The 230,686-nt window shown below is 45.8% G+C and carries 216 protein-coding genes, 3 tRNA genes, 2 pseudogenes and 1 other annotated feature (2 of these 222 only partly in view); of the genes and pseudogenes, 101 read left to right on the forward strand and 120 right to left on the reverse strand.

Going from position 1 to position 230,686, the window contains the following annotated elements:
* Both QJR74_RS06505 and QJR74_RS06510 read left to right on the forward strand, forming a co-directional pair.
* Positions 1 to 34, forward strand: the end of a protein-coding gene (locus QJR74_RS06505) for an Lrp/AsnC family transcriptional regulator (protein WP_304373735.1). 428 nt of this gene lie to the left of the window's left edge; only the last 34 of its 462 coding nucleotides appear in the window; the start codon falls outside the window, past its left edge; the stop codon is at positions 32 to 34.
* A gap of 298 nt (positions 35 to 332) precedes the next feature.
* Positions 333 to 1,721, forward strand: coding sequence for a sugar porter family MFS transporter (locus QJR74_RS06510; protein WP_304373737.1), 1,389 nt, complete (start codon positions 333 to 335; stop codon positions 1,719 to 1,721).
* Between the two features lie 40 nt (positions 1,722 to 1,761).
* Here QJR74_RS06510 and QJR74_RS06515 read toward each other — a convergent pair whose 3' ends face one another.
* A complete protein-coding gene (locus QJR74_RS06515; RefSeq protein WP_304373739.1) occupies positions 1,762 to 2,001 on the reverse strand; it encodes a DinI family protein in 240 nt (79 codons plus the stop codon).
* Between the two features lie 171 nt (positions 2,002 to 2,172).
* Here QJR74_RS06515 and QJR74_RS06520 point away from each other — a divergent pair, with 171 nt between their 5' ends.
* Entirely contained in the window at positions 2,173 to 3,174 is a 1,002-nt protein-coding gene (locus QJR74_RS06520) for a zinc-binding alcohol dehydrogenase family protein (protein WP_304373740.1), read from the forward strand.
* Positions 3,175 to 3,218: 44 nt separating this feature from the next.
* Here the strand turns inward: QJR74_RS06520 and QJR74_RS06525 are convergent, their stop codons facing one another.
* Complete coding sequence (locus QJR74_RS06525; RefSeq protein ID WP_304373741.1) at positions 3,219 to 4,301, reverse strand: oxidoreductase; 1,083 nt, start codon at positions 4,299 to 4,301, stop codon at positions 3,219 to 3,221.
* Positions 4,302 to 4,456: 155 nt separating this feature from the next.
* On the opposite strand from QJR74_RS06525, the gene QJR74_RS06530 reads away from it, so the two are divergent.
* Both QJR74_RS06530 and QJR74_RS06535 read left to right on the forward strand, forming a co-directional pair.
* Complete coding sequence (locus QJR74_RS06530; protein ID WP_441007636.1) at positions 4,457 to 5,404, forward strand: extracellular solute-binding protein; 948 nt, start codon at positions 4,457 to 4,459, stop codon at positions 5,402 to 5,404.
* A 17-nt stretch (positions 5,405 to 5,421) separates the two neighbouring features.
* Complete coding sequence (locus QJR74_RS06535) at positions 5,422 to 6,168, forward strand: molybdate ABC transporter permease subunit (protein WP_304373742.1); 747 nt, start codon at positions 5,422 to 5,424, stop codon at positions 6,166 to 6,168.
* A 27-nt stretch (positions 6,169 to 6,195) separates the two neighbouring features.
* On the opposite strand, the gene QJR74_RS06540 is transcribed toward QJR74_RS06535, so the two are convergent.
* A complete protein-coding gene (locus tag QJR74_RS06540) occupies positions 6,196 to 7,116 on the reverse strand; it encodes a Kdo(2)-lipid IV(A) acyltransferase (protein WP_304373743.1) in 921 nt (306 codons plus the stop codon).
* A gap of 197 nt (positions 7,117 to 7,313) precedes the next feature.
* Between QJR74_RS06540 and QJR74_RS06545 the strand changes: the two genes are divergently transcribed.
* A complete protein-coding gene (locus tag QJR74_RS06545) occupies positions 7,314 to 8,150 on the forward strand; it encodes an endonuclease (protein ID WP_304373744.1) in 837 nt (278 codons plus the stop codon).
* Positions 8,151 to 8,194: 44 nt separating this feature from the next.
* On the opposite strand, the gene QJR74_RS06550 is transcribed toward QJR74_RS06545, so the two are convergent.
* The 5 genes from QJR74_RS06550 to ldcA all read right to left on the reverse strand — a co-directional run bounded on the left by QJR74_RS06550 (position 8,195) and on the right by ldcA (position 11,488).
* Complete coding sequence (locus tag QJR74_RS06550) at positions 8,195 to 8,377, reverse strand: hypothetical protein (RefSeq protein ID WP_092674111.1); 183 nt, start codon at positions 8,375 to 8,377, stop codon at positions 8,195 to 8,197.
* Positions 8,378 to 8,628: 251 nt separating this feature from the next.
* A complete protein-coding gene (locus QJR74_RS06555; protein WP_304373745.1) occupies positions 8,629 to 9,543 on the reverse strand; it encodes a DMT family transporter in 915 nt (304 codons plus the stop codon).
* Between the two features lie 282 nt (positions 9,544 to 9,825).
* Positions 9,826 to 10,074 carry a CsbD family protein gene (locus QJR74_RS06560; protein WP_304373746.1) on the reverse strand — a complete coding sequence of 83 codons (249 nt, stop codon included), beginning with the start codon at positions 10,072 to 10,074 and terminating at the stop codon, positions 9,826 to 9,828.
* Between the two features lie 101 nt (positions 10,075 to 10,175).
* Positions 10,176 to 10,526: a hypothetical protein gene (locus QJR74_RS06565; RefSeq protein WP_304373747.1), complete on the reverse strand. Its 351-nt coding sequence runs from the start codon at positions 10,524 to 10,526 to the stop codon at positions 10,176 to 10,178.
* A 38-nt stretch (positions 10,527 to 10,564) separates the two neighbouring features.
* On the reverse strand, positions 10,565 to 11,488 hold the full coding sequence (gene ldcA / locus QJR74_RS06570) for a muramoyltetrapeptide carboxypeptidase (RefSeq protein WP_304373748.1): 924 nt from the start codon (positions 11,486 to 11,488) through the stop codon (positions 10,565 to 10,567).
* 253 nt (positions 11,489 to 11,741) lie between these two features.
* On the opposite strand from ldcA, the gene QJR74_RS06575 reads away from it, so the two are divergent.
* From QJR74_RS06575 to QJR74_RS06590, 4 genes are all read left to right on the forward strand, one after another.
* Complete coding sequence (locus tag QJR74_RS06575; protein WP_304373749.1) at positions 11,742 to 12,395, forward strand: transglycosylase SLT domain-containing protein; 654 nt, start codon at positions 11,742 to 11,744, stop codon at positions 12,393 to 12,395.
* Positions 12,396 to 12,537: 142 nt separating this feature from the next.
* Entirely contained in the window at positions 12,538 to 12,786 is a 249-nt protein-coding gene (locus QJR74_RS06580) for a GlsB/YeaQ/YmgE family stress response membrane protein (RefSeq protein ID WP_099825181.1), read from the forward strand.
* Positions 12,787 to 12,913: 127 nt separating this feature from the next.
* On the forward strand, positions 12,914 to 13,486 hold the full coding sequence (locus QJR74_RS06585) for a TorD/DmsD family molecular chaperone (protein WP_304373750.1): 573 nt from the start codon (positions 12,914 to 12,916) through the stop codon (positions 13,484 to 13,486).
* Between the two features lies 1 nt (position 13,487).
* Positions 13,488 to 14,660 (forward strand): amidohydrolase, encoded by a 1,173-nt coding sequence (locus QJR74_RS06590; protein WP_304373751.1) that lies wholly within the window; start codon positions 13,488 to 13,490, stop codon positions 14,658 to 14,660.
* 10 nt (positions 14,661 to 14,670) lie between these two features.
* On the opposite strand, the gene QJR74_RS06595 is transcribed toward QJR74_RS06590, so the two are convergent.
* Entirely contained in the window at positions 14,671 to 15,240 is a 570-nt protein-coding gene (locus QJR74_RS06595; RefSeq protein WP_304373752.1) for a class I SAM-dependent methyltransferase, read from the reverse strand.
* A 213-nt stretch (positions 15,241 to 15,453) separates the two neighbouring features.
* Here QJR74_RS06595 and exaC point away from each other — a divergent pair, with 213 nt between their 5' ends.
* Positions 15,454 to 16,974, forward strand: a complete 1,521-nt coding sequence (gene exaC / locus QJR74_RS06600) for an acetaldehyde dehydrogenase ExaC (protein ID WP_304373753.1) — start codon at positions 15,454 to 15,456, stop codon at positions 16,972 to 16,974.
* A gap of 33 nt (positions 16,975 to 17,007) precedes the next feature.
* Here the strand turns inward: exaC and QJR74_RS06605 are convergent, their stop codons facing one another.
* On the reverse strand, positions 17,008 to 18,240 hold the full coding sequence (locus QJR74_RS06605) for an amino acid permease (RefSeq protein ID WP_304373754.1): 1,233 nt from the start codon (positions 18,238 to 18,240) through the stop codon (positions 17,008 to 17,010).
* Between the two features lie 89 nt (positions 18,241 to 18,329).
* On the opposite strand from QJR74_RS06605, the gene QJR74_RS06610 reads away from it, so the two are divergent.
* Entirely contained in the window at positions 18,330 to 19,253 is a 924-nt protein-coding gene (locus QJR74_RS06610; protein WP_304373755.1) for an aminoimidazole riboside kinase, read from the forward strand.
* A 98-nt stretch (positions 19,254 to 19,351) separates the two neighbouring features.
* Positions 19,352 to 19,693, forward strand: a complete 342-nt coding sequence (locus QJR74_RS06615) for a zinc ribbon domain-containing protein YjdM (RefSeq protein ID WP_304373756.1) — start codon at positions 19,352 to 19,354, stop codon at positions 19,691 to 19,693.
* Between the two features lie 44 nt (positions 19,694 to 19,737).
* Here the strand turns inward: QJR74_RS06615 and QJR74_RS06620 are convergent, their stop codons facing one another.
* Positions 19,738 to 20,973 (reverse strand): oligosaccharide MFS transporter, encoded by a 1,236-nt coding sequence (locus tag QJR74_RS06620; protein WP_441007651.1) that lies wholly within the window; start codon positions 20,971 to 20,973, stop codon positions 19,738 to 19,740.
* Between the two features lie 204 nt (positions 20,974 to 21,177).
* On the opposite strand from QJR74_RS06620, the gene QJR74_RS06625 reads away from it, so the two are divergent.
* Positions 21,178 to 22,623 (forward strand): glycoside hydrolase family 32 protein, encoded by a 1,446-nt coding sequence (locus QJR74_RS06625; RefSeq protein ID WP_441007652.1) that lies wholly within the window; start codon positions 21,178 to 21,180, stop codon positions 22,621 to 22,623.
* Here QJR74_RS06625 and QJR74_RS06630 read toward each other — a convergent pair.
* On the reverse strand, positions 22,593 to 23,606 hold the full coding sequence (locus QJR74_RS06630; RefSeq protein ID WP_304373760.1) for a LacI family DNA-binding transcriptional regulator: 1,014 nt from the start codon (positions 23,604 to 23,606) through the stop codon (positions 22,593 to 22,595). The genes QJR74_RS06625 and QJR74_RS06630 overlap by 31 nt on opposite strands.
* Before the next feature lie 230 nt (positions 23,607 to 23,836).
* Here QJR74_RS06630 and QJR74_RS06635 point away from each other — a divergent pair, with 230 nt between their 5' ends.
* Positions 23,837 to 25,243 (forward strand): sugar porter family MFS transporter, encoded by a 1,407-nt coding sequence (locus QJR74_RS06635; RefSeq protein ID WP_304373761.1) that lies wholly within the window; start codon positions 23,837 to 23,839, stop codon positions 25,241 to 25,243.
* A 37-nt stretch (positions 25,244 to 25,280) separates the two neighbouring features.
* On the opposite strand, the gene araC is transcribed toward QJR74_RS06635, so the two are convergent.
* Positions 25,281 to 26,165: an arabinose operon transcriptional regulator AraC gene (araC, locus tag QJR74_RS06640; RefSeq protein WP_304373762.1), complete on the reverse strand. Its 885-nt coding sequence runs from the start codon at positions 26,163 to 26,165 to the stop codon at positions 25,281 to 25,283.
* A 234-nt stretch (positions 26,166 to 26,399) separates the two neighbouring features.
* Between araC and QJR74_RS06645 the strand changes: the two genes are divergently transcribed.
* The 3 genes from QJR74_RS06645 to QJR74_RS06655 are packed head-to-tail and all read left to right on the forward strand — an operon-like array spanning position 26,400 to position 30,311.
* Complete coding sequence (locus QJR74_RS06645) at positions 26,400 to 28,079, forward strand: ribulokinase (protein ID WP_304373763.1); 1,680 nt, start codon at positions 26,400 to 26,402, stop codon at positions 28,077 to 28,079.
* Between the two features lie 12 nt (positions 28,080 to 28,091).
* Entirely contained in the window at positions 28,092 to 29,597 is a 1,506-nt protein-coding gene (gene araA, locus QJR74_RS06650) for an L-arabinose isomerase (RefSeq protein WP_304373764.1), read from the forward strand.
* Positions 29,598 to 29,612: 15 nt separating this feature from the next.
* The gene (locus tag QJR74_RS06655) at positions 29,613 to 30,311 is read left to right on the forward strand and encodes an L-ribulose-5-phosphate 4-epimerase (protein ID WP_304373765.1); all 699 of its coding nucleotides are present in this window, start codon (positions 29,613 to 29,615) and stop codon (positions 30,309 to 30,311) included.
* A gap of 29 nt (positions 30,312 to 30,340) precedes the next feature.
* On the opposite strand, the gene QJR74_RS06660 is transcribed toward QJR74_RS06655, so the two are convergent.
* The 4 genes from QJR74_RS06660 to pth all read right to left on the reverse strand — a co-directional run bounded on the left by QJR74_RS06660 (position 30,341) and on the right by pth (position 33,643).
* Positions 30,341 to 30,826, reverse strand: a complete 486-nt coding sequence (locus QJR74_RS06660) for a cold-shock protein (protein WP_304373767.1) — start codon at positions 30,824 to 30,826, stop codon at positions 30,341 to 30,343.
* 257 nt (positions 30,827 to 31,083) lie between these two features.
* Entirely contained in the window at positions 31,084 to 31,416 is a 333-nt protein-coding gene (locus tag QJR74_RS06665) for a YegP family protein (RefSeq protein WP_304373768.1), read from the reverse strand.
* 437 nt (positions 31,417 to 31,853) lie between these two features.
* Positions 31,854 to 32,945 carry a redox-regulated ATPase YchF gene (gene ychF, locus QJR74_RS06670; protein WP_241623747.1) on the reverse strand — a complete coding sequence of 364 codons (1,092 nt, stop codon included), beginning with the start codon at positions 32,943 to 32,945 and terminating at the stop codon, positions 31,854 to 31,856.
* Between the two features lie 101 nt (positions 32,946 to 33,046).
* The gene (pth, locus tag QJR74_RS06675) at positions 33,047 to 33,643 is read right to left on the reverse strand and encodes an aminoacyl-tRNA hydrolase (RefSeq protein WP_304373769.1); all 597 of its coding nucleotides are present in this window, start codon (positions 33,641 to 33,643) and stop codon (positions 33,047 to 33,049) included.
* Between the two features lie 188 nt (positions 33,644 to 33,831).
* On the opposite strand from pth, the gene QJR74_RS06680 reads away from it, so the two are divergent.
* Entirely contained in the window at positions 33,832 to 34,101 is a 270-nt protein-coding gene (locus tag QJR74_RS06680) for a DUF2583 family protein (RefSeq protein ID WP_304373770.1), read from the forward strand.
* A 194-nt stretch (positions 34,102 to 34,295) separates the two neighbouring features.
* Here QJR74_RS06680 and QJR74_RS06685 read toward each other — a convergent pair whose 3' ends face one another.
* The 6 genes from QJR74_RS06685 to rhaB all read right to left on the reverse strand — a co-directional run bounded on the left by QJR74_RS06685 (position 34,296) and on the right by rhaB (position 41,891).
* A complete protein-coding gene (locus QJR74_RS06685; protein WP_304373771.1) occupies positions 34,296 to 36,521 on the reverse strand; it encodes a glycoside hydrolase family 3 C-terminal domain-containing protein in 2,226 nt (741 codons plus the stop codon).
* 258 nt (positions 36,522 to 36,779) lie between these two features.
* Positions 36,780 to 37,919, reverse strand: coding sequence for an FMN-dependent L-lactate dehydrogenase LldD (lldD, locus tag QJR74_RS06690; protein WP_304373772.1), 1,140 nt, complete (start codon positions 37,917 to 37,919; stop codon positions 36,780 to 36,782).
* Between the two features lie 93 nt (positions 37,920 to 38,012).
* Positions 38,013 to 38,327, reverse strand: a complete 315-nt coding sequence (rhaM, locus tag QJR74_RS06695; protein WP_304373773.1) for an L-rhamnose mutarotase — start codon at positions 38,325 to 38,327, stop codon at positions 38,013 to 38,015.
* A complete protein-coding gene (rhaD, locus tag QJR74_RS06700) occupies positions 38,317 to 39,159 on the reverse strand; it encodes a rhamnulose-1-phosphate aldolase (RefSeq protein WP_304373774.1) in 843 nt (280 codons plus the stop codon). The genes rhaM and rhaD overlap by 11 nt, the downstream gene beginning before the upstream one ends.
* Positions 39,160 to 39,169: 10 nt before the next feature.
* Positions 39,170 to 40,426 carry an L-rhamnose isomerase gene (locus QJR74_RS06705; protein ID WP_304373775.1) on the reverse strand — a complete coding sequence of 419 codons (1,257 nt, stop codon included), beginning with the start codon at positions 40,424 to 40,426 and terminating at the stop codon, positions 39,170 to 39,172.
* Positions 40,413 to 41,891 carry a rhamnulokinase gene (gene rhaB, locus QJR74_RS06710; RefSeq protein WP_304373776.1) on the reverse strand — a complete coding sequence of 493 codons (1,479 nt, stop codon included), beginning with the start codon at positions 41,889 to 41,891 and terminating at the stop codon, positions 40,413 to 40,415. Before rhaB ends, QJR74_RS06705 begins: the two co-directional genes overlap by 14 nt.
* 280 nt (positions 41,892 to 42,171) lie before the next feature.
* On the opposite strand from rhaB, the pseudogene rhaS reads away from it, so the two are divergent.
* Positions 42,172 to 42,969 (forward strand): annotated as a pseudogene (gene rhaS / locus QJR74_RS06715) (HTH-type transcriptional activator RhaS).
* Between the two features lie 152 nt (positions 42,970 to 43,121).
* Here rhaS and rhaT read toward each other — a convergent pair.
* Positions 43,122 to 44,156, reverse strand: coding sequence for an L-rhamnose/proton symporter RhaT (gene rhaT, locus QJR74_RS06720; protein WP_304373777.1), 1,035 nt, complete (start codon positions 44,154 to 44,156; stop codon positions 43,122 to 43,124).
* A gap of 313 nt (positions 44,157 to 44,469) precedes the next feature.
* Between rhaT and aldA the strand changes: the two genes are divergently transcribed.
* The 3 genes from aldA to QJR74_RS06735 all read left to right on the forward strand — a co-directional run bounded on the left by aldA (position 44,470) and on the right by QJR74_RS06735 (position 49,480).
* Positions 44,470 to 45,909, forward strand: coding sequence for an aldehyde dehydrogenase (aldA, locus tag QJR74_RS06725; protein WP_304373778.1), 1,440 nt, complete (start codon positions 44,470 to 44,472; stop codon positions 45,907 to 45,909).
* 247 nt (positions 45,910 to 46,156) lie between these two features.
* On the forward strand, positions 46,157 to 47,806 hold the full coding sequence (locus QJR74_RS06730; protein ID WP_304373779.1) for an alpha-L-rhamnosidase-related protein: 1,650 nt from the start codon (positions 46,157 to 46,159) through the stop codon (positions 47,804 to 47,806).
* 24 nt (positions 47,807 to 47,830) lie between these two features.
* A complete protein-coding gene (locus QJR74_RS06735) occupies positions 47,831 to 49,480 on the forward strand; it encodes a carbohydrate porin (RefSeq protein WP_304373780.1) in 1,650 nt (549 codons plus the stop codon).
* 192 nt (positions 49,481 to 49,672) lie between these two features.
* Here QJR74_RS06735 and prs read toward each other — a convergent pair whose 3' ends face one another.
* The 3 genes from prs to lolB form a co-directional block, all read right to left on the reverse strand.
* Positions 49,673 to 50,620, reverse strand: a complete 948-nt coding sequence (gene prs / locus QJR74_RS06740) for a ribose-phosphate diphosphokinase (protein WP_304373781.1) — start codon at positions 50,618 to 50,620, stop codon at positions 49,673 to 49,675.
* A 120-nt stretch (positions 50,621 to 50,740) separates the two neighbouring features.
* Entirely contained in the window at positions 50,741 to 51,595 is an 855-nt protein-coding gene (ispE, locus tag QJR74_RS06745) for a 4-(cytidine 5'-diphospho)-2-C-methyl-D-erythritol kinase (RefSeq protein WP_304373782.1), read from the reverse strand.
* Positions 51,592 to 52,191 (reverse strand): lipoprotein insertase outer membrane protein LolB, encoded by a 600-nt coding sequence (lolB, locus tag QJR74_RS06750; protein WP_304373984.1) that lies wholly within the window; start codon positions 52,189 to 52,191, stop codon positions 51,592 to 51,594. The genes ispE and lolB overlap by 4 nt, the downstream gene beginning before the upstream one ends.
* 224 nt (positions 52,192 to 52,415) lie before the next feature.
* On the opposite strand from lolB, the gene hemA reads away from it, so the two are divergent.
* The 5 genes from hemA (at position 52,416) to kdsA (ending at position 57,428) form a co-directional block, all read left to right on the forward strand.
* On the forward strand, positions 52,416 to 53,672 hold the full coding sequence (gene hemA, locus QJR74_RS06755; RefSeq protein WP_304373783.1) for a glutamyl-tRNA reductase: 1,257 nt from the start codon (positions 52,416 to 52,418) through the stop codon (positions 53,670 to 53,672).
* A gap of 43 nt (positions 53,673 to 53,715) precedes the next feature.
* Complete coding sequence (gene prfA, locus QJR74_RS06760; protein WP_304373784.1) at positions 53,716 to 54,798, forward strand: peptide chain release factor 1; 1,083 nt, start codon at positions 53,716 to 53,718, stop codon at positions 54,796 to 54,798.
* The gene (gene prmC, locus QJR74_RS06765; RefSeq protein ID WP_304373785.1) at positions 54,798 to 55,634 is read left to right on the forward strand and encodes a peptide chain release factor N(5)-glutamine methyltransferase; all 837 of its coding nucleotides are present in this window, start codon (positions 54,798 to 54,800) and stop codon (positions 55,632 to 55,634) included. The genes prfA and prmC overlap by 1 nt, the downstream gene beginning before the upstream one ends.
* A gap of 95 nt (positions 55,635 to 55,729) precedes the next feature.
* Positions 55,730 to 56,539, forward strand: coding sequence for an invasion regulator SirB1 (gene sirB1 / locus QJR74_RS06770; protein ID WP_441007653.1), 810 nt, complete (start codon positions 55,730 to 55,732; stop codon positions 56,537 to 56,539).
* 34 nt (positions 56,540 to 56,573) lie between these two features.
* Positions 56,574 to 57,428: a 3-deoxy-8-phosphooctulonate synthase gene (kdsA, locus tag QJR74_RS06775; RefSeq protein ID WP_304373787.1), complete on the forward strand. Its 855-nt coding sequence runs from the start codon at positions 56,574 to 56,576 to the stop codon at positions 57,426 to 57,428.
* Between the two features lie 39 nt (positions 57,429 to 57,467).
* Here the strand turns inward: kdsA and chaA are convergent, their stop codons facing one another.
* Positions 57,468 to 58,559 carry a sodium-potassium/proton antiporter ChaA gene (chaA, locus tag QJR74_RS06780; RefSeq protein WP_304373788.1) on the reverse strand — a complete coding sequence of 364 codons (1,092 nt, stop codon included), beginning with the start codon at positions 58,557 to 58,559 and terminating at the stop codon, positions 57,468 to 57,470.
* A gap of 419 nt (positions 58,560 to 58,978) precedes the next feature.
* Between chaA and QJR74_RS06785 the strand changes: the two genes are divergently transcribed.
* From QJR74_RS06785 to QJR74_RS06795, 3 genes are all read left to right on the forward strand, one after another.
* Entirely contained in the window at positions 58,979 to 59,659 is a 681-nt protein-coding gene (locus QJR74_RS06785) for a gamma-glutamylcyclotransferase (RefSeq protein WP_304373789.1), read from the forward strand.
* A gap of 80 nt (positions 59,660 to 59,739) precedes the next feature.
* Positions 59,740 to 61,158, forward strand: coding sequence for a YchO/YchP family invasin (locus QJR74_RS06790; protein WP_304373790.1), 1,419 nt, complete (start codon positions 59,740 to 59,742; stop codon positions 61,156 to 61,158).
* Positions 61,159 to 61,346: 188 nt separating this feature from the next.
* Positions 61,347 to 61,826 carry a Spy/CpxP family protein refolding chaperone gene (locus QJR74_RS06795; RefSeq protein ID WP_304373791.1) on the forward strand — a complete coding sequence of 160 codons (480 nt, stop codon included), beginning with the start codon at positions 61,347 to 61,349 and terminating at the stop codon, positions 61,824 to 61,826.
* 37 nt (positions 61,827 to 61,863) lie between these two features.
* Here the strand turns inward: QJR74_RS06795 and nadE are convergent, their stop codons facing one another.
* Positions 61,864 to 62,691 (reverse strand): ammonia-dependent NAD(+) synthetase, encoded by an 828-nt coding sequence (nadE, locus tag QJR74_RS06800; protein WP_304373792.1) that lies wholly within the window; start codon positions 62,689 to 62,691, stop codon positions 61,864 to 61,866.
* A 72-nt stretch (positions 62,692 to 62,763) separates the two neighbouring features.
* The gene (locus tag QJR74_RS06805) at positions 62,764 to 63,966 is read right to left on the reverse strand and encodes a multidrug effflux MFS transporter (RefSeq protein WP_304373793.1); all 1,203 of its coding nucleotides are present in this window, start codon (positions 63,964 to 63,966) and stop codon (positions 62,764 to 62,766) included.
* 187 nt (positions 63,967 to 64,153) lie between these two features.
* Here QJR74_RS06805 and osmE point away from each other — a divergent pair, with 187 nt between their 5' ends.
* On the forward strand, positions 64,154 to 64,495 hold the full coding sequence (gene osmE, locus QJR74_RS06810; protein ID WP_304373794.1) for an osmotically-inducible lipoprotein OsmE: 342 nt from the start codon (positions 64,154 to 64,156) through the stop codon (positions 64,493 to 64,495).
* A 37-nt stretch (positions 64,496 to 64,532) separates the two neighbouring features.
* Here osmE and QJR74_RS06815 read toward each other — a convergent pair whose 3' ends face one another.
* From QJR74_RS06815 to hxpB, 3 genes are all read right to left on the reverse strand, one after another.
* Positions 64,533 to 65,924 (reverse strand): L-cystine transporter, encoded by a 1,392-nt coding sequence (locus QJR74_RS06815; RefSeq protein ID WP_304373795.1) that lies wholly within the window; start codon positions 65,922 to 65,924, stop codon positions 64,533 to 64,535.
* 115 nt (positions 65,925 to 66,039) lie between these two features.
* Positions 66,040 to 66,627, reverse strand: a complete 588-nt coding sequence (locus tag QJR74_RS06820; protein WP_304373796.1) for a metal-dependent hydrolase — start codon at positions 66,625 to 66,627, stop codon at positions 66,040 to 66,042.
* 89 nt (positions 66,628 to 66,716) lie between these two features.
* A complete protein-coding gene (hxpB, locus tag QJR74_RS06825; protein WP_304373797.1) occupies positions 66,717 to 67,388 on the reverse strand; it encodes a hexitol phosphatase HxpB in 672 nt (223 codons plus the stop codon).
* Between the two features lie 110 nt (positions 67,389 to 67,498).
* Between hxpB and QJR74_RS06830 the strand changes: the two genes are divergently transcribed.
* From QJR74_RS06830 to QJR74_RS06840, 3 genes are all read left to right on the forward strand, one after another.
* On the forward strand, positions 67,499 to 68,032 hold the full coding sequence (locus QJR74_RS06830) for a YniB family protein (protein ID WP_304373798.1): 534 nt from the start codon (positions 67,499 to 67,501) through the stop codon (positions 68,030 to 68,032).
* A 242-nt stretch (positions 68,033 to 68,274) separates the two neighbouring features.
* Complete coding sequence (locus tag QJR74_RS06835) at positions 68,275 to 69,036, forward strand: DUF481 domain-containing protein (RefSeq protein WP_304373799.1); 762 nt, start codon at positions 68,275 to 68,277, stop codon at positions 69,034 to 69,036.
* Between the two features lie 113 nt (positions 69,037 to 69,149).
* On the forward strand, positions 69,150 to 69,668 hold the full coding sequence (locus QJR74_RS06840; RefSeq protein ID WP_304373800.1) for a hypothetical protein: 519 nt from the start codon (positions 69,150 to 69,152) through the stop codon (positions 69,666 to 69,668).
* Between the two features lie 31 nt (positions 69,669 to 69,699).
* Here QJR74_RS06840 and hmpA read toward each other — a convergent pair whose 3' ends face one another.
* Positions 69,700 to 70,899 carry an NO-inducible flavohemoprotein gene (gene hmpA / locus QJR74_RS06845; protein WP_304373801.1) on the reverse strand — a complete coding sequence of 400 codons (1,200 nt, stop codon included), beginning with the start codon at positions 70,897 to 70,899 and terminating at the stop codon, positions 69,700 to 69,702.
* Between the two features lie 666 nt (positions 70,900 to 71,565).
* On the opposite strand from hmpA, the gene thrS reads away from it, so the two are divergent.
* The 9 genes from thrS (at position 71,566) to QJR74_RS06890 (ending at position 80,711) form a co-directional block, all read left to right on the forward strand.
* Positions 71,566 to 73,494, forward strand: a complete 1,929-nt coding sequence (gene thrS, locus QJR74_RS06850; protein ID WP_304373802.1) for a threonine--tRNA ligase — start codon at positions 71,566 to 71,568, stop codon at positions 73,492 to 73,494.
* 3 nt (positions 73,495 to 73,497) lie between these two features.
* Positions 73,498 to 74,040, forward strand: a complete 543-nt coding sequence (gene infC / locus QJR74_RS06855; protein WP_304373985.1) for a translation initiation factor IF-3 — start codon at positions 73,498 to 73,500, stop codon at positions 74,038 to 74,040.
* Positions 74,041 to 74,130: 90 nt separating this feature from the next.
* Entirely contained in the window at positions 74,131 to 74,328 is a 198-nt protein-coding gene (gene rpmI / locus QJR74_RS06860; protein ID WP_004157374.1) for a 50S ribosomal protein L35, read from the forward strand.
* Positions 74,329 to 74,371: 43 nt separating this feature from the next.
* Positions 74,372 to 74,728: a 50S ribosomal protein L20 gene (rplT, locus tag QJR74_RS06865; RefSeq protein WP_092673952.1), complete on the forward strand. Its 357-nt coding sequence runs from the start codon at positions 74,372 to 74,374 to the stop codon at positions 74,726 to 74,728.
* Between the two features lie 58 nt (positions 74,729 to 74,786).
* Positions 74,787 to 74,911 (forward strand) — a sequence feature (Phe leader region).
* Positions 74,912 to 74,981: 70 nt separating this feature from the next.
* The gene (gene pheS / locus QJR74_RS06870; protein WP_304373803.1) at positions 74,982 to 75,965 is read left to right on the forward strand and encodes a phenylalanine--tRNA ligase subunit alpha; all 984 of its coding nucleotides are present in this window, start codon (positions 74,982 to 74,984) and stop codon (positions 75,963 to 75,965) included.
* 14 nt (positions 75,966 to 75,979) lie between these two features.
* Positions 75,980 to 78,367 (forward strand): phenylalanine--tRNA ligase subunit beta, encoded by a 2,388-nt coding sequence (gene pheT, locus QJR74_RS06875; RefSeq protein WP_304373804.1) that lies wholly within the window; start codon positions 75,980 to 75,982, stop codon positions 78,365 to 78,367.
* Positions 78,368 to 78,371: 4 nt separating this feature from the next.
* Positions 78,372 to 78,671 (forward strand): integration host factor subunit alpha, encoded by a 300-nt coding sequence (ihfA, locus tag QJR74_RS06880; protein ID WP_048912075.1) that lies wholly within the window; start codon positions 78,372 to 78,374, stop codon positions 78,669 to 78,671.
* A gap of 121 nt (positions 78,672 to 78,792) precedes the next feature.
* On the forward strand, positions 78,793 to 79,251 hold the full coding sequence (locus QJR74_RS06885) for a C40 family peptidase (RefSeq protein WP_304373986.1): 459 nt from the start codon (positions 78,793 to 78,795) through the stop codon (positions 79,249 to 79,251).
* Between the two features lie 23 nt (positions 79,252 to 79,274).
* A complete protein-coding gene (locus QJR74_RS06890) occupies positions 79,275 to 80,711 on the forward strand; it encodes a protein adenylyltransferase SelO (protein WP_304373805.1) in 1,437 nt (478 codons plus the stop codon).
* Here QJR74_RS06890 and QJR74_RS06895 read toward each other — a convergent pair.
* The gene (locus QJR74_RS06895; protein WP_441007637.1) at positions 80,703 to 81,791 is read right to left on the reverse strand and encodes a 3-deoxy-7-phosphoheptulonate synthase; all 1,089 of its coding nucleotides are present in this window, start codon (positions 81,789 to 81,791) and stop codon (positions 80,703 to 80,705) included. The two genes, QJR74_RS06890 and QJR74_RS06895, sit on opposite strands and share 9 nt — an antisense overlap.
* 208 nt (positions 81,792 to 81,999) lie before the next feature.
* Complete coding sequence (gene ydiK / locus QJR74_RS06900) at positions 82,000 to 83,151, reverse strand: AI-2E family transporter YdiK (protein ID WP_304373806.1); 1,152 nt, start codon at positions 83,149 to 83,151, stop codon at positions 82,000 to 82,002.
* A 175-nt stretch (positions 83,152 to 83,326) separates the two neighbouring features.
* On the opposite strand from ydiK, the gene ydiJ reads away from it, so the two are divergent.
* Positions 83,327 to 86,380, forward strand: coding sequence for a D-2-hydroxyglutarate dehydrogenase YdiJ (ydiJ, locus tag QJR74_RS06905; RefSeq protein WP_304373807.1), 3,054 nt, complete (start codon positions 83,327 to 83,329; stop codon positions 86,378 to 86,380).
* A gap of 7 nt (positions 86,381 to 86,387) precedes the next feature.
* On the opposite strand, the gene QJR74_RS06910 is transcribed toward ydiJ, so the two are convergent.
* The 7 genes from QJR74_RS06910 to QJR74_RS06940 form a co-directional block, all read right to left on the reverse strand.
* Entirely contained in the window at positions 86,388 to 86,801 is a 414-nt protein-coding gene (locus tag QJR74_RS06910; RefSeq protein WP_304373808.1) for a hypothetical protein, read from the reverse strand.
* A gap of 130 nt (positions 86,802 to 86,931) precedes the next feature.
* Positions 86,932 to 87,168 (reverse strand): major outer membrane lipoprotein, encoded by a 237-nt coding sequence (locus tag QJR74_RS06915; protein WP_048912082.1) that lies wholly within the window; start codon positions 87,166 to 87,168, stop codon positions 86,932 to 86,934.
* A 501-nt stretch (positions 87,169 to 87,669) separates the two neighbouring features.
* Positions 87,670 to 89,082: a pyruvate kinase PykF gene (gene pykF, locus QJR74_RS06920; protein ID WP_304373809.1), complete on the reverse strand. Its 1,413-nt coding sequence runs from the start codon at positions 89,080 to 89,082 to the stop codon at positions 87,670 to 87,672.
* A gap of 548 nt (positions 89,083 to 89,630) precedes the next feature.
* Positions 89,631 to 89,707 (reverse strand) — tRNA-Val (locus tag QJR74_RS06925).
* Positions 89,708 to 89,724: 17 nt separating this feature from the next.
* Positions 89,725 to 89,801: transfer RNA gene (locus tag QJR74_RS06930), tRNA-Val, on the reverse strand.
* 2 nt (positions 89,802 to 89,803) lie between these two features.
* Positions 89,804 to 89,880, reverse strand: a tRNA-Val gene (locus QJR74_RS06935).
* Between the two features lie 132 nt (positions 89,881 to 90,012).
* Positions 90,013 to 91,386, reverse strand: coding sequence for an MATE family efflux transporter (locus QJR74_RS06940; protein WP_304373810.1), 1,374 nt, complete (start codon positions 91,384 to 91,386; stop codon positions 90,013 to 90,015).
* A 160-nt stretch (positions 91,387 to 91,546) separates the two neighbouring features.
* Between QJR74_RS06940 and QJR74_RS06945 the strand changes: the two genes are divergently transcribed.
* Positions 91,547 to 92,161 carry a riboflavin synthase subunit alpha gene (locus tag QJR74_RS06945; protein WP_304373811.1) on the forward strand — a complete coding sequence of 205 codons (615 nt, stop codon included), beginning with the start codon at positions 91,547 to 91,549 and terminating at the stop codon, positions 92,159 to 92,161.
* A gap of 43 nt (positions 92,162 to 92,204) precedes the next feature.
* Here the strand turns inward: QJR74_RS06945 and cfa are convergent, their stop codons facing one another.
* Together cfa and punC are read right to left on the reverse strand one after the other, a co-directional pair.
* Positions 92,205 to 93,353: a cyclopropane fatty acyl phospholipid synthase gene (cfa, locus tag QJR74_RS06950; RefSeq protein WP_304373812.1), complete on the reverse strand. Its 1,149-nt coding sequence runs from the start codon at positions 93,351 to 93,353 to the stop codon at positions 92,205 to 92,207.
* A gap of 208 nt (positions 93,354 to 93,561) precedes the next feature.
* Complete coding sequence (gene punC, locus QJR74_RS06955; RefSeq protein WP_304373813.1) at positions 93,562 to 94,731, reverse strand: purine nucleoside transporter PunC; 1,170 nt, start codon at positions 94,729 to 94,731, stop codon at positions 93,562 to 93,564.
* A 102-nt stretch (positions 94,732 to 94,833) separates the two neighbouring features.
* Here punC and punR point away from each other — a divergent pair, with 102 nt between their 5' ends.
* Positions 94,834 to 95,736, forward strand: coding sequence for a DNA-binding transcriptional activator PunR (gene punR, locus QJR74_RS06960; protein ID WP_304373814.1), 903 nt, complete (start codon positions 94,834 to 94,836; stop codon positions 95,734 to 95,736).
* Here punR and purR read toward each other — a convergent pair.
* Positions 95,733 to 96,758, reverse strand: coding sequence for an HTH-type transcriptional repressor PurR (gene purR / locus QJR74_RS06965; protein WP_304373815.1), 1,026 nt, complete (start codon positions 96,756 to 96,758; stop codon positions 95,733 to 95,735). The two genes, punR and purR, sit on opposite strands and share 4 nt — an antisense overlap.
* 199 nt (positions 96,759 to 96,957) lie before the next feature.
* The gene (locus tag QJR74_RS06970) at positions 96,958 to 97,743 is read right to left on the reverse strand and encodes a C40 family peptidase (protein WP_304373816.1); all 786 of its coding nucleotides are present in this window, start codon (positions 97,741 to 97,743) and stop codon (positions 96,958 to 96,960) included.
* A gap of 345 nt (positions 97,744 to 98,088) precedes the next feature.
* On the opposite strand from QJR74_RS06970, the gene QJR74_RS06975 reads away from it, so the two are divergent.
* The gene (locus QJR74_RS06975) at positions 98,089 to 98,421 is read left to right on the forward strand and encodes a Grx4 family monothiol glutaredoxin (protein WP_304373817.1); all 333 of its coding nucleotides are present in this window, start codon (positions 98,089 to 98,091) and stop codon (positions 98,419 to 98,421) included.
* Positions 98,422 to 98,435: 14 nt separating this feature from the next.
* Here QJR74_RS06975 and rnt read toward each other — a convergent pair whose 3' ends face one another.
* The 3 genes from rnt to nemA form a co-directional block, all read right to left on the reverse strand.
* Entirely contained in the window at positions 98,436 to 99,107 is a 672-nt protein-coding gene (gene rnt, locus QJR74_RS06980; RefSeq protein WP_304373818.1) for a ribonuclease T, read from the reverse strand.
* 74 nt (positions 99,108 to 99,181) lie between these two features.
* Positions 99,182 to 99,592 carry a lactoylglutathione lyase gene (gene gloA, locus QJR74_RS06985; protein WP_304373819.1) on the reverse strand — a complete coding sequence of 137 codons (411 nt, stop codon included), beginning with the start codon at positions 99,590 to 99,592 and terminating at the stop codon, positions 99,182 to 99,184.
* A 40-nt stretch (positions 99,593 to 99,632) separates the two neighbouring features.
* The gene (gene nemA, locus QJR74_RS06990; protein ID WP_304373820.1) at positions 99,633 to 100,745 is read right to left on the reverse strand and encodes an N-ethylmaleimide reductase; all 1,113 of its coding nucleotides are present in this window, start codon (positions 100,743 to 100,745) and stop codon (positions 99,633 to 99,635) included.
* Between the two features lie 131 nt (positions 100,746 to 100,876).
* Between nemA and QJR74_RS06995 the strand changes: the two genes are divergently transcribed.
* Positions 100,877 to 101,116, forward strand: a complete 240-nt coding sequence (locus QJR74_RS06995) for a DUF1289 domain-containing protein (protein ID WP_304373821.1) — start codon at positions 100,877 to 100,879, stop codon at positions 101,114 to 101,116.
* Here the strand turns inward: QJR74_RS06995 and QJR74_RS07000 are convergent.
* From QJR74_RS07000 to QJR74_RS07010, 3 genes are read right to left on the reverse strand one after another with little or no spacing between them, the layout of a single operon-like run.
* On the reverse strand, positions 101,108 to 103,123 hold the full coding sequence (locus tag QJR74_RS07000) for an FUSC family protein (RefSeq protein WP_304373988.1): 2,016 nt from the start codon (positions 103,121 to 103,123) through the stop codon (positions 101,108 to 101,110). The two genes, QJR74_RS06995 and QJR74_RS07000, sit on opposite strands and share 9 nt — an antisense overlap.
* Positions 103,123 to 103,989 carry an efflux RND transporter periplasmic adaptor subunit gene (locus QJR74_RS07005; RefSeq protein WP_304373822.1) on the reverse strand — a complete coding sequence of 289 codons (867 nt, stop codon included), beginning with the start codon at positions 103,987 to 103,989 and terminating at the stop codon, positions 103,123 to 103,125. The genes QJR74_RS07000 and QJR74_RS07005 overlap by 1 nt, the downstream gene beginning before the upstream one ends.
* A 15-nt stretch (positions 103,990 to 104,004) precedes the next feature.
* The gene (locus QJR74_RS07010; protein WP_304373823.1) at positions 104,005 to 104,235 is read right to left on the reverse strand and encodes a DUF1656 domain-containing protein; all 231 of its coding nucleotides are present in this window, start codon (positions 104,233 to 104,235) and stop codon (positions 104,005 to 104,007) included.
* A gap of 139 nt (positions 104,236 to 104,374) precedes the next feature.
* Here QJR74_RS07010 and slyA point away from each other — a divergent pair, with 139 nt between their 5' ends.
* Positions 104,375 to 104,818, forward strand: a complete 444-nt coding sequence (gene slyA / locus QJR74_RS07015) for a transcriptional regulator SlyA (RefSeq protein WP_304373824.1) — start codon at positions 104,375 to 104,377, stop codon at positions 104,816 to 104,818.
* 94 nt (positions 104,819 to 104,912) lie between these two features.
* On the opposite strand, the gene QJR74_RS07020 is transcribed toward slyA, so the two are convergent.
* Complete coding sequence (locus QJR74_RS07020) at positions 104,913 to 105,392, reverse strand: glycine zipper 2TM domain-containing protein (protein ID WP_441007638.1); 480 nt, start codon at positions 105,390 to 105,392, stop codon at positions 104,913 to 104,915.
* 209 nt (positions 105,393 to 105,601) lie between these two features.
* Here QJR74_RS07020 and anmK point away from each other — a divergent pair, with 209 nt between their 5' ends.
* From anmK to uhpT, 5 genes are all read left to right on the forward strand, one after another.
* Positions 105,602 to 106,723 (forward strand): anhydro-N-acetylmuramic acid kinase, encoded by a 1,122-nt coding sequence (gene anmK / locus QJR74_RS07025; protein WP_304373825.1) that lies wholly within the window; start codon positions 105,602 to 105,604, stop codon positions 106,721 to 106,723.
* A 30-nt stretch (positions 106,724 to 106,753) separates the two neighbouring features.
* Positions 106,754 to 107,413: a pyridoxamine 5'-phosphate oxidase gene (gene pdxH, locus QJR74_RS07030; RefSeq protein WP_304373826.1), complete on the forward strand. Its 660-nt coding sequence runs from the start codon at positions 106,754 to 106,756 to the stop codon at positions 107,411 to 107,413.
* A gap of 129 nt (positions 107,414 to 107,542) precedes the next feature.
* Positions 107,543 to 108,817 carry a tyrosine--tRNA ligase gene (gene tyrS / locus QJR74_RS07035; protein WP_304373827.1) on the forward strand — a complete coding sequence of 425 codons (1,275 nt, stop codon included), beginning with the start codon at positions 107,543 to 107,545 and terminating at the stop codon, positions 108,815 to 108,817.
* A gap of 52 nt (positions 108,818 to 108,869) precedes the next feature.
* On the forward strand, positions 108,870 to 109,739 hold the full coding sequence (gene pdxY, locus QJR74_RS07040; protein ID WP_304373828.1) for a pyridoxal kinase PdxY: 870 nt from the start codon (positions 108,870 to 108,872) through the stop codon (positions 109,737 to 109,739).
* Positions 109,740 to 109,863: 124 nt separating this feature from the next.
* The gene (uhpT, locus tag QJR74_RS07045) at positions 109,864 to 111,249 is read left to right on the forward strand and encodes a hexose-6-phosphate:phosphate antiporter (protein ID WP_304373829.1); all 1,386 of its coding nucleotides are present in this window, start codon (positions 109,864 to 109,866) and stop codon (positions 111,247 to 111,249) included.
* Between the two features lie 34 nt (positions 111,250 to 111,283).
* On the opposite strand, the gene dtpA is transcribed toward uhpT, so the two are convergent.
* From dtpA to add, 9 genes are all read right to left on the reverse strand, one after another.
* Positions 111,284 to 112,765: a dipeptide/tripeptide permease DtpA gene (dtpA, locus tag QJR74_RS07050; RefSeq protein WP_304373830.1), complete on the reverse strand. Its 1,482-nt coding sequence runs from the start codon at positions 112,763 to 112,765 to the stop codon at positions 111,284 to 111,286.
* A 239-nt stretch (positions 112,766 to 113,004) separates the two neighbouring features.
* Complete coding sequence (gene nth, locus QJR74_RS07055; protein ID WP_304373831.1) at positions 113,005 to 113,637, reverse strand: endonuclease III; 633 nt, start codon at positions 113,635 to 113,637, stop codon at positions 113,005 to 113,007.
* Positions 113,634 to 114,338 carry an electron transport complex subunit E gene (locus QJR74_RS07060; RefSeq protein WP_304373832.1) on the reverse strand — a complete coding sequence of 235 codons (705 nt, stop codon included), beginning with the start codon at positions 114,336 to 114,338 and terminating at the stop codon, positions 113,634 to 113,636. The genes nth and QJR74_RS07060 overlap by 4 nt, the downstream gene beginning before the upstream one ends.
* The gene (gene rsxG, locus QJR74_RS07065) at positions 114,335 to 114,967 is read right to left on the reverse strand and encodes an electron transport complex subunit RsxG (RefSeq protein WP_304373833.1); all 633 of its coding nucleotides are present in this window, start codon (positions 114,965 to 114,967) and stop codon (positions 114,335 to 114,337) included. The genes QJR74_RS07060 and rsxG overlap by 4 nt, the downstream gene beginning before the upstream one ends.
* A 3-nt stretch (positions 114,968 to 114,970) precedes the next feature.
* Positions 114,971 to 116,029 (reverse strand): electron transport complex subunit RsxD, encoded by a 1,059-nt coding sequence (gene rsxD / locus QJR74_RS07070; RefSeq protein WP_304373834.1) that lies wholly within the window; start codon positions 116,027 to 116,029, stop codon positions 114,971 to 114,973.
* Positions 116,030 to 118,630 carry an electron transport complex subunit RsxC gene (rsxC, locus tag QJR74_RS07075; RefSeq protein WP_304373835.1) on the reverse strand — a complete coding sequence of 867 codons (2,601 nt, stop codon included), beginning with the start codon at positions 118,628 to 118,630 and terminating at the stop codon, positions 116,030 to 116,032. It abuts the gene before it with no gap.
* Positions 118,623 to 119,201: an electron transport complex subunit RsxB gene (gene rsxB / locus QJR74_RS07080; protein ID WP_304373990.1), complete on the reverse strand. Its 579-nt coding sequence runs from the start codon at positions 119,199 to 119,201 to the stop codon at positions 118,623 to 118,625. The genes rsxC and rsxB overlap by 8 nt, the downstream gene beginning before the upstream one ends.
* On the reverse strand, positions 119,201 to 119,782 hold the full coding sequence (rsxA, locus tag QJR74_RS07085; protein ID WP_048912111.1) for an electron transport complex subunit RsxA: 582 nt from the start codon (positions 119,780 to 119,782) through the stop codon (positions 119,201 to 119,203). The genes rsxB and rsxA overlap by 1 nt, the downstream gene beginning before the upstream one ends.
* Before the next feature lie 131 nt (positions 119,783 to 119,913).
* Positions 119,914 to 120,915, reverse strand: coding sequence for an adenosine deaminase (add, locus tag QJR74_RS07090; protein WP_304373836.1), 1,002 nt, complete (start codon positions 120,913 to 120,915; stop codon positions 119,914 to 119,916).
* A gap of 198 nt (positions 120,916 to 121,113) precedes the next feature.
* Here add and QJR74_RS07095 point away from each other — a divergent pair, with 198 nt between their 5' ends.
* Both QJR74_RS07095 and QJR74_RS07100 read left to right on the forward strand, forming a co-directional pair.
* Complete coding sequence (locus tag QJR74_RS07095; protein WP_304373837.1) at positions 121,114 to 121,359, forward strand: hypothetical protein; 246 nt, start codon at positions 121,114 to 121,116, stop codon at positions 121,357 to 121,359.
* A 64-nt stretch (positions 121,360 to 121,423) separates the two neighbouring features.
* A complete protein-coding gene (locus QJR74_RS07100; protein ID WP_304373838.1) occupies positions 121,424 to 121,690 on the forward strand; it encodes a putative hemolysin in 267 nt (88 codons plus the stop codon).
* 57 nt (positions 121,691 to 121,747) lie between these two features.
* Here the strand turns inward: QJR74_RS07100 and QJR74_RS07105 are convergent, their stop codons facing one another.
* A complete protein-coding gene (locus tag QJR74_RS07105) occupies positions 121,748 to 123,241 on the reverse strand; it encodes a YdgA family protein (RefSeq protein WP_304373839.1) in 1,494 nt (497 codons plus the stop codon).
* A gap of 246 nt (positions 123,242 to 123,487) precedes the next feature.
* Between QJR74_RS07105 and fumC the strand changes: the two genes are divergently transcribed.
* Positions 123,488 to 124,885, forward strand: coding sequence for a class II fumarate hydratase (fumC, locus tag QJR74_RS07110; protein WP_304373840.1), 1,398 nt, complete (start codon positions 123,488 to 123,490; stop codon positions 124,883 to 124,885).
* Here the strand turns inward: fumC and tus are convergent.
* Positions 124,882 to 125,805: a DNA replication terminus site-binding protein gene (tus, locus tag QJR74_RS07115; protein WP_304373841.1), complete on the reverse strand. Its 924-nt coding sequence runs from the start codon at positions 125,803 to 125,805 to the stop codon at positions 124,882 to 124,884. The genes fumC and tus overlap by 4 nt on opposite strands.
* A gap of 199 nt (positions 125,806 to 126,004) precedes the next feature.
* On the opposite strand from tus, the gene QJR74_RS07120 reads away from it, so the two are divergent.
* From QJR74_RS07120 to QJR74_RS07135, 4 genes are all read left to right on the forward strand, one after another.
* A complete protein-coding gene (locus QJR74_RS07120; RefSeq protein ID WP_304373842.1) occupies positions 126,005 to 126,454 on the forward strand; it encodes an RrF2 family transcriptional regulator in 450 nt (149 codons plus the stop codon).
* Positions 126,455 to 126,568: 114 nt separating this feature from the next.
* Positions 126,569 to 126,910: a helix-turn-helix domain-containing protein gene (locus QJR74_RS07125; RefSeq protein WP_304373843.1), complete on the forward strand. Its 342-nt coding sequence runs from the start codon at positions 126,569 to 126,571 to the stop codon at positions 126,908 to 126,910.
* 156 nt (positions 126,911 to 127,066) lie between these two features.
* Complete coding sequence (locus QJR74_RS07130) at positions 127,067 to 127,501, forward strand: ribonuclease domain-containing protein (RefSeq protein WP_441007654.1); 435 nt, start codon at positions 127,067 to 127,069, stop codon at positions 127,499 to 127,501.
* Positions 127,502 to 127,789: a barstar family protein gene (locus QJR74_RS07135; RefSeq protein WP_304373845.1), complete on the forward strand. Its 288-nt coding sequence runs from the start codon at positions 127,502 to 127,504 to the stop codon at positions 127,787 to 127,789.
* Between the two features lie 4 nt (positions 127,790 to 127,793).
* Here the strand turns inward: QJR74_RS07135 and QJR74_RS07140 are convergent, their stop codons facing one another.
* Together QJR74_RS07140 and QJR74_RS07145 are read right to left on the reverse strand one after the other, a co-directional pair.
* Complete coding sequence (locus QJR74_RS07140) at positions 127,794 to 130,565, reverse strand: virulence factor SrfB (RefSeq protein ID WP_304373846.1); 2,772 nt, start codon at positions 130,563 to 130,565, stop codon at positions 127,794 to 127,796.
* A complete protein-coding gene (locus QJR74_RS07145; RefSeq protein WP_304373847.1) occupies positions 130,562 to 131,728 on the reverse strand; it encodes a hypothetical protein in 1,167 nt (388 codons plus the stop codon). The genes QJR74_RS07140 and QJR74_RS07145 overlap by 4 nt, the downstream gene beginning before the upstream one ends.
* Positions 131,729 to 131,883: 155 nt before the next feature.
* Between QJR74_RS07145 and QJR74_RS07150 the strand changes: the two genes are divergently transcribed.
* Complete coding sequence (locus tag QJR74_RS07150; RefSeq protein ID WP_304373848.1) at positions 131,884 to 132,930, forward strand: AbrB family transcriptional regulator; 1,047 nt, start codon at positions 131,884 to 131,886, stop codon at positions 132,928 to 132,930.
* Positions 132,931 to 132,969: 39 nt separating this feature from the next.
* Here the strand turns inward: QJR74_RS07150 and QJR74_RS07155 are convergent, their stop codons facing one another.
* Positions 132,970 to 135,093 carry a TonB-dependent receptor gene (locus QJR74_RS07155; RefSeq protein ID WP_304373849.1) on the reverse strand — a complete coding sequence of 708 codons (2,124 nt, stop codon included), beginning with the start codon at positions 135,091 to 135,093 and terminating at the stop codon, positions 132,970 to 132,972.
* A 155-nt stretch (positions 135,094 to 135,248) separates the two neighbouring features.
* On the opposite strand from QJR74_RS07155, the gene QJR74_RS07160 reads away from it, so the two are divergent.
* Positions 135,249 to 136,118, forward strand: a complete 870-nt coding sequence (locus QJR74_RS07160; RefSeq protein ID WP_304373850.1) for an NAD(P)-dependent oxidoreductase — start codon at positions 135,249 to 135,251, stop codon at positions 136,116 to 136,118.
* 37 nt (positions 136,119 to 136,155) lie between these two features.
* On the opposite strand, the gene dld is transcribed toward QJR74_RS07160, so the two are convergent.
* The 4 genes from dld to QJR74_RS07180 form a co-directional block, all read right to left on the reverse strand.
* On the reverse strand, positions 136,156 to 137,853 hold the full coding sequence (gene dld, locus QJR74_RS07165) for a D-lactate dehydrogenase (protein ID WP_304373851.1): 1,698 nt from the start codon (positions 137,851 to 137,853) through the stop codon (positions 136,156 to 136,158).
* Positions 137,854 to 137,966: 113 nt separating this feature from the next.
* On the reverse strand, positions 137,967 to 138,611 hold the full coding sequence (gene nfsB / locus QJR74_RS07170) for an oxygen-insensitive NAD(P)H nitroreductase (protein WP_304373852.1): 645 nt from the start codon (positions 138,609 to 138,611) through the stop codon (positions 137,967 to 137,969).
* Between the two features lie 89 nt (positions 138,612 to 138,700).
* Positions 138,701 to 139,321, reverse strand: a complete 621-nt coding sequence (locus tag QJR74_RS07175) for a trimeric intracellular cation channel family protein (protein WP_304373853.1) — start codon at positions 139,319 to 139,321, stop codon at positions 138,701 to 138,703.
* A gap of 125 nt (positions 139,322 to 139,446) precedes the next feature.
* Entirely contained in the window at positions 139,447 to 140,256 is an 810-nt protein-coding gene (locus tag QJR74_RS07180; protein WP_304373854.1) for a shikimate 5-dehydrogenase, read from the reverse strand.
* A 204-nt stretch (positions 140,257 to 140,460) separates the two neighbouring features.
* Between QJR74_RS07180 and ada the strand changes: the two genes are divergently transcribed.
* Positions 140,461 to 141,528 (forward strand): bifunctional DNA-binding transcriptional regulator/O6-methylguanine-DNA methyltransferase Ada, encoded by a 1,068-nt coding sequence (ada, locus tag QJR74_RS07185; RefSeq protein WP_304373855.1) that lies wholly within the window; start codon positions 140,461 to 140,463, stop codon positions 141,526 to 141,528.
* Between the two features lie 23 nt (positions 141,529 to 141,551).
* Here the strand turns inward: ada and pmrB are convergent, their stop codons facing one another.
* The 3 genes from pmrB to eptA are packed head-to-tail and all read right to left on the reverse strand — an operon-like array spanning position 141,552 to position 144,909.
* A complete protein-coding gene (gene pmrB, locus QJR74_RS07190; protein WP_369685587.1) occupies positions 141,552 to 142,616 on the reverse strand; it encodes a two-component system sensor histidine kinase PmrB in 1,065 nt (354 codons plus the stop codon).
* A complete protein-coding gene (gene pmrA / locus QJR74_RS07195) occupies positions 142,613 to 143,281 on the reverse strand; it encodes a two-component system response regulator PmrA (protein ID WP_304373856.1) in 669 nt (222 codons plus the stop codon). The genes pmrB and pmrA overlap by 4 nt, the downstream gene beginning before the upstream one ends.
* The gene (gene eptA, locus QJR74_RS07200; RefSeq protein ID WP_304373857.1) at positions 143,278 to 144,909 is read right to left on the reverse strand and encodes a phosphoethanolamine transferase EptA; all 1,632 of its coding nucleotides are present in this window, start codon (positions 144,907 to 144,909) and stop codon (positions 143,278 to 143,280) included. The genes pmrA and eptA overlap by 4 nt, the downstream gene beginning before the upstream one ends.
* Before the next feature lie 113 nt (positions 144,910 to 145,022).
* On the opposite strand from eptA, the gene QJR74_RS07205 reads away from it, so the two are divergent.
* Entirely contained in the window at positions 145,023 to 145,838 is an 816-nt protein-coding gene (locus QJR74_RS07205) for a sugar phosphate isomerase/epimerase family protein (RefSeq protein WP_304373858.1), read from the forward strand.
* Positions 145,839 to 145,902: 64 nt separating this feature from the next.
* Here the strand turns inward: QJR74_RS07205 and QJR74_RS07210 are convergent, their stop codons facing one another.
* Positions 145,903 to 147,360: a catalase gene (locus tag QJR74_RS07210; protein WP_304373859.1), complete on the reverse strand. Its 1,458-nt coding sequence runs from the start codon at positions 147,358 to 147,360 to the stop codon at positions 145,903 to 145,905.
* 174 nt (positions 147,361 to 147,534) lie between these two features.
* Here QJR74_RS07210 and QJR74_RS07215 point away from each other — a divergent pair, with 174 nt between their 5' ends.
* Complete coding sequence (locus QJR74_RS07215) at positions 147,535 to 148,764, forward strand: MFS transporter (protein ID WP_304373860.1); 1,230 nt, start codon at positions 147,535 to 147,537, stop codon at positions 148,762 to 148,764.
* A 40-nt stretch (positions 148,765 to 148,804) separates the two neighbouring features.
* Here QJR74_RS07215 and mqo read toward each other — a convergent pair whose 3' ends face one another.
* Positions 148,805 to 150,445, reverse strand: a complete 1,641-nt coding sequence (gene mqo, locus QJR74_RS07220) for a malate dehydrogenase (quinone) (RefSeq protein ID WP_304373861.1) — start codon at positions 150,443 to 150,445, stop codon at positions 148,805 to 148,807.
* 265 nt (positions 150,446 to 150,710) lie between these two features.
* A complete protein-coding gene (locus QJR74_RS07225) occupies positions 150,711 to 151,916 on the reverse strand; it encodes an MFS transporter (RefSeq protein WP_304373862.1) in 1,206 nt (401 codons plus the stop codon).
* Positions 151,917 to 152,154: 238 nt separating this feature from the next.
* On the opposite strand from QJR74_RS07225, the gene QJR74_RS07230 reads away from it, so the two are divergent.
* Positions 152,155 to 153,504 carry a carbohydrate porin gene (locus QJR74_RS07230; protein ID WP_304373863.1) on the forward strand — a complete coding sequence of 450 codons (1,350 nt, stop codon included), beginning with the start codon at positions 152,155 to 152,157 and terminating at the stop codon, positions 153,502 to 153,504.
* Positions 153,505 to 153,540: 36 nt separating this feature from the next.
* On the opposite strand, the gene fhuB is transcribed toward QJR74_RS07230, so the two are convergent.
* The 4 genes from fhuB to fhuF are packed head-to-tail and all read right to left on the reverse strand — an operon-like array spanning position 153,541 to position 157,836.
* Positions 153,541 to 155,466 carry a Fe(3+)-hydroxamate ABC transporter permease FhuB gene (gene fhuB / locus QJR74_RS07235; protein WP_304373864.1) on the reverse strand — a complete coding sequence of 642 codons (1,926 nt, stop codon included), beginning with the start codon at positions 155,464 to 155,466 and terminating at the stop codon, positions 153,541 to 153,543.
* A complete protein-coding gene (locus tag QJR74_RS07240; RefSeq protein WP_304373865.1) occupies positions 155,459 to 156,412 on the reverse strand; it encodes an ABC transporter substrate-binding protein in 954 nt (317 codons plus the stop codon). The genes fhuB and QJR74_RS07240 overlap by 8 nt, the downstream gene beginning before the upstream one ends.
* A complete protein-coding gene (locus tag QJR74_RS07245) occupies positions 156,351 to 157,151 on the reverse strand; it encodes an ATP-binding cassette domain-containing protein (RefSeq protein WP_304373866.1) in 801 nt (266 codons plus the stop codon). The genes QJR74_RS07240 and QJR74_RS07245 overlap by 62 nt, the downstream gene beginning before the upstream one ends.
* A gap of 10 nt (positions 157,152 to 157,161) precedes the next feature.
* Positions 157,162 to 157,836: a siderophore-iron reductase FhuF gene (gene fhuF, locus QJR74_RS07250; RefSeq protein ID WP_304373867.1), complete on the reverse strand. Its 675-nt coding sequence runs from the start codon at positions 157,834 to 157,836 to the stop codon at positions 157,162 to 157,164.
* Positions 157,837 to 157,964: 128 nt separating this feature from the next.
* On the opposite strand from fhuF, the gene QJR74_RS07255 reads away from it, so the two are divergent.
* Genes QJR74_RS07255 through QJR74_RS07265 form a run of 3 tightly spaced genes read left to right on the forward strand, consistent with a single transcriptional unit; the run spans position 157,965 to position 162,501 of the window.
* Positions 157,965 to 160,187: a TonB-dependent receptor gene (locus tag QJR74_RS07255; protein WP_304373868.1), complete on the forward strand. Its 2,223-nt coding sequence runs from the start codon at positions 157,965 to 157,967 to the stop codon at positions 160,185 to 160,187.
* Positions 160,188 to 160,236: 49 nt separating this feature from the next.
* On the forward strand, positions 160,237 to 161,865 hold the full coding sequence (locus QJR74_RS07260) for a multidrug ABC transporter permease/ATP-binding protein (protein WP_304373869.1): 1,629 nt from the start codon (positions 160,237 to 160,239) through the stop codon (positions 161,863 to 161,865).
* A gap of 12 nt (positions 161,866 to 161,877) precedes the next feature.
* Entirely contained in the window at positions 161,878 to 162,501 is a 624-nt protein-coding gene (locus tag QJR74_RS07265) for an alpha/beta hydrolase (protein WP_304373870.1), read from the forward strand.
* Positions 162,502 to 162,543: 42 nt separating this feature from the next.
* Here the strand turns inward: QJR74_RS07265 and QJR74_RS07270 are convergent, their stop codons facing one another.
* The 8 genes from QJR74_RS07270 to gloA (QJR74_RS07305) form a co-directional block, all read right to left on the reverse strand.
* The gene (locus QJR74_RS07270; protein ID WP_304373871.1) at positions 162,544 to 163,179 is read right to left on the reverse strand and encodes a carbonic anhydrase; all 636 of its coding nucleotides are present in this window, start codon (positions 163,177 to 163,179) and stop codon (positions 162,544 to 162,546) included.
* 80 nt (positions 163,180 to 163,259) lie between these two features.
* Positions 163,260 to 164,183 (reverse strand): glutaminase B, encoded by a 924-nt coding sequence (gene glsB / locus QJR74_RS07275; protein ID WP_441007639.1) that lies wholly within the window; start codon positions 164,181 to 164,183, stop codon positions 163,260 to 163,262.
* A gap of 68 nt (positions 164,184 to 164,251) precedes the next feature.
* Positions 164,252 to 165,556 (reverse strand): PQQ-dependent sugar dehydrogenase, encoded by a 1,305-nt coding sequence (locus tag QJR74_RS07280; RefSeq protein ID WP_304373873.1) that lies wholly within the window; start codon positions 165,554 to 165,556, stop codon positions 164,252 to 164,254.
* On the reverse strand, positions 165,553 to 165,996 hold the full coding sequence (locus QJR74_RS07285; protein WP_304373874.1) for a DUF2231 domain-containing protein: 444 nt from the start codon (positions 165,994 to 165,996) through the stop codon (positions 165,553 to 165,555). Before QJR74_RS07285 ends, QJR74_RS07280 begins: the two co-directional genes overlap by 4 nt.
* A 96-nt stretch (positions 165,997 to 166,092) precedes the next feature.
* Entirely contained in the window at positions 166,093 to 166,956 is an 864-nt protein-coding gene (locus QJR74_RS07290; RefSeq protein WP_304373875.1) for a LysR family transcriptional regulator, read from the reverse strand.
* Positions 166,957 to 166,973: 17 nt separating this feature from the next.
* Positions 166,974 to 167,870 (reverse strand): AEC family transporter, encoded by an 897-nt coding sequence (locus QJR74_RS07295; protein WP_304373876.1) that lies wholly within the window; start codon positions 167,868 to 167,870, stop codon positions 166,974 to 166,976.
* Between the two features lie 54 nt (positions 167,871 to 167,924).
* Positions 167,925 to 169,391: an aldehyde dehydrogenase family protein gene (locus QJR74_RS07300; protein WP_304373877.1), complete on the reverse strand. Its 1,467-nt coding sequence runs from the start codon at positions 169,389 to 169,391 to the stop codon at positions 167,925 to 167,927.
* A gap of 24 nt (positions 169,392 to 169,415) precedes the next feature.
* Positions 169,416 to 169,943 (reverse strand): lactoylglutathione lyase, encoded by a 528-nt coding sequence (gene gloA, locus QJR74_RS07305; RefSeq protein ID WP_304373878.1) that lies wholly within the window; start codon positions 169,941 to 169,943, stop codon positions 169,416 to 169,418.
* A 179-nt stretch (positions 169,944 to 170,122) separates the two neighbouring features.
* Here gloA (QJR74_RS07305) and QJR74_RS07310 point away from each other — a divergent pair, with 179 nt between their 5' ends.
* Entirely contained in the window at positions 170,123 to 170,887 is a 765-nt protein-coding gene (locus QJR74_RS07310) for an SDR family NAD(P)-dependent oxidoreductase (protein WP_304373879.1), read from the forward strand.
* Here QJR74_RS07310 and QJR74_RS07315 read toward each other — a convergent pair whose 3' ends face one another.
* From QJR74_RS07315 to QJR74_RS07380, 14 genes are all read right to left on the reverse strand, one after another.
* The gene (locus QJR74_RS07315; RefSeq protein WP_304373880.1) at positions 170,888 to 171,763 is read right to left on the reverse strand and encodes a metal ABC transporter substrate-binding protein; all 876 of its coding nucleotides are present in this window, start codon (positions 171,761 to 171,763) and stop codon (positions 170,888 to 170,890) included.
* The gene (locus QJR74_RS07320; RefSeq protein WP_304373881.1) at positions 171,760 to 172,626 is read right to left on the reverse strand and encodes a metal ABC transporter permease; all 867 of its coding nucleotides are present in this window, start codon (positions 172,624 to 172,626) and stop codon (positions 171,760 to 171,762) included. Before QJR74_RS07320 ends, QJR74_RS07315 begins: the two co-directional genes overlap by 4 nt.
* Positions 172,626 to 173,291 (reverse strand): metal ABC transporter ATP-binding protein, encoded by a 666-nt coding sequence (locus QJR74_RS07325; protein WP_304373882.1) that lies wholly within the window; start codon positions 173,289 to 173,291, stop codon positions 172,626 to 172,628. The genes QJR74_RS07320 and QJR74_RS07325 overlap by 1 nt, the downstream gene beginning before the upstream one ends.
* 111 nt (positions 173,292 to 173,402) lie before the next feature.
* A complete protein-coding gene (gene benD, locus QJR74_RS07330; protein ID WP_304373883.1) occupies positions 173,403 to 174,188 on the reverse strand; it encodes a benzoate diol dehydrogenase BenD in 786 nt (261 codons plus the stop codon).
* Positions 174,185 to 175,210 (reverse strand): benzoate 1,2-dioxygenase electron transfer component BenC, encoded by a 1,026-nt coding sequence (gene benC, locus QJR74_RS07335; protein WP_304373884.1) that lies wholly within the window; start codon positions 175,208 to 175,210, stop codon positions 174,185 to 174,187. Before benC ends, benD begins: the two co-directional genes overlap by 4 nt.
* 9 nt (positions 175,211 to 175,219) lie before the next feature.
* A complete protein-coding gene (gene benB / locus QJR74_RS07340; RefSeq protein ID WP_304373885.1) occupies positions 175,220 to 175,708 on the reverse strand; it encodes a benzoate 1,2-dioxygenase small subunit in 489 nt (162 codons plus the stop codon).
* Positions 175,705 to 177,066 (reverse strand): Rieske 2Fe-2S domain-containing protein, encoded by a 1,362-nt coding sequence (locus QJR74_RS07345; RefSeq protein ID WP_304373886.1) that lies wholly within the window; start codon positions 177,064 to 177,066, stop codon positions 175,705 to 175,707. Before QJR74_RS07345 ends, benB begins: the two co-directional genes overlap by 4 nt.
* A gap of 48 nt (positions 177,067 to 177,114) precedes the next feature.
* Positions 177,115 to 178,041, reverse strand: a complete 927-nt coding sequence (gene catA / locus QJR74_RS07350) for a catechol 1,2-dioxygenase (protein WP_304373887.1) — start codon at positions 178,039 to 178,041, stop codon at positions 177,115 to 177,117.
* A 37-nt stretch (positions 178,042 to 178,078) separates the two neighbouring features.
* Complete coding sequence (catC, locus tag QJR74_RS07355) at positions 178,079 to 178,369, reverse strand: muconolactone Delta-isomerase (protein WP_304373888.1); 291 nt, start codon at positions 178,367 to 178,369, stop codon at positions 178,079 to 178,081.
* 11 nt (positions 178,370 to 178,380) lie between these two features.
* A complete protein-coding gene (locus tag QJR74_RS07360; protein ID WP_304373889.1) occupies positions 178,381 to 179,496 on the reverse strand; it encodes a muconate/chloromuconate family cycloisomerase in 1,116 nt (371 codons plus the stop codon).
* 7 nt (positions 179,497 to 179,503) lie between these two features.
* On the reverse strand, positions 179,504 to 180,259 hold the full coding sequence (pcaD, locus tag QJR74_RS07365; RefSeq protein WP_304373890.1) for a 3-oxoadipate enol-lactonase: 756 nt from the start codon (positions 180,257 to 180,259) through the stop codon (positions 179,504 to 179,506).
* A 10-nt stretch (positions 180,260 to 180,269) separates the two neighbouring features.
* Positions 180,270 to 181,475 (reverse strand): 3-oxoadipyl-CoA thiolase, encoded by a 1,206-nt coding sequence (gene pcaF / locus QJR74_RS07370; protein WP_304373891.1) that lies wholly within the window; start codon positions 181,473 to 181,475, stop codon positions 180,270 to 180,272.
* Positions 181,468 to 182,133, reverse strand: a complete 666-nt coding sequence (locus QJR74_RS07375; RefSeq protein WP_304373892.1) for a 3-oxoacid CoA-transferase subunit B — start codon at positions 182,131 to 182,133, stop codon at positions 181,468 to 181,470. Before QJR74_RS07375 ends, pcaF begins: the two co-directional genes overlap by 8 nt.
* A gap of 9 nt (positions 182,134 to 182,142) precedes the next feature.
* Positions 182,143 to 182,829, reverse strand: a complete 687-nt coding sequence (locus tag QJR74_RS07380; RefSeq protein ID WP_304373893.1) for a 3-oxoacid CoA-transferase subunit A — start codon at positions 182,827 to 182,829, stop codon at positions 182,143 to 182,145.
* A 165-nt stretch (positions 182,830 to 182,994) separates the two neighbouring features.
* Between QJR74_RS07380 and QJR74_RS07385 the strand changes: the two genes are divergently transcribed.
* A complete protein-coding gene (locus tag QJR74_RS07385; protein ID WP_304373894.1) occupies positions 182,995 to 183,825 on the forward strand; it encodes an IclR family transcriptional regulator domain-containing protein in 831 nt (276 codons plus the stop codon).
* A gap of 107 nt (positions 183,826 to 183,932) precedes the next feature.
* Here the strand turns inward: QJR74_RS07385 and QJR74_RS07390 are convergent, their stop codons facing one another.
* Positions 183,933 to 185,528, reverse strand: a complete 1,596-nt coding sequence (locus QJR74_RS07390) for a GMC family oxidoreductase (RefSeq protein ID WP_304373895.1) — start codon at positions 185,526 to 185,528, stop codon at positions 183,933 to 183,935.
* 316 nt (positions 185,529 to 185,844) lie between these two features.
* Between QJR74_RS07390 and QJR74_RS07395 the strand changes: the two genes are divergently transcribed.
* Together QJR74_RS07395 and mdlD are read left to right on the forward strand one after the other, a co-directional pair.
* Complete coding sequence (locus tag QJR74_RS07395; RefSeq protein ID WP_304373896.1) at positions 185,845 to 186,726, forward strand: transporter; 882 nt, start codon at positions 185,845 to 185,847, stop codon at positions 186,724 to 186,726.
* Between the two features lie 17 nt (positions 186,727 to 186,743).
* Positions 186,744 to 188,048 carry an NAD(P)-dependent benzaldehyde dehydrogenase MdlD gene (gene mdlD, locus QJR74_RS07400; protein ID WP_304373897.1) on the forward strand — a complete coding sequence of 435 codons (1,305 nt, stop codon included), beginning with the start codon at positions 186,744 to 186,746 and terminating at the stop codon, positions 188,046 to 188,048.
* 5 nt (positions 188,049 to 188,053) lie between these two features.
* Here mdlD and QJR74_RS07405 read toward each other — a convergent pair whose 3' ends face one another.
* Positions 188,054 to 188,959: a helix-turn-helix transcriptional regulator gene (locus QJR74_RS07405; RefSeq protein WP_304373898.1), complete on the reverse strand. Its 906-nt coding sequence runs from the start codon at positions 188,957 to 188,959 to the stop codon at positions 188,054 to 188,056.
* Positions 188,960 to 189,059: 100 nt separating this feature from the next.
* On the opposite strand from QJR74_RS07405, the gene QJR74_RS07410 reads away from it, so the two are divergent.
* On the forward strand, positions 189,060 to 189,974 hold the full coding sequence (locus QJR74_RS07410; RefSeq protein WP_304373899.1) for a bestrophin family protein: 915 nt from the start codon (positions 189,060 to 189,062) through the stop codon (positions 189,972 to 189,974).
* A 2-nt stretch (positions 189,975 to 189,976) separates the two neighbouring features.
* Here QJR74_RS07410 and rutD read toward each other — a convergent pair whose 3' ends face one another.
* The 4 genes from rutD to rutA all read right to left on the reverse strand — a co-directional run bounded on the left by rutD (position 189,977) and on the right by rutA (position 193,042).
* Positions 189,977 to 190,762 carry a pyrimidine utilization protein D gene (rutD, locus tag QJR74_RS07415; protein WP_441007655.1) on the reverse strand — a complete coding sequence of 262 codons (786 nt, stop codon included), beginning with the start codon at positions 190,760 to 190,762 and terminating at the stop codon, positions 189,977 to 189,979.
* Between the two features lie 14 nt (positions 190,763 to 190,776).
* Positions 190,777 to 191,184, reverse strand: coding sequence for a pyrimidine utilization protein C (rutC, locus tag QJR74_RS07420; RefSeq protein ID WP_304373901.1), 408 nt, complete (start codon positions 191,182 to 191,184; stop codon positions 190,777 to 190,779).
* A 10-nt stretch (positions 191,185 to 191,194) separates the two neighbouring features.
* Positions 191,195 to 191,857, reverse strand: coding sequence for a pyrimidine utilization protein B (gene rutB, locus QJR74_RS07425; RefSeq protein ID WP_304373992.1), 663 nt, complete (start codon positions 191,855 to 191,857; stop codon positions 191,195 to 191,197).
* Positions 191,858 to 191,947: 90 nt separating this feature from the next.
* Positions 191,948 to 193,042 carry a pyrimidine utilization protein A gene (rutA, locus tag QJR74_RS07430; RefSeq protein WP_304373902.1) on the reverse strand — a complete coding sequence of 365 codons (1,095 nt, stop codon included), beginning with the start codon at positions 193,040 to 193,042 and terminating at the stop codon, positions 191,948 to 191,950.
* A gap of 230 nt (positions 193,043 to 193,272) precedes the next feature.
* On the opposite strand from rutA, the gene rutR reads away from it, so the two are divergent.
* Positions 193,273 to 193,935 carry an HTH-type transcriptional regulator RutR gene (gene rutR, locus QJR74_RS07435; RefSeq protein ID WP_304373993.1) on the forward strand — a complete coding sequence of 221 codons (663 nt, stop codon included), beginning with the start codon at positions 193,273 to 193,275 and terminating at the stop codon, positions 193,933 to 193,935.
* On the opposite strand, the gene QJR74_RS07440 is transcribed toward rutR, so the two are convergent.
* On the reverse strand, positions 193,932 to 194,783 hold the full coding sequence (locus QJR74_RS07440; protein ID WP_304373903.1) for an aldo/keto reductase: 852 nt from the start codon (positions 194,781 to 194,783) through the stop codon (positions 193,932 to 193,934). The two genes, rutR and QJR74_RS07440, sit on opposite strands and share 4 nt — an antisense overlap.
* A gap of 117 nt (positions 194,784 to 194,900) precedes the next feature.
* On the opposite strand from QJR74_RS07440, the gene QJR74_RS07445 reads away from it, so the two are divergent.
* The 4 genes and pseudogenes from QJR74_RS07445 to QJR74_RS07460 all read left to right on the forward strand — a co-directional run bounded on the left by QJR74_RS07445 (position 194,901) and on the right by QJR74_RS07460 (position 198,873).
* Positions 194,901 to 195,860 (forward strand): AraC family transcriptional regulator, encoded by a 960-nt coding sequence (locus QJR74_RS07445; protein ID WP_304373904.1) that lies wholly within the window; start codon positions 194,901 to 194,903, stop codon positions 195,858 to 195,860.
* Positions 195,861 to 195,900: 40 nt separating this feature from the next.
* On the forward strand, positions 195,901 to 196,932 hold the full coding sequence (locus QJR74_RS07450; protein ID WP_304373905.1) for an NADP-dependent oxidoreductase: 1,032 nt from the start codon (positions 195,901 to 195,903) through the stop codon (positions 196,930 to 196,932).
* A gap of 293 nt (positions 196,933 to 197,225) precedes the next feature.
* Positions 197,226 to 198,274, forward strand: a pseudogene (locus QJR74_RS07455) (glycosyltransferase family 9 protein).
* 77 nt (positions 198,275 to 198,351) lie between these two features.
* Positions 198,352 to 198,873, forward strand: a complete 522-nt coding sequence (locus QJR74_RS07460) for a tetratricopeptide repeat protein (protein WP_304373906.1) — start codon at positions 198,352 to 198,354, stop codon at positions 198,871 to 198,873.
* Here the strand turns inward: QJR74_RS07460 and QJR74_RS07465 are convergent.
* Positions 198,851 to 199,855 (reverse strand): LacI family DNA-binding transcriptional regulator, encoded by a 1,005-nt coding sequence (locus QJR74_RS07465; protein WP_369685589.1) that lies wholly within the window; start codon positions 199,853 to 199,855, stop codon positions 198,851 to 198,853. The genes QJR74_RS07460 and QJR74_RS07465 overlap by 23 nt on opposite strands.
* Positions 199,856 to 200,205: 350 nt before the next feature.
* Here QJR74_RS07465 and QJR74_RS07470 point away from each other — a divergent pair, with 350 nt between their 5' ends.
* From QJR74_RS07470 to yjjJ, 4 genes are all read left to right on the forward strand, one after another.
* A complete protein-coding gene (locus tag QJR74_RS07470) occupies positions 200,206 to 200,916 on the forward strand; it encodes a gluconate 2-dehydrogenase subunit 3 family protein (protein ID WP_304373908.1) in 711 nt (236 codons plus the stop codon).
* A gap of 34 nt (positions 200,917 to 200,950) precedes the next feature.
* A complete protein-coding gene (locus tag QJR74_RS07475) occupies positions 200,951 to 202,723 on the forward strand; it encodes a GMC family oxidoreductase (protein ID WP_304373909.1) in 1,773 nt (590 codons plus the stop codon).
* Between the two features lies 1 nt (position 202,724).
* Positions 202,725 to 204,032: a c-type cytochrome gene (locus QJR74_RS07480; protein WP_304373910.1), complete on the forward strand. Its 1,308-nt coding sequence runs from the start codon at positions 202,725 to 202,727 to the stop codon at positions 204,030 to 204,032.
* Positions 204,033 to 204,273: 241 nt separating this feature from the next.
* The gene (gene yjjJ, locus QJR74_RS07485; RefSeq protein ID WP_304373911.1) at positions 204,274 to 205,578 is read left to right on the forward strand and encodes a type II toxin-antitoxin system HipA family toxin YjjJ; all 1,305 of its coding nucleotides are present in this window, start codon (positions 204,274 to 204,276) and stop codon (positions 205,576 to 205,578) included.
* A 352-nt stretch (positions 205,579 to 205,930) separates the two neighbouring features.
* On the opposite strand, the gene QJR74_RS07490 is transcribed toward yjjJ, so the two are convergent.
* Positions 205,931 to 206,704, reverse strand: coding sequence for an SDR family oxidoreductase (locus QJR74_RS07490; protein ID WP_304373912.1), 774 nt, complete (start codon positions 206,702 to 206,704; stop codon positions 205,931 to 205,933).
* 147 nt (positions 206,705 to 206,851) lie between these two features.
* Here QJR74_RS07490 and QJR74_RS07495 point away from each other — a divergent pair, with 147 nt between their 5' ends.
* A complete protein-coding gene (locus tag QJR74_RS07495) occupies positions 206,852 to 207,745 on the forward strand; it encodes a LysR family transcriptional regulator (protein WP_304373913.1) in 894 nt (297 codons plus the stop codon).
* A 34-nt stretch (positions 207,746 to 207,779) separates the two neighbouring features.
* Here QJR74_RS07495 and QJR74_RS07500 read toward each other — a convergent pair whose 3' ends face one another.
* Together QJR74_RS07500 and QJR74_RS07505 are read right to left on the reverse strand one after the other, a co-directional pair.
* Positions 207,780 to 208,769 carry an aldo/keto reductase gene (locus tag QJR74_RS07500; RefSeq protein WP_304373914.1) on the reverse strand — a complete coding sequence of 330 codons (990 nt, stop codon included), beginning with the start codon at positions 208,767 to 208,769 and terminating at the stop codon, positions 207,780 to 207,782.
* A 24-nt stretch (positions 208,770 to 208,793) separates the two neighbouring features.
* Positions 208,794 to 209,645 (reverse strand): aldo/keto reductase, encoded by an 852-nt coding sequence (locus tag QJR74_RS07505; RefSeq protein ID WP_304373915.1) that lies wholly within the window; start codon positions 209,643 to 209,645, stop codon positions 208,794 to 208,796.
* Between the two features lie 1,237 nt (positions 209,646 to 210,882).
* Here QJR74_RS07505 and QJR74_RS07510 point away from each other — a divergent pair.
* Complete coding sequence (locus QJR74_RS07510; protein WP_304373916.1) at positions 210,883 to 211,452, forward strand: DUF6037 family protein; 570 nt, start codon at positions 210,883 to 210,885, stop codon at positions 211,450 to 211,452.
* Positions 211,453 to 211,572: 120 nt separating this feature from the next.
* On the opposite strand, the gene QJR74_RS07515 is transcribed toward QJR74_RS07510, so the two are convergent.
* Positions 211,573 to 212,445 (reverse strand): LysR family transcriptional regulator, encoded by an 873-nt coding sequence (locus tag QJR74_RS07515; RefSeq protein WP_304373917.1) that lies wholly within the window; start codon positions 212,443 to 212,445, stop codon positions 211,573 to 211,575.
* Positions 212,446 to 212,579: 134 nt separating this feature from the next.
* On the opposite strand from QJR74_RS07515, the gene QJR74_RS07520 reads away from it, so the two are divergent.
* Together QJR74_RS07520 and QJR74_RS07525 are read left to right on the forward strand one after the other, a co-directional pair.
* Complete coding sequence (locus QJR74_RS07520) at positions 212,580 to 213,317, forward strand: SDR family NAD(P)-dependent oxidoreductase (RefSeq protein ID WP_304373918.1); 738 nt, start codon at positions 212,580 to 212,582, stop codon at positions 213,315 to 213,317.
* Between the two features lie 11 nt (positions 213,318 to 213,328).
* Positions 213,329 to 214,027: an acetolactate decarboxylase gene (locus tag QJR74_RS07525; RefSeq protein WP_304373919.1), complete on the forward strand. Its 699-nt coding sequence runs from the start codon at positions 213,329 to 213,331 to the stop codon at positions 214,025 to 214,027.
* Between the two features lie 40 nt (positions 214,028 to 214,067).
* Here QJR74_RS07525 and QJR74_RS07530 read toward each other — a convergent pair whose 3' ends face one another.
* The gene (locus QJR74_RS07530) at positions 214,068 to 214,799 is read right to left on the reverse strand and encodes an SDR family NAD(P)-dependent oxidoreductase (protein WP_304373920.1); all 732 of its coding nucleotides are present in this window, start codon (positions 214,797 to 214,799) and stop codon (positions 214,068 to 214,070) included.
* Between the two features lie 273 nt (positions 214,800 to 215,072).
* Here QJR74_RS07530 and QJR74_RS07535 point away from each other — a divergent pair, with 273 nt between their 5' ends.
* Complete coding sequence (locus QJR74_RS07535) at positions 215,073 to 216,968, forward strand: NAD(P)-binding protein (protein WP_304373921.1); 1,896 nt, start codon at positions 215,073 to 215,075, stop codon at positions 216,966 to 216,968.
* Complete coding sequence (locus QJR74_RS07540) at positions 216,965 to 218,167, forward strand: c-type cytochrome (protein WP_304373922.1); 1,203 nt, start codon at positions 216,965 to 216,967, stop codon at positions 218,165 to 218,167. Before QJR74_RS07535 ends, QJR74_RS07540 begins: the two co-directional genes overlap by 4 nt.
* Positions 218,168 to 218,199: 32 nt before the next feature.
* Here QJR74_RS07540 and eco read toward each other — a convergent pair whose 3' ends face one another.
* Positions 218,200 to 218,685, reverse strand: a complete 486-nt coding sequence (gene eco, locus QJR74_RS07545) for a serine protease inhibitor ecotin (protein WP_304373923.1) — start codon at positions 218,683 to 218,685, stop codon at positions 218,200 to 218,202.
* 175 nt (positions 218,686 to 218,860) lie between these two features.
* On the opposite strand from eco, the gene hpxO reads away from it, so the two are divergent.
* The gene (gene hpxO, locus QJR74_RS07550) at positions 218,861 to 220,018 is read left to right on the forward strand and encodes an FAD-dependent urate hydroxylase HpxO (protein WP_304373924.1); all 1,158 of its coding nucleotides are present in this window, start codon (positions 218,861 to 218,863) and stop codon (positions 220,016 to 220,018) included.
* Here hpxO and guaD read toward each other — a convergent pair.
* Positions 220,015 to 221,331, reverse strand: a complete 1,317-nt coding sequence (guaD, locus tag QJR74_RS07555) for a guanine deaminase (RefSeq protein ID WP_304373925.1) — start codon at positions 221,329 to 221,331, stop codon at positions 220,015 to 220,017. The genes hpxO and guaD overlap by 4 nt on opposite strands.
* Positions 221,332 to 221,501: 170 nt before the next feature.
* On the opposite strand from guaD, the gene ydfG reads away from it, so the two are divergent.
* From ydfG to QJR74_RS07570, 3 genes are all read left to right on the forward strand, one after another.
* Positions 221,502 to 222,248, forward strand: a complete 747-nt coding sequence (gene ydfG / locus QJR74_RS07560; protein WP_304373926.1) for a bifunctional NADP-dependent 3-hydroxy acid dehydrogenase/3-hydroxypropionate dehydrogenase YdfG — start codon at positions 221,502 to 221,504, stop codon at positions 222,246 to 222,248.
* 79 nt (positions 222,249 to 222,327) lie between these two features.
* The gene (locus QJR74_RS07565; RefSeq protein ID WP_441007640.1) at positions 222,328 to 222,663 is read left to right on the forward strand and encodes a DUF1283 family protein; all 336 of its coding nucleotides are present in this window, start codon (positions 222,328 to 222,330) and stop codon (positions 222,661 to 222,663) included.
* Between the two features lie 15 nt (positions 222,664 to 222,678).
* On the forward strand, positions 222,679 to 222,954 hold the full coding sequence (locus QJR74_RS07570; protein ID WP_304373927.1) for a DUF1161 domain-containing protein: 276 nt from the start codon (positions 222,679 to 222,681) through the stop codon (positions 222,952 to 222,954).
* 38 nt (positions 222,955 to 222,992) lie between these two features.
* Here the strand turns inward: QJR74_RS07570 and bioD are convergent, their stop codons facing one another.
* Positions 222,993 to 223,670, reverse strand: a complete 678-nt coding sequence (bioD, locus tag QJR74_RS07575) for a dethiobiotin synthase (RefSeq protein WP_304371274.1) — start codon at positions 223,668 to 223,670, stop codon at positions 222,993 to 222,995.
* Between the two features lie 343 nt (positions 223,671 to 224,013).
* Between bioD and QJR74_RS07580 the strand changes: the two genes are divergently transcribed.
* From QJR74_RS07580 to QJR74_RS07605, 6 genes are all read left to right on the forward strand, one after another.
* Positions 224,014 to 225,234, forward strand: coding sequence for a sugar transporter (locus tag QJR74_RS07580; protein WP_304371275.1), 1,221 nt, complete (start codon positions 224,014 to 224,016; stop codon positions 225,232 to 225,234).
* A gap of 107 nt (positions 225,235 to 225,341) precedes the next feature.
* Positions 225,342 to 226,283 (forward strand): LysR substrate-binding domain-containing protein, encoded by a 942-nt coding sequence (locus QJR74_RS07585; protein ID WP_304371276.1) that lies wholly within the window; start codon positions 225,342 to 225,344, stop codon positions 226,281 to 226,283.
* A gap of 393 nt (positions 226,284 to 226,676) precedes the next feature.
* Positions 226,677 to 227,429: an FNR family transcription factor gene (locus QJR74_RS07590; RefSeq protein ID WP_304371277.1), complete on the forward strand. Its 753-nt coding sequence runs from the start codon at positions 226,677 to 226,679 to the stop codon at positions 227,427 to 227,429.
* Positions 227,430 to 227,554: 125 nt separating this feature from the next.
* The gene (gene uspE, locus QJR74_RS07595; protein WP_304371278.1) at positions 227,555 to 228,475 is read left to right on the forward strand and encodes a universal stress protein UspE; all 921 of its coding nucleotides are present in this window, start codon (positions 227,555 to 227,557) and stop codon (positions 228,473 to 228,475) included.
* 158 nt (positions 228,476 to 228,633) lie between these two features.
* Entirely contained in the window at positions 228,634 to 229,587 is a 954-nt protein-coding gene (gene ydgH / locus QJR74_RS07600; RefSeq protein ID WP_304371279.1) for a DUF1471 family protein YdgH, read from the forward strand.
* A gap of 212 nt (positions 229,588 to 229,799) precedes the next feature.
* On the forward strand, positions 229,800 to 230,686 hold the 5' portion of the coding sequence (locus tag QJR74_RS07605; protein WP_304371280.1) for a basic amino acid/polyamine antiporter. The gene runs 505 nt beyond the window's last position; 887 of the gene's 1,392 nt are visible here — the first part of the coding sequence; it begins with the start codon at positions 229,800 to 229,802; its stop codon lies off the right edge, out of view.

Below are 230,686 nucleotides of genomic sequence, written 5' to 3' on the forward strand. Positions count from 1 at the left end.
ACAGATCAGTCAACTTCCTACTCGACCGCTGTAAGAGCTCGCGACCGCTCACACTGCGCCTGTAGCTGATGATGCTGGTAAGGGGGGAGCGGGGCTGTCATCATGTGCTGGTAAGCGACACAAGCCGGAGTTAAACCTTGTGGTGTAGGAGAGGGAGACGAACAGCCACTTAATAATGTACTAAGTAAAAGATAAGTATAATGCCGCGTCATTCATATTCCCTTTCAAATGTTTTAAACATCTTAGCAACATTCTGTGACCGGTAACACATCAAGAGACATAACATAACATTACCATCAATTTACATAACTATAACTTTTTGGGGTGTTATTATGATCGAATCTACGCGTCGACAACGCAAAGCGAAACATTTTACCTGGTTTGTCGGGGGTATTGCCGCGTTATCTGGATTGTTATTTGGGTTAGACATTGGGGTGATTGCAGGTGCGTTACCCTTTTTAGCTAAGGATCTGTCAATCACGAGCCATCAACAAGAGTGGGTGGTGAGTGCCATGATGTTTGGTGCGGCGATTGGAGCGCTAACCGCGGGGTGGATGTCTTATCGCCTTGGCCGTAAAAAAAGTATTCTGGCAGGGGCTATTTTATTTATTATTGGATCGTTATGGTCGGCGTTATCGCCCGATGTCACTAGTCTGGTATGTGCTCGCGTGCTACTTGGTCTAGCGGTAGGTTTTGCCTCTTACACCGCGCCACTCTATATCGCAGAGATTGCCCCTGAACGTTATCGTGGCTCAATGATTTCTATGTATCAGATGATGTTAACGACCGGTATTGTGGTGGCCTTTCTCTCCGATGCCGCGCTTAGCTATAGCGGCAATTGGCGCTTAATGCTTGGAGTGATTGCTCTACCTGCATTGGTATTATTTATCGGCGTTATTTTTCTGCCAAATAGCCCACGCTGGTTGGCGGCGACCGGACGCTATCATGATGCACAGCAAGTGTTAGAACGTTTGCGTAGTACGGATGCACAAGCGAAGAAAGAATTAGATGAGATACGTGAAAGCTTAACCATTAAGCAAAGTGGCTGGTCACTATTCCGTACTAATGCTAATTTTCGTCGCTCTGTAGGCTTAGGGGTGTTACTACAAGTCATGCAGCAATTTACTGGGATGAACGTGGTGATGTATTACGCGCCTAAGATCTTTGCAATTGCTGGATTTGCCAGTACTTCCCAACAAATGTGGGGAACAGTTATTGTTGGGTTAACGAATATGTTGGCCACCTTGATCGCGGTCGGATTAGTGGATCGCTGGGGACGAAAACCGATGCTATTGACCAGTTTTCTGGTCATGGCGGTAGGAATGGGCGTATTGGGTCTATTTATCCATAACGGTATTCATTCGGTTGCTGTGCAATATACAGCCATCGTTATGCTACTGCTTTTCATTGTTGGATTCGCTATGGCGGCAGGCCCAGTTATCTGGTTACTGTGTTCAGAAGTTCAGCCGCTGAAAGGCCGTGATTTTGGTATCACTTTATCGACTACCACCAACTGGGTAGCGAATATGATTGTCGGTGCAACCTTCCTGACATTATTAGAGAGCTTCGGTAATGCCAATACTTTTTGGCTGTACGGCGGATTAAATCTGTTATTTATTTTGATTACATTATGGCTAGTACCGGAAACCAAAAATGTTTCGTTAGAACATATCGAACGTAACTTGATGCAGGGTAAAGCCTTGCGTGATATTGGTAAATAATCAAACTAAGAGGGCGATTAAAAGCGCCCTCAGCATCGCATTACTCCGCAACTAACCACATATCAGCTTCTTCAAACATCTCTTCAAGCATACGGTTTAGTTTTTCTCGATCACTTTTACTGGCATCACTATTTAAGCTATTCATCTGCATCGGTTTAACGCGAACTTCCGCATCCGGAAAGAGACGTCTTACTCGCTGGGTTAACTCTTGCAGAATAATGTCTACAGCGTTATCGAGCCCTGCAACATTTCTTTTGTCATACACTAACTCTACGTACATAGCTCACCCATTAACTGTATAGATAAACAGTATATTGCCTAGGCCTTAAGTTATTGTCAAGGGGGGATTTTATGTCATTTAGGCAAGAGTCTCGACAGGCTTAATCCTGCATGTCAGGATAATCCGCTATGCTTGTAGAGGATAAATGAGATCACTATTGTGGAGAGTGTAATGAAAGCGATTGTCTATCAAGACCACCAATTACCTATTACTGACCCTAAAGCGCTGTATGACATTGACACAGAAAAACCGACGCCAGGGGCGCGCGACATATTGGTGCGGATTAAGGCTATTTCGGTTAATCCTATTGATACCAAAATACGACGTTCTAGTCGCCCAGAAAAACCTCGTATTCTTGGTTGGGATGCAGTGGGTGAAGTGGTTGCGATAGGCGAAAAGGTGAGTTTATTCGTGCCCGGCGACAAAGTTTACTACGCTGGCTCCTTGGTCCGTCCGGGGACTAACGCTGAATTCCATACTGTAGACGAACGTATTGTCGCTAAAATGCCCACAACGTGCAGTGATGCGCAAGCGGCAGCCTTGCCTTTGACAGCCTTGACCGCATGGGAACTTTTGTTTGACCGTTTAGCGGTTGAAACTGAGAAACCGAAAACCCTATTGATTATTGGTGCAGCGGGGGGAGTGGGTTCTCTCTTAACCCAGCTTGCTAGTAAACTGACCAAGCTGCGCGTGATCGCGACAGCCTCGCGCCCGGAGACTGTGCAGTGGGTCAAGTCTTTAGGCGCAGATGAGGTGATTGATCACTCAAACTCTCTCGTTGACGAGTGTCGCAAAGTGGGAATTGAACAGGTCGACTATGTGGCGAGCCTGACCCACACTGATAGTCACTATGAAGACATTATCGAACTCCTGGCTCCACAGGGGAAACTGGGGTTAATCGATGATCCCAAAACTTTAGATGCACTGCCGTTAAAGCGTAAAGCGATTTCTCTCCATTGGGAACTGATGTTTACCCGTTCATTGTTCGAAACGGATGACATGATCCGTCAGCATGAGATCTTAACCCAAGTTGCGAGTCTTGTAGACCAAGGGATAATCAAAACGACGCTTTCAGAACATTACGGTTCAATCAATGCGGAGAACCTGCGTAAAGCTCATGCGATGTTGGAAAGCCACAAGGCGAGAGGAAAAATCGTCTTAGAGGGGTTTTAACATAAAAAGAAGGGAGATATAGGCTCCCTTCGATAACGAGTAGGCTAGCGCAGTTGAGCGAACTCCTGTTCGGTGAGCGCTAACTTTTGACGTTGACCGCTTTGCGAGGCGGTCATCGCCGCTTCAAGCACGGCCATGACTGCGAGAGCCTCTACACCGGAAACCGGATTATCTTTGGCCTGGAGCAATGCCTGTGCTATGCCTTGATAATAAAGACTTTGATCTCCAGCTGGGGTGGCTAATTTCTGTTTCTTGCCTTCAGGGCAGTAATAGCTCACTTCATCGTCGTCTCTCCCCCAATTGCAACTACCTGGTAGGACGCCCGACGCTAATTGAGCTTCTTGTTGATCAATACCTGCTTTGACTAAGCTGCCTTCTGTCCCATGGACGATAAATCGTGAACTGCCGCCGGCGGCAAGCATTGAACAATGCAGGATCACTCTATGTGTTGGATAATTTAATATTACATGGGCCCAGTCATCAATCTGTGCGCCTTCACGCAATGAGCAGATATTACCTTCGACAGAGTCAGGTAAGCCAAAGAGCTGGAGAGACTGATCGATCAGATGGGGGCCGATATCAAACCATAAGCCGCTTCCAGGTTGTGCTTGCTCGCGCCAGCGGTCGCGAACTTGTGGGCGAAAACGGTCCATATGAGATTCAAAATGCGCGACGGCACCAATTGTACCTGCTTGTAAATAGGTCTTAATGGCTAAGAAGTCACTGTCCCAACGCCGATTATGGAATACGGAGAGTAAACGTTGTTGTTGGTTAGCAATGTCGATTAATTCCCGGGCTTCAGCCAAGTCGAGCGTGAAGGGCTTATCGACAACAACATGTTTATTGGCCAGTAGCGCCTGTTTGGCAAGGGGAGCATGAGTGGTATTGGGACTGGCGATGACGACTAGATCAATATCTGGGTGAGTGATAGCAGTCGTTATATCAGCGATGACTTCAACAGTCGGGTAGTCTTTGTACACTTTTTCGCTATCGCTCGACGCGACAATGGCTAACTCTAGATCCTCAGTTGCGCTAATCAGGGGGGCATGAAACGTTTTACCCACGAAACCATAACCAATGAGAGCGACCCTTATTCGAGAAGTGGTTTGTTGACTAACCTGACTCATGTGCCGTCCTTATGTAGAATAAATGTTAGTATATTATAGCTAAACTATTAACTTAGAATATCTTTGCGTTGAAAATAACCTTAATAGGCGACTTGCTTTCGTTTTTTAAGCTGATTATTGTGTGAAAATCTTATCTTTCAAAAAGGGTGCCTTCTGTGCAGACCCCATCCCGTAATACCCTAAAAAAGCGTTATTTAGCGCCTCTACTTTTCCTTAGTTTTTACTGTTCCAGCCAATCGTTGTTTGCGCAGACCTTAACCGTTACCTATGCCGGCTCGATGGGTGTGGTGATGGATAACGGATTAGGGCCGGACTTTGCCAAGAAAAATCATGTCGATTATCAAGGGCAAGGGCAAGGGGCTTATGGGATGGCTCGTTTGTTAGCAGCAAAAAAAGTCGTGGCTGACGTGTTTGTTTCCATCACGCCTGGACCTATTGATGTATTGAAGCAAGCTGGGCTCGTCGATCAGGCCCAGCCTGTCGCCAGTACTCGCATGGTGATCGCTTACAATCCACATAGCCGCTATGCACAACAGTTTGCTCAAGCTGGCGATGATAAGAAGGCGCCTTGGTGGAAAATCTTGTCAGAACCGGGCTTGCGATTTGGCCGTACGGATCCGACCAGCGATCCACAAGGCCAAAACATTATCTTCACGCTTAAACTGGCAGAGCGTTATTATCAGCAGCCAGGTTTAGCGAACACCATAATGGGTGAGTTAATAAACCCTCGGCAGATTGCGGCAGAAGGGGGACTTTTAGCGCGGTTAGAGGCAGGGCAAGTTGATGCAGCTTCAGGCTATGAAAGTGCAACTCGTTCAGCAAAACTCCCCTATGTGGTGCTCCCCGATCAAATCAACTTAAGCAACCCGGATTACAGTAAACAATGGTATGACAAAGTGAATTTTACTTTGGCCGATCACACTGGTCAGCCCAAAACCTATCGTCCTCAGCCCCTTGTTTTCTATGCCGCGGTCCTAAAGAATGCACCGCATCCTGAACTCGCCCAGCAGTTCGTCCGCTATTTAACCAGCGCTGCCGCGCAGCAAATCTTCAAAGATAATGGCTATGACCAGCCGAAAGGGAAATCACTTTACGGGCAATAATTTCTAGGTTAGTGCTAATGTTACTGCGTAGTTTACTGTTTCCAGCACTGTGTCTGCTGGCCGTGCCATTTGTGACATTATTGGTGGTCACGCCATGGCAGCATTTTATATTAGCCTATGGCGATGTACGGGCCGTATGGACATCATTGAGTCTGAGTGTAGTTAGTCTCCCACTTATCATAGTGCTCGGTACCCCCGTAGCGCTATGGTTAGCGAATACGCAAGCATCGTGGCGCTTGACTATCGAAATAGGGCTACTGATTCCCTTATTAACCCCGCCTTTAGCGATGGGGATTTTACTGATGGCCGCCTATGGTCCTTATGGCACGATAGGGGAAATGATAGCTCGGCTAGGCGTTGATTTAACGAATACGCCAGCGGCTTTCATCCTCGCCCAGCTCTATGCGGCGTTACCTTTTTACGTACTGATGGCGCGTAATGCTTTCGAGGCGGTACCACCGGCCGTAAACGAGGTGGCGGAAACTCTCGGTGCAAACCGTTGGCAGATTTTCTGGCGGTTAACCTTCCCTTTGGCTAAGCGTGGCTTATTGAATAGCCTCTCTCTAGCCTGGGCGAGGGCGCTAGGTGAATTTGGGATTGTGATGATCTTCTGCTATTTCCCGCAGGGGATGCCTGTCAAACTTTATGTCGATTTGCAAAATGGCGGAGTGGATGCGGTCTATACCTTATTATGGATTTTGCTATTGACCAGTCTACCTTTCCCTTTATGGTGTTGCTATCGTTCTCGCAAGGCGCAAATTTAGCCCGCCAAAATTAGGCGGGCGTCAAAGTTAATACAGGGAAGGTTCGCCAGGTGGGCGCGTTTTAAAGCGGCGATGTAGCCACATGTACTGTTCTGGAGCCATCATCACGCATCGTTCGACTAATTTATTGAGCGCGATAGCCGTGTTGACATCAGAGTCAATGGGAATATCTTCCGCGGCAGGAAGGATCACCATCTCGTAACCTTTATTGCCAGGTAAACGACGTGCTAAGAAGGGAATAATTGCCGGTTGCCCCATGCGGATCAACATGTAGCTCCCCTTAGTTGAAGCAGCGTGTTCCACTGCAAAAAACGGCGCGAACACGCTACTTTTAGGGCCGTAATCATGGTCTGGGGCGTACCATAGGATATCACCTTTTTTCAGGGCCCTTAGCATACCCTTCACATCACGACGGTTAATCATGTCTTTGTTCGAACGCATACGACCGTAGGTCTGAAGCCAATCAATCACAGGATTATTATTGGGTCGATAGACGCCAATCCCTGGGTTATAGATTCCAAAAATTCGCGCGCCGAGTTCTAAAGTTAGAAAGTGGACGCCCAATAATAATACGCCTTTACCCTCTTGCTGAGCCTTAGAAATATGCTCAAGGCCTGAAACAGAAAAATGTTTTTTTATTCGAGCATCTGACCAAAACCACGCCATGCCGGTTTCAAATAGTGCCATGCCGACGGATTCAAAATTTTCTTTAAGCAATTGCTCTCTCTCTTGCTCCGATTTCTCGGGAAAACAGAGGTGTAAGTTTCGTGCAGCAACATAGACGCGATCGGTCATCACTTTCATTGCTAATCGCCCAATTAACGGGCCTAGCGTGTTCAAAAATGTATAGGGTAACTGCACGACTAAATAAAGCGCGCCAATGCCACACCATAAAAGAAAATAGCGTGGATGAAGTAATTGACGAGTAAACTTAGGCAAAATGGTCATTATAAACCCTAATCATCTAAATAAATTTTAACAATATGCTGGGTATTATATCGTAGTTGAAGTGAAAAAGCTGGCCTAGCTTTGTAAAAGCCCTACACATCATACAGATGCCTTTATAGGAGAGAATTTTCTGATAGCAGTGCTCAGGGTTTATCAATTTGCTACACTTACTGAATAGCATGCTGACGAGACCTTTTATGGCCCGTGAACAAGACACTGAACTTTACACTTATCCTCAACAACTTCGCGATACGTTAGCGCATCTTCCTGCTACGCCTGGTGTCTATTTTTTCTGGGCACCAAATAGCCACGTGCCGCTTTATATTGGTAAAAGCGTCAATATTCGCTCACGCGTGCTGTCACACTTACGGACAGTAAGAGAGGCAAAACTTCTCCGGCAAACAGATAGAATCACTTATACTGAAACCGCTGGAGACATTGGAGCGCAACTCCTCGAAGCCACACTGATCAAGCAACTTATCCCGTTGCACAATAAACAGTTGAGAAAACAGCGTTCCCTTTTCACCTTACAATGGCTCGAACCTCGCGTTGCTTTTGTGAGTTCGGCTGAACATAATTTTGCTCGTACCCCAAACCTTTATGGTCTATTTCGTAATAAACGCTCAGCGATGGAGTTTATTAGGAATCTAGCCGATGAGCATCAGCTTTGTCTAACCACCTTAGGTATCGAGTCTGGGCAACGGGGGAGGGGATGTTTCCGTTCAATGTTAGGTAAATGCCGAGGGGTATGCCAAGGTAAGGAGTCTCTCGAGCAGCATAGTGAACGAGTCATCCAAGCGTTGTCTGCTTGGCAGATCAAAATGTGGCCTTACAAAGGGAGAGTGGCTATACACGAGCAACGTGAAGGATTTAACGATTACCATATTATTGATCATTGGCGCTATCTGAATACGGTCGATTCGTTAGGGACTTTACCCAATGCGGAACCAGGGAATAGCTTTGATGCGGACAGTTACCGAATACTTTGCCGAGCACTATTCAGTGGTGTTGAGATAATTCCTTTGGATGAATAAAAAGGTAAAGTTGATGCACTTTACCTTTATCAATGGGGGGTGGCTCAAGTCATGATCGAAAAGTGCATATCTTCGATAAGCAATGCACCTTGACGCAATATGGTGCGTTTACCCACATATTGCTCACGGATTTGCGGCCATTTAGGGAGTTCTGTACATTCTTTTTGCCAAACACCACGGTAGTCGGGATTAATCGATTCAAATTCGTTTCGTGTTAAAGTAAACATTCGCCTTCTCCTCGGATTGTTCTACACCAGACTTAATGATCCCCATAGGGAGTAGGAATTAGGATTTTGAATCTGCATCTTTGCTAATTCCTAGTTCCATATAACAACTATAGTGTGACATTCAGATGACGGCTGCGTTTTTTACAAAAATTGAAATTTCTTTTTCTTAACTGAAAGTGCGCAAGGAGTTGGCAGGGAAATCGAGCAGACCTAAGTGGTCTACTCGTGGCGTTAAGCGGTAAGGTTAAGCATTACAGTGGGCGACGACGTCTAAAAATTCTAATACCGCCGCTTTTTACGGTCACTAAAATTATACCAATAACGACTAAGTTAGCGCCCCATACAAAGGTATTTTGAATCGTTTCATGTAAAGCTAGCGCGCCTAGCATCACGCCAAATAATGGCGTCATAAAGGTGAGCACCCCTAATTGTGAGGCAACATACTTTTTAAGTAATGCGAACCAAGCCAAAAAGCTAATAAAGCAAATCACGACTGATTGAAAGGTTAAGGCAATAATATTTTTAAAGGTCGGTTCAAAAAGCATATTGCCGCTTAACCAGCTCGCAAGTAACAGAATAAGGAACGAGACCATCAGTTGGTAAAGTAAGATAGGACGAGAACCCATCTGATTCACACGTGTACTACGAATCACGACAGTGGTAGCGCCCCACATTAATCCAGATAACAAGGCATAGAAATCGCCTTTCAACATGGTGCTATCACCAAACCCACCGGAGAAGGCGACGCAAATCCCGATAAAAGAGAACACGATCCCTACCCATTGTAATCCGGATAACCTTTCGTCTTTGATAGCAAAATTCAAGCCTACCGCAGCAAATATTGGCGAAGTGTAGAGAAAGACGACAACGTGACCGGCAGTGGTATACTTGACGGCTTGCGAAACAAAGAAATACTCTAACGAGAAGAGAAGACCCACTAACCCGCCCATCAGCCACATACCATTAGCCATAGGAAAACGTTGGCGCTGAACCATCATTAACACCCCTAGCATTAATGCGGCAATACCCGAACGAAAGGCCAAAAGCAGTAATGGGGAAAAATTACCGGCGATTTCTTTCAAGATGACTTGTTGTGAACTCCAAACAAGACAAATCAACAGCATTGCGATAACCGCAGTACCATCAAGTTGTTTTCTGACTTCCATAGTGCTCCTGTTCAGTGTCGAAATAATAAATGGGCGCGGACTATATCATAGAATTTAGAGGTGGTTGGCTTAGAGTAAAGCATTATTGCCTGATAAAAAAAAGCCCGCAGATGGCGGGCAAGATAACTAGAGCAATGTGAATAACTTAGCTGAGTACTTGATTGATTTACTCAAGTATTAGATCACCTAAAATTAGCTTTATATCGCACGTTTTGCAACATTATTTCAGGCCATAAACATAAAAAAAGCACCCGAAGGTGCTTTTTTTTATATTCTCTACGATTATTTTCTTCCTAGCAAATAACCGAATGCGACGCCGATAGCCGCTGCCACCGCTAAACCTGCGTAAGGTTTGTCAGAAACTTGCTGCTTGATAGTATCAGCCGCATCTTTCACTGCGTAGCTAGCTTGCGAAGCATATTTGCGGGCTGCACCACGAGCTGAATGATCACCTTGATCGGTGACATCGCCATAAGCTTCTTCCGCTGCACCTGCATACTCTTCAACTTTATCTTGAATTTTACTAACCATTGAAATGCTCCTTGGTAGACTGATGAGATGTTTATAACTTAACTATAGCAAAGAAAAAAAAAGATGTGACCCTTCAAGAGTTTTCCTAAGTAAATAGCATCTTAAAGCGTTGTGGCCGATACTGGGCAAGTCCAAGTCACCATTGCATCCCGTGCTGGGTCGATAATTCGAAAACGGTCAGTTGAAAGCCGCTGCGCCATAAATCCTTGAGCCGTCGTTGCACTTGGAATATAGAGAGAACGATTAGTACTATGCAGATAACCGCTTTGCACCGTTGCTCCCTTATCGGTAACGGTAAAACGCTGAATTTCGTCAAATACCCAGGCTTGAGATTGTCCAGTCACTTCCCCGCTTAAGGTCGATACCTCACCAGAACAAAGTCTGCCGTAAGGTTTGTGGCTACAGGCAGACAGTAAAACGATCAAAGGCCCTAGATAAAATATTCTTCGCATTTTAACTCCCTGAATAGCGTTGCGGTGATGACAATCAATCAAGGTTGTAAATAAGGATAGTCGGTCAGCTGTAATTGTCGTTGCTTTTGTTGCGCTATTAAGGTGGCTTGCGCACCGATGGGTAAGGTGACGGTATCGGCATCATGGCCAAAAGCCAACTGGTTGATAAAAGGTACACCCGTTTGCTGTTGAAGATATTCCCAGACTGTACTTAATTGGTAACCGGCATCGTAAGCTGTGGGTTCTCCATGAGTAAAGCTGCCAGTGATAACTGCTTTTTGCTGAGAGAGAATTCCGGCGTAATGTAATTGCAGTAACATCCGTTCGATGCGAAAAGGACTCTCATTAATGTCTTCAATGACGAGAATTCCTTGAGTAATTTTTGGTAACCACGGCGTACCGATTAGAGAACAGATCATAGCGAGATTTCCTCCCCAGAGCTGCCCTTGCCAATGGCCAGAGAGATCATGATCATCTTCCCAACTTAGGCTGTACTCTGGCTGAGAAATGAGTGACCAAAAGTGGGTCGAGGTAAAGGATGAGAGTGTCTCGGCGCCAAAATTACCGGCTAACATCGGTCCGCTAAAAGTGACTAAGCCAGCTTTGGCAAGAAGCGCAAGCTGCAGGGCGGTGAAATCACTGTGGCCACAAATAACAGGGGGTTGATGGCTTAATCGCGCATGGAGTCCGGTATAATCGACATCTGGCAATAAACGACTCATACCATAGCCGCCGCGTACCGCTAAGACGATATCGGGTAACTCAGTTAAGGTAGCAAGTTCATTGATATCATTAAGTCGTTGTGCATCATCCCCAGCAAAGCGTTGAGATCTACGCTGGAGCAGGTCAGTATTTTCTACGCGATGAGCGTGAGTTAACCGTTCTAAAGCTCGCTCAGCAGCAGGTTGATTCTGACAATATCCGGAAGGCGCTATTAATCGTATAGTGCGAGAGATCGACATAATGGGACTCAACGTTGGCTAAATATTCATGATGAGTGAGCCACGCTGCGAAGGCAAGATTTCTCGTTAAATATTTGATGAAGGGGAATCATAATTAGGATCTTTCCGCTTTTTATGCTAAAAACCTCTAAAATCATGAAAAACTCTGATTAACGGGGCGATGGCTGTCACTTTTTTTAAGACAATAAGCCATTTTATTATTTTTTCTGCTGAGTAACATTGCTCGCAATTCAATACGTAGGAACTCCATGACGTGAAAAGCAAAATTTTGCTGTTGACGGTCCTAGTGCTGTCAGCCTGTTCACAGCATCCAACACAGACCACTGAAACACCTTCTGTACAAAACTCGAAATTCTTACTCGATCCGCAAACGATCGCCAAGCCGGGTAAAGTGATCACCGACGATCATTGGTCCCATTATACCCAAGATGCCGCCAGTCATTATGGCGTTGACCCTAAACTTGTCAGCGCCATTATTAGTGTCGAATCCGGTGGAAACCCGAAAGTGGTAAGTCACTCAAATGCGATTGGTTTGATGCAGATTAAAGCCTCAACCGCGGGTCGCGCGGTTTATCAAGCGACAGGACGTCGTGGACAACCGAGTGGCCACGAATTAAAAGACCCCGCAAAAAATATTCAAATCGGTACAGCCTATTTGAAGTTATTGCAGGAAAACGAGTTATCAGGGATTAAAAACCCAGTAACATTGCGTTATGCCACTATTGTTTCCTATGCAAACGGTGCTGGCGCATTAATGCGCATTTTTTCTTCTAGCCGTGAGCGGGCGATTGCCAAAATCAACCGTATGACGCCTGAACAATTCATTAGTTATGTTCAACGAGAACATCCTGCAGCCCAAGCACCACGCTATCTGCGCAAAGTTACTGAGGCCTATCAAGACAGTTAACATCATAAATAATAAAGTTTTTATTAACTTTTATTCGCCACTGTCAAAATTCTTGCCTATAATAATTTTGACAGTGTTTAAACCTATTCACTAATCACTTTGTGAATAACTAAATTGATGTTTGTCAGATAAGGAGCAGTAAATGGGTATTCTTTCGTGGATTATCTTTGGTCTGATCGCAGGGATCCTTGCGAAATGGATTATGCCAGGTAAAGATGGCGGTGGTTTTATTGTAACCGTTATTCTGGGAATTGTGGGTGCGGTCGTAGGTGGCTGGATCAGTACGTTCTTCGGTCATGGTCGCGTTGATGGCTTCAACTTCGGAAGCTTTGTGGTCGCAGTGATTGGTGCAATCGTCGTACTGTGGATTTACCGCAAAATCAGAAGCTAAATTCTGACGAATTAAAAAGGTCATCTTCGGATGGCCTTTTTTTTTGGTAAGTGAGGATGAATCACTGCAGGTGACTAGCATCATGTTACAATTGTTCAACGCAATTGCTAATCTAAGGCTAATCATTATGAATGAATTTTCCCTACTTTGTCGCATTCTAGGATCACTTTTTTATCGTCATCCCAATGACCCCGCGCTACAGCCGCTGTGGGACCTCTTGGCACAAGGTAAACTCAATCAACACTGGCCGCTTGAACAAGATGAACTCTTGACTCAATTACAACGTTCCTACGATCGCGATAGCTTAGGTGCCGATTACGAAGCATTATTCAGTGGCGAATCTGCAGCAGTCACCCCCTTTGGTCATCTTTGGCCACAAGGCCCGGCTGAAGCTGAGGTTAAAAATTTTTTAACCACGCGCGGTATGCCCCTTGCCGATACTCCAGCTGACCATTTTGGATTGCTTTTACTGGCCGCATCTTGGTTAGAAGACCACGCTGCCGACGACGAAAATCAAGCGATTATAATTTTATTCGAAACCATGCTTCTCCCTTGGTGTGGGGCTTTCTTAGGAAAAGTGGAAGCGTACGCAGAAACCGGATTTTACCGTGCACTGGCTATGACGACCCGTGGGGCGGTACAAGCGATGGCGGAAGAGTTGCTTGAAGTCGATGAGAATGATGCGGAAGAGGAGGAGTAAGATGCAGTATGAAGCCGGATTTATCGATGAATTAGTGGCTTTACGCCGCGCTTTACATCAGCATCCTGAAGCAGCATTCGAAGAAGTGGCGACGGCGGCGGCAGTCGAAGCCTACTTAAAACAGTGCAATATGGATGAGATCCATACGAGTATTGGTAAAACGGGTATCGTTGCCCTGATTAAAGGTAACCGTCCGGGCAAAATGATTGCACTCCGTGCGGACATGGATGCGTTACCGATGCAAGAAGGACATGATGCGACTCAGATTGCTCACTGTTCTACAATCGCGGGCCGTTTTCATGGCTGTGGTCATGATGGCCACACCGTAATGTTGCTTGGCGCAGCGAAAATACTTGGACAACACCGTGATTTCGCAGGAACGCTAGTTTTCATCTTTCAGTGTGCCGAAGAAAATTTATTGGGCGCACCGGCTATGCTCGCAGACGGGCTTCACGAACGTTTTCCTTTTGAAGAAATCTATGGCCTCCACAATATGCCTGGCCGTCCCCGAGGCGTTATCGAAGTGAATCAAGCGGCAACGCTTACCGCCAGCGATATTTTTAGTTTGACGCTTCAGGGGAAAGGCGGACACGGGGCAGTGCCCGAACGTTGTATTGATCCTATAGTGATGTCAGCTCGGTTAGTGGCGGATTATCAAACGATCGTTAGCCGATCTATTAGCCCCCTACAGACTGCAACCATCAGTTTCGGTTCCATTCAAGGCGGTAGTTCACATAACATCATCCCTGACCAGGTTACCTTAACGGGGACGGTTAGGACTTATGATCCACAAGTCCGAATTGAAGTAAAACAGCGTATGCAGCAGATACTGGATAGCGTTACACAGGGATTCGGTGGTAAAGGCGATATTACTTATCTTGCAGGCTGTCCTGCAGTCATAAACGATGCAGAATTAGCAGATAAATTAGTTTCTGCGTTGCAGTCATGGCGTGGTACCGAGTCCTGCTACCTTGCGAACAGTCCAGTAGGCCCTTCTGAAGATTTCGCCTTTTATCTCGATTACGCGCCGGGTGTGTATGGCTTCTTGGGAATAGGTGATAAACCAATGTGCCATCACCCTGAATATGATTTTGATGATGGAGTCATTGGTCAGGGGATCGATTGGTGGCTCAATGTAGCCTATGCAAGGGCAGAGTATCGTCGCGGGTGCTAGTTTCAATTAACTAGGGTTTATCCGACCAATTGTGTTGGCACCGGTACACCCATGCGGGCGGGACATTCTTCAAAACACGTTGTCTTTCCCAAATAAAATAACGCGAGAGCTCTGGTTGCGTCAGGGAGGTATATTGAAATTGAACAAATATACCGCCTGGTGCAAGGGTTTCGTGTACTTTTTCTAAGATAGTATGACGGGTTTTCGCCGGTAAGGATAAGAGCGGAAGCCCTGAGAAAATGACATCGTAACCACCGGTTAGATGTTCAGCCGAATGAGAATGAATAGCCATGCGATCATCTTGAATCTGGCGTAATTTCTTAACAAGAGTTGGGCTAATTTCAAACACATCCAGTGAGGCATGAGGTGCCAAATGTTGCAGCAAAACGCGCGTTAAAACGCCGTCGCCTGCGCCTAATTCTGCTGCGCGAGTGACTTTCTGCCAATCAGCGCATTGTGCCATTGTTTCGCAAAGTATAAGAGATGAGGGGGTTATGCTGCCAATTGCGCGAGGATTTCGAATAAATTGCTGAACAAATCCTGCCTTTGAACGGAACATATTTATTGCTGAAGCCAGCATATCAACCTCCTGTTAGTACTGAATGAACTACTTAGTCTTCAGTGTAGAGGGAAAGTGCCAGAATAGAACTCTTTTTTTATACTTTATAAGATTAGTCTGTAAGCAAATTAGTTAAAAATTTCTTATCAAACTCACAAATAAACGCATTAGGTTGTGACAAAACTCATCACACTGGCTAATTTAACACTAAATTAACATGTGTATGGGGGTTATATGCGCTACGCAACACCGAATGAGAAGGCATCCTTAATTGAGTTAAATGAGCGTTACTCGAACTTTATCGATGGCCAATTCATCCCACCCAAATCAGGAGATTATTTTACCAATACTTCGCCTATCGATGGGTCAGTGATTGGTGAATTCCCTCGTTCTCAAAGAGAGGACATTGATTTAGCGGTGGCAGCGGCCACTAAAGCATTTAGTCGGTGGAGTAAAGTCTCAGTTCAGCAACGTGCTGAGATTTTATTAAAAATAGCGGATAGGCTAGATCAGGCTAGTGAACGTTTTGCTGTCAATGAGACATGGGATAACGGTAAACCCGTACGTGAAACCTTGGCCGCGGACATCCCTCTCGCCGTTGACCACTTTCGCTACTTCGCCGGCTGTTTAAGAGCTCAAGAGGGAAGCTGTGCAGAGATTGATGAAACCACCGTGAGTTATCACTTCCACGAGCCATTAGGTGTCGTTGGCCAAATTATTCCTTGGAACTTTCCATTACTGATGGCAGCCTGGAAGTTAGCGCCTGCGCTGGCTGCGGGTAATTGTGTAGTGCTCAAACCCGCAGAACAAACACCTTTATCCATTACCCTATTTGCGGAATTAGTCGCCGACCTGCTGCCTCAAGGGGTATTAAATATCGTGCATGGGTTTGGCCGCGAAGCCGGTGAGGCGCTCGCCAGCCATAAAGGTATTGCGAAAATCGCCTTTACTGGTTCGACCGCCACTGGCCGGCATATATTAGAGCTCGCAGCTAAAAATATTATCCCTTCGACCGTTGAACTTGGCGGTAAATCACCGAATATCTTCTTTGAGGATATTATGGATGCAGAGGAAAGCTTTATCGAAAAAGCCGCAGAGGGCTTAGTACTGGGCTTCTTAAATCAAGGTGAAATTTGTACCTGTCCTTCACGTGCACTCGTTCAAGCCTCTATTTTTGACCGGTTTATGGCGGTAGTGATGAAGCGCATGAAAACGATTAAACGTGGCCATCCCCTTGATACTGAGACGATGGTGGGTGCCCAAGCGTCCCAACAACAATTCGATAAAATTCTCTCCTGGTTAGACATCGCAAAGCAAGAGGGGGCTGAAGTGCTAACGGGTGGACATGCAGAATCTTTATCCGGAGAGTTAGGATCAGGATTTTATATCCAGCCGACGTTACTGAAGGGGGATAACAGCATGCAGGTATTCCAGGAAGAAATTTTTGGGCCGGTGATTGGTATTACCACATTTAAGGATGAAGAAGAAGCTATTGCTATCGCGAACGATACTATCTATGGCCTAGGGGCTGGAGTGTGGACGCGTGACACTAACCGGGCTTATCGCGTAGGACGCGCGGTACAAGCGGGTCGCGTTTGGACGAACTGTTATCACCTTTATCCGGCACATGCAGCATTCGGCGGTTATAAGCAGTCAGGCATAGGCCGTGAAACACATAAAATGATGCTAGATCATTACCAGCAGACTAAAAATTTACTCGTTAGCTATGGCGTCAAACCTTTAGGGCTATTTTAATATAATAGGGCGGCCATTAGCCGCCCTTATCGATTAATGAATAAACATGACCGATACGCAAAGAATCCCGACAATCAGCGTAATAAAATTCCCTACACTGCGATACGGCTTCAGTTCTTTAATTAACCAAGTTGAAAGCGTAGGCATGATGAATAGAATCATTGCAATCAATGGTCCACTGATCGCATAAATCATCGACAATGCGTTAGGATTTACGCTACACACCCCAAAGGTGATCAACGAGACAATCAACACTGAAACTGCACGATTAAAGCGATGACTGCGAGTGATACCAACTTGTTTAAGCGTGGTACGTGTTAGCTCAGTTGCTCCTTCAATGACTCCGAAGTAAGTCCCTAGAAACGATTTAGACATCGCCACGATAGCCACGACAATCCCTGATAGGGCTAACCAGGCGGGTGAATCTGGCTTCATCGATAGCGCAGATAAAATCGTTAAGCCCTTGTCCTTCGCTTCATGAATATAGGCATTAGGGATGGAGAGATAGCAGCTGAAAACAAAAAATAAAACGCTCAGGCTGATGACCAAATAAGCCCATCGCATGATACGTTTGCAGCTAGAGATCGCCTCGTCACCATGGGCTTCACGTTGTGCGACCGAAAAGGTTGAAATAATCGGTGTATGACTAAAAGCAAAGACCATTACCGGTAGAGACAACCATATTTGATGTAAGCTGGCAGTGGAGAATTGACCTTGTAGTGACAGTAATTCTGGGTGCCAATCTTTGACCATATAGCATGACAAAAAGAAGAAGTAGGCCAGTATTGGAAAAACTAAAAAGCCCATTACGCGTATGGTAGCTTGCCGTCCCATCAAGAAGATCAAATTCAACAGCACTACCACTAAGAGACTCAAGCCTACTCTGGCAAGATGTGACAAGGGGTAATGGGCTGAAATCTGTTCTATCAGTGAATTGGTAATGGCCACTGCGTAAATCAAGATAATTACAAAGAAAGCGATAAAATAGAGGAAGGTAATAAGATTACCCACACGCTTTCCATAGTAATATTTTACTGCATTAGTGATACCATCACCGGGTTCACGCGCAGGCGCCGCGAGGATAAACTGACTTAAGGCTTTATGCGGCCAATAAGTCAGTGGCCACGCAATAAGGGCTGTGAGGAAGAGGACCAGCGTCCCAGCGGAACCGAGTTGGATAGGAAGAAAGAGTGTGCCTGCACCTACCGCTGTACCGTAAAGGGCAAAACCCCATAGAGTAGCTTCTTTTGACCAAAATCTTGCCATCGATGAATTGATTATCCTGGTTAAATTGAAAAAGGCGGCTAATCTATCACATTAATTTGATTACTGTTAGAACGATTGATGGAGTCACTATGAGTAAGAAAGTATGGGTACTAGGCGATGCGGTCATCGATCTACTGCCAGAAAGTGAAGGTCGTTTATTACAATGCCCCGGTGGCGCGCCTGCCAACGTTGCGGTAGGTATCGCACGTTTAGGGGGGAATAGTGCCTTTATCGGACGCGTGGGAGAGGATCCTTTTGGTAAATTTTTACAAAAAACACTGAAAAAAGAGCAAGTCTCTACCGACTATATGCATTTCGACGCTGAACAACGCACGTCCACCGTCGTTGTCGGGCTGGATGAAGATGGCGAGCGTTCGTTTACTTTTATGGTGAAGCCAAGTGCCGACCTATTTCTGGTCAATCAAGATTTACCGGGTTTCCAGTCAGAGGAATGGTTACATTGCTGTTCCATAGCCTTAAGTCGTGAGCCAAGTCGTTCAACAACCCTCGAAGCGATGGCGCGGATCCGTCGTGCAGGCGGGAAAGTCTGTTTTGACCCAAATATCCGAGAAGATTTTTGGCCAAACGAGCAAGTTCTGCGTGATACCCTAGCGCAAGCGCTTACCTTAGCGGATGTTATCAAGCTTTCCGAAGATGAATTACAGTTTATTAGTGGTAGCCATCAACTTGAGCAGGGCATTGCGCGGATCGTTGAGGAATATGATCCAGAATTGTTGGTCATTACTCGAGGTAAAGAGGGTGTGAGTGCTTTTTATCAAGGGAATCTGAGCTACCATGAAGCTAAACCAGTGGTAAGTGTCGATACCACTGGAGCGGGAGATGCTTTTGTTGCCGGGCTGCTATACGGACTCTCAACACGAGGTTTCCCACAATCGACCTCGCAACTTGAAAGTGTATTGGCTCTGGCCCAAGTTTGTGGAGCGTTAGCGACCACCGCCAAAGGCGCGATGACTGCACTACCTTATTATTCTGAAATCACTAAACAATTTTAAGCGACGACCCGTCGTTAATTATAATGAGTTTGTGATGAAAAACAGTTACCCTATACCCACAAAGTATAGGGTTTTTATTTTTCAGAATGAGGTTTTTCATGCAAGCACTTCCTCCTTGCCCCCAATGCCATTCGACGTTTACCTGGGAAAACGACGGTATCTTGAACTGTCCTGAATGCGGCCATGAATGGTCTACGACTGCCACGCCTGGTGAAGATGAGGCACTGATTGTTCGGGATGCTAACGGTAACTTACTGAGCGATGGCGATGCAGTCACTGTGATCAAAGATTTGAAAGTGAAAGGCAGTTCAACACCGCTTAAGATCGGGACCAAAGTGAAAAGTATCCGATTGGTTGAAGGTGACCACAATATCGATTGTAAAATTGATGGCTTCGGACCGATGAAGTTGAAATCTGAATTTGTGAAAAAAAATAGTTAATGGGATTTCCCCCCGCATCCTATGATGGCGAGGGGAATCAAAAGTTACAACGTCACTTTATCATCCACTAGGGGGTGTAATTTTCGCCGACCCAGTACTATCCCGCCAAATAACAGCATGCCGCTGACTATCGCTGAGATGATCCAAAAGAGGTGTTGGAACCCATAATGGTCTTGTAAAGCGCCAAGAGGGAAAGAGATGATCACCACGCCAATCGAACTGGCCACTTGAAAGCCGATGAGAAAAATCGTCGAGGAGAGGCGTTTATCAAAATAGATCGTACTGTATTTAAACACTGCAATCACACATAGTGGAACTTCCAGCGCATGCAGTAACTTTACTGCCGAAATTAGGTACGGATTGATACTAATAGCACAAGAGAAAATCCTTATCGCCATAATCATCACCCCCAACAATAACGCGTTTTTGGCGCCAATACGATTGACGATCAGTGGAGTCAATGCCATAAAGAGCGCTTCGAGAATGACTTGGGATCCATTCAAATAACTGTAAACCTTCGCACCCAAGGTCGGCGAGCTAAAGAGTTGGGTGTAAAAAATAGGAAAGAGCTGCTGATCGAAAATATTGTAAAAAGACCAAGTACCAATGACGAAAATAACAAATAACCAAAAATGTTTATCGCTAAACACGTCAGTAAAATCCTGACGGGTGATGGTCTTTTGTTGTTGGAACACTTGTTTCGGAGGGGTAAAACGATGATTCAGATAAGCGAAACCTAACCCGAAAAGCGAGACTAACCAGAAGTTAAGGTTAGGGTCAATGCTAAACAGAATCCCCGCAGCAAAGGCACCTAACGCATACCCCAGTGATCCCCAAGACCTTGCGAGTCCATATTCGAAATGGAAGTGACGGCTAATCTTTTCAGAAAACGCTTCGACTAAGCCAAAGCCCGCCAGGTAACCAATACCCAGAAAAAGGGCTCCAATAATCGCGCCAATGTAGAATGAATTGAGCAATAGCGGCTGGTAAATGAAAGTCATAAATGGGCCAGTCAGTACTAACCCTGCGCTAATTATCCACATCAAGGTTTTTTGTAATCCTAGCTTATCTTGAATAATGCCGTAGCCGAGCATGAAGATGATACTCGTGGTTTGGTTCAATGCATACAGCATCCCTAACTCGGCGCCAGTCAAGCCAATCTGTTGCTTGAGCCAAATGGCATATAACGACCACCATAGGGACCAACAGATAAAGAAGAGAGCTGAATAGCCCGAGGCAATGCGATAATTAGGATTTTTAAAAGGGATTGAAAACGCCATCATCGTCTCCCGAATGCGTTGATTAGGGATAGTGATACGCTGATTTATTTTTTTGAGAATCAGCCAACTGTCAATTCGTAATCTGCGTCACATTTAACCAGAGTTAACGTTAACATTTGTGACTTATCGCACATATAAGAATGATAGTCTCTTTGCAAAGGCAATGGTTAACGTTAACAATAACGTCAATTTGGTTAAGGAGTGATAACTATGAATAGTTTAGAAAAGGGGCAGCAAGCGTTAGATGCGCTATATCCCCAACGCGGTACGGTGTATTACCCGCATTTTCATCTCGCTCCCCGTGCTGGATGGATGAACGATCCAAATGGTTTAGTCTATTTCAACGGTCACTACCATGCATTTTATCAACATCACCCTTTCAGTGCGGACTGGGGACCCATGCACTGGGGCCACGCAATCAGTAATGATATGGTGCACTGGCGTCATCAGCCTATCGCTTTGGCACCGGATAGCGAAGTAGACCGTGACGGCTGTTTCTCGGGCAGCGCGGTGGTCGACAATGGACAATTAGCGTTGATTTATACAGGGCATCGTTGGTTAGCTGAGGTCGGCGACGATAGCCAAATCTGCGAAGTGCAATGTTTAGCCACCAGTGAAGATGGGATAACTTTCACTAAACACGGCGTCATTTTACAGCCTCCTGAGGGAATCATGCATTTTCGCGATCCTAAGGTGTGGTTTGAGGCAGGGAGCTGGTGGATGGTAATTGGTGCTCGCGACTCACAGCAGCGCGGGCAAGTATTACTTTATCGAGGCGAATCGTTAACGGACTGGACCTTCGAGCGTGTGTTAGCTCATGCAGAGCAAGGGGAAGGGTATATGTGGGAGTGCCCAGACTTCTTCGCATTAGGTCAGCACCATTATTTACTCTGTTCTCCGCAGGGAATTGCGGCACAGGGTGATAGGTTTATGAATCTGTTCCAAAGTGGGGTGATAGCGGGTCATTGGTCTGCGGGAGAGGCGTTCACCGAGCAGCAAGCCTTTAGCGAGTTGGATTATGGCCACGATTTTTATGCACCGCAAAGTTTTGTTGCTGCAGATGGCCGTCGTATCCTGTTAGCGTGGATGGATATGTGGGAGTCACCCATGCCAAGTAAGCAGGAAGGATGGTGCGGCTGTTTTACGCTCCCGCGTGAGTTAACGGAGGAAGAGGGCCAATTGCGGCAGCGTCCAGTGCGAGAGTTACAGACTCTACGTGGTGAGGGCAGCGAGTGGTCAGCGCAGATCATTACAGGAGAATGGTTATTACAAAAAACTGCTGCGCCCGCTGAATTAAGTATTGATTGGGATCTCAGTCAAGTGAGTGCTACGTCTTTCGGTTTAAAAATCGGTAACGGGCTGACATTATGCTATCAGGTTGCCGATCGTCGGTTATCACTCTTACGGGATTATCCTTCAGAGCAGCTCACTGACTCGCGTCACGTTAAGCTAGGGGACGCGACCACGATGCAATGGCAAATATTTATTGACCGATCATCGATTGAAGTATTTATCAATGATGGTGAAGCCGTATTGAGCAGCCGTATTTATCCAGCACAAAATGACTGTCGGCTCAAACTGTTCAGTCAGACAGGGGATGTAGTAATCAATACCCTCCACTATTGGTCATTACGCACCGCGATAGAGTGACGCTCTAACAAAGGGCAAGGTAGCGTATGAACGCCAGGTTTATTCCACTGCTCAATCAGATGGCGAGCCGCTTGCTCGCCAATTTGTTGGTGTGGCAACTGTAAGGTGGTGAGACCGGGAAGAAAGAGATGACCGACCCCTACCAAATTATCAAATCCAATGACTGCGATATCTTGAGGAATACGTATCCCCATGGTGAGCAGTTGCTGGTAGGCAACAAAGGCGGCTCGGTCATTACCACAGATCAGTACGTCATATTCAGGAGAGGAAGGCGTAATATAGCTCGCCAGAACTTCCGCCAATTGTAGATAGCCTATCTCTCCTTTAGCCATATGCAGTTGGGTCACCTGATCGAGGTCCTTACCCGCGTTACACCAGGCTTGTTCGAAACCTAGGCGTCTGGCGGTGGGAGCAAGCTCATGTTCTGGTAACCAATAACAGAGAGGGCGCTGATAACCCCGTTTGAGAAGATATTGGGTCGCTAGATATTGTGCGTGGTAATCATCAGGAATGTAACTGGCAAGATGTGAGTCGTCAGATACACAATTGGCTAATACTACCGGTAGCCCACCTAACGCTTCAGGCAGCGCTATGTTTCGTAGCCCCATCGTCGTGTAAATAACGCCGTCAGGCCGATGCGCCAATACTTCGCGGGCCGCGCGATCCCTATCTTCCACTGATGCAACATTAACAATAAAGCTATTCCAGCCGAGCTGTTGTGCGGTTTGCTCGATGGCTAATAACAGGTCGACAGAGAAGGGCGTGGTGGCAGTATCTTCTGCCAGGACAGCAATCGTTCTAGGTTTGTTGGCTTGCCCCCGAATTTTCTGTGCTGAAAGATCGGGGACATAATGAAGTTGCTCAATGGCTTCCTCTACTCGCTGACGGGTGGCCGCGGTAACACGTGGAGCATTATTGATAACTCTTGAAACCGTCATCATCGAAACGCCCGCTAATTGAGCAACATCTTTAAGTGAAGCCATATCATCCCCTTTTAATTACTCGCTAAAGTCTACCAAAAAGCCTTATTCGGTACAGTAAATAGCGTTTCCAGCAAGCTCAATATCTTTCAACGCTTCATCGATATCCAAGGAAGATCACAAAACCTCTGGTGACAGCTGTTTTGTCCATATCTTCGCGGTTCCTTACTCTGACTCAACATTACAGATTGAATTATTGTGAAGACGTTTCCATAACCGCTATAGGTAGAACTATGAATAACGCTGAGACGACAAAAATAGAGGGACAGGACACGCGTCGAATGACCCTGTTTGTTTCTGTGGCAGCTGCAGTGGCTGGCCTACTGTTCGGACTGGATATTGGGGTCATTGCGGGAGCATTACCTTTCATCGCTGATCACTTCACGTTGAGTAATCGATTACAAGAGTGGGTGGTGAGTAGCATGATGTTAGGGGCGGCAATTGGCGCCTTAGGAAACGGCTGGTTATCTTTCCATTTAGGTCGCAAATATAGTTTATTGATGGGAGGGATACTGTTTGCCATTGGCTCGATTGGCTCTGCATTTGCGCCGAATATCGAACTATTGTTGATCGCGCGCGTGTTGCTGGGTATTGCGGTAGGGATAGCGTCCTACACGGCACCGCTCTATCTTTCTGAAATGGCCAGCGAACACGTGCGAGGGAAAATGATCAGCATGTATCAATTAATGGTGACGCTAGGCATTGTTCTCGCCTTTCTTTCCGATACCGCATTGAGCTACTCGGGGAACTGGCGGATGATGTTGGGAGTATTAGCCTTTCCCGCCGTGGCACTTATCATTATGGTCGTATTCTTACCCAACAGTCCCCGTTGGTTAGCAGAAAAAGGGCGAGAAATTGAAGCTGAAAAAGTATTGCGGTTGCTAAGAGATAGTTCTGAACAGGCACGCCATGAGCTTGATGAAATTCGGGAAAGCTTACGGATTAAACAAGGCGGTTGGCGCTTATTTCTTGCAAACCGAAACGTACGTCGTGTCGTCTTTCTCGGTATGTTGTTACAGGCAATGCAGCAGTTTACGGGAATGAATATCATTATGTATTACGCTCCGCGTATTTTTAAAATGGCGGGCTTTACGACCACCGAACAACAAATGATAGCCACTTTAGTTGTCGGATTAACCTTTATGTTTGCTACCTTCATCGCGATTTTCATGGTGGATAAAGCGGGGCGGAAACCAGCCTTAATCATTGGCTTCTGTGTCATGTCGCTGGGGACCTTTGTGTTAGGTTATTGCCTTAAACTCTTTGAGCAAGGTCATGCTTCTCCCATATTACCTTGGCTTTCGGTTGCTATGACCATGCTATGTATTGCCGGCTATGCCATGAGCGCTGCACCAGTAGTGTGGATTCTCTGCTCTGAAATCCAACCGTTGAAATGTCGCGACTTTGGTGTCACCTGTTCTACCACCACCAATTGGGTGGCGAATATGATTATCGGCGCGACATTCTTAACGTTGCTTGACGCGATTGGTGCCGCAGGAACGTTCTGGCTCTACACGGCGATGAACATTGCTTTTATCCTTATCACCCTCTGGCTTATCCCTGAAACGAAAAATGTCACTTTAGAATTTATCGAACGTCGATTGATGCGCGGTGAAAAGCTTCGAAATATTGGCGTATAAGTCTCGCAGGCCAGTGATACTTTCGCTGGCCTCTCTCTTAGCTATTTTTGTGGCTACAATTCATCCGAAACTCTGTGGGGCTGCTACCTGTACATTTACGAAAGACCCGCGAGAAATAGAGTTGATCATCGAACCCTACACTACTGCCAATCGCGGCAATAGATAGCTGACTTGACGTAAGCAAAAGCTTTGCTTGATTGATCCGCTGGTCTTCTCGCCATTTCAATACACTCACCCCTAAATGTTGACGAAAAAGATGCGATAAGCGTGATGCGGATAAACACACTTTTTCGGCAACATCACTAATTTCTAGTGAGTTGTCACTAATGTGTTCGTTCATGTAGTGGCAAGCCGCATGGATACGGTGATCTAATTGCTGTTGCAAAGGATCGGTGACCGACTGCTGACGTCGTAGCAGTAATTGCTCCAACAAATTCATCGCAAGCATTTCAGAATACAAGCCACCTAGGTTAACCGTGTCGATAATTTGTGCAAAAAGGGTGCTATAAATGGCTTCATCTTCGATAAGAGGTCGGTAGGACCCGGTGTGAGCCATCAGTGTTGGCCATTTTAGCCATTCCCGCCAATAAGCCCTAGGCCGAAAGTAGACCCATTGATGGTGCCAACAGTCTGCCTCAGGATGCCGTCCATAATGGTGTATTGCCTCAGGAGAAAAAAGCCACATGTCACCAGGATGGCAAGGGTGAGGGGTATCACCATCAAGAATGATGCCTTGCCCCTTCAAGGTGTAATTAATGATGTAGCCTTTCATTCCATTAGGCCGATGAATAAAAAAGTCTAGGTAACTCTCTTTCTCAATGGGAGTCAGCCCAGCGACTAAGTGAGTATTGAATGAAAAACCCGGTAACAGAGGATCGAGCTGAGCTTCCGGCGTTTGACTGTGGGAAAGTGTCCGTAACATCGTTAATCCTTAGTCGTGGCATTATGCCACTATCAATAATTGATCTGCCGTAGTGTTCTCGCAGTGTAAAAAGGTTCGTTACGAAGGTGTTAAATCACTTGTCAGAAGTTAGGACTGCGTCACACTTCCTCATCAGATAGCCTTTTTCTCCATATCCACAGCATCTGTGCCATGACGTCTACCGCTTTAGGTGCCTTAAGGTAAATGCAGAATTTACGATAAGGGGAGCCGGTCATGCCGATAAGCTTAGGTCTTGATTTTGGGAGTGATTCAGTACGAGCATTAGCGGTTGATTGTGAGAGTGGTGCAGAGATCGCGAGTGGCGTTGCCTATTATTCACGTTGGCAGCAGGGGCTTTATTGTCAAGCTACGCTGGGGCAATTTCGTCATCATCCCAAGGATTATATAGAGTCGTTACAGCAAGCAATCTTAGAAACGCTGCAACAGTTGACCGAGCCGCAGCGCCAGAGTGTCATCAGTATTGGCGTCGATAGTACAGGCTCTACGCCAGCGCCAATAGATAGTTATGGTCAGGTATTGGCCTTGAGGCCGGAATTCGCAGATAACCCTAATGCGATGTTCTTACTTTGGAAAGACCATACTTCGGTTCAAGAGGCCGAAGAAATTACAGCGCAGTGTCAGGGTGAGGGGGCGGTCAATTATACCGCTTATACTGGAGGGGTGTACTCCAGCGAGTGGTTCTGGGCCAAGATTATCCATGTCACCCGTCAGGATCCGTTGGTTGCCAAGCATGCAGCCTCGTGGGTTGAACTCTGCGATTGGATTCCAGGATTGTTAACCGATCAGCTTGCCCCTCAACAACTGGTGAGGGGGCGTTGCAGCGCAGGTCATAAAGCGTTATGGCATGAAGATTGGCAAGGCTTACCACCTCAGCACTTTTTTGAGGCAATCGAACCCTCACTATTCCAACATCTGCACTCTCCACTTTATAACGTTACCTCCACCGCTGAACAACCAGTGGGTAAACTGAGTGCCGAATGGGCAAAGAAGCTCGGTCTTTCCACTAATGTGGTAATCAGTGGCGGGGCATTCGACTGTCATATGGGGGCTGTGGGAGCGGGTGCTAAACCACACACCTTAGTCAAAGTGATCGGCACTTCGACTTGTGACATTGTCACTATTGACCCCTCGCAACTGGGTAAGAAAAATATCCAAGGGATCTGTGGTCAGGTGCCAGGGAGCGTGGTGCCAGAATTAGTGGGATTGGAAGCAGGCCAATCGGCCTTTGGCGATATCTACGCATGGTTTGAGCGCGTGTTGCGCTGGCCCTTAGAGCAATTAGCCGCCAGGCATCCCACCATTGCCCCTGAGGTTGAACACTATGGTCAACGCTTACTCAGTGACCTGACTGAAGCGTGGCAGAACGATCCTAAACTTGACCATTTACCTCTCATCATTGACTGGTTTAACGGGCGTCGGTCACCCGTAGCCAATCAGCGCCTAAAAGGGGTGATCACCGGCTTAACCTTGGCGACTGATGCACCCGCATTGTTTGGGGGATTGATCGCTGCTACGGCGTTCGGTGCTCGCGCCATTATGGAGTGTTTTATCGAGCAAGGGGTGGCCATCGACCACGTTATGGCGTTGGGCGGTATTGCCCGGAAAAATCCAGCCATTATGCAAGTGTGCTGCGATGTATTGAATCGCCCATTACAGATCGTAGCTTCAGACCAGTGCTGTGCCTTGGGTGCCGCGATTTTTGGCGCAGTAGCGGCGGGTCATTATCCCGATATTGCCAGTGCACAACGGGTGATGGCGAGCGGTATCGAAAAAACATTATCGCCACAACCCGATAACGTTACGGCTTATCAACACCTCTTCGAGCGCTACCGCCAGTGGGCCGTTAGCGTAGAGTCTCACTATTGTCGTCCGCGCAAGCATGATGCAGCGTAGCAGGAGAATATAATGAAAGATATCTTTGAGCAGTACCAAATTTGGTTCGTTATAGGTAGCCAACACCTTTATGGCGAAGAGACCCTAAAGCAGGTATTTACCCAGGGTGAAAAAGTGGTTCATGCGCTTAATCAATCCGGGAAATTACCTTGCCAGTTAGTGTTAAAGCCGCTGGTCACCACGCCACAAGAGGTGACCGCGCTCACCCGCGAAGCCAACTATCATACGCATTGTGCAGGGATAGTGGTTTGGCTGCATACGTTCTCACCGGCGAAAATGTGGATTAATGGCTTAGTGGATTTACATAAACCGCTGCTGCAGTTGCATACTCAATATAATGCCGCATTACCTTGGGGTGAGATTGATATGGACTTTATGAATCTCAACCAAACGGCTCATGGTGGGCGGGAATTTGGATTTATCGGCGCGAGAATGCAGCTAGAACATCAGGTTGTCACTGGCCATTGGCAGCAACCCGCCACCCAACAGCGCCTTGCACAGTGGATGCGAACCGCGATTGTTAAGCAAGATACCCAATCTCTGAAAGTGGTACGCTTTGGCGATAATATGCGTGAGGTGGCGGTCACTGAAGGGGATAAGGTCGCGGCGCAAATCCGCTTTGGCTACTCGGTGAATACCTGGGCGGTGGGGGATCTGGTGGCAGTGGTTAATCAGGTCGGCCAGAGCGCAATCAATGCGCTGGTCGAGGAGTATGAAGCCTCCTATCAATTGAGTCCCGCGGCGCAACTTAACGGCAACAAGCGACAAAACGTCATCGATGCTGCCCGTATAGAATTGGGGATTAAACAGTTTCTAGAAGAGCGCGACGCTCACGCCTTTACTACCACCTTTGAAGATCTCCATGGACTGGCACAACTGCCCGGCCTCGCAGTGCAACGCTTGATGCAACAAGGTTATGGCTTTGCTGGAGAGGGGGATTGGAAAACTGCCGCGTTAGTAAGAATGTTAAAAGTCCTCGCGATAGGGTTACCGGGCGGTACCTCTTTTATGGAAGATTACACTTATCATTTTGAAGAGGGGAATGATTTAGTACTGGGCTCCCATATGCTTGAGGTCTGTCCAACGATTGCCACCGCACAAAAACCTATTCTCGATGTGCAACCATTAGGCATTGGCGGTAAGGCCGACCCGGCGCGTTTAATTTTCTCAACCGCAACCGGTCCAGCAGTTAACGTTAGTTTGATTGATCTCGGTGATAGATTCCGACTGTTGGTCAACCAAGTTGAAGCGATCGCGACCCCTCATGCACTCCCCAAATTGCCAGTCGCCAATGCATTATGGCGTGCTCAGCCCGATTTACCTACGGCCTCTGAGGCATGGATGATTGCTGGCGGTGCCCATCATACGGTATTTAGTCAGGCCTTAACCATTGAGGATACGCGTCGCTTAGCCGACCTATACGGTATTGAAATGGCGGTCATCGATCAGCACACCAGCTTAGCCAGTTTCCGTGACCAGTTACGTTGGAACGATGCGTATTTCCGCTTTCAACGGTGAGTGAGAGGAGGCCTTATGCTTGACACGCTAAAACAGCAAGTGTTCGCGGCAAACCAAGCGTTACCCGCTCATAACCTAGTCACTCTTACTTGGGGGAATGTCAGTGGAATAGATGAGACGCGACAATGGGTGGTAATAAAACCTTCTGGGGTCGATTATCATAGCATGACCGCAGAGGATATGGTGGTGGTCAGTTTACAAAGTGGCAAAGTCGTGGAAGGGCGTTATCGGCCTTCCTCCGATTTACCGACCCATCGTTATCTTTATCTAACTTATCCTCAACTGGGCGGTATTGTGCATACCCATTCACGCCATGCTACGATTTGGGCGCAAGCGGGGCGGAGTTTACCGGCATTCGGCACCACTCATGCCGATTATTTCTATGGTGAGATCCCCTGCACGCGAGCCATGCATGATGTGGAAATTCGTGAGGAGTACGAATGGCAAACCGGGGCAGTGATCGCGGAAACATTAGTTGCCCACCAGTATCGACCTGAGGAGATGCCAGGTATTTTGGTCCATTCCCATGGACCCTTTACTTGGGGCAAAGATTCAGCCCATGCGGTTGAAACGGCAATTGTGCTGGAAGAGATTGCTTACCTGGCTCTTTTTAGTCAGCAATTACAACCGCGGTTAACCGCGATGCAAGCTACACTACTCGATAAACACTATCTGCGTAAACATGGCAAGCACGCTTATTACGGTCAAAAATAGCGTGCGAGCGGTCAGCCAAGGAGGGCTGATTATTTGAATTTGAGCAGTTTAACGGTCTCGTCGATATCGACTTCATCTTCACTGAAAACCAAAGTTTCGCCTTGGAAAGTCGTGATAGCGATTTTACGTAACGTCCGGGTCGCATTCGGATCCGTATTAGTTTTAGGGCGGATGGTATTCATCAACATTCCAACACTTAAAATAGTATTCGCTTTATCAATGCCTTGGTTCGCTGGAACCTCTTCGCTATACAACCGATAATTTTTGATTGCCGTGATTTTTACACGCTCACCGGCAATAAATAAGTATTTGCTTGGCGGTATCACTTTCACCGCGTAGGCCGATAGGCCTTTGTTGTTGGTGGTCGGTTCGAAAGTCACCGCCGCATCTTTTTTGATTAACTCGGGATTAGCGACTTTAACCTCGTGGAAATAACGGTTATCACCCATTTCATCTTTAATAAAACCAAAGCCTTTCTCTTTAAACCAGGTGGTGATGGTGCCGTTTAATGCCATGTTGTCCTACCTTATTGCTAACTTTCTTCACTGCGCGCAGTGTAATGCATATTGCGGTAAGACTCTATCGCTTAGCGTGGTAAGGTGGGATTTTAAGTGGGAATAAGCATCGATAGGAGCTGAAGAGGGCATTTAGTCTCGTATTATGCAAATTTTATTATTCCTGATGAACCATCAAAACGATTATCCTTTAAGCAGTCAGATTAAAAATAAAGGCAGAACGGCTGCGACCATTCTGCCAATGTGGGTATGAAATATTAGGTATTGTTTTTCACTACAGTCGTACTACCGTTATTTTTTACGGAAGTAATACCAGCATCGCGGCCCTGTGCGGAGGTATAAAGTTGACTCGTTCCAATAATCTGATGATTAGCGGCTTTCAGATTGAAATGAAATTTACCGTTAGCGGCGACTTTCTTTTCATACCTTTCATCCAACGAACTGTTTGTTTGAACAGAGCGAATACCATTCTCCGCAGCGCTTTTTGTAGTGTAAAGCTCACTGGTAAGAATGATCTCCCCGTTGCCGGCCTTAAGCACAAATCTAAATTGACTATCGCTGCTTTTACTCAATTCGAACCAACCAGACATGTTAACTCCTTGATGTAAATTGCGGATGTAAACGGCTTGATTAATTGCCATCGGGCTATTCAGTATGCACAAAAAGCAATACATTTCCACTTTGGACAGGTTTATCTTATATGTTCATTTATAACGGGATATTCGAACGGATATATTTTTATTATTTTATGATAATAAGGCCCAGTAGCCAGGCACGCATTGGAGGATATATTTCACGCGGGGATTTATGTGGAGCTTACTTTTGACTATATCGCCTTGTTTTGCCAGATCAATCAGGTATTAGTGTACCGGTGATAGGTTGAAGACACTAAGGCAATCAATGGTAGTCTTAATTAACTAAGTGTCGCGGTTTATTCTATGAAATAAAAACCCACGCAATTACGTGGGTTTTGCCTTTTGCGATTCTTATGAGATTCAGCGAAACCTCATGAGACAACAAATTTAATTTAGACGTTGAACAAGAAGTTCATAATATCGCCATCTTTTACGATATATTCTTTTCCTTCCGCACGCATTTTTCCAGCTTCTTTCGCGCCTTGCTCACCTTTATTGGCAACAAAATCGTCAAAACCGATGGTCTGCGCACGGATAAAGCCTTTTTCGAAATCAGTATGGATTTTACCTGCAGCTTGTGGCGCCGTCGCACCGACAGGGATGGTCCAAGCCCGCACTTCTTTTACACCGGCAGTGAAGTAGGTTTGTAGGTTAAGCAGGCGATATCCCGCGCGGATCACACGGTTTAAGCCTGGCTCTTCAATACCCAGTTCGGCCATAAACTCGTCACGTTCGTCATCTTCAAGTTCAGAGATATCGGATTCGACGGCTGCACAGACGGGGACGACGACAGAGCCTTCTTGCTCAGCTATAGCGTAAACCTGATCGAGATACGGATTATTTTCAAAACCATCTTCATTGACGTTAGCAATATACATCGTTGGCTTGAGTGTTAGGAAACTCAGGTATCGAATCGCGGCTTTCTCATCAGCATCGAGATTTAAGCTACGTAACATACCGGCATTTTCTAAATGCGGCAGACATTTTTCAAGGACGGCAAGTTCTGCTTTCGCGTCTTTATCACCACCTTTCGCTTTCTTCTGAAGGCGTTGAATCGCACGCTCACAGGTATCGAGATCAGATAATGCCAGCTCAGTGTTAATCACATCAATATCGTCAGCGGGATTCACCGTGCCAGAAACGTGGATGATGTTATCGTTCTCGAAGCAACGCACAACATGACCAATGGCTTCAGTTTCACGGATATTGGTCAGGAATTGGTTACCAAGACCTTCTCCTTTGGAAGCCCCTTTAACTAACCCTGCAATATCAACAAATTCCATGGTGGTGGCGATGGTACGTTGAGGTTTAACGATCTCAGCAAGTTGATCGAGACGAGTATCAGGCATGGGGACCACGCCGGTATTCGGTTCAATGGTACAAAACGGAAAGTTAGCCGCTTCGATACCTGCTTTCGTCAGTGCATTAAAAAGAGTGGATTTACCGACATTTGGCAGGCCCACGATACCGCATTTGAATCCCATGCTTGACTACCTTATTACGTTAATTATGCTGCGCGAAAGCGCGCTGTATAGCAGAAAATTTGTCGCATTATACACAGTTTTTAGCAAAGAGGGCAGCACACTCAACTTGCTTTAAAGCTGTGTAGACGGTTCATTGCCCGTAACCGATCTTCTTTCAACCAGACCTCAGTGCAGCGTGCGGCTTCGTCAATTGCATCATCAATTAACTTCTGCTCGCTTAACGGGGGTTTTCCTAATACGAAACCTGTCACTTTATTTCGGTCACCAGGATGGCCGATACCGATACGTAGGCGATGAAAGTCGGCAACGTTACCCAGTTTACTGATGATATCTTTTAAACCATTGTGCCCACCATGACCGCCGCCTTGCTTGAATTTAGCGATTCCAGGGGGAAGATCCATCTCATCATGCGCGACTAAAATTTCTTGCGGTTGAATACGATAAAAATTAGCCATCGCCGCGACAGCTTTACCACTTAAATTCATAAAGGTTGTCGGAACGAGCAGACGGATATCTTCTCCTGCAATGGACAGTCGTGCTGTTGCGCCAAAATATTTAGCTTCTTCCTTTAAGGGTTGGCGAAAACGGTCAGCGAGTAAGTCGGTGTACCACGCACCGGCATTATGGCGTGTCGCCGCATATTCAGCACCGGGGTTTGCTAAGCCAACAATTAATTTAATGGTACTCACAAGGGTCATCCTTTGCAGGGTAAAACGCTAGTGTACTGTATGGGAGAAGGGAAGTTCAAAAACATTCCCGTCGAACGTTTTTTTCATCGCGCACAAAGTGTTAAAAAATCACAGAGTGTGATCTCTGTTAAAGATAATCCTGCCGTGAGCGCCTACACTTTTGTCAAGTTCTGTAAGACATAGCTAAGGAGAAGCGAATGAAACGCGTACATACTTCATTACTAGGCAATGGGTTAATGGTAGTAGGTTTAGTCTTAGCCGTGACAAGTCTACTTATTGCCCTATTGAGTCAGGCTGAAGGCTCGATTTTTACTGACAGTTGGGCCACCGGAGCAGTACTTGGAATCTTTATGGGAGCGTTTTTCTGGCTGATGGGCGCACAACTGAGTGGACGGGAAAAAGTGTGCGAAAAATATTATTTACTGCGCTTTCATCAACGGCACCCGCACCGCCGTCGGCATTCGTAATTTTCGTTAAGGTGTAATACAACCGTGGATTATAACGCATGCAGCAGGTTATGTTCACTCCATCACCCTTGAATTGCGGTATATAAATACATTGGTATCTTCTTTAACCTCATAGAATTGATATTATTGTTGTAAAATAACACCCTAATACTCGGGACAGCGATATTAGGGTGTACCATTTATTCCTCGCTAAATTAAATCCCCTTCGGATCGCTAAAGGTTGAAGGTTTCAAAGATACTTTCTTCTCTAATTTTTTATCTTCGGCATTTTCACCCAACCTAAGATTCCATTCGCCTGGAATGGTCGACCATTGTTGATTTGTAGTATTCCATCTTGCAAACAAACGGGGATCGATGCTAAGCGAAACATATTTTTGTTCACCGGAAGCCAGATCAACTTTACGCCATCCTGCTAGTTTCGCTGTGACCTGTGGTTGACTTGTCGGGTCAATATAAATTTGGGGGACTGCTTTACCCGCTTTGCTTCCTTGATTTGACACGGTAAAGTGGATCGTTACCGTATTTTTTTTAGACACAACGGTCAAACCACTGTAGGAAAAGTGAGTGTACGATAAACCATAACCAAATGGGTAAAGAGGGCGTTGATGAGTTTTCTCAAACCACCGATATCCTACATCCACACCCTGCGTATTATAATCCACACCAAATAACCCGCTTTTAGCTTTAGTTGTAGGATGAGCTGAAGTTTCACTCGCTGCTGGATGCGTAAACTGAGGTAATTGTTTTTCTGATTGAGGAAATGTAACAGGTAAATGACCGGAGGGATTGACCTGACCAACCAAAATATTAGCTATAGCCTCAGCACCTTGCCCCCCAGGATACCAGCTTTCAATTATCCCTTTGACAGAACTTATCCATGGCATTAGGACTGGGCCCCCAGTTTCAAGGACAACAATAGTATTTTTATTTTGTTCGGCTACGAAATTAATTAAGTCATTTTGATGATGAGGCAGAGATAAGTTCTCTGCATCCACTGCTTCTGAATTCCATGCGGTAGCGAATACAATCACTTTGTCTGCTTTTGCAGCTTGCTCTTTAAGTTGGTTGGTTAACTGGCCGTCGTTGTAACTCACTTCTAGTTCCGTTTGGGTGTGTTGTAAGGCATGCAAAGGTGAAGAGGGGTGATAATAGGCTTTGGGGGCTTTAGGATCGTAAGATACAGGCTCTTTCACTTCGAAACTCCCTTCGGGTAACACCTGACTCGACCCCCCGCCAGACATGACTCCACGGTTCGCATAACCACCCACGACCAATATTTTCTCATGGGGAAGCAAGGGTAAAACGTTTTCTCTATTTTGGAGTAGCACAATTCCTTCCTCTGCTTCGTTCTGCGCCACGAGTTTGTGAGCAGTGATAGTAAAATTATTGTTGTGAAGGCGCGCACCAAATCCCGAGATACGGCTGACAGAAGTGAGAATACGTTTAACCATGTCATCTATTCTAGCCATCGTGACCTGACCTTTACTCACTGCTTTTTTTAATGGCTCACCAAAATAATGTGCTTGGTCTAAATCATAGGCAGCTTGTTGATCTAAACCTGCGTTGACGGCTTTCAATGTAGAATGAGTAGCCCCCCAGTCAGAAATTACCCAACCGTTAAATCCCCACTCATGCTTCAGCACCTCATTGAGTAAAAATGAATTTTCGGAAGCCCATTCCCCGTTTACGCGGTTGTAGCCAGGCATTACAGCCCCTGGGTGGCCAATCTCCCCAGCAATTTTAAAAGCGAATAAATCGACTTCGCGCATCGCTTCCTGGTTAAGATCGGCGCTCATCACTACCCGGCCTGTTTCCATAGTATTTAAGATAAAATGTTTCATTGTTGAGACCGTACCTTCACTTTGTATCCCACGAATGGCATGGCCCGCCATTTTTCCTGTGAGAAGAGGGTCTTCACTGAAATATTCGAAGTTACGGCCATTTAAAGGATCACGAATAACATCGGCTCCTCCCGCCAAAAGAATATTGAATCCTTTCTCTCTTGCCTCAATACCTAATATTTTGCCGCCTTTTTCGGCTAATGAAGGGGAGAAGGTGGCTGCTAACAGCATAGTGGAAGGGAATGCAGTGACCTGGTCATTTTTACGATTAAATTTGGGATTGGCGATGCCCAGACTTGCGTCGGTCATTTGAAGGGCAGGAATGCTTAAGCGAGGAATACCCGGAACAAATCCAGCTGAACCTAGTGCCCCGTTTTCTAAACTTAGTGCAGATTTAAGAGAAAAACTAAGTAAGGAAATTTTTTCATCCAAAGTCATTTGCTGAATTTTTTGACTAATACTTGTTTCATCTACAACGAAAGGACTGGCTATAACATTTGCTGAACTCAGAGATAATATGAGTGCAATCTTTATTTTAGAAAGCGTAAAGTACCGTGGAAATCGGTTTGGAAAAATCATTTTTTACTCCTAAATGCCATTTTTATTAAAAAATGGACGTTAGCGAAAATTAATGCGTACACCTGATAATGAATTGTTTTCCATGCAGGAATGAATCTGCTATTTTTTAACGTTATCGTTTAAATAATAAAAATAATTTTTTTGGGAGTGGAAAACTATAAGCAGTAGGATAATCTTCTACTTATATAATAAAATTAATTAACCCTTTAGCATCGAAATAAAGACAGTGCCCTATGTTGATATTGTTAAGCAGCCTTATTAAAAACTATTAGCGATTAATTCTGATCCAATATCGTCTATCGTTTTGGCACCCGTCAATGTCATAGCAACACGCATTTCCCTTTCAATTAGTGTTAAGACATTTTCAACACCTTGTTGTCCAGCAGTTGCTAATCCATATAAATAGGCTCTGCCGAGTAATGTCGCGTCTGCGCCCAGAGCAAGCATCCGTACAATATCCAAACCATTACGAATACCACTATCGGCGAATATAGTGATATCGCCTTTCACCGCCTCCGCAATATTGGGGAGGGCATGAGCAGTGGACATTACCCCATCAAGTTGTCGTCCTCCATGATTAGACACTACAATTCCATCAGCACCAAAACGTACAGCGTCTTTAGCATCTTCAGGATCTAAAATACCTTTGATCACCATAGGCCCCTTCCAGAATTCGCGAATCCACTCTAGATCTCTCCAGGAGATTGAAGGGTCGAAGTTTTTAGCTAACCACCCAATATAATCCTGAAGACCTGTCGCTTGACCGCGATAAGCTGTAATATTACCCAAATCATGCGGCCGACCCCATAGTCCAACATTCCAAGCCCATTGTGGGTGGGTGATTGCTTGTATGTAACGGCGCAGAGTGGCGTAGGGGCCGCTCATCCCTGAGTGTGCATCTCGATAGCGGGCACCAGGTGTTGGCATGTCCACAGTGAAAATTAAGGTAGTACAACCGGCTGCTTTCGCTCGCTCCAACGCATTTCGCATAAATCCACGATCTTTCAAGACATAAAGCTGGAACCACATCGGCCGTTCAATATTGGCAGTCACTTCTTCAATAGCGCAAACCGAAACAGTTGAAAGGGTAAAAGGTATACCTCTGTTTTCAGCCGCTTTGGCGGCTTGAACCTCGCCACGTCGGGCATACATTCCACAGAGGCCTACCGGAGCCAATGCGACAGGCATGGAGACTTTTTCACCAAGAATTTCAGTCGAGAGATCTAAGTCTTCCATATTACGCAGTACGCGTTGGCGCAACGCGATGTTAGCTAAATCGTCGACGTTACGTTTCAATGTATTTTCTGTGTACGAACCGCCTTCTATGTAATGAAATAAAAAAGGGGGCAGAATGCGCTGTGCGGTGTCGCGGTAGTCACTTGCAGAGGAGATAATCATTACTATTCCTTTTCTATCTCGGAAAGCTGAATCTTATTTGAATAACACTCTCCTCGATATTGCCAGAATCGAGGAGGCAAGTACTTTCGAGAACTAATCCAAATAAAATACTGAGGTTAAGTTCGTACTTAGTGGGCTATTATCTGGGTGAGTAAACATCAATGGAGCCATAGTTAGCCACCAACGCTTACAAATATCTGTTTCAGCAATAGCTTGCCATTGATTTTCTGACTCGACATCAAGATGAGCGAATAATAGATTTCTGGTTGCATCCAACCAGATGCTGTAATGATGTACACCCTGTTGTTTGAGTATAGCGGCTAATTCCGGCCATATAGGTGAATGACGCCGTTGGTATTCTTCATGGCAGTTTGGCTTGATTTGCATGACAAAAGCTTTACGTAACATTTGAACGCTCCGCCGCCAATGCTTCTTTCCAGGGCGACACTGAGAATCTTTCCCCTAAAGCGATGAGTTCATCAGTGGTAATACTTTGACGAATCCCCCCCATAGACAGAACTTTGACTAACACCTCAGAAGATTTTTCTGCCGTATCAATCAAACCAAAGGTTTCATCCAAATCTGGGCCTGTGGCAAAAATACCGTGGAAAGGCCACATGACTAATGAATGATTTGTCATTGTGGACGCAGTGGCATGCCCAATATCATCAGTTCCTGGAACCATCCAAGGTAAGACACCAATACCTTCAGGAAAGACGACTAAGCACTCAGTACTACCTTCCCACAATAAACGCGTAAAACGGGCAGAGTCCAGATTCACTACGTAGCTTAGCGCAATAAAATTGGTAGGATGGCAATGCATAATGACTCTATCTTTTCCCTTACTCAATCTTTTACGGACTGCGTGAGATTGGAGATGTGAGGCAAGTTCGGATGTTGGTAAGTCACCCATGCACAATCCCCAATAAATCGTAAAAGCTGTCCCTTGCTCATTAATTTGAAGTAGCGCTAAACACTCTTCTGGTGCTAGTTGGACATTACGGAAAAACTTTCCAGAACCTGTTACTAAGAACCAATCATTCGCTAAATCTGGAGCAGCTTGACTTAGGGAGATACTCCGAGGGGCAGTATAAAATTCAGAACGATAGGGGATTACCTCTTCCGATGATAGGCGGACACTAATATTACCACCGTTACGCTCATCCCAACCTTTTAACCACATATCACTGGTAGCTTTGATCATCGCTTGAATGAATGTTGCTTCTAACATAGTAGACATAGGACAGCCCTTATCGTTGACTGAGTACTTGTTGTTCGTATTGTTCAATATCATTTAACCAGCTTGCATCGACTGGAACATTTTGGCGATGACACCACTCTTCCCATATTGCTTGCCAAGGGAGAGATTTTATTTCCTCTAACCAGGCAAGACGGTGGGTATAATTCCGTTCGACTTCAGCCTGACGTAGCTGCTCGGTAGGTTCCAACAATGCACGTAACAACGCTTTTTTTGTGTTTCGTGTGCCAATCACCCATGCAGCAATTCGATTTATTGAGGCATCAAAAAAGTCGAGGCCGATATTAATTTTTTCAAACCACTGATGACGGACAATTTCATTAGCAATTGCTTGGGTTTCATCATCTAATAACACGACATGATCGCTGTCCCAACGGACAGGCCGGCTTACATGAAGTAATAGACGAGGGACATAAAGTAGGGCGGTCGATATTTTATCGGAGATCACTTCGGTTGGATGGAAATGACCTGCATCAAGCGTAAGTGCCGTCTGCCGACTGGTTGCATAACCTAAGTAAAATTCATTAGAACCGACGGTGTAGCTTTCTGCACCGATACCAAAAAGTTTACTTTCAACTGCATCAATATGATGCTTAGGATTTAATTTCTCACTTAAGATTTCATCCAACGCATCCATCAAACGTTGACGTGGCGCAAACTTATCGACCGTCAAATCCTTCATTCCGTCCGGTACCCAAATATTCATAACGGAAGGGGTGCCTAACTGCTCACCGAAATAAGCAGAAATGCGACGGCATGCTTTGCAATGGTCAATCCAAAACTGACGAATATGGGGATCACTGTGCGCCAACGTAAATCCGTCGGCGCTAAGCGGGTGTGAAAAACAAGTTGGATTGAAGTCTAAGCCTACATCGTTGCGCTTAGCCCAGGTTACCCATGAAGAGAAATGTTTGGGTTCAAGCTTATCTCTCTCAACAGGGGACTCACTGTCTAAATAATTAGCGTGTAGATTAAGACGTTTAGGACCAGGGATTAGTGAGAAGGCTTTTTCTAAGTCTTGACGGAGTTCAGTAACGGTGCGGGCTTTTCCCGGATAATTACCCGTTGCTTGAATTCCTCCTGTTAATGCGCTCTCGGCGTGTTCGAATCCTTTTACATCATCACCTTGCCAGCAATGAACAGAGATAGGGAGTTGGTCTAGTTGAAGAATAGCGTTTTCAACATCAATACCGATTTGTGCGTAGCGTTGTTTAGCTAAGGTAAAAGCGGTAGGGCTATAGCTTGACATAAGTTTGCTCCTGGTGAGAGTGAGTCAGCGCAGAAAAACGGCTTCGGTTATCCTGCAATGACATATTCGTAGTAGGGGTATAAACCTGTATAGGAAAGTGTTGCTTAAGGTGACTTCGGTAATCGCCGACATCCTTAAATTCACCTAGAGCAATGAGTTGACAGCCGATGTTGCCAAGTGTCGAAGCTTCACTCAGCCCAGCATGGACAGGTATCTGACAAGCATCGGCACAGAGTTGGTTAAGAAGAGGGTTTTGACATCCCCCCCCAACAATATGTAACCGTTTTATTTTTTTAGCGTAAAGTTTCTCCAGTAAACCAAGGGTTTGTTGATAGAGTAACGCTAAGCTATCGAAGATTGTGCGTGCGATGGATGCTGAGGTCTGAGGTATGGGCATACCCTGTTCTCGACACGCTTTCTGTATTTCGTCACACATAGAAACGGGGTTGATAAAACGGTGATCATTGGGATTGATTAAAGATACACAGGAAGGCTCATTCTTTGCCGATTCTATTAACGCCGTAAGATCGTCAATGTGGTGCTCCTGACATAGTTTTTGTAATAACCACAGCCCCATTATATTTTTGAGGACACGAAAACCTTCGGCACCCCCCTCATTAGTAATGTTTGCTTCCATGGCTGCAGTATTAAGGAACGGATGATGGTACTCGACCCCCATCAATGACCATGTTCCAGAACTTAAATATGCATCCTCCTCACTGTCCAATGGCGTAGCGAGCACGGCACTAGCTGTATCATGGGTGGCGACAGCTATTACGGGAATGGCCAATCCTTCTGAATTATTCCAATGACCAATAGTGTTACCTGGTGAGGTAGGTTTACCTAACCATTGGGGATCAATACCTGCCCATTGACACAAACCCTTATCCCACTCTCCTGTGCTGATATTCCAAAGTTGGGTAGTAGTGGCATTGGTATATTCACAATTCATTTTTCCCGTTAGACGATAATGTAAATAGTCAGGGATCATTAATATGTGTTGCGTATCTTTAAGCCACTCAGACTGTTGCTCGTGAAGTGCACGACACTGATATAGAGTATTAAAAGGGAGAAATTGAATACCAGTGCGTTGAAAGATATCCTCTTGTCCAAATTGGGCGATAGCACGTTCCATGACACCCTCTGTCCGTTTGTCACGATAACTTACTGTCTCACCCACTCGCTTGCCGAATTTATCAAGCAGAACAAAATCTACTCCCCAAGTGTCGATCCCTATACTATCTGGGGTGATCCCCTCTGATGTTAATTGATGCAGTCCTTGAAGAATGTGCTGATAAAGGTCTTCTAAGTCCCAACAGTCATAACCACCGTGGTTATGGCGTTTATTTGAAAAACGTCTTATTTCTCGTAATGCCAGATGCTGGTTGGATGATTGCCACTGTCCAAGCATGACTCGGCCACTGGATGCCCCTAAATCGACTGCAACGATATTCTGCACATTCATATCATGTCATTCCCAAACTATTATGGGTTCAGACTAACGTCACATTAAAAACCTCACCTTATTTTTACTGCCAGCCGCTTAGGGCGCATGGCATCGTTACAAAGGTTTATGGGGAATAACTCACAAATTCGTCGCACAGAGATCAACTGTGATGAGCAACACATTTCTGCGCATTATTTGGTAGATGAGGGATCTTGCAGTAGAGCTTGTAACAAAATTTATACATTATATAAATTAATGTCATTTGGCTGTTTAACTGAATATCGATACAGGATGAAGCATGACACTATTGCAGAGTGTAGATTATTTTCCACATGAGGAATATTCGATTGCTTTAGAGCCTCGAGCACCTCAATTAGCGTTTCCTGAGCATCATCACGACTTTGATGAAATTGTGATAGTGGAACAAGGATCTGGCATTCATATTTATAATGGGCAGCCTAAGACGCTTTATTCAGGTTGCGTTTGTTTTATTCGAAGCCATGATAGACATCTGTATGAACAAACAAATAATTTGTGTTTAACTAATGTTTTATACAGAGATGCTAATTCCTTCCGTTTTCTTAATAACGTTACCGAGCTGCTACCTTGTGCAGGTTCACATTGGTTTATTAATCAAAAAGTGATGAGCGAGGTGCTCAATATGACGAATGCCCTGCGGACTGATAATGGGTGGAGTATTGATAAACAAGCTTATCAGGAACAAATTTTTATGCGCCTGTTGTTATTACTGCGCAACTCTTTGCAACATTGCGAACAAGATGATCGCTTGGCTTTATTATTGGATTGGCTCCATAATCATTACAGTGATGATATTAATTGGGAAGTCTTAGCGGATCAATTTGCAATTTAGTTGAGGACATTACATCGTAAACTGAAACATTTAACAGGTGATACGCCTCAACGGTATCTCAATAAGCTCAGGCTGCTGGAAGCTCGCTATTTACTTCGTCATAGTGAAGATAAAATCACTGATATTGCCTACCAATGTGGATTTGGTGACAGTAACCATTTTTCTACGCTTTACAGCCGAGAGTTCGGTCACGCGCCTCGTAAAGAGCGTCAAATTTCTAATTAAACACGCTTTTGAGAATTTGAACGATCAGGTAGGAAGTTTTTATTTGAAGACCGCTGAGAGTGGGCTCTCAGCGTTAAACTATGCTCTTAAAATTCCAACGTTAGATTTTACGTTGTTGATACTATCGTTTATGAATAACTCGCTACAAGAGGCTAGAGAGCTACACCTAACCCCACAATATTTGCTGCAATGACAATAATAAAACAGCCGATAGATAATACTCTAACAGGGCGTTTCCCCGCAGATTTCCACTCATTAAGAAGTAAACCTACTAACCCTCCACAGAGTACATACATACTCATGTGTAACATCCAACTGACATAATCATAGGCAACAGGTATACGGGCATGACCCCATGCGTAGAAAAAGAATTGGAGATACCACATAGCTCCCCCTAACACTGCCAGCACTATATTAGTTATTAATTGTGGGCGAGGGAGAGAAAAATCAGTTTTAATAGAAAGCGTTGGTTGTGTAGCTAAACGGATGAGACAGAATCCTAGGTTAACGACGGCACCGCCGCCCATTATCACCACATAACTCGGTAATGCAGCATAGAGTGGGTCCACGCCTGCTACGATAGCCGCGTGATGTAAAGGCTGTGCAGCATTCATAGCAAAAGACATGCCTGCAGAGAAAATCCCACAAAATATAGCCAGCAGGAGTCCTTTTTTGAGATTGAAATCGTAGTTATCAACCCCTAACACCCGTTCTTTTAAGACGCCTGCACGAGTCACAATCGCAATTCCTAAAAGGGCGAGTGCCACGCCTAATAGCGTTAGCTGTCCTCCAGGTTGGCTGAATAAAGTTATAAAACGGCCCTGAATAAGTGGAGTCATGAGCGTCCCCACGACTAATGTCACGCCAATAGCTATGCCAATTCCCATTGACATACCGAGGTAGCGCATGGTTAGGCCATAATTAATATTTCCTATGCCCCACATTAAACCAAAAAGGAATACTGGTAATAACTGGGAAAAAGAAAATTGCGCAAAATACCCCCAAACATTTGGTAATAAATAGGCACTGATACTCCACGGGAGAATAATCCAAGAAACGCTACCGCCTATTGACCACATTGTTTCCCATGACCAATGTTGAATACGTTTAAATGGAGCATAAAAACACGCAGCGCTAACCGCGCCGACAAAATGCCAGGCTATCCCGGCAATAATGGCACTGTTCATAATAGTCATCTCATGTTGAGTCTCACGGCAGTTCGCCCTAAGAGGAATTGTAGTGTATGAGGGGGGCGGGACAATCCACCTTGAAGATATTGCCGCGCAAATTCGTTATGTGGCAAAAAAGCCGAGAGTTATCATCTTAAGGATCACACATCTTACTTTCTGCGTAGAAATGTCCTTAGTGTCGGGTCTATCTCAGTGATCTTTTAATTTTTGCCAGATTGTTAAAAGCCCTGTCAGCAATATCAAGGTGCATAAATAAGGCCTGTTAGATGCTACCCAGCGTAATCCATTTCGGGATCCAGGGAAATTTACTATGACCAAGCAACTTCATCACTACATTAACGGGCAATTCAAACCATCAACTTCGCCTAAATGGATTGACGTCATCAATCCTGCCACAGAGGCGCTTATATCACAGATTCCTCAAGGTAATGATCACGATACGTCTCAAGCGATTAGCGCTGCGAAAGCCGCGCAAAATAGTTGGGAAGCGTTACCAGCAGTTGAACGCGGACGTTGGCTACACAAGATTGCTACGGCAATTCGTGAAAAGCATTTACTCATTGCACAAACTATCGTTGCAGAAGGCGGTAAAACGCTGCCCTTAGCGATGACCGAAGTAGAGGTTACTGCCGATTATTTTGATTATATGGCGGAGTGGGCCAGGCGTTATGAAGGTGAAATCATAAATAGTGACCGCCCAAATGAAAATATTTTCTTGTTCAAAAAAGCAATTGGGGTAACAAGCGGTATTTTACCTTGGAATTTTCCTTTCTTTCTGATTGCACGGAAAGTCGCTCCCGCATTGATCACGGGAAATACCATTATCATAAAACCGAGTGAATTAACGCCTAATAATGCATCAATTTTTTGCGACATTTTACACTCCCTCGATTTCCCGAAAGGAGTCATCAATGTGGTATATGGAATAGGACAAGAAGTCGGTCAAATATTAGCGTCACATCCGGATATCAGCATGGTCAGCTTAACCGGTAGTGTTCAAGCCGGGATTGCGACTATGCAAGCTGCGGCAAAAAATGTGACTAAAGTTTCTCTAGAATTGGGAGGGAAAGCTCCGGCAATCGTGATGCAAGATGCAGATATAGATCTTGCGGTAAAAGCCATAGTGAGCTCTCGTATCATTAACAGTGGTCAAGTGTGTAATTGTGTTGAACGCGTCTATGTGCATCACTCCCACTATGACACATTGGTAGAGAAATTAATTGAAGCCTTTAAAGCATTGAAAGTCGGTGACCCGGCTAAGGATGAGGAGGTTGATATGGGGCCGCTCATTAGTGCTACAGCTTGTAACCGTGTTGCAGAGATGGTTGATGAGGCTATTGAACAAGGGGCGAAGTTAGAAATCGGTGGCCATAAGCTTTCTGGCAAAGGATATTTTTATGCCCCGACTATTCTGAGTCAAGTCACTCAGGATATGAAGATTATGCGCGAAGAAATATTTGGGCCTGTACTGCCAATAATGACGTTTAATACTTTAGATGAAGCAATATTCTTAGCAAATGATTGTGATTACGGTCTGACGTCATCGCTTTACACTCGAAATATCAATTATGTAATGAAAGCACTTAGGCAGTTAAAATTTGGAGAAACTTACATTAATCGTGAAAATTTTGAAGCTATACAAGGTTTCCATGCAGGTTGTAGGAAGTCTGGCATAGGGGGGGCAGACGGACGGCATGGTTTAGAGGAGTATTTGCAAACGCATGTAGCCTACGTAGAGTTTGAGCTGTAATAGACAGATTTAATAATTAATTACACAGAAGATAATTAATTTTTCTTGGATTAGTGCACTCCATCTTAGTAGTGAGGTGGAGTGATTGAATTTCATTACATTAGAAATCATCCCCTTCGGAAGTTAACTGTTAAGTGAAAGGGTATTCTTAACGGGGGTGTGTTAATAATAAATATATTTATGCTTCAATAAGCCGTTATCCGTTTATTTGATAAAAATTATCCTTTATTAGGGTTGAAGGAATACCATGAATCGTAGAAAACTAATAATTAATACTCTGTCTTTGGTCGCGTCTACAAAAATTATTCCTTCCCTGGCAAAGGGAAATAAAGAATTGTACACGGGAACTTCTGAAAAAAACGAAGGTGTGGGATTTTTAACCATTGCTGAACATCTCAAACCTAATTTACACCATACAAAGGTTCAATTATTACGTGCAGTGGAGTTTGAACAAATCTCTGACGGTATTTTTAAAATCAATCCTGATAAATCATTATCACCCGAAAATGTTTCACTGCACAAACTGAAACAAGGTGATCAGATTATCTTAGATTTTGGCGACCACTGCACAGGTTATCTATCGTTTATGGTTAATTGGGCCGGTAAAAGCGCGGATGCGCCGGCACGTTTACGTTTGACGTTCGGAGAAGTCGCCTCTGATGTATGTCAACCCTTGTATCCTTATGACGGGATGATTAGTGCTTCGTGGTTACCCGATGAGATTGTGAATATTGATTATCTCCCGGCAAAATATGAAGAGAAGCGTCGTCATGCCTTTCGCTATGTAAAAGTAGAGGTCATTGGGCTTTCAGCGAATTTTACTATTAGCCTTTCTGACGTTAACGTCGATGCCGTTTCCTCTGCAGGAAAAGATGTTGGTAAACCGCTATCTTACGCTACACCAATGCTGGAAAAGATAGATAACGTTGCAGTCAAAACTTTAAGTGAGTGTATGCAGACAACATTCGAAGATGGTCCCCGCAGAGATCAACGTTTATGGATCGGTGATTTACGCTTACAAGCGCTCGCTAATAATTATAGTTTCAAACATAATCAATTGATTAAGCGTTGCCTCTATTTATTCGCTGCCTATCAAGATCAACGTGGTTATATGCCCGCCTGCGTGTATGAGAAACCAACTCCACGAATAGGGGAGGCTTTTTTACTAGACTATTGTTTACTTTATTGCGTCACGTTATCGGATTTCTATCATACCACTCATGATAAGGTTACAGTAGAACAACTCTTTCCTGTCGCAGAGGCTCAATTACTTTCGGCATTAAAATTTGTTAATGCCGAAGGCTTATTCCAGCTACCGCTCGAAATAAAATGCTTTATTGATTGGCATAAAGAACTCGACAAACAAGCTGCCATGCAAGGCGTAATTATTTACACATTAATGAATATGATAGTCTTAGCAGAAAAAACCAATCACCCTTTCAGAGCTAAAGAGTGGCATAAAGTAAAAGAAAAAATGAGCATTGCTGCACGTCACCACTTTTGGGACCAAGATCTTAATTTATTCGTCAGCGGACCTCATCGTCAAATATCTTGTGCTTCACAAGCTTGGCTAGGCTTGGCGGATATCGTTAGCCATGGCCTTGCCAGTAAAGCAATTGAGACAACATTAGAATCATCCACCGCTCTCCAACCCAATACGCCTTATCTTTACCATTATATTATTGAATCATTGATTAAAAATAATAATAGCAAAGCCGCAGTAAACTTAATGACCTCCTACTGGGGAGGAATGATTAATCAAGGCGCCGATACTTTTTGGGAATGTTATAAACCCAATGACCTTAATTTTTCTCCATATGGAGGTAAACAAATTAATAGTTATTGCCATGCGTGGAGCTGTACACCGACTTTTTTTATTAGACGTTATTTCTCATAGTTTAAAAAGTAGTGGAAATAAACCATGATAAAAACTGTGCAGCCTTATGTATTTACACTTGTTGCCATTGGTGCACTTGTACCCACTTACGCTATTGCGGCGCTCACTATAGAACAAAGAGTTGCCAATTTAGAAAACGCACTGAAGAAAACTCAAGATGAATTGATTCAAACTCGGCATGAACTCAAACGCTACAAGAACATAGCAAAACATCGCACGGAATTGGCACAAGAAAATGTCGCGACCTCAGCGCCTTTAACTAACTCTAAAACGGGAATACAAGATTTACGCGTCGCCAGCGCAGCAGATGAGAAGGGGTATTACGCTTATAATCTCCGACCTAAAGAAGCGGCATCGTCTTTGAAGGGTGACACTGTTATAGAAACCGAAAATCATGATCGTATCTCATTACATGAGCTAAGTCGCTTCATCAAGGACGATATCGGCTTTACCTATTCGGGGTACTTTAGAGCGGGGTGGAGTACCGGTAATCGAGGGAGTCCTGGAGGTTGGGCAGTGGGCTCGTTAGGTCGGTTTGGGAATGAGCAAAGCAATTGGTTTGATCTCAGCTTCAAGCAAAGATTATATCAAAATGATGGAAAAACATTACAAGCGGTGGCCAAATTTGACGGGAATGTTGGTACTTCATACAGTAATGCTTGGGTTTATGATTCAGCAAATAATGATAATTACCTGCAATTCTCTGATCTATATCTGAATACGCAAGGATTTATTCCTGGACATCCTGAGGCAACATTTTGGATAGGAAAACACTATTTAACGAATTATGAGATCCAAATGGTCGATTGGAAAGCACATAAAGCGGACACTTCTGGGGGAATGGGTATTGAGGACTTCTCTTTGGGGGTAGGTAAACTCTCTGTAGCTTTATCGAGACAAGATCTCAATGTTTATAATCATGATAAAAGTGCTTATAAAAAAACTAACACCAATTCTATCGATTTACGGTATAGCGGAATCCCTATTTATGACGATATGACACTAGATAGTTTCTTTCGCTACAATTTTTCTAATAGGACAGGGGGCAAAACAACTAGTGAGTATTACCAGGTAAAAAATGCTTGGCTAAGTACATTTATTCTTCATAAGCCATTGCCACATAATGGTTTTAATGATTTTGTTTTTCAGGCTGCCACTAATTCCAATGCAAGTGGATTCATGCAGATATCAGATTCTAACCCTGATTTCGGGTTTGGACGCTATTATTATGGCGATCACGGCGGGAAAGCCTACCGCTTTATTTCACAGGGTGAAAGCTATCTGTCTCCTCATATTATTATCGCTAATTCCTTAATTTATGGTTGGGGGAAAGGATTATATAGTCAATATACCGGTAAAAATAGTTCATTTTCTACTCTTAGAGCTATCCTGCGGCCAGCATGGATCTGGAATAGTTACAACCAAACAGGAATGGAGTTGTCTTGGTTTACTCAACGGCAAAAAGCAGGAGGTGAAATCTATAATGAGTCAGGTTATAAGACAACATTATTCCACAGTATTAAAGTAGGGACGAGTTTACTAAAATCGCGACCTGAAATACGTTTTTATACGACTTACTTAAAAGCTCTTAATACAGGTATTGATAATTATACTTTTGATGGCCATTCAAAGGACCAAATAACTATTGGTGCACAGGCCGAACTATGGTGGTAATAAAATATAACGTTATCGTTAAGCATTTTATTTCCAAGGTGCCGATGATAATGAGTGCTTAAATGAGAGGGTTAATGGATTAACGGCTTGAAACCATTAATAGGAAACCTTTTAAGAAAGAAGTCCACAATTTTTTAGATTGTGGACTTCTCAATACTGGACTATTATTTTTATAAAATAATAGTTATCAAATTAGTGCTCAAACATCGCAGAGATGGACTCTTCATTACTGATACGACGAATCGCTTCTGCCAACATTCCCGATAGGGTTAAGGTTCTAACGTTCGGTAGTGCTTGGATTTCTGGTGATAAGGGAATGGTGTCGCAGACGACCACTTCATCAATCACTGAATTACGTAAGTTTTCAAGTGCGTTGCCGGAGAAAATAGGGTGAGTTGCATAAGCGAATACCCGTTTTGCCCCACGCTCTTTCAATGCTTCTGCGGCTTTGCATAAAGTACCACCAGTATCGATCATATCATCCACTAAGATACAATCACGGCCCGCGACATCACCAATGATATGCATCACTTGAGAAACGTTGGCACGAGGACGACGCTTATCAATGATAGCCATATCAGTATCGTTTAATAATTTCGCGATGGCACGCGCACGCACAACACCACCGATATCCGGAGAAACGACAATCGGATTGTCCATTTTTAGCTGCTGCATATCTTCTAACAGAATTGGGCTACCGAACACGTTATCGACGGGGACATCGAAGAAACCTTGGATTTGTTCGGCGTGCAGATCAACGGTTAACACACGGTCGACACCAACGCTTGAGAGAAAATCAGCAACAACTTTTGCCGTGATGGGAACACGTGCTGAGCGCACGCGACGGTCTTGACGCGCATACCCAAAGTAAGGGATTACAGCAGTGATACGGCCGGCCGAGGCGCGACGCAGTGCATCAATCATGACGACCAGTTCCATCAGGTTGTCATTGGTCGGCGCACAAGTGGATTGGATGATAAAGACATCTCCGCCCCGTACATTTTCGTTAATTTGGACACTGACTTCTCCGTCGCTAAAACGGCTTACCGCGGCGTTTCCTAAAGTCGTGTATAAACGATTGGCAATGCGTTGCGCTAGTTCCGGCGTGGCGTTACCAGCAAAGAGCTTCATATCAGGCACGAGTTAAACCTCAGGCTTTGGGTCCAAAGAATGCCCACCGTGATTGGGCAATCTCATAGGTATAAGTTAGTAACAGCAGGTACAGACTCTGGAACGGGTGAGTGTGTTACTTGCCGCCAATCACTCCGATAACTGTCGATGCAATAGGGAAGTATTAGCGCCCTTAGCAATAAAACAGGTCATCCAAGATGGAGTGAGAGTAAGGACTTGACGAGCAGCGGCTTCACTGTCGAATTCAGCAAACACGCAAGCACCAGTGCCCGTCAGTCTTGACGGAGCGTATTCTAGCAGCCAGTTGAGTAGTTCATCAACCTTACGAAAACGTTTTCTTGCGATGGCTTCGCAATCGTTCGACCACGATGAATGCATTAAGTGTTCTACAGTACGCACTGGACTATTACGAGGCAGCTCAGGGTCATTAAAAATGAGCGGCGTTGGGATACTGACTCCAGGATGGGCGACAAGATACCATTTTTCCATCGGCTCAACCGCTGTCAGTTGTTCACCTATCCCTTCGGCTAAAGCAGCAAAGCCATGTACAAATATTGGAACATCAGCACCCAGTGCCAAGCCAATGTCAGCTAATTGCGCGAGAGAGTAGTTAAGATGCCACAGCCTGTTCAATGCGACCAAGGTTGTGGCAGCGTTAGAGGAACCACCTCCTAGACCGCCTCCCATCGGTAATTTTTTATCAATCCCAATACTTACGCCAACCGTCTCGTCACAACGTTTATCAATAATGGCCTGAGCTTTAAGACGTTGAGCGGCGCGATAAATTAAGTTCTCTTCGCAGGGAACCTTGTCAATATCGTTTAGTAGGCAGATGCGTGCTTGTTGATTCACCGCAAAAGTCATCTCATCGCCATAATCTAGAAACTGAAAGAGCGTCTGCAAATTATGGTAGCCGTCTTCACGTCGACCGGTGATTGAGAGAAATAAATTTAATTTACCAGGGGAAGGCCAACGTTCAATCATTGTGTGTTCCAGCTATCCATGCGTAGTTTAATGCGTTGTCCATCGGCAGTTAGCTCGACGTTTGCCGGCAGTGCAGGGGAGACTGTGTTGTTATAGCTGTTGATAGTGACATGCCAAGTCACACCATTTTGGCTATAATCCGCACTCTGTAACTGGTAACTATCATTCAGGGTGAAGTGATCGGCATTGCCTGGAAGGCCCATCATCCATTGGCGCAGATTATCCAATGGAATTTGCATTCCAGTGAGTTTGGTGATCATCGTTTGTGCATCGTGGCTCATGTACCGCTGACCTTTATTGTCTACCAGTTGAACGGTATTTCCTTGCTGATCGAGCTGCAACTCAGTGCTACCAATAGGACTGGTTAATAATAGGCGGTAGCGATCAGCGGCTTGTTGTTGCCAGTTAAAGCGCGCATAGACCTTTTGCTTGTCCGAAAGATACGCAAAGGCGCCTCGTGTTTCAAAATGCGTTACAGCACTAACTTGGGATTGATGCTGTTTCCATTGCACAGAATCAGGACTTTTTCCTGGTCCTTGAGGAACTTGATGCGATACACAGGCACTGAGTAATAAAGTAAATGCCGGAACCACCATACCTAAACGCTTTGCAGGAATAACTCGCACGCTTTTCTCCTTGACGAGGGCCGTCTATGACGGCGGACTTTAACGATCAATGCTATATTCAGCATAACACATGCAATAAAAGAATCTTATTACACACTTATCTTTTGTATGGCTTTTCATGACAGGAAGCATCTTGTAGAATGGCCGCACAAAAATGCCTGTAAGGTTTGTAGGGTAAAAGTAATTACATCATTATGACGCTGCTAGCACTTGGAATAAATCACAAAACAGCTCCTGTCGCGCTTCGCGAACGGGTGGCGTTTGGTCCTGATATCTTAGATAACGCTCTAGACAGTTTACTTTCTCAGCCGTCAGTGCACAGTGGCGTCGTCTTATCCACCTGCAACCGCACCGAACTTTACTTAAGTGTTGATGAACAGCACGATATTCAACAACAACTTATCAAGTGGTTATGTAATTACCATCATCTCGATGAAACCGAAGTTCTGAATAGTCTTTATTGGCATCAAAATAATGCTGCCGTCAGTCATCTGATGCGTGTCGCGAGTGGTCTCGATTCATTAGTATTAGGCGAGCCACAGATTCTGGGACAGGTAAAAAAAGCCTACGCAGAGTCTCAACGTGGGCATGTGATCAACGGTGAATTGGAGCGTATGTTCCAAAAAACGTTCTCAGTCGCCAAACGTGTGAGAACGGAAACTGAGATCGGTAGCAGCGCGGTTTCCGTGGCTTTTGCTGCTTGCACCTTAGCACGACAAATTTTTGAATCACTAAAAAAAGTGACTGTTTTATTAGTCGGTGCGGGGGAGACGATTGAGTTAGTGGCACGCCATTTGCGTGAGCATCAAGTTAAACGTTTAATGATCTCTAACCGGACTCGTGAAAGGGCCCAACGCTTAGCAGAAGAGGTCAACGCTGAAGTCATAGATTTTGGTGCTCTACCTGAACATATTGCCTCCGCTGATATCATTATCTCTTCCACCGCGAGCCCACTCCCAGTGATAGGGAAAGGGATGGTCGAAAGTGCCTTGAAACAGCGTCGTCAGCAACCCATGCTTATCGTGGATATTGCCGTTCCACGTGATGTTGAGCCCGAAGTTGGAAAATTAGAGTCCGCTTATCTTTATACCGTAGACGATCTGCAAGCCATCATTCAGCATAACATGGCGCAACGCGAAGCGGCCGCTGTGGAAGCCGAAACTATCGTAGTACAAGAGAGCGGAGAGTTCATGGCGTGGTTGCAAGCGCAAAACGCCGTCGATGTTATACGAGATTATCGGCATCAGGCAGAAGATATCCGTGAAGAGTTAATGCAACGGGCATTATCTGCACTCTCTCAAGGACAAGATCCGCAGAAAGTGATGCAGGAGATGGCTCACAAACTCACTAATCGCTTGATTCACTCACCGACAAAATCTCTTCAGCAAGCCGCACGTGAAGGCGATGCTGAACGTTTACAAATCCTGCGTGATAGCCTCGGCCTTAGTTAGCTAAGGCTATTCCCCCTTTTGTTATTGGACAAATAATTCATACATGAAATCTTCTATTGTTGCCAAACTTGAAGCCTTACAGGAACGTCATGAGGAAGTCGAAGCGATGCTCGGTGATGCAGGTGTTATCGCTGATCAAGAACGTTTTCGAGCGCTCTCCCGAGAGTATGCTCAGCTCACTGACGTGACGAATTGTTTCCGCCAGTGGACTCAGGTACAAGAAGACATTGAAACGGCTAATGAAATGTTAGCCGATCCAGAAATGCGCGAAATGGCCTCAGAAGAACTTAAAGAGGCGAAAACGCAAAGCGAAGCGCTAGAGCAATCGCTACAAGTTTTATTATTACCGAAAGATCCTGATGACGAACGCTCGTGCTTCGTCGAAGTTCGCGCGGGAACCGGCGGTGATGAGGCGGCTCTTTTTGCGGGTGATTTGTTTAGAATGTATAGCCGTTATGCAGAAGCGAATCGCTGGCGGGTGGAAGTCGTCAGTGCTAACGAGGGTGAGCACGGCGGTTATAAAGAAATTATTGCGCGCATTGAAGGTGTTGGTGTGTATGGTCGGATGAAGTTTGAATCCGGTGGCCACCGCGTACAGCGCGTGCCAGAAACCGAATCTCAAGGTCGTATTCATACTTCTGCTTGTACTGTTGCGGTGATGCCAGAGATCCCCGAGGCAGAGCTTCCTGATATTAATCCGTCGGATTTAAAAATTGATACCTTCCGCTCATCTGGAGCAGGTGGGCAACACGTTAACACCACCGACTCTGCGATTCGTATCACGCACTTACCCACTGGAATCGTGGTCGAATGTCAAGACGAGCGTTCGCAGCATAAAAACAAAGCTAAAGCTCTTTCTGTACTGGGGGCAAGGATCCATGCTGCGGAAATGGCTAAAAGGCATGAAGAAGAAGCCTCGACTCGCCGTAACCTTCTGGGTAGCGGCGACCGTTCTGATCGAATTAGAACCTATAATTTCCCGCAAGGACGGATAACCGATCATCGTATTAACTTAACTATTTATCGCTTAGATGAAACGATGCAAGGGAAACTTGATAGCTTGATTGAGCCGGTCGTACAAGAACACCAAGCTGATCAACTGGCGGCGCTTGCAGGTCAAGAATAATGCAAATCAGTCACTGGCTTCGTGAAGCCGTTCCTCTACTGCAGCACAGTGACAGTGCAAAGCGAGATGCTGAAGTTATTCTTAGTTACGTCCTCGACAAGCCCAGAAGTTGGCTAATTGCTTTTGATGATTACTCATTGACGGCTGAGCAACAAACACTGTTAGCGGCGCTTATTGCGCGCCGTGCTCAGGGAGAGCCAATCGCTTATCTTTGTGGACAGCGTGAGTTTTGGTCGCTGCCACTTACAGTGTCTCCTGCCACGTTAATTCCTCGGCCTGACACTGAAGTGTTAGTCGAACAGGCATTACAGCTGCTTCCTGTCACGTCGGCTAGGGTATTAGACCTAGGAACTGGTACGGGAGCCATCGCCTTAGCCTTGGCCAGTGAGCGACAAGACTCTCAGTTTATTGGGGTGGATCGTATTCCTGAGGCAGCCGAATTAGCGCGCAGTAATGCACAGCGACTCTCTATTCAGAATTGTCAATTTCAATTGAGTGATTGGTTTGCAGACTTATCACCCAGCGTATTTGATGTGATTGTGACAAATCCTCCTTATATTGATGCGAACGACCCCCATCTGACCCAAGGTGACGTGAATTTCGAACCCCGTAGTGCGCTTGTTGCGTCCCAGAACGGCCTTGCTGATTTAGCGCGAATCATTCAGCAAGCTCCACAATGGTTGGTACCAGGTGGATGGCTATTGGCAGAGCATGGCTGGCAACAACATGAGCAAGTTCAACAACTTTTTATTGCAGCAGGCTTTAAAGCGGTCGCAACACGGGTCGATTATGGTGGTAATCCACGGGTCACTTATGGCAAATTCGCTCAAGTGTAGAAAAAATTGTTGTGAATCATGAAATATTTGAAAACTCTATCTCGAACGCATAACGTGTTGCGAAGTTCGGCTTATTTACCAAAAGGGATAATATGATCACTCCCGTCGAAACCCCGACCGGTGCACAGCGTTCATTGTCTGAGGCAATGATTGCCTTAACCGCACAAGTGCGTGATGACTTCCCAGAAACTTGGGTGCGGGAGCAATTGGCACTATTGCTCTCCGAAGCACAGACTCATTTAGATAGTGAACCCAATCCTGATATGAAGTTAGACCGTTTACTCGATCTTTTCTTCAAACAATGGGGTTTTACTAGCATTAGTGGCGTTTATCGTCTCTCAGAAGCGCTTTGGCTTGATAATGTGTTGAAGTACCGCAAAGGTAGCGCGGTATCGCTGGGTGCTATCTTACTTTATCTCAGTGAACAACTGGATATACCGCTATTCCCTGTCATTTTCCCTACACAGCTCATACTTAGGGCTGATTGGGTTGATGGTGAAATGTGGTTAATCAACCCCTTTAATGGCGATACTTTGGATGAGCACACCCTCGATGTCTGGGTAAAGGGAACCCTTGGTCCCACTTCTGGTATCGATGATGTCGATTTAGAACCAGCCTCTTCAGAAGAGGTCATTCGTAAGTTACTCGAAACACTTAAAGTATCGTTAATGGAAGAGAACCAGATGGAGTTGGCCCTTCAAATTAGTAAGGTATTAGTCGCGCTCGATCCGGATGACCCTTACGAAATTCGTGATCGCGGCTTAATTTATGCGCAGCTCGAATGTGAGCATATTGCTTTAAACGATCTCGCTTATTTTGTAGAACACTGCCCTGAAGATCCCGTAAGTGAAATGATCAAAGTTCAAATGCACACTATTGAATATAAGTCGGTTACTTTGCATTAGTGACCTCGAAAATAGCCAAATGAAGGATAAAAGTATGGTCCAAAAAGTTGTGTCTATCGGTGATATCCGTGTAGCAAATGATCTACCGTTCGTACTGTTCGGGGGAATGAATGTGCTGGAATCTCGTGACCTCGCCATGCAAATTTGCGAACACTATGTGAAGATTACTGAGAAGCTCGGTATTCCTTATGTCTTCAAAGCCTCATTCGATAAAGCTAACCGCTCATCTATCCATTCTTATCGTGGGCCTGGTTTAGAAGAGGGCATGAAGATTTTTCAAGAACTGAAATCGACGTTTGGCGTCAAGATCATTACTGATGTTCATGAAGCGTGCCAAGCACAGCCTGTATCTGAAGTTGTCGATGTTATTCAGCTTCCGGCGTTCTTAGCTCGTCAAACGGATCTGGTTGAAGCGATGGCGAAAACTGGTGCAGTGATTAATGTAAAAAAACCTCAGTTCGTCAGCCCAGGACAGATGGGAAATATCGTCGATAAGTTTGCTGAAGGCGGTAATGATAAAGTGATTCTCTGCGACCGCGGCAGCAACTTCGGCTATGATAATCTGGTTGTGGACATGCTCGGTTTTAATGTCATGAAGAAAGTGTCCAATAACTCACCAGTAATTTTCGACGTGACCCATGCCTTACAAACGCGTGACCCATTTGGTTCGGCATCTGGCGGACGTCGTGCACAAGTTGCTGAGCTAGCTCGGGCAGGAATGGCTGTAGGTATCGCAGGGTTATTTATCGAAGCGCACCCAAATCCAGCAGAAGCACGCTGCGATGGTCCTTCAGCATTACCTTTAGATAAGTTAGAACCTTTCTTACAGCAGATGAAAGCGATTGACGATTTGGTCAAGTCTTTCCCAGAATTAGATACAAGTAAGTAATAGAAAAGGGCCTTAAAGGCCCTTTTTTTGTTAGAGAAATTACAACATTATCGTCATAAGATAGGCGACAAAAAGCACAAGGTGCGCCACGCCATTCAGGACATTAGTTCTACCGGTTGAGAAAGAGATTTGACTTAAAATCAATACACTTGCCAAAACTACCATCTGTGGGGCATCTAATCCAAAATGTAATTCATTTCCCGTAATTGTCGCAATGATAGTAATCACAGGAACTGTTAATGAAATGGTGGCAATAACCGATCCGAAGAAAAGGTTCATCGCACGTTGCACTTGATTAGCCAATACGGCTTTAATCGCCCCCAAACCTTCAGGTGATAAAATTAACAATGCGATTAAGAAACCGGTGAATTGCTGCGGCGCATGTAAAGTGTGAAGTAAACTCTCCAAGACCGGCGCATTGAGTTTGGTCACACTGATTACAGCGATAAGGTGAACAACCAACCAAATACTATGCCAAGTACTGCTGTGAGCAGAAGGCTTACCATGATGGGGGTCACCATCGTCGCTATCATCTTCATGCTCATACACAAATAAATTTTGGTGAGTCTTAGTCTGAATCAGTAAGAAAACGCCATACATCACTGCAGAGAGTGCTGCAACGAGAAGTGACTGTCCTATTGTGAAGTTTCCGCCCGGTAAGGCATTAGGGAAAATTAGCACAAGTATCGCGAGTGGGAAAATCGCAATGAGATACTGCTTGACCCCCGCCAGGTTGACATACTGTGTTGAAAACTTGCCCCCGCCTAACAGCAGTGCAAAGCCCACGAGTCCGCCAATGACTATCATTATGATGGAGTAGAGAGTATCGCGCATCAATGTGGGTTCAGCACTCCCTGTCGCCATTAATGCTGAGATTAAGCTAACTTCTAGAATGACAACTGAAAGAGTCAGTACTAGAGAGCCATAAGGTTCACCTAGGCGGTGGGCGAGTACGTCTGCGTGACGAACGACGCTGAAAGCACTAGAGAGAATTGCTATTAAGGCAATTATATTCATGCCAATCGTTAACGCTAAACCTTCAGGCTGACCAAAACCGAGTAATAAGCCAACGGCTATAATGGGAAGCAGCAAACTGAACTCTTTGTGACGTGTTCTTTCTTTTCCAGGCATCCAATCTCCTTATATTTAACGTGGCGAGGGCTGGCTCGCAAAAGAATGTTCTTAGCGGGTAGTTAATCACTATAGCAAATAATTGAATGAGATCACCTCGTTTTACTCTGCTTTACTTATGTTAAAGCCCATAAAAGAGGTTTTTTTATTTTTATCAGTTTGATAATAAATGAGTTTTATGTGGCCTAATAAAAATTATTCCGGTTTTAATTATCTATTTAACCCTAGATAATGGTTTTTTTTAACCGTTCACATGTAAAAAAAGAGTGTAGACTACAAAAAAATGATTTTAAGTTGTGGTGTAGTAAAGCGTTAATCAACAGGAAATAATTAATTGCTCATTAAAAGGTTAAAGAGTCTTCACTCTATCCTAAGACTTTGTCATGATGAGAGAGTATCTGAAGTAGAGAGGGGGAATTGTGTTAACCCGTGAGTTTTTAAAAAGTGCAGATTGCCAAACCTCATTTGGCCCCATCGAAGAGAGTTTATTACTTTCACCTGAGCAACGTACTGCTTCACTGCAAACATTCTTACTTAATAAACCTACCGATGGTCCGCTGTGGGTATTTGGTTACGGCTCCTTAATGTGGAATCCGCTACTGGATTATGACCGTGTAGAGACTGCCCGCTTGGAAGGATGGTCGCGAGATTTTTGTCTCAGTTTAGTTGCAGGCAGAGGGACGGCTGAGAAACCGGGGCGTATGTTGGCGCTGGTAAGAGGGGGGAGTACTACCGGGCGTGTCTTTAAATTGTGTTGCGAGAGTTGGGAAGCAGAGCTGGCCTTATTATGGAAGAGGGAGATGTTAACCGGTTGCTATCACCCCTTATGGCAGTCTCTTACCCTTGAGAGTGGTGAAACCATTGAAGCACTCGTCTTTGTTGCCAATCCGCAGCATGTTCACTTCAAATCAGGGGAGAGCGTCGAGTCCAAAGCTCAAACTATATCGTGCGCTGAAGGCCCATTAGGTAAAAACATCACTTATTTGCAGGATATGATGTCGGCCTTCCAACGCTATGCTATCCATGAACCGGCTATGACGGCCTTATCAGAATGTGTAGCCCACCTATCGATGGAAATGAGTGATACAACTTCGGATTGAGATGATATCGTGATCATTCTCTCTACTTATATACTTAGCGAACCTATCTCTCAGTTTTGTTGAAAGAGGAGTTGCTTACGTTGTTAACCATTAAGCGTGACCCTGCATCCTTGACCAAAATAGTAATGATGCTTTCTCCATTACTTATGTTAAGTCGTGCACAAGGCAGCATGCTTCATCCGTCGACACCCAGTACGACGATGGAAAGCTCATCCTACGCTGCAGCGTTACCCGATTTGGGTTCATCTCAATCATCCGTCTCTCCAGTCGATCAACGACTCACCGATATTGCAACCAGCTTAGGTAAGTCCTTACAAAATTCGGATGATGACACCAGTGCCGAACAAAGCGCCAGAGAATGGGCGTTCAACCACGTTAGGAATAAACTTACACAGAAGATCGACAGTACGGGAGAAAATCTATTATCCCCTTTAGGCCAAGCCAACGTGAGCCTTAATGTTGATATGGAAGGTAAGTTTACAGGCTCGACCGGTTCGTTGTTCACTCCACTCATTGACAATGGTCAACGATTAACCTTCAGCCAACTCTCCGTCAACCAGAGTACCTTAGGAACGGTAGGCAGTGCAGGGTTGGGGCAACGCTTCTCCAACGACCAGTGGCTTTTCGGTTATAACGCGTTCTTGGATCAGCTTTTTACCAACAACCAGCAACGAGGCTCAATTGGTACAGAGTTATGGAGCCATTATCTGCGTTTTTCCGCTAATTACTATACGCCGCTATCAGGATGGAGAAATACCTCTGCGAGTCAGTCCCAACGTATGGCACGCGGTTATGATATTACCAGTCAAGGTTATTTACCGTTCTACCAACAACTGGGGGTTACCGTTTCGTGGCAACAGTATCTGGGTGAAGGTATCGATATTTTCAATGACGGGAACTACTATAATAACCCGCGTAGTATGTCTGTAGGATTAACCTATACTCCTATCCCGTTAGTCACCGTCTCAGCCACGCACAAAGAGGGCTCTGGTGGGACCAGCCAAGATGTCTTTGGTCTCAATCTCAACTATCGCTTCGGCCAATCGCTGTCGCAACAACTTTCTCCTTATGCGGTGGCCGAGGCACGTTCATTGTTTGGCAGTCGATATGATGTCGTGACTCGAAATAATCTCCCTGTAATGAGCTACCGTAAACGTCAAACTTTTTCAGTATATCTGGCAACGCCACCTTGGCAGCTTAACGCGGGGGATTCAATTACCTTGGTGGTACAGGCTTCACCGAATAAATCAATTAAAAGCGTTGAATGGCAAGGTGATACGCGAGAACTTAGTTTAACGCCACCCGCTGATGCCAAGCAATTAACGGGATGGACGATTATTCTCCCTGCTTGGGATAATTCGCCAGGTGCAAAAAATGAATATCATTTAGCGGTGACAGTTGATAATGGCAAAAAGAGCGTAACCTCAAACACTATTACACTGAAATCAGAACCCCCGGCACAACAGCCCGATTATTTTAATCAGGGCGATACAGGATAATGACTACTGCTAACGCATTCTTAACAGAATAATGTGCTGGACCTTGCAAAGATTGCAATATAGACGAATATGAGGTGCGGATGTTTGCAGGTTTTTACTGAACTGCGCGTTGCTTGACAATGAATCTCTTATTATTTCTTCCGTGTTCACGACATTTTCGTGGTTGTAGATAAGTTAAGGAAACTAAGATGCGTAAAGTAACATCATTATTATTAGTCAGTTCTTTATTGATGGGTTCAGCATCAATGGTCTATGCAGAGACAGCACCATTAAGCGCAACCCCAACTGAACATGCACATATGAAAAAGCGCCCACATGGCGCACCTGAGATGATGCTGATGAAAGGAATTGTTTTATCGGATGCTCAGAAGCAACAAATCCATAGTATTCTTGATCAAAATCGCAAGAATATGACGCCTCCTTCAAAAGCAGATCGCCAGGCGGCATTTGATTTAATCACTGCAGAAAAATTTGATGCAGCTAAAGCACAAACGTTGGTAGACAGCCATGCGGCACAAGACAAACAACGTATGCTGAATCGCTTAGAAACGGACAATAAAATTTATAACCTATTGACCGCGGATCAAAAGAAACAGTACCAAGCGAATTACGAAAAGATGAAAAGCTTTAAACATCCGGCGCCCAATGCGGCACCTCAACAAGATTAATCATTAATCACTGCGGAGTTTATCTCCGCAGTTTTTTTTATTTGTACCAAAAATCGTCGAAAACAGTTATTGGTGTACGACGTTTGTGTTCTGTTTTCGTATACCAGTTCTCTATAATGCTAGCACGGTCTGTTGCAATAGATTTTCCCTCCAAATACGCATCAATATCTGCATAAGTGACTCCTAAGGCAACTTCATCTTGCAGACCAGGACGATCATCCTCAAGGTCAGCGGTAGGATGTTTGAGATAAAGGTGTTCTGGACAACCTAGATATTTAAGGCATTGCTTACCTTGTTGTTTATTGAGCCGAAATAGAGGATTGATATCAGTACCGCCATCACCGTATTTAGTAAAAAAACCTGTTACTGCTTCGGCAGCATGATCGGTCCCGACGACAACGCCTTTACTCATTCCTGCAATACTATATTGCGTCTTCATCCGCTCACGGGCTTTCTCATTGCCTCGGACAAAATCTGAAACGGTAATCCCAGCGTCTTTTAAGGCACGTTCACTAGCAAGCACTGACTCTTTGATATTCACAACCAAGGTTTTATCCGCTTGAATGAAGGCTAGGGCATCTTGGCAATCTTGCTCGTCGGCTTGTGTACCATAAGGTAAACGTACTGCAATAAATTGATAACTTTGATCATTAACTTCATCACGCAATTCATTGATAGCTATTTGGCACAGCTTTCCAGCCAGTGTTGAGTCCTGTCCACCGCTGATCCCGAGCACTAAAGAGCGTAATCCAGTGTGATGCTTAAGATAATTTTTTAAGAAATCGACGCTTCGTCTAATTTCTTCTTCAGGGTTAATGGTGGGTTTGACGCCTAAGGCTTGAATAATTTCTTGCTGTAGAGACATAGCTAACCTCTGATAAGCGGGTTGGGATTGATAACGCTAAGTTATCCCCTCCGGTAGTGAGGGGATGAGAAATTAATGTTCTTTTTGCACGATTTCTGGTTTTTTCGCAACAAAGATAAACATAAGGATTGCCATCATAAAACAGCCAAAAATGGTTGCGCCCATGGCTAGCGCTGATGAACCCCCAATACCGGTAATGGGTATAGAGATAGAACCTAAGGTAAACATTGTGACCCCAATGACGGCGGAAGCACTGCCTGCACGGTGACCCTGGCTCTGCATCGCGAGTGACGACGCCGTGGTAGAGATAATGGCGTTACTGGCAATACTAAAGAATAAGGCTACCAAGAACACGGGTAAACTTGCGTGTAACACCCCACTGATCAATAAGCAACTCGATGCAATAAATGCAATGAGTAAGCCACAACGTAGAATCGTATACTCACCAAATTTAGGGCATAGACGAGCACTGATTTGCGAAGCGAGAATCAGTCCGAAACCATTCAACGCAAAACATAAACTAAAGTTTTGAGGTGATAAACCGTAAGTCTCCTGCAACACGAAGGGGGAAGCACCGATATACGCAAACATTCCGGACATCATAAAACCTTGTGTCAGACAAAATCCCATAAACGGGCGGTAACGGATCACTTCGATTAATAATTTCCACGCAGTAAACAACGAACCTTGGCTGCGTTTTTCAACGACTAAACTCTCTTCAATTCTGGTTTTTGCTAGGAAAAGTAAAATGACAGTGATACCGGCCAACACGACAAAAATCCCTCGCCAGCTCATATAGGTAGTTAAAAATCCGCCTATAATGGGCGCTAAGATAGGGGCCAAGCCATTGACTAACATTAGCATGGCAAAAAAACGCGTCAATTCATGGCCACTAAACCTGTCTCGCGCGACTGCGCGGGATAATACCGCCCCCCCAGCTCCGCCTAGTCCTTGGAATAGTCTGGCAGTCAAAAGCTGAGGCAGAGTTTGAGCAAAGGAGCAGGCAATAGAGGCAAGTAGTAATATACAGAGCGAAATAAGGAGTGGCTTGCTTCGTCCATATTTATCACTCAAGGGCCCAAACAGTAACTGACCGAAACCTAGGCCCAGCAGTCCAGCAGTTAGGCTAAGTTGTGCGCTGGCGGTGGGAACCGCTAGATCAGTCGCTAATTGTGGTAGTGCAGGTAAATAGAGATCAATACAGAGTGGCCCTAGACCAGCCATCAATCCTAGCGGAATGGCAAGTGCCATACGTGGGGTGTGAGTCGTCGACATGGATCCTCAATCATATAATTCGATAGTAAAGCGGTATTGCAGCGTAATAGTGAGCCAGAATAGCGATTTACCCTTTAAAGATCTATGTTAACTATTTGTTTTGTTGGAAATCTGTGTCTACACTTTAAATTGTTTAAATTATTACGAACAAATTCAACTTAATGAGTAGATCTTACAGAGGGACTTTATGAAAAAATTAACGGGTGTTGTGGTCGGTGGTTTAGCGTTAGCCGTTTTAAGTGGTTGTACCACTTATCGTCAAGCAGAAAGCTATGTTACTCAACCAGTTGTAAAAAATGTTAAGAAAGGTATGAGTCGTCAGCAAGTGCATCAAATTGCAGGGACGCCTTCGACAGACATTACTATGGTCCATGCACGGGGTACCTGTGAAACCTACATCATTGGTAAAGGGACTGATAATAAGCCGGTTACTTATTTCGTCAGCTATAACGGTAGTGACCGCGTAATGAACTACGGCTTCCAAACCTGCCAAGAATACGATACTGATCCACAAGTGGCTCAGCAATAAACATAAAAAAAGGGCCAATGTTTGGCCCTTTTTTTTATTACTGAATTGAACTCTCTTCGTGGTGGTCTCGATCCATAACCGATTGATCAGTCTGCTTTAACCAGCGACTGGTTAATGTCCCAGCAGTCATTGAACCGTTAACATTCAAAGCAGTTCTTCCCATATCAATAAGTGGTTCGATAGAAATCAATAAAGCAACTAAGGTGACCGGTAATCCCAAGGTCGGCAGCACGATCAGTGCCGCAAAGGTTGCGCCGCCACCCACACCGGCTACACCCACTGAACTTAGTGTAACCAAGCCAACCAACGTCGCAATCCACATAGGTTCGAAAGGGTTGATTCCCATGGTCGGTGCAATCATCACCGCTAGCATTGCTGGATATAAGCCTGCACAGCCATTTTGCCCGATTGTTGCTCCAAACGAAGCAGAGAAGCTGGCAATAGATTCTGGCGTGCCGAGGCGTTTTTGTTGAGCTTCGATACTTAAAGGGATGGAGGCAGCACTTGAACGACTCGTAAAAGCAAAGCTTATGACTGGCCAGACTTTACGGAAATAGCGCAACGGGTTGATACCATTTATTGCCAATAAAAGGGCATGCACGGCGAACATGATCATTAGGCCTAAGTATGAGGCGATAACAAATGTCCCCAATTTAACGATATCGTGATAATTAGACGTTGCAACAACTTTGGTCATCAACGCCATCACCCCATAAGGGGTAAAACGCATGATTAAACGCACTAACTTCATGACCCACGCTTGTAAAATCTCGATTGCGGCTAAAACACGTTGACCTTTCTCTGGGCTATCTTTAACGAGTTGGATTGCCGCTGCACCCAAGAATACGGCAAATATGACTACACTGATGATGGAGGTTGGGCTTGCCCCCGTTAGCTCAGCAAAAGGATTTTTCGGGATAAAAGAGAGAATCAGCTGTGGTACTGTCAAGTCAGCAACTTGCCCAACATAATGGCTCTGAATCGCATTTAGGCGTGCAGTCTCTTTTACACCTTGAACTAAACCTTCGGCATTGAGATTAAATAAACCGGTAACGAAAACGGCTACTAATGCAGCAATGGCGGTGGTGAAGAGTAGTACAGCAATGGTGAGAAAACTTATTTTACCAAGAGAGCTCGCATTGTGTAGGCGTGCTACGGCACTAAGAATGGAAGCAAATACCAAAGGCATCACTACCATTTGCAGAAGTTGTACGTAGCCGTTCCCTACAATATTGAACCAGCTAATAGAGGTGGCTAAAACGGGACTCTCAACGCCATATACCGCTTGTAAGCCAATACCAAACAGTACACCCATGATCAGACCACTGAATACACGTTTAGATAAGCTCCATCTATCACTACCAATAGCGGATAAAATCCATAACAGTACAACGAAAATCCCAATATTAATCACTAATGACCAATCCATGAATACCTCAATATAGCGTGCCCGTTCGGCGGTATAACGTTAAAAAGAGGCGGATTTTATCATGTTGAGAGCCATAACCACTTATAACTAACAGATCTATCTTATAACTTTTATATTATGAATGGGTGAAGCGTAATAATAGCGGCGACCATTGTTGCCAAGTTTGATTCATCTGCTCTGATCCAACAGAAATCCATTGTTTGGTCAGATTTTCTGGAGTGAGTACGGTAAAAGTGAGTAACGCAATACAGAAATAACGCTCTGGTTGCGGATGCTTAGACGATGGCAATATCGGTAATCTAAAACGCCAGCGGCAGGGCCAAAGTAGCGGAACTCCTGCGGGAGTCAACATATCGGCGAGAATATGGCTTAAATATCCCAATACCATGCCTTGAATTACATCATTGGGTATAAAGAGATTTGCAGGAAGTTTATTCATTAAGAGAAAAACGCCGATCAGCACAGCGATTAAGCTATGCGTAAATCCGCGATGGCCAAAGATCCGAGAAATAGGTAACGAGATCCAGCGTAGACGCTGTCCCAATAGTGACTTGGGGTGATCAATATCAGGTAGCAAACTGGTCAGTAAACACGCTGGAATAAGGTGCCACCAATCAGCAGAACTGATAATTGGGGTTAAATCGTAACGTTTGGCGGCGACGGCAGTCGCCAGCGCAAACAATAAATGGCCTTCGGCGGTCATGGAAAAATACACTTAAAGCTGGAAATACGTCCAGTATAGATAAGTATACAGTGTTTGTGAATAGTGACGTTGTAACAAGAGTTAACCTATTACTTTCCTTGTAACATCTCTAACGTCAACGCGTTGAGTGACGCGAGTTTACGATCGGCCAAAGACCATACTGGCCATTCTGCCTGTTCCAGAGCAGGAATGGTGAACACTTTCATTCTTGCGGCTTTCGCGGCGATCATACCGTTAACAGAATCTTCAATCGCTAAGCATTGTAAGGGATCGACGCCGAGGGCTTTAGCTGCGTTCAGATAGACCTGTGGGTGGGGTTTGCTGTAAGGCAAGGTTTCCGCAGAGGAGAGGGTAATAAAGTAGGGGGTTAACTCAAACAGGCTAACGACTGTCGTAATCATTGAAATTGGAGAGGCCGACGCTAATCCAATCTTGACGCCAGCTTGTTGGCATAATTGTAATGCGTGTTTAACGCCGGGTAGCAACGGTCGCTCTTCCTTGATTTTAGTTATGACATAGTCGATTATTTGTTGCGTAATTAAGGTGGCGCTGACGCTTTTGTTCCCAGCCACTTGAAGCCATAATTTTACTACTTGATCGATACGTAACCCAGTAGTGTCAGGAAGTTGCTGTTGTATTGCTGGGTCGATGCCGTGGGCGGCAAAGACAGTCTGTTCGGCGGTTTTCCAATAAGGCTCTGAATTAATTAAAATACCATCCATATCAAAAATGACGGCTTTTGTCGTAGGTATACCAGGCATTATCGCTCCAACTAATCGGTGAGTTATTAACGCTATTGTTCCAACTCCGATCGATTTGTCAAATAAGCTATGCTATTTATTAATGGATTAATGACTCAATAGGCAAGACTATGACCCTAGTACAAGCGCGTAATGGTGCAATACTCAAGAAGTGTATTGGATGGATAATTTTTATAATCGGTACACTCTCTACGGCAATCTCACTACTTAATTACCTCAGTAGTCAACGCGAGAAATTAGCCAGCATCAACGCAGTGTTATCCGATTTCACCCGTGTTATTGTCGATATGGTGAGATTTAACACCCACTTCTTGGATCTTTTTTGGCAGCATTCACCAGTGCCAGATTTTGGTCACAGCGCGAATGTGCTTTTTTGGATATTTTTTATATTACTATTTTTCGGGATGGCATTGAATGCAGCGGGTTCACGTCAGTGGCGTCAATATCGCTACGTTACCGAGCAACTCGAGGACTATAGAGTGATCGAGAATGCATTAGGAGAACAAGAAAAAAGCCCACTCGATAATCAAAAGATTCAATTAACGAATCAAAGTCCTTTCCGGCAATACTATCTACTTTATATTCTGCCGATTATCGTCGTGGTGATTGGTTACATTCTGTTACATTGGTTATCGCTTATTTGATTAATCTCTACGCGTTAGGCCCTAAGCAGGGCCTAACGTGCCTAATCGCTTTTGGAAACAGTTAATCATCTGATTTACACTTTTCCCTCTTTTATTTTCAAAATTCATCGTTATGATACGCACCCAGCCAACCGTCTCCCAACCATTAGAAGCGGGAGCTTAGAGGCTATTGCTATGCATTTATATTCAGGTATGCAGCCATGCTGCATTTTTGGACCCTTTTAGTCAGTACAGGTCATTTAATGAAAGTTTTTAATAAAGTTGCATTCACTGTTTTATTAGGTTTAGGCGGATTGAGCCAACAAGCTCTGGCTGATAATGTCGTATTTACTTCTATGGACAACCCGGCTACAGCTAAGAAACCTTTTGATGGGTCAGCTTCTGCGGGTTACCTTGCACAAAGCGGCAATACCAAAAGCTCTAACTTTACCGCGCAAACTAATATGACGTGGTTCCAAGATACAATGGCATACAGTTTATTTGGTAACGCCTCTAATACCTCTTCCAATGATGAGCGCTCTTCTGAAACTTATAGCATTGGTGGCCGTACCCGTCATAACTTAAATGCGGATGATTATCTGTTTGGTCAAGCTACTTGGTTAAGTGATCGCTTAAATGGCTATGATAGTCGTGATACCGCGGTTGCAGGTTACGGACGCCAAATCCTAAACGGACCTGTCCACTCATTACGCGCAGAATTAGGTCCAGGTGTACGTTACGATGACTATCATGATGGTGGACATAAAACGACGGCGTTAGCCTACGGTGCGTTGAGCTACCAATGGCAGTTAACTGATACCACTAAATTCATTCAAGGGGTTTCAGTACTAAGTTCGTTCGGAGAAGATACCACTGTGAACTCAGAGACTGGGTTACAAGTTGCAATTAACGCTAATTTCTCCCTGAAATTAGCCTATAACGTGACGTGGAATAATAACCCGCCTTCATCTGCTCCAGACCGTACTGATACCAAAACCTCTATCTTACTCTCCTACACCATGTAGTAGTTAGCCGCCCGTCTAATCGATGGGCGGCTAAGAGTAATCCTAACCATCCTCCGAGCGTTGTTATTCGAGACTATGCTTAAGTTTCATTTAACTTTTTGCAGGAAAACGTTATGGATTCTTCCATCGGTAATAACCCTCCCGAGTTTAACGATAAATCTTTAGCGCTGTTTTCAACAGCACGAGAGCGATTGACCTTCTATCGTCAAGAAATCCATCAAGAAATCTCTTCGTTGGCGCAGAGAACCAATGCATTTTTTACCGCTCAGTCTTTTATGGTTATTGCCTACTGCTCTGCAATGAACAATACTAATCCGCATTGGGGAAATCTCTACACGCTGTATATTCCTGTACTATTGACTATTTTCGGCGTCTTTAATTGTGTGAACTCCTATATCGAAATTAGTGCGGTATACCGAGCACTCGACCATTGGCAAGAGAAGCAAGACTGCCTGTTGAATTCCGATATAGTGATAGGTCAGGCTTTTGATGAACGGCCGCTCTTTACCCAGCAGTATTACGCTAATAAAGCCCATCGTTATTCTATCTTTTTCTCAAGACGTTCTACCATTTTGCTCGCATTACTCTGGTTAGTACTTGGCGGAATTACACTCTATTTTCATTTTTGGTGATAAGTAACGTGCTAGACGTTATTGGATAACATTAGGCAGACGCTAAGCCACCCGTTGTAAAAACTTCATAATGAATACGACTTGAAGAAATGCCTCGCTGTAATAGACCTTTATAGACCGATTGAATAAACCCGGTCGGACCACAGAGATAGAAGTCAGCATCCTCAGGCAACAATGAGGCAGGAACCGATTCGAGAGTAAATCTTCCACAACGCTGTGTAGCAGGAGCCTGACTATAGTGTATCAACGTCTTGATACAAGAGTGTTGTTCAGTTAGCCGATTTACTTCCGCACTTAAGGCATAATGTGCGGTATCTTGTGTGACATGAATAAAATTGATCGCACTGTGTGAGGAGGATGTTAGCGTCTGAGTTAGTCCTTCTAACATTGCCATCATAGGGGTGATACCAATACCAGCACTAATTAATACGTTATCTTTAGTAGCATCTTGAATGATAAAGTCTCCTATTGGAGCACTGACCTCTATCCGATCACCTATTTGCATCTGCTGGTGGAGAGTCGAGGAGACATAGCCGGGTTCTTGAGAGAGATTTTCTTCTTTAACCGTGATTCTAAAAAACTGTCCATTGGGTGCAGTAGAAAGACTATATTGTCGTGGTTGTTTATAACCTAATGACGGGACCTGAACTCGTACCGAGATGTATTGACCAGGAAGATAATCGGGTAGGACTAGTTTATCGGTGGGTGCTAAATAAATAGAGCTAACTGTAGTGGTTTCTGACACTTTTTTTACAATGGTAAATTCGCGCCATCCCGTCCAGCCTCCTTTCTCTTGCGCGAGTTGCGTATAAATTCCTTTCTCCGTCTCAATCATCAAGTCTGCCAATTGGTGGTAGGCAATAGCCCAAGCGTTAATTAATTCATCCTCCATCGGCACTGATAAGACTTCACTGATTGAGTGGAGCAGATGGTCGCCAACCACAGCATAATCGGGGGCTTGAATATTAAGGCTGACGTGCTTTTGACAGATCATGTTGACAACAGGTAGCAATACACTGGGGTCTTCAATATTTTCAGCATAGGCAAGCACCGCATTAGCTAGAGCCTTAGCCTGTTTACCATCACGTTGATGTCCCATATTAAATGTTTCTTTTAACTCAGGAACTTGGCTAAGCATCCGGTGATAAAAATAGTCGGTGAGTGCTTCGCCATTGGCTTTCAATACAGGAATAGTCTGTTGAATGAGTTGTTTTTGATGAGTTGTTAGCATCGAATCCTCCACGAATTTTAAAGATGTATTCTATATGCATCTTTAAAGTTAGCAAGAATTGAATTGATAAGTTTTGATGGAGGTCAGTAATCCTTCCTGATGAAAATTTAATTTGAAGAATTATTTAAAGGTGGAATTTCCGGATCCTAAATGCCTCACCCAATACTATCTCCGCCTCTGTAAATGACATTATTAACAATGATTTCGCGTTGTAATGTCCGAAAATTATAGAAAGCTTGGGGGGATACTCGATAACGTGCAAAGTCCATTTTTTTTATATCTCGTAGTAAAGGCTAGGTTATTGGTTAGCTTTGATACTGTCACAGGGAATAAAGAATCGTTTTACTTTTATGAATGAATGGGTGGAATTAAGTCTGAAGATCAGTGCGTCGTTAGGAAGTGGTTATTAGGAAGCGAGAACCACAGGCTGCCTATGAGGACTAGTCATAGCTAACTTTAAATGTGGCCTTTAAGTCATCCTCTTAAACCTGTAATATTGCACTATCTGGGAACAACTTAGAGAAAAATATTTAAGCCTGTGTACCAGATGGTGTAGCAAATCCGAAGAATCAGCAAATAAAGTTAATTAACATGTTGATTATCAAGAATAAAACATTTTAGCATGTAGCCTGTCGTGTGGGTTACCACTGCAATTAAGGATATAGAATGCCAGTTATTACTCTTCCTGATGGAAGCCAACGTAGTTTTGATCATGCCGTTAGCGTGATGGATATAGCCCAAGACATTGGTCCTGGTCTTGCTAAAGCCTGTATCGCCGGACGTGTGAATGGCGAACTGGTCGATGCCGTTGATCCGATTACCGACGATGCAAACGTCTCGATTATCACCGCTAAAGATGAAGAGGGGATCGAAATCCTTCGTCACTCTTGTGCGCACTTATTGGGACATGCGATTAAGCAACTGTGGCCAAATACCAAAATGGCGATTGGTCCTGTTATCGATAATGGTTTTTACTACGATGTCGATCTTGATCATACCTTAACTCAGGAAGATCTCGAAAAACTCGAAAAGCGTATGCACGAGTTGGCCGAAAAAAATTACGAAGTCGTTAAGAAGAAAGTCAGTTGGCAAGAAGCGCGTGATACCTTCGAAGCACGCGGCGAAACCTATAAAATAGAAATTCTCGACCAAAATATCAGCCGTGATGACCAACCCGGTTTATATCACCATGAAGAATACGTTGATATGTGTCGTGGACCGCACGTTCCGAATATGCGTTTCTGCCATCACTTCAGGTTACAGAAATTGGCAGGTGCATACTGGCGTGGTAACAGTGATAATAAAATGCTGCAACGTATTTACGGTACTGCATGGGCTGATAAAAAGCAGCTTGCGGCCTATTTGAAACGTTTAGAAGAAGCAGCTAAACGTGATCACCGTAAAATCGGTAAGCAACTCGACCTTTATCATATGCAAGAAGAAGCACCAGGCATGGTCTTCTGGCATAATGATGGCTGGACCATCTTCCGCGAGTTAGAGACCTTTGTTCGCAGCAAACTTAAAGAGTATCAATATCAAGAGGTAAAAGGTCCGTTTATGATGGACCGCGTGCTATGGGAAAAAACCGGGCACTGGGAAAACTATAAAGAAGCGATGTTCACCACCTCTTCAGAGAACCGTGAGTACTGCATTAAGCCGATGAACTGCCCAGGCCATGTGCAGATCTTCAATCAAGGCTTAAAATCATATCGTGACCTGCCGTTGCGTATGGCTGAATTTGGAAGCTGTCACCGTAATGAACCCTCAGGCGCATTACACGGTTTGATGCGAGTTCGTGGCTTTACCCAAGACGATGCCCATATTTTCTGTACCGAAGATCAAATTCTGGACGAAGTGAATAGCTGTATCCGTATGGTCTACGATATGTACAGCACTTTTGGCTTTGAAAAGATTGTAGTAAAACTCTCTACCCGTCCTGAAAAGCGTATCGGTAGCGATGAGTTATGGGATAAAGCGGAGCAGGATCTGGCTCAAGCGCTAAAAAATAATGATATAGAATTTGAATATCAACCAGGTGAAGGGGCGTTCTACGGTCCTAAAATTGAATTTACTTTATATGATTGTCTGGATCGCGCATGGCAATGTGGTACAGTACAGCTCGATTTTTCTCTGCCTGAGCGTTTAGAAGCAACTTATGTCGGTGAAAATAATGACCGTCAAACGCCAGTAATGATTCACCGTGCTATACTAGGTTCGGTTGAGCGCTTTATTGGGATTCTGACAGAAGAGTTTGCTGGCTTTTTCCCAACTTGGTTAGCGCCAATGCAAGCCGTCGTAATGAATATTACCGACAGCCAAGCAGAATATGTCAATGAATTGACCAAAAAGTTACAAAATGCGGGTATTAGAGCTAAAGCAGACTTGAGAAACGAGAAGATTGGCTTTAAAATCCGTGAGCACACATTACGTCGTGTACCCTACATGTTAGTCTGTGGTGATAAAGAGGTCGAGGCAGGCAAAGTTGCCGTGCGTACCCGCCGCGGAAAAGACTTAGGTGTTTTCGATGTCGACGTATTGATTGAGAAGCTGCAAAATGAAATTCGCAGCAGAAGTATTCATCAGTTGGAGGAATAAGGTATTAAAGGCGGAAAAAGAGTACAACCTACGCGTCCGAACCGCATTAACAGCGAGATTCGCGCAAATGAAGTACGTCTGACGGGGATCGAAGGCGAGCAGCTCGGTATCGTTAGTCTGCGTGAAGCTTTAGAGAAAGCCGAAGAGTCGGGTGTCGATTTAGTTGAAATTAGCCCGAACGCCGAGCCGCCAGTTTGTCGAATCATGGATTACGGCAAATTCCTCTATGAAAAAAGCAAGTCTTCTAAGGAACAGAAGAAAAAGCAGAAAGTTGTTCAGGTTAAGGAAATTAAATTCCGTCCTGGCACTGATGAAGGCGACTATCAGGTAAAACTACGCAACCTGATTCGTTTTCTCGAAGATGGCGATAAAGCCAAAATCACACTACGTTTTCGTGGTCGTGAAATGGCTCACCAGCAGATTGGTATTGAAGTGCTTAACCGCGTTAAAGAAGATCTGTCTGAACTGGCAGCGGTCGAATCCTTCCCATCGAAGATCGAAGGCCGCCAGATGATAATGGTGCTTGCGCCGAAGAAGAAACAGTAGGCCATCAAGTAATTCTGCGTCAGCCTTGGTTGGCGCAGCATTCGCCTGTTGTTTTATATTATTAACAATGCGAAGTGGATATTTGTAAAAATGCCAAAGATTAAAACTGTACGTGGCGCGGCTAAGCGCTTCAAAAAGACTGCCTCTGGCGGCTTTAAGCGTAAGCACGCGAACCTGCGTCATATTCTGACTAAGAAATCAACTAAGCGTAAACGTCACCTACGTCCAAAAGGCATGGTGTCAAAAGGCGATTTAGGTCTAGTTATTGCCTGCCTGCCGTACGCATAAGTCAATTTTTTTTAATTTTAGAATATAAAACAGGAGAGCTACTATGGCTCGCGTAAAACGTGGTGTTGTTGCCCGTGCTCGTCACAAAAAAATCTTAAAACAAGCTAAAGGTTATTACGGAGCACGTTCACGTGTTTACCGTGTTGCCTTCCAGGCAGTCATCAAAGCAGGTCAATATGCTTACCGTGACCGCCGTCAGCGTAAACGTCAATTCCGTCAGCTGTGGATCGCGCGTATCAACGCAGCAGCTCGTACGAATGGCATCTCTTACAGCCGTTTCATCAATGGACTGAAAAAAGCGTCTATTGAAATCGACCGTAAGATTCTGGCTGATATCGCTGTATTCGACAAATCAACCTTCACTGCGTTGGTCGAAAAAGCAAAAGCAGCACTGGCATAAGTCAGTAAAAAAGGGAGCTTGCTCCCTTTTTTATTTTGCATCCCCAAACTTGGATTCTACTGATGAACACGGTTTTTTTTCGTTTCTTTTTTTTCTTTAGCCTCTAAATTACCGAGGCTTTTGCGCATGAGATAAGAAACGAAAAAACGCGCGAAAAGCCTCCATTAAGGAGGCTTTGTCGTTTTTAAGACTTGTCGTTATTCATTGTTACATAGCATAACTTCCCAGATAGACTGGATAAAAGAGGAAAGACATGTCCCAACTCGCAGAATTGGTGTCCCAAGCAAAGGGCGCGATTGACGAGGCGACGGATATCGCCACATTAGACACGGTGCGTGTCGAATATTTAGGTAAAAAAGGTCACCTTACTCTACAGATGACCCAATTGCGTGAGTTACCAGCTGAAGAACGCCCTGCGGCGGGTGCAGTGATTAACGAAGCGAAAAGCCAGGTACAAGAACATCTCAATGCACGTAAAGAGGCGCTTGAGAATGCGGCACTCAATGCTCGCTTAGCGGAAGAGACTATCGATATCAGTTTACCTGGGCGTCGTATAGAGAATGGGGGGCTTCACCCAGTAACCCGTACGATCGACCGTATTCAGGGGTTTTTCAGTGAACTAGGTTTTAGTGTTAAAACTGGCCCAGAAATTGATGATGCCTATCATAATTTTGATGCATTAAACATTCCTGCTCACCATCCCGCTCGTGCTGATCACGATACTTTTTGGTTTGATGCTGACCGCCTTCTTAGAACACAAACGTCAGGTGTTCAGATCCGTACCATGAAAGCAGAACAACCGCCGATTCGTATCATTGCCCCAGGTCGTGTCTATCGTAATGATTATGATCAGACTCACACCCCTATGTTCCATCAAATGGAAGGGCTGATCGTCGATAAAGATATTAGCTTCACCAACCTCAAAGGCACGTTACACGATTTCCTGCGTAACTTCTTCGAAGAAGATCTCCAGGTTCGTTTCCGTCCATCCTACTTCCCATTCACAGAACCTTCTGCAGAAGTGGATGTGATGGGTAAAAACGGTAAGTGGTTAGAGGTGCTAGGTTGTGGCATGGTGCACCCTAACGTCCTACGTAGCGTTGGCATCGATCCAGACGTTTACTCAGGATTTGCATTTGGTATGGGGATGGAGCGTTTGACCATGTTACGTTACGGCGTTAACGATCTTCGCGCATTCTTTGAAAATGATTTACGTTTCCTCAAACAGTTTAAATAAGGGCAGGTTATCCAATGAAATTCAGTGAACTCTGGTTACGTGAATGGGTAAATCCGGCCCTGACGAGTGATGAACTCTCCAACCAAATCACCATGGCAGGCTTAGAAGTTGATGGGATTGAGGCGGTAGCGGGTGTCTTTAACGGAGTAGTCGTTGGGGAAGTGGTGGAGTGCCATCAACACCCAAATGCCGATAAATTACGGGTGACTAAAATTAACATCGGCGGCGAGCGTTTGCTCGATATCGTCTGTGGCGCACCAAACTGCCGTCAAGGTTTAAAAGTTGCAGTGGCTACGGTCGGCGCGATTTTACCTGGCGACTTTAAAATCAAGCCAGCTAAGTTGCGTGGCGAACCCTCTGAAGGGATGCTTTGCTCCTTTACCGAGCTGGGAATTGATGTGGAATCAGAAGGGATTATTGAACTTCCTGCTGATGCGCCGCTCGGCCAAGATATCCGTGCTTACCTCCAACTTGATGACAATACAATTGAAATCAGCGTCACGCCAAACCGTGCTGATTGCTTAGGAATTATGGGGATTGCTCGCGACGTAGCGGTAGCGAATGGTATGCCTTTTAACGTCCCTGAAGTCGCTGCAGTGAATGCGACCAGCGACCGCCAATTCCCTATTGAATTAACGGCAGGGGAAGCGTGCCCACGTTACTTAGGTCGTGTGATCGAGAATATTGATATCAATGCGCCAACACCCCTCTGGATGCAAGAAAAACTGCGTCGCTGTGGGATTCGTTCGATTGATGCCATTGTCGATATCACTAACTACGTTTTACTTGAACGTGGCCAGCCGATGCACGCCTTCGACTTAGAAAAGTTAACTGGCAAAATCGAAGTGCGCCAGGCAAAGCAGGGTGAGACCTTGACATTATTGGATGGAAATAATGTCACCTTAAGCGATGATGTACTGGTTATTGCTGATAATGATAAAGCGTTGGCGATGGCAGGTATTTTTGGTGGTGAAGAGTCAGGTATCTCTAGCTCGACTCAGCATGTGCTGCTGGAATGCGCATTCTTTTCTCCATTAGCCATCACCGGTCGTGCTCGTCGTTTCGGTCTACATACCGATGCGTCACACCGTTATGAGCGTGGCGTCGATCCAGCAGGACAGTACGCTGCGATGGAGCGGGCTACCGAACTCTTATTGGCCATCTGCGGAGGACAAGCAGGACCCGTTATTGAGAAAATCGCAGAGCAATATTTACCAAAGCCTGCTGCAATAACCTTACGTCGCAGTAAATTAGATCGTCTGATCGGCCATGAAATTGCTGACCAACACGTCACAGATATTCTGACGCAACTCGGTTGTAACGTCACTGCAGCGGATCAGCAATGGCAGGTAGTTGCGCCGACTTGGCGATTCGATATGGAGATCGAAGAAGATTTGATCGAAGAAGTCGCCCGCGTCTATGGTTATAACAATATTCCTGATGTGCCAGTCAAAGCAAGCTTGATTATGCCTGCGCACCGTGAAGCGAATCTCGCACTGCAACGCGTTAAGACGTTACTGGTCGATAAGGGTTACCAAGAAGCTATTACCTACAGCTTTGTAGACCCTAAAACACAATCTTTGCTGCATCCACAACAGGAAGCACTTATTTTACCAAGTCCGATTTCTGCAGATATGTCAGCGATGCGCTTGTCGCTGTGGGCTGGCCTGTTGGATGCTGTGGTTTATAATCAAAATCGCCAGCAAAGCCGAGTACGTTTGTTCGAAAGCGGATTACGTTTTATTCCTGATAGCCAAGCACCTTTAGGCATTCGTCAAGAAATGATGCTATCAGGGGTTATTGCAGGTGCGCGTTGCGATGAGCACTGGTTAATCGAACGTCAAAACGTTGATTTCTTTGATCTTAAAGGTGACTTGGAAGCACTTTTCGAGTTAACGGGTAAAACCGAACAAATCACCTTCCGCCGAACTGAGCATAACGCCTTGCATCCAGGCCAAAGTGCAGAGATCGTACTGGCTGATGAAGTGATTGGTTGGATGGGTGTTGTACACCCAGAACTGGAACGTAAACTCGATTTGAACGGTCGTACTGTTATCTTTGAACTCCTGTGGGATAAGCTTGCTGAGCGCGTAATCCCTCAAGCGAAACCTGTTTCTAAGTTCCCAGCTAACCGTCGCGATATCGCCGTTGTGGTTTCCGAATCGGTCAATGCAGCAGATATTATCGCTGAGTGTAAGAAAGTTGGCGTAAATCAGTTGGTTGGCGTAAACTTATTCGATGTATACCGTGGAAAGGGTGTTGAGCCAGGTTTTAAGAGCCTTGCAATAAGCCTTCACCTGCAAGATTCTACGCGTACACTTGAAGAAGAGGATATTGCTGCCACGGTAGCTGACTGTGTTGCAGCGTTAAAAGAGCGATTCCAGGCAACCTTGAGGGATTGAACCGATGGCGCTTACAAAAGCTGAAATGTCAGAATATTTGTTTGAAAAATTGGGTCTAAGCAAACGTGACTCTAAAGAGTTAGTGGAACTTTTCTTCGAAGAGATTCGTAGTGCACTGGAAAAGGGAGAACAGGTCAAGCTATCGGGATTTGGTAACTTTGATCTTCGGGAGAAAAACCAACGTCCAGGGCGAAATCCCAAGACCGGTGAAGATATTCCGATCACTGCTCGTAGAGTTGTTACTTTCCGACCTGGTCAGAAACTTAAAAGCCGAGTCGAAACTGCAGTACCTAAAAAAGGTTAATGCAGATACCCTAATAATAAAAAAAGCTGCCTAGGCAGCTTTTTTTATCTCTAGTGCTTGCGTAATCGTTTAGGACAAGGAGTGGTGTGGGCTTATGTTTAGGTTGTTTTATTCTCATAGTATGTCTGTTTTGGCTGTGCTACTCACATTCTTACTTATAGGTTGTAGTAGTCATGCGCCTTCGCCCGATGCTCGGTTATCAAATCCTCGCATGGTGCATCAAGTGCTAAGCGACCAGCTAGTTAAATGGCGTGGCACACCATACCGCTATGGCGGTTTAAGCCGTAGCGGTATCGACTGTTCCGGTTTTGTTTATCGTACTTTTCGCGAGCGTTTTGATATACAGCTTCCAAGAACGACCCGTCAACAAAGTGATATTGGTACCCGTATCCGCAAAAAAGATTTACTTCCGGGAGATCTGGTCTTTTTTAAAACAGGCTGGGGCGAAGGGGGATTACATGTCGGCATCTACGATACCCAAAATCAATTTATCCATGCGTCGACCAGTCGCGGCGTAATGCGTTCATCGTTAAATAATGTCTACTGGCGAAAAGTCTTTTGGCAAGCACGACGTCTATAAAGGCTTTCACCCGAGGTTTAAAAATGAAATTCGAACATCAATGGTGTACTCAGCTTCCTGAACTTTGTAGCGAAGTGATGCCTAGCCCCTTACATGAAGGTCGACTACTGTACCTTAACCGCGCCCTCGCTGATGAGTTAACGCTCCCCGCTACTGAAACACTGCAAAAATCGTCAGTATGGTGGGGCGGAGAATTGCTGACAGGTATGCGTCCGGTTGCTCAGGTTTATAGTGGGCACCAATTTGGGGTATGGGCTGGGCAGTTGGGCGATGGTCGAGGTTTGCTTTTGGGTGAACAACTACTTGCTACGGGAACGAAAACTGATTGGCATTTAAAAGGGGCAGGTAAGACGCCTTATTCGAGGATGGGAGATGGGAGAGCGGTATTACGTTCAACGATTCGCGAATTTCTGGCTTCAGAAGCCATGCATGGACTCCGGATACCCACTACACGAGCACTCAGTATTGCAACAGGTCGTGACCTTGTACAGCGCGAAGTGGCAGAACCAGGAGCGATGCTGATACGTACAGCGGAAAGTCACTTAAGGTTCGGGCACTTTGAACATCTATTTTATCGACAACAGACAGAAGAATTGACGAAACTGGCAGACTACAGCATCGATAACTTTTGGCCTGAGTTACGTGACGAGTCAGACCGTTATTATCTATGGTTTGCCGATATTGTGCGGCGTACCGGAACGCTGATTGGGCAATGGCAGAGTGTTGGCTTTGCACATGGTGTAATGAATACTGACAACATGTCGCTACTCGGCCTAACGTTGGATTACGGCCCGTACGCATTTATGGATGACTACAATCCCGAATTAATTTGTAACCACAGCGATTATCAGGGCCGTTATGCCTTTGAGAATCAACCTACAGTTGGGTTATGGAACCTCAATCGTCTCGCGCATGCGCTATCTGGCTTGCTACCGATGGACAAACTCAAGTTAGCACTTAAAGAATACGAGCCTGCGCTGATGAGCGCATGGGGAGAGCGTATGCGTGCTAAACTCGGTCTCTACGACAGCCACAGCCAAGATAACGATTTATTGATTGAACTTTTTACTCTGATGGGAAGAGAGAAAGCGGATTATACTCGAACATTCCGACTGCTGAGTTACGCAGCGGGAAGGGATAAAGGCGGGTTATTACGCGACGATTTTATCGATAGAGCTACTTTCGACAGTTGGTTTTTACGTTATCAACAGCGGTTACAACAAGAACCCCTGGATTCGTCCGAGCGACAAGCGCGAATGCTCAGAGAAAATCCTGCTATAGTGCTGCGAAACTATCTGGCCCAGCAAGCGATCACTGCTGCAGAAAAAGGAGATGTCACCGAGCTCGAAGCCCTTCACTTGGCGCTTCAGAATCCTTACGCCGAACAACTTGATGGCAGTGCTTTGGCTAAGCCCCCACCGGAGTGGGGGAAACAGTTAACCATTAGTTGCTCAAGCTGATGACTCATTAGTTTGGTTAGGGGAAGAGGCCGCAGCGAGTAATGCTAGGAGTCGCTCGGTGTCTTCCCAACCCAAACAGGCATCAGTGATGGATTGACCAAAGCAATTGTTGCCCTCATTCTGCCAATCCTGTCGGCCCTCCACCAGAAAGCTCTCCACCATCACCCCAGCGATACCGTGATTTGGGTGACTAAGCTGTTCAGCAATATCTTTAGCGACTTCAAGCTGGCGCTTATGCTGCTTTAAACAGTTGCCATGGCTACAATCGATGATGACACGGTCAGAGAGCGTTAACGTCGCTAAAGCTTCTTGGCAAGCTTTGACATGCTTTGCTTGATAGTTCGGTTCTTTACCACCGCGAAGAATGATATGACCATCTGGATTTCCCAATGTTTGGTAAATCGACATCTGTCCGTTTTTATCTGGCGAGAGAAAAAGATGTGGGACTTTGGCGGCACGCACCGCATCCATTGCAATTTTACAGTTGCCATCTGTACCATTTTTAAAGCCGACAGGACAAGAGAGCGCTGAAGCCATCTCACGGTGTATTTGACTTTCCGTTGTTCGCGCCCCGATTGCGCCCCAGCTAATGAAATCAGCGATATATTGGCCGGTGACCATATCAAGAAACTCGGTAGCGGTCGGAACCCCCAATTCGTTGATATCACTGAGTAATTGTCGAGCGATCACTAGGCCATGATTAATATCGTGGCTACCATCAAGGTGTGGATCATTAATAAGTCCTTTCCAGCCGACGATGGTGCGAGGTTTTTCAAAATAAGTACGCATAATAATTTCGAGGCTTCCTCGATATTTATCACGTAAAGGCTTCAATTTTTTAGCGTATTCCACCGCCGCTACTGGGTCATGGATGGAACAAGGTCCTACTATCACGATAAGACGTTGATCTTGTCCATGTAAGATGTGGCTGACCGAGTGGCGGGTAGCGTGAATCAACTGTTGGCAGTATTCGGTAATAGGAACTTGTTGATTCAGTTGGTGCGCGGTCATTAAGGCCCCAACGGGTACTGTTCTAAGTTCATCAGTTAGCATTATGACTTGCTCTATAGTCTTACTCATCGGCAACATGCCGATAATTATTCTCCAACAATAAACGAAAATTCAGGTGAATAACATCGTGAATCCTGGACAAAAAAAAACCCGCCATTGGGCGGGAAAAGACTACACACAGCAATTCAATAATTAAGACAGGTGAAATAACGCGTCTGAAAAAAATATTACCCTGTAAAGACAGGGTAATATGTAAGAATCCTCCCAGAAGAGGGGCTTAACCTTCTTTCGGGACGCGTATTTGGCGTTGTTTCTCGGCAATATGTCGAGTATCTTCAAACAGTTCCTCGAGGACCTCTTCAGGGGGGGCATCAGGACAAGGGGCTTCATGCATCCAAACATGGACGAGCCGATATGAAACGGCAAGCACGACAGGACCAATGAATAACCCCAGCATACCGAAGGCAATTAGTCCGCCGATAACACCCGTCAGAATAATGAGCATTGGTAGATCGGCGCCAAGGCGAATGAGCATCGGACGGATCACGCTATCCATTGAGGCAACTACTACGCTCCAGATAACCAGAACGGTTCCCCACGTCGTGTCACCACTGTAGTAAAGCCAAATAATTGCCGGAATTAAGACTAATAATGGCCCGATCTGAATGAGGCAGCAAAGAATGATCAATACGGTGAGTATGGTGGCATAGGGGATACCCGCTAAGGCAAGGCCGACACCGGCTACAACACCTTGTAATAAAGCGGTTACTACTATTCCTAATGCGACAGCTTTGATAGCTTGATTAGCCAAAATAACGACTGCATCGCCGCGGCTGCCTGCGAGCCAAAAAGCAAAGTGACGGATCCCCATTGCCACGCGCTCCCCCCGCCAATAGAGAAGGGCACTAAATAACAACATTAGGGCTAGGTGGACCAGTAACCGACCAAAATGGCCAGCCTGTGCGACAAAGAAACTGGTTGTTCTCCCTATATAGGGCTGAACGGTTGCAAGTAGTTGTGCACCGCCTCCAGCGACCATTTGATGGTAATATCGCGATGCCTTGTGGCCAATTAATGGCAGACTGTCGAGCCACGTCAATTGTGGCATAACTAAGTGTCCTGCACTGAGCCAATGCAGTACGGGCTGTGCATTATCTAACACACTGCTAATTAGTAGGGCGATAGGAATAATGAACACCAAAAGGATAATAAACGTCATGACAATCACTGCTAAGGTACGTCGGTTCCAAAGCAGTCGTTGAATACGCTGCATCATCCCCCAAGTGGCGATCACGACCATTCCTGCCCAAGCGAAACCTAAAATAAAAGGCTGCACAACCCAGAAACAGCTGACAATCATTAACAAGAAAAATATTAGTGTTAATAACCGTTGTGGAATACTTCGCTCCGGTGGAAGCGGTCTACTCATAGTAAATATCCTTGTATTCATTAAGGCTAGCTTTTTATCTTGCCTATGATGCTTCATTCGCTGTCTGAACGACATCTCTTTTCGATAAATTTGGTAAACCAGTAAGGCAGTGGGCTGAAAATATGTTAAAACAAAGGAGTTGATCGAAGACCACTTTTAAATTGGCAATGGGCAAATGATTCCACAACTAAACCACTCTCCTGGACAAAAAAACTTAACTCGTAAATTCTTACAACAACTCGAACATCAAGGGTTTACGGGAGACATTGGGCAGCGCTATGCTGATCGCCTTAGTATGGCAACCGACAATAGCATCTATCAAAACTTACCTGATGCCATTCTCTTTCCTAAATCCTTGGCAGATATTGTCACGATTACGCGATTAGCAGCTACCGAAGCCTATCGAACCATCACCTTCACACCTCGGGGCGGTGGAACTGGCACCAACGGACAATCCCTTACTAACGGGATAGTGGTTGACCTCTCGCGCCATATGCGAGGGATCCTCGAATTTAATGCGGATGAAGGTTGGGTACGTGTTGAAGCAGGGGTAGTCAAAGATCAGCTGAATAGCTGGCTCAAACCCCATGGCTTCTTTTTTGCGCCAGAACTCTCGACCAGTAACCGAGCCACGATAGGAGGGATGATTAATACTGATGCCTCAGGTCAAGGCTCGTTAGTTTATGGTAAAACGTCAACCCACGTCCTGGGGTTGCGGGCAGTGCTTCTTAATGGGGAGACTATTGATACTGCTCCTGTAACGCGTCAGCAAGCTGAAATCCGAAGCCAAGGTCAATCACAAGAGGCAACAATTTACCGTGAGGTGATGGAGAGTTGCTTAGAAAACAGTGCCTTGATCGAGCAGAAATTCCCCAAGTTAAATCGCTTTCTTACTGGTTATGACCTGCGGCATGTTTTTTCTAATGATGACGAATGCTTCGATTTAACGCGTCTACTCTGTGGTGCAGAGGGGTCACTCGCATTCATCGCTGAGGCGACCCTCAATGTTTTACCCATCCCGAAAGTTCGCCAACTCGTTAATATCAAATATGATTCCTTTGATTCAGCATTGCGTAATGCGCCATTCCTCGTGGAAGCCAATGCGTTATCGGTGGAAACCGTCGACTCTACCGTATTGAATTTGGCTCGAGAGGATATCGTATGGCACTCGGTCAGCGAGTTGATTACCGACGTTGAAGGACAAGTGATGCAAGGCATCAATTTGGTGGAATTCGCAGGTGATGACCTTGAGCAGATTGAACAGCAGGTGGATGAACTCTGTCAGAAATTAGATCAGTTGCGAGACACTCAGCAAGCGGGTGTGATTGGTTATCAATGTTGCCGCGAATTAGACCAAGTTGAACGTATTTACGCAATGCGAAAAAAAGCGGTGGGACTATTGGGAAATGCCAAGGGGCGTGCAAAACCGATTCCATTTGTAGAGGATACTGCCGTTCCTCCGGAACACTTGGCAGATTACATCACCAAGTTCAGAGCAATTCTAGATAGCCATAAACTTGCTTACGGTATGTTTGGGCATGTTGATGCCGGTGTCCTGCACGTACGCCCTGCCTTAGATATGACCCTGCCTGAACACCACCAGTTGATGCTAACCATTTCTGACCAAGTGGCGGAACTTACCCGCTCTTATGGTGGGTTACTATGGGGCGAACATGGAAAGGGCTATCGCTCGGCATACAGTGCCGATTTCTTTGGTCCCGAGCTATACCATCAGTTACGTCGAATCAAGACAGCCTTTGATCCCGATAACCGCTTGAATCCTGGAAAAATTTGTCAGCCTTTAGGTAATGACTCACCATTATTAGCAATAGACAGCCCAACACGCGGGGCGTTAGACCGCCAGATACCCGTGGTCGTTCGTGAGAGCTGGCGAGGCGCTATGGATTGCAACGGTAATGGTCTTTGTTTTAATTTCGATGTAAATAGCCCCATGTGTCCATCAATGAAGGTCACGCGGGACAGAATACATTCACCGAAAGGCCGAGCAACGTTAGTGCGTGAATGGCTCAGGCTATTATCAGAACAGGGGATTAATCCAGATTCGCTGGAGAGCTCATCAACGTTTTCTCTGCGCGCACTCAGTCAGAAGGTAAAAAATAGCTGGGGGGCAAATAAAGCAGAGTATGATTTTTCTCACGAAGTCAAAGAGTCGATGAGTGGATGCCTAGCTTGCAAAGCCTGTGCTACCCAATGTCCTATTAAAATTGATGTACCTGCTTTTCGCGCGCGCTTTTTAGAACTTTATCACACTCGTTACTTACGGCCGGTTGCTGACCACGTTGTGGCCAATATAGAGCCGTTATTGCCGGTTATGGCGAAAGCGCCTCGAGCAATAAATTACATGCTGGCGAAACCTTGGGTAAATCAGTTGAGTCGCCGCTATGTGGGAATGGTTGATTTACCAGCGCTCTCTCACCCAACCTTGCAGAGTCAGCTTAATGGTCACTCTGCAGTAAGTACTACACTTGAAGACTTACAAGCGATGACTACTGCGCAGCGAAGTAAAGTGGTTGTCGTCGTGCAAGATCCCTTTACCAGTTTTTATGAGGCGAATCTGGTCACTGATCTGGTCCAACTCATCGTTTGTTTAGGCTTTAAACCGGTGCTACTGCCTTTTGTCCCGAACGGTAAACCTCAGCAAGTGAAGGGATTTCTAAAACGTTTCACACGTACCGCTAAGAAGAGTGCTGAGGTATTGAACCGTGTTGCCGCATTAGACGTCCCTATGGTGGGAACCGATCCTGCTCTGGTGTTGTGCTACCGCGATGAATATAAAATGTTGGGTCACGAACGGGGAGATTTCACCGTGTTGCTCGCGCATGAATGGCTCAAGTCAGTGACAATACCAAGCGAGTATTTGGCTGCCCAACAGGGAGAGTGGTATCTCTTCTCACACTGTACCGAGATGACCGCGTTACCGTCAGCCTCTCAGCAGTGGAGAGATATTTTTACCCAATTCGGTGCGACATTACATACCATTAATGCAGGTTGCTGTGGGATGGCGGGGACTTACGGCCACGAGTCTCGTAACTTAGAGAATTCTCGTAATATCTTTGGCCTATCTTGGCAGCCACAGCTGGCGGATAAGCCTATGGAACGTTGTCTCGCGACGGGGTTTTCATGTCGCAGCCAAGTAAAACGCTTCGGAGGGGAGAAGATTAAGCACCCTCTGCAAGCACTATTACAAATGGCTCGACAACGAACCTAACCACCCTTTAGCTCATTGAGTCAGCGTATTGCAAAAACTCTCTTTGTAGTTCGCTGGCTTTCTGCCACTCCCCATGAGCGATAAACACCTGACAAAGCCCTGTCATCGAGTGACGGGCAAGCTGGATAGCCTGCGCTTTAAAGAGTACTTCACGCTGAACATTATTGTGAAGCTGCTCAATCAGTTTCTGATGAAGTCCAAATAATACGGCAAAATAATTATCATCATCACCTTGTGTATAGCAATAATCAGCAATTTTTAAGCTTAGATCGTTGAATTGACGCAATTGGCTTAAGGTACAGTGTTTATGATAAAGCGGGCGTTCAGCGAGATAATACTCGACCCGAAGATCTTCAAGCGTTTGCTGATAATCTTCAAGATTACTGGTTATCCAGAGCGAGAATGAGTGGGGGATAGGCATAATAGCTCCTTATTTAATGATAACAATTATCATTATCATAGCGAGTTATTGTCCGTTTGCAAGAGTTGATTGGTTATTACCGTAAAAAAAAATGGCACCCCGAAGGGTGCCATTTTCTAGTCCAAGACTCTTACTTACGGTAAGAGTGAGCTTGGTTGTCCAGACGCTGGTTAGCGCGAGCTGCATCATCTTTAGCAGCTTGAACGTCAGTACGTACTGAGTTCAGGTCGGTGCTTAGTTGATCAACTTTGGTGTTCAGAGTTTGAACGTCGCTTGACAGTTGGTCGATTTTAGCGTTGCTAGAACAACCAGCAAGCAGAGTTGAACCAAGAATTACCGCGCCCAGTACCAGTTTAGTACGATTCATTATGTTACCCTCGTTATTAGGTTAATATCCATGTAGCCAGATAAGTATTACACAAAGTTTTTTAAGTTGAGAAATAATTTTTTATAAGAAGATGCTTAAAAGCGCTTATTCGCTTAAATAGTGTTCATTTGGGTTTTTTTGATAAATTTTCACGAGGGAAAAATACACTTCAATCGGGATAACCTTTGAATTGAAGGCAAAAAATGCTGTTGCTAATCTTATTTATCGATATATAAGTCGCTAATATAGAAATAAAAGTAATAGTTTTGGAGAAGAAAAAGGGGCGTTTCACAAACTAAGCTTCGAAATATTTGTGATAGATGTGAGTTCAGACCGAGGAAGAGAGAAATAGTTCAGGCTAAATAAAAAAAACGTAAGAAAACTGCTTATAGGAGTTAACGAATTTTTTATTAATTAACGAGTCAAATAAAAAATTTAAAATAGGCAGGATGACTTAATAAAAAAAGGCCAGGTAACCTGACCTTTTATAATTTTTATTACTTATACAACATGAACAGAAGCTGTATTGGTTGTACCACTCGGTACTAATGCGCCAGATACCATAACGACAACATCGCCTTGCTGAGCAAAACCTTCCGCTAAAGCAATCTCTTTACCAATTCGGTAAAAGTCATCAGTAGAGGCGATTTCAGGCACAAGATGAGTAGTAACACCTTTAGTTAGCAGAAGCTGACGAGAAGTCGTTTCGTTATCAGTCAATGCTAAAATAGTGGCTGAAGGGAAGTACTTACGAATAGATTTCGCAGACTTACCGCCTTTAGTTGCCACAATAATAAGGGTTGATTCTAATTTTTCGGCTGTTTCGACTGCACCGCGACAGACTGCCTCAGTGATACGTAATTTACGGCCTTCTTTCAGTTCATCAATTCGGCTTTTCATTACAGCATCAGTGCGCTGACAGATAGTTGCCATGATGGTGACCGCTTCAAGAGGATATTTTCCTTTTGCACTTTCACCTGACAACATGACTGCATCAGTACCATCTAAGATTGCGTTCGCCACATCACCGGCTTCAGCACGGGTTGGACGAGGGTTCTTAATCATTGAATCTAGCATCTGTGTCGCAGTGATCACGACTTTTCTTGCTTGATTACATTTCTTAACCATCATTTTCTGAGCAAAGATAACTTCTTCAACGGGAATTTCTACACCAAGGTCCCCACGTGCCACCATGATGCCGTCAGAAGCTTCTAAAATTTCATCGAAATTATTAAGACCTTCTTGGTTCTCAATTTTCGAGATAATTTGAATATGCTCGCCACCATACTGTTTCAGATGCTCGCGAATTTCTAGGACGTCAGAACGCTTACGAATAAAAGATGCGGCGACAAAATCGAGGCCTTGCTCACAGCCAAATACCAGATCACGTTTGTCTTTTTCAGAGAGGGCAGGTAATTGAATGGAAACGCCAGGTAAATTTACCCCTTTGTTTTCACCTAAGTCCCCATTATTGAGCACTTTACACACTACGGTGTTTTCAGTCACTTCAATAACTTCCATCCCTAGCAGACCATCATCGACTAATACTGTATTACCAATGCTAAGATCCGCAGCAAAACCAGAGTAGGTGACGGCGACTTGTTCATTATTACCAATGACTGATTGGTCGGTAGTGAAAGTGAACGTCTGTCCAGCCTGCAAGGAAACATCATTGCCACCTTCAAGCTTCATTGTACGAATTTCAGGCCCCTTAGTATCAAGAAGGATAGCTGCCTGATGCTGGGTCTTAGCCACCACTGCACGGAGGTTTGCTATCCGTTGGCCATGTTCTGCATAGTCACCATGAGAAAAATTTAGACGCATAACATTCATTCCTGCATCAAGCAGTTTAGTTAGCATCTCTTCTGATTCAGTTTTTGGGCCGATGGTACAGACGATTTTTGTCTTTTTCATAATATTTGTCTATTCGTTGAATGGGTGAACTTATGCGGGGTAAAACCTATGACGCCCGCTGGGAAAACTTCTAAAGTGGAGTAGAGCGGATTCTTTAAACTGACAAGGAAATCTTTGAAACGATGGAAATAGCCTGCGCAGAGGGAGTCAATACGCATTAAACTTGAATTAGGGCGAGTGGTGAGCACTCTGTTTAGTAAGGATCTTATCACGCTATTCGTAAAGACCTTTTCAGTGGGTAACTCAATTATTATAGTCATTTAGTTACTGGAAACCAAACAGAATTCATCTCGCGTGTATAGCCCATTAACAAAATTATGATACGACACCATATACTTAACGAACTGGTTGTGTTGCGAGCGGCAGTGTTGCCAAGTCAGAGATGAGATATTTTTGATAAGCTAGAAGGTCGAACAGGACTAAAATCTTATTGGTAAGTGGCAACCCCAGCGCATAGAATTTTTGGTTGGTCTTGATGCAACGCGTGAAAAGATTGCATTGGTGATGATAAGACTTAGGAATAATTAAGAGGGTGTAAATTGAGATGATGGTGCGTCCGAGTGGACTCGAACCACCGACCCCCACCATGTCAAGGTGGTGCTCTAACCAACTGAGCTACGGACGCACAAGATAATGATGTTTTGGTGCGTCCGAGTGGACTCGAACCACCGACCCCCACCATGTCAAGGTGGTGCTCTAACCAACTGAGCTACGGACGCACTGGTGCGTTCTAGTGGACTCGAACCACCGACCCCCACCATGTCAAGGTGGTGCTCTAACCAACTGAGCTAAGAACGCAAACGCTGCAAGTAAGCAGCGGGACGAATAGTAACGGCAACCAATGCGACTGGCAAGTAGAAAACATGAAAAATCTGTCGAATGGTTGACATCTAATCAGAGCGTAGACTTTTTAGTCATTTTGAGCTCATTTTAACGACTGGCTCGGCTGAGAATAACGGTAGCTGGTTTTTTCTGTAGTGCGATAATTCGCATTACCATCAGCACGGCCGCAGAAGTTAAGCCAATAATAAACCCACACCAAAATCCAGCAGGGCCCATACGAGGCACAATGTAATCAGTAAGTCCCAGAATGTAACCACTTGGAAGGCCTAAGATCCAATACGAGACAAAGGTGATATAAAAGATTGCGCGAGTATCTTTATAGCCGCGCAATATACCGCTACCAATAACTTGTACGCTATCTGAACATTGGTAAATCGCTGCCAAAAACATGAGCTGACCTGCTAAAGCGACTACTGCTGGGTCATGATTATAAAGACGCGCAATTTCATGCCGGAAGATAACGGTGGCTATCGCCGTACAGCAAACAAAACACAACCCAACTGCTTGTGAAGTCCAAGCGGCAACTTTTGCGTCTTCAGTCGACCCTCGTCCTAATTGGTAACCCACACGGATAGTACTCGCAATCCCCATCGATAGCGGTATGACAAACATTAATGAGCTAAAATTCAGCGCGATTTGATGTCCTGCCACCTCGACCACACCCAGAGGTGAAACTAATATTGCCACCACCGCAAAAAGGGTAACTTCAAAAAATAGGGCTGAAGCAATGGGTAAGCCCAAACTGATTATGCGGCCGATAACTTGTAGATTTGGCTTCACCCAGCGATTCGTTGGTCGTATATCTTGTAAGCTGGGCGTTCTTTTAGACCAGATCCACAGGGCAAAAAACATCAACCAATAGACTGACGCCGTGGCAACACCGCAACCTACACCGCCTAGTGCCGGCATCCCGAAGTGGCCATAAATAAAGATATAGTTAATGGGGATGTTACATAGCAATCCAAGAAAGCCTACCACCATACTAGGTTTAGTCTTAGAGAGACCATCACATTGATCACGGATGACTTGAAAGAAAAGAAAGCCTGGTGCACCCCACATTAACGCGTGCAGATATCTTTCAGCGATATCGGCCATCTGTGGATCGATCCCCGACATTGCACGGATGAAAATACCGGCATTCCAAATGATGGCAATGACTAGGATGGAGAGAAAGGTGGCGAGCCAAAGCCCTTGTTGGACATGGTTACCGACTTTATCTCTTCGACCTGAGCCAGCTAAATGGGCGACAGTGGGCGTAATAGCCATTAAAATTCCCAAGGCAAAGAGTATCACTGGCAACCAAATCGAGGTTCCAATGGCAACGGCAGCCATATCAGTTGCACTGACTGAACCTGCCATAGTGGTATCAACGAAGCCCATCGCCGTTTGTGAAACTTGCGATAGAATGACGGGAATCGCTAATATGAGTAATTGTCTAGCCTCGTTAAAATATTTTTGCAATGGTTGTCCTTGATTCTAGGGTTAGTCCTTCAGCAGGCTATCATCCCTGAACTGATCAGATTCATAAAGAAGAAAAGCGTTTTTATTTTCTCATACCGCATTGGCGAGTCATGGTAGTCGCTCATTGTGTGATAATCTGGAACAAAATAAGGGGGAAGAGATGTTTACTGGTATTGTGCTGGGCACCGCTGAAATTATTGAGATAAATGAACAACCACTCTTTCGGACGCATAAGGTGTTATTTCCGGTTGAATGGCTTGATGATCTCCAAATTGGAGCATCTGTTGCACATAATGGCTGTTGTCTAACAGTCACGGCAGTAGAAGGGAACATAGTCAGTTTTGATTTAATTAAAGAAACACTTCGTGTCACCAATTTAGGCTTATTGACGGTCGGCGATCGTGTCAATATTGAACGAGCGGCAAAATTTTCAGATGAGATCGGTGGGCATTTGATGTCCGGACATATTATGGCCCAAGCCTCGGTCACGAAAATTATTCAATCAGAGTTTAACCGAGAAGTCTGGTTTGAAATTAATGATCAGAGCCTAATGAAATATGTATTACATAAAGGTTTTATCGGTATTGACGGCTGTAGTTTAACTATTGGTGATGTTACCGAACGACGTTTTTGTGTCCACCTTATTCCAGAGACCTTAGAACGGACTTTACTTTCTGAGCGTAAACTCGGTGATAACGTCAATATTGAGATTGATACACAAACACAGGCGATTGTTGATACTGTCGAAAGAGTGCTTCACAAAAATAAATTATAAAAAAAGCTCCTTAGGGAGCTTTTTTTTTGGGGCAGCAAAATTCTCAGCGAGCAACGCGTAGCCCACCATCAATCCCGCGACTGAATACCACTTGCCAGAGTTGGATATCACGTGAACGAAACGCACCCGCACAGGCATTCAAGTAATAGGAAAACATACGTTTAAAACGGGGATCGTAACGTTGAGATAATTCAGGCCATGCCGTCAGAAAGCGCTCATACCATGCCATTAACGTTTTGTCATAGTCGGGGCCGAAGTTATGCCAATCTTCCATGACAAAGTGCGGTTCACTGTATTGTGCAATATGGTTAACCGAGGGTAGGCAACCATTAGGGAAAATATATTTATCAATCCACGGGTCGACATGAAGATCAGTACGATTTGAACCGATAGTATGTAATACAAAGATACCATCTGGTTTGAGATTTCTCGCCGCCACATCGAAGTAGGTTGCATAATTTTTGGGACCTACATGCTCGAACATCCCTACAGAGACGATACGGTCAAATTGCTCGTTGAGATCACGATAATCCTGCAGCAAAATTTCAACATCTAGTCCAGTACAGCGCTGTTGAGCCATTTTTTGTTGCTCAGCAGAAATCGTCACGCCTTTGACCTTAACTTGATAATGTTTAGCGGCATATTCTGAAAGCCCGCCCCAACCACAACCAATATCTAATAAAGTCATCCCCGGTTGCAGTTGTAATTTACGGCAAATGAGATCCAACTTAGCTTCTTGAGCAGCATCAAGATCAGATGCTGACGACCAATAGCCACAAGAATATTGCATATAGGGGTCGAGCATTAATGAGAAAAGGTCATTTCCTAAATCGTAATGTTCTTTCCCAACGATCCAAGCCCGTTTCCTGGATTGGAGATTAGTGAGTCGCGCGGTAGCAATACGTAAAGTATCTTTAAAATGATGCGGGAGTTGATGATCTAATTTGTGGCGTAAAACCTTCGTGAAAAATATATCTAGGCGGTCGCATTCCCACCAACCATCCATATAACTTTCACCTAAACCTAAAGAACCTTCTTGTAAAACACGTTTAAAAAATTGTTGATTGACGACACGAATATCACCCGGTCGTGAGCCGTTAATTTGAATATCTGCACTGTCGAGTAGCTCCTGTGCAATACGAAACCAATGATCTTCTTTGAAAGTAACTTTTTCAATACATGACGTAGACATATGCGTATATCACCTGTTCAAATAACACACCACGCTTGGAAGCGGTTGCATGACTTTCTGGAGAAAGGTAAACAGCTATTCATCAGTGACTACTAATTATTTTTATGAGGTGATTGAGTAAAGTTTTGTAGGACAACAACCACCAAAATCAGTATAGGACCGACTTCGGTGGAGTTCAATAGCGAATAAATAACTAAGTAGAAATGGGTTAGCGGGGGGAGTTATCAGCGGATGACTGGTAGAAAAAACCACACAGTGCCAAAATTACAGTGGATGCCATGGCAATTACCGTAACCGTAACCACTTCTTCGATCTGTGAAGAAACCCAAAGGCTGTATAAAAAGCATAACCCGAGTTGCGTAAAGTTTTGTACTGAAGCGGCTTTGCCGCTGTGCTCAGGAAAAGCCTTTAACGCTTTCGATACCACTATCGGATAAATGGCGCCGTTGGCCATCGCCATTATGCAGAAGGGTACGAGTAAGCTAAAAAGAGTAGGTGTTAGCCATAAACCGACGATAAGTAATCCTAAAATACTGATCAAGTACGCCAATAGAAGCCAAGGTAAGAGTTGTTCACCTTGATAACGGTTAAGTAATGCACGGCAACCAAACCCACCAATCAAAAAGGTGACAGTTTGTGGAATATAGCTAAGTCCAATTTCACTCGGGCTTAGGCCCAATTGTCCCATAATAAAAGGCGATCCGGTTAACCAGGCGAAAAAGCTTGCCGAACACGCTGCATAGATAACAATGTTCCCTGTAAATTGTGGCTGTAGAAGGAGGGTCTTATAAGATAAGGACTCAACGTCAACTGCCGTGGATCGAGTAGTGGAGGGCAGTAAGTAGAGGGTTAGTCCTAATAGCACACCGCTAATTAAAGTTAATGTTGTGAAGATTGCTTGCCAATCAAAATGGGTAAGTAGCCAAGCACCAATCAGTGGAGCAAGAGCTGGTGAGAGGGCCACCAGCGGCATGATCGACGCGAACATTTTATGCGCCTTCTCTTTAGGGAAATGATCAAGCACCAAAGACTGCCAGCACACCGCTGCTGCACAAACGCCACAAGCTTGGAGAAATCTTAACGCCAATAATAGGCGAGCATCTTTCACCCATACTACCGCTAGGCAACTTAGGGTGAATATCGACAGACCATAGAGCAGTACAGTTCGGCGGCCAATTTTATCTGATAACGGCCCCCAAAATAATTGCGCACAACAGAATCCTGCCAAGAACAAACTTAAGCTGGCGCTGACCATATTCGCACTTGTCACCAGATAGTCTTGCATCGCGGTAAATGCAGGAAGATACATATCGGTTGCCAAAAAGCCGAGCATACTCAGTAAAGCGAGATAAATAAAAAAGAGTTTTGGATGTTGCATGGAGCGTCCTAGTCAAAATAATCCGAGGAGTGTAAAAGGATGCAGACTTGTTTGTAAAACGGTAATATTTGCCAACATCCTTCAAAATAATTGAAAGCAACTATGTGGTCAGAATATACCTTAATGGTAATTGATAGTGTGGCGCGCAATGGAAGTTTTTCGGGTGCGGCTCAGGAACTACATAGAGTTCCTTCTGCGATCAGTTATTCAGTAAAACAAGTAGAAGAGTGGTTAGCTGTCGATGTATTTGAGCGGCGCCATCGTGATGTGGTATTAACTCCCTCTGGTGAGCACTTTCTCGCTGAAGCGCGCAGTGTTATCAAAAAAATGAATGGCACTCGTCAACAATGTCAGCAACTTGCCAATGGTTGGAGGGGCCGTTTCTCTGTAGCCATTGATAGGATTGTGAAACAGACTCGAGTCGAACAGCTCGTCTTGGATTTCTATCGTCATTTTCCAGATGTTGAGCTTCATATTAATGATGAAGTTTTCAATGGCGTGTGGGATGCGTTAGCGGACGGACGGGTTGATATGGCGATCGGCGCAACGCAAGCTGTCCCAGTATCTGGGCGCTTCAGTGTTCGCGATATGGGTAAACTCTCTTGGCGTTGTGTCGTGGCTCACGATCATCCTTTGCGGGGAGAAACATTCATTAGGGAAGAAGACTTACGAGTATGGCCTTCCTTAGTCATTGAAGACACCTCAAGGGTTCTCCCACGTCGTGATACTTGGACATTGGATAATCAACGCCGTCTAGTTGTACCGAATTGGTCGGTAGGAATACGCTGTGTACAAAATGGTCTATGTGTTGCGATGGTGCCGTCGCACATTGCAACGCTTTACCTTAAGCAGGGGACACTTGTCGAATTACCGATTAGCTATCCAGATAGCCCTTGTTACTTGAGTTGGCGAGAGAATAGTTTTTCACCAGTGTTACAATGGATATTGGATTATCTGGGGAATACAGCCACTCTCAATCAAGAGTGGCTAGAGGCGAAGGATTAACGGCGATAATCCCTGTAAGGGCCATCAATAACAGAACGCCGTTCAACCAGTTGAGGATGAATTTCAAGACGTTGCGCCTCATCGCGTTTATTGACAATACGATCGAGTAGCATCTCAAGCGCTTTTTCGCCTAATTCAATTTTAGGTTGATGAATGGTCGTTAGGGCGGGGCTAAAATAACGCGAATTACGGATGTTATCATAACCAATGATCGAAATATCTTGAGGCACATTCAATCCCTGCTCATTGGCGGCGCAAATAGCCCCCATAGCCATTACGTCACCACCACAGAACACGGCAGTGGGGCGTTTTTTCTGTGAAAGGATCTGCTGCATGGCCAGATAACCCGATTCTGATTCGAAGTCCCCTTGTACAATCCACTCCTCGCGAGGGATAATGCCTTCATCATTTAGCGCCTTAATAAAGCCTGCTAAACGCCCCCCACCTGTGTGGCGCTCCATCTGACCAGGGATACAGCCGATATCTCGATGGCCACGATCCAATAGGTAACGGGCGGCTAAATGTCCTCCCGCAAAAGCATTATCTTCAACAGTATCGGTAAAATTGGCGTGAGAACTTCCCCAATCCATCACCACCATCGGTAATTGGCTATGCTCTTCAAGCATTTTCAACAGAGAATCAGGATACTCGGCACACATCACCATTAAACCATCGACACGTTTTTGCGCCATCATCGAGAGATAGGCCCGTTGTTTTTCAAAGTCAGTATGGGCATTAGCCAATAATAGTGTGTAACCATGTTGAAAACATTTTTTTTCAATCGCTTCAATGATCTCTGCCCAATATGGGGCTTCTACTGACGTCGATAATAAACCAATAGTCTTGGTGGTATTGACCTTTAAACTACGTGCAACAGCACTGGGCGAATAGTGAAGGGCATTAATGGCCTCCCAAACTGTTTGCTGTGTTTGTTCGGCAACGAAACGGGTTTTATTAATAACATGAGAAACAGTGGTGGTGGAAACCCCGGCGAGTTTTGCCACATCTTTTATCGTTGCCATGAGGGGAATCTCCTAGGAAAGCGTTTGCGTTTGCGCAACTTAAAATTAAGGGGGTGGATTCTAGCAGGCTAAAAGGGGTAAAACGAGCTTTTTGCGCAACGCAGCTAAATCGTTTACAAATCGTTACCTTGGAAAGTGTTTTTAGTCGGTAATAAAAAATCCCCGACAGAGCGGGGATTCGTTGGTAAGCAATTTATGGCTATCGAACCGAGTTCGGCGTCATGACTCGTCGAGCGCCAATATAATGTTTTTGCCAATACTCACCAGTGAGATCGGTAATTTGGATATCTTTGCCAGTACGAGGTGATTGAATAAACTTACCGTTGCCGACATATACTCCAACATGGTCGGCAGCCCCCCGGCGATGGATACGAAAGAACACCAGGTCACCTTTTTGAAGTGAATTTCTTTTTACTGGAGCAGCGTCACGTAAGTGATACATTTCGTTGGCCGTACGTGGAATCTTAAATTTAACTAAATCCTTATAAGCATAATAGACTAGACCGCTACAGTCGAAACCGGTATGCGGAGAAGTACCGCCCCATTGATAAGGTTTACCGAGCTGATTCATCAACTTATTCATCGCCGTCTGACGTGCTTTTTGATATTTCTGGTGGTGCGTAGCACTCATTACCATCGCCGCAGAGTGGGGTGAGGCGATACGGGTGTTATGACGAGCCAGTACTTTTTGACCTGCGTAATATTTTTTGCGAGTGAGGCGTGACTGAGCAAGTTTTGAAGATTTAGTTTTAGGCGGGGTAGAAAGCTTTTTCTTAGCAATATGCTTAACTTTGTGGGGTTCAGAGTGTTTGGCCCGTTTGCTAGCTGTTTTAACCTGTTTGCGCTTTCGGCGTGTGTCTTCTGCCGCGACTTTCTTGACTGATTTATGCGCAGTGGCATTGAGATGTCGTTGTGGGGCTGCCTCAGCGACATTAAAAAAAAGTTGCATAAATGCAAGTATTGAAAGCGTAATTATTAGCCGCATATTTAGTATTTAGTCAGTGTTGTACTCAAAAAAGAGTCAGTGAGTAAAAATAACCTCTGACAACGTTGTCAGCCCCATAAGCCATTCTAATCCAGAACTTTTCAAAAAGTTAAGCGAGAATTCAATTAAATCTGTTACTAAGCGTGATTGCGATAATTACTTATGTATCAATTTTACCCACTGCGGTTAAATAACCTTTTTTATTGTGATCTGAGTCACATATTTATCGACTAATAAGATAATTCTTATCTGGAGGCAACTAACTAATTAAACTAGCAAGGAATTTCACACCGGCTAAGATAAGCGGTACACTGTAAGAAATTAAGCTGTTGTTGAGGAAGCAAAATGAGCACTTTAGAAAAAATTAAGACACAAATCTCTGAAAATCCAATTCTTCTTTACATGAAAGGGTCCCCTAAATTACCAAGCTGTGGTTTTTCTGCGCAAGCTGTTCAGGCGCTATCAGGGTGTGGTGAACGTTTTGCTTACGTGGATATTCTACAGAATCCAGATATTCGTGCTGAACTCCCTGCCTACGCTAATTGGCCGACTTTCCCACAACTGTGGGTCGACGGTGAATTAGTAGGGGGATGTGACATTATTATGGAAATGTATCAGCGTGGCGAACTGCAATCTCTTATCAAAGAGACTGCAGACAAATATCGCGAAGTAGAATAACTTCAGATTATTGCTTAAGTGGCGGGGCCGTTTTCCGCCACTTGTTGCGCCTCACTTGCCAGCGGCCATCCACCAAGACGTTTCCATCTATTCACTAGTTCACAAAAAAGCGCAGTCGTTTGTTCAGTATCGTAAAGAGCACTGTGCGCTTGTTCACTATCAAAACTCATTCCAGCACTAATACACGCCTTAGCGAGCACAGTTTGACCTAATACTAAGCCACTTAGCGCTGCAGTATCGAAGGTGGCAAAGGGATGAAAGGGATTACGTTTCAAGCTAGCGCGCTGTGCCGCAGCCATCGTAAAGCTATGATCAAAATGGGCATTATGCGCCACAATGATAGCTCTTGAACAATCTGCCTCTTTCATGCCTTTTCTGACCATTTTAAATATCGCGTGCAGGGCATCGTATTCACTGACGGCATTTCGCTCAGGATCGTTGGGGTCTATTCCGGTAAAAGCTAATGCTTCGGGATGAAGGACCGCTCCTTCGAAAGGAGTGATATTAAAATGAATTTTTTGATCTTCAACTAACCAGCCATCTTCATCCATTCGCACAGTAATCGCCGCAATCTCTAATAAGGCATCTGTTTCGGCATTAAAACCAGCGGTTTCGACGTCAATCACAACAGGGTAAAATCCACGAAAACGGTGTTTGAGTAGGTGGGGGTTAGCAGTATCTGACATCTGTTTCTCAATTACAGTGAAAATGGTCGGCAAGTATGACAAAAACAGGGCCGCGGTGCAGCCCTTAACCATGATTAATCGTTATTTAATCCAAGACCTGCGTCTTTTTTCTCGATTAACTCGATTTTATAACCATCGGGATCTTCAACGAAAGCGATAACCGTTTTCCCGCCTTTAACCGGTCCGGCTTCGCGAGTGACGTTGCCGCCAGCTTGACGAATACGTTCACAGGTTTCAGCCGCTGAATCGACTTCTAGCGCGATATGGCCGTATCCTTTACCTAAGTCATAGCTTTCTACGCCCCAGTTATAAGTGAGCTCCAGTACCGCACCTTCAGATTCTTCCGTGTAACCGACGAAAGCGAGTGTATATTGGTACTCAGTATTTTCGCTGGTTCGTAAAAGGCGCATACCTAGTACACGGGTATAAAAATCAACCGCACGGTCTAGATTGCCAACACGGATCATGGTGTGTAAAAAACGCATAAAACCTCGTTATATTGCTCGTAATCAGTGGAATAGGATATCAGTTTTTTGTTTGAGGTAAAAAGGGGTAATCAATGTACCCATGTTCATCGCCGCCATAAAAGGATTCTGGATGTTGCGCATTGAGTGGTGCCTTTTGCGCAAAACGTTCGACCAAATCTGGATTGGCAATAAAATCGCGACCAAAGGCAACGGCATCGATTAAACCTTCTGTCAGAAGTGCTTCACCTTTTTCTAGGGTATAAGCCCCTGCACCGATGATTGTTTGGCTAAAACCAGCACGTACCGACTTCCTAAAGGATGCAGTATAAGAGTTACCTCCTGCCCAATCTGGCTCGGAGAGATGTAAATAGGCAATGCCAAAACGATTCAACTGTTCAATTAGCCAAATCGCATCCTCTTCTTCATGTGGGCCATTCCCTAATGCTTGGAAGGTTCCAACGGGTGAGAGACGTATACCAATGTGTTCAGATCCCCAGACACGTGATACAGCTTCAATAATCTCGAAAACGATCCTTGCACGGTTTTCACGATTTCCGCCGTACTCATCAGTCCGTTGATTTGACTCCGGTGATAAGAAGGTATGTAGCAAGTAACCATGCGCTGCATGAAGTTCAAGCAGATCAAATCCTGCTTGTTGAGCGTTGATTGCGGCTTGCTCGAAATCTTTGACCACTTGCTTGATTTGCGAACGACTCATTTCTTGTGGCAGCGTGGTTTCACTACGATAAACTTCCCCTTTTTCATTCTTTAATGAGGTTCTGGTTTGAGAAGGTAAGGCTGAAGGTGCTTGAGGTGCAGCATGATTAGGTTGTAACGAAGAGTGAGAAATTCGGCCAGTGTGCCAAAGTTGTACGGCAATTTTCCCGTTATGGGCATGGACTGCGTCGGTAATCTGTTTCCATGCTTTGATTTGCTCGTCAGTATGTAATCCGGGAGCACCAGCATAGCCTTTAGCTTCGAATGAGACTTGTGTGGCTTCAGTAATGATTAAACCTGCAGAAGCGCGCTGCTGGTAATAGGTTTTCATCAACTCAGTAGGAATATCACCCGGTTCGATGCTGCGTAAACGGGTTAGAGGTGCCATAAAAATACGGTTTTGCGTAGTGATAGCACCTAGCTTCAATGGGGAAAAGAGGGATAACGTTGACATAATATACTCCTGCTATAATAAATGGGTTAATCACAGAGTAGTTTTCGCGACCTTTCTCGGCAAGGGGGTAAGGCCTCCATCGCACAGAACAACAAGTCGAGTTTAGTAAGAAGGTAAGTATGGGAGGAGCTATGGCAGAGCAACTTGAAATGTTTTTACTGCCGAACCCCTGCAGGGGGCTATGCCAAGCCAATGCAAGAGGATACTGTCTAGGCTGCTTTCGCAGTCGTGAGGAGCGCTTTGGATGGCTAGGTTTCACTGATACCCAGAAACTCAATGTGCTACGACTCTGCACGCTGCGGCGACGCGCGGCGCAGCGAGTTATACCGAATTTTTCTGAAGAAGATAGTGGGCAGGGGGAACTATTTTGAAGGTTGAGGTGGCACCGAATAACTGAGTTGCGCTAATGAGCATTTTAGGCGCCACAAAATACCTGCTAAGCGAATCGCATCAGCTTCCTTGCTTAGCGCTAGTTCATTGCACTGGGTGGTGAGATCCGTCAATACAGTCTCTAACTGAGAACTATGAACGCCGCGTTCACTGATAACATTTTGTAAAACCTGAAAACATCGGTCGCGCTGTGCGAGGAGTAATGGCGAACTGGATTTCCATGCTCTTAATTCCCAAACAATGTGCGCACAATTATGTAATACAACCCCCCAACGCAATAACCAGAGCTTTGCTTGCGCCTGTTTACTGGACTTTAATTGGTTAATATGAAAATAGAGCCGAGACTCATAATGATTTCGAGTAGCATAAGGTTTAGGTCGAAGTTGGTCTAAAAAACCGCGGCGAATGGCTTTAATATGGCGAAGGCTTTTACGATCATCAGAACTTGGCCGAATTAAAACGAATGCCAACCAAGCGAAAATCACCCCACATACTTTTGCGACATCACTGTTCAGTACGGTACCGTAATCCCAAGTTGGGGGGTTACTGACTGAGATAAAAGAGCCCATGAACACTACGATCTGTCCCCAGAGGGCAGCTCGCTTGGGAAATAATAACTTGAATAACTGTAACGTGATAATCAGTGGGAATAACACCCATAGAAAATGCCAAAGCTGCGAGACTTGAATCATTATGCCGAATTTAAAAATAAAACTTAGTACGCAGAGAATGAGTAAGGTCTTCAACAGTAAGGTGACGCTAGCAGAGGGAGAGGGCGCTGAGGAGTAAAGCACGCAGGCGATAGCGGTTAACGTCAGCGCTGCAGGACCTTGATCCCACTGAGTATAAATTTGAAAGGTACAACCTAACACAATAGCAAAAAATGTCCTTGCGGCGCTCAGCAATGCTTCGGCACGGTCGGACTCTAAGGCTAAGGCAGGAACCTTAGGCGGAACTAAAGGTTGGTTAGGATCCGCACTATTGACCAGACGCGTCCAGCGTTGCACATCCAAATAAACCCAGCAGAAATAGCGAAGACGGCTCACGAAAGCGAGCTGCCGATAATCGCCAAGTGTTATATCTGGCGTGATGGAGCGTAAAATTTTTGCCAATTTATACTTATTACAATCTGGCTGCTCTAATTCAGTGAGTAGTAAATCGATGGCTTTATACAATGATGGTGGAGCTTCTGGCCAATTTAATAACATTCGGCGTAAACCTGATAATACGCCGGTTAATCGCAGTTGTTGATGTAGAACGTAATTCAAAACACGGTTCTGGCGGCGATACCGATAGTGACTCCAATAAGCTTGAATACGCAGTAGATTGGTAGTCAGTATTTGGCTAATCATGTTTTCATGTGCAGTTTGCGCATTATCCGTTGTCTCTTTGTTTAATAACAGACGTGCGTGTTCTAATAATCTGGCCTGCATTTGGCTGAGGGTTACCATTAAGGTATCCCCATCAGAAGTGCTTGGAAGTAACATCATCATTAATCCAGCACTCAAAATGCCTGTAATCGCTTCGCATACCCTAGCTTGAGCAATATCCCATAATTGACTAAATTCTGTGATATTGACAGTGCTGAAAGCGATCAAGGCTGCGGTATATCCCGCGAGAGAGAAGGCATAGGCAACATTATTCTGATGTAAATTGGCGATCCAGGTACAAAAGCCTAACCAGGCGGCAAAACTTAATGTGAATAACCAAGGGTCGTTAAGCGTATTGCCAGCGATCAGTACTGCCGCTAGGGCACCCACTAAACTGCCCACGATCCGACCTAAGCTTTTACTGATTGCACCACCGACAGTTGGAAAACTTACAACTGCAGCGGATGTCATGGCCCAATAGGGCTGATCAAGGTTCAAGCTGTATGCAAAACTCAAAGCTAAACACATTGCCAGAGTGTTGCGTAATGCATAACGCCATTGGGCTCGTGTTGCGCGAATCCAAGGTAAACTATGCCATGCTAGCCACTGCCACGACATCAGTGTGCATCCGGATGGATGACGATAGTGCAAGTTGTCCCCGCCACCAGTAACTGTTGTTGTGGCAGATTAGTTAACGCAATCCTCACCGGAACGCGTTGGGCGAGCCTCACCCAAGGAACAGTGGGTTTGACATCTGGAACTAAGGAACTGTCAGAATCGATACTTTGGTCACTGATAGCCCGACCAATGCTTTCTACTCTACCGGTTAATGAAGTATTATCACTATATAAAGTTAATGTTGCGGCTAATCCTGTGCGGATATGTCGTAATTTAGTCTCTTCGAAATAACCCACGACATAAAAGGAGTGGCTATCGACCAAGGCGAATAACGGCGACCCAGTATTAATATAATCCCCTTTACGCAAATGAAAGTTAGTGACCCAACCATCGACGGGGGCAACTATTCTTGTTTGTGAAAGATTCCATTGCGCTTGGTCCACATTCGCTTTGGCGGCAAGCATAGCAGCCTTCATAGCACTGGCAGACTGTAAGTAACTGTCTTGATCTTCTTGCGAAATGACATTGTTCGAGAGCCGAGAGCGTCGCGACGATTCATGGTCAGCTTTGCGTAAGTCGGCTTGACTCTTAGCGAGTTGGGCCTGAGCATTTTCTAACGCTATTTGGTAAGGACGTGGATCAATTAAGAGTAAAAGATCTCCCTTATGTACAAACTGGTTATCCTTTATTGGAAGATCGATTAAACGACCTTCCACCTCTGACGCAACTTTCACCATCTCTGCATGGACTTTACCATCACGCGTCCAAGGTGATTGCATATAATAATTCCACATCCACCATGCGGCTAACACGGCAATCCCGAAGGTAAATAAGGTTGAAAAATAGCGTAATGCATTAAATTTCATATGAATTATCCAAAACTATCCCAGTAATGCTAGCGCGCTAGAAACACAAATGAAAAACAGTGACAAATCCAGTAAGGTTGGATGCCATACTTGTCCGCTATAAATTTTATGACGAATCAAGGGGTGGATAATCAGCCAAAAAAAGAAACCAAGAAGTACAGATTTAAAAATAGGGGGAAAAAATAACATGTCGCCAACTACGAAGTCAGTTAACGCCGAAGTCAGAGGAAATTGAGACGCTAGCATTATTAAATCCCTTATTTAACTATATAAGTCTTAAACAAATGACTATTTTAACCGATACTTATTTGTAATTCCGAAAAGGAAAACGGAAAATAGTCTAAAACTGACTATACTACTTAGCAAACTAATTATAGGTAAAGTTATGGAATCTTCACTGGGGATAGATTTAGCAAGACTCGTGCGCCTATGGCGTGCAATTATTGATAATCGTTTAAAACCACTAGGTTTGACACAGACACTTTGGGTCACATTACATAACATACATGAGTTACCTGATGAACAGTCACAAATTCAACTTGCAAAAGCGATAGGCATCGAGCAACCCTCACTTGTAAGAACCCTTGATCAACTTGAACACAAAGGGCTTATCGTTCGTTCAGCTTGTGCGGAAGATCGCAGAGCAAAACGTATCTCGTTAACTGAGCAAGCTGCCCCTATCATCGAACAACTTGAATCTGTCATCGTTCAAAGCCGAAATGACATTTTGAAGGGACTCTCCGACCAAGAGCGGCAACAACTGAAAAGTTTAATCGCCCGTTTGGAAGTGAATATTGTCGAAATTCAAAAAAATGAGTTGAAAGGTTAAAAAGTAAACGTTGCGATGAATAATTACTAAAGACCTGGTTGACAGACAAAAAACCCCTCCATGGAGGGGCATTTCATTATGAGTCGTTGAATACCTATCGACGTGGTGAAACCGTGACTTGGCTACCGTTAGTAGCGATAGCAACTCGTTGTCCTGGGGAGTATCGAGTCGCGGCTTGTTTTTGAACCACCATGATAGTGTTACCATCGTCTTTACGAATTTCAAGTTCAACACCATTCGAGGTATTCACTGCACCTTGAACGCCTTGACCCGCTACACCACCTAATATCGCACCGCCAGCGGTTGCTAAGCTGCGGCCTGCACCACCACCGATGGTATTACCCAAGAAGCCGCCCAATACCGCACCACCAATAGCACCTAATGCATTACTGTCATCACCGCCCTGGATCTTGACGGGTCGAACCGATACTAAGGTACCGTAAGAAACGTTTTGAACTTGCTTAGCCTCACTGGCAGAGTAGACATCCCCTGATAATGAGTTATCGTTCACACATCCTGTTAGGGTCATTGCAACAGCCATTGCGGCGGCAACAGTCGAAAACCGTTTTAACATTTGAAACTCCTTTCAATTGTGAGTGCATTATCAACGATGCAAGCATTAGAAATCATTTTAAGTATAGTACAATCTATTAATAGGATTCTAGCCTACTGGTTTTGCCTAGAGTGTAGCCAATTAACTTGAACCATAACTCAATATCCAGCAATAGTTTTGCTTATATGAGTCACGGATAATAAAAAACCAACTTTTACGGGAGTGGTTAAATGCAAACAGGGCGTTATATCGGCGTGATGTCAGGGACAAGCTTAGATGGTATCGATGTGGTACTTGCGGCGATTGATCAAAATGTCGTGGCGTTACAAGCGAGCTACTGTCATCCCATGCCATTAGAGATCCGTCAGCAAATTTTAAATATAAACCAAGGGCAGTCGGTGACGTTGTCACAAATAGGGCAGCTCGATACGCGTTTAGGGCGTCTTTTTAGTGACGCAATTTTAGCGTTAATGGCTCGTGAAGGCCTGACCAGACGAGATGTAGTCGCGATTGGTTGTCATGGACAAACGGTTTGGCATGAACCTCAGGGAGAGGCACCTTTTAGTATGCAACTGGGGGATAATAACACGGTGGCAACCCGTACAGGTGTTACCGTAGTAGGCGATTTTCGGCGGCGTGATATGGCGTTGGGGGGGCAAGGTGCGCCTTTAGTGCCTGCTTTTCACCGAGCGTTGTTGACACACCCTAATGAACGCAGAGTTATCTTAAACATTGGTGGAATAGCAAATGTATCATTACTCTCGCCCGGGGAAGTGGTAAGAGGGTTCGATACTGGTCCTGGTAATATCCTCATGGACGCATGGATCTGGCATCATCACCAGAGGCCTTATGATAAAGATGGTCAATGGGCGCATTCGGGCCACGTTGATTCAGCACTACTGGAAGCAATGTTAGCGGATCCATGGTTCCAACGTCCTGTCCCGAAAAGTACTGGACGTGAATACTTCAATTTTGGTTGGATTGAGGAGAAATTGGCAAATTTTCCCCCCATAGCAACCGAAGATGTACAAGCGACGTTACTCGCGTTAACCGCTATCAGTATCACGGATTTGGTCAACCAACAGGGTAAATGGGATCGCTTGTTGGTCTGTGGGGGGGGCGGGCATAATAAAGTATTAATGCAGGAGATCGCCTCCCGAATTCCCACCACACAAGTCGCCCTTACCGATGAAGTGGGTATCAGTAGCGATGACATGGAAGCCCTAGCCTTTTCTTGGCTAGCTTATCGCACGGTATCAGGACTCCCCGGGAATTTACCCGCGGTAACCGGGGCGAAAGATTTCACGGTATTAGGGGCTATCTTCCCCGCAAACCCCCTTGATGGACGTTAAACAACCCTATAAGTGAGAGAGTGAAAAACCATGAGTCATGCTAGCGATCCTTTTGCCAAACTAACCGATATCCGTCGTGAGTATACCTTAGGGGGATTACGTCGTGAGCATCTACCTAATACACCGATGGAACTATTCAACCAATGGTTAGCACAGGCATGTGAAGCACAATTACCCGATCCTACCGCTATGTGCGTCGCTACCGTTGATAATCAAGGACAGCCGTATCAGCGCATTGTATTGCTTAAACATTTTGATGAACAAAGTATGACCTTCTATACCAATTTGGGGAGTCGTAAAGCGCAACACCTACAAGAAAATAACCGTATTTCTTTACATTTCCCTTGGTACTTTTTAGAACGACAAGTAATGGTGATAGGGCGTGCTGAAAAGCTACCTATCTCGCAGGTCATGACTTATTTTCATTCCCGACCTTTTGAGAGCCAAATTGGCGCATGGGTTTCACAACAATCTAGTCGCATCTCTGGGCGCAGCGTACTGGAGACCGCTTTTCAACAAATGAAGCAAAAATTTCAGCAAGGTGACGTCCCGCTACCCAGTTTTTGGGGAGGATATCGCGTGACCATTGAAGCAGTAGAGTTTTGGCAGGGAGGGAAACATCGTCTTCATGACCGATTTATCTATCAAAAACAGGATGATTGCTGGAAAATTGATCGCCTTGCGCCATAACTCGTAAATTAATGCGTTCAGTGCTGGCACCTTTGCTCGGAGCGAATTATTCTATGGCGCTAACTTTAATCGCCGGTGGCGGAAACTGTGTACCAGTTTAGGTGCAGACTGTTCAACGTGGAGTCATTAATGACCAGTAGTAACCTTATCCAACAATTGCAAGAAAGAGGGCTGATCGCCCAGGTAACGGATGAAAAGGCGTTATCAGAGCGACTGGCACAAGGGCCTATTGCACTGTATTGCGGCTTCGATCCTACCGCAGATAGCTTGCATCTGGGGCATTTGGTGCCACTGTTATGTCTCAAGCGTTTTCAAGATGCCGGTCACAAACCTGTCGCGCTCGTCGGGGGGGCCACTGGGTTAATTGGTGATCCAAGCTTTAAAGCGGCTGAGCGTAAATTGAATACTGAAGATACCGTTCAAGAATGGGTCGAAAAAATTCGGCGTCAAGTTTCACCTTTTCTTGATTTCGATTGTGGTGAAAACAGTGCAATCGCTGCCAACAACTACGATTGGTTTGGCGGTATGAATGTATTAACCTTCTTGCGTGATATTGGTAAACATTTCTCAGTAAACCAAATGATCAATAAAGAAGCCGTTAAACAGCGCCTAAACCGTGAAGACCAAGGTATCTCTTATACTGAGTTCTCTTATAACCTGCTTCAAGGTTATGACTTTGCTTGCCTGAATAAGCAATGTGGCGTAGTGCTACAAATCGGCGGATCCGATCAATGGGGTAATATCACCTCAGGTATTGATCTCACTCGCAGAATGCATCAAAACCAAGTCTTTGGTCTGACGGTACCGCTGATCACTAAGTCTGATGGGACGAAGTTTGGTAAAACGGAAGGCGGCGCCGTCTGGCTTGACCCAGTAAAAACCAGCCCTTATAAATTCTATCAATTTTGGATTAATACGGCTGATGCCGACGTATATCGCTTCTTAAAATTCTTTACCTTCATGACGATAGAAGATATCAATGCGCTCGAAGCTGAAGATCAACAAAGTGGTAAAGCGCCGCGTGCGCAGTACGTGTTAGCGGAAGAAGTTACTCGTATGGTACACGGTGAGTCAGGGCTAGAAGCGGCAAAACGTATTACGCAAAGCTTATTTGCTGGGACATTAAGTGAGCTTACTGCGAGCGATTTTGCACAATTAGCACAAGATGGTATGCCAACCATCACACTTAGCCCAGAAGCTGATCTACAACAAGCTTTAGTCTCAGCGGAATTGGTACCTTCTCGTGGTCAAGCTCGGACAATGATTAGCTCTAAAGCCGTTTCGGTCAATGGCGCTAAACAAGAGGATGCGGAGTATCAGTTTACAGACAGTGATAAGTTACATGGAAGATTTACGTTATTGCGTCGTGGAAAAAAACACTACTGCCTGATTGATTGGGCTTAGTAAAAGGGGCCGGAAACGGCCTTTTTTTATTGATAATAATAGACATACAAACATGAAAAATATCTTAGCAATACAATCCCATGTTGTTTTTGGTCATGCAGGTAATGCCGCAGCAGAATTTCCGATGCGTAGAATGGGCGCTAACGTCTGGCCTTTAAATACGGTTCAATTCTCAAACCACACGCAATATGGACAATGGAAAGGTACAGTGATGCCCGCTGAGCATCTCACTGATATTGTGCAGGGCATTGCTGCGATTGATCGCTTAAAAACCTGTGATGCAGTGTTGAGTGGTTACTTAGGGTCAGCAGAGCAGGGCGAAAAGATCGTAGAAATCGTGCAACAGGTTAAGGTGGCTAACCCTAATGCATGGTATTTTTGTGACCCGGTCATGGGACATCCCGAAAAGGGCTGTATCGTGGCACCAGGCGTAGCAGAATTTCATTGTCAAGTGTCATTGCCTGCCAGCGATATCATCGCGCCTAACTTGTTAGAACTTGAAATGCTTTCAGGCCGCACGGTTGATGACTTGAGCGGAGCGATTGAAGCATGCCGTTCACTGATCGCTAAAGGGCCGAAAGTGGTGTTAGTCAAACACCTGTCACGCGCAGGACTACGAAGTGACCAATTCGAGATGTTACTGGTCACAGAAGAAGAAGCCTTGCATATTCAGCGTCCATTAATTGATTTCGGCGTAAGGCAGCCGGTAGGCGTGGGCGATCTCACCAGTGGACTGCTATTGGTCAATCTATTGCAAGGCAAACCCTATGACCAAGCACTTGAACATATCACTGCTGCGGTGTATGGGGTAATGCTTAAAACTCATAGCATGGGAGAATATGAATTGCAGCTGGTGGCTGCACAGGATGAGATTGCGATACCAAGCCATCATTTCAGTGCTATGCGAGTCGATATCATTTAATCAAAATGTGACCTTTATCCGAATTATAGAGGTCACACTCTAATAAAGTTGATAAACAGCATCATTTTCCTCACCAAAATCCCCTAAAATTTTTCCACGTAAACGCTCATGGAAGAATGGGAATATGTTCGAATTTTTGAAGCAAAAACGGCTACCAACATTAGATCTCCCTGCCAGTGTACGTCGTAAGATGTGGTTTAAACCCTTCATACAGTCTTATCTTGTCGTATTCATTTGTTACATGACCATGTATCTGATTCGCAAAAATTTTAATATTGCGCAAAATGATATGGTGTCCACTTATGGGCTAAGTTTGACACAGCTAGGATTAATTGGATTAGGATTCTCAATTACTTATGGTATTGGGAAAACGTTACTTTCCTATTACGCTGATGGCAAAAACACTAAGCAGTTTTTACCCTTAATGCTAATACTTTCCGCTATCTGCATGCTGGGGTTTAGTGCGAGCATGGGCTCGGGATCTGTGGCGCTCTGGCTTATGGTCGCCTGTTATTCACTCAGTGGTTTTTTCCAAAGTACCGGCGGGTCTTGTAGCTATTCAACGATAACTAAATGGACGCCGCGTGGTCAACGTGGCACCTATCTAGGGTTATGGAATATTTCCCACAATCTTGGCGGTGCGGGTGCGGCGGGAGTGGCCTTATTTGGGGCACACGTTTTCTTCAATGGTCACGTCATCGGAATGTTTATTTTCCCGTCTATCATTGCTTTGGTGGTAGGTTTTGTCGCATTACGCTTTGGTGATGACTCTCCAGAGGCTTATGGCCTAGGGGATACTGAAGCGCTTTTTGATGAGCCGAAAAGCGAAGAAGATGAAGATGCTGAGGATGAAAATTTAACAAAATGGCAAATATTCGTCACTTATGTTCTCAAAAATAAAGTCATTTGGTTGCTCTGTTTTGCCAACATCTTTCTTTATGTGGTACGAATTGGAATCGACCAATGGTCAACGGTTTACGCTTACAATGAACTAAAACTTTCTAAGGAAGTCGCGATACAAGGGTTCACTCTTTTTGAAGCGGGCGCTTTAGTGGGGACTTTACTTTGGGGGTATCTCTCCGATTTAGCTCGTGGACGCCGAGCCTTAGTCGCCTGCATCGCACTCGTTTTTATCATTATAACCTTAGGTATCTATCAGCGTGCCACGGAGGAATGGATATACCTTACATCGTTATTTTTCCTAGGATTCATGGTATTTGGCCCACAACTACTGATTGGCGTCGCAGCGGTAGGTTTCGTTCCGAAAAAAGCGATTAGTGCAGCAGATGGTATAAAGGGGACTTTTGCCTACTTAGTCGGAGATAGTTTTGCAAAACTGGGCTTAGGGATGATTGCGGATGGGCATTCGATTTTCGGTATGTCAGGATGGGCTGGAACCTTTGCAGCCTTAGATGCCGCAGCCATTGGCTGTATTACTATTATGGCTGTCGTAGCGATTCTTGAAGAGAAGAAGATACGCAGTATCGCGAGGCGAGCAATATCTCGCTAGAAAAGAAAAACCCGTCCAAGGACGGGTTGATTTATTAATCGTTCGCGTTACGTGTCATGCGTTGTAATAAAGGAGAAACTAACAACATAACGATAGCGATAACTAGCGTGAATTGGCCAATTTGCATGAAGACATTACTGTATACCTGTAATGACTGTAGGGGATCCACGACATTTTCAGGAACGGCCATACGATTAGCCACTTTACCGGCAATCATAGCGGCACCAGCGGTGGTTAAGAACCATGACCCCATGATAAAGCCCATAAGGCGTTGTGGCACCAGTTGTGCGACCATTGCCAGACCTAAGCCAGAAATCATCAATTCACCAATACTCTGTAAGGCATAGCTTAGAATAAGCCAGTTAACAGAGACAATACCTTGCTGTGATGCCATCTTTGCGCCAAGGGGTAAAACTAAGAAGGCCGCAGAACATAAGAACATGCCGATGGAAAATTTATAAGGCATCGGTAGACGATCACCAAGCTTATTATAGATTACGGCTAAGAGTGGGCTCGCAAGCATAATCCAGAATGGATTCAAGGCTTGGAACTGCTCGGGTTGGAAAGTAAAGCCTAAGAGTTGGTGCTCAACGTTATGGATTGCAAAGAAGTTTAACGATGTCGGCATTTGCATATACAGGACAAAAAAGACAATCGCTTCAAGCATCATGATAAAGGCGACAATCATTTTACGACGATCGGCACCCTTTAATTTAAGGGTCTCTTTCAAGAACACCAATACAATACCAACAGCGATTACCCCTAGCGCCATACGGGCGATATCTTGATGATGTAATAACCAGGTAGCTAAAGCCACCAGAATAACCACACCAATAAGGGTCATAAACAGTTTACGCCACTGTAAGGGGGCAAAATCCGGCTTTGAACCGTAGTTTTTCACCATACCTTGGCAGAAAATAAAGTTGAGTAAAGTGATTACTAATCCGACCACAGACAATGAAAACGCTGCGCTCCAGCCATAGTTAGCGGCGAGAACCGGAGTTAACATCATCGATACGAGAGAACCGATATTGATCGACATATAAAACATGGTGAAAGCACCGTCGATACGAGGATCATCCTTTTCATAGCAAGTAGAGAGAAGCGAGGATGGGTTCGCTTTGAACAATCCACTGCCGACGGCGATAGTCGCCATCCCGATGTACACTAGTGCAATCTGGTGTCCAGAGAAGGCAATAAGACTATAACCCAAGGCTAAGACAATGACGCCCAGCGTTAACACACGCTTAGTTCCAAGAACTTTATCACCTAACCAGCCACCAATGGCAACCATGCCATACACCAGTGCACTGAAAGAGGAGAATAGGGTGATGGAGTCAGCTTCAGACATACCCAGCTGTTTTACAAGGTAAACCGCCATGATGGCTTGTAAGCCATAGAAGCCGAAACGTTCCCAGAGTTCAATTGAAAAAATGAGATAGAAAGCTTTAGGTTGCTTGAAAACATTCAAACTCACCTGTTCATTATTATGATGTTGTTTGTTTGCAGTAGACACATAAACCTCGGTGTTGCCAATCCTAAAAAAGCGTCAGGAATTGCTGTGATCCGCGGGGTAAACCACGAAGAATATTGATGTAATAAAATTGATAAGTCGGTAATGTGTCCGATTATTACGATCAGAGCAAGAAATTTTTCTTATATGGCTAAATAGTAATCTGATAGTGATAAGAAATGTGATAGACCTTACACACGATAGTAAATAGTCTTTAAAGATATTAACTAGCAGAAAATATTTTACTCAGTTTTTTCACGGTATTCACAGAGATCTTCGATTAGGCAGGAACCACAGCGAGGTTTGCGCGCGATACAGGTATAACGACCATGCAGAATGAACCAATGATGGCAATCGACTTTGAATTCGGCTGGCACCACTTTTAAAAGATGTTGTTCGACCACATCAACGTTCTTACCTGGCGCAAAATTAGTGCGATTTGCTACACGAAAAATATGCGTATCGACGGCGATGGTGGGCCAGCCGAATGCAGTATTGAGTACGACATTCGCTGTTTTACGGCCAACGCCAGGCAATGCTTCTAGAGCTTCACGATTTTCTGGAACCTTACCTTGGTGCTGATCGACCAAGATTTGGCAGGTTTTAATAACATTTATCGCTTTAGTGTTAAACAATCCTATCGTCTTAATATGGTGTTTAACTCCCTCTACCCCCAATTCCAACATGGCTTGGGGGGTAGGCGCCTGAGCAAAGAGCCCTACGGTCGCTTTGTTAACACTGACATCAGTCGCTTGTGCAGAGAGCAGCACCGCGATGAGTAACTCGAAAGGCGAATTGAATACCAGCTCAGTGGTCGGGTGCGGGTCATTGTCGCGTAGACGAGTGAGAATTTCCCGACGTTTGAGCTTATTCATCCTGCATGTCCTACGGAGTTATTCTCTGCAACTTGCGCATGCTGTGCGGCTTTACGCGCACTGGCCTGTTTGGTGCGTTGATCAATGAGGTATTTTGCCGCTAACAACATGCCTAAGCCAATAAAGGCGCCTGGTGGCAACATTGCCAATAACATTGGCGAATCAAAATGGAAGACCTCCACCCGCAGGACTTTTGCCCAAGGCCCGAGTAACTGGTCTGCACCATTGAATATCGTACCGTTGCCGATGATCTCCCGAATAGATCCTAGGGTAACCATGGCACAGGTTGCCCCCATCCCAATCGCAAATCCATCCAATGCTGAGAGGCCCACATTCGAACGAGAGGCAACGGCTTCTGCACGTCCCACCACAATGCAGTTAGTGACAATTAGAGGGATAAAGATCCCGAGCGACTGATATAACCCATGAGCATAGGCATTAATCAGCTGTTGTACGCAACTTACCACTGAGGCGATGATCATGACATAAATGGGAATACGGATCTCAGAGGGCATCCATCGACGGGATAGCGATATCGCACTATTCGTTAGGGTAAGCACTAGGGTAGTCGCTAAGCCAAGACCTAAGGCATTAGTAGCCGTTGACGTTACAGCCAGTAACGGGCAAAGACCCAGTAATTGTACAAGTGATGAGTTATTCTTCCATAACCCACCAATAAGTAGTTCTTTCGCTTCACTCATGGCGCTTTATCCCCACATTTTGGTAGCGTGTTAATCTTCTGTTTTAACTCAGTAATAAGCAGTGTTGTGCGTTTCGTTTCATTGACCACTGCGCGGGGTGTAATGGTTGCTCCCGTAAATTGGTCAAAATCACCACCATCTTTTTTCACTGCAAAATGGCTATCTTGAGGCCCATGGATCTTAACACCGGCAAAATGGGTGATCCAATCTGAGATACGGAGTTCAATTTTATCGCCCAGGCCCGGTGTTTCATGGTGTTCCGTTACTCGCACACCGAGCACTGTTCCGGAAAAATCAGCCCCGACTAGCATCCTAATCGCTCCAGAGTAGCCATCTGGTGCAACAGTTTCAATAGCGGCAGCGACTGGTTGGCCTGCTTTGCGCGCAATATAGAACGGATGTTGTTGATTATCGCCCAAAACGGGATCAGTTACCCAATAACACTCCTTTTGTAAATCGTTATCATACAAATGAGGAGGGACAACCTGATCGAGTAAAGACTTCTCTTGTATCGCCATCTGTTTAGCAACGGTGGGTTTCGTGACTTCATTGACTAAGGCGGTGACACCAGTGGTGACCGCCGCGAAGATCGCTAAAATTACCCCATTTTTACGGATTGAATCGATCATTAACTATTCCTTATTGTGGCCATATACAGCAGGCTGAGTGTAATAATCGATTAGCGGGACGCAGATATTCGCTAATAGCACAGCAAAAGCAACCCCATCGGGATAACCACCAAAACTCCGTATTAACCAGACTAATAGACCAATTAATGCACCATAGATAAGGCGTCCCCGATCTGTGGTCGAGGCTGAAATAGGGTCGGTGGCGATAAAGAAAGCCCCCAACATGGTTGCCCCCGAGAAGAGATGAATTACGGGTGACACCAAGCTATTAGGTGAGAAAAACCACCCTAGTGATGCACAGATTGCTAAAGATACTAGAAAACTGACAGGAATATGCCAGCGAATGGTTTTAGTGACGAGTAGGTAAAGGCCGCCCAATAAGAAGCCAATATTAATCCATTGCCAGCCTTGTCCTGCAATAATCCCATGATAGATCGGCTGTGCTAAGAGTTCTTGAGCAGAGTGACCCGCACGTAAACCCGTTTTGAAATTATCCAGTGGTGTGGCTTGGCTAATCCCATCGACACCCATTTGAAGCTGCTGAAGCGTTAAGCCTGACGAGTTATGGCCGGTAAAAATCATTTGCCAAGTTTCAGCTAGGGTGAGGGTGGAGTGTTGTAAGGCTTCAGGGGGAAGCCAGCCCGTCATTTGAACGGGAAAGGAGATCAAAAGCACCACGTAACCCACCATCGCTGGGTTAAAGGGGTTTTGTCCTAGCCCTCCATATAACTGTTTAGCAAAAATCATACAGAAAGCGGTACCGATAACGATCACCCACCACGGCGCTAAAGAGGGGATACTCACACCGAGTAACAATGCAGTAAGCAAAGCAGAGTTATCTGCGAGTGTGGGGAGAACAGGTTTCTTTCTCAGGCGTAAAACGGCCGCTTCGCACCCCCAGGCAACAATTGCAGCAATGGCAATTTGGATTAAATTTCCCCAACCAAAATAATACCACTGTGCAAAAAGACCAGGAATGGCTGCAAGCAAGACTAACGTCATTATACGATTCGTACTACGACGGTTATGAGTGTAGGGAGAGCTAGCGATGCGAAAAGCCATTTAATCCTCTGATACCGATGAAGGGTGTGATGTCTGGGTGAATTGTTGACCGCCAGTAACTTCAGATTTGTCATTCGAAGGTTTTACTTGGCCCGCACGCTTAGCTTTGGCACGGGCAATGGCCGCGGCTACGGCGGCTTTACGCGGGTCGGTTTCAGCAGGGGCGTCAGGTTTACTGACGGTTTCTTCTGCCTGGCCCGCACGCTTAGCTTTGGCGCGGGCAATGGCCGCGGCTACGGCGGCCTTACGCGGGTCGGTTTCAGCAGGGGCGACAGGTTCGCTGACGGTTTCTTCTGCCTGGCCCGCACGCTTAGCTTTGGCACGGGCAATGGCCGCGGCTACGGCGGCTTTACGTGGGTCGGTTTCAGCAGAGGCGACAGCTTCACTGACGGTATCTTCTGCCTGGCCCGCACGCTTAGCTTTGGCTCGGGCAATGGCTGCGGCCACAGCGGCTTTACGCGGGTCGGTCTCAGCAGGGGCGACAGCTTCACTGACGGCTTCTTCTGCCTGGCCCGCACGCTTAGCTTTAGCACGGGCGATTGCAGCGGCCACAGCAGCTTTACGCGGGTCGGTTTCAGCAGGGGCGTCAGGTTCGCTGACGGTGTCTTCTGCTTGGCCCGCACGCTTAGCTTTGGCACGGGCAATGGCCGCGGCTACGGCGGCTTTACGTGGGTCGGTTTCAGCAGGGGCGACAGGTTCACTGACGATTTCTTCTGCCTGGCCCGCACGCTTAGCTTTCGCACGAGCAATTGCTGCAGCTACGGCGGCTTTACGCGGATCATCTTGAGTTGAAGCAGGTGAGTCAGTAACTGCCTCGATCCCGACGAGATGAGCATTAAGTTGGCTATCATAATCATCGGCCGTTACCAACGCTTCTTCTTGGTCAGATTGGCTTTGTGCCTTTTTCGCCTTAGCCCGGGCGACGGCAGCGGCCACGGCAGCTTGTCGAGAGTCTTCTTCAGAATGCACGGCTTGCTGTTCAGCTTGATAGGCACGTGCTTTGGCTTTACGGGCCGCCCGTTGAGCGATCACGGCACTGTTATCAGGTGAATCACCGGAAGTGGACCCCGTTGGCTGAACGGCCGCCGTTTGTTTAGCTTTTACCCGTTCTAATGCTGCATTGACCTGATCTTTCTCAGCAGTAGTCACTCGAGCTTTAGCTGCGGCATGACGTGCCTCACGCGCTAATTTCTCTTTTTCTAACCGCGCTTGACGGGCTTCAAAGCGGGCTTTGGCTTCCTGAGTCCGTTGTGCCTCGATATCAATAGCTAAAAGTTCGGCTTTCTCTTGGCGATAGTACTGTACAAGAGGAATATTACTGGGGCAAACATACGCACAGGCGCCACATTCGATACAATCATTAAGATTATAGGCCCGGGCCTTATCATGATCGCCACCTTGGCAATACCAATAAAGTTGTTGAGGTAGCAGACCGGCAGGACAAGCATCGGCACAGGCACTACAACGTATACAGCCCTGTTCCTCTTCGGGTTGGCCCATCTCTTGCTGCGAAGGCGCGATTAAGCAGTTAGAAATCTTTATAATAGGAACCGTTAATGCGGGCAGGGTAAAGCCCATCAATGGCCCACCCATAATCACCATCTGGTCCGGTTGCGGATGAAAACCAGCAAAATTGAGTAAGTGTTCGACAGGGGTGCCCAAGCGTCCCCAGACGTTACGCGGATGGCTGAGATTCTCACCGGTCAAGGTGACAACGCGTTCAGTCAAGGGTTCGCCGTCGATCACGGCGCGTTTAACCGCATAGGCGGTGCCAACGTTTTGCATTAGCACCCCAATATCGGAAGATCGTCCCCCTTTGGGAACTTCACGACCCGTTAAAATTTTAGTTAACTGTTTGGCACCACCAGAAGGGTATTTAGTGGGAATAACCCGAATAGTAATATCCTTCTCATTACCTAATGCTTGGGTTAATGCACGGGTTGCCTCAGGTTTATTATCTTCAATACCAATAATAATTTTTTCAGACTGAAGCAACCACCCTAGAATACGCGATCCATCTAAGATCTCCTGCGCGCAATCTTGCATTAAACGATCATCAGCCGTGATGTAAGGTTCGCATTCCGCGGCATTAATAATCAGTGTTTTGACACCCTGTAGTCCGCCGCGAACTTTGGTCGCGGTGGGGAAGCCTGCTCCCCCTAATCCCGCAACGCCAGCTTGATGAATACGCTCGATAATTGCTTGACGCTCGCAGGCTTGATAATCCGTAATCACTGGCATTTTCTGCCAGTTATCCTTGCCATCAGGCTCAATAAAGATGGCTATTTCAGAAAGTGCTGAAGGGTGAGCAGTAATATGCGGAGCGATCGCCGTGACAGTCCCAGAACTTGGCGCGTGAATGGGCAGCATCTTACCCTTACCGAAAGTTAAGGGTTGGCCGCGTAACACATGCTCACCCACGGCGACTAAGATTTCACCTTCATGGCCAATATGCTGTTTGAGAGGCAAAATAAACTGCTGCGGTAGCGGAACCTCAGTCAATGGGGTACCTGAAGATTGAGACTTCATTTCTGGCGGATGGATACCGCCTTTAAAGTCCCAAATTGGCTCGCGGCGTAAACGTGAAAAAAAATTAAACATGATGGTCAACCGGTATAACACGAACTGGGATAGTATTGAGATCCCATTTCCAATTATCCTGAGTAGTCGGGACAGGGCGCATCTCGATACAGTCTGTTGGGCAAGGAGCGACACAGAGATCGCAACCTGTACATAAATCGGTAATCACAGTATGCATGGCGCGGGTTGCCCCAACGATAGCGTCAACCGGACAAGCCTGAATACATTTAGTGCAACCGATGCAGTTACTTTCGTCAATCCAAGCAATCTGTTTCTCAGGATGCTTCAGCTCTGCGTCGCCTTCAATGGGTTGGGGGTCAACATTCAACAATTGTGCAATCTTAAGCATTGTTTGCTCGCCACCTGGCGCACATTTGTTGATTAGCTCACCTTGATTACCAACCGCCTCAGCATAAGGTTTACAACCTGGGTAGCCACATTGGCCACACTGGCTTTGCGGCAGTAATTCGTCAATTTGCTCAACAATAGGATCTTCTTCGACTTTAAAGCGCCGAGAAGCATAGCCAAGCAGTCCACCAAAGCCTAATCCTAAAATACTTAACGCAACAATAGCGATACAAATTGCGGTAATCAAAACTTCACCAGTCCTGTAAAGCCCATAAAGGCAAGTGCCATTAAGCCAGCAGTGACAAGGGCTATTGATGAACCTTTAAAGGGTGCAGGCACATTCGCCAAGACGAGGCGTTCACGAATACCCGCGAATAGCACCATAACCAGTGAAAAACCGAGAGATGCACTAAAGCCATAGACTGCTGCTTGTAAGAAGCTATGGTGTAAATTAACGCTTAACAAGGGAACACCAAGTACTGCACAGTTAGTGGTGATCAATGGTAGAAAAATTCCCAGCAGTCGATACAAAGAAGGGCTCGTTTTACGTACCACCATCTCGGTAAATTGGACGGTCACTGCGATAACCAATATATAAGCGAGGGTGCGTAAATAGACCAGATCAAGTGGCACCAAAATTAAGTGATTCACTAACCATGCACAAATTGAAGCAAGAGTGATCACAAAGGTGGTCGCCATGCCCATACCGATAGCAGTTTCGAGTTTTTTGGATACGCCCATAAAGGGACATAGTCCTAGAAATTTCACTAACACAAAGTTATTCACTAACACTGTGCCAATAAAGAGAAGAAGATAATCAGTCATGTGATTGCCATTAAATAAAATCTCCCGATATTATCTGAAAATATCGGGAGTATCTCAACGTCGTAACTTAAATATACCAGTAGTTAAGCACTGAGTATTAAATTTCTGGCTAAATTATAACCAAGATGTGCTTAGCGTTGGGCTACTTTCTCTTTCAACGCGCGTTTTTCCTCAGCGGACAAGAAGGCCATATACAAACCATTTTCCTGCGCCTGGCGGATTTCCGCAGGGGTTAACCCAGCGGCAGGTGCTGCAACTTGGTATTCATGGGCGAGTTCGATCCCTTGCACTGCTGGGTCATCTGTATTTAAGGAAGCCATCACACCATGCTGTAAGAATTGTTTTAGAGGATGCTGGCTAAGGTCAGCCACGGTACTCGTCTGAATATTTGATGTCAGACAGGATTCAATTCCGATACCGTGTTCAGCTAAATAGTCCATTAAAGCGGGATCTTGAACGGCTTTAACACCATGGCCGATACGCTCTGCGCCCAATTGTTGAATCGCTTGCCAAATACTTTCTGGTCCGGCCGCTTCACCGGCATGTACGGTAATATGGAGTCCTGCATCGCGAGCACGCTGGAAATGCGTCAGGAATCGATCACCAGGGAAGCCTAATTCATCACCCGCTAAGTCGACAGCAACGATTTGGTCACGATGCGCTAGAATGCCAGCGAGTTCTTGCTCACAGGCTTGTTCACCAAAAGTTCGGCTCATAATACCAATTAATTTTGCGCTAATACCAAAATCTCTACACCCTGCTTGCACACCATCAATCACCGCTTCTACCACACCGGCGATAGGTAACTTATGGGTCATAGCCATATAACCAGGCGAGAAGCGTAATTCTGTATAATCAATGCCTGCTCGCAACGCATCCTCGATATTCTCGTAAGCAATACGGCGACACGCGTCCAAATCGCCAAGTACTTTAACGCCCCAATCAAGTTTCTGTAGAAAGCTGACCAAATCGGGTTCACTAGACATAACTTGTACGTGAGGGCGTAAACTTTCGATATCGTTAGCAGGTAATCCACAATTAAAGGCTCGACCTAAATCAAGAATAGTGCTCGCACGAATATTGCCATCGAGGTGACGGTGGATATCGGTGAGGGGGAATTGGGCTGTAATCATGGTCGACTCTTAATAATGGTTTATGGACTGCATAGTATAAAAACATCCCTTAGTCAGATGCCAATATTTTCACCTTTGCCCACTGTTTTTTCTCAAGAAGGCCGATCGAGAGGTATTTCGGTAAATAAATTAGATTGAATGGATTAAAATTACCTATAAAATAATATCTACGACCCTCGGTAAAAGGTAAATTCACTTATGAATGATTATCTGACGCTTGCAAAAGACGAACAGTTAAGATTACTCCGCGAAACGCATTTAACCACCCAAGGTCAAACGTCGATTAAAGAGTGGCAAATTATTGATGGACAAGGTCGGGTGACTGGGGCGGTGATGCTACAGGATAAAATGAATTTACGGCGTTCCTACAGTGGAGAATATCGTCTGACTCAGCGCAATGGTCAGGGTGATATTATTATGGACCGATTGATCTCTTCATTTTAAGTCGCTTCTCATCTCAGTGTGGGTGACTCTACGTTATACTGCGGGCTTAACCCAGGAGGATCTGATGAGAAAAAATTATTTATTCGCTAGCATAAGTGGGATTGCATTGGTGGCAATACTCACTGGCTGCGCCCAGTCCGAATCAGCATCAGGATCGGCCAGCCAACGTCATATTGGTATGGCTAATCCGGCCTCAGTATACTGCCTATCGCAGAAAGGGCAGTTGGATAATGTCGATACGGCAAAAGGGGTAGTAAGTTATTGTACCTTACCAAGCGGCGAGCGCGTCGACGAATGGGTCCTCTTCCGTCGTGATCATCCACAGAAGTAAAAGAATCGGTGATACAAAAAACCCCACTATAGTGGGGTTTTTTGTGCGCATTAACTTTTATTGATCGTTATTACTTGAAGTCAGATATTGTTCAATAAATTGTTCAAGGCTCATTTTGTCCTGGTTTACAGTGACTTGACCTGAAGCGTAATGGAGCGCTGACTGAATACCGTCTGAGTTCTGAGTCGTGAGATGATACATCTCGCCGAGAGCAGACAAGGATTGGATTTGCTGTGTCGCAAATTGGTCAGCTTGCTCCACAGAAACTCCTTCAGATTGAGCAATCACCGAGAGAAGTTGCGTCGCCATAGGTTTATTGATGGTTAACGACGCATTCAATTGTTTCAAGTAGCTATCAACAATCCCTGATAATCCCTGACCTGTTCCTTTTGCGGTAGATGGGTCATTGAAGTCGGCTTTCATGGAGAACTGACTTTCACCCTTGTCATTTTTAAGGGTCAAATTATCGACGGAAAATTGGGGGGCATTAGCCAATAAGGCAGGGAGGTTTTGTAATACCGCCGCATTGACTTCATTCTGCATCGCTTGTAGTTCATCTTGATTAGTAACGTGGGAAATATTAGCCATATTTTTTTGAACGGCTTGATTGTAATTATCGTAAAACGTCTTCAATCCGCTGGCACTGAAATCATGCAATGACAGTTTCATATTGGCAGAACCAAGTGGTAGCTGCTGCCATTCGATTTTATCGACCTGATAGTTAAGGCTACCATTAACTACATTTTTTTTGCTGTCTAAGTCGGAATTGCCTTTAATCCCCGTTAACAACACCGCAGGCTTATGATTTAGCGCGTAGAGGAAATTTTTTGCGTCGATTTGCTGCGTGCCAACCCGTAGTCCTTCTTGACTCAAATGACTGTCTGAACGAACAGTGAGGCCATTAAGGGTCATTTCTGTATCGACATCCGCCTCATTTTTAAAATTGAGCGAAACTTTGCCAGTATCGACGTTTAAAGCAATCGCCTTGTTATCCGGAGAAGTTTTCAACTTAATAGTCACCGCATCACTGCTTAGACTGCTATCTTCGGCATTATACTGGATTGGCTCTATTTGTATTATCGAGGAGGTCGAATGGCCGTAACCGATACGCGTCTCAGCAGAGAACGGGGACTTTCCTTTAGTGAAATCGAAAAGTGATTTTACGGTCGGAGTATTAGCCAACTCACTATGGATAGATGCCAGCGAAGGGATGAGCGTGAAATGTTTTAGCTGCGCAAGGGGGAATGGACCGTGACTGATCTTCTCATTAAAGGTCAGCTGTTCTCCCGGCGCTAATAAAGCGTTTTCATCATCAGCCGGTAAACGACTTTTCACAATGAATTGAGTCGTACTACTAAATATATGGCGTTCGTAACCCTGGCGTGTCACCACTAATCCCGCCTCAGGATAGTGTTGAGTTAATTGGTCGTTAAGCTGTGCGACAACCTCATCGATATGTTGTTCTGCTTTTTTACCTGTGAACCAAGCCCCGCCGGTCCAGAGAACGCCAATTCCTATAACAACAGCGATAGCAACGTTTGACTTCTTCATAATTCTTTAGGTCCTTATCGATCCTGATAGCTGGCCAACGGTCACTGTGAAGGATATCTCCACCGCCACACAATTGTTTTACATGCTTTTACATTCTAACCCCTTAATCTGTCAAGGAACTGGCGTTCACAGCCTTGATAATTTCATTTACTAGGCGGTTATTTTTCCAATTAATGCCATTGCCCAGCAAATTTACTATTTAGGCTTAGAATTAAGGAATATTTACGCCATCGAGGAATGAACAATATGAGTGACTTTCGTTATGAAAACGATTCAATGGGTAGAATAGCTGTCCCGCAGAATCAGCTATGGGGCGCACAGACGCAACGGTCGTTAGAACATTTTAAAATTTCGACCGAAAAAATGCCGCCATCATTAATTCATGCCTTGGCCATCACCAAACGCGCATCGGCGAATGTTAACCATCAACTGGGTCTCTTAGAGGGTGAAAAAGCGAATGCTATTATCAAAGCGGTAGATGAGGTATTAGCGGATAAGCATTTGACCGAGTTCCCGTTAGCCATTTGGCAAACGGGTTCGGGTACGCAAACGAATATGAATATGAATGAAGTCCTCGCTAATCGTGGAAGTGAAATATTAGGTGGGGAGCGGGGGATAGAGCGAAAAATCCATCCAAATGATGATGTGAACAAAAGCCAAAGTTCAAATGACGTTTTCCCGACGGCTATGCATATTGCAGCCAAACTCGCCGCTGTGCAGCAATTACTTCCCGCTTTAGAAAACTTAACGCAAGTATTAGCGAACAAATCTAACGAATTTAGTGACGTGGTGAAAATTGGTCGAACCCATCTCCAAGACGCAACGCCCCTGACTTTGGGTCAAGAAATTTCTGGATGGGTGAGTATGTTGACCTTCGCCAAGTCGCACATCATGGCAGCAATGGAACACCTATCAGAACTTGCGCTAGGGGGAACGGCGGTAGGGACGGGACTTAATACTCATCCGAAATATGCTCAGGCCGTGGCGCAAGAGATTACAACTTTTACTGGCGAGTCGTTTATTTCCGCCCCTAACAAATTTGAGGCGTTAGCGACCTGTGATGCCTTAGTACATTTTCATGGCGCCTTGAAAGGTTTGGCCGCGTCATTAATGAAAATTGCCAATGATGTACGGTGGCTGGCCAGTGGTCCTCGCAGTGGTATTGGTGAAATTACGATCCCTGAAAACGAACCGGGTAGCTCTATTATGCCGGGCAAGGTTAATCCCACACAATGTGAAGCGTTGACAATGATTTGTGCACAGATCATCGGGAACGATGTAGCCATTTCGGTAGGAGGCGCTTCTGGTAATTTCGAACTGAACGTATTCCGTCCCATGATCATCCATAATGTGCTGCAAAGCTTAAGGTTGTTGGCAGATGGAATGCAGAGCTTTACCGACCATTGTGCCCAAGGTATCGAACCTGACCGCGAGCGTATTCAACAACTGGTCGAAAACTCGCTGATGCTAGTCACCGCGCTCAATCCTCATATAGGCTACGATAAAGCTGCAGAAATCGCTAAAAAGGCTCATCATGAAGGACTTACGCTCAAAGCATCAGCCTTAGCCTTAGGCTACTTAAGTGAAGAACAATTCGAGCAATGGGTGAGACCGGAGCAGATGACAGGTCAGCAAAAAAACTAATCCTCTTTCCACAACCACAGTCGTGGAATTAAGAGGGTTGCAGAACGCGCATCCGGTTTATGACGATGCGTAATATTCTCTGAATCGTAATTCGTTAAGCTACCGAGTTCAGGGATAGTCTGACCTTCCAAGCAAGTGATGATCAGTGGATTCGGACAAGCAACCTGAGTCTGTTTCTGCTGATCACTCCGCCAAAGACGCGCAATGGGCTGTACTTTTACCGGACGTTTAATTTTTAGACGACAGTCATTGGGTAATTGCTTGATTAACTCAAGCTCCTCTTGCACTTTTTCAGCCCACTCTTCTCGCGACCAAGGTGCTCGAGCACGACCTGCGTTCAGGCTTTTCTCCAACATTTCAACGATATCTTGTTGGCTATACCGTTTTATTACGTGTTTGTTAGCCCAGCCGAAATTAACTGAGTCGAGGCTTGGGTATACATTCAGCGTCCGGTAAGCATTAAGGGTCAATAATCCCGGAAAATGTTGATGAACGAAAGGGAAGCGTGCAGCGGAGGGTAGTCCACTTTCCACCGTAATTAGTTGTTGAAAATGCTGCTTAGCTTGATTAATTGAGCTGCTTAAGGTCAATAAGGTGTGTTGAACTTCAGTACTAACCTTCAAGCACATTGCACCAGGTAACCGAGTCGCGCTACGGGTACTTTGTTGTTCTGACTGTTGCTGTAAATAAAGATGAGAAAAATGGTGAATTGCACGTTGTCGTGCCTGACGGCGAACATGCTGTTCGACTTCTATATAGGATGTCGGACTTAGCTCTTCGCCTTTTAATATTGGGGGTAGAGTAAAAACCCGCGCGGATAACAGTTGTGCTGCGTCGATAAGCTGACAGAAGGTCAGCAGTTTATCTTCTATAACATTGAGCGTTTCACGCATCTCTTGGACTAATGTATAGCGCATCATTTACCTTAGTTACAACATACTAGTGAAACATTTATCTTAGTGTGCTTCGGCTACAATAACAATCTAAAGGTCAACAGTAATAATGCGAAATTACGTATAATGTGCGATGCCTTATAGCTCACCTTCTTCTTGCAACCATTTTTTGATAGAATAGGGATGTTTAGGTGAATGTTCTTATTTCTGATATGAAGAGGCTTTGATGTTAGATTATCGTTTTCCAACTGCTCTGCAAATGGTTCTCAGTGTGGCAATGTCTGAAGAACAAGGAAAACGTTCGACCAGCAATACCCTCGGCAACGGCGCAGAAGCCAACCCAAGCTTGATCCGTAAGTTGATGGTTCCTTTGACAAGAGAAGGGATCTTCGTTACTACCTTAGGTCGTACAGGCTCCATTCATCTCGCTAGGCCTGCCGCAGAGATTACGCTTTGCGATATTTACATGGCCGTCAGCCATGAGAAGAAATTACTAAATTCTCGGCCAGATGTGAAAAAACCTTGTTGTGTGGTGAGTGCGAACGTTTGTTGGTACTTCAAACAGATAGCAGAGGAGGCTGAACAGGCCTCTTTGCAAGTTCTTGCCAAGCATACTGTCGCCGATGCACTTATTGCACTGAAACAGGGAAAAGAGCTTAATCCGCTGTCAGACTAACCCAGTGTCACGATAAAAATAAAGTGTAACTTTAAAGGTTGCATTTAAATGGATTAGGGTGCATTATTTAATGCAACTAAAACAGATACACTTTATTTTCGCTAGGAGTCGCAGATGAATGGTTCTTTCTTCGATGATTTAATCCATTGGATTGATACCCATATCGAGAACCGCTTAAATTTAGATATGGTCGCCGACCGGGCGGGTTACTCAAAATGGCATCTTCAACGGATGTTCAAAGAACATACGGGCCATGCATTGGGGGAATACATCAGAACTAAAAAACTAGAGAAATCGGCCTGTCGGTTAACCCATTCCGATGAACCCATTCTGGCGGTCGCCATTTCGATGGGCTTTGATTCTCAGCAGTCCTTTAATCGTAGTTTCAAACGCCAATATGGTATGGCTCCTGGTACTTGGCGACGCAACGCTATGCCTACGCAAACTTTGCACTAATCTTTTCACCCGCCTTGTCTCAGGGCGGTGGATATCCCTTATTATCCATCGCGATGTCGTCGTAAAAAGATGAGGAGTCTGCTAGACTTCCTCTATCCTTCTTTTTAATGCCACGTTGCGATTATGCAGTTTAAAAAATTCCGTCCGTTAATTATTATGGTCATGCTGTTGATTGGCTTTGCGCTGAAAGCGTGGCATGTTCCCTCAAGCTCTCATAACTCCCCATCTTCGCCAACTAAACAGGCCTCAGCGTCTTCAATAACTGCCAATACGGATCCCCACGTCGTTGCGCGCTACCTCCGGTCCCATCAATCTCTCCCAAGCTACTATATTCGTAAGGGTGAAGCACGCCGTCAAGGATGGATAGCGTCTAAGGGGAACTTGTGTGAGGTCTTACCGGGTAGAGTCATTGGTGGGGATCGATTCTCTAATCGCGAGCATCGTTTACCCGAGAAAGTAGGCCGTTCATGGCAAGAAGCTGATGTGAATTTTAGTTGTGGTCGCCGAAATAGTGACCGGTTGCTCTATTCTTCAGATGGACTAATCTATCTTACCACCGATCATTATCGTAGCTTCCAGCAGGTGCCTTAAATGTTCACGCTCCATTTTGATTGCCAACACATCGACTCTGATGCTGACTTTTATCGTCAACTTCGTCAGCAATATGCTGAGCATAGGTATTTTGGTGACTCACTTGATGCGCTGTGGGATTGGCTTACTGGTGAATTCCCTTTACCAATGACGTGCTATTTTCATCATATAAATCCTCAGCAGCTTACCGCCGGTCATCCCTTAGCTGCTATAGTAGCGCTATTCTTCGAGGCAAAAGAACAAGAGCCAGACCTCTATCAGATCATACTCGACCAGGCTGACTCCTAAGATCTTAGGTAATGGGCGGCATCACACGCCCATCATCACGCCAATAATACTCTTGGCTATTCCCTCGAAACGACAAGGTATTGAGCTCAATCTGTAACCATTGCGGATCGACTTTTTGCCTCTGACTATCTTCGATACTAATGACCCGAGGTAGGGCAACTAATTCGCCCTGCCTATCAAAGTGCCATTCCAACTCTATAATAATCCCTAAAGCTAATTGGTTAATTTTGTGCCGATTAGGGATCAACGCGAATAACGGCGACGCTATGATAAAGTCTTCTTCGCGGCACCGGTAACCCATTGCCGTTGGCTGAGTAATGGTTATAAACGTACGTTGCCGCGAATGACAAGGAGGCGATAGTAAAACATGACTCAATCTCCCATCTTCTCGTAATGGGCCATACCATCGCTGAACCGGTATATCACTTATCTTACCTGGTAAGATGGAAGGGTTTACACTTATCTGTTCCATCGCCAAAGAGTAAAGCAACCCTCCCAGGCTGGTAGCGTGTTTACCATTGGACAATCTACCCGTACTACAAAAAGGCAGTGCCACATCGGTGGGTAATTCCGTTAATAGACAACAATAGGGCGAGTTAGCGCGAAACCTCTGTTGGAAGAGGGGGAGCTCCATGACTTGGCCGCTTAACAGTACCACATCACACTGATTAGTAGTGACAGTGTCACATATTATAGTAAGAAGTTGTCCCAATCGACATTGGGGGCTTTGTAAAAAGTCGATAAAATCTTTAAAGAGAAATTGCAACGTGAACGTTTTTATCTCGCAAACTGCCATTTTGGGGGTAATATACGCAATCTTTTCGTTGAGACTCTCCTCTATATAGCCAAGCACTTGATGATCAATTAACTGACTGACACGACAAAAATACGCTGTTTCTTGTAAACGATAAAGCCAAAGCACATCGTCGACTATCGGTAAGAATAAATGCCTCACCACATATTGACGCCACACTGAATCACCGTCGTCGCTCTTCTCCCTACTAAAGAGGCGCTCGAGAATCGTCATCACTGGTGACAAACCTTGCTGATGAAGGTGGTCGCCGAATTGAGGAAGTAAAAAATGGTTAATCACATCCTCGAGCAAACTATCACCCGCTAAGGTAAAGCCTTGTCTAAGTAATAATTGAGGAGAGAGCGCTGGGGCAGCTGACAGCTCTGATGTGATGAGAGGATACTCAGTGACCGCTACATCTGTCGTACCGCCGCCAACATCGATCAAGCCAATACGTAAATGTGATGTCTGCGGGGAGCGATGATAATATTTCTGTAGATCGAAGGCCGATTGAGTACGCAGTTTTTGCCAAAGCCAAAAAATTTGTCCACAACAGGCCTCATCCCAAGGGAACTCTATTGTAATATCCTGGCGATTGACTGGAAAAAATTGTGGTTGTGCGGTTTTTATCAACCTAATCGCCCGTTGTGCCAACCGCAGAAAACGCTGCCGTTCAAGCGTTGTAAAGTTAACCGGCAAGGTAAAAATTAACTTTCTAATAAAGCGAGGGGTATCTCGATTAGCATGGCGTTGCCGGTAGCTTAGGCTATTAATTTGCATCGCTATTTGATTAACGAGCTCCATAATCAAAAATGTAAATAGCGCTGAGCGGGCGAACTGTGGCTTAAAAACGGGAAATTGCCATCCGGAAGACAATTCATCGAGTAAAATGCCCTGATCGTTTAGCATTAAACTAAGGGGATGATCGATCGTAGAGTATTGCGCCTGGTCGGATTGACTGGCATTGAACCAAATAACGTTCGCTGAATGATCATCCCAAATATAGCGACGAGGGCAACTTATTCCCTGAGGTTGTAAATCTCGATGTGACTGGGCATTAAGACGCTGCGCTTCCGGCCCGATGCGTACCAGTGAACACCATTGGAAAGCGTCCATCCTACCACTTGCTGACGAAAAACCGCGGTGGCCGAAAGGTTCAGGCGAAAAATTTAGCTCACTGCTAAAAAGTGTATATGCCTCACGGGTCGGACAACTCAGGTCACGCAGTTGTAATTCACTAGAGAGACTCAGCGGACTCACGCAATGAGCATCAACTTCAAATAATACACCACAACTATTACTGTTCCCCAAATCGATAATCGCATCAACCGCAACGGGCGCAGAGTGCTGAGCTGTGTCTTGTAATAAAAGAGGACGCGGCTTCACTTGATTAACGAGTAGTTTGAGTAAATTAATATAGTGTGCTTGCCATATGAAAGAGGGGGCCTGCCCGACCACCGGATAAAGCGCTGTCATCCATACATTGACCCAGGTTTGCTGAAAAAATTCACGCCATCTTTCGGGTTGCTGTGGCAATGTAAAAATCTGCCCCTGTTGTACATCAAATTGGCTAGGCTGTAATCCGCTCTCATCGTCAGCGATCTGAGTATCAAATGCCAGCGTGAATTTCCAACCTTGCTTAGCTTGCCTGCAACGAGAGACGTAAATGCGCGCCCAATTCAAGGGCCGTGCTCCCTGAGCTGAAAAATAAGGTAAGGGTAGCCACTGATGTTGTAGCAGGGTAAGGGATTCTGAAAAAGAAAACCTATATTCTGGCCGAACCCATTCTACGGGCCCCCCCGCATACTCTCTGTATTGGAAATGGCCTTTTTCGTTAGGAGTGACCTCGCAAAGAGGCCCATTAGTACTCGTGCGAATAAAAGCGGTTTTGGGGTGTGAAGGATCAATGACACAAGATTGGTCAATAAATTGGATCCCTGAATTAGCAAATAAACTCTGCGGCGGTTGAGCAAAGCATTTCATGATTTTTTCTCACTAAACAGATCGATAGGCATTAAGGTTTTAGAACGCTGTTGCCAAAAACATTGAGTATGCGGGGCACTCTTTTCACAGATAACGGTGATGACGGGTAGGGTCTTTCCATCGCTACAGCGGGCCTTGGCAGTATTGATAATCAATTTACCTGTTGCGGTGAAGGCCGCTCGACTGGTGGCTAAACACCGTTGAGAGCCGCTGCTGAGTAGAGTGCTTGCCTGGTCATTATTAAAGTCATAAGTCATCGTGATGCTTTTGTCATTGAATTCGAGATGAGTCATCCAACGATTCGCTAAAAAATCAATGCTACCTTGGTAGCGAGAACGTGCAGGGATCATTAACGGCACTCTGCTGATTTTCTCTGGTGTTGACGTAAGCTCAGGAGGAGGAGCGATAAATTCTGCAGGACTCAGCGGTAGTGCGCGACTTGCTGCCATTATGTCGCCTAGTGTTTGTTTAACCTCATCGATAGAAGCAACGACAGGGAGGAGAACAGTCCTCGGCGGTTTATTAGCCGGCTGTAGAACATTTAGGATAACAAGTGTGCTGACTAGCACTGCCACTAATCCGGCACTGAGTAAATAGACTCGGCTGCGCGAAGGCGCTGGGGGGGAGAAGGTTTCAACGATAGGAGGTTGCGCAGGGGAATACTGCGCCGCTAGTTGCTGTGCCAAATCCTGATGCAGAGAGGAGAGGTTTAGTGCGACACGATTCTGAGGGTAATACCCCCAGTGCACTATCAGAGGATGTCCGTCTGCAAAAAAAATAGATTCAGTGGAAGGAATAACGGTTAAGTTTTGTAAAATAGGGTCGATAATTCTACTGATACTCTCATCGTCACGGCTAAGCTGTTGGCGGAGAATTTCGAGGGAATTTTTCATCTCGATCAACTCGGCAAGACAACGAACTTTCTCTGTCAACGTTATCTCTGCCCAAGGTTTTATGTAGTGAACTAACGGAGGTGGAAACCATTGGAGGGCGATGCCTTGTTCAGAAAAGACGGGTTGAGCGAGTACGCGTCGCACATGTTCAAGTTCATGCTGTGATAACAACTGAAATATCTGGGGAGCATAGCGACCTAGGGGAATACCCTCTACTTTTACTTGAATATAATCTTGCCCCGCTTCAATCTGTAAGCCCGTTTGCGCCATGAGTCATCCCAGTTTATATATTCTGCGTGATTAATGGCTTATGATACGAAGCTCGAACTCACTCTATTCTACGAATAGATAACCTTTAGTCGGTTTAACTAGGCTATTATTAGCGATATAGTTCTTGCACCGCTAACGATTAAGAGGGAGGGCACGTGCTACACTCACCGCTTACAGTACGATGGCTTGTCTTAATTATTCTGAGTCTGGTTGCTGTATCATTATTGGAATTAATCCATCTCCCGGCTGCCTTATTGTTAGGGCCTATGTTTGTCGCCATATTATTTGCTGTGGCGAAAAAAATGGTTTCCTTACACCGTACGCTTTTTCGTGCAGCGCAGGCAGTGGTCGGAGCCATGATTGCACGTGCGATGCCAGTTGACGTTTTTAAAGAGATGCAGCATACCTGGCCACTATTTATTATGACGGTCTTCTCAGTCATAGCGATTAGTACCCTGCTTGGGGCATTACTTGCGAAATTTAAAATCCTACCCGGTACCACTGCCCTATGGGGATCCTCTCCTGGCGGCGCAACGGCCATGACGTTAATGGCGGGTAACTTCGGTGCTGATGTGCGATTAGTCGCTTTTATGCAATATCTCAGAGTACTGTTAGTTACGCTATTAGCGACGGTAGTGAGTCACTATTTAGCCCCGGAGAGTGCAGCAACATCAGCAGTGGCCCAACTCGAGCAACCTATTGCTTGGGGGGCGTTTATAATCACTCTAGGGCTTATTCTCGCAGCATTATTACTTTCCAAGGTTATTTCTCTTCCTGCAGCCCCGTTATTAATCAGTATGATCCTTTGTAATCTTGCGATGAATGTAGGGGGATTAACGATTGAGTTACCGCTTCCTTTACTCGCAATTTCTTATGCAATGATTGGTTGGAGTATAGGGGCACGTTTTACCAAAGATATTTTGCGTTATGCTTTTCACGCGCTTCCTGCAATTTTATTCTCGGTGCTGTTATTAATAGGAATTTGCGGTATTTTTGCATGGATGTTGGTTGAGTATGCAGGGATCGACCCGCTGAGTGCTTATTTAGCCACCAGTCCTGGAGGAGCGGATTCCGTTGCTATCATTGCGTCATCGGTATCAGTGAATCAACCCTTTGTGATGTCAATGCAGACAGGGCGTTTTATTGCTGTACTCTGCCTTGGGCCTGCGTTATCTCGCTTGGTTGCACGTTGGTTAGGGTAACGGGCGGAGGTAAGAAGTTAACGCTGCCGCCCACCAGTATTATTCGAACGCGTAGCTGACATTAAGCCCTACAGAATAGTTTCGACCGGGCGCGGGTTCATAGAAACGACCGTTACCTTCGTTCACTATCACAGAGCCACTATACTGACGGTCGAAGAGATTATCGATTCGGCCACTTATATCGATATTCCATTGCTTGATATCCCACTTATAGCCGGTATAGATACCGGTTACGGTCCAAGCAGGAGCGTATTCACTATTTGTATCATTCACCGCAATCTTGCTTAAATAACGCAAATCGGTCCCCGCATACCAACCGGAGATGGGTTGATACTCGAGGTGGGTATAAAACATATTTTTTGCGACGCCGGGTATCCTGTTACCTTCGCATCCACTGTCACAGACCTGACTCCGGTAACGTGCATCCAGCAGAGTCCATGATGCTCCTACATGCCAGTCTCCCGCAAATTGCTGTTGCCAATCTAGTTCTACGCCTCGGCGGCGAGTCTGTCCCGCATTTTTATAGGTTGATCGGCCATCATTATTACTGCTAGTGACAATTTCATTATCGGTATCAGTTTGAAAGAGGGCAGCGGTCATTAACCCTAACCCAATACGGTTTTTTGTCCCTATCTCCAGCGTATGACTCGTAGACGGTTTTAACGCTAAATTAAGTCCGGCTCCGCCATCAGGTCGGTAAGAGAGTTCATTCAAGGTCGGCGTTTCAAAGCCCCGACCGAAAGAGAGATAACTCTTCCAACTGGCATTATGGGCATAGTTAAGAGAAAACGCAGGTAACCATTGATGGTAGGTTACTTTACCGCTGTCATCGCCATTGGTCGCGGTAATGTAATGGTCATGGCTATCAAAATGTACTCGACTAAACCTTACCCCAGCGTTGAACGATAATTTATCGGTTAACTGCCACGCCGATTGCAGGTAAGGGTCGATATTCCATACTTGATTCTGCTCATCACGTCTTAAACGACCCAATACTCCTAATTGTTGATTCGCGCCACTGCCACGGAAATTTTCATAGCCTTTGCGTTGTTCACGCATCGTTTCATAATCAATGCCTGTGGTCAGTGATACGGGGTGAGAGAATAATTGTCCCGTATGGGTCCATCGAGTATCAATCCCTTGATAATGTCGCGTTAAATCTATTACGCCACCTGCGTGATGGGCTTTACTGCGTTGCGTCGCAGCGGGGATGGATTGATATTGTGTCGTTTGCCGCATACCCGCCCAGGTGGTCACGGCTAAGCTATCGTTTTCGGTTAATTGACGCGTATAGTGTAACCCTGCTTGGGTTTGATCAACGCTTTTTCGAGCATCATATAACGATACATTGCTAGCAACTTGGTGCGGATCACGCTTCCACATAGCACGTGTCAATCCCCCTGGATCGTTCGCATCAAGATGCACTGAATTCAGATTCAGTGTGAGATGACTCACCTCATCGAGCTGAACCCCTAATTTCGCGTTCCCAGTTGTCTTCTGAGCATCGCTATGATGACGAAATCCATGCGTAGTCATTCTCGCCCCCGAGATATGATAATCGACATCGCCTTTTTGCGATCCGTCACCGGTTGACCCTGATGCACTCACACTATTACGCCAAGTTCCAAAACTACTGTAGTTACTACTTATACCTAGGGTCGGTGGCTGAGTGCCGCGCGCTGTCGTGATAGCAATAACGCCACCGGAACTATTCCCGTACAATGCAGAAAAAGGCCCACGTAATACATCAATATGATCGATGGAGCCTATATCAACATTAGAAGTTTGCCCTTGGCCATCAGGCATGGTTGCTGGAATATCGTCAACATAGATTCTCAACCCTCTCACACCGAATGTAGAACGCGCGCCAAAACCCCGAATCGACATCTGTAAATCCTGAGCATAATTTTGTCGGTTGGCCACCTGTAAACCTGGAACGCCGGAAAGCCCCTCAGAAAGATTGATTTGTTGATGGGCTTGTCGTAAGTCTTCGCCATACACCACACTCACTGCAGCAGGGGTATCTAATTCTGATAAAGGTGGTGTATCTGGTGTCGCAGCAACAATCAGAGTTTGAGTCGTGGACGTCGATGGTGCAGAGAAGACGACAGGAGAGAGAAGTGGTAGACAGCCAGTGAATACCTGAATAATCCGGATTTTCATAAATTTTCCCAGCGATGCAAGGGTAAGGTCCGATGAAATATGTCAGTAGTTTACAAAGTTATGGATCTTACAACAAAATATTTCTCAGACTTACTCCACGCATATAAATCGATTTAACTGCACTACACTAAGTGTAATCACATGAGGAATCGATTATGCCAACTAAGATCAATACTGTTTCAGTGCTCGGGCTCGGAGCAATGGGCCATGCGTTTGCCACGAATATTATTAAAAACAATTTTACGCTGAAGGTATGGAATCGTAGCGAAGAAAAGGGAAAGGATTTAGTTGAGAAGGGTGCAACACTTGCCTCAACGCCAGCTCAGGCGGTTGAGGGCAGTCAAGTCGTAATACTCATGCTCGCCGATGCTGACAGCACGGTAGAGGTTATTAAGCAAACTATCGACGCCCTAGCGGAACAAGCTATCGTTGTGCAAATGGGCACAATTGGCGTAGAGGCCACAGAGCAACTTAATAAATATCTTAAAGAAAATCGTCCTGATATCGGTTTTATTGATGCTCCCGTTTCAGGGACAAAAAAACCGGCAGAAATGGCGCAAATCGCTATATTGGCCAGCGGAGACCGTGCGCTGCAATCGCAAATTGAGCCGGTATTTGCTGCTATCAGCAAGGGCTCTCACTGGTTAGGCGACGTCGGGGCAGGGAGTGCAATGAAACTGGTCGTTAACAGTTGGTTGATTGGTTTAGTTCAGAGCTTAGCGGAAAGCCATTGCTTGGCAAAACAGCTAGGTTTTAGTCCCGAAACTTTATGGTCAGTGCTAGAGGGCGGACCTTTAGCCGCGCCCTATGCGAAAACAAAATTAGAGATGATTGAAGAAGGTCGCTATCCACCGCAGATGCAACTTAAGTGGGCGCTGAAAGATGCCACCCTTGCTGCAAAAGCGGGCGGTGAAGCACAGATGCCAAACCTTCATTCCATCACCGCTTTGTGGCAAGCTGCAGTGGACGCTGGGCTAGGGGATAAAGACCTTTCAGTCATTGCACAGTATCTCGAAAAACAGTAATGAGCAGGGCGTTTTCTTCGCAAAACGCCCTGATATTTTATTGCCAAAACTTACGCCGACTCGTTTTACCAATCCCAGGGTTACAACTATTAGTCGGGTCGAGTGCTCGCCAGTGTTGCTGATAGTCTTCTTTAGCTGAATAGAGATGACCCACATTGTGCTCAGCAGGATAGCGAGCACCACGTTGCTCAATATAATCAATTACTTGCTGTTTGAACTGCTTCCCATCAACGCCAGGTTTTACGATATAGTCCTGATGATTCACTAGGCAGAAGAAATGTCCACAACAGGAGTCTGCTTGAATTTGGGCTTTAAGGTGAGCAGGAAGATCGAATAACCATTGATCGTCATTCCGTCGCAATGCCGCATCGAATGCGATAAGACGCTCGTTAGGATCAAGACCAAGGTAATCACAATAAGAAATTGCCGCCCCGCCAACCGCGAAACGAATTAAAAAGGCGTCTTCGGCTTCTTTTTTATCACAGATAAAATAGCCGCCTTGATGCTCAGAAAAAAAGGTATCAAGCAGAGAGGTTAATTCTGTAGCTTGTTCAGAATCGGCTTTAATCAGAAGATGATGTTGATAACGATGCCGATAGTCCATGATACGCTTGGCGACGAGAGGGGGCGTTATCTGATTGAATCCCTGGATTAACCGGTCAGTTAAATTGGTAGGTAAGTATCTGAAATTTTTGATCTTGATATCCCATTTCGCTTTTCTCGCCATTAGCCCCGGGATGGATTGGGGTCCAAACTGGCGTATAGCCAATATCATATGCTTAGCGTAGCGCAAGGTCATATCGAAGGCGTTAGCATGAATATATTCGGCCTGGATGGGTAGTTGATCAAGCTTAGTGAGTAGGAAACGTCGTAGCGCTATCAGCTCTTTTTCATCATTAGTCCCAATATACCAAGTCTCTGTTCCTTTACTGGCAGGAAATGTGGCAAGCCTCGCGGCAAAAACAATAATTTTACCTGCACAACCAGCACTATCATGTAAATAATGCGGATCGCCATTAAAGCGCGCAGGAGATGCCGAATCGGTATCACGCAGTTTCTCGGCATAATCCTCGGCCCAGATCTTTCCTTGCCAGCTGTCAGTGTCACCGGTAGTAAACTGCTTCAACTCGAGATTTTTTAAGATCTCTTCTGGCGTTGTTCCTAATTCTATCCCGAGATGATTAACCAGGCTTATCTCGCCTTGTTCGCTGATCTGGGCGTAAAGTGACTTTTCAGTAAAGGCTGGCCCACGCCGGATAAGTGACCCACCTGAGTTGTTACACAAACCTCCGATAACCGAGGCACCAATACAGGAGGAGCCAATAACGGAATGTGGCTCACGTTGTAGCGGTCGCAAGGTATCTTCTAACTCGGTGAGCGTAGAGCCGGGATAAGCGATGACTTGTTTGCCGTCATCGATGACCTGAATACCTTTCAGACGGCGTGTACTAATAATAATGACTGGCCGGTCATAATTATTACCATCAGGAGTCGAACCGCCGGTGATACCGGTATTTGAGGCTTGCATTAAAATAATAACGTCTGCGGCAACGCAATGTTGCAACACTTGCCAAAGTGCAGTTAAGGATTCGGGTATAACAACGGCGAGCGCCTCGCCTTGGCCGACACGAAAACCGGTCGTGTAAAAGGATTTATCATCTGGTGAGGTTAAGACGTTCTTGTTACCGACGATACCCGATAACAAGGGTAGCAATCCTGAAGCTTGTTGTTCCATATCTGCATGATCCTTGCCGCTAAGAGATAGGAAAACAATATACCTAAATACCTTGAGGGGAAAGGGGGCTGAAAATCAAGAATTCGGTAATCGTTATCGATTACCGAAAAAACTTATAGCTTAGTGATAATTTTATCGAGAGGAAAACGAGACTTAGGTAGCTGAGCATTGAAATCAGCATCACTGTTGTACCCGACAGTTGCCATGACGACACTATGCAAACCTTGCGCTTCTAACCCAAGTATACTGTCCATTTTTTGAGTATCGAAGCCTTCAATTGGCGTGGCGTGCAGCCCTAATGCAGGGGCACCTAATAGTAGAAAGCCTAGAGCAATGTAAAGCTGACGTTCCATCCACTTATGCTGAAACTCAGGTGAATGCGCGACATTATTAATATAACCCCGACGACCAGCGTCATTTTTCTGGCGAGCTTCCGTATCGCGGAAACGGCCATCTTGCGCTTCTTGTGCCACTAACGCGTCTAAGTGTTGCTCACTGATCCCATTAATACTGGAAAATACGATGGCGAGAGGCGCTTGCGCCACTTTGGCTTTATTCAGATCAAAGATAGCAGGGGCGATTTTCTCGCGGCCAGCTTCAGTGGTGATGACATGAAAGTGCCAACCTTGTAGATTGAGCGTAGAAGGACTGTTTTGTAATAACGACAGGACATCCGCTAACTGTTGGTCACTCAGTGACCGTGAGGCATCGTAGGCTTTTGTGGTAAAACGGTTAGCAGCCAGTTCAGTAATATTCATGGTGTAGGAAACCCTTAAGCGAGAATTTCTCAATACGTTAATGATTTATCTTGTGTAGAGCAATACACCAAGCACATAGGGTTAACTGATTAATCGAGATATTTATTGGCGATGGTTTTCAGCGTGATGTTATAGCGAAGGGAAACCATTCGAATCGCCGTACAACTACCTATCGCAAGCCAAATACTATATTGAGGTGGAATGATACCAGAAGAACCTAATATCTGGATGCTGGCACCAATCAGCGCCGCGCTGGCATAAATCTCTTTCGTTAGGATCACAGGGGACCTACCGGTGAGTATATCCCGAATACATCCGCCCCCTACGGCGCTTATGCATCCCATCAATATAGAGAAAAAGACCTCATGGGTAAGCATATACGCCTTATTTGCACCAAAAGCAGCAAAGAATCCCAACCCTAACGCATCAAAAAACAGTGCGGGCTTTTCGAAGGAAAAGACAATTTTTTGAAAAAAGCTGATAAGCATGATGGCGATGACAACACACACTAGGTACTCGACATTGATTAATCCTGCTGGAGGTGTTGCACCTAAGCAAATATCTCTCACACAGCCGCCACCTACCGCTGTTACAAAAGCTAAAACAAATACACCAAACAAGTCAAAGCGATGCCTAACGCCGACTGTCGCGCCACTTAGTGCAAAAACAAAAGTACCAAATACATCAATGAAATGTAGAAGAACAGTCATGGCTTAATCGCTCATAGCAGATTAGGGAGTACCATCAAAAAAATGGCCTCGACGAAACCGGCAGATAATATGCCATAACGGGCACGGAAAAAAGTCTTCCCGTGCCGGTAAAGGGATAAGTTTTTTTATTGACGGGAGAAAGCGGAGGCTTCTTGCATTAATGCATCACTGGGTCTGACCCCCGTGTAAAGCGCAAACTGCTCCAACGCCTGCAGTGCGATCACTTGATCACCACTCAACACTTTTTTACCAAGTGTTTGCCCTTTTTTTACCAAAGGCGTCTGTGCGGGAAAAGCAACCACATCAAAAACCGTCTCAGCCGCGTTAACGATTGACTCTGCAAAAGCCAGCGTTTCACTTTCTGTACCACCACTCATACCAATAGGCGTGACGTTGACAATAATATCCGCAGGTGTCGTGTCATTCGGCGACTGATAGCGGTAATGATATTTATCCGCGAGCGCTTTACCACTCTGTTCATTGCGCGCCATAACACTGAGCTGTGTAAATCCGGCATCGTGAAACGCGGCAACTACCGCTTTAGCCATCCCGCCAGCACCTTGTACCAAAACAGTTTGTGAAGGGTCTGGCAGATGGTCGGTAATTAACTGACGGATCGCCAGAAAGTCAGTGTTGTAAGCGGTGAGTACACCTTTATCATTAACGATGGTGTTTACTGAATCGATCGCTTTGGCAGAATCCGTTAAATGGTCAATAAAGGGGATGCAGCTTTCCTTAAAAGGCATAGAGACTGAACAACCACGAATACCTAACGCCCTAACACCTTTGATAGCCGCCTCAATGTCGGTAGTTGAAAAGGCTTTGTAGATAAAATCAATATCGAGTTTTTGATAAAGATAGTTATGAAAACGGGTGCCTATATTACTGGGACGGCCGGAAAGAGAAATACAAAGTTGGGTGTCTTTATTAAGCATCGTTCAGTCCTAGTCATAATATATAGCGATATTATTATCAGTGAACCGATCCCATTGGAAGATGAACACTAAAAAAATGCGACCTAGAAAAAAAATTGGTGAATAGTTAACCAAAAAGTTGGGTGGTGTAAAAAACGGATATTATTGAGCCATACAATCCTCTATCGTTTATCTCAATCAATCTTCGCCAAGAGTAAAGCTGTTATGGATACATCACACTACCTTGATGATGACGCACGCTGGCAAGCCTTGAAAGCTCGTGATTTAGCCGCCGATAACGATTTTGTCGTCGCGGTACCTTCTACTGGCTATTATTCCCCCCCCAGTCAGATACTGATTTTACCCGCGAGGGATAATGTTGAATTTTTCAGGGATGGTGAGACAGCAGAAGCGGCCGGCTATACGCTCAGCGAAGTCCTTTCCTCGCCCAAGATTTATCCCGAAAAATGGCTGAGGATCGTGAAAAAAAGTTGTTTTCTTATTGAATCAGCGGAGCAGTTACCGGATCTTTCGACGCTTGCCAAATACTGCGCAGTGAGTGGTGGCTACCTTCACCGTATTTTCAAATCAGTAACGGGACTAACGCCGAAAGCCTACAGTGAAGGCTTACGTGCTGCTCGCTTACGAGAGGAACTTAATAAGCCGCAGCAATCGGTCTGTGAGGCAATTTATCAAGCTGGATTTAACGCAAACAGTCGATTCTATGAAAATGCCTCACAACGTCTTGGAATGTCCGCTAAGCATTATCGACGTGGTGCTGCAGGCGTGACCATTTACTTCGCTTTGGGCCAATGTAGTCTGGGTTCAGTACTGGTCGCGCAAAGTGAAAAAGGCGTTTGTGCAATTAGTTTAGGGGATGAGCCAGAGTCGTTAATCACTGAGTTTCAACAACAATTCCCTCATGCTACTTTGATGGGAGGGGATACGCATTACGAACATCTTGTGGCACAAGTGATTGGATTTATCGAGCAGCCTAGTACGGCGTGGGATTTGCCTCTGGACATCAAAGGTACCGTCTTTCAAGAGCGCGTATGGCGAGCGTTACAGGAAATTCCACTCGGTACAACGGTGAGTTATACCGATATTGCCGAGAAACTGGGTTCCCCTAAATCTGTACGGGCTGTTGCGCAAGCTTGTGCGGCCAATCGACTGGCTATTGTGATCCCCTGTCATCGCGTGGTCAAACGCGATGGCCAGCTATCAGGTTATCGGTGGGGAGTCGCCCGTAAAGAGGCGCTATTACGACGAGAAAAAAACGCTAATAAAACTTAGCCTCATCCCTCGACATGTGGCGTTTACTGAGGGATGACGACACTGGCACGGCAACCGGTAGGGACTAGATTCGTCAGGCTGAACTGGCTACGGTGTAATTGACAGATACGCTGTACAATATTCAACCCCAAGCCGATACCATCGTATCGACGATCCATTCGGACAAAAGCTTTATTGAGTTCAGTTGCCTTGTTGAGATCTATACCGGGTCCTTGATCATCAATCTCAATAACAATACGTTGCTGCTGAGAGGTAACCCTTAAAGTAATTACCGACGCTTCAGGGCTGTAACGGTGAGCATTTTGGATAAGGTTTTGTATTACCATCTGCAACAGGGTGATATCTCCCCGCACTTGAGGTGTATTATCTGGAAGCTCCACTTTTAAAGATTGATGTCGTTGGGCCAATTGGCGTTGAAATTCGGGCAACATAGGTACTATAACCGCCGCCACTATATCGAAATACTGATAGCTGCCGGCGGCAAAAGACTGGCCAACCCGAGCCAGTTTAAGTAATTGAGCAACACTTTCGGTCATTTGATCTAATCGCAACAGCAAATCTTCTAAGTTGAGTTGATGCTTCTTCTCGATCAATTGCAGATGCAATCGTAGCCCGGCCAGGGGAGTGCGCAGTTCGTGAGCTACGTCAGCGGTGAAAAGTCTTTCTCGTTCTAAGGTAACGGTCAGTCTTGCCATCATAGTATTGATGGCCTCAACGACGGCGCTAATCTCAGTATACTCACTGATTGCGGAGAGCGGTTCGAGATTTTCTTCCGAACGCTGAGTTAACGCATTACTTAAATCGGCTAAGGGTTTGGTGACTCGTCTGATGGCATTGAAACAGAGTAGTAAGCAAGCAATGATAATCAGTAGCGAGGGGACGGCTAGACTTGCCACCGCTTCATGCACCTCTTTCTCATAGTGGCGATGACGGTCGTGATGATTGATAGCACTTTGCACCAAGATTGTCACTTGTTCACGGCTTTCGTGCCACAGCCAGAGTATGCTAACCACCTGGCAAATCACGATGATTGACCCCACCGTCAGCATAAGTTTCCAACGTAAGGTAGTCGGGGTGAAGGATTTCACAATATCTCCTGTGTCCTTATGGAATACCCAAAACCTCGTAGGGTTTGAATACGCTGTTTGCCAATTTTATCCCGTAAATTATGGATATGGACTTCAAGAGAATTAGTAGAGGGTTCGTTATCCCAGCTGTAAATATCACTATAAAGCACATCGCGATGGACAGGTTGATTCACCTTCAGCATCAACCGCAATAAAATGGCATATTCTTTCGGGGTTAATTCGAGTAGTTGTTCCGCTAGAAAAGCTTGCCTATGACCTATATCAATAGTGAGATCATCGACTTCAAGTCGATTATCCGATTGTTGATGAAAACGACGGATTAATGCTCGACTCCGTGCCAACAGTTCTTCCAGTGCGAAGGGTTTGATAAGGTAATCATCAGCGCCACTATCCAGCCCCACAATACGATCTTCTAAGGTATCTCGAGCGGTCAGGATGATAGTGGGAAGTGTATTTTTTTGTCTTCGTAAACGCTTCAAAAAGGTTAAGCCATCCCCATCCGGAAGCCCAAGATCCAGTAGGAGTAAACTGTAAGATGATGTCTCCAAAAATTGTTCGGCACCCTTTATGCCATTTACGGCATCGCACAGGTAGTTTTCGCTTTGCATGGCCAGTAACATCCCCTGCTGGAGCAGGGGATCATCTTCGATGATTAAGACTCTCACGCTTTACCTCGACAGTGGGTAAGTAAATCGAGTTGGGGTTGGTATTCCTGGGTTTGGACACCAAACAACCCTAAAATTGTCGGGAACAAATTATCTTGTGAGGTTTGCATAAGTTTAGCCTGATCAACCATACATTTCTGATCGACAGCATAACGTTGCTGATAGTCTGGGGAAAGCCAAATTAATAATGGCACATGTTTCTGCTGAATCGGTGCAATCATGTAAGGCAGTCCATGCAAATAAACGCCATCTTCGCCCAACGATTCGCCATGATCTGATAAATAGACTAAATTAGTGGTAAAACGTTGTGAATTTGCTTGGAGAAGATGAATACCTTGATCAACCATCGCATCCATGTAACGAATAGTATTGTCGTAGGTATTCACCAGCTGTGCGGTAGAACAGTGTTGTACCTCATTAGTATCACAGGTCGGAGTATAATATTTAAAGGAATCTGGGTAGCGGTGATTATAGGTTGGTCCGTGGCTACCAATAGTATGCAACACGATTAACGTATTACCGTTTTGTTTATCAATATAACTCTGTAAGTTATGAAACAGCAGTTGGTCATAACATTCGCCATCGATACACATACCAGGTAGATTCTGCGAGGTCATCTCTTCGGTTGGAACTCTGATACAAGCGCCCTTACAGCCGCCATCGTTTTCACGCCATAGCACGTTGATGCCAGCACGCTGTACAATATCCAGCAGTCCCTCACGATGATTTGCGAGTTCATCATTATAGTGGTCGTGGCCCATTCCCGAAAACATACAGGGCACTGACACGGCAGTCGACGTACCACAAGACATAGTGTTTGGGTAATAAATCACTTTATCTTTAGCTAAAAGAGGCGTTGTTTGCCGTGAATATCCCGCAAGTCCAACATCTTGCGCACGCGTTGTCTCGCCCACTATGAGTATGGTTAACGTCGGCTTACCTGTTAAGTGGGTAGAGAGTTGGTGAGCGTCTTCCCCAAAACGGATTAAAGGGAGATTCGCCGTCCGCTCGTGTTTATACCAAGATAACGCTGCCGCGATACCATTTGATGGGCTTAGATAGGTAATCAATTCGCGATTATTACGAAACAGCGAAGCATAATCTTTATAGAAACTGTTTGAAATTAAATAGGTTCCGGCTGCGGAGACTAACAATGCGATTAATGCCCAGCTGATGCGCCGCAGAAACGGTTGGCGTGTCAAACGCCGTACGATGAACAATACGATAATTGGGATAATGGCGGTCACAATAAAATAGCCAACCATCTGCGGCGTTACCAACGCGAAACTCTCTGCCGCGGTGGTATTCGCCATATTTGCGACCATCGATCTATCGACAATAATTCTGTAACTACTCATAAAATATTGGGCGCTACTCGCGAGCAAGATAAACAGTACCGCGATAGGAAAAGCCAGCCAAACCACTTCGGCCAACATTAATAGGCTAAATAATACAAAAAAGGAGACCCAGGGCATGCTTAGCAAGAAAAGCCAGGTATGACTGTTAGTTGGGTGAACAAGCCGATAAGCCTGTTCGAAATAAGGAATATTTAAACACAACGTGATGGCAGCTGCCGTCAACGCATTGATTACGGGGTGCGTTAAGCGTGTGGTGAACCAACTCTTCATAGCTGAAATCCGGACTTATCATCGAAAGCTGGATTATCGCTGATTGACCTTAAGATAATCTTAAGCCACGCCTAAGGTCTATAATTATGACACGTTATTGAAAGGAGAGAGACATGTCATTCATGAGATCCAATCCGCGTTTTCTGAACACCGTTCTGCTCGGGGGGACTTTTACGCAGAAACTTAATGCTATTGCAAAAGCTGGATTTGATGGGGTTGAAGTATGGCAACAAGATGCTGAAAAAGCGGTAGCTGAAACGCAACAACAGCTAGATGCCTTATCGCTTACACCTACTGATTATCAGGTATTAATAGACTTCGATGGGGCCGTAGGTAACAAGCGTGATGAGAAACGCCGTGAAGCCTTGACCATGTTAGCGACGGCACACGCGATAGGGAGCCCGATGATTTTGGTGGCGGCGAATACTGCAGAGTGTGACAAGCAAAATATTATTAAGGATATTAAGTGGCTCTGCCAGCAAGCGAGTGAGCGGGGGTTACGGGTAGCATATGAAGCAATGTCATGGAGTACCGAGATTGACCAGTGTGATAAAGCTTGGCAGATTATTCAGCAGGTTGATGAGGAGAATCTCGGATTAGTTATTGACGCCTTCCATATCTTTGCCTTGCGCAGGACACTTCAAGACCTGAAAGACATTCCGGTGAAGAAAATCTTCTTGGTTCAGTTATCCGACATTGAGATGCCGCAAGACACTAATAAGCTTAAACAGATCGCGCGGCATCAGCGCATGTTGCCGGGTGAGGGTAACTTCCCGTTAACGGAATTAGTCGTCTACCTAGATGAACTTGGCTATTCGGGTCCGATTGGGTTAGAAGTATTTAATGATCACGCTGCTGAGCAGAATTGCTTAGACGTTGCACAACGTGCCAAAGAGGCGTTAGAAAAAATATTGCTCAAGGGCAGTTAAGTTTCTACAGGGTAGAAAAAGGATCTTTGTAAAAAAAGCCCCGCTGTGCGGGGCGTTATCTCAACTATTGAGAGGACTTCACCTTATCGGCGATACGGTCACCAATAGTTTGGTCGATGGCGCGCCAGTAGTTGAAGGCACGAGAGAGCACCGGCTCTTTCACACCATTAAGCAAATGACCTGCAACATTATTCACTAAACGATCACGGCCGGCATCGTCCAGTACTTGGTTAACCAGAGCGTTCGCTTGCCCATAATCGTCATCTTCTGCATGTAAAGAGTAGGGCGCACGGAGTTGTTCACCCTGTGCAGACCAGGTGGAGTCGGTAGGGTAACGCTCCCCGTCCGCAGCCGGGCCACCTTTACTGTTCGGGGCATAGACCGGGTCACTTACCGGTTGCATACGCATCGCACCGTCTTTACTGTAGCTATTAACCGGACAACGCGGGCTGTTAACCGGAATTTGCTTGTAATTTACGCCTAACCGCGCACGGTGAGCATCGGCATAGGCAAAGATACGACCCATCAGCATTTTATCTGGGCTGAGGCCAATACCGGGCACTAAGTTATTGGGTTCGAACGCGGCCTGTTCGATCTGTGCATGGTTGTCGGTAGGATTCTGATTTAAAGTAAGTTTACCTACCTTGATCAGCGGATAATCTTTATGCGGCCATACTTTGGTTAAGTCGAATGGGTTAAAGCGATAATCATCAGCATCAGCGAACGGCATAATTTGCATATACAGCGTCCAGCTGGGGTTGTTGCCCTCGGAAATCGCGTTATACAGGTCACGAACATGGAAGTCGCCATCTGCTCCGGCTAACTTATCGGCTTCATCTTGAGTCAGGCATTCGACCCCTTGATCCGTTTTGAAGTGATATTTCACCCAGAACTTCTCGCCTTCAGCGTTGACCCACATATAAGTGTGGCTAGAGTAGCCATTCATATGGCGCCAGCTTTTCGGAATGCCGCGGTCGCTCATTAGCCACGTGACTTGGTGAGCGGATTCAGGGGATAAGGTCCAGAAGTCCCATTGCATATCATTATCGCGTAGATTGTTATCGGCGCGACGCTTTTGCGAACGAATAAAATGCTGGAATTTCATCGGGTCACGTACGAAAAAGACCGGCGTATTGTTGCCGACCATATCGTAGTTCCCTTCGGTGGTGTAAAACTTGATCGAAAAACCCCGTGGATCACGCCAAGTGTCTGGGCTACCGCGTTCACCTGCTACCGTTGAAAAACGCATAAGTACGTCAGTTTTAACGCCAGGTTGGAAGAGGGCAGCTTTAGTGTATTGACTTACATCTTCTGTAACTTCGAAATGGCCAAACGCGCCGCTACCCTTGGCATGGGGCTGACGCTCTGGAATCCGCTCACGGTTAAAATTCGCCATTTGCTCGATAAGATAATGGTCGTGCAAAACAATTGGACCATCAGGGCCAACAGTTAAAGAGTGTTCGTCACTTGCAACGGGAATTCCAGCATCGGTGGTTGTTATGTTTCTTTTTTGATCGCTCATCACTACCCTCATGATTTTTTATTTTTTACATTGCTCACTTTAAGCGTAGACAAAAATCCGCCGACAAGACATTTTATTTCACCTTTCACTGCGATAAGTGTTATCAATGGTAAGGCAAAGTTCGTGATATGCTAAGCATCCTTATTATCAGTACGCTTAGCTTGGAGCTAATTCTTGAATCCTGCAGCCTCCCAATCCTCCCCATTTAGTCACAGCGGCTTTCGGCATTACCTGATCGCACAAACCTGTTCATCGCTGAGTTTTCAAATCGTTTCCTTGGCTGTCAGTTGGCAAATCTATGCCATCACCCACAGCGCCTTTATGTTGGGGATGATTGGTCTAATGCAATTTTTACCCTCGGTGTTATTAGCGCTACCGGCAGGTCATCTTGCCGATCAATATAATCGCAAAACATTGATTGTTGTTGGGCAAGTGGTCGAGTGTTTCGCAGTAGTGGGGCTCATTGTATTACCGTTGATGTCTTGGCTCTCTACCCCAGCGCTATTAGGTTTAGTAGCGCTATTCTCCATTGCGAAAGCAGTGGAAGGTCCAGCCAATACTTCGTTATTACCTGCGCTGTTACCGCCTGAACTACTCTCAAAAGCCATGGCGACTAACCAAGTTTTTCGTGAGGCGATGGTCATTGCAGGACCCATGATTGGGGGCCTTCTATATGTCTATTCACCACAAGCCGCATACGGGGTCGCTGCGTTGGCTTATTTAATTGCCTTGGTAATGATTGCGACCGTCCGCTATGTTCCTGTTGCCTTAACACGTCTGCCCATGACGATGAAAAATCTCTTTGCTGGATTACATTTTATCTTTGAGCGGAAAGATGTTTTGGGCGTGATTTCGTTAGATCTTTTCGCGGTGTTACTCGGTGGTGTCACGGCATTATTACCGATTTTCGCACAAGATATTTTGCATACCGGCCCTTGGGGACTCGGGGCGCTGCGCGCAGCACCCTCTGTGGGAGCTTTATTGACCGGCATCTGGGTCAGCCGTCGCGTATTTACCCGCCATACTGGGTTAATCATGTTTGGTTGTGTTGCCGGTTTCGGGGTTGCGACGCTTGTCTTCGCGCTATCTCACACTATTATTTTATCGTTGATAGCACTGGTGGCACTCGGTGGTTTCGATATGGTGAGCATGGTGATAAGAGGGGCGATGGTTCAACTGGATACACCCGATGCTATGCGCGGCAGAGTCAACGCTGTCAATTCAATCTTTATCAATACATCCAATCAATTCGGCGAATTTGAGACAGGTGTGCTGGCGAGCATGTTAGGGACGGTTCCGGCAGCAGTCGTGGGGGGAGTGGGAACCTTGATCGTTGTCGCGGTTTGGATGAAGCTATTTCCAAGTTTACGTCGTCGTCAACAATTGACGCAGTCTATAGAATAACGATACTCCCTTCAGCTGTTAGGCTGAAGGGAGTTGTGGTTTACAGCGCCATATCTCGATTCGGGGTAGACGTCGTCGAGGCAGGAGCCGGAGTACTTGTTGGCGTAGACATCTGAATACGCGGAGGAGGGGTTAACTGTAATACTTCAGCAGTGTGGTCCCAGACTTGTTGCGCTAAAGCTGGATCGTTATTGAGTTTCTGACCGTAACTCGGTACCACTTGTTTGATACGCGCTTGCCATTGCGGTGTTTTGACCTGTTGCGGGAACAGTTTCTCGATCACATTTAGCATGATAGGTGCCGCAGTAGAGGCCCCCGGTGATGCACCCAGCAGCGCAGCAATGGTCTTCTGTTGGTCGGTGACAATCTCAGTACCGAGTTTCAAGACACCGCCTTTCTCAGCATCTTTTTTGACAATTTGCACGCGTTGACCCGCTTGCCATAGTTTCCAATCAGACTGTTTTGCTTCTGGGAAATACTCTTTCAAGGCGTTAAAACGGTCTTCATCAGATAACATAACTTGACCGATCAAGTATTTCACTAAGTCGAAGTTATCCACGCCAACATGCGCCATTGGCATGACATTATGGGTAGTGGTTGCACTAAACAGATCTAACAAGGAGCCGTTCTTCAAATATTTGGTTGAGAAAGTGGCGAAAGGTCCGAAAAGTACCACTTTTTTACCGTCTAAATAACGGGTATCTAAGTGAGGAACAGACATTGGTGGGGCACCTACTGATGCTTGGCCGTAGACCTTAGCAGTATGCTGAGCAGTAATCGCTGGATTTTCGGTTACCAAGAATGATCCCCCTACTGGGAATCCACCGTAGTTTTCAGCTTCTGGGATGCCGGTTTTTTGTAAGAGTTTCAGGGAAGCACCGCCAGCACCAATGAAGACATATTTAGCATGAATGCTGTGTTTCTCACCGGTGGAACGGTTCTCGACAGTCACTAACCAAGAGTTATCGTCTTCACGGGTAAACTCGGTCACTTGAGTAGAAAGCTCTAGGGTAAAGCCAGGTTGTTTCTGTAATGTGCGAACCAATTGACGCGTGATTTCGCCATAGTTTACGTCTGTACCGAGCGGGGTCCAAGTTGCCGCAACTTTCTGCGCCGGATCACGCCCCTCGATAATTAATGGCGCCCACTTCTTAATCTGCTGTTGATCGGTGGAGAACTGCATACCTTGGAAAAGAGGGCTTTTTTGCAGTGCTGCATAGCGACGCGTTAAATAGTCGACATTTTTATCGCCCCACACAAAACTCATATGTGGCGTAGAATTAATGAAGCTGCGTGGTTGTTGCAGGGTTCCTAATTGTACTTGAGACGCCCAAAACTGGCGGGAGATCATGAAAGCTTCGTTGATTTCGATCGCTTTAGTTATATCGATCGATCCATCTTCACGTTGCGGCGTATAGTTCAACTCCATGTTAGCAGAGTGGCCCGTGCCAGCATTATTCCAGCCATTGGAAGACTCTTCTGCCACACCGTCTAAGCGCTCAACCATCGTCTGTTTCCATTCTGGTTGCAACTCGTGTAACCAGGTCCCTAACGATGCACTCATAATGCCACCACCGATGAGTAGAACATCGGTATTTTCGGTACGTGCTTGTGCGGTATGAGTAAAGAGTGATGCGGCGATCAGCGATAAACTGAATACCGATTTTTTGAAGTGTTGCATAACTAACCCTGATAAGAAACTAACCAATAGTGTGACCGATTTTAAACAATTTATTTATAATTGTTAATAACCTTTAAACAATTTTTACCAAGTAATCCTAATCAAATCAGTGATATAACACTACTAAATGTAGTGTTATTCTGAGAGAAACGTCGCAATACTCACAATAAAAAAATAAAGAATAGTTGAGCTTTTAATTAAAATTAACTTACTGAAATCGGTACCTAACAAGTATTTTTCTGCTTTTAGGCCAATGTTATAAATATTATTCACATGACTTCGGTATAGGAGTACGTCTCAACACTTGGTAAAATACGGCAACATTCATTAGCATTATCAACGCCGAGAAAGTGAAGACCCATTCCATTCCGAATAAAGATGAAGTGACCGCGCCAAGCATCGGACCAAAAACATTCCCTAAGTTCATAAAAGATTGATTATAACCAAATAAGCGTCCCGATACGGCAGTAGAGGAACAGGCTATGATTAAGGACTGAATCGCAGGAAACATCGCGCCATCGGCAAAGCCAATCAATAATCTGGTGAGAGAAAATTGCCACACTGTTGCCACCCAAGTGGTCGCCAGTAAGAATAGGGTGAAGAGTAATGAAGCGATAACAATCACCCATTGAGCGCCATATTTATCACTGATCCTTCCCCATAAAGGTGCAGTAATCAATGCAGAAAACCCGGGTAAGGCTGCAATAAATCCACTCATAAAAGCTAAGTTATCGCGACTAGGGGCTAAATGCTCTACGTAGAGATACAGTATGGGATTGACAGAACCATTACAGAGTTGCACAACGAGGGTGGAGCAGAGTAAACAGAGAATTAATGGTTTAGCCGGCAGTGTCGACCAAAATCCTTGAGCACCCGTTACATGGCGTTTAGGTAGCGTATCCCTAGGAGACTCTTTTACCAAGAATAGCGTAACAAAAGTACTCACCACCAAAAGTCCGGTTGTGACGAAAAATACGGGTCGCAGACCAATATGATCCGCTAAGTATCCTCCAAGTAGTGGGCCGCAAAGAAATCCACTAATTTGTGCCGTCGATAACATACTTAAGGCAAATCCACTACGGCCCTTGGGTGCTTGGCTAGCAATTAAGGCCATTGCATTAGGTATATAACCAGAAGCTAGTCCCATGATGCCGCGAAACAGACACAGCTGCCACACAGATTGCGCTAACCCTTGGCAAACGATAGCAATAGCCATTCCCACTGCGGCACGAATAAGCATCAGTTTACGGCCGCGCTTATCCGCTAATTTCCCCCAGAGTGGTGAAACGATTGCTGAGACTAAAAAAGTCATACTGAAGGCGACGCCAGACCACAGAGTGAGCTGCGCTGTGGTGTAGTGCCCCAGTTGCGAAATATAGAGCGGAAGAAAAGGGAGTAACTGACTGGTACCGAGTCCAGTGATGAAACATCCCAGCCATAGTGAAACTAGATTTTTCTGCCAAGGGGTCATGAGGCTGCCATTATCAGAGCAAACAGTAAATTTCTTATTGAAGGACTAGGGTATAGCAGCTTGGCTAACTTTTCATTAGCCAAAAATGATCTTTATCAAATGTACGAGAGAGAGGTGTGATTACTTATTGCTATGGTTCACCCATTTCGATAAAAGAGATTTGTCAGGTTGTATTCAAGCGGGTGGGAAAAACCCGAATCACTTTACAGAGAGTCCATGATGGACTTGGAGAAAATGCATGGAAGCAAAACCGCTATACGGTTGGTTATTTGTCGCCGGAATTTCGATCTCAGCCTCAGTTACCGCCGCGCCGTTCAATCCTACAGTGCTGGGTTTTGAAGCGCCTCCAGAACAAGGTTTGTTGGGGGATATGCTCGGTTTAAGACCTCGGCTTACGCAAGATGGATTTAACTATAATTTAGGTTACTTATCGCAGACCGCCAGTAATTTGCACGGTGGTGATGACTCGCGACACAAAACCGCTTACATCGATCAGTTCGCTTTAACCTTCACTCAACACCTCGAATCCTTAACTGGTATCCCCGGCGCGGTTATCGAGGGAAATATTGTCAATCGTAACCACAATGAAAACCTAGCAACACAACGCTTACAAAATAAGTCCGTGCCAATGACTGATTTAGCGCAGGAAAGTTGGGGCGGTCAATCCATCACTCGTCTCGGCTGGTTAACGGCTGGAAGAACCTTTTTTGATGGAGATCTCTTTTGGCGCGTGGGACTCATGAACAAAGTCCAAGTTTTTGATCAAGCTATTCCCTGTGATTTCCAAATCCTTTCGTTATGCGGCGGAAAGTCGGCTTACTCCATGATTTGGAATAACTGGAACGTTCATACCTGGGGAACCAGTGTTGAATGGAAAGCCACGCCAGAACTGGCAATTAAAGTCGCCTTAATGGAACAAAACTCTCAAGCTGCAAGCCGTGGCCATGCGTGGAGTGTATCCACGCAACACAGTAAAGGTGTGATTTTACCGATAGAAGCAGAGTGGAAAACAACGGTTAATCAGTTACCCGGTATCTATACGCTGGGCTTGAGCTGGACGAATTCCGAGCAAACCCACCTTGCTCGTGGGGTGAGTCAGTATTGGGGAGCCAGTGATCCGAATGGCTATGCAAAAACCCATAACTCCTATTACTTATGGGCGGCCGCAAACCAGCAAGTTACTCGCCATCACAACGATCCTTTACGTGGAATGAGTGTATCGGCCAGTTTGGGGCTAGGTGATAAGCGAACAATCCGCCTACCTGTAGTAGGTTCAGTCTCCGCACGCTACCGCGGAATGTTTGACGCGCGTCCTAACGATTGGATTGGACTGGGGGTCAGTTATGTGAAAGTAGGGAGTTGGGCTAATAGGGACCAGCAGCAACAACAGGACATAGCCACTGCGCAGAATATCGAAGGCTATTGGCCTCTCGGCAGTTCTGCGGTGAATACTGAATTATTCTATCGTTTCCAAGTGACGCCTTGGTTCCAATTACAGCCAAGCTTACAATATTGGCATAATCCCGGTGCGGTGAGCGATACCCCTGATGCATGGGTTATGGGTCTAAAAACTACCGTCACCTTTTAACTTCCACGCTAGCCCTAACCGGGCTAGCCTTTATGTTTAACGCCGACGATACAGTAGCCATAATAATCCAGGGGCACCCAAAATAACGGCGACAATACCCGCAGGAATTTGAAAAGGCCACATCACCATCCGACCTATAAAATCTGCGGCTAGCATCAATAATGCGCCGCAGATAACGCTGATACTAAGAGAATGCCCAAAACGATAAATTCCTAAATGCCGAGCCGCTTGTGGGGCGAGTAGGCCTACAAAGCTCATTGGGCCCAGTAGCAGTGTTGCCCCTGCGCTCAACGCTGCACACCATATAATTAATAACGTGGTACTCCAACGCAGTGATAAACCTCGTGATGACGCCACGGTTTTGCCCAAGGGTAATAAGGTTAACCAACGCGTGAAAAGTAAACTAATCGGTAGGCTGAGGAGTAAAGCACCGAGAGCAGCCAGGGCTTTCTGTGGCGTCGCACCCCAAGTAGAACCCGATAACCAGCTAATAATGACACTACTATTCGGTGCGCCTGAAGCGAGAAACAGCGTAATTAATGCCAGGGAAAATGCGCCCAATGCCGTTCCTACTAGTAGAATTTTTGAGGTCTGATCACTGGCGTTCAGGGCAAATAAAATGATTACCACTAAACTTATCACCGCTCCCAGTGCGGCGACAGGGAATAGTAACAGACCACTTGCATTGGGCATCAGCACTAACAGTAACACTACAGCGCAGGCCGCACCGCTGTTTATGCCTAATACTTCAGGACTTGCCAGAGGATTACTGGTTAAACGTTGTAAAATGACCCCAGCGCTAGCGAGTAAGCCGCCACAGCCTAGGGCCATTAACGCCCGAGGCCAGCGTAAATTAAAGGGATCACTTAACGTTATTTGCCAGCTTTGTGGCGTATGCGTCAGGGTAAATGCTAAAAAGAAGAGTCCTAGCGTCGTGATAATCAGTAACCCCTTAATACTCTTGGCGAGTCGAAGGGCTTTCACAGCAGAGTTGCCCAAAGCTGGCGGATGCGGAAAACGCGCTTTAATTATAATGAACAACATCACCGGTATACCGATAATTGCGGTAATATTTCCTGCACTGATTTGCCAGTTAAATGCCTCGGCAGCTAACGCTAATTGATCACAAAATAACAAGAGCCCTGCACCAAAACCCATTCCTAGCAGCATACTCTTTCTCAAGGATAAACGTGGAAAGAGGCGGGTTATCTGCGGAGCAAATAGGCCAATAAAACTCATTAAGCCGACCAGGCTAACCGTCCAGGCGGCTAATAACGCCATGATGGCAAGTGCGAATAATCTATATAGCCGGCTATTACCGCCTAAACTATCTACCACTTCATCAGATAATTTAAGTAAGGTGAGGGCGCGTGCGCTGACAAAGGTCAATAACGCAACAAGCAGTAAAACGGGGAGCAATTGATTGACGACCGACCAATCATTTTGCGCTAAATTACCACTATTCCAGATAAAGAGTGATTGCATTTGTTCATGATGGAATAAAACCAGTCCATTCTGTAAAGCAGAACAAAAAAGCCCGATCACCATTCCTGTCAAGAGTAGGGTCAAGGGTGACATGCCGCGGTGGCGGCTTAACGCGTAGATGATGGCTGTAGTGAGAAACCCGCCGGTTAGCGCGAAACTTTGACTCATCCAAGGGGATAATCCTGCAAATAAGGCGAGCGTGGTACCCAATTGAGCACCGGAAGCAATACCTAAAGTAGCAGGCTCAGCCAGTGGGTTTTTCAACACCAGTTGCGCTAACAGCCCACAAAGCCCTAATGCTGCACCCGCTAATAAAGCGACCGTTATCCGTGGCAAATAGCTTTGAGACCAAAGCAGTGCCGCCATCCCTGGTTGGGTTGCAGAAGAGCTGAACAAATGCTGGGTGTTCCATCCGATAAGCAGGAGAGTAATTAAAAATAGCAGGGTAAATGTGACTCCCACTCGTCGTTTAGTCATACCATTTTCCTGACAAATGAAGAAGTTGTTCAGTAAAGCGTAAAGCGGCCTGAAGTCCGCCGTACATCCAAGCCCCCTCTACCTGATAATGATTATGCTGTTGCATGAAGGGCATTTTCTGCCAAAGGCCTGATTGGGGGGCAGCACCAGTCGCGCCACGTTCACCGTGCATAAACTCAATCGCAATATCCGTCTTGGTGGGGTAAAGTTGTTCGACCCCTATCACTGCGCTTCCCCACATGTTTGCACTACCTTGCCATGCACACTGAAGCCCTAAGTCATTTAATACTTCACCAAATAGACTAGTCGGTGACATTACTAATACTTGGCGTGGACTCAGAAAACTATAAAGTAAAATGCGCTTTCCTTGATGAGGTTCTAGCAGCTGGTGCGCAAGTGTCATCTTCTCCTGCCAATGCGCCAACGTACGCTTCGCAAAGGCTTCACGATCGAGGTGCTGACCAAGCTGTAGCAAATTATCGTGCGCAACACTAAGAATTTTCTTGCCGGGCAATGTAAAGGGATAGCGAATTACCTCGCCGAATTGTTTTAACGTTGCTTCCGGTAAAGCGGAATAATAGGGCAGAATCATGATGTCTGGGCGCAGCTGAGCTAAAAGCTCCATATTCGGCTCATTACGCAGTCCAAGCTCTATCGTTGCTGCAGGAAGTGACGGTGTCACAACCCATTGGCGATAGTTAGGGATATCACTGACCGCGTAGGGCTGCAAACCTACTCCATCGATAAGCTCGACGGCAGTCCAATCCAGCGCGGCAATTCGCGGTTGTCGCGGAGTCGCCGCGCGCAGTGTAGGGGAGAGGCTTGCGGCTAAGCTAAGGCCGATGCCGCATTGCAGTAAACGCCGCCGCGTGAAAAGAGTGGAGTTATTTGACATAGCTAATAGGCGGTAACTGAGGATCAGGGTGAGTGACACCCATTGGAACATGGTAAATCGCGGAAAGTTGCTCGGCAGTCATCAAGGCTTGTGCGTCACCTTTAAATAGGGTTTGCCCCTGCCGTAGCGCAACAAACTCGTCGCAAAATCGTGCGGCCATATTAATATCATGCAGCACCATGATTACCGTAAGATTGCGGGTACGGGACAGGTCATGAATAACCTGTAGCACCTCTTTTTGGTGAGCGATATCGAGCGCTGAGGTGGGTTCATCTAACAATAAGCAATGACTCGCTTGGACCACGCACATCGCTAGCCATGCCCGCTGCCGCTCACCACCAGAAAGTTGCTCAACAAGGTGGTTACTTGCCCACTCTAAATCGACACTACGAATAGCCTCATCTACCGATGCCCTATCGTCAACACTCACCCTTTTCAGCGCACCATGCCAAGCGTAGCGACCTAAGGTAACTAATTCTCTGACGGTCATACCTTCAGCCGGCGGTAATTGCTGCGGTAAATACGCCACATGGCGGGCAAATTCACGGGATGGCCAACTCGCTACAGGCTTTTTCTGCCAGAGAATTTCACCTGTGTGATGGGTATTTTGACGGCTCAGTAAATTCAGTAGAGTCGACTTACCTGACCCATTGTGGCCAATCAGTCCCGTCACTCGGCTGGGGGTGAAAGTATGGGTTACAGGCTGCAAAATTTGACGCCCCGCGATCTGCACTGCCGCGTCACGCAGCTCAAACAGCGGTACCGACGCGCTAGGTCTTACATTGTTCACAATCTTTCCATTAAAGTTTTGAAGTGGGGCAGCGATCAAGTGGGCAGGAATGACACAACTCATTATCCAAATGAAAGCGCATACAACAGTGGCGTCGCTGCATTATCGCGGGCTTATCAGCCTGGTCAAGCATAATGAATGGTTGATAGAGACGATTTCGCTCGCCATTTTCTAAGTGCGTCGCCGCGAATAAGTCTTGTAACAGCTGTGTAGAAACCTTTTTCTGTGCCGCTCGCCGCATACTTTGGTGCAAACGCACGGCCGCGTTACTCCAAAATAACGCTAAAGGATGGCCCGACACACCCGCAAGGGTCGTACAGACTGGCGAGATAAAGCCTGTGATAAGCTGAGTAAGGGCTTGTTGTTGGGCGACTTCGCTCTGGGCGAAGAGAGAAAGATGACTGACCGATATCTGTTCGGGGAATCCTTGGTGATTAAGCGAGAAGCTACCTGTCCATTGCCACAGAGGATATACACGCTGTTCCACCAGTAATTGTTCGCCCCAAGACAATAGTGAGCCGGCGAAAAACCATTGAGACCATTTGGAAAGCCATGCCAGTTGTTGTGGTGATCGGTAGGAATTCCACTCCTGTGGCAATATGGCACGAAAGTTCTCCCCATAACGAAGAGTGGCTAGGGGATACTCAGTTGGCAGTGCCTTGGCAATAGGGGCTGCTCTAGACATTCTCTCGCTCGTACATCAGGAAATTGATCAATAGTAATGCAAATGAGAGATATTTGCATTACTATTGTCGGAATTTTGTAAGCAACCATGTACATGCTAACACTAACTCTATGAAAATTGGACTCCTAATGCCTCAGTGGTTACCGACCTATCCTCAACATCGCCTTGCTCAGGCAATTTCTTTAAGTCTCTTGCCTATAACTTTCATGGTACAAGCGGCCACTTCCCCTGAGACGTTGGTGGTTACTGCCACGCCAGCGGCCACAGATAATGCGAATGGCCAGCATCTTATTCCAGCGTTCCTTGATGGTAATATTGCTAATGGTGGACGATTGGGTGCATTAGGCGAACAGAAAGCGCTTGATGTTCCCTTTAATGTCGTGGGTTACACCTCGAAATTAATTGAACATCAACAAGCGAGAAATCTCGCCGATGTGATGAAGAATGATGCCTCAGTTCAGAACGTGAGAGGTTATGGCAACTTCTCGCAGGGTTTTCGTATTCGAGGCTTCGATCTATCAGCCGACGACATTGCACTGGGTGGTCTCTATGGTATTTTGCCTCGTCAAATTTTACCCCTTGAAGCGGTCGAGCGTGTTGAGGTAATTAAAGGCTCTAGCGCCTTCCTCAATGGTGTACCTGCTGCGGGAAGTGGCGTGGGTGGAAACGTAAATATTGAACCCAAACGTGCTGACTCACAACCGACCCAGCGAGTTAGTGTCGATTATACTGGGCGAGGTCAAGCCGGGGTAAGTGCCGACGTCGGACGTCGTTTCGGTGACAACGAGCAATTTGGGGTGAGGGCCAATGTTGTGCATCGTGAGGGCGAAACCCAAATTCATAAAGAGCGTGATCGTACTACCGGCGCTTTCCTAGGGCTGGACTATCATGGCGAAAAGTTAGAGAGTTCATTAGATTTGGGCTATGTTAAATCCACCATTCACCATGGCCGTGTGGGGATTCGGCTCAATGCAGTGAATAGTGTGATTACCCTGCCTAGTGTACCAAGTGTCCCCGATAACCGTACCAATTATAGCTCTGCGTGGAATTACGCCGATCTTGAAAGTCGCTATGTGATGATGAAAAACGACTATCACCTTAACGATCAATGGGTCGCTTACAGTGCCATTGGCAGCAGTCATAACAATGAATGGTCGGCAAGTGGCGCGCCGCTGGTGAGTGATACCGCTGGCCACTCAACCGTGACCCGTTTAACCACCCACTATAAGTCAGATACCACGAGCGGAATGGTTGGACTGCGTGGTAAAGTCAACACTGGGCCTATTAGCCATCAACTGAATATGAATTATTCGGGGATTTATAATCGTAGTGCTAGTGCATACACTATGTCTAGAGCGCAAGACTTCGGCACTATTTATGATCCGCGCCCGCAATCCTCTCCGGCCACATTTTTGACGGGTGGAAATATGGCGAATCCCCATATCCGTAGTAAAAATGTCAATAATGGTATCGCCCTGTCCGACACGTTAGGTTTTTGGCGCGATCGAATTTTGGTCACGGCTGGGGCGCGCTATCAGCATATTGATGTCAGAAACTACAGCTATTTAGGTGTCGAAGATAAGAACGCCGCGCTAAAAGCCCATCGTTGGTCTCCGGTGTATGGCGTGGTCTTCAAAGCGACGGATTGGTTATCGCTTTACGCCAACCACATTGAAGGGTTACAGGCCTCAGGGACTGCGCCGTCAACGACGGCTAACTCGGGTTATATTGTTGGACTCGGCCGGACTCGCCAGAACGAAGTGGGTGTCAAAGTCGAAAAAGGTCGTTTCGGCGGTAATATTGCGTTATTCGATATGCGTCGTCAGGTTGGCTTGACGGGGAGTGATAATGTTTACCGTCTTGCCGGAGAGCAGCGGAATCAAGGCGTAGAGGTCAATGTCTTTGGTGAACCAGTCTTAGGTTGGCGGATAAATGCGGGCTCGACTTGGCTGCGTCCAAAAATGTCTAACGCCAATGGCTATGAGAATAAGCGTTGGGTGAGCTACGATGGTAATGATGCCGTTGGGGTGCCGCGCAATCAATGGACCTTGGGTACCGAGTGGGATATTCCACGTGTAGAAGGGTTAATGGTGCAGGCCAATTTACTTCATACCAGCCGACAATATGTCAATAGTTCGAACACATTACGTATCCCAAGTTGGACCCGTCTTGATATGGGCGTGCAGTACCAAATGCCGATTAAGTCGGCAACCGTCAGCGCTATTACTTGGCGTGCTGGGGTCGAAAACGTCACGAACGAAAAATATTGGGACACCGTTGGCAGCAATAATGGCTATTTAACACAGGGTGATCCCCGTACTTATAAACTCTCTATGAGCCTCGATTTTTAAATCAACGATCTCTCGGGAGTTAACTCCCGAGAGCTAACCTAAGTCAATTATGCAACTACTGAAAACCATTCTGCGCCAGCATAAACTGGCCTTTATCGCGATTATTTTTCTCAATCTATTCAGCGCGGGATTAGGCATCGGGATCATATCTTGGATTAATCATGGACTTTTAGCCGAACACTCCCTCGCACTTGGAATAAGTAAAATGTTGGGCTTACTCATTTTATTATTAGCCACTACGCTTGGCGCTCAGTGGGGCCTGACGACGCTCGGCCACCATTTTATTTGGCGTAAACGTTCGGCAATGATTTGGCAGATGATGAATACGCCAATTGCCACGCTTGAAGCCAAAGGAGAGGGTGAGCTGCTGGCATTGTTAGGGCCTGATATTCGAAATATTACGTTAGCTTTTGTTCGATTACCTGAGCTGATCCAAGGAGTCGTGCTCGCTCTCGTGGCGATTGGCTATCTCGGCTATCTTTCTATTCCTGTTTTATTGATCACGATAGGCTGGTTAGCCGTTACCTTTACTCTCGGCTATAAAATGGTGAGCAAGGTTTATCAGCATATTGCGAAAGTCAGAGGTTATGAGAGTGACTTACAATCGACTTTCCAAGTCGTGATTCATGGCAGAAAAGAGCTGGCATTAAATCCTGCTCGGGCGAAACATTTTTATGATACCCACTATCAGGCGGCAGCCTTGGGGTATAAACAACATATTATTAAGGCAGATAGTTACCATCTCTCGGCAATAAACTGGTCAAACATCATGATGCTCGGGTTAATCGGCGTAATATTTTTACTTGCCGAGACGCAAGGTTGGATATCCATGGCAGTGGCTACCTCCTTCTCGTTAACTATTCTTTTTATGCGTACCCCATTGTTACAAGCAATAGGCGCTTACCCGACATTATTATCCGGGGAGTTGGCCTTTAAGAAAATCAATGAAGTGTTACCACAGAAGCTTTTGCCAGAGCAGCGCGAGGTCCACGAGAAACAAGATAGCTGGCAACGTTTGCAGTGGGATGGCATAACCTGGCAATACCCAGATCAAGGCTTTAAAGTAGGGCCACTGTCCATGACGGTGACACGTGGCGAGACGCTATTTATTATTGGTGCTAACGGGTCAGGAAAGTCGACGCTCAGTTTACTCCTTACCGGCCTCTATCCCCCAGCCGAAGGCCAGGCTTATTGCGATGGTCAACCAATCGATACTAAGAACTTGATGTCCCTGTTCTCAGTGGTCTTCACTAAACCCTATCTTTTTGAAACCGTGTTTATTGAGCCGAGCGACGCTGACTATGCGCTAGCCGATGAGTGGTTGGCGCGCTTACAGCTAACGGATAAGATCAGTATTGATAACCACCAACTTAATACCTTGTCGTTGTCGGCAGGGCAAAGTAAACGCGTAGCGCTGCTGCTTGCTATGGCGGAGAAACGCGATATCCTATTCTTGGACGAGTGGGCTGCAGAACAGGATCCACAGTTTAGGCGCTATTTTTATCGCGAGTTACTCCCGTGGTTGAAAAAACTGGGGAAAACACTATTAATTATCAGTCACGACGATGACTATTTTGATGTCGCCGATCGCGTCTACGAAATGCAACAAGGTCACCTGCGTCTACTGAGCGCAGAAGAGAGTCGCCAGGCGGCTCGTGCCGTGATCTCGCAATCTTAATGAAGGGTTTGAATGAAGAAATTAGTCATTTTATTACACGGTTACGGTAGTGATGGTAACGATCTGAAAGGGCTTGGAGAATTCTGGGCGAACTCACTACCTGACTTACGCTATGCCTCACCTAATGCCCCAGAACCGTGTGAAGCTGGAATAGGGTATCAGTGGTTTAGCTTAGCCAATATTACTCCGCAGAATCGCCAACAACGATTGAATGCTGCACGCCAGGCCGTTGATGAAATTCTTAGCAAAATATTGCAACAACATGATATCGAGGCGACTGAAGATCAGATTGTGTTGGTTGGTTTTTCACAGGGTACAATGATTGCACTCGATATCCTACTGCGCAGCAACTATAACGTTATCGGTGTGGTAGGCTTTTCAGGGAGGCTAATTGAAACGCCTTCACAGGTCCCTGCGACCACTGCTGAAGTCTTGTTAATCCACGGTGAAGCCGATGAAGTTGTTCCCGCGCAAGAGGCACTAAATGCTCAGGCAGCCTTACGCCAGCTCGGTTTTTCTTGCCAAACAATCATTGAGCCGGAACTGGTACATACGATATCAGCGGCAGGGGTTGAGTCCGCGACCCAGTTCCTCGTTGAACGTTTTGGTTGGGAAGACGAAGACGAAGCAGAGTAGTAAAACCGCCCCAAGTCTCAACAATTGACTTGGGGCGTAGAATTATTCGAAGAAAGTCTCAGGGTTGTCCGCTAGGCTCACAAAATGCTCACCATGTCTGTCCAACGCATGAATCTGTCCCGTTTCAATATCATAAACCCAACCGTGAAGATTAATCTTTTTGTTACGCAGCGCAACCGCCACAGAAGGGTGGGTTTTAATATTATTTAACTGAGCGATGACGTTTTCACGAACCATTGCGTTCAGCTTATCTTCAGGCGATGCATACTCATGCTTTTCGACCACGGCTTTTGCCGCATCAGCATAACGCAGCCAATGTTCAACCGCTGGCATGGTATCTAGGCAGGCACAGCTAGCAATGGCTGACATTGCACCGCAGTTAGAGTGACCACAAATGATAATATCGGTAACGCCAAGTGCCATGACCGCATATTCAATGGTCGCTGAAACACCACCAGGCTCAGGACCAAAAGAAGGAACAATGTTACCAGCGTTACGGATAACGAATAACTGCCCAGGTTCCTGTTGAGTCACGAGCTCAGGAACTAAGCGGCTATCAGAACAGGAGATGAAAAGCGCTTTCGGTTTCTGACTTGAAGCAAGACTACGAAAAAGTTCTTCTCTTTCAGGATAAATGTCTTTCTGGAAATTCAAGAAGCCATCAATTATTGTTTTCATACTTATTCCACATAGGTGCAGGTATTAAGGAAAAACGAAAACCTTTAAGGTGTTCGCGTGCTTAACCACAAAAGTCTGTGTTAAAAAACAGAAAAAGCCAATCGATCCGAGATATGTTCTAACACCGCCGTGCCGGCTAATGAATTACCAAACTGGTCAAGAGCGGGTGACCAGACAGCAATACTCATTTTTCCTGGCACGATAGCCACAATCCCGCCACCGACTCCTGATTTTGCAGGTAATCCCACTCGCCAGGCAAACTCACCCGCGGCATTATACATCCCGCTTGTCATCATTAGGGCATTGATATGACTTACTTGTCGATGATTAAGTTCCTGTCTAAACAAAACCTTACATAACTCAGGTGAGATAAGATAGCGAAAGCACCGTGCCAACTCTTCACAGTTCATCGATAGCGCACAGTAATGAAAGTAATTCTCCAATACCGTGTTGACATCATTATGAAAGTTATCGAACGATTTCATTAGCCAAGCGATGGCAGCATTACGGGCGGAATGGGCAAGTTCAGAGCTAGCGACCTGACGATCATAGTGAATATCCTCGACACCACTTAACCGACGAACCAAGGTTAACATCTGTTGGCGCGGTGCAGATAATCGACTTTGTAGCATATCGCAGACCACTAATGCCCCCGCATTAATGAAAGGGTTGCGAGGAATACCTTGTTCCATTTCTAGCTGCACTAATGAGTTAAAGGGCTGACCGGAGGGATCTTTTCCCACTCGTTGCCAAAGGTCTTGCTCTGAATAACGGGTCATCGCCACCGTTAATGACAGTACTTTAGAAATAGATTGGATAGAAAAGCGTTGCGTAGCATCCCCGGCGGTGAGTAATTGTCCATCATGGGTGCACACTGCTACCCCTAACTGGTTTGCAGGAACTTGAGCGAGTGCGGGAATATAGGATGCAACCTGACCTTGGCCTAATAGTGGACGCACCTCATCGAGGATGGATTCAAGAAAAGCATTATCTAAACGCGGCACGACTCGCTCCGATCGCAATTAAAAAGGTGAGCATGATGCGTTGCCCACCTAGTAATTGCAAGCTTAAATCATTGAGCGGCACTGACTCGCCACACATGATTTCCCACATCATCAGCGATAATCAATGCGCCTTGATGATCGAGGGTTAACCCAACGGGTGCGCCGAAAATTGTTTTCTGATCGTCAGAGACAAAACCATCTAAAACAGTCTTAGGTTGGCCTACTGGTTTACCTTGGGAAAACTGTACATAACTGACACGATAGCCGTTGAGGGGTTTACGGTTCCAACTACCATGTTCGCTAATAAACAGTCCCTCGGTGGCGAAACCAGGCAATTGACTACCTTGAGCGAATTGCATGCCCAATGGTGCGACGTGAGAGCTGAGGGCATAATCCGGCACCACCGCACTGGCGACTTTATCAGGCGCGGAAGGTTGGACCCGGCGGTCAACATGTTGACCATAGTAGCTATATGGCCAACCATAAAATGCGCCCTCTTTGACTTGCGTTAGATAGTCGGGGACTAAGTTGGCGCCGATCTCGTCACGTTCATTGACGATGGTCCATAATTTTCCTGTAGCAGGATCAAACGCTACGCCGGTGGGATTACGTAATCCACTGGCATAGAGTCGACTTGCGCCGGTCTGCGGGTCGATTTCTAGGATAGCAGCGCGACGGTATTCAGCCTCTAAGCCATTTTCGGTGATGTTACTGTTTGAACCTACCCCTACATATAGATGTTGACCATCCGGTGAAGCAGTTAACGATTTAGTCCAGTGATGATTGATCGTTGAGGGCAAATCGGTAAGACGCTTTCCTTTGGCTGCATCTATACGTAAATCGCCAGACTGATAGGGGAAGACCAGCAATGCATCCGCATCAGCAATGTAAAGCGATTGACCAATCAGTACGATACCGAAGGGGGAATTCAGATCCTGAATAAACGGATATTTTTGCCAGCGACCCTGTGCATCTTTTCGCAATAATGTAATTCGATTACCACCTTTAGCACCTTTCCCTGAATCTTTCTTTACTAAACCGGCGATAAGTTGTTTAGGCGTGGTGACGGCTTCACTGCTCGGGGCATTAGATTCTGCAACCAAAATATCATCATTGGGGAGGGTATAGACCATCCGGGGATGCGCTAAACCTTGTGCCATACTCTCAACCTTCAATCCCGCTGCAGGATGGGGGCTTTGTCCCTGTGCCCAATTAACTTGAGTCGGCACACTAATAGGGGGAAGTAAAAATGCACTAGGCTTATCAAGCTTAGGATGGGCACCAATCTGTTCTGCGATAGTGGTTGATTCACTGTTATCACACCCTGCTAACAGGATGCAAAGCAGCAGAATACTAAATTGTCGGTTTATCATAATCTCTCCTCCTGATAACGAGGAGCGCTTAGCACTTGGTTGAGTACAGCCAGTACCAAAAATACTACCGTCACTCCAGATAGAATAAGTCCAGCTGGCATGACGCCCCATGCATCTCGACTATGTATAAAGGCATTAAATACTGCTACGACAATGGCGACGGCGTTTAGCCAAAAACTTCGGCGTGCGGCGTTGACTCGGGTAATGGAACGAGAAATCCAGACCTGATAGAGATTGATGAGGCGAGGGATGATGGCAAATAAAAGACCGAAAAAGTTTAACCAACTGGCCCCTTTAACCCAAAAAATCTCTTGTGTCGTAAAATAAATAATATCGAAACAGAAGCCCGCAATAAAAGCACCATAAGCGGCCGGATCGAATAAATACATGAGAAAAATCGCTAACCGCGAGGGCGAGCGAGGGGGTGTTGCAGTAGGCATAGCATGCTCCTAGCACCATAGACAGTCTATTCAGCATGGCTAATGATTTACAAATTAACAACTTTTTTAACAATTTTTTAAATATTCCAATGTTACTTATTGGCACACCTCATTCACCAGAGATAAAAATGCGTTTTCAACCGGCGATGCAGAGTAACGATGCCACACTAAATAGATATCGCAGGAGGTGAGGGTATCAAGGGGATAGCAATACAGGCCTTTCACCTCATCATTATTCTCAATAAAACTCTTTGGCATTACGGTGAAGCCTAGTTTTTCGCGAATAGCCCCTAATATGAGGGGGTAAGACTCGATATCGCACTGTTGACGCGAGGTCAACTGTTGGGTGGCAAGCCAATCTTCGATTAACACATGATAAAAACAGTGTTCGCCAAAGGTAAATAAGGTTAGCTCGTTAACTTGTTCAATAAATTGGTCTAAACTCGCACAATGTGTCACCAAGCATAGGCTTTCCGGACCGAACAAACGACTTTCTAGAACAGGGTGATCGACGGGTCCATCGACAACCACCATATCAACTTCACCGGCGAGTAACCTATCCATCAGGGGGAGAGATGAGTGGCTAGAAAGTGACAACGTCACATCAGGATGTTGCTGCATAAACCTTATCATTATCTGCTGTAGACGGCTATTTAACGCGACATCTAAGGCACCAAGACGTAAATTACCCTTTAAAGATTCAGGTTTAAAAAAGTTTAAGCAATCTTCGCTCTGCTTCAATAATTGTTGTGCTTGAGGGTGAAAAGCTCTGCCTTCAGGGGTAAGGGTTAATCGTTGTTTATCGCGATTGACCAATGCGACCCCCAGACTTTCTTCTAATTCACGGATGCGGGTGGAAATATTCGAGGGGACACAGTGCATTTTTTTAGCGGCCTGCACTACGCTTCCTGTTTCAACTAGAGCACAAAAAATACGCAATTGTGGAAGTTTTAATAACATTTCAATGCTCCTGCTGATTACGACGTCAAAAACAGATGCCAAATAGGTATAGTGATAAAAGAGAATAAAATAGCATATCCCTGAATGGCATTGGCCAAAATCGGTTGTAACCCCGCACGTTGTGCCATGATCGCCGCCGCAATCATCGGTGCCATCGCGGCTTCAATCACCGTTACCTGCTGAGTTAATGCAGAGGCACCGCTTAAACTTACCATAGCCCAAACGATCACAGGTGCTGCAATGAGCTTCCATACTATGCCGGTCAGCAGCGGTGAAAGGGATTCCCGCGGTGGGCGTAGTGAAATTTGGAGCCCAACACAAAATAAGGCTAAGGGCGATAAGGTTGCGCCAATTTGACTAAACGAAGTCTCTAAAAAAGCGGGTAATCCCCCTAAAGGTTTTATCGCTAAGCTTAGGCATAACGCGATAAAGGGCGGGAAAGTAATCACTTTTTTGATAATCATTTTAAACGTCGGTGTCTGACCAGAACAGAGTGCTATTACCACGACGCCTAATGTGGAGAGAATAATGAAACTCCCTACTTGGTCGGCGATCACTGCCACTTGAAGCCCTGCTGCACCATAATAACTTTGAACGATGGGAAATCCCATAAACGAGGTATTACCTATGCCTGCGACCAACGCTACGACGCCAATCACCGAACGCGACCAACCTAATAGTCTCCCAACGATAACGGCCACCCCTAACGCACCCAGACACACACACCACATCCCTGCAACAGGTATCAACGATTCACGATTGAACGTCGTGTGCGGGATCAATGTTAAAATCAGGCAAGGTAAGGCAATAGTAATTAACCACCAGTTAATCGAAGGAATCAATTGTTCAGGAAAAGTGAGATAGCGGCGTGCAGCAATGCCCATTACAAGGCAGATAATGAGTAAAGGATTCATAATTAAGACCGAGGGGAAGAGGGAATAACCGGTGCCTAGGCACCGGTGAAAGGCTTAAGACTTATAATTGAGATAGACCGTTTTCTGTTTAACGTACAGCTGATAGCCATGTTCGCCATCATCGCCGCCAATTCCTGATAATTTCCAACCAGCGTGGAAGCCATTGATCTCTTCTGGGCCATAACGGTTAATGTACACTTCACCGTATTCGAGGGCGTCGCTGATTTGCATTGCCGCATGCAAATCACGGGTATAAAGATAGGAGCTTAACCCGTATTCACAGTCGTTCGCCAGTGTGATCACTTCGTCGATAGTATCAAACACCACCACAGGTAAAATTGGGCCGAACGCTTCTTCTTTTAAGATAGTCGCATCAGCAGGGAGATCGGTAACGATCGTTGGCGCAACCCAGTTCCCGCCTTTGAACTTAGCATCGTTCGGTATTTTACCCTGCCAGAAGATAGTCCCACCTTCTTGTTGGCTTTTCGCCAGCAGCTCGTCAACATGAGACTTTTCTGCTGCAGAGACTTTAGGACCCATCGTAGTTTTAGACGCCATCGGATCGCCCACGACGACTTTGTCTGCTGCTTTTTTTAACGCTTTCATGAACTTGTCATAGACGTCACGTTGTACGTAGGTGCGTTCATTACAGATACACACCTGTCCGCAGTTGGCCATGCGCGCATCGATAGCATCTTGAGCGGCTTTGTCGATATCAGCATCGGCGAGAACAATAAAGGGTGCTTTGCCCCCTAACTCTAATGATACCGGAATAACTTTCTCTGCAGCATTTTTAGCGATGATTTTCCCCGCGCGGGTTGAACCGGTCATGGTGACCAGTTGCACATCGGGATGTTTCACTAATGCATCACCCACTTTACTCCCTTCGCCGCACAGAACATTGATCACACCGTCTGGAATGCCTGCCGCTTTACTAAGCGTTGCGAGGGCAAGTGAGCAGAGAGGGGTGTTCTCACTAGGTTTTACCACGATAGTGTTGCCGGCAAGTAAGGCAGGAGCCGTTTTACGCGCAAAGATCGCCAGTGGGAAGTTCCACGGAATAATTGCCGCCACCACGCCTAACGGGGCTTCTTTGGTAATAGCCTGTTGTTGTGGATGGTTCGAGGCTAAGACATGGCCAGTGCGTTTCCAACCGAACCCCGCATAATAGCGTAGCATCGTCATTGCCATATCGACTTCACCAATCGATTCAGTGTAGGGCTTACCTTGTTCAGTGGTCAGCAACGTGGCAAGCGCTTTTTTGTGTTTTTCAATTTGTTGAGCGAAGGCATAAAGGTGCTCTGCACGTTGCGGCTGTGGCAGTGCTGCCCACTTTTGTTGGGCATTTTTAGCTGCACTGATTGCCTTATCAGCATCAGTCTTGCTACCCATAGCGACTTTAGAAATAGTTTCGCCAGTCGCGGGATTGAGGACGTCATCGCTACTTTTACACGCTACCCACGTGTTGTTAATAAAGTGCGCAGCATTTTCTGGAAGTAATTTTTTAAAATCAGTAGACATAATTTCTCCTAAAATTTCGTCGCATTAAGCATTCAGTGGGGTAGGTTGTAAGATTTCGATCCAGTAACCATCTGGGTCTTTAATGAAAGCAATGTGCTTCATACGACCATCACTCAAGCGCTTTTGAAACGTAACATTCAAAGCTTCAAAACGTTCACAGGCAGCTTGCACATCCGGTACCGACACACAGATATGACCAAAACCTTGTGGCTCATCGTTACCGTTGTGATAATGAAAGTCAGGTTTATTCTCGGTACCGTGGTTATAGGTCAACTCAAGTACCCCAGTTTGACTAAGTACCCATTCTTTACGGGCTTCATCATCATCAGGAATTGCAGAGAGCGGGGTACGAATTAGGTACACGATGGTAAATGCCGCATCATCATTCACTGACTCGTAAACTGGTGTGAACCCTAGTACATTGCAGTAAAAATCTACCGATTTCTGCAAGCTTTTCACTCGGATCATGGTGTGGTTAAACTGATATCCCGCCGACTCAGCACTTTTGTTACCGTCATAAGAAAATTTTTCTAACAGTGTCGCTAAACCCATGAAGACTCCTTGTTAAAGTCGATATATATTTACTATGTAAAAAAGCTTAGGACAGGATGTCATTTTACGAAAGTGACAGTTTTAGAGAAAAGAGTTTCATTTTTTGTGAAATAGTCAGAATTGCGTTTTGGCGATTGTGTGCCACACTTTTAGGTAATTTCACCGATAAGGAGCGCATAATGTCTCGTTTTATTCACAAAGTTGTCGTTGTCACAGGTGCAGGCTCGGGGATGGGTGCCGCAACAGCGAAGGCATTTGTCAATGAGGGCGCTAAAGTGGTGTTGGTAGGCCGCACGGATGAAAAGTTAAAAAAAGTGGCTGCAGAATTGCCTGCAGAACAAGTATTGATCGCCCCTACAGATATCGCTGACCCCCACGCGGTCACGGCACTAGCCGCTCATGTTGAGCAGAAGTGGGGAAATGTTGATATTCTCGTTAATAATGCTGGGGTGGTGGTACAAGGTTTAGCCCATGAACTATCTGTCGAAGATTGGGATAAACAGATGGGTACGAATCTGAACGGGGTATTTTATATGGTTCGTGCCTTCGTACCCGGTATCCTAAAGCAGAAAGGAAACATTGTGAATATCTCCTCAGTATCAGGTCTCGGAGGCGATTGGGGGATGAGCTTCTACAACGCCTCCAAAGGTGCAATTAGCAACTTCACACGCTCCTTAGCAATGGATTATGGGCAGCAGGGCGTCAGAGTCAATGCAGTCTGCCCCGGAATGACGGAAACTGAGATGACCGCAGGGATCACCTCTGATACTAAAGCCCTTGATAAGTTTAAAGACCGCACGCCGTTGCAACGTCCTGGACAATCAGAAGATATTGCACATGCGGTATTGTTCTTAGCGAGTGACCAAGCCAGTTATATCACTGGAGTAAATTTACCGGTCGATGGTGGGATTCACGCGTCAAATGGTCAACCACGGCAAGCTTAATTATTCATGCATACTTGCTAGCAGTTGCTTAGTATTATAGCGAAAAGCCGACAAGTAATGCGCTGCAGGGCCCTGTGGCGTCGACAGGGCTTCTGGATAAAGTTCACCACCGGGTGTCGCACCGCTGGCCTGAGCAATTTGTGTCACTAAGCGAGGGTCAGTCTGATTCTCAGTAAAATAGTGTTTAATGTGACGTTGCTTGAGTTCTTTAATTAAGGCACCCACTTGCTGAGCCGAGGCTTCCGATTCAGTAGACAGCCCAAGCGGCGCATTAAAAGTGACACCGTAACGCTTCCCGTAGTAGCCAAAAGCATCGTGGCTGGTAAGAACAACTCTTCTAGCCTGAGGTATAGTTTTGTACTCTGCTACCGCCCAATCATCTAGCTTCTTCATTTGCTCTAGATAGTCAGCACCACGCTGTGCATACTGCTTAGCATGACTAGGGTCGATTTTTTCTAACGCCTGAGTAATATTTTTGGCATAGACTTCGCCGTTGGCAAGGCTATTCCAGGCGTGTGGATCGACTACCGTTTTACCGTCTTCTTGCATCGAATCTTGAGTTATCCCCTGTGAGGCGATGGTGATCTCGCCATGATAGCCCGATGCTGACACTAAGCGGTCCATCCAACCCTCTAGCCCCAATCCATTAACCACCACGACTTGTGCCTGTGCTAAAGCACGACTATCTTGGGCGGTAGGTTCAAAACTGTGCGGGTCTCCATTTGGGCCCACGAGGCTTTTCACCTCGACATCGGGTCCACCAATCTGCTTAACCATATCAGCTAACACCGTAAAACTGGTGATCACCTTAACCGGAGCGGCGAAAGTAAGAGGGCTAGCCAATAACAGTGCAGTAGTTAAAGGTAAAAGTTTCAATGTGATCCTCCTGAGCGATGACGAATAAATTGAGCGAGGCTACCGTTAGTACGGCCCGCAAAGCATGAAAAAAGGAAAATAACGGCGCTGCATAGCACGACCGCCGGCCCTGCCGGAAGCGCGCTATACCACGAAAGCAGTAAACCAACAATTGATGAGAAGAGGGCAATAAATACCGCGATAATTAGGGTAGGCAATAAGCGTTTAGCCCAGAACCGCGCACTGATCGCGGGAACCATCATGAGCCCAACAGACATCAAGGTACCAAGGATTTGAAAACCGGACACCAGATTTAACACGACTAAAAAGAGAAACAACGCATGCAGGAAGAGTGCAAGGCCTTTATGTCGTACTCGTAAAAAGTTTCGGTCAAAAGTGTCGATGACTAGCGGGCGATAAATCGTTATCAGCACTGCCAGCGAGCTTAGCGAAATCGTCGCAGTGACCATCAGAGCTTGATGACTTACGGCGAGCAATGAGCCGAAGAGAATATTTAAGAGGTCCATTCCGGATCCTTTAAGGGAAATTAAGGTAATCCCTAGCGCTAATGCCCCCATATAGAGCCCAGAAAAACTTGCATCCTCTTTAAGCATAGTGGTACGGCTAATAAGTCCCGACAGCAGGGCGACAATGAGTCCTGCGACTAAGCCACCAATTCCCATCGCCAATGTCGACATACCAAAAAAAAGATAGCCTACGGCTGCGCCAGGCAGTACTGCATGAGAAAGCGCATCACCGGCCAACGATAGCCGCCGTAAAGAGAGTAACACTCCAAGCGGTGTAGCACTGAATGATAAACAGATGCAGCTTAGTAGCGCATGGCGCATAAAATCGAATTCAACAAAAGGTTGGAAAATATTCATTAACTGACTCTGTAGAGAGAAGGCGTTGACAGATTAGGGGAGATCCAATGAGCGGATTGAGGTGTTAAGACCAATTGACGGCTAAAGTAGCGGTGAACTAACTGCTCATCATGCAGCACAACGACAATGGTCTTACCTAGCTCACTGGCCTGTGCAACAAGTTCCATCAATCGCAGTATTGTGGACTGATCAACACCGGTAAAAGGTTCATCTAAAAGCCAAATATCGCTGTTCTCTACCCACATTCTGGCGAATAGGGTGCGCTGCAGTTGACCGCCAGAGAGCTGACTGAGCGGCGTATTCACCAGATCACTCATTCCCGTTAACGCTATCGCTTCTTCGATACGTGTGTTGACCGCACGGGGAAGTCGACCATACCAAGTACGTTGCGACCATCCGCCCATATCGACAATATCCTTCACGCTCAGGGGGAAGCTACGATCTATGACTTGTTGCTGGGGTAATAACGCAATGTTGTCTGAGTCGCAGTGGTAATGGCCACCACAAACAGGAAGTAATCCAGCGAGAGTGTTAAGTAGTGTCGACTTACCGCAGCCATTATCGCCAGTAAGGGCGGTAAGGCTGCCTCGGGGGAGTGAACCCGTTATCGCAGGGGTAATACTTTGTCCAGCATAGCCGGCATGAAGTTGAGTAAACTGAATCATGAGCGCGCTCTTTTAATGTAACAATATAACATTACATGAAAGTAGCGCTATTGCGTAGGGCTATGTGTAAAGAAATGTTACTAGGAGACTCCACGTCCCTGTGGTCCGCTTTTAACCTAAGTCTCCCCCCGCTACCGGTAGCACAGTACCAGTGATATAACTGGCTTCGTCGCTGGCTAAGAACAGAATGGCTGCAGCTTGCTCGGATAGGGTACCATAGCGATGCATAAAACTGGTCTCACAAGTCTGCTCTACCACACGTTGCCCCCATCGTTGTTGTTGAGCGGTCAATTCGCTGGTATCTCGATTGCGAGGGATCTTGCGCTCTGGAGCCTCGGTGCCGCCTGGTGCGGTGGCATTGACCCTTATTCCATGTTCAGCGTATTCAAAGGCGAGAGATTGGGTTAATGCGTTCACCCCTCCCTTTGCTGCGGAATAAGGAATGCGATGCACGCCTCGGGTGGCTACTGATGAAACATTAACGATAGCACCGCCGCCTTGCGCAATCATTGTGGGTAATACTGCCCGACAGCCCCAGAGGGTGGGGAATAACGAGCGGCGGACCTCGGCCTCAATCTGCTCTGCTAAATATTCAGCGTAAGGCATGGCCCAGATGGTCCCACCGACGTTATTAATAAGAATATCTATACGACCTGCGGCATGGACCACTTGCTCGATAGCCTGATGGGTTGATGACCATTGCTCCAGATCGGCAATGATCCCAGTACAGACGATGTGGCCTCGACTCAATTGATCAGCGATATCGAAAACCAGCGGCGAACGATCAATTAAAAATAGACTCGCGCCTTCATCCACTGCACGCTGCGCAACACTTTTGCCGATTCCTTGCGCCGCCCCCGTCACTACCATCACTTTTCCGCTAAAACGCCCGCTCATGCCGGGACCTCCGCCGCTTGTGGAGTAAATTTCTCATAGTAAAAATGTGTCGGCGTGATCTGCTGTTGTTGTAACCAGTCCATCACGGAATCTACCATTGGTGGGGGGCCGCAAAGGTAAATATCAACCTCACCTGCGTAAAGATGGTCTGGATGGATATGATCCGTGACATGACCGGTAAGCGCCTCGGCTGTGGCGGGATCTGAAACACAGAGCTGAAAGCTAAAATTCGATAATTTCTCGGTGAATTTTTGAAGTTCATCAAGTTTTACTCGGTCGGTATCTCGTGAGACGCCGTAGATGAGATGAATAGGCGTCTTATTCTCTTGCCGAGCTAAGGTATGAAGGATAGACAGTAGGGGGGAAAGCCCCGTTCCGCCAGCTAATAACAGTAGTGGCCGCTGGACCTCACGAAGATAAAAACTGCCTTGTGGGCCGGCAAGTGTCATTTTATCCCCAGTTTTTGCGTGTTGACTGAGATAAAGACTCATCGCTCCGTTGGGGACATTACGGATCAGGAAGGTGAGATAGTTGGCACCCGGTAGTGAGCTGAAAGAATAGGCACGAGTAATATCTCCTTGTGGAGTTGTCAAATTTACGTATTGGCCGCTCAGAAAATCGATACCGCAAGCCTCATCGCACGCTAACTCCAGCTCCAGCGTACTTTCTGACAGGGAAGTGATACGGCTGATAGTGGTATCCCACTTTTGCGAAGCCGTTTTACAAAGTGTCGAAGCCATAGGGACGTTAATGACGCAATCGGATTCAGGTACCATTTGGCAGGTTAGCACCATTTGTTGAGCGACTTCGGTATCCGATAACGCGTCATCAAGAAAATCATCACCGAGATCAAATTGTCCGGATTCGCAATGACATTTACAGGTTCCACACACCCCGTCCGAGCAGTCCATCGGGAGGTTAATTTTTTGGCGGTAGGCTGCATCGAGGACTTTTTCATTAGCATTACATTGAATAAAACGGCTCACGCCATCTTCAAAATTTAGGGCAATGGTATAAGACATGGTGCCTCCTTAAAGATGGTAAATATCAATAACTTGATTAATGTAATCATTATTCAACTGAATTTTCTTATCGATGATTTGCCAACTGTCTTCCTGCTTAATCAGCTTACAGAGAGTATGGCCAAAGTAGTGGTCGCTCTGTTGATAGCGGTGACTATAGGTACACCAGTTATAACCGAGAGTGCAGGAATCATCGTCTTGCGCGACTATTTCAATATTCGACAACAAATGGGTTGTTCGCGGTTCGGGAGTGCTGGCGGCAGAACGCTCGGTTTTAATGCGATACACGCGATCCTCTAATCCGTCACGAGAGGGATAATAAATCAGCGACATTTCGCGCTGCGGGTCGCTAGTTAAACAATCATCATCACCCCAAGCCGGCATCCAATAGACGACTTTTGGGTGGTAGCATGTTAACCACTCATCCCACTGCCGAGTGTCCAGTAAACGTGCCTCGCGATAGAGGAATTGGCACAAGGCTAAATAATCGTGGCTCATGACTTCACCTCCGTGCGGGCTTGAAGGGCATTAAGCAGCGTTGTCTGCCAGTGATGATGATGAGTGATGTATAAACCTTCATCTTCGGAACGTGGCCCAGAGAGTTTAGGTTGAAGGCCAATGCGCTGTGCATTGTCATCAGCACCTTCCACCCAACGCATCGCTCCACGACTCATATCACTCCATGGCAGGGTACGCGCTTGATAGCCTTGTTGGCAGGCACGAAACTCCTCCAAATCGTCTGGAGTTCCCATCCCACTGACATTGAAAAAATCTTCATATTGGCGGATTCGCAGTGTGCGATCCTCTAACGGCTCTCCCTTTGGCGCAAAACAGAAAATGGTGACCTCAGTTTTATCGACCGCGATAGGACGCACTATCCGTAATTGTGTGGAAAACTGGTCCATCAAATAGAGGTTAGGGTAGAGGGCAAGATTACGAGTCTGATTAACCATCATGCTGGCACGTTCCTCACCAAACTGCGATGTTAATGCGGCAAAGTGACGATGAATCGGGCGCACCTCGGCATTTAATACCTGTGTCCAGAGCAACATATGACCATTTTCAAAGCCATAGACGCCACCGACGCTTTTTGACCAGCCATTGGCATCCACCGTTTTAACGCCATCTTCCTCATAATTTCGGCGAGACATGGTCGAGGCATAGTTCCAATGCACCACGCTGACATGGTAGCCGTCCGCACCATTTTCCATTTGTAACTTCCAGTTCCCTTCGTAAGTATAAGAGGAACTACCACGCAGAACTTCCAGCCCATCTGCTGCAGAGTCGACGATTAAATCGATAATTTTTCGCGTTTCCCCCAGCCACGCTTCTAAACTAGAGACATCGGGCTCGAGGCTACCGAATAGAAAGCCGCGGTAATTTTCGAATTTCGCTATGGGTTTTAAATCGTGGGAGCCTTCTTTCTTAAAGCAAGGCGGGTAGTCGCCTGTTTTCTCATCTTTGGCTTTTAATAATTTGCCATTATTACTAAAGGTCCAGCCGTGGAATGGGCAGGTAAAGGAACTCTTATTCCCTTTTTTACGAGTGGCCAACATTGCTCCACGATGCGAGCAGCTATTAATAAGGCCATGTAATTGACCCTCTTTATCTCGGGTGATCATTACCGGCTGACGGCCAATCGTTAAGGTATAAAAATTACCAGGGTCAGCAATCTGACTTTCATGAGCTAAATAAACCCAATTCCCCTCGAAAATATGGGTCATCTCTAATTCAAATAATTCAGGGTCAGTGAAAATACCGCGATGACATTGATAGATTCCTTTTTCTTTATCGACGATTAATGCTTGGTTAATTTTATCAATAACCGTTTTTTGGCTGAGCGATGGCTGAGTCATAATAACTCCTTAACGATCAAAATTAAGTGGTTTATCGAAATGACATTATTATTCACCGACGCGAGGTCGTTTTATTTTCGCTTCTTCCTCATGGTCGTGTGCTCTCTGTAATAGAAAATTAAATGTCACTTCAGTGTGATCACCGGGTAATTGACGTTCAGCAATAATAGCGTTATCAGTGACTTTAACCGGGTCTGCAATTAATCCATCCCGTGTTGCAAAAGCGAAATCATCCCATAAATATTTATCGCCATTGAGATTAATTTGTGTGGTTAAATGCTTATAACCTGGGGCCGAAATAAAGAAGTGGATATGGGCAGGACGGTTACCGTGCCGACCGAGAAGATCAAGCAATTGCTGCGTTGGGCCGTCTGGCGGGCAGCCATAGCCTGAGGGAATAATACTGCGCGCCTGATAGGAACCTTCGCTATCGGTAAGGATCCGACGACGTAGATTAAACTCTGTTTGCGAGGCATCAAAAAAAGAGTAATTCCCTAAAGTATTAGCATGCCACACATCAACGGTTGCACCGGGAATAGGATTACCATCCAGGTCCTTGACCACGCCGGAAAGCCACATCACTTCCCCTTTGTCTAGACCATCATCCATCCGTGCAAAACCTTCGCTTAATGGGGCATTAGCGACATACAGCGGCCCCTCAATGGTACGTGGCGTACCCGCTGTTTCACCAGCAAGTTGTTCTTTTTTATCAGCGCGTAAATCTAAAAAATGTTCTAAACCAATACCTGCCGCTAATAATGCCGTTTCTTTACGTTCACCTAGCTGATTAATATAATTAACCGCTTGCCAAAACTCTTCGTCACTAATATCAAACTGATCGATGGTTTGACATAAATCGCTAACTATTTTACGAATAATTTGTTGATAACGATGATTACCTTGAGAGTGAGATTCACCACAGGTTAGGGCTAAGAATGTCTCTAAGGTTTCTTTATTTATAATGTTCTTTGACATAGCGCACACCTTTATTTGTAGGGTAGAGGTTTTGTTATTAGTGATCGGTGTCCTTGATGGAAGAAGGATGGCGACATAATGCGGTCACCTTAATATCCATATAAGGATAAAGCGGTAGAGCTAATAATAAATTATGTAAAGCTTCGTGACTTTCTACGTCAAAAATACTGACGTTGGCATATTGTCCAGCAATTCGCCAAATATGACGCCATTGACCTTGTTGCTGTAGCTGCTGAGAATAGGCTTTTTCTTTTGCCTTAAGCGCTTCGAAAGCCTCAGCATCTAACTCTTTTGGCGGATGAACGATCATTTCTACGTGATATAACATGGCTTACCTCCTCATTCAGGGCGTGCATAGTGCAATAATTTATCTTCGTCGACCTCAATACCAAGACCTGGACCTTGCGGAAGCGTGACACAGCCGGACTGGTAGACTAAAGGCTGGGTGACCACATCATCTTTAAGAAGCAGGGGACCGAACATCTCGGTTCCCCATTCCAACGTTAAGGTCGACCAGGCGTGTAAAGCGGCGACGGTACCAATCGTTCCTTCGAGCATGGTACCGCCGTAGAGACTCACTCCCGCAGCCTGCGCCACGTGCGCTAGCTTAAGTGCCTGATAAGGCCCACCTGCTTTAGCGATTTTCAGTGCAAAGGCACCCGTGAAGCCTTGGCGAATGAGGGCCATGCCTTGCGTCGCATCAGTCACTGCCTCATCCGCCAAAATAGTGGTGGTAAAACGGGTCGAGAGGTCGACGAGTTGTGAAGTTTCAGTTAAGGCAATAGGCTGCTCAATCAGGGTAATGCCTGCCTCTTGTAACCGTGGGATAGCCCACAGTGCTTGGGCTAGCGTCCATCCTTGGTTTACGTCTACATGGACATGAACCTTTTCTCCTAAGGCATGTTTAATTTGCACCGCATGCTGCACATCTGCGTCGGCCGCCTTTGAGCCGATTTTCAGCTTAAAGGCACGATGTCTGCCACAATCGAGTAGGCGTTGACCTTCCTCTATATCTTTCTGTGTATCGCCACTGGCGAGTGTCCAGAGTGCAGGTAAAGCGTGATGTTTTGCTCCACCTAGCAGGGTACTGATCGGTTGATTGACCCATTTACCGAAAGCATCCAAAAAGGCGGTTTCAATTGCAGATTTAGCAAAATTATTCCCGCGGAGGCTCGCCAGTACATCATGCAGTGCACTGACTCCAGTTAAAGGTTTACCGACAAGCAGTGGCGCAATATAACGTTCAAGGGTTATCTTCATTGATTCTGGGCTTTCGACACCATAACTTAACCCCCCGATGGTCGTTCCTTCTCCCCATCCAATAATGCCCTGCTGGCAGCGTACACGCACCAGCATCAAGGTTTGGTTACCCATTGTGGTCATCGAAAGTTTATGTGGCCGAATAGTAGGAATATCGACTAACCAGCAACGAATTTCTTCAATAATTAGGGCCATGTTGCACCTACTCGGTTAAAAATTTTAAAACGTGTTGGCAGAAGGGAACACTGCATTCCACGTTGGAAAGATGTGATGCTGGCAGGGTCACTAATTGACTTTGCGTACAATGGGAAACAATCCGCTGCGCATCTTCTACAGTAGTGACAGGATCCTGTTCACCGGCAATGACCAACAAGGGTCGTGACATCGCGTCGAGTTCATTACGTAAGTCTGCGTAGGCTAATGCCTCGCAGCAAGCGGCATAGCCTTGGGGAGAAAGCTGCTGTAATTGGTCGGTGAAATTTTCAACAATACCGGGACGCTGTTGGACATACCCCTCAGTAAACCAGCGCTGTGCGGCACTGGCAGCAAGCCCCGTCAGCCCTTGTTTACGTACCTGGTCGGCTCTGGTCAACCATGTGTCGCGTTGTCCGATCCGTGCGGCCGTATTGGCGATGATAAGCCGGTCAAAACGTGAAGGCGCGTAGCGGTTCAGCCATAATCCCGTTAAACCACCGAGCGAGATCCCACAGAAGTGGGCCCGAGCGATATTCAGATGATCTAAGAGGGCCACCACATCTTGCCCCAGTTGCGCCAAGGTAAAAGGCGTGTCTCTCGAAGGACTGCCGCCATGACCGCGGGTTTGATAACGCAGTACGCGAAATTGCTTACTCCACTCACTAAACTGCCCATCCCATAAGTTCCACAGTGTCCCCAATGAGTTGGAGAGCACAAGGACGGGAGCATTGTCAGGGCCATCCAGCCGATATTCTAAATCCATCACTTGCTCCTTAAACCCGTTCGATAATCATTGCCATCCCTTGTCCCACACCAATACAGAGTGTGCAGAGGGCATAGCGGCCTTTTTGTTCGTGCAGTTGGTGAATTGCATTTAATACCAACCGGCCTCCGGATGCGCCCAAGGGATGACCTAAGGCGATGGCGCCACCATTAGGGTTTAACCAAGGGGCCTCTTCAGGGATCCCCAAGGCTCTTGCGCAGCTAATGACTTGAGCGGCAAAGGCTTCATTTAATTCAATAACATCCATCTGCTTGAGTGTGAGGCCCGCTAATTTCAAGACTTTATGAACTGCGCCCACTGGACCAAAACCCATCACAGTAGGTTCAATCCCACAGCAGGCGCTAGCTACCACACGGGCAAAAGGTTGTAATTGATGGGTTTTAATCGCATCGTCACTCGCCATCAAGAGAGCGCAAGCACCATCATTTAAGCCTGAGGCATTGCCTGCAGTGATAGTGCCCTGCGGATGTACCACCGGTTTTAGTGCAGCTAGCTTCTCAATACTGGTGAGCCGAGGGTGCTCATCAATACTCATAGTGACTTCTTTATGTAAGCGGCTGGCTGGCTGTTTCACCGTAATTAGATGATTGTCATAAAAACCCCGTGCCTGCGCTTCGGCTGTACGCTGTTGACTACGTAGGGCGTAGGCATCTTGATCTTCGCGTGAGATTGCATCACGCTTTGCCAGATTCTCTGCTGTTTGCGGCATAGTTTCCGTGCCATACAGTGCGGTGAGGCGGGGATTAATAAAGCGCCAGCCCATGGTGGTATCTTCTAGCTGCATGGAACGGCTAAAAGGTGATTCTGCCTTGCCCATCACAAAAGGTGCACGAGACATACTTTCAACCCCACCGGCAATCATCAGATTGGCTTCGCCGGATTTGATCGCCCGCGCTGCAGTTGCCACTGCTTCAAGACCGGAGGCACATAGACGATTGACCGTCACGCCAGGAACGGCTGCAGGATATCCGGCTAATAATGTCGCCATGCGTGCGACGTTACGGTTATCTTCCCCAGATTGGTTTGCACAACCAAGGATCACATCATCAATCTGGGCAAGATCCAAATCGGGATAGAATTCACTTAAGGCGACCAGCGGCAGCGCAGCCAATTCATCGGTTCGAATTGCTGCCAACGCACCGTTTAACCGTCCGAAAGGGGTACGTACGCCATGGCAAAGGTAAGCATTAGCCATGAGCAACCTCCTGGAATGTTAACTGAAAACTCAAAGGAACAGGGGTCACTTCCTGTAATGCTTCGGCAGTGATATCGGCAAGAATTTCGGTCACGACTAAGCCTTGGTGAGTCACCTCCATTACCGCTAAGTCACTATAAATCCGGTCTATACAGCCTAAACCCGTTAGGGGAAAGGTACAGTGCTCCACAATCTTGGATTGCCCATCGCGAGTGAGATGGTTAGTCATCACATAGACTTTTTTCGCCCCAGTAGCTAAATCCATCGCACCGCCTACTGCGGGAATTGCTTGGGGGTTGCCGGTACTCCAATTGGCTAAATCCCCTTTAGCGGAAACTTGATAGGCGCCCAGTACACAGATATCCAAATGACCGCCACGCATCATGGCGAAAGAGTCACCATGATGAAAAAACGCGCCCCCGGCAAGTAAAGTAACCGGCTCTTTACCCGCGTTGATAAGGTCAGGATCGATGGCATCCGCCTCAGGATAAGCACCCATTCCCAACAAACCATTTTCGCTGTGCAGGAAAATATCTTTGTCACTAGGCAGGTAGTTAGCAATCAGCGTCGGTAAGCCAATGCCTAAATTAACATAGGCCCCTTCGGGGATATCGGCAGCAATGCGTTGGGCGAGTTGATGATGGGTTAACGATGTCATAAAGATCCCCTAGGCCGAAAGCCGTGTTTGAGCGTCAGGTGTATGGACGACACGATTGACGAAAATACCGGGTGTGACTATTACTTCAGGGTCAATGTCGCCCAATTCAGCAATATGGGTGGTTTGCGCGATAGTGCAGGAGGCTGCGGCGGCCATGATCGGACCAAAATTACGTCCGGCCTTATTGAAGGTTAAATTTCCCCAACGATCTGCGCGATGCGCTTTAATCAAGGCATAGTCAGCGGCTAAGGGATACTCTAAAACATAGTGTTTGCCCGCAATCTCTCGAGTCTCTTTACCTTCAGTTAGGGCGGTACCGAAACCCGTTGGTGTGTAAAACGCGCCAATTCCAGCACCAGCAGCTTGAATACGAGCCACCAAATTGCCTTGCGGTACCAGCTCTAAGGCGACGCGTTTCTCGCGATATAATTCATCGAAGACCCATGAGTCACTCTGGCGGGGAAACGAACAGATCATCTTATCCACGCAGCCGGCTTTCAGTAACGCAGCCAAACCGAAATCCCCGTTGCCTGCGTTATTACTTATCAGCGTTAGATGCTTGGGTGCGTGGCTAATCAGTGCATCGATCAGTTCGACGGGTTGTCCTGCGGGACCAAAACCGCCAATCATAATGACCGCACCGTCTTTAATGTCACCGATCGCCTCGATGGCGGAGCCGTAGAGTTTAGTTATCATGGTGTAACCTTCTGCAAGTGAGTGAAATTACTCTACGCGCAGTCAATCACCTCAAACAAGTGCGAATAACAAACCTTTGTGCGATTATCGTAACGAGTGTAAGCTGAGTGTTATATTTGTGAGCTATGTTAAAAAAGCGTCATTACTTTACTGTTAAGGAGGTCGATGATGGCCGAAAAAACCCCGCATCCAGCCCATGTCGCGATTGCCGAGCTGATGGCACTGACGGAAAACCGTTATAAGGGCGATCCAAACTTTATGTCTTCGCTGGCACGAGGTCTGATGGTGCTACAAGCCTTCAGTCCAGCCTACCAAGCGCTCTCCACCGCCGAAATTAGTAAAGCTACTGGCCTGCATCGCGCCGCAGTACGTCGCTGTTTGTATACCCTTAATGCACTTGGATTTGTCGATAGTAACGATAATCGCCACTACCATCTGCTACCCAAAGTACTCACCTTGGGACAAGCCTATTTACAGGGTTCTGACCTCGCACGTCACGCGCAAAAGGCACTTGACTATCTGGCTAAAGAATTAAATCACTCTTGCTCAGTAGCGACTTATGATGCAGGCATGATCTTGTATGTCGCGCGGTCCTCAGCGAAGAAAATTCTACAAATCGATTTAGGTCGGGGGAGTCGGTTACCGGCCTATGCCACCTCTATGGGACAGGTCTTACTGAGTGAATTGACTGCTACGCAACTCGACCACTATTTAGCGACCACGCCACTCTTGCCTTTTACTGAGTTTACCCTCACCGACCCTCAGGCACTGCGGGAACGTCTAGCCGAGATTAAAGGCAAGGGTTACGCGATTAATGATCAACAACTTGAGCTAGGGTTAACGTCTTTAGCCGTCCCCATGTATTCAGCAAAAGGGAAGGTGGTGGCAGCCATGAATGTCGGGATGAGCAGTAGCGAGAGCGAAATTGGTGAACTTAAACAGCGAATTCTACCGCGCTTGCAGCGTGCGGCCATGGAGTTATCGTTAGTGCTGTAGAGGCAAGCAGGAATGCAACATCTGCCCTTAAGGTAGCGACAGCAATGTGCCACGAGAAAACAGTAACCCTGTACACAGTGCAGTGTACAGGATTCATGGCTGACGCCTTATGCGTAGAAACGTTTAGCAAACCGCTTGGCAGCAATCAGCGCTAGAGCTTGCGTCGGCGCATTAGTATTACCGCTGGTGATGGTCGGCATGATCGAGGCATCGATAACGTGTAGATTTTGTACGCCATGGACTTGCAGATTGGCATCCACTACGGAAAGTGGATCACTACCCATCCGGCAGGTACCGACCGGGTGCCACATAGTCGTCGCCACTTGTTTAACGAACTCGCCGATTTCCGCATCCGATTGAACCTTCGCACCTGGCATGACTTCTTCTTCGATAACTTCTGCCAAGGACTCCTGTTGCATGATTTCACGCATAGATTTTACCGCTTGAACACCCACTTCTAAATCGTAGTCGTCGCCGATAAAATTTGGGTCAATCAACGGCATAGCAAGCGGGTCACGGCTAGCAAGTTTCACTGACCCACGACTGCGGGGTTGAAGAACGACGAGGGCGAAAGTAATCCCCGAACGCGTACCGGTTGGCGTTAAGCCATTGGTCGAGATGATCGGTTCGTGATAGCACTGTACGGTTGGTTCGGCGGTTAAATCTAACGGGTTCCAATAAGATACCGTTTCAATACCATTGCCTGATGCCGGGCCATCTTTGGTCAGGTAATATCGCATACCCGCTTTAATGGTACCGAAGCCTAAAGCAGCGCTTTGATAACCTAATACACCTTTAACGTATGCACTGACTGGGATAATAGGGTGGTCATGTAAATTTTCGCCCACCCCCGGTAAGTCAACCACAACATCAATACCAAATTGCGTCAGTTCAGCCGCTGGGCCAATCCCCGAAAACTTAAGAATTTTAGGCGATTGAACGGCCCCAGCCGATAGGATCACTTGCTGAGCGCGAATAACCTTCAAGCTACCATTATGATCCACCTCAACACCGGTGGCGGTCGTTCCTTCCATCAAGATTTTACGCACAGTGTGATCGGTAAGGAGGGTGACACGGCCTGACTCAACATGACGTTGGAGGTGAGCGACATAGGCGCTACAGCGTTTCTGTCCCCCAACGTTACTTTGTACTGGCGAAACCCCCACTTGGCTATCGCCATTATAGTCAGGGTTGTAAGGTAGCCCATACTCTTGGAAACTCTTCAAACAATATTGATTAAGTTCATTTATCCCATGCGGTAACTGGACGGCAAGATTTCCCTTAACGCCATGATGTTTATTATGGAAGGTGTCGTTTTTCTCTTGTTCGATAAACGTCTGCCAAATATTCTCAAACGACCAGTCTTGGTCATGACCACTTGCCTCATGCCAATGGTCGAAATCACGCTTTTGCCCGCGCACATAACACATGGCATTGATCGAGGTCCCCCCGCCGACGACCTTTCCCATACGGAAACGACGCACCGAGCCGTGTTGCGGGATAGTATCGTAATCCCAAACATGATGATCTTTTGCAAGGATCTGACCGTAACCCGCAGGGATGTGGATCATTGGGTCTTTATCTTTTGCTCCCGCTTCCAGTACGGCGATCCGGGCTGAAGTATTTTCCGCTAAATAGCCGGCAATCACACATCCTGCCGCGCCGCTACCAATCACTAATACATCATAGTTTGCTTGACTCATGTCTTTTCCTTACAGGTCACCCTCAGAATAGAGTAATGAGAGATATACCTGAGATAATTAAATATCGTTATTACTGTTATTTATTTTTATTAAATTTGTAAAAAACTTCAATACAAAGGATTAACAAAATGCAGTAAATGGAAAAGAGGAGTCATCTTTAAATTGTTGTTTTTAATGGTATTTATTTTTCATGCACAATATAGAATAGTCAAATGCACCACTCAATAAAAAATATTGTTTCATAATTGTTAGATTATCTATCTGTCGTCAAACCTTTATTAGCGTATGACCTCTGACCCTACAGGATAATATAATAATGAAAAAATCAATAACCCGAGCCAGCTTATTAACGGCGGTTTTGCTCTTAAGTCGTTATGGGCATGCCGTGGATGTTAATACCGGCGATTACGATGCATTACCCTCTGGCACCAATCTAGCAATGGTGTATTTACAGTACAGCGAAGCCAATGACTATTATCAGCAAGGTAATCGACAAGATGGCTATCTGCGCACCGAAATGTCGATTACCCGTCTAATTCACTATACCGATATCAACGGTATGCTGGTGGATCCGCAAATTTTGCTGCCTTATGGCAGTGTGCGGGGGGCTTCGGTGAACGGGCAATCCTTAGGAAATGCCACAGGATTTGGTGATCCGATTATTGGAGCAACTTTCTGGGTGATTAACCAGCCGCAAGCAGGCTACGTTGGACGTACTGTAGGGATCACACCGCTATTAACATTGCCATTAGGCAATTACGATCGGCATAAAGCCATTAATATTGGTGAGAATCGCTATAAATTTGACTTACAGATTGGGTGGGTTGAACCGCTTTATAAACAACTAAGCCTTGAGATGTTCCAAGATAGCGTTTTTTATGGCCACAATAATGATGCGGGTAATGGTAACCAAACCCTTAAGCAACATCCCACTTACGAACTACAAACTAATCTACGATACGATTTTAACCGTACGCAAAAAATGGCGGTGGGTTACGCAATCTATACTGGCGGACGTCAACATTTAGATGGCGACTATAATCAAACTAAGACGGCGAGCCAACAAGCCCGTATCGAGTACCAACAGCTATTTGCTGGCCATTTTCAAGTCAGTACGCAGCTTATTCATGATTTCGATGTGAAGAGCGGCTACAAAAAAGATACCGGTCTAAACCTGAGACTGCTGTATTTATTCTAAGATCAAGAGAGGACGTAATGACTATTCAAACTGTGATCGACCAAGCTTTTGCAGCACAAAAAAAAGCTTTTTTAACCGGGAAAACTACCAGTATTGAGGGCCGTTTAGCAAATTTACGCCGTTTTAAGCAAGCTATTTTAACTAATAAAGAAGCGATTTATCAGGCTTTGGATAGCGATTTGGGGAAAACCCCAGACGTTGTCGACATGGCTGAGATCGGTGCCGTCACCGAAGAAATCGATGTCATGTTAGAGAACCTCGCGACGTGGGCGCAGGACGATGTTTTCCCTCTAGCCGGCCATTTTACCGGTTCAGAAGGGCGTATTCGTGCCGAGCCTTATGGCTTAACCTATATTATCGGGCCGTTTAACTATCCGTTCAATTTGACCCTCACGCCATTGGTTGGAGCCATTGCTGCAGGTAATACGGCGATTCTTAAACCCTCAGAGTCGACACCAGCCACCTCAGCTATCATCAAAAAAGTGATTGAAGAGAGCTTTGATCCCGAAATTGTGACAGTTATCGAAGGAGGGCGTAAAGAGAACGAGATTCTGTTGGCTAAACCTTTTGATTTCTTCTTCTTTACCGGCAGCCCGAATGTCGGAAAAATCATCATGAAGGCCGCTGCCGACCACTTAGCTCCAGTCGTTTTAGAGCTAGGCGGAAAATGTCCGGTGGTCGTGTTCGAGGATGCCAACATTGATCTCCTTATTGAACGCCTGACCTACACCAAGTACTTAAATAGTGGCCAAACCTGTGTAGCCCCTGACTATCTCTTAGTTCCCGAAGCAATAAAAGAACAGGTCGTGAGTAAGCTTTTAGCGAAAATTAGTGCTGATTATCAAGGCAAAAGTATTGGTAAAGTTGTCAACGCCAAACAAATTGAAAAACTTGCCAGCTATCTTCAAGCGACGAAAGGAAAAGTGGTTGCTGGGGGAGAGTATGATGAACAAAAGCGTCAATTCGCCGCAACCGTTGTCACCGATGTGGAGTGGGATGATGCGCTGATGGAAGACGAGATTTTTGGACCCATTTTACCGATCCTGAGTTACACCGATTTGGCAAAAGTACGTGAAAAGATTATTACTCATCATGAAAAGCCTCTGGCTATTTATGCTTTCAGCCGTGACGAGCAGGCTGCCTTAGACTTTATTACCACTATTCAGTCCGGCGATGCGCAGATCAACGATATGTTGACGCACGCCATGTGTCCACAACTGCCGTTCGGTGGTATCGGTCCTTCGGGAATGGGAAAATATCATGGTAAAACCAGTTTTGATATTTACTCACACAAACGTTCTATTCGTACCGTAAAAGCTTAACCCCCTCAGTGCGGGCGCTGCGCCCGCATTTCTTTAGGCGTCATACCAAAATATCGGCGAAAGGCTTGTGAAAAGTGGGACTGACTGCTGAAGCCACATTGCCAGGCAATTTCTGCGAGCTGTAAGGTATTAGCAAGAGGCTTCTCCAATAAGCGGCGAGATTCTTCAAGCCGTAATTGCCAGACTAGCTTCATCAAGGACAAGCCTTCTTCCGCTAATAACCGGTTCATATAATTCACACTTAGGTGGGTATGGTCAGCAATTTCTTGCGCCGTGAGTTGGCTCTCGTGTAGGTGCTGGCTGATATAGCTTTTAATCGCCATGATGTTACGGACCTTAGATGCTTTTCGAGTGCGCGTTAAGGTTTCACTGTTTAATAACACCTCACCAAGAGAGGTAATAATCATTCGGCTACCCACCGTCGCCATCATCGGCGTTACCTGCGTAGCTTGAGCAACATAGTGGTCGATCAACGTACTCAAATAGTGAAAATCCTCTGCACAAAGTTGCGTCGAATAGCCACCACTTTGGCGTGTCATCGGTAAGACTTGCTCGGCTAATTTGCGGTCACAACCAATAACATAAAGAGAGGTAGGTCGAGTAAATACTTCCTCAAACTGACTATGCCAAGGCATTAACGAAAGTGATCCATGGGGCAATGATATTTCCCCAAAACGATTGGCGATATGAATTTCACCCTCGGTTACTAATTTGAATATAACCTGATCGGAAGTTCCCTGCTGGGGATAGGCGGTGAGCGTGTCTTTGAACCCATCGAAACGAGAAAATATTGCGCTGGGCGTATGAATAGTACAGAACTCATTCTCCTCGCTTAGCGTAACGTTCGAGGGTTTGAGAAATTGCAGTCCATAACTTTCCGCGAGAAACTTCGCGAGATCTTTCGATTTCATGCAAGCCCTCCATCAGTTAAGCTAATGGGTCAATAATAAAGGATAAGCGTTAGGGCTGCTAGCGTTAACCTTTAGTTCCACTTAAGTTTAGGAACCCGTAATGATTGTCCGCCCCGCACAACACTGGTTTGTCCGCCTTTTTACTTGGCATGGTTCCGTCATGCCCCAAATCCTGTTTCGCTTACTCCTCAATATAGGGATGTCGCTGATTGCCCTAGCGTTTTACCCCTGGCTTAGTCAGCACAATGCGCATTTGACCTTACCGCCTTTCAGTTTATTAGGCATCGCCATTGCTATTTTCTTAGGTTTTCGAAATAACGCCAGCTACAGCCGATATTTGGAAGCCAGAAAAATTTGGGGCTCCATGATGATTACGAGCCGTAGCCTTATCCGTCAAACACTCTGTGCTGTAAATGAGGGGCAAAGCCCAAAATTAGCCGCCAAATTATTAATTGCTTATGCTTGGACACTAAACCACAGTTTACGAGGTAGCTCTGCGCGGCAGGACTTAGAGCGATTGATTACCCCAGAACACATTGACGACTTAGTGAATCGCCAATCGATGGCAAATATGCTGCTATTGAAGGTGGGAAAATTCTATGCTGATCTGCTGCGGCAAGGAAAGGTATCCGAACTTAACTATCGTAACATCGACGAAAATCTCAATGAATTATCGCGCTGCTTGGGAGGCTGTGAGCGTATCGCGAATACTCCTGTACCTTTTGCGTATTCGTTGATCTTACAACGAACCGTTTACCTGTTTTGTACTCTGCTACCTTGGGCCTTGGTTGCAGATTTACATTGGTTAACGCCTTTTGTCTCCGGTTTTGTGTCATATACCTTCTTGTCATGGGATGCGGTGGCGGAAGAGATGGAGCATCCCTTTGGTAAAGGCGCTAATAACCTTGCGCTCGATGCTATCTGTACCGGTATCGAACGCAATCTATTAGAGATGACGGAGCAAACACCTTTACCGCCATTGAAGCAGGTCGATCAATATTATAATCTCACTTGATCTTATTGTGACGTTGTCACGCTTTCTAGCCAATGGATAAGTTGATCGGTGAAGGGGACAGGGTCAGTCACTGTCATGGCATGTCCCCCGTAGGCTATTAGAGAAAATTGGCTATTGATTAACCCTTCTGCCAGCTGTTCGGAACACATCCAAGGAACCAGTAAATCATCTTTCGAACACATCACAAAACAAGGTAGAGTAATCTTCTGTAGACTCGCACTCAGATCAACTGCCATCAACGCCGCTAACCGACGCCGCAAATTATGCTCACCTTGAAAATGCTGTCGCTGCAATAGCTCTTCTTCCGCCATCTCTTCTACGTGCTGGGCGAGCCAATCAGCGGGATAGAGGAAACAGGGCTGAGCCTGTAGATAGGCTTCCGCACTTATCGATAAGAGATTACGTCGTACCTCAAAACAGCGTTGAGTATGCGGGCTAAGTGCTGCCCAACCATTAATCACCACTAAACTGAGTAACCGCTGCGGGTATAATTCAGCCAGGGTGAGGCCTATGATACCGCCCAAAGCATGTCCAACCAGATGACAAGACTGGATCCCCAAGTGATCCAGTAACTGCACAACCTCTTGGGCCATCATGTCCATTGTGTAGTCGTCTGGTAATTGCGCCGAACTGCCACCAGTACCGCGCTGGTCATAAACTATCACACGATAATCTCGCTCTAGACGAGTAAGTTGTGGCCGCCAATAACTGGCGACACCTCCTAAACCTGAAGAGAGTAAGACTGTGGGAACGTCTGGCTCGTCACGGCCCGAAACGCGATAAGCGATGGGAAAAGTCATGATTATCCTCGCGTAAATTGCGTTGACGGTCCGACATGGGCAACACTGGCTATTTCAATCAGTGCCTCAGGTTTCACTAAGCCACACTGGATACAGTAACGTGCAGGGCGGTCAGCCGGAAAATACTCAGCGTAAACCTGATTAATGGCTGCATAATTGGCCCAGTCTGTAATAAAAATAGAGTTGAAGGTGACGTCCGATAAACTGCCGCCTGCCGTTTCAATCACGCTTTTGATTATCTCTAACACATGGCGTGTTTGCGCCGCGGCATCACCAGGAAAGACAACATTGTTTTCGCTATCAAAAGGTAAGGTGCCTGAAACATACACCACACCATCGGCGTACGTACCGGGAACGAAAGGGGCTATTGGGTTACTGCTATTAGCAAGATTGATCACTTGTTTAGGCATAACGTTCTCCTTACGCCGTCTGCTTTAGCGGCCGTTGGCAGTCACTAGCGGCCTGACAAAATGTCTCAACATCTGACACCCAGCCAAAGAAGGTCTCAATATTGTAGAGGGCTGCTTGTTGGGTAAAAGCCGGGCCTGCTTGATGCGTCGCATCTTCAAGCACCACACTGAAATATTCGAGGAAGAAACTGTCTCTTAACGTTGATTCCACGCAGACATTAGTAGCAATACCTGTGAAAATGAGGTGATGAATGCCGTAGCTACGTAATAAGCTGTCAAGCTGGGTGTTGAAGAACCCGCTGTAGCGCGGTTTACTTAATACAATATCACCCGGCTGCGGCGTCAGTTCATCAACCAATGCGTAATCCCAACCGCCTTTTGCTAATAACTTGCCCTGTAAAGCTGGCTGCCGACGCATGGTTTTTAAGGCATTAGATTTATGAAAGTTGGGGGAACCGGGGCCACCTGCTTCAACATAGTGTTGATCCCATCCATTTTGGAAAAAAATCACTTTAATTCCTGCAGCACGGGCTGCCTTTACCGCTTGTTTTATATTAGCAATAACAGGTCCGGTGTGACTGATATCGAATCCCGCCAAATCCAGATAACCGCCTTGCGTCGCATAGGCATTTTGCATATCAATGACGATCAATGCGGTTTGGTCACAGGGCATGGCGATCTGCTCAGGTCGAGCATTAAGTAATAACTCATTATCATAAACAGTATTGTCACGGCGAACCGTTGTGGGGGAGGATAATGTCATCTATGCGACCTCGCGGCTGGTTGTGGTGGAGAGGTGTTGACGGGTAGTCATAAGTGGCTGGATGAATTGACCAAACTTCTCGATGCCTGTCACAAAGTCATCAAAGGTTAATAGCACACCTCCCGTGCCCGGAACGGTGGCAATCTCATCTAACATCGTGGCAATTTGCGCATAGGAACCCACCAAGGTCCCCATATTAATGTTTACTGCGGACGTGGGGTCGGCCATTTGCCGAACGTTGGTTGTGGCATCGGCGCGTTTATCTTGCTGCGTTTGATCGGTTAACCAGCTTAACGCGGCCTCATCTGCTCCGGCCTTGTAGTGCTCCCACTTTTCACGAGCCAAGGATTCACTCTCTTCAGCAATGATCATAAATAAGACAAAAGAAGGGACGTCGCGTTGCGCACTCTCTGCAGCCTGGCTCATTCTTTGGGCCGTCTGACTGAAAGCACAAGGGGTATTAACGCCTTTACCGAAACAGAAATTATAGTCAGCGTATTGTGCAGAGAAATTTAGGCCAGCGTCGCTTTGCCCCGCACAAATAATTTCCACTTTGGAAGCTGGTTGGGGACTGACACGGCAATCGTCCATCGTGAAGAATTGCCCCTTGTGATCGCAATGTCCGGTTGACCAAAGATCACGTAATACTGATACATATTCGGTTAAGTAGGCGTAGCGTTGGCTAAAATACTCATCACCCGGCCAGAGTCCCATCTGGGCATATTCCGGTTTTTGCCATCCGGTCACCACATTCACCCCAAAACGTCCTGGCGAAATGGAATCGATGGTTGCCGCCATTCGCGCGACAATTGCCGGAGGCATCACTAAGGTTGCCGCGGTAGCATAGAGCTTAATGCGCTCCGTTACCGCGGCGAGTCCGGCCATGAGTGTGAAAGATTCAAGATTATGGTCCCAGAATTCCGTTTTACCGCCGAATCCACGTAATTTAATCATCGATAATGCAAAATCGAAATGGTAATACTCAGCGCGTTGAACGATAGTTTTATTCAGCTCGAATGTCGGTTTGTATTGCGGAGCGTTCTCTGAAATTAACCAACCGTTATTGCCGATAGGTATAAAGACACCAATTTTCATCTTTGCCACCTCTTTCAAAATAGTCGATGGTGCTAAGCGAGCCGGAGAAATGAACCCGGTAGAAAGAGATGTGCAAGCAGGGTGCCAACTTTAAAAAAGCTTTATTGATGAGGAGGTTAATCCTTTATACTGAAAAACACTGGAGTAAATGGTCTAAAGTAGACCATTTGGTGCACAATTGTTGAACAGCCATGGGCAAGGGCGGTGCAGTCGTTTCAACCGCTGGACCGATGAAAGAGAGGAGAGTACTTGTGAGTGAGACCAAAACCCAATCCAGTGCGTCGCGGCGATCACGTGCCGCCAATCAGAAACGCCGGACTATCCTATCTGCAGCATTGCCGCTATTTTCACAGTTCGGTCTACATGGCACTTCATTAGAACGGATTGCCGAAAGCGCAGATGTCTCAAAAACTAACCTGCTCTATTATTTTCCCTCAAAGGAAGCGTTATATATTGCCTTACTGGAAGACTTGCTCGAAGTATGGCTGGCACCACTAAAAGCCTTCGCCGTGGAGCAAGATGCTATCACGGCGATTGAGCACTATATTTTGTTGAAGCTAACGGTGTCGAGGGACCATCCTGCCGCCTCTAAACTCTTCTGCTTGGAAATGCTCCAAGGCGCGCCATTATTAACCCAAACCCTGCATACTGCTTTAAGGCAATTAGTAGAAGAAAAATCGGCGATTATTCAGGGCTGGGTCGATGCGGGACAACTTGCCCCGATCGATCCACTCCATTTGATTTTTACGCTGTGGGCGACGACTCAGCATTATGCCGATTTTGGGGTACAGGTTGCAGCGATCAGTGGTAAAACGCTTGATGATCCCGAATTTTTTCAACAAACCTTCGACAATGTAAAAAAGATTATCGTTCAAGGTATTACCCGTTTTTAGGTGGCAAAACGGCGTGTTCCAATAAATTTAATCCGCTCAGGGTCTGCGTGATTGGCAATCAAGGGTTTACCCAGATCTAAGGTAGAAATTTCCTTCATATCCTGCTCTGTTAGGCTGAAATCGAATACCGCAAAATTTTCGGCGATACGCTGAGGATTAACAGACTTAGGGATCACTACGATATTTCGTTGTAACAACCAACGTAATATGACTTGTGCCACTGTTTTCTGATGGCGTTGAGCAATAGTGGTGAGTAACGGTTGAGTGAAAATTTCGTTTTTGCCTTCTGCAAAGGGTGCCCAAGCCTCGATAGCGATATGATGCTGCTGCATAAATTCCGCCGCATGGTTCTGCTGGCAAAATGGATGAGTTTCGACTTGATTAACCATTGGCGCAATGTGGTTGAAGGTTATCAAGTCGGCTAACTGGGCGGACGAGAAGTTACTAACACCGATAGCTTTGATCACGCCTTCACGATAAAGATCCTCCATCGCTCGCCACGACCCATGTATATCCGAATAGGGCTGGTGGATAAGATAAAGGTCAAGGTAATCCGTTTGGAGTCGTTCGAGCGACCGATAAAACGCTTCTTTAGTACTTTCGTAGCCATAATCTTGTACCCACAGTTTCGTGGTGAGAAAAATCTCCTTGCGCGCAACGCCACTGCGAAGGATGGCCCTGCCTACCGCCGCTTCGTTCTCATACGCTGAGGCGGTATCGAGTAACCGATAGCCGCAGGTTAATGCGCTGATGACTGCCTCCTCACAGAGGTTAAGATCCGGTATTTGAAAAACACCAAATCCAAGACGTGGCATCGCGATACCATTTGATAATTCAGTCGTTAACATTTCAGGTCCTCATGACAGGAAGGTAAGCAGTACTCCCACGGTAACCAGAGAGGGGTGGAAAATAAATAATTAAAACGCCACAATACTTTTGTAAAAGTCTTTTAGTACGGAATGGTTATGGATCCTTTCTCAGATATTTTAACGTTACTGTCGGCGCGCAGTTACGCCACGGCTGGGTTATCTGCTAGTGATCAATGGAGTCAACAATTTTTCGGCTTTGATGGACTGAAATTTATTTTCATTCAGTCAGGCCATTTTTGGTTTCGATTCGATGACGAGCAAACATGGGTATCCCTTTCGGCAGGTGAGGGCGTTATTTTGACCCGACATAGGCCCTTTGTAATGGCGACCGATACGCAGCTCGCGGTAAAGCCAGCCAATGTTTCACCCAAAGCGGAAAATGACCCACAAATTAGTGCCGCATCACCCAACATGTTGCTGGCAGGTAAGATGGAGCTCGATACCAGTGGCGCAGATTTATTATTAGCGATGTTGCCTGGATTACTTACTTTCGACAGTCGCACAGAGCGCAGTCACAAAATCGCCTGGCTAATGCAACAACTTTATAGTGAAAAACGCCAATTAGCCCCCGGCTATAGTTTAGCCTGCGATCACCTAATGCATCTCGCCATCATTGAAGTATTTCGTGATTGGCTACAACGACAAACCTCTGCCTCCGGTATCGCTGCTGCCTTAGTCGATCCGAGAATTTTAAGAGTATTGCATCATTTGCATCAGCATCCGGCTAAAGCCTGGCAGCTTAATGAATTAGCCGCAATCGCGTCGCTCTCGCGGGCAGCTTTCGCGAAACATTTTCATGAAGTGATGGGTATCACCCCAATGCGTTATCTTACCGCTTGGCGTATGCGATTAGCGAGTAAATCCCTGAGATTCAGTGGTGAAGCCATTAAGACGATTGCTTATGAATTAGGCTATAAGAACGAAAGTACCTTTAGCGTCGTGTTTAAACGTTATTATGGGCATGCGCCAAGTCACCATAGGCAATACGCTCCCTTATTAGGCCATCCGTCGCATCAAAGGTTAAGCCCTAAGGCTAGCGACGCTGCAGAAAGTTAGCTAGGCTCTAGTAAATGGTCTCATCTTATTAAGGAATCACATGTCCACTGCAGCACAAACCTATCAAGGCTGGCAGCTTAACCAGCGGCCAAACGGAGAACCGACTGAACAGTGTTTTGCCTGGGTCACGGGTGAACGTCCTACGCCTAAGCAGGGTGAATTACTTCTACGCACGGAATATTTGTCAATCGACCCCTATATGCGCGGCAGAATGGATGACGGTGAATCTTACGCCCCGCCAGTACAGCTCGGTGATGTCATGGTAGGGGGGACAGTATCTCAGGTTGTACACTCTACAGTACAAGGCTTCGAAGAAGGTGATTGGGTATTATCTCAAGGGGGGTGGCAAAATTACTCACTCGCTAAACCTGAAGAGGTGATTAAGCTCGATCATGGATTAGCCCATCCCTCTTATGCACTGGGAATACTCGGTATGCCCGGTTTTACTGCCTATATGGGGCTGACCGATATCGGTAAACCTAAGGCAGGTGAAACATTAGTCGTGGGGGCGGCCACGGGACCCGTTGGCGCAACAGTAGGGCAGTTAGCGAAACGTTTTGGTTGCCATGTTGTAGGAGTTGCAGGGGGTGCAGACAAATGTCGTCATGCAGAAGAAGTACTAGGTTTCGATCAGTGCATTGATCACCGCGCCGACGATTTTGAGCAACAGTTGGCGAAAGCCTGTCCTAACGGTATCGATATTTACTTTGAGAACGTGGGCGGAAAAGTATTTGATGCCGTCTTCCCACGCCTGAACCCGCGTGCACGTGTACCGGTTTGTGGGGCAGTCGCTTACTATAATCAAGAATCACTACCAGAAGGTCCAGATAGAACGTCTTATATCATCATGCAATTGATCAAGAAGCGTATTTTAATGCAGGGCTTTATCATTTTTGCTGATTATGCTGATCACTATTCGGATTTCTTAGCAACCATGACACCTTGGGTGGAGAATGGTGAGATTCACTATCGTGAACAAATGATTGAAGGACTTGAACAAGCACCGCAGGCCTTAAATAAGGTGTTGCGCGGTGAAAACTTTGGCAAAGTTGTGATTAAAGTTCAACCCTAGTCTTTTCTACCCTAGCCAGCGTGCTAGGGCAGAAAGCCGCCACCCGCCAGCTACATCAATAGCATACCGATTCTCTCACTTCGTCTATCTGATCATTTATATTTATAGGGTAATGACTCAAGGCTCTGCTTTTTGTAGTTACCCTTACTGTCAATATTAGGAATATGTCAGCATTACAACTATTACCATGAAAAATTAAACTTTTTACGATCATGAACAATTTATGCTTTATAGGGTCAATTATATAATTCCGATACTAAAAATATAAATGATATAGCTTGGTAGCATAAAAAATGTCCATGTTAAGAACCCTAGCCTGTAGTATTTTCGACTACAGCACGCAGCCGTTGATTGCCAATAATGTCCAAACCGTCGTGTTGCATATCCCAGATCAAATCGGCGATGCTATGGCGACTTACCCCCTGATCCGTTCATTAGAGAAGCAGCAGGTTGACCATCTCATTATCATCGCCTCCACCCTTAATTATCACGTATTCGAAGCCCTGACGCTGGAAAATACTCGCTTAACGGTGATCAAGACTTCATTCCAAGACGTCGCTGGCTACCGCGAAATCAAAGCGCTCGCGAGGCAGATCCGTGCCGAATACGGCGTCCCCGACCTCTGTATCGAGGCAATGCGTAAAAAGAATCTTAAAACGCTATTATTTGTGAAAACCCTACGCGCTAAGGCGAATTTACAAGCTGTAGGTCTGAAGATGCGTTGTTTTTCCTCTTGTTGTCGTGTGGCATCCCGTATGGATCAGAAATTTCGTGCTCCTGTCCCCATGACCTGGTCTATTTTAATGCGCGAAGCCGGTTTCCCTGTCGTGAATGCTGGTTTTGAATTGCCCATTCCCGCAACAACCTTACAGGAGGTAGAGTCAGAACTTCACGCAATAGGACCTTATATTGCATTAAATTTTGAGGGAAGCGTGGCAGAACGTACCTTTTCACCCGAGGCCGCTGATCAATTGCTTACGCTTATTCAACAGATTACTCACTTACCAATAGTAATAGTGCATAGCCCGAAAATGCGTGAACAGATAAAAAAACGTGTGGCTGAATGGCAAAATGTCTATTGCTTAACGCTCGAGCCTTCTATTCTTCGTACTGCCGCGGTAGTCCGTAATGCTTTTTAACGATTTCTCCTGATACCTCTATCGTCCATATGGCCAGTGCTTACCAAGTTCCTGTTTTAGCCGTGTACTCTAATTTTAAAACCCGCTGGCCACCCATGCAGACTCTCGCTGAAACCGTGGTTGTGGGAAGAGAGATTAGTGAGATCCATGCAGGGGAATTCAGCGAAAAACTGCAACGATTAATTAGCCGAATTTCTGTTTGAATTCCATTCAGCTCGACAAAAAAGAGGTAAACGCGTTAGGCTACCGGCTGCTTACCTTTCAGTGAGTTATCGATACTATGAGTGATGCCCATTTACTGTCTTATGCGATAGCGTTACGAAAAAATAAAAAGCACGATCAAAGCAGAATGAGGCTCTTTTCTTTATTAAAGACCTCCAAGGACAAGGGACCACTCTATCTCCATATTGCGTGGTCCTATGATAATCAAGGACGTGAAGAGCAAGCACTCAAGTACTATCACCAAGCGCTGGGGGAAACCCTTGGTGCAGAAGATGAATTTGAGGCCATATTCGGTTTGGCCTGTACGGCTCGCTGTTTAGGCCGACAGGCCGAGGCGAAAGGGTACTTTGAATCACTTTTACAGCGATACCCTGCGCGCAGTGAGGTGGTGCCTTTTTATGCACTCTGTGCGATGGAATTACAGGAAACTAGTCTGGCAAACCGCTTGCTAATGGAATTAGTCATCTCTCATCCCCCCACCGAAGCGATAGTCGCTTACCAATCGACGTTGGCAAACTATTGGCAAGAATTACACGTCGCCACCAAGCAGAGTGAGGCTAATAACAGTTCTCAGCCGTAAAAATGCTGAAGGGTACTTCACCTTCTTGGTAAGTATCCGGTACGCTAAGATCTTCAAGATACTGGGTCATTAACTTGAGTGCGATATCCGCATGGCGATAGGCATTTTGGTCAATGACGAAAGACAATTGATCCGCCATCAACAACTGTGAAGTGATCGGGTACAATTCATGTGTGAGGTAGGCGCATTTACCTAATAACCGGTAACGAGCAAGTAATCGACTTACCTCAGCATTCACGTCCCCAGTATTATAAAGACCTGCCAACTGCGGTAAGTTTGAAAGGCTATTATCGAGTAGCCTGCTCAATCGTTCACGTTGATCTTCGCCAGCTAATATTGCTCGTATAGTAATATGGGGGCCTCGTTGCTGTAATGCAGATTTAAAACCCGCGATTCGTTGTTGATGAGCAGTATATTCATGTCGGCCAGTTACCAGTAAGACGTCGCCCTGTGCTGGCACGATTTTAGACATTAACAAGCCTGCAGTGCGTCCCGCTTGATATTGGTTGATACCTACATGGCAGAGTCGTTTTGCTTGGCATAAATCTGAAGCAACGGTGATAACGGGTACGCCGCTCGACTGACAGGCATCTATCGCAGCAATAATTTCAGGGTTATCTTGCGCAAAAACGATTATTCCGTCGCGACTTGTTCGACAACGGCTAATATGCTGAGCCACTTTCTCAGGATAGGCTTCTGATAGAAGTGTTCGGTGTAAAGCTATGCGTTGATAGCCCATTAAATCGGCGACTTTACGAAAATCCTCGGCAAGCTTTTGAAAGAAGTAGGTATCGTTAGAGCTTAAGATGACCTCAATCTGCCAAGCTTGACGGTAACTGTCGGGTAAAATACGCTTCAGTCCCGCTAATTTTGCTGCCTGCAAAACTTTCAGCGTCGTATGAGGTGAAACACCCCCTCGTTCATTTAATACTCGATCAACTGTTGCGACTCCTACACCCGCCATGGCGGCAATTTTATCCATCGTCACTTTCTTCATTGTTTGTTCAATCCGTTATTTACTCTACTTCAGTGCGCTAGCTTAATTGCACGCGCCTCGATGCCGGGGTTAATAGCTTAACGTTAAGTGTTAAAAGTACGATTAGTAAATGTTGGCATTAATTTAAATTTGATGGAAAACCCTCAACGATTTTGTATTTCGTCCTGCCAAAAAACACTACTATCGCCATGATCATCCCCGCTATATCGCTTTTTTGGTCCTAACAGGTTAACGCTACTGCTTGATAAGCAGATTAGGTTGTTGGGATATAACAACAGGGGGTGGGCAATTTGAAAAAACTTGAATGACTTTATTGTGTGGCAGGTGAGAACCTTATGAAAAGAAGAGATTTTTTATCCTCTCTCGCCGTACTTGGGGCCAGCGTGCCCTTAGTCAATGCGAAAGAAGTATCAGGCGGCCAACCTTGGGAGCCGGGTGCCATCAGTACTCCTCCGAGTCCTCCTCGACAAGGCGGGCGTCAGTACTTAACTCAACATGAGTTTGATACTGTTGCGATCATTGCCGAACGTTTTATTCCCCATGATGAAATGAGTATTAGTGGTAAAGAAGCAGGCTGCGCAATCTTTATCGATCGCCAACTTGCTGGCGACTTTGGGCAAGCAACCGCATTGTATCGTTTAGGACGATTTGTACCAGGTACCCCTGAGCAGGGACCACAATTTGTCCATACTCCGGCAGAGCGTTATCGGCTGGGATTAGCCGCATTAGATAAAGCGGTTCAACAACGTTATCACACGGACTTTATTTCCCTGACTGACGCGCAACAAGAAACGGTTTTGCGGGCAATGGAAGCGGATGACTTTCCCTTAGGTTCAGAGATCGATACCAAAGCATTTTTTGAACTGTTGTTACAAAATATCCGCGAAGGTTTTCTTTCTGACCCGCTTTACGGTGGCAACAAGGGTATGGCTAGTTGGAAAATGATTGGTTTTCCCGGGGCGCGCTACGATTTTCGCGACCTACTCGATAAGAAAGGGCAAAAACTTAACATTATTCCCACCAGTCTTATTGATAACTCGTTGTAATCATATCCTTTACTCACCGTAATAAGAGTCCAATATGAAAAATAGTCGTCCCAAGGCTGATGTTGCTATCGTCGGCTTAGGTTGGTGCGGTTCGTTGATCGCAGAAGAGCTTACTCGTGCAGGGTTAAACGTTGTCGCTATCGAACGTGGTCCTTGGTTTGAAACTGCTACTGACTTTCCCCCCTCGGTGGACACCGATGAACTACGCTGGGATACTCGTCGCAGTATGTTACTGCCGCCCGCCATCGAAACCACCACTTTTCGTAATAACATTCAGCAAAAAGCCTTACCCAGCCGGGAGTGGAACCTGAATGAACTCGGCTATAATGTTGGCGGTTCTGGCACCCACTGGGCTGGTATGGCCTGGCGCTTTACGCCTTTCGATTTACAACCCTACACCCAAACCGTTCAACGCTACGGTAAAGCAAAAATCAAACCCGGTATGATCTTACAAGACTGGGGCGTGACCTATGAAGAGCTAGAGCCATTTTACGATCGCTTTGAGAAGATTGCTGGGGTATCGGGGAAAGCAGGGCGTTTAAAGGGAAAAATAATCGAGGGCGGTAATCCGTTTGAAGGTGACCGTTCTAGCGAATACCCTCTACCACCATTAGAAGGAATGCGTTTAACCGATATTTTTAGAGATGCCGCTAAATCACTAGGTCAACATCCTTTTATGGTTCCAGCAGGTCAAGCTTCTCGGGCCTATGTTAATCCTCTTGGTGTGAGAATGGGGCCTTGTACCTACTGTGGTTACTGTCTTTACTACGGCTGCGGCAATTTCTCGAAATCTAGCCCGAATGCCTGCGTCATTCCCGCCTTGATGCAGAGGGACAATTTTACCGTCTTAACTGATTCAGCAGTGGTAAGAGTTAACAAAGCGCATGACGGCAAAACAGTGACTGGTGTTACCTATATCGACAAAAATAAACAAGAGTGGGAGCAGCCTGCTGATATTGTGATCCTATCCGCATTTCAAATGCAAAATGTGCGTTTGTTACTGCTGTCCAAAATTGGTCGCCCTTATGACCCCATCACTAAAAATGGGGTAGTTGGTCGTGCCTATAGTTTTCAAACCGTTTCCGGTGCAAGCCTATTTTTCGAGGATGAACACCTTAATCAATTTATTGGCGCAGGGGCGTTATCACAACAGGTCGACGACTTTAATGGCGATAACTTCGATCATAGTGACCTCGACTTTATTGGTGGGGCGGGTATTTTAGTGGTAGCTCGCGGCGCAAGGCCTATTGGCAATGCGGACGCACTCCCGCCGGGGAGTCCACGCTGGGGAAAAGGCTGGAAACAGGCTTACACACATGCGTTTCAAAATGGCACCTTTATTTTCGGCCAAGGTACCAGCTATTCTCATGAAGACTACTATCTCGATTTAGACCCGGAATATACTGATCATTACGGTGATCCACTGTTACGAGTAACCTTTGATTACCATGAAAACGATCGCAACTCAGCGAAATTCATTGAAGAGAAAAGCGTTGAATTAGGCAAAGCAATGGGTGCCAAGATTGTGATTGGGACAAACTCTGCCTCGGGGCATTACTCTCCTTATAATTTCGCCAGTGACCACACTATAGGTGGTGCCGTGATGGGAGAAGATCCTGCGACAAGTGTACTAAACCGATATCAACAATCGTGGGATACCCATAATCTCTTCGTTTTAGGTGCATCTTCCTTTCCCAATAATGCTGGCTACAACCCCACAGGCACCATTGGCGCACTGAGCCTATGGACTGCTAAAGCGATCCTTGAACAGTATTTAAAAAATCCTGGTCCTTTGGTGAAGGTGTGAAATGAAAATTAAAGCGATTGTTGGGAGTTTGGCTATTGTAGGCGCTGCCATCGGCGGCACGCTCTTGTATGTCAACGGAAATACCCATACAGATAATGTTGCCGATTCAGTGGTTCCTCTTTATCAACAGGCAAAAGAGAGTGATCCCGCGGCGATCGAACGGGGACGTTATATAGCGATAGCGGGGGATTGTGTTGCTTGTCATACTGCACCGGGGAGTCGAGACGCTTTCGCAGGAGGTTATGCGATTAAAACGCCTTTTGGAGGAATTTACACCAGTAATATCACCCCTGACAGAGAGACAGGAATCGGAGATTGGACGGAGCGTGATTTCTATCGCGCCGTTCGTCACGGTAAAGGTATTAAGGGAGAAAATTTGTATCCTGCTATGCCTTATAACGCTTACGTTCAAGTCAGTGATCAAGATATGCATGATCTCTGGTTATATATGCGTACTGTTAAACCTATCCACAATGCTGTTCCCGAAACACAGCTTCCTTTCCCTTATAATATTCGTTTGGCAATGATGGGGTGGAACTTACTGTTCTTTAGTAATAAAGGTTTCGAGGCCGATCCCACACGTTCAGCACAATGGAATCGTGGGGCATATTTGGTGCGAGGATTAGAGCATTGTGCCTCCTGCCATACACCGAAGAATGCTTTAGGTGGTGATAGCAATAAGACCCTACAGGGAGGAAATATTGGCGATTGGTTTGCACCAGATATTACGAATAATAAGTATACAGGGATTGGCCGCTGGACCCCCGAGCAGATTGTACAATATCTCAAAGAGGGGAGTAATCATGTTGCCGTAGCATCCGGACCGATGGCTGAGGCAGTGACTAACTCTACTCAATATCTAACAGATGATGATCTGCAAGCCATTGCGACTTATCTAAGCACTCATCCAGGCTCTGCAACACGCTCACCACAGGCTGTTAGTGGGGGAGAAATGATGCGGCAGGGTGAGCAAGTGTATGCTGTAAACTGTACCGCTTGTCACAATAGTGATGGAAAAGGCATTCCGCATTTGGCTGCGAGTTTAGCGGATAACCCAGCCATCATGGCAGCTGATCCCACCTCATTACTGACAACAATCCTTGAAGGGGGGCGCGGAGCGGTTACCCACGCCAATCCAACTAGCGGAGCGATGCCTAGTTTTGCTTGGAAATTATCCGATCAACAAGCGGCTACCGTGGCAACCTATATCCGTAATAGTTGGGGAAATGCCGCTAATCCCGTCACGGTAAAAGAGGTTAGCGCAAGAAGAGAAGCACTCAAGCTTCCTTCACAAATGCCGGCACAGTAATCACTTCCAGCTTATCACAATCAGCAGCGCTAATAGTCGATATCAGCAATGCTGATTGTTCTTCTCTCTCGTATATACCAAAAGTATGGCATGGCATGCCCGCCGCCATCAGGCTCCTGCTCATCGTTGGTTACGCGCCTTGTGTGTAAAAGTTAGCCAACAGGGTGACATTTCTGCCTCTAACTGATAAATTATCTATTCAAAAAGCTATTCATAAATCTATTCAAAAGAGGGCATGTTGATGGGAGAGCGTACTGAAGCTATACGCCTACAGCTTCAACAATCACCGATGACAGCAAGACAACTTGCTGAAAAGATTGAAGTTAGTCAGCCGACGCTTTCGCGTGCGCTTAAAGTGATGGAAAGCGATATCATTAAAATAGGTGCGGGACCTTCTATTCATTATGCACTGAAACACCCTTATCGCGGCTTTCGCGATGCCCCGATATATCGAATATCTGAATCAGGCAAAATAAAATGCTTGGGCGTGATGATCCCAGTCTATCCCAGCGGCTTTGCGATGTGTCAGACTGATGGCATCGTTCTTCATAGCGATGGTTTACCTTGGTGGCTATTTGATATGCGTCCGCAGGGGTATCTTGGCCGAGCCTTTGCAAGTGCCTTTTCATCAGAATTGGGGATATCTTCGAATCCAGAAAATTGGCAAGACGACGATGTCATCAGAGCCTTGTTAACTCATGGGCAAGATAGCGTGGGTAACTTACTCATTGGTGAAAAGGCGAAAGAACAATTTTTAGCGATGCCAACCCCGACGCCAATAGACCCTGTCCAACATTATCCTCAGCTTGCATTGTCCTCCAGCTTAGGTGAAGTACCTGGTTCGTCGGCAGGGGGCGAACAACCCAAGTTTTGTACTTTTAGTGCTCGCGGCCATGTTCTGGTGAAGTTCACCGCACGCGAAGATAACCCTGTCAGTGAAAGGTGGCGCGATTTACTCTTGGCAGAACATCTAGCCTTGCAAGTACTTGGCGTTGATACAACTATAATGGATTTAGGCAGTCAACGTTTTCTCGAAATTCCTCGTTTTGACCGCAAAGATGCATTAGGGCGAATAGGTATTTTTTCATTGCGTGCATTAGAAGCAGAATTTATCGGTAAAGCCCGCGAACCTTGGCCAAGTTTAGTAAAATGGCTCGCCGCTCAGCAGCATGTCGTTCCGGAAGCCGTTCAAAAAGCGGCAACCTTGTGGGCATATGGCATATTGATCGGTAATACCGATATGCATCATGGTAATTTATCTTTTATTAGTGATCAGGGGCGACCATATCAGTTAGCACCTGCCTACGATATGCTACCGATGGGCTTTGCGCCAAAATCCGGTGGTGAGAGAGTCAATACATTACGACCGGCAACGTTACTCGATGTGATCGATGAACAGTGTTGGCATCGGGCGTTAGCGATGGCTGAAGAGTTCTATCAACTGGCCCGAGCCTCTAATGACTTCTCGGCAAGTTTTGCGCCTTGCCTAGAGGCATTAAAAGCGCATTTAACGGATGCCCGCCAGCGTATTGAGCGACTGGGATGAGGGAGGTGAGTCGCGCTTTGTTGACTAGGATAGCGTCGTGCCTTGCAGAAATCTGAAAATTGTTTAAGTCAGTCAGCCCTTAATTCGGCTGATACAAGACAGGATTTTTTTCGTGTAAAGGTTATAACACTACTCAGCAAGCTAGCGGCAATGGTTGCGAGAGGGAGTATCTGTACTCTACCAGAAGTGAATTATTCATCATTGCCTATCCGTTCTCGTTGAGTGTCTTCCCACGACATTCACCGCTACAATGTCGCGGGTACACCGCTTCTGAACGCTTTCTTTGAAACTAGACTCGTTAAAAATAACGTTCTCCCGCTATCGGACAAAATTGTCAGGGTTGTAGAAGGGTTTATTTTTTTAAATAGAGCTCCAGCTCGTTAATAATGCAATCAGGTTCTTCTCGCAGAGGCATGTTGTCTATGTCCAGAACCCCATCAATTTTTTGTTCATTATCTGCGTTAAGGTCTGCAAACAGTGGGGTAAGGTCATGTTGTGCTTCGCCTCGCTCAGCAACCAGTTCGAACGTTTTAGATTTTGCCTCATCGTTAGTCAGAGCGCTGACTAAAACTTGGGCGATTTGCTGTCGGGATATCACACCATCTTCTGGTGTTCCCGCATGACGACGATCACCCTGCAGCATAACGATTCTGTGTTCATCATCATTGTTATAATCAAACCAGCCGGGCCTGACGATGGTATAGGGATGACCACTTGCTCTTACCAGACGCTCTGAACGTCTTTTCCAGTCATGGGCCTCAGTGCGTTGATTCCAAGCGCTGAGTCGTTCAGTCACGCCAATCGTAGTCATCAGGCCGATACGAACAGGTGTATCCTTGAATATCCGTAAGATATTACGCACTCCGCCGTAATCTATCGCCCTAGCACCAATACGGCCTTGGCCATCGGAACCAAGCGTAAAGATGATGGCGTCAATGTCTTTCGGTAATTCAGTGAGTGTTTCAGGCATTGAAACATCACCGTAAAATACATCTGTTCCCAGAGGAAGTAATTTTACCTTACGCTTATTTCTGACCAGCGCCACAGGCTGGTGACCCATTTCGATAGCACTATTCACAACATGAAGACCAATACTTCCGGTCGCCCCTGCAACGAGTATTTTCATGACAAACCTTGTGATAATTCAGATTTATTCCGAGGTAGTCAGCATATCAATTATCATTTTTGTCAGTAATAGGGCTAAAATGATTGTGTCTATGAACACCCTTCATTAGTGTGCGATGAAGGGAATGCCTGCGTAAGGAAATCGCCGATGCTGAAAGAAAACTTCAACGAACTGCAAATCTTCATGGTGGTGGCAAGGGAGCGAAGTTTTACCAAAGCAGCGGGTAAACTGGGTGTCTCTCAGTCTGCACTCAGCCACGCGATAAAGGCCTTAGAGGAGAGACTAAATATCCGCCTCTTAACCCGCACCACCCGAAGCGTTGCCCCGACGGAAGCCGGTGAGCGAATTATTGCCTGTCTTGAACCCCGTATTGCCGAACTTGAACAGAAACTGGAATCTTTGGTTCAGCTGAACGGCACCGCCTCCGGTAATATCCGATTATCTGCTGGGGAGCATGCCGCGCGAAGCTTGGTGTGGCCGAAGCTTAAACCCTTCCTCAGGGAATACCCCGAAATCAATCTCGAACTGGTGGTTGATAACGGGTTTGTCGATATTGTTGAGGGGCGTTTTGATGCTGGGATCCGCCTAGGCGAAAGCGTGGATAAGGACATGATTGCGGTAAGAATTGGTCCGGACATTAAAATGGCTTTGGTGGGAGCACCGTCTTATTTCTCTACGAACCCTGAACCACAAACGCCGCATGAGCTACAAAATCATCGGTGTATTAATATGCGCCTACCGACAGCCGGCGGGCTTTATCACTGGGAGTTTGAGAAGGAAGGGAAACCGTTAAGGGTCAGAGTGGAAGGGCAGGTCACGTTTAATCTGCTGGCAGAAAGGATTGATGCGGCGTTATCCGGTTTTGGCATCGCTTGCATACCTGAAGACAGAGTGCAGGGTTACATAAAGTCAGGAGAGCTTATTCAGGTTCTGCAGGACTGGTCGCCATCTTTTCCCGGATATTACCTCTACTATCCGAGCCGCAAGCAGCATCCGCCCGCTTTCGCGCTAATGATCGATGCACTTCGCTACCAGGAATAACGGGTCCACCAACCTCAGTGGACCCGTCTGAACATTAGCGGCCTACGCGGGCCTGATGCTCAGGTGAGTAACGTTCGCCGACGATTTTAATCGTTTCTAGTGCCTGAGTTATTTGCCGTAAGTCATCCTGCGAAAGAACGATGTCGGCAGCTTCCAGGTTTTCCTCCAGCCGATGTAATTTGCTTGTACCAGGAATAGGAGCGATCCAAGGCTTTTGTGCCAGCAACCATGCCAGCGCGATTTGAGCAGACGTCACGCCTTTCTCTACCGCCAGTTCACCCAGCAATGAGACCAGCTTTTCATTAGCTTCAATCGCCTGCTTAGTAAAACGCGGTACAGTGCTGCGATAATCATCTTTCCCAAAAGTTGTTCCTGGTCTAATCGAGCCGGTCAAAAAGCCTTTGCCTAATGGGCTGAAGGGCACAAAACCAATACCCAGTTCCTCCAGTAACGGCAGGATCTCCTGCTCAGGCTCGCGCCACCACATGGAGTATTCGCTTTGCAGCGCAGTAACCGGTTGTACGGCATGCGCACGACGGATGGTTTGCGCACCCGCCTCAGACAGACCGAAATGTTTGACTTTGCCTTCAGCGATTAGGTCTTTCACGGTTCCCGCAACGTCTTCAATTGGGACCTCCGGATCGACACGATGCTGATACAGCAGATCAATAACATCAGTCTTGAGACGTCGTAATGAGCCTTCCACTGCTTCACGGATATGCTCTGGACGGCTGTTTAAAATCTGCTGCTTGTTGTCGTCGCCAAAAGTGAAACCAAACTTGGTAGCGATAATCACACGGTCACGAAATGGTTTTAAGGCTTCGCCGACAACCTCTTCATTAAGGAAAGGGCCATACACTTCAGCGGTATCAAAGAAGGTAACGCCACGTTCAACCGCTGCGCGAATGAGCTCAATAGCCTGATGAGCATCGGTCGCCGGGCCATAGCCATGGCTTAATCCCATGCAGCCGAGCCCAAGGGAGGAGACTTCGAGTCGAGATTGACCAAGATAACGTTTTTGCATTAAATGAATACCTCTTTTATCGACTTAAACATCAAGTTTTCGGCCAGTCAGCCATTCCACCATCGCCGGATCACGGTGAGAAAAGAAAGCGCTGGTTGCGGTATCGAGGGCAGCAATCTGCAGCATATCTTCAGGGCTGAGTTCAAAATCGAGAATATTGATATTCTCAACCATGCGTTCTTTGCGCACAGACTTCGCCAGTGAAATAATGCCACGCTGGAAGATCCAACGCAGTGCAACTTGGCCTACGCTTTTGCCGTACTTCTGGCCGATTGCTGTTAACACGGGATGTTGAAATAGGCCATTTTTACCCTCAGCAAACGGTGCCCAGGCCTCCGGCTGAATGCAATGGCTTTGATTCCATGGAACCGATTGCAGCTGCTGATTGAAGGGATTAACTTCAATCTGGTTCACCGCAGGGGTAACTTTGTTGAAGGCGATAAGGTCGGCCAGACGATCAGGATGGAAATTACTGACACCAATGGCGCGAATTTTTCCTGCCTGGTGCAGTTCTTCCATGGCGCGCCATGCCCCATGGACATCGCCATAAGGCTGGTGAATTAGATACAGGTCGACGTAATCAAGTTGTAGCCGGTTAAGGGAGCGTTCGAACTGGGCTTTGCAGCCTTCGTAATTAGTATCCTGTAGCCATAGTTTGGTCGTAACAAAAAGTTCGTTACGCGCGATACCAGTCTGTTTAAGTGCGTTACCCACTTGTGTTTCATTCTGGTAAGACGCCGCGGTATCAATCAGGCGGTATCCCGTGTCGATGGCATCAATAACGGCTCTTTCGCATTCAGCGGCATCAGACATCTGAAACACACCAAAGCCCAGCAGGGGCATTTCAATACCGTTGTTCAGTTTTACAGTTTGCATGACCTTATCCTTCAGCTGTTGTGTTGAAAAAAAGCATAGCGCAAACTGATTTATTCAATTAGATAGGGTGATCAGCTAGGGTTTATTAGGTTTTTTCATTAATTTAGATGAGGGCTGGTTAGGCTTGTATCAGAGATGGATCTGTAATGATATTTCATATCCTAAGATGGGATGCTACTCAAGGACGTGGTTTGTTGCTTCTAGTTGCATTCACTCATCAGCGATTTCTCCAGCCAACATTTAGTGAGGGTGTAAAAAAACAGATACTCGGCAAGAGCCTTTCTCTTTTGGGATCCAGATAAAACGCCTCCTTCTCTGAGTTATAGGGAAGGGCGGCTATACCTGGACGAAAATGTCATCTGGGATCAATAGTTAGATTTTATCTTTATCTTGACGAGCAGTGCCATCCTTCAAAAGTACGAGAAAAAGTGAGTAGAGAGGATTTGTATGTTTGTCAGTTTACCAGGTTAATCTGGTGAGGTTTAACAGGCCACACATCGAGAGTTGAGATACTTAAGGAATCGGCCAAGATTTCTGGCATGGTTAACGTAGGTGGATGTATTGGCTCCGCAAAGTCCATAATAGACGAAGCCCATAGCGATTATGTTAGGCTCGTCACTCAAGTGCTGCTTACCGAACAGGTAGGTAAAAAAGTCATTAAACTGTCCGATGAAATAGGAAAGATTGTAGCCGGGCCGGGTCAAATGTACGTTTGTACTTCTTATAGTGATAGACGTAAACGAAACGCCGCCAACACAAAATATTGCTCAGTCCATCCATTCCTTAAATTGTGACGAACATGATAGGTAGGGTAGTCACATTATCAACGATAAAATGAATTCTTTGTTTGTTCCTAGGCCACGTAATTTTTGCATTGTTAAGTCATCGCACGTCTGTAATGAAATTTAGGCCACTGACTGATTCATAGGTGAGTGGCTGAAAGAGGAATACTCATGAACTTCCACAATTTAACATAATATACATTATGCGCACCAAGATAAGTTTACGCCTAATATCTAAATTTTCATAAAGCCTTGGGTTTACTCATACCTCCAGCTCGTCTGCGTCTGCAAGCCCTGGAGATATTAGGTATTGGCCCACTAGTAATAGATGGTGTACGTAATAGCACTACTTATGGTAATTTAGAATAATTAAATAAATATACTGCCGCTGTGTCGATAACCTATATACATTGCTCCTTGGTAAAAATTTGGATTAATTTGAAAAGGATAAAGTCATGCCTCAAATTGTTATGCAAAATATTAAAGACCTCTATTACGAGATGCGAAAAAATAATATCGAAGTGCAAATTTATAATGTTAAGTTAGGGGCCATAGGATTTAATGTTTGTTTCTCTATTGCAGAAATCCCTTTCGTACTAACATTGACATCAAGAACTAATACCCCTGAGTTTTTCCTATTCAATATAACTAAAGGGTTTAAAATTGAAACATTGGTAGATAATCCTACATTTCAGAGGCTTAGGAAGCTTTTGTATGTTGGGAATAATGGTGGAAAATTAAAGACAAAAGAATTCTTTCATAATCTTGACAACGGGACCCCTACAAAGTGCAACTTAGCCGAAATTGATAAAAGTGACATACTCAATCTTCGAAGAGATATTACTTACGATAGAGAAAGACCTTATTTTGATCATTGGCGACACCATCTAACCGATGGAAGAAAAGTCAGTGCTGAAAATCTCACTAAAACATTGGCGCTTCTAGGCCGTGCGGCGTATGAAGACTCCCGGAAAAATAATACTTCTGCGATTTGGAGTGCAACCCCTTTAGATAAAGATAAATAACATCATATAACTCTCGGCAAAGAAAATTCTTTCGTGCTCCGAAACGCATCGTCCCATAAGGTATCTATATGCCATCTACTAACGTTACTCAACCTGAACACCCTTCCATCCTATTATTCCCTACCCCATTAAGCCAGCCATTAACTCTTCTTTTATCTCCTTTTTGAATTGATAGATTGCCGTTTCAGGATTGATATATAGCCACATTGATTTTTTGATTACCGGCTGTAACCCCTTGAGCTGGCAGAGTTTAACGCTACCCTTAGCTAATTTACTGGAAATGATTCGTGATGACTCAAATGCGATGCCTTTACCACTCTCGACTGCAGTAAATAGCTGCGAGGCTCGGCTGTAGTATATTTTTCGATGATCAGGGGTAGTCAATTCATTAACCTTAAAAAACTCGTCCCAATGTGCAAGGCCATGCTGGTTATAAAGCAAGGTATGCTCTGTTAAATCTTCCACCGTTTTTATTTTGTCGGCAATCTCAGGTAAAGCAAATGGATAATAAATATCATCCCCTAAGTAGTGATTTCCCGGTACGGTATGCGCTAAAGCATGGAAATAGACAACGACATCCCAATCACTGAGAACCCCTTCGAATGGCCGTTCTTCGGAGACCATTTCGATATTATCGAAGTGATAACTAAGTTCTTCCAGAAGGCGCTGGTTGAGTAATAGCGAGGAGATCCCCGGGGGGGCATAGATCCGGATTTTACTACCCTGCTCTTTTAATTTTTGTAGCCCTTGATGCAATATCTGTAAACTCTTAGTGGCATAGTCTGAGAATATTTCACCTTGCTGCGTTAAGGTTACCCCAGAGCTTTCCCTTAAGAACAGCTTAACCCCCAGACGCGCTTCAAGTTTTTTAATCGATTGGCTTACGGCGCTAACGGTAAGATGTAATTGATGAGCTGCCTCAGTAAAAGAGTTGGCTTCAGCCACAGCAATAAAGGCAGGCAGGCAGCTAAGGACAATCGGGTCATTTTTCATCGCGGGTATCCTAAATATGTTATTAATCGTTTATAGCATAACTTTGCCTTAAGTTTTACTTAATAGCCTTTTAAAAAAGGTCGATGGCTTCTTTCTCGGGTTTTTCTACACTAATGAGACACCAGGAGGAAAATATGACTGAACAACAATCTCTAGCAATAGTCACTGGCGGCTCGCAAGGTATTGGCTTAGCCATCGTCGAAACTTTAGTTGCCGCGAATTATTTCGTCATTATCGCCGACCTAAATGCGCCAATGTCGGACTTAACACCCGCTCAGCTCTCCAACATCCATTATCAGCAATGTGATGTTTCTGATGCCGACTCGGTAAAAGCGTTAGTTGAGTGGGTAATGGCGCAATATGGTCATGTAGAAGTACTGATTAATAATGCCGGCGTGGTCTGCCAGGGCGAGTTAACGTCAGTTAGCCAAGAGGCGTGGCAACGCGTCTTCAAAATCAATGTTGAAGGCCCTTTTCTCTTATGCCGAGCGGTCATCCCCATTATGCAACAGCAAGGTTCAGGGCGTATTGTTAATATCGCGTCAGTCGCCGCGCAAACCGGCGGAGGCTTTTTAGGAAATACCTGCTACGCCGCCAGTAAAGGTGCGGTGATTTCACTTTCCAAAGGTATTGCGCGCGAATACGGTGAAGACGGTATTTGTTGCAATACGCTATGCCCTGGTTATGTAGAAACGCCTTTAACTACGGCGATGAGCGATGCGCAAGTGCAGCATGCCGTGCAAGCTATTCCGGCTAAACGCCCTGGTAGGCCTAGCGATATTGCCCAAGCAATACTACTCTTAGTCAGTGAAAAAAATAGCTATATCAACGGGGTAACGCTAAATGTTGATGGCGGGTTGATTCGATATTAATCGGGAGAATTATGAGTAAAATTACACAATATTCAACAATCGGTGCCCTGATGTCGGGACATTTCGCTGGCGAATTTTCCTTGAATACCCGCCACAGCCCTAAACTGTTCGGGTTAGGCTGTTCATGTGGAATTAGTGGAGAAATTACCGTTTCTAAGGGAGAGTTCTGGGAAGCGACCGCTGGAGAATCCTTACACCACCTTAAGGATAGCCATCTCCCTTTTTTACAAGTCACCGAATTTGAAGCAGAAAATTCATTCGAAACCACCGATATCGACGATGAGAACCTTGAACAACGGTTAATGGAAAAGCTACCCATCAACAATATTTTCTTAGCCGTCAATGTAAAGAGTTGCTTTGAGGAAATGGTAATTCGTCGCCCACAGCGCGATGAGTCTCAAACACGAACTGTAAAAGAGATGGCAGATGTGCAGCAGGTCGATACGCATAAGGCGATAACGGGTCAATTAATTGGCTTTTGGACGCCAGAGCTATTTGGTCGCGTTTCAGTTCCTGGCTTCCATTTTCACTTCCTCAGTGAAGACCATAAAATTAGTGGGCATGTATTATCTTTTAAAGCCGCTAATGCCGTGGTGGATTACCAGGTTAAAGACACTATCGAAATCAGCAACCCACGCAGCGAAGCGTACCAAAAATTAGACATAGATATTGCTGAACTGGATGAGCTTATCAGCCATGTAGAAAAATAGCCTATTATACAAGGCATCCTCGGATGCCTTGTCTTAATCATTAGGCCAGTAAACCACCATCCACAGGCATTGCAATCCCCGTTATGTAGCCCGCCTTCTCACTGACTAAAAAGCCTACCGCATTAGCAATATCATTGACTTGGCCATAAGCACCCGTTGCCACGAAGCTGCTGAGATATTTGGCACCTTCGGTATGTGCAGGGTTTAAATCTGTGTCGATAGGACCTGGCTCAATGACATTAATAGTAATACCTTTTTTACCTAAATCCCGCGCGACACCCTGCGCAAAACCGCGTAGCCCAGCTTTCGTCGCCGCATATACTGAAATACCTTCGTATGGCGCTCGTCCCGCAAAAGCTGAGCCTATTAACACAATGCGGCCACCTTCTTTCATCACTTTTGCGGCTTCGCTGGTTTCAACCATCATTCCACGTAGGTTGAGGTTCAGTACTGCATCAATTTCTTCAGTAGTGACCTCGGTAATGGTTTTATCGTTACCGATACCAGCATTACAAACTAGAGCATCTAGACGACCTAGCTGTTTTACGGTTTCTTTAATGACTAATAGATTTCCCTCAATAGTCGAACCATCAGCTTGAATCAGCGCAACCTTACGTCCTAAGGCGGTAATTTGCTCTGCGACTTCATCGGCTTTCGCCTTGTTACGCGCAAAAGAGATGGCGATATCAAACCCTTGCTCAGCTAATTGACGAGCAATGGCTGCTCCAATCCCACGGCTCCCGCCGGTAATAAGTGCAACTTTACGAGTCATGATTTTCTCCTTATTTGAGGGGGATGCGTCACTGGTCGTGACCGTTCATGTAATGTTAAGGGTAACATTTTTGGCCGGTAAATTGCGGCGATAAGTTGGGAATTCGTGCCCTATCGCCCGAGATAAAAGCTAAATTCTCTAAAATAAGAATTCCAGTGCAGAGATTCTATCCAATCTTCCTATTTATGACAGCCCAACATGGAAGCCTGCGAGAAAAGTCGGTACTCTTAGCGCAAAATAGTCTTATTACAATAAAGAGCAATGGAGAATGACATGCCCATCACTCGGCGTGATTTTTTAAATGGGTCAGCTATCACTTTAGCAGCTGGCTTAACCCCTTTTAAACTCAGTTATGCGGCGGTCACCGCAGAAAATACTCGCTATTATCCACCCGCTTTGATGGGGATGCGGGGTAACCATCCCGGATCTTTTGAAATGGCACATAAAATTGGCCGTGAAGGGCTGATCCCAGCAGTCAAAAAATTATCATCGACAGAACACTATGACTTGGTCATCGTCGGTGCAGGGTTGAGTGGTTTAGCGAGCGCACTCTTCTGGCAACAGAAAATGGGTAAAGATCAGCGTATCTTAATACTGGATAACCATGATGATTTTGGCGGTCATGCCAAACGGAACGAATTTTCCACCCCTGAAGGCACTCTCATCGGCTATGGCGGGAGTGAATCTTTTCAATCCCCTACCCACATCTATAGCCCAGTTGTCTTGGAATTACTTAAATCACTTAATGTTGATATTCAGCAAATGGCGAAGGATTTTGACGTAAATTTTTATCCTGATCTTAATCTTAGCCGTGGGGTCTATTTCGATAAAGCGCACTTTGGTGAAGATAAGTTGGTGAGTGGTGATCCAGATGGTGTAGTGGCTGACGATATTCCACCCAATCGTCGTAATGGCCGCCCTATTGCCGACTATATCAATGATTTCCCCCTCTCTTCGGAAGATCGTCAGGCTCTGATTTTATTACATACCTTACCGAAAGATTACCTAGCAGGGATGAATACTCAGCAAAAAGTCGATTGGTTAGCGAAAAATAGCTATTTAACATTTTTAAAAGATAAAGTCGGCTTGTCGCAAACGGCAATTGCCTACTTTCAGCAAATGACCAATGATTTCCAAGCGGTAGGCATCGATGCAACCGCGTGTAATGATGCTCAACTTTGTGGTTTACCTGGTTTTGAAGCGATGGGACTGCCTGCCTTGGATCCTGAGGATCAAGCTGAACTTTCCGACCCCTATATCTATCATTTCCCAGATGGCAATGCTGGCCTGGCCCGAATGATGGTTCGTCGGCTGATCCCAAGTGTCGCCCCCGGCGATACCATGCACGATTGTGTCACGGCAAAATTTGATTATTCACAATTAGATCGTGAAGCACATCCGGTGCGCTTACGGCTTAACAGCACAGTTGTTAACGTAACGAATCAGGCTGACCACGCTGAAGTGAGCTATTTCGAGGAGGGTGAACTTCATAAGGTCTCTGCCGACAAAGTGGTCATGGCTTGCTACAACATGATTATTCCTTGGCTGATGCCCGAGTTACCCGAAGCGCAAAAGGCCGCTTTACACCAAAATGTCAAAGCGCCTCTGGTCTACTGTAATGTGGTCATCCGCCAGTGGCGTGCCTTTCAAAAATTAGGCGTCCATGATGTTTATTCCCCTGCTGCGCCCTTTAGTATGGTGAAGCTCGATTTCCCGGTCGATATGGGCGACTACCGCCATCCACGTGATCCCAATAAGCCGATTTGTCTACATATGGTACATGTCCCCACACTGGCGGGTAGCGGCTTATCGAATCGAGAGCAATCGCGTAAAGGCCGTGCATGGTTATTAGGTACGCCATTTAGTACCTTTGAAACGATGATCCGCGAACAGTTACAAGGCATGCTCGGGGAAGCCGGTTTTGATCATCAAGAGGATATTCTAGGTATTACCGTTAACCGATGGGCGCATGGCTATTCCTATATCGTTAACACTATGTTTGATGATGAAGACGTCGCAGAAAAGACGATTAAATTAGCGCGCCAGCCCTACGGTCAGGTGGTCATTGCAAATTCGGACTCTGATTGGAGCCCTTATGCCCATGCTGCCATTGATCAAGCTTGGCGAGCAGTCAGCGAACTGTTAATGCCGCAAGGAGCGAAATCATGAAACGTCGATTAGTCTTAGCTGGCTTATTATTGGTTTCTGTGTATGGCCATGCAGCATCAAAGAGTGATTTAATCGCCCAAGGAGAATACTTAGCGAGGGCAGCCGACTGTATGGCGTGTCATACGCAAGATAGTACCAAGCCTTATGCTGGCGGTGTAAAATTTACCTTACCCATCGGCACGCTTTACTCCACCAATATAAGTCCAGATAAACAGCATGGTATTGGTGATTACAGCGAAGCACAATTTTCCCGTGCAGTACGTGAAGGGATAACCAAAGCGGGACAACGCCTCTATCCTGCTATGCCCTATACTGCTTATGCCAAGTTAACTGATCAGGATATTCACGCGCTTTATATCTACTTTATGCAAGGAGTGACGCCTGTTAACCAACCTAATCCTGTTAATGATATTCCATGGTATCTCTCCGCACGCTGGCCATTACGTATTTGGAATGTCCTTAACGCGCCTAAACCTGTAACCCGTTCTCCGTCAAACGAGGAGAACGATCCGATTAAACGTGGAGCATGGTTAGTGGAAGGCCCCGGACACTGCGGTGCTTGTCATACCCCGCGCGGCTGGATGATGCAGGAGAAAGGGTTGACCGCGGCTGATGAACACTACCTTTCTGGCGCGGAAGTTGAAGGATGGTTCGCCCCTTCACTTCGTCAACTCCCTTATAATGCTGAACAAACTGCTCTCATCCTTAAGACGGGCCATAATGCCACCAGCGCGATAACGGGGCCAATGTCTTCAGTCATCACTCACAGTAGCCAGTATCTTACCGACGATGATGCTAAGGCGATAGGTCTGTACTTAGCGTCAATAAGGAGCAATGAAAACAGGCAACCTGTAACAGCGCAAAAGGTGATGACTGATCCCGATAAAAATTATCTGCGCTATTGTTCGACCTGTCATGGCAAAGAAGGAGAAGGCGTAGCGAATGTTATTCCTGCACTTCAGAATAATTTACTCGTAACGGCTGATAATCCAGCGAGCTTACTTCAAGTGATTGCTAATGGTGCTGAAACGCCTCAAACCCAGGGGCACCTCGCTTGGTCAATGCCTGGCTATCGTCAAACCCTTGACGATAGTCAGCTAGCAGAATTAACTAACTATGTGCGAGGTCGTTTCGCTGGTAAAGACGAAAGCGAAAAGGTGACAACGTCACAAGTTAAGGCAATTCTTTCCTCGCATTAGTTCGAAAAAGCGCCCTAATTTAGGGCGCTGACTTACTTCTGTTCTGCGGTCTTCACCTTGGTGTTGGCCTGCCATACACGATATTTAACTTCTATTTCTTGTGGGGCATAGACCACAATGGGAAGTTTACTGTTATAACGAATGAAGCGTTGTGCGGGTTTTAACGGTAGGCTAACAAAGGCTCTCCTCGTCGTTTGCGGTAAGCAAGCCATCTTAGTCGACACTCTACCCGGCTTAATCGCCACTTGGTAATAGTCATAGCCCCACCCTTTAACAGTCTCGGTGCTCAGCGTACCGAGCAGTGAGGTCAGGTTGCAATCCACCAGCTCTTCCTTGCCAATAATCAATTCAACTTGCTGATCATCTTCATTAGATAGAGCCGGTAGTTGAATTACGTGACGCTGTAACCCCGGCAAAGTGGATGGATAAGGTTTGAGTGGATCACTAGCACTGGCGGACAGGGTATACAGCCCACCCAATGCGGTAACTAACCACCCCGCTAACGTTACTCGATTCATTATCAGTCTCCTCTAAAACACTCCCTACAATAGTGCAATGTCCCTAAATGGTGCAAGAATATCTCTCCCTAAGCTACTGATGAGGGAGCATGTGCCTTTGTTACCAATGAAACACCAATTCAATTCTTGGTACAAAAGTTGCAAAGAACAATTATCTGTTAGCAAGGGGTTTATTATGAAAGCAATTATCATTGGTGCGGGTATCGGTGGAATGTCGACGGCTATCGCGCTTGAGCAGAAAGGATTCTCGACACAGGTTTTCGAAGCGGTTAAAGAAATGAAACCGGTCGGCGCTGCGATCTCTATCTGGCCAAATGGGGTAAAATGTCTTAACTCTTTGGGGATGGCTGAAAAAATAAAAGCTATCGGTGGCGATATGCGCACTATGGCGTACTTCGATTATTGTAATGGCGCCCCGCTCACTCAATTTAGCATGTTGCCTTTGGTCGAACGAGTGGGAGAAAGACCTTATCCCGTCGTACGGGCGGAATTACAAAATATGCTTATCGACCATTATGGGAAAAGTCGAATTGAGTTTGGTATGCGATTAGCCGGCATTGAACAAGATGAAAAAGGCGTCACCGTAACCTTTGAAGATGGCTCCCAAGCACAAGGCGACTTTCTGATCGCTGCTGACGGCACACATTCCGTTGCCCGCGCTTACGTAGTGGATAATCCACCCCCGCGCCGTTATGCAGGCTATGTGAACTGGAATGGATTGGTCTCTGTAGACGAGGCCATCGCACCCGCTTCTCAATGGACCACCTATGTGGGTGAAGGTAAGCGAGTATCACTTATGCCGGTAAGCCATCAGCGATTTTACTTCTTCTTTGACGTGCCCCTGCCTTTAGGGTTAGCCGAAAATAGAGAGACATTAAAGGCTGACCTCAAAAATTACTTCTCTGGTTGGTGTCCGGCCGTCCAGACATTAATTGATACGCTTGATGCGTCTACGACTAATCGTGTTGAAATTCATGATATTGATCCCTTCGATCAATTTGTTAAAGGTCGTGTAGCACTACTAGGAGACGCAGCACACAGCACGACCCCAGATATTGGTCAAGGTGGCTGTGCGGCCATTGAAGATGCGGTGGTATTAGCTGAAATTTTAGCGAGTCATTCCCTTGGTATCGAAGATAGCCTACAACGCTATCAGCAACGTCGCACGGTGAGGACCCGTGATTTAGTTTTAAAAGCGCGTAAGCGCTGTGACGTTACCCATGCGGTGAATCCACAACAGACACAGGATTGGTACCAAGAGTTACGCTCGGAAACCGGCGAACGTATTCTCGCCGGATTGTGTGAGACGATTGAAGGTGGACCTTTAGGTTAACAACCGCTTTCAGGGCGCTGAAACGCACAGCGCCCATTCACCCACGTTTCACGAATATTTCGCTCATCCCCTAAGGTCATTAAGACGAAAAGCCGTTCCCATATATCGCGGCTACGGGATTGGCGTAGCTTTTGTAACGGCGTCACGGCCAAATCAATAACGACAAAGTCGGCCTCTTTGCCGGGCATAAAGCTACCAATTTTATCATCCAATGAAAGTGAAGCGGCTCCCCCAAGCGTTGCATGATAATAAGCTTCAGCAACTGTCAGAGCATAACGTTGTAATTGCTGAACTTTATAAGCCTCAGACAAGGTGCGCAACAGCGAGAAACTGGTACCTGCCCCAATATCAGTGCCCATCCCTATTTTCACCTTATGTTGATGCGCTTTACGTAAATTAAAAAGACCGCTACCTAAGAAGAGATTTGAGGTGGGACAAAAACTGATCGAGGATTGTGTTTCGGATAGGCATTGCCACTCAGATTCCTCTAAATGAAGACAGTGTGCAAAGACACTTTTAGGTCCGGTTAACGCATAGTGGTGATACACCCCGAGATAATTTTGATGCTCGGGATACAATTCTTTTACCCAGGAAATCTCTTGCGGATTCTCACTTAAATGTGTTTGCATCCACACATCAGGGTATTCCCGTTTAAGCTGACTAACCGCCTCTAACAGCTCGGGAGTTGAGGTCGGTGCAAATCGTGGCGTTAGCGCATAATGGAGACGACCTCTATTGTGCCAACGTTCGATCAACTGTTTCGTTTGCTGATAACTCTGAGAGACCTCCTCACATAACGCTTCGGGTACGAAACGATCCATCATAACCTTACCGGCGATAAGCCGCATTTGTCGCTGTTCCGCGGCAGAAAATAGCGCTTCTGTCGCCCCCTGATGGACTGACCCAAAGATTAACGCTGAAGTAGTACCATTTTCTAAACACTGATCGAGAAAAGCTGATGCCATCTGCTCGGCAAAAGCCCTATCGTGATATTCACTCTCCGCAGGAAAAGTATACTCTTCGAGCCATTCTAACAGTTGCTCCCCCCATGAACCCACCATGCCAATCTGCGGGAAATGGATATGCGTATCAACGAATCCTGGCATAATGAGCTTGCCGCGCAGATCATAAAAGGTATAGTCCTGCCATTCAGGGAACTGATCACGGTTTTCCCACTCAAACAGTGCATCAATAGTCCCCTGATCAATCAGCAAAACGCCTTCTTCTATATAACGAGCATGCTGACTCGCAAGCGTCACATCATCGAGTCGCGACCTAAAGTCAAAGAAAGAGGCTCTAATTGCATAACGCATAAAAATTCCTTATTTAAATAAAATCTACCCTGCAAGCCATATGCCAATGTCTATTCCTAATTCTCTCGTCTCATCTTGCGTTATCGCCATATTTTGTAAAGCAAAAATGCAGCGCGTTCGAGCAAGGAGTGCTAAGGTAAGTTAATCACTCATTCATCAAGGAAGCACGCATGATTATTTTAGTCACAGGTGTCACATCAGGTTTCGGTGAAGCGATTACTAAACATTTTATCAAACAGGGCTACAAAGTAATCGGTACCGGCCGTCGTCAAGAGCGTTTGCAAGCCTTAAAGGAGCAGTTAGGTGAAAGTTTTTATCCTATCGTTCTGGATGTGAGAGATTATAACGAAATTGAACGGCAGCTTTCTTCATTACCTGGTGCTTGGCAAGATATCGATATTGTCGTCAATAATGCTGGTTTAGCCTTAGGGTTAGGTCACGCTCAAGAAGCTGATCCTAAAGATTGGGAAACGATGGTTGATACAAATACTAAAGGCGTTATGTATGTTTCCCGCGCCGTATTACCCGCCATGGTTAAACGCAATAAAGGACACATTATCAATATTGGCTCGACCGCTGGGAGTTGGCCTTATGAAGGTGGCAACGTGTATGGTGCGACCAAAGCCTTCGTTCGTCAATTTAGCTTGAATCTACGTACAGACTTACATGGTACTGCAGTGCGTGTCACCAATATCGAACCCGGTTTAGTCGGTGGTACGGAGTTTTCAAATATCAGATTTAAGGGCGATGACAATAAAGCCGCGAATGTTTATCAGGGTACACAAGCGCTGACGCCTGAAGATGTGACAGAAGCTGTCTATTGGGTCGCGACTCTCCCTGCACATGTCAATATCAATACGCTTGAAATGATGCCAGTGAGTCAATCTTATGCTGGTTTGCGTGTCGATAAATCTTGAGCGACCGAAGTCTAGATTGAGCGCTGATATGCTAAACTTAGATACAAAGCTTTGTAGTGTTAACTGAAAGGTATAAACAATGAAAAATGCAACAAGGATGCTATCTGCAGCTATGTTATTAAGCTGCTTAGGCGCATTGACTCAGCCGGTAGTGGCTCAGACAGAGCACCTTATCATTGATAATGGCCATACCAATTATAGTAGCGAGCTTTCACGCGAACACAAAGAGCAGTGGGATGACACACGGTCTCTTAGAAAAAAAATCAACACTCGTAATGAAAAAGACTTCAACCGTCTAGATCGCGCAGTGGATTCAAAAGAGGCCTGTCAGCAAAGTCTTAATCTTAATGCTTATTGGGAACCTACCACATTACGTTGTCTTGACAGACAAACAGGTCGCCCCGTTCAACCTTAATCTGAGGAAAAGGTCATGAAAAAATTGAGTTTAACGTTATTGGCTACAATGATCATCGCGCCTACCCTCTCTTATGCTTCTTGCGAGTCGGTCAAAGCGGATATCCAGCAGAAAATTATTCAGAATGGTGTTGCTGAGTCAGCTTTTTCATTAGACGTCGTTCCTAACGATCAAGCAGAGCAACAAGGTGGGTTAGTGGTCGGTCATTGTGAAAATGATCAGCAAAAAATCGTTTATAAACGTAGCGGGGATGATAATTCAGGGTCAACATCCTCTTCCGTTTCGCCCTAAGCTGGAAATAGAAACAGGGCCAAGGCCCTGTTTCAGAATTAAGCGTTAAAGAAGTTTTCAATCGGGCCGATATCAAAGTAATTGACTAGATTTTTTTGATGAGCATGCGGGATGTAAGGGATTTCTCCTAGCTTTGGTGCAGCGATATGCTGTGTCAACAAAGTAATGAGTTGCTGATACTCTTCCAATCCTGGATTAATACGGTTTGCTACCCATCCTACTAACTCCCCACCTTGCTGTAAAATTGACTCTGCGGTCAAAATGGCGTGATTAATACAGCCTAACTTTATCCCTACCACTAACACAACGGGGATTTTCTGTTTTATTACCCAATCTGATAATGGATTCTGCGTGTTTATTCGACTGTGCCAACCACCCGTCCCTTCAATGACAACACGCTTTACTTGAGCCTCAATATAAGACACCCCTGTGGTAAGTTGCTGTTCATTAACTTGGGTAATAGCGCCTGTGCTCACCTCGTTTCCTGTAAAAGGGTAAGGATTTATTTTGTCATAATGCAGTGGGATGGTTGATGCCTGCTGAAGTAATTTCGCATCAGCACATTGTAGGCCCTCTTCGGTCTGTTGAGCATTTTGCGAGAGTGGCTTATAACCGGCACAACTGACCTTGTTCTGTTGTAGCATTTGTAAAAATGCAAGTGAGACAATGGTCTTACCTACGGCAGTGTCAGTCCCCGTGATGAAAACTTTATTCACTATGTTATTTTTCCCTTCATACTCATCGAGAGGTTATTAGTCTAATTAGTTCTGCTTAAGCGTAAATTGCGTTAACGCAAAGTTTCCGTGGATTAATACCTAAGCGAGTATTAAGAGAATGATAGGTATTAGGCTTAACACGCACCTGAGTGCTGGGCGACTGGCCATAAAAAGATTAAAAACTTTTGCTAGTTTCATGAGGGCACTATCGGCTGCTTGAAGCACAAAGATGGCGCCTACAGGCATATTGATTATACTGAGAGGTGTAGATATTGAATCTGCATCCTTCACACTATACTGTGATACAAATCACGTTAATTTTTTTTGGGCAAATAAGACTTCTATGATTGTTGAACCTTCAATGACTTCCTCCCAACCAGAGGACATTCCTCCCGTTCCACGCAAAGTGGCATGGCTGCGTGTGCTCTTGCTGGCGATTTCAGCATTTATCTTCAACACAACCGAGTTTGTTCCGGTGGGATTATTGTCTGATATCGCGACCTCTTATCACATGAAGACAGCCGATGTCGGAATAATGCTGACCATCTATGCATGGTGTGTGGCGCTGCTTTCTTTACCCTTGATGTTAGTGACACGTAATATTGAACGGCGCTTTTTGCTCGTTGTACTGCTTATACTCTTTACTATCAGCCATGTCTTATCGGCTTTCGCATGGGATTTTAATGCGTTAATTGCCTCTCGTGTCGGTATAGCAATCACGCATGCAATCTTCTGGTCAATTAACGCTTCATTAGTTATTCGTATTGCCCCCATGGGTAAGAGAACACAAGCACTTAGTATGTTGGCGACAGGCACCGCTCTTGCCATGGTCTTAGGCGTACCGATTGGACGGATTATTGGTCAATATCTGGGATGGCGCGCAACCTTCGGCTTAATAGGCGTATCATCCTTTGTTTTAATGATTATGCTGGCCCGGTTACTACCTAAGCTTCCGAGTGAACATACTGGATCACTTAAAAGTGTACCAGAGCTGTTCCGCCGCCCACCATTGGTATGCTTGTATCTGCTTGTCACCATCGTCGTGACCGCGCACTATACTGCTTATAGCTATATTGAACCCTTCATCCAAGCAGTAGCTTTGCAAAGCGCCAACTTCACTACCTTACTCTTGTTACTCTTTGGAGGAGCGGGGATTTTCGGAAGTACATTATTTAGCGCGCTGGGTAAGAAATTCCCTTCTGGGTTATTGCTTGGTGCAATTTTTCTCATCACCTTATGCATGGCGCTACTTTATGTCGCCGCAGGCCATAACTTCGAGACCATAGCGCTATGTGTGGTATGGGGTATTGCAATGATGATGATTAACTTGGCCTTACAGATCCGTGTGTTATCACTTGCCCCTGATGCTACTGATGTCGCTATGTCGTTGATGTCTGGGATCTACAACATTGGTATAGGGGCGGGAGCATTATTGGGGGGACAAATAAGTAATATATTGGGACTCTCTGTCATTGGTTATGCCGGTGCCGCATTCGGCGTCGTCAGTTTAGTTTGGTGTGCGTGGAGCTTAAAACGCTACCCAATCTTGCGCTCAAATCAATAAGTTAGCATTTTAACACTCTCTATAAACCCGCATTTACAGGCGGGTTTTTTTCTGTCATAACATTATGTCTACCAATAAAAAACGAATATATAACATAGGATAGACTGATGGATATTCAGTACTTTAATCAAAAAATCCGTCTCAGACACTTTCATGCATTAGCGGCGGTTGCTCAACAAAAATCCATCAGTGCCGCAGCCAATACGTTATCGATCAGTCAACCGGCACTATCCAAAACCCTTGCAGAATTAAAACAGTTATGTGGCTACGAAATTATTATTCGCCAAGGAAAAGGAGTGGTGCTGACTCATGAAGCTCAGCAATTACTCCCTCACGCTTTACAAATACTCAACACCTTACAGCATGCTACCGATAGTTTATTTTCACTCGAAACTTCACCAATTCAAGTTATTAGCTTAGCAGCCCTTACCACCGTAGCTATGGGGATCCTGCCGAGAATTATTGATGCATTCCACCAACGAAATCCTAATGTGCAATTACAAGTCTCCACCCTGCACAATAACGTTTTATTAGCGGCTTTACGCGCCCGTGAATATGACCTTGGTATTGGACGCCTCGCCGAAAAGACCTTTATGGACGGTCTAGAGTACGAATTACTGTTTACGGAAAAAATAAAACTTGTGGTGAACCCCTCTCACCCATTATTGAAGGGGAATGTAAGCCTTGCGGCTGCCATGAACTGGCCGGTGGTGATATCGCCTGAAGGGACCGCACCCTGGCGCATTGCTCAGCGAATTTTAGAGAGTCAGCATTGTCGATTACCACAAACGCGTATTGAGACCTCATCCACCTCTTTAGCACGTCAACTCGCTCTTCATTATAATTATGTTTGGTTTGTTCCCTCTGGAGCAGTACGTGAAGACTTATTACATCAAGCGCTATCTCCACTCCCCCTTATTTTTACTGACCCCGGTGAGACAGTGGGGATCATTACGCCCACTGATGCCCTGTTCAACACCACAGTTGAGAGGTTAAGACTAACGATCAGAGAGCAATCACAAACCTTGATAAACGATACTTTTTTATAATTGGAAAATATCTTTTATCCTTTAATATTAGTAACTTAAAAAATACATAGATTATTGAATAAAAAGAAAAGACTTTTATCGAATAAGATATAATAGTTATTAATTAAATCGTACGTAAAATAGACAAAAAAGAGGGGTTTTCAAGATTGTATCGTTAACATAATGTTAGATTGCTAATATTAATTATGTTTATAAGTGAAGTGTAATTAATGTATTAATTTGTAAAGATAGAATGAAAATGATATCTATTATTACCCTATCTTATTGATTTTAGTCACATCATATGTCAGTTTTTTTTGAAAAAAAATAACGATAAATTGATCGCGGTTAAAACCTTTTTTTCTTCGCGAAAAATGTTAAAGTACTCCCAGAAAATAACGTGGAGAATTCATCATGCTGAGTGAAAAAAGATTAATTAAACGCACCCCTGTTAATGGCAGCTCAATTCATTGCCAAGATTGTAGTATCAACCAACTTTGTATTCCCTTTACGCTGAACAACCATGAACTCAATCAACTTGACAACATCATCGAACGCAAAAAACCTATCCAAAAATCACAATCGTTGTTCAAGGCCGGAGATGAACTAAAATCGCTCTATGCCTTACGTTCAGGGACATTAAAAAGTTATACCATCACTGAGCAAGGCGATGAGCAGATCACTGGCTTTCATCTAGCCGGCGATGTAATAGGTTTTGATGCAATAACGTCTGGCCACCACCCTTCGTTTGCTCAAGCCTTAGAGACCTCAATGGTATGTGAAATACCTTTCGATACGCTGGATGACCTAGCCGGAAAAATGCCTGCCCTGCGTCACCAAATCATGCGACTTATGAGTGGCGAAATTAAAGCTGACCAAGAGATGATTTTACTGCTTTCTAAAAAGAATGCAGAAGAACGTTTAGCGGCTTTCATTTGGAATCTCTCGCAACGTTTTGGCCAACGTGGTTTTTCTCAACGTGAATTCCGCCTCACGATGACACGTGGCGATATTGGCAATTATTTAGGGCTGACTGTTGAAACAATCAGTCGATTATTAGGCCGTTTTCAAAAAAGCGGAATGCTTTCTGTTAAAGGAAAATATATCACTATAGAAAATCACGATATGCTTAATACATTGGCTGGCCATGCGCAACGTTGCGCCTAACTATTACCTAGATAAGCGAAACCGGATGCGCTATGTTACTGAAAATGATATTCCGGTTTTTTTAATCCTTACTCAATGATTCCGGACTATCCTTAGGTTAACTACATGCACTGAGGGGTTGTCATATGACGCAGTACCAAAATATTCTCGTGGCCATTGACCCAGATCAGGATGACCAACCCGCTCTCCGTCGCGCGGTATATCTCAATCATCGACTGGGTGGCAAAATTACTGCTTTCTTAGCCATTTATGATCTTTCTTATGAGTTGACTACTGCGCTTGCAACAGAAGAGAGGGAAAGCATGCGCCAAGAGATGATCCAGCAGCGCACAGAGTGGCTTAAGTATCAAGCACGCGTCTATTTGGAATCCGGGGTGGACATTGCACTAAAAGTGATCTGGCATAATCGCCAACAAGATGCCATCCTGCAAGAAATCGAAACAGGAAACTACGATCTCGTCCTGAAAATGGCGCATCAGTATGATCGTTTAGAGTCGGTAATCTTTACCCCTACCGATTGGCAAATATTACGCAAAAGTCCGTGTCCTGTATGGATGGTTAAAGATCAACCTTGGCCTGAAGAAGCTACAGCGGTTGTTGCCGTTAACCTAGCAAGCGATGACCAGCAACATGACGATTTGAATAGAAAACTAGTACGCGAAACCCAAGCACTTGCGTCACAGGTGAATCAGACCGCGGTTCGATTGGTCGGTGCCTATCCCATCACGCCCGTCAACCTGGCTATTGAATTACCTGATTTCGATGCACAAAGTTACAGCGATGCCGTTAGAGGACAACATCTACTCGCGATGAAAGCGCTTCGTCAGCCTTTCTCTATCGATAGTGAACACACCTATGTCGAGCAAGGAGAACCTGAAGAGGTTATCCCTGAGATTGCTACACAATTGAACGCAGGCGTCGTGGTGCTAGGAACCTTTGGTCGTACGGGGTTCTCCGCGGCTTTTCTAGGAAATACTGCTGAGCAAGTTATCGACCATTTGCGATGTGATTTGCTAGTAATGCGCCCTGATTCACTCCCTGAATAATGCACATTCTCCACAGAGTCATGATTGGCTCTGTGGATTCGCCGCTTTTTTATAGACATTTGTCAAACAATTGACTAAGACAGCTTGTCCTTTCCATGTAATAATCACCCTTCAACAATCAACAATAAATTTTCTCTGTGCAAGCTGAAGGACGTTTTATGAAATTTACTGCTACAGTTTTAGCAACAGCGCTCATTTCGCTCGGGCTTTCCACTGCCTACGCCGCTCAAGAATTTAGCCCTCAAAAAGCCGCATCACTTGCGCCCTACAAAAGAATCAACTTCACAGGTCGTTTTAATTCGTTGGTTGATGTGAGTAATGCCGTCTCAAAACGAGCAGACGATGCTGGTGCAGCAGGATTCTATGTCGTGTCAGTACACGACAGTAACAGTAATGGCGGTAATTGGCGGATCACTGCAGACCTTTACTTACCTGACTCAGCGCCTGCCCCGAAAGAGCCCCAATACCGTTACATAAACGGTATCAAAGAGCTTCCTAAAGCAGAGGCTTATCGCTTAGAACCCTATGACACGGTCAGCATCCGAGGTTTCTATCCTAGCCAGCCGCAGGTTGAATATGCAATTTCTCGTGCGGCAAAAGCCAAAAATGCCGATGCTTTCTTTATTATTCGACAAATTGCTGCCAATAACGGCGGCAACCAATATGTCACTGCTTATGTCTATAAAGCTGATGCACCACAACGTGTCGTACAGAGCCCTGATGCGATTCCAGCCGACTCACAAGCGGGTAAAGCAGCGCTTGCGGCAGGCGGTGCAGCAGCCAAAAAAGTCGAAATTCCAGGCGTAGCTTCTTCAGATTCAGCAAGTGAGAGTGTGGGCCGTTTCTACGAAACACAGACCTCAACCAATAAACGCTATACGGTTCCCCTTCCTAAAGGTGGCCAGATCCAAGAAGTCAACGATATCACTGCAGCGCAGATGACACCTTTCGATACAGTAACCATGACAGCGCATTTTGGTAACCCAACTGAGATGTCGACCGCTATCGCTCGCAGAGCAGCCGATAAAGGCGCGAAGTACTACCATATTACTCGTCAATGGCAGAACCAAAGTGGCGGTAATCTTACTGTCACAGCAGAACTGTTCAAATAACGACTAAAGCACCTTAGGGTGCTTTTTTTTTCTACAGCCTCTGCATAAATAAGCATTTTTTCGCATTTATACTCATTGCAATGTGTCCCCTCAATTCGTAGAATCAGCGCCCTAACTCGATCCACGAAATATGCTGTGTTGTTTTATTTTCTTAGCATCACCTGCTGTTTTAGTAAGTTTATCGAGACTTTTAAGCAAGTGAGTAGGTATTTATGACCGGTAAGAAAATAGGTGTTGGCGCACTGACAGCATTAGTCCTCAGTTCCATGCTCGGCGCAGGGGTATTCAGTCTTCCACAGAATATGGCTGAGGTATCGGGCTCTGAAGCATTAATCATTGGTTGGGCGATAACCGGTGTTGGTATCCTCTTTTTAGCGACCGCGATGCTTTATTTATCACGATTACGACCTGATTTGGATGGGGGGATCTTTACGTATGCCGAAGAAGGCTTTGGAAAGACGATTGGTTTTCTCTCAGCTTGGGGGTACTGGTTGTGCGCAGTCATCGCCAATGTCTCTTATCTCGTTGTCGTATTTTCTGCTTTAAGCTTTTTCACCGATTCTTCAGGACATGTAGTGTTCGGGGACGGAAATACCTGGCAAGCGATGCTCGGGGCATCTATTTTGTTATGGATTATTCATGCATTGATCGCGCGGGGTGTACAAACCGCGGCCAGTATCAATTTGCTCGCAACCCTGGGTAAACTTATTCCCCTACTCCTCTTCATCGTCTTGGGGATCATTCACTTCGATTATCATCAATTTACGTTTGATTTCTCAGGCTCTCAATTACACCTCCCTGTCTGGTCGCAGGTGAAGCAGACGATGCTGATTACCCTATGGGTATTCATTGGTGTTGAAGGCGCTGTGGTGGTCTCTGGCCGGGCAAAAAATAAAAATGATATCGGTAAGGCAACGCTTTTTGCGGTGATCTCAGCGCTGATTGTCTACCTATTAGTGACAATACTCTCGCTTGGGATCCTTCCAAGAGAAACGCTCGCCACGATGAAGAATCCCTCGATGGGCGGATTATTAGTCGAAATGGTGGGTCCTTACGGATATTGGATTATTGTAGGGGGAATTATTCTCTCGGTCTCTGG

Origin of the sequence: Tatumella ptyseos, from assembly GCF_030552895.1 — a bacterium.
Taxonomy (GTDB): domain Bacteria; phylum Pseudomonadota; class Gammaproteobacteria; order Enterobacterales; family Enterobacteriaceae; genus Rosenbergiella; species Rosenbergiella ptyseos_A.

Excerpts from the sequence above, each read along its gene's own strand:
- QJR74_RS06510 (WP_304373737.1), top strand. The coding sequence starts at position 333 with ATGATCGAATCTACGCGTCGACAACGCAAAGCGAAACATTTTACCTGG.
- QJR74_RS06515 (WP_304373739.1), bottom strand. The coding sequence starts at position 2,001 with ATGTACGTAGAGTTAGTGTATGACAAAAGAAATGTTGCAGGGCTCGAT.
- QJR74_RS06520 (WP_304373740.1), top strand. The coding sequence starts at position 2,173 with ATGAAAGCGATTGTCTATCAAGACCACCAATTACCTATTACTGACCCT.
- QJR74_RS06525 (WP_304373741.1), bottom strand. The coding sequence starts at position 4,301 with ATGAGTCAGGTTAGTCAACAAACCACTTCTCGAATAAGGGTCGCTCTC.
- QJR74_RS06535 (WP_304373742.1), top strand. The coding sequence starts at position 5,422 with ATGTTACTGCGTAGTTTACTGTTTCCAGCACTGTGTCTGCTGGCCGTG.
- QJR74_RS06540 (WP_304373743.1), bottom strand. The coding sequence starts at position 7,116 with ATGACCATTTTGCCTAAGTTTACTCGTCAATTACTTCATCCACGCTAT.
- QJR74_RS06545 (WP_304373744.1), top strand. The coding sequence starts at position 7,314 with ATGGCCCGTGAACAAGACACTGAACTTTACACTTATCCTCAACAACTT.
- QJR74_RS06550 (WP_092674111.1), bottom strand. The coding sequence starts at position 8,377 with ATGTTTACTTTAACACGAAACGAATTTGAATCGATTAATCCCGACTAC.
- QJR74_RS06555 (WP_304373745.1), bottom strand. The coding sequence starts at position 9,543 with ATGGAAGTCAGAAAACAACTTGATGGTACTGCGGTTATCGCAATGCTG.
- QJR74_RS06560 (WP_304373746.1), bottom strand. The coding sequence starts at position 10,074 with ATGGTTAGTAAAATTCAAGATAAAGTTGAAGAGTATGCAGGTGCAGCG.
- QJR74_RS06565 (WP_304373747.1), bottom strand. The coding sequence starts at position 10,526 with ATGCGAAGAATATTTTATCTAGGGCCTTTGATCGTTTTACTGTCTGCC.
- ldcA (WP_304373748.1), bottom strand. The coding sequence starts at position 11,488 with ATGTCGATCTCTCGCACTATACGATTAATAGCGCCTTCCGGATATTGT.
- QJR74_RS06580 (WP_099825181.1), top strand. The coding sequence starts at position 12,538 with ATGGGTATTCTTTCGTGGATTATCTTTGGTCTGATCGCAGGGATCCTT.
- QJR74_RS06585 (WP_304373750.1), top strand. The coding sequence starts at position 12,914 with ATGAATGAATTTTCCCTACTTTGTCGCATTCTAGGATCACTTTTTTAT.
- QJR74_RS06590 (WP_304373751.1), top strand. The coding sequence starts at position 13,488 with ATGCAGTATGAAGCCGGATTTATCGATGAATTAGTGGCTTTACGCCGC.
- QJR74_RS06595 (WP_304373752.1), bottom strand. The coding sequence starts at position 15,240 with ATGCTGGCTTCAGCAATAAATATGTTCCGTTCAAAGGCAGGATTTGTT.
- exaC (WP_304373753.1), top strand. The coding sequence starts at position 15,454 with ATGCGCTACGCAACACCGAATGAGAAGGCATCCTTAATTGAGTTAAAT.
- QJR74_RS06605 (WP_304373754.1), bottom strand. The coding sequence starts at position 18,240 with ATGGCAAGATTTTGGTCAAAAGAAGCTACTCTATGGGGTTTTGCCCTT.
- QJR74_RS06610 (WP_304373755.1), top strand. The coding sequence starts at position 18,330 with ATGAGTAAGAAAGTATGGGTACTAGGCGATGCGGTCATCGATCTACTG.
- QJR74_RS06615 (WP_304373756.1), top strand. The coding sequence starts at position 19,352 with ATGCAAGCACTTCCTCCTTGCCCCCAATGCCATTCGACGTTTACCTGG.
- QJR74_RS06620 (WP_441007651.1), bottom strand. The coding sequence starts at position 20,973 with ATGGCGTTTTCAATCCCTTTTAAAAATCCTAATTATCGCATTGCCTCG.
- QJR74_RS06630 (WP_304373760.1), bottom strand. The coding sequence starts at position 23,606 with ATGGCTTCACTTAAAGATGTTGCTCAATTAGCGGGCGTTTCGATGATG.
- QJR74_RS06635 (WP_304373761.1), top strand. The coding sequence starts at position 23,837 with ATGAATAACGCTGAGACGACAAAAATAGAGGGACAGGACACGCGTCGA.
- araC (WP_304373762.1), bottom strand. The coding sequence starts at position 26,165 with ATGTTACGGACACTTTCCCACAGTCAAACGCCGGAAGCTCAGCTCGAT.
- QJR74_RS06645 (WP_304373763.1), top strand. The coding sequence starts at position 26,400 with ATGCCGATAAGCTTAGGTCTTGATTTTGGGAGTGATTCAGTACGAGCA.
- araA (WP_304373764.1), top strand. The coding sequence starts at position 28,092 with ATGAAAGATATCTTTGAGCAGTACCAAATTTGGTTCGTTATAGGTAGC.
- QJR74_RS06655 (WP_304373765.1), top strand. The coding sequence starts at position 29,613 with ATGCTTGACACGCTAAAACAGCAAGTGTTCGCGGCAAACCAAGCGTTA.
- QJR74_RS06660 (WP_304373767.1), bottom strand. The coding sequence starts at position 30,826 with ATGGCATTAAACGGCACCATCACCACCTGGTTTAAAGAGAAAGGCTTT.
- QJR74_RS06665 (WP_304373768.1), bottom strand. The coding sequence starts at position 31,416 with ATGTCTGGTTGGTTCGAATTGAGTAAAAGCAGCGATAGTCAATTTAGA.
- ychF (WP_241623747.1), bottom strand. The coding sequence starts at position 32,945 with ATGGGATTCAAATGCGGTATCGTGGGCCTGCCAAATGTCGGTAAATCC.
- pth (WP_304373769.1), bottom strand. The coding sequence starts at position 33,643 with ATGACCCTTGTGAGTACCATTAAATTAATTGTTGGCTTAGCAAACCCC.
- QJR74_RS06680 (WP_304373770.1), top strand. The coding sequence starts at position 33,832 with ATGAAACGCGTACATACTTCATTACTAGGCAATGGGTTAATGGTAGTA.
- QJR74_RS06685 (WP_304373771.1), bottom strand. The coding sequence starts at position 36,521 with ATGATTTTTCCAAACCGATTTCCACGGTACTTTACGCTTTCTAAAATA.
- lldD (WP_304373772.1), bottom strand. The coding sequence starts at position 37,919 with ATGATTATCTCCTCTGCAAGTGACTACCGCGACACCGCACAGCGCATT.
- rhaM (WP_304373773.1), bottom strand. The coding sequence starts at position 38,327 with ATGTTACGTAAAGCTTTTGTCATGCAAATCAAGCCAAACTGCCATGAA.
- rhaD (WP_304373774.1), bottom strand. The coding sequence starts at position 39,159 with ATGTCTACTATGTTAGAAGCAACATTCATTCAAGCGATGATCAAAGCT.
- QJR74_RS06705 (WP_304373775.1), bottom strand. The coding sequence starts at position 40,426 with ATGTCAAGCTATAGCCCTACCGCTTTTACCTTAGCTAAACAACGCTAC.
- rhaB (WP_304373776.1), bottom strand. The coding sequence starts at position 41,891 with ATGAATGTGCAGAATATCGTTGCAGTCGATTTAGGGGCATCCAGTGGC.
- rhaT (WP_304373777.1), bottom strand. The coding sequence starts at position 44,156 with ATGAACAGTGCCATTATTGCCGGGATAGCCTGGCATTTTGTCGGCGCG.
- aldA (WP_304373778.1), top strand. The coding sequence starts at position 44,470 with ATGACCAAGCAACTTCATCACTACATTAACGGGCAATTCAAACCATCA.
- QJR74_RS06730 (WP_304373779.1), top strand. The coding sequence starts at position 46,157 with ATGAATCGTAGAAAACTAATAATTAATACTCTGTCTTTGGTCGCGTCT.
- QJR74_RS06735 (WP_304373780.1), top strand. The coding sequence starts at position 47,831 with ATGATAAAAACTGTGCAGCCTTATGTATTTACACTTGTTGCCATTGGT.
- ispE (WP_304373782.1), bottom strand. The coding sequence starts at position 51,595 with ATGATTGAACGTTGGCCTTCCCCTGGTAAATTAAATTTATTTCTCTCA.
- lolB (WP_304373984.1), bottom strand. The coding sequence starts at position 52,191 with ATGGTGGTTCCGGCATTTACTTTATTACTCAGTGCCTGTGTATCGCAT.
- hemA (WP_304373783.1), top strand. The coding sequence starts at position 52,416 with ATGACGCTGCTAGCACTTGGAATAAATCACAAAACAGCTCCTGTCGCG.
- prfA (WP_304373784.1), top strand. The coding sequence starts at position 53,716 with ATGAAATCTTCTATTGTTGCCAAACTTGAAGCCTTACAGGAACGTCAT.
- prmC (WP_304373785.1), top strand. The coding sequence starts at position 54,798 with ATGCAAATCAGTCACTGGCTTCGTGAAGCCGTTCCTCTACTGCAGCAC.
- kdsA (WP_304373787.1), top strand. The coding sequence starts at position 56,574 with ATGGTCCAAAAAGTTGTGTCTATCGGTGATATCCGTGTAGCAAATGAT.
- chaA (WP_304373788.1), bottom strand. The coding sequence starts at position 58,559 with ATGCCTGGAAAAGAAAGAACACGTCACAAAGAGTTCAGTTTGCTGCTT.
- QJR74_RS06795 (WP_304373791.1), top strand. The coding sequence starts at position 61,347 with ATGCGTAAAGTAACATCATTATTATTAGTCAGTTCTTTATTGATGGGT.
- nadE (WP_304373792.1), bottom strand. The coding sequence starts at position 62,691 with ATGTCTCTACAGCAAGAAATTATTCAAGCCTTAGGCGTCAAACCCACC.
- QJR74_RS06805 (WP_304373793.1), bottom strand. The coding sequence starts at position 63,966 with ATGTCGACGACTCACACCCCACGTATGGCACTTGCCATTCCGCTAGGA.
- osmE (WP_304373794.1), top strand. The coding sequence starts at position 64,154 with ATGAAAAAATTAACGGGTGTTGTGGTCGGTGGTTTAGCGTTAGCCGTT.
- QJR74_RS06815 (WP_304373795.1), bottom strand. The coding sequence starts at position 65,924 with ATGGATTGGTCATTAGTGATTAATATTGGGATTTTCGTTGTACTGTTA.
- QJR74_RS06820 (WP_304373796.1), bottom strand. The coding sequence starts at position 66,627 with ATGACCGCCGAAGGCCATTTATTGTTTGCGCTGGCGACTGCCGTCGCC.
- hxpB (WP_304373797.1), bottom strand. The coding sequence starts at position 67,388 with ATGCCTGGTATACCTACGACAAAAGCCGTCATTTTTGATATGGATGGT.
- QJR74_RS06830 (WP_304373798.1), top strand. The coding sequence starts at position 67,499 with ATGACCCTAGTACAAGCGCGTAATGGTGCAATACTCAAGAAGTGTATT.
- QJR74_RS06835 (WP_304373799.1), top strand. The coding sequence starts at position 68,275 with ATGAAAGTTTTTAATAAAGTTGCATTCACTGTTTTATTAGGTTTAGGC.
- QJR74_RS06840 (WP_304373800.1), top strand. The coding sequence starts at position 69,150 with ATGGATTCTTCCATCGGTAATAACCCTCCCGAGTTTAACGATAAATCT.
- hmpA (WP_304373801.1), bottom strand. The coding sequence starts at position 70,899 with ATGCTAACAACTCATCAAAAACAACTCATTCAACAGACTATTCCTGTA.
- thrS (WP_304373802.1), top strand. The coding sequence starts at position 71,566 with ATGCCAGTTATTACTCTTCCTGATGGAAGCCAACGTAGTTTTGATCAT.
- rpmI (WP_004157374.1), top strand. The coding sequence starts at position 74,131 with ATGCCAAAGATTAAAACTGTACGTGGCGCGGCTAAGCGCTTCAAAAAG.
- rplT (WP_092673952.1), top strand. The coding sequence starts at position 74,372 with ATGGCTCGCGTAAAACGTGGTGTTGTTGCCCGTGCTCGTCACAAAAAA.
- pheS (WP_304373803.1), top strand. The coding sequence starts at position 74,982 with ATGTCCCAACTCGCAGAATTGGTGTCCCAAGCAAAGGGCGCGATTGAC.
- pheT (WP_304373804.1), top strand. The coding sequence starts at position 75,980 with ATGAAATTCAGTGAACTCTGGTTACGTGAATGGGTAAATCCGGCCCTG.
- ihfA (WP_048912075.1), top strand. The coding sequence starts at position 78,372 with ATGGCGCTTACAAAAGCTGAAATGTCAGAATATTTGTTTGAAAAATTG.
- QJR74_RS06885 (WP_304373986.1), top strand. The coding sequence starts at position 78,793 with ATGTCTGTTTTGGCTGTGCTACTCACATTCTTACTTATAGGTTGTAGT.
- QJR74_RS06890 (WP_304373805.1), top strand. The coding sequence starts at position 79,275 with ATGAAATTCGAACATCAATGGTGTACTCAGCTTCCTGAACTTTGTAGC.
- QJR74_RS06895 (WP_441007637.1), bottom strand. The coding sequence starts at position 81,791 with ATGAGTAAGACTATAGAGCAAGTCATAATGCTAACTGATGAACTTAGA.
- ydiK (WP_304373806.1), bottom strand. The coding sequence starts at position 83,151 with ATGAGTAGACCGCTTCCACCGGAGCGAAGTATTCCACAACGGTTATTA.
- ydiJ (WP_304373807.1), top strand. The coding sequence starts at position 83,327 with ATGATTCCACAACTAAACCACTCTCCTGGACAAAAAAACTTAACTCGT.
- QJR74_RS06910 (WP_304373808.1), bottom strand. The coding sequence starts at position 86,801 with ATGCCTATCCCCCACTCATTCTCGCTCTGGATAACCAGTAATCTTGAA.
- QJR74_RS06915 (WP_048912082.1), bottom strand. The coding sequence starts at position 87,168 with ATGAATCGTACTAAACTGGTACTGGGCGCGGTAATTCTTGGTTCAACT.
- pykF (WP_304373809.1), bottom strand. The coding sequence starts at position 89,082 with ATGAAAAAGACAAAAATCGTCTGTACCATCGGCCCAAAAACTGAATCA.
- QJR74_RS06945 (WP_304373811.1), top strand. The coding sequence starts at position 91,547 with ATGTTTACTGGTATTGTGCTGGGCACCGCTGAAATTATTGAGATAAAT.
- cfa (WP_304373812.1), bottom strand. The coding sequence starts at position 93,353 with ATGTCTACGTCATGTATTGAAAAAGTTACTTTCAAAGAAGATCATTGG.
- punC (WP_304373813.1), bottom strand. The coding sequence starts at position 94,731 with ATGCAACATCCAAAACTCTTTTTTATTTATCTCGCTTTACTGAGTATG.
- punR (WP_304373814.1), top strand. The coding sequence starts at position 94,834 with ATGTGGTCAGAATATACCTTAATGGTAATTGATAGTGTGGCGCGCAAT.
- purR (WP_304373815.1), bottom strand. The coding sequence starts at position 96,758 with ATGGCAACGATAAAAGATGTGGCAAAACTCGCCGGGGTTTCCACCACC.
- QJR74_RS06970 (WP_304373816.1), bottom strand. The coding sequence starts at position 97,743 with ATGCGGCTAATAATTACGCTTTCAATACTTGCATTTATGCAACTTTTT.
- QJR74_RS06975 (WP_304373817.1), top strand. The coding sequence starts at position 98,089 with ATGAGCACTTTAGAAAAAATTAAGACACAAATCTCTGAAAATCCAATT.
- rnt (WP_304373818.1), bottom strand. The coding sequence starts at position 99,107 with ATGTCAGATACTGCTAACCCCCACCTACTCAAACACCGTTTTCGTGGA.
- gloA (WP_304373819.1), bottom strand. The coding sequence starts at position 99,592 with ATGCGTTTTTTACACACCATGATCCGTGTTGGCAATCTAGACCGTGCG.
- nemA (WP_304373820.1), bottom strand. The coding sequence starts at position 100,745 with ATGTCAACGTTATCCCTCTTTTCCCCATTGAAGCTAGGTGCTATCACT.
- QJR74_RS06995 (WP_304373821.1), top strand. The coding sequence starts at position 100,877 with ATGGCAGAGCAACTTGAAATGTTTTTACTGCCGAACCCCTGCAGGGGG.
- QJR74_RS07000 (WP_304373988.1), bottom strand. The coding sequence starts at position 103,123 with ATGTCGTGGCAGTGGCTAGCATGGCATAGTTTACCTTGGATTCGCGCA.
- QJR74_RS07005 (WP_304373822.1), bottom strand. The coding sequence starts at position 103,989 with ATGAAATTTAATGCATTACGCTATTTTTCAACCTTATTTACCTTCGGG.
- QJR74_RS07010 (WP_304373823.1), bottom strand. The coding sequence starts at position 104,235 with ATGCTAGCGTCTCAATTTCCTCTGACTTCGGCGTTAACTGACTTCGTA.
- slyA (WP_304373824.1), top strand. The coding sequence starts at position 104,375 with ATGGAATCTTCACTGGGGATAGATTTAGCAAGACTCGTGCGCCTATGG.
- QJR74_RS07020 (WP_441007638.1), bottom strand. The coding sequence starts at position 105,392 with ATGTTAAAACGGTTTTCGACTGTTGCCGCCGCAATGGCTGTTGCAATG.
- anmK (WP_304373825.1), top strand. The coding sequence starts at position 105,602 with ATGCAAACAGGGCGTTATATCGGCGTGATGTCAGGGACAAGCTTAGAT.
- pdxH (WP_304373826.1), top strand. The coding sequence starts at position 106,754 with ATGAGTCATGCTAGCGATCCTTTTGCCAAACTAACCGATATCCGTCGT.
- tyrS (WP_304373827.1), top strand. The coding sequence starts at position 107,543 with ATGACCAGTAGTAACCTTATCCAACAATTGCAAGAAAGAGGGCTGATC.
- pdxY (WP_304373828.1), top strand. The coding sequence starts at position 108,870 with ATGAAAAATATCTTAGCAATACAATCCCATGTTGTTTTTGGTCATGCA.
- uhpT (WP_304373829.1), top strand. The coding sequence starts at position 109,864 with ATGTTCGAATTTTTGAAGCAAAAACGGCTACCAACATTAGATCTCCCT.
- nth (WP_304373831.1), bottom strand. The coding sequence starts at position 113,637 with ATGAATAAGCTCAAACGTCGGGAAATTCTCACTCGTCTACGCGACAAT.
- QJR74_RS07060 (WP_304373832.1), bottom strand. The coding sequence starts at position 114,338 with ATGAGTGAAGCGAAAGAACTACTTATTGGTGGGTTATGGAAGAATAAC.
- rsxG (WP_304373833.1), bottom strand. The coding sequence starts at position 114,967 with ATGATCGATTCAATCCGTAAAAATGGGGTAATTTTAGCGATCTTCGCG.
- rsxD (WP_304373834.1), bottom strand. The coding sequence starts at position 116,029 with ATGGCTTTTCGCATCGCTAGCTCTCCCTACACTCATAACCGTCGTAGT.
- rsxC (WP_304373835.1), bottom strand. The coding sequence starts at position 118,630 with ATGTTTAATTTTTTTTCACGTTTACGCCGCGAGCCAATTTGGGACTTT.
- rsxA (WP_048912111.1), bottom strand. The coding sequence starts at position 119,782 with ATGACTGATTATCTTCTTCTCTTTATTGGCACAGTGTTAGTGAATAAC.
- add (WP_304373836.1), bottom strand. The coding sequence starts at position 120,915 with ATGATTACAGCCCAATTCCCCCTCACCGATATCCACCGTCACCTCGAT.
- QJR74_RS07095 (WP_304373837.1), top strand. The coding sequence starts at position 121,114 with ATGAATGATTATCTGACGCTTGCAAAAGACGAACAGTTAAGATTACTC.
- QJR74_RS07100 (WP_304373838.1), top strand. The coding sequence starts at position 121,424 with ATGAGAAAAAATTATTTATTCGCTAGCATAAGTGGGATTGCATTGGTG.
- QJR74_RS07105 (WP_304373839.1), bottom strand. The coding sequence starts at position 123,241 with ATGAAGAAGTCAAACGTTGCTATCGCTGTTGTTATAGGAATTGGCGTT.
- fumC (WP_304373840.1), top strand. The coding sequence starts at position 123,488 with ATGAGTGACTTTCGTTATGAAAACGATTCAATGGGTAGAATAGCTGTC.
- tus (WP_304373841.1), bottom strand. The coding sequence starts at position 125,805 with ATGATGCGCTATACATTAGTCCAAGAGATGCGTGAAACGCTCAATGTT.
- QJR74_RS07120 (WP_304373842.1), top strand. The coding sequence starts at position 126,005 with ATGTTAGATTATCGTTTTCCAACTGCTCTGCAAATGGTTCTCAGTGTG.
- QJR74_RS07125 (WP_304373843.1), top strand. The coding sequence starts at position 126,569 with ATGAATGGTTCTTTCTTCGATGATTTAATCCATTGGATTGATACCCAT.
- QJR74_RS07130 (WP_441007654.1), top strand. The coding sequence starts at position 127,067 with ATGGTCATGCTGTTGATTGGCTTTGCGCTGAAAGCGTGGCATGTTCCC.
- QJR74_RS07135 (WP_304373845.1), top strand. The coding sequence starts at position 127,502 with ATGTTCACGCTCCATTTTGATTGCCAACACATCGACTCTGATGCTGAC.
- QJR74_RS07140 (WP_304373846.1), bottom strand. The coding sequence starts at position 130,565 with ATGAAATGCTTTGCTCAACCGCCGCAGAGTTTATTTGCTAATTCAGGG.
- QJR74_RS07145 (WP_304373847.1), bottom strand. The coding sequence starts at position 131,728 with ATGGCGCAAACGGGCTTACAGATTGAAGCGGGGCAAGATTATATTCAA.
- QJR74_RS07155 (WP_304373849.1), bottom strand. The coding sequence starts at position 135,093 with ATGAAAATCCGGATTATTCAGGTATTCACTGGCTGTCTACCACTTCTC.
- QJR74_RS07160 (WP_304373850.1), top strand. The coding sequence starts at position 135,249 with ATGCCAACTAAGATCAATACTGTTTCAGTGCTCGGGCTCGGAGCAATG.
- dld (WP_304373851.1), bottom strand. The coding sequence starts at position 137,853 with ATGGAACAACAAGCTTCAGGATTGCTACCCTTGTTATCGGGTATCGTC.
- nfsB (WP_304373852.1), bottom strand. The coding sequence starts at position 138,611 with ATGAATATTACTGAACTGGCTGCTAACCGTTTTACCACAAAAGCCTAC.
- QJR74_RS07175 (WP_304373853.1), bottom strand. The coding sequence starts at position 139,321 with ATGACTGTTCTTCTACATTTCATTGATGTATTTGGTACTTTTGTTTTT.
- QJR74_RS07180 (WP_304373854.1), bottom strand. The coding sequence starts at position 140,256 with ATGCTTAATAAAGACACCCAACTTTGTATTTCTCTTTCCGGCCGTCCC.
- ada (WP_304373855.1), top strand. The coding sequence starts at position 140,461 with ATGGATACATCACACTACCTTGATGATGACGCACGCTGGCAAGCCTTG.
- eptA (WP_304373857.1), bottom strand. The coding sequence starts at position 144,909 with ATGAAGAGTTGGTTCACCACACGCTTAACGCACCCCGTAATCAATGCG.
- QJR74_RS07205 (WP_304373858.1), top strand. The coding sequence starts at position 145,023 with ATGTCATTCATGAGATCCAATCCGCGTTTTCTGAACACCGTTCTGCTC.
- QJR74_RS07210 (WP_304373859.1), bottom strand. The coding sequence starts at position 147,360 with ATGAGCGATCAAAAAAGAAACATAACAACCACCGATGCTGGAATTCCC.
- mqo (WP_304373861.1), bottom strand. The coding sequence starts at position 150,445 with ATGCAACACTTCAAAAAATCGGTATTCAGTTTATCGCTGATCGCCGCA.
- QJR74_RS07225 (WP_304373862.1), bottom strand. The coding sequence starts at position 151,916 with ATGACCCCTTGGCAGAAAAATCTAGTTTCACTATGGCTGGGATGTTTC.
- QJR74_RS07230 (WP_304373863.1), top strand. The coding sequence starts at position 152,155 with ATGGAAGCAAAACCGCTATACGGTTGGTTATTTGTCGCCGGAATTTCG.
- fhuB (WP_304373864.1), bottom strand. The coding sequence starts at position 155,466 with ATGACTAAACGACGAGTGGGAGTCACATTTACCCTGCTATTTTTAATT.
- QJR74_RS07240 (WP_304373865.1), bottom strand. The coding sequence starts at position 156,412 with ATGTTCCAATGGGTGTCACTCACCCTGATCCTCAGTTACCGCCTATTA.
- fhuF (WP_304373867.1), bottom strand. The coding sequence starts at position 157,836 with ATGTCTAGAGCAGCCCCTATTGCCAAGGCACTGCCAACTGAGTATCCC.
- QJR74_RS07255 (WP_304373868.1), top strand. The coding sequence starts at position 157,965 with ATGCCTCAGTGGTTACCGACCTATCCTCAACATCGCCTTGCTCAGGCA.
- QJR74_RS07260 (WP_304373869.1), top strand. The coding sequence starts at position 160,237 with ATGCAACTACTGAAAACCATTCTGCGCCAGCATAAACTGGCCTTTATC.
- QJR74_RS07265 (WP_304373870.1), top strand. The coding sequence starts at position 161,878 with ATGAAGAAATTAGTCATTTTATTACACGGTTACGGTAGTGATGGTAAC.
- QJR74_RS07270 (WP_304373871.1), bottom strand. The coding sequence starts at position 163,179 with ATGAAAACAATAATTGATGGCTTCTTGAATTTCCAGAAAGACATTTAT.
- QJR74_RS07280 (WP_304373873.1), bottom strand. The coding sequence starts at position 165,556 with ATGATAAACCGACAATTTAGTATTCTGCTGCTTTGCATCCTGTTAGCA.
- QJR74_RS07285 (WP_304373874.1), bottom strand. The coding sequence starts at position 165,996 with ATGCCTACTGCAACACCCCCTCGCTCGCCCTCGCGGTTAGCGATTTTT.
- QJR74_RS07290 (WP_304373875.1), bottom strand. The coding sequence starts at position 166,956 with ATGTTATTAAAACTTCCACAATTGCGTATTTTTTGTGCTCTAGTTGAA.
- QJR74_RS07295 (WP_304373876.1), bottom strand. The coding sequence starts at position 167,870 with ATGAATCCTTTACTCATTATCTGCCTTGTAATGGGCATTGCTGCACGC.
- QJR74_RS07300 (WP_304373877.1), bottom strand. The coding sequence starts at position 169,391 with ATGTCTACTGATTTTAAAAAATTACTTCCAGAAAATGCTGCGCACTTT.
- gloA (WP_304373878.1), bottom strand. The coding sequence starts at position 169,943 with ATGGGTTTAGCGACACTGTTAGAAAAATTTTCTTATGACGGTAACAAA.
- QJR74_RS07310 (WP_304373879.1), top strand. The coding sequence starts at position 170,123 with ATGTCTCGTTTTATTCACAAAGTTGTCGTTGTCACAGGTGCAGGCTCG.
- QJR74_RS07320 (WP_304373881.1), bottom strand. The coding sequence starts at position 172,626 with ATGAATATTTTCCAACCTTTTGTTGAATTCGATTTTATGCGCCATGCG.
- QJR74_RS07325 (WP_304373882.1), bottom strand. The coding sequence starts at position 173,291 with ATGATTCAGTTTACTCAACTTCATGCCGGCTATGCTGGACAAAGTATT.
- benD (WP_304373883.1), bottom strand. The coding sequence starts at position 174,188 with ATGAGCGGGCGTTTTAGCGGAAAAGTGATGGTAGTGACGGGGGCGGCG.
- benC (WP_304373884.1), bottom strand. The coding sequence starts at position 175,210 with ATGTCTTATACCATTGCCCTAAATTTTGAAGATGGCGTGAGCCGTTTT.
- benB (WP_304373885.1), bottom strand. The coding sequence starts at position 175,708 with ATGAGCCACGATTATTTAGCCTTGTGCCAATTCCTCTATCGCGAGGCA.
- QJR74_RS07345 (WP_304373886.1), bottom strand. The coding sequence starts at position 177,066 with ATGACTCAGCCATCGCTCAGCCAAAAAACGGTTATTGATAAAATTAAC.
- catA (WP_304373887.1), bottom strand. The coding sequence starts at position 178,041 with ATGTCAAAGAACATTATAAATAAAGAAACCTTAGAGACATTCTTAGCC.
- catC (WP_304373888.1), bottom strand. The coding sequence starts at position 178,369 with ATGTTATATCACGTAGAAATGATCGTTCATCCGCCAAAAGAGTTAGAT.
- QJR74_RS07360 (WP_304373889.1), bottom strand. The coding sequence starts at position 179,496 with ATGGCCCTAATTATTGAAGAAATTCGTTGCTGGTTAGTCGATATTCCT.
- pcaD (WP_304373890.1), bottom strand. The coding sequence starts at position 180,259 with ATGGATTTAGAATATCGGCTGGATGGCCCTGACAATGCTCCCGTCCTT.
- pcaF (WP_304373891.1), bottom strand. The coding sequence starts at position 181,475 with ATGGCTAATGCTTACCTTTGCCATGGCGTACGTACCCCTTTCGGACGG.
- QJR74_RS07375 (WP_304373892.1), bottom strand. The coding sequence starts at position 182,133 with ATGACATCGTTAACCCATCATCAACTCGCCCAACGCATTGCTGCCGAT.
- QJR74_RS07380 (WP_304373893.1), bottom strand. The coding sequence starts at position 182,829 with ATGATAACTAAACTCTACGGCTCCGCCATCGAGGCGATCGGTGACATT.
- QJR74_RS07385 (WP_304373894.1), top strand. The coding sequence starts at position 182,995 with ATGATGGCCGAAAAAACCCCGCATCCAGCCCATGTCGCGATTGCCGAG.
- QJR74_RS07390 (WP_304373895.1), bottom strand. The coding sequence starts at position 185,528 with ATGAGTCAAGCAAACTATGATGTATTAGTGATTGGTAGCGGCGCGGCA.
- QJR74_RS07395 (WP_304373896.1), top strand. The coding sequence starts at position 185,845 with ATGAAAAAATCAATAACCCGAGCCAGCTTATTAACGGCGGTTTTGCTC.
- mdlD (WP_304373897.1), top strand. The coding sequence starts at position 186,744 with ATGACTATTCAAACTGTGATCGACCAAGCTTTTGCAGCACAAAAAAAA.
- QJR74_RS07405 (WP_304373898.1), bottom strand. The coding sequence starts at position 188,959 with ATGAAATCGAAAGATCTCGCGAAGTTTCTCGCGGAAAGTTATGGACTG.
- QJR74_RS07410 (WP_304373899.1), top strand. The coding sequence starts at position 189,060 with ATGATTGTCCGCCCCGCACAACACTGGTTTGTCCGCCTTTTTACTTGG.
- rutC (WP_304373901.1), bottom strand. The coding sequence starts at position 191,184 with ATGCCTAAACAAGTGATCAATCTTGCTAATAGCAGTAACCCAATAGCC.
- rutB (WP_304373992.1), bottom strand. The coding sequence starts at position 191,857 with ATGCCCTGTGACCAAACCGCATTGATCGTCATTGATATGCAAAATGCC.
- rutA (WP_304373902.1), bottom strand. The coding sequence starts at position 193,042 with ATGAAAATTGGTGTCTTTATACCTATCGGCAATAACGGTTGGTTAATT.
- rutR (WP_304373993.1), top strand. The coding sequence starts at position 193,273 with ATGAAAGAGAGGAGAGTACTTGTGAGTGAGACCAAAACCCAATCCAGT.
- QJR74_RS07440 (WP_304373903.1), bottom strand. The coding sequence starts at position 194,783 with ATGTTAACGACTGAATTATCAAATGGTATCGCGATGCCACGTCTTGGA.
- QJR74_RS07445 (WP_304373904.1), top strand. The coding sequence starts at position 194,901 with ATGGATCCTTTCTCAGATATTTTAACGTTACTGTCGGCGCGCAGTTAC.
- QJR74_RS07450 (WP_304373905.1), top strand. The coding sequence starts at position 195,901 with ATGTCCACTGCAGCACAAACCTATCAAGGCTGGCAGCTTAACCAGCGG.
- QJR74_RS07460 (WP_304373906.1), top strand. The coding sequence starts at position 198,352 with ATGAGTGATGCCCATTTACTGTCTTATGCGATAGCGTTACGAAAAAAT.
- QJR74_RS07465 (WP_369685589.1), bottom strand. The coding sequence starts at position 199,855 with ATGGATAAAATTGCCGCCATGGCGGGTGTAGGAGTCGCAACAGTTGAT.
- QJR74_RS07470 (WP_304373908.1), top strand. The coding sequence starts at position 200,206 with ATGAAAAGAAGAGATTTTTTATCCTCTCTCGCCGTACTTGGGGCCAGC.
- QJR74_RS07475 (WP_304373909.1), top strand. The coding sequence starts at position 200,951 with ATGAAAAATAGTCGTCCCAAGGCTGATGTTGCTATCGTCGGCTTAGGT.
- QJR74_RS07480 (WP_304373910.1), top strand. The coding sequence starts at position 202,725 with ATGAAAATTAAAGCGATTGTTGGGAGTTTGGCTATTGTAGGCGCTGCC.
- yjjJ (WP_304373911.1), top strand. The coding sequence starts at position 204,274 with ATGGGAGAGCGTACTGAAGCTATACGCCTACAGCTTCAACAATCACCG.
- QJR74_RS07490 (WP_304373912.1), bottom strand. The coding sequence starts at position 206,704 with ATGAAAATACTCGTTGCAGGGGCGACCGGAAGTATTGGTCTTCATGTT.
- QJR74_RS07495 (WP_304373913.1), top strand. The coding sequence starts at position 206,852 with ATGCTGAAAGAAAACTTCAACGAACTGCAAATCTTCATGGTGGTGGCA.
- QJR74_RS07500 (WP_304373914.1), bottom strand. The coding sequence starts at position 208,769 with ATGCAAAAACGTTATCTTGGTCAATCTCGACTCGAAGTCTCCTCCCTT.
- QJR74_RS07505 (WP_304373915.1), bottom strand. The coding sequence starts at position 209,645 with ATGCAAACTGTAAAACTGAACAACGGTATTGAAATGCCCCTGCTGGGC.
- QJR74_RS07510 (WP_304373916.1), top strand. The coding sequence starts at position 210,883 with ATGCCTCAAATTGTTATGCAAAATATTAAAGACCTCTATTACGAGATG.
- QJR74_RS07515 (WP_304373917.1), bottom strand. The coding sequence starts at position 212,445 with ATGAAAAATGACCCGATTGTCCTTAGCTGCCTGCCTGCCTTTATTGCT.
- QJR74_RS07520 (WP_304373918.1), top strand. The coding sequence starts at position 212,580 with ATGACTGAACAACAATCTCTAGCAATAGTCACTGGCGGCTCGCAAGGT.
- QJR74_RS07525 (WP_304373919.1), top strand. The coding sequence starts at position 213,329 with ATGAGTAAAATTACACAATATTCAACAATCGGTGCCCTGATGTCGGGA.
- QJR74_RS07530 (WP_304373920.1), bottom strand. The coding sequence starts at position 214,799 with ATGACTCGTAAAGTTGCACTTATTACCGGCGGGAGCCGTGGGATTGGA.
- QJR74_RS07535 (WP_304373921.1), top strand. The coding sequence starts at position 215,073 with ATGCCCATCACTCGGCGTGATTTTTTAAATGGGTCAGCTATCACTTTA.
- QJR74_RS07540 (WP_304373922.1), top strand. The coding sequence starts at position 216,965 with ATGAAACGTCGATTAGTCTTAGCTGGCTTATTATTGGTTTCTGTGTAT.
- eco (WP_304373923.1), bottom strand. The coding sequence starts at position 218,685 with ATGAATCGAGTAACGTTAGCGGGGTGGTTAGTTACCGCATTGGGTGGG.
- hpxO (WP_304373924.1), top strand. The coding sequence starts at position 218,861 with ATGAAAGCAATTATCATTGGTGCGGGTATCGGTGGAATGTCGACGGCT.
- guaD (WP_304373925.1), bottom strand. The coding sequence starts at position 221,331 with ATGCGTTATGCAATTAGAGCCTCTTTCTTTGACTTTAGGTCGCGACTC.
- ydfG (WP_304373926.1), top strand. The coding sequence starts at position 221,502 with ATGATTATTTTAGTCACAGGTGTCACATCAGGTTTCGGTGAAGCGATT.
- QJR74_RS07565 (WP_441007640.1), top strand. The coding sequence starts at position 222,328 with ATGAAAAATGCAACAAGGATGCTATCTGCAGCTATGTTATTAAGCTGC.
- QJR74_RS07570 (WP_304373927.1), top strand. The coding sequence starts at position 222,679 with ATGAAAAAATTGAGTTTAACGTTATTGGCTACAATGATCATCGCGCCT.
- QJR74_RS07580 (WP_304371275.1), top strand. The coding sequence starts at position 224,014 with ATGATTGTTGAACCTTCAATGACTTCCTCCCAACCAGAGGACATTCCT.
- QJR74_RS07585 (WP_304371276.1), top strand. The coding sequence starts at position 225,342 with ATGGATATTCAGTACTTTAATCAAAAAATCCGTCTCAGACACTTTCAT.
- QJR74_RS07590 (WP_304371277.1), top strand. The coding sequence starts at position 226,677 with ATGCTGAGTGAAAAAAGATTAATTAAACGCACCCCTGTTAATGGCAGC.
- uspE (WP_304371278.1), top strand. The coding sequence starts at position 227,555 with ATGACGCAGTACCAAAATATTCTCGTGGCCATTGACCCAGATCAGGAT.
- ydgH (WP_304371279.1), top strand. The coding sequence starts at position 228,634 with ATGAAATTTACTGCTACAGTTTTAGCAACAGCGCTCATTTCGCTCGGG.